Here is a 230686-nt window from a genome sequence, read left to right on the forward strand (position 1 = left end):
CCGGCGAGAATGAAGACCTTGATGCCCTTGGGGTCGTTGTCCCATTTCGGGGCGGGGATGGCGAGGGCGGAGCCCGCCGCAAGTGCGAAGGCGATGAGGGTGTGGATGCTTGGTCTGTTTCTCATATTGGAAAAGGGTGTGTGCATATGGGGCGGAAGAAAGATTCCGCCCATCCGTTGCAGCGAACCAATGCCACCTGGCATTCAGGGCTTTCCGCCAATTTACTCCGGAACCAAAGAGGCACGCCTGCGGCGCAAAAGCAAGCAGGTACCGGCGAGACCGAGCAAGCCCGCGGAAGACGGCTCGGGGATGACGGTGAGATTGATCTCGTCAAGCATCGCAAACTGGCCATTGCTGCCTGACGGAGTAAAGGAGAGAAATAGTCGTTTGCCCGCGGAAGCGCCGGTGACGCTGCCGATACCGGCCTGTATCTCCTGGACGTTTGTAGCCGAGCCGCTGACAAAACCGAAGGCAACCACGTCTTGCACGACACCGGTTTCGGTGCCTGTGGTCGAGGTGAACAATTGCCAGTTGATGGACAAGCCCGAGGATGCAGCGCTGTGGCTCCCATGCCAGAAGCTCAGGTTGAACGTGTCGCCCAGCACGAGGTCATAACCGGTGTTAAGGAAAATGCCCATAACACCCGTAGCGCTAGCCGTGTTTTGACCGATCACCGCATACGTGATTCCATCCGTCGGCGTGCCGTTAGCCGTCCGGTATTGGACGTTTCTTGTGATTCCCAAGTTGGTGCCAAGATTGGTCACCGTTGTCTCGTTTCCTTGCCAGCCCGTCGTTGTTTCAAAGCTTCCGTTATTCGTGTAACCCGGTGCTGTCCCGTCGATGATCACGGTGGCCGCGGAGCTCATAGGGGTGAGAAGTGCCGGGGCGAAAATGAGGAGGGCGAATTTGTGATGGAGTTTCATGATTTGGTTTGGTTCTTGGTTTGAATGAAGGCGGTGAAAGTTCACATTCCTTGACCGGAGGGAATTCGTTGGAGTTGGTCGGTGATATGCAGCCGCTGGCGATGGAATGTTGCGGCCCGAATGGGGTGATCGTGCAGATGCGCCTGATTTCGCCTAGTCCCACGATAGTATGAGACGGAGACGGCTAGGATCCGGGATTCCATGCTGCGTGGCCGGGTGGGGCTGATGTTTGCGGTGGCGAAGGCTGTGCCAAAAAACCATTTGCACCGAGAAGGGCTGCAGAGGGCTCGGGTATGGTCTGGACGACCAGATTCAGGCTCCCTTGCCGTGAGTAGGCGCTGCGCCCGCCGCCGAGGTCAAATGCGGTGCCTGAGCTGAACGGCACGGGATTAAGCCAAGAAGGCAGGGACGTTTTTCCAAAACGTCCATATCTGACGGCTTGTGGGATCCCATCGGTTCCTTTCCATGTGAAGCGCCGCGAGATATGGACGGCAAGGATTGCCGTCCCTGCCTATTTCACGAAAGACGGCTTAATCCCGTGCCATTCGTGCCTGAGCCATTATTTGCCAACCCGGCGAACACTCCCGCACCGAGAGTTCCGTTGATCAGCGTGCAGGTGCTGGAAGCCCATCGTGACTAAAGCCCTGCGGCTTCTCGCCATGCCCTGCGCATCAGTGTGTGACCGGCGATGGATGGGTGTATCCCGTCCCAAGCCCAGAATTTTCCGTCGGTGCCTTTCGATTCGGCGGCTTTTGTAAAGATCTCATGGAAGGGAACAAATGTCAGGTTCATGTCATCGGCAAGTTTCCTGGCTACCTTCCGGTATGCGTCGAATTCCGCCCATTTGCGAAGTTCGAAGGGCTCGCAGATGATGATGCGCACTCCCGGGATCGCGGCAAGCGACTGCTCGATCAAGCGCCGGAAGCCATCCTCATAATCCTTGACCGTCCCTTTGTATTTGGAGCCGAACGCGACCGTGTGCCAGAGGTCGTTGATGCCGACCATGATGCTGAGGACGGATGGTTTAAGATTGATTGTATCCTCTTCCCAACGCGCCGCGAGATCCGGCACCTTGTTTCCGCTGATACCGCGATTGTAGAACCGGAGATCCAGATCCGGATAGTCGGCGAGCATCTCGCCGGCGATCATTGCGGCGTAGCCGTTCCCCAGCGCTCCACCGTCATTCGGCTCGAGAATGTCCTTTTTCCGGCCAGCATCGGTGATCGAGTCGCCTTGGAAAAGGATCACATTACCCTCTATGAGCTTTAGTGGGGAGGGACTTACGGGCGCCCCGTGGGCAAGCGAGCAGGCGAGGACGCCGCCGCCACCAAGAGCCAAAGTTCCCTTCAGGACATCTCTGCGGGAAAAGCCCGCCGACAAGTTATTTGGATTTTCTTTCATGGGATTTTTACTATCTGACACGGTTTTATTACTATGATTGGAAAGACAACTCAAAGAATCCAGATCTGCCTCGAGCCAGATGCGATGAGCTTGGATTTGTCGCCAGCGCTTCGCTACGCTCCACGCCATCCGCCCGAACACTGCATTGAAAGAGGTGATCCGATCTGATCACGGCGCCGAGAGCAGGTCCACCATATCATCGCCCAAGGCCTTGCCGATGCGGAAGTAGGTCTCGCCGTTCTGGTTCCAGTGGAAACCCTGGTCGGTCGGGGAGTCTGCGACGGATCTCGCGAAAGGACGTGTATCCGTCGAGAGGACGTTGGCAGGCCGGGGCACACCGGCCACCCAGAGCTGGGCTTTTTCGACGGCGCTGTAACCGGCGTATGGAGGGGGCTCCGCAGCTCCGGTCGCCATCCCCGTGCTGGCGATCACGAAGGGCGCGCCCGGTTTGTTGAAAAGGCCTCTCAGGTCGCCGATCAGATCGGGCAGGTTGTCCTTGTACTCGGCGGAAAAGGCGGTGCTGATCCGGTCGTTGTAGCCTTGGTGCCATGCGAAACCGACAATTTCATAGCCTTTGCCAGACCATTCCGGAAATTCCGTATCGAGGTTGTTGAGCACTTGGCGCGAATACTCGATGATCGCGTTGTAGAAATCGCCCACCTGCCCGCCGCGCTTGGCCACGGCGCTCGGCGGACGGAATTTCTCCGCGAGATCGCGCCCGCCCCAGGCACATTTGATGATCAGCACACCATCCGAGGCATAGTAGTCGCCGAGAACCTGGCCGAAGGCGAATTCCGGCCCGATCTTGCCGGAGTCCCGTCCCTTGAATGGCGGCCCGAGGTCGCCTTTCAGGACGGCACCGCCGAGATTGCCGTTGCCGCCGTCCCGATACCAGATCTTCACGTCGTCGCGGGTTCTGAAAGCGCTGCTGGGATTTGCGGGATTCACGAGCAGGGAGGTGTAGTCGTATTCCGGAAACGAAGCGTTGTTGAGTGCGAGGTAACGCAGGCTGCCGATGGCTCCGTTGACATTTCCGTTGCCCCGTTCCGTTTCACCGAAGCCGACCATGTTCGACTGTCCGGCGAGGATGAAGACCTTGATGCCCGTCGGGTTGTCGTCCCAGGTGCGGAACTGGCGGCTGACCCCGCTGCCGATCGATTGGCCGGTGGTGCTGGTCACCCTGTCGATGCCCACCGTGTATCCGGTGTCGGTTCCAAGCGAAGAGCCAAGGGTGAGGGTGACGCTGCCGCCGCCCGGGTTCAGCGTCGCGTTGGTCACGTTCAAGGTGCCAGCTCCATCCTGTGTCACGCTGTAATTCGCCGAATTGGAGGCGGAGGACGCATTCATCGGTTCCGAGAACAGCAGGGTGATCGTGTTCCCGCTTCCCCACAGGTTGACCAGCGCAGGCTCCACATCGAGCTGGGTGATTGGTGTCGCTCTCACCTGCACGAACAGCTTGGTTTCGCTGAGCAGCGAGGGGTCGATCCTGACGGCCATCGTTTCCACACCGTTCGTCACGGACACGGGCAACTGGTTCGCCGCATTGTCCTCGGACCACTGCACAAGATCGGTCGAATACCACACCTTGTAGTTCATGTTGATCAGCGCCCGGTTGCGCCGTGTGTAGCTGAAGGTGCCTGATCCGGCATCGAGGCTTGTGGGATACGGGCTGGTCGATGAGGAATCGTCCGGATTGAGCCCGAAGATATGCTCGTATCCATTGCTGAAGCCATCGCCATCGTCATCCTCATCGGGCAGGCCGAGCTCCGGATAATAGGTTTCGCGCCAGGCGGCGTAGTCAACGCTCGTGCCGCTGGCAGGGCGGATCTGGATCCCGTTGACGTAGAGGCGGCAGTCGCCGTCCCCGTTGCCGGAAACTCCGTCAAGACCGTCATAGGCATCCACGAGAACCGAGATATTGCCCGAGCCGTCGGCAACGATGGACTGGAACACCACGTAGTTGCCGTTGATGAGGAAGCTGTTGCCGTTGGTGCCGGCTTTTCCGTTGTCGATCCATTGGGACTGGCTGTTTCCGTTCACCGTGTTGGTGGTGACGAAATCCCCCGCCGTCCGCTCGGTGTCAGCGATGTTGCCCCAGGCGCCGCTGTTGTTGCCGAGGGCATAGATGTAGAGGTCGTAGGACGACCCGGGAGTGAGCCCGGTGATCGACATGGTGGTGTCCTGTCCCTTGCCGAAGAACCCGCGGCAACCGTTGAAGACGCTGAGCGTGGCACCCGGAATGGTGCGTCCGTCGTTGCCCAGCCCGGAGACACTGACGGTGGAGGGATTGCCCGTGGTATCGAGCAGGGAGCTGGCCGACATGATGCCCTGATTCCATGTTTCCCCCGAACCACCCGCCACGCCGACGAGTCCCGTCACGTTGGCCTGGCCTTCATCGAGAAATTTCACGTTGTAGGCGGTGGCCGTCGCCGGATCCACGAAATCCACATCGGCGGTTTGGGTGACCGTCGTGTTGTCGGTGGAGGAGGTTGCGGAAAACGTCACGGTTCCGACCGCGCCCGAGCTGACAACGAAGACCGCCTGGCCGTTGGCACCCGTTGCCTGCGAACCGGACGGAGTGATGGCCGCCCCCGACGGACTGGCCGCCAAGGAAACCCCCTCGCCCACGATCAAAGTTCCGTTGCCGTCCCTGAGGGTGACCGTGATGGTCGAGGTTGCGATCCCGTTCGCGGGAACGCTTGCCGAGGAAGCGACGACGCTCGAGTTCCCCGCATCCACCGGGCCAACCGGAACCACCTCCTGAAACTCCACGCTCGCGGTTTGCGTGATGACCAGGTTGCCGTCGGTCACATCGGTGGCGGTGAAGGTTTCCGTTCCGGCGCTGCCGGACTTGACGGTGAAAAACACCCGCCCGTTGGCATCGCTGATGTTGTTGGTTGTCGCGATCATTGCGCTGCCATTGCTCGCCAGAGAAACCTGTTTCCCGGCAAGCGGCAGGTTCCCCGCATCGCGGAGGGTGACGGTGATGGTGGAGGTGGAGATGCCATCGGCAGGCACGGCGGCGGGTGTGGCGGATACGGTGGAGGTCGCGGGATCAGCGACTGCGGGCGTCGCCGAAAACGGCGTATCACCGCCTGTGTAGAGGACGATGTTTGAAAAGTTCAGATCGACCGCATCCGTGTCTGTGATGAATGAAACGCCGGAATAGGAAGCGTTGCCGCTGCGCCAGGCGGCCCAGGGCGTGAACTGGCTCGCCTCGCTGGCGGCTAGGTTGGGGTCGATCCACAGGAAGCCCAAAGCACCGCTTTGTTTGCCTTGATCGGCAAACCAGTAGTCCCCGCCGGGAGAGGTGTTTGCTTTGGAATGATCCACCTTCATCACCAGGGTGACCGAGGTCTTCGTGGACGCGTTCACCGGGGTGATGGCCGGCCTGGCCGTGGCAGGGCCTGTCCCATCCGGATCCGTGGTGATGTTCGCGGTGATGAACTCGAAACCTGTCCCCGCACCGCCCGTTTTCCCCATTCCGAGACGCGGAGCACCGGCATCGTCACTCTGGTTGAACCGCACATTGAAAGTCCCGATGTTGGATGCCGTGGCCGTCCAACTCACGGTCGCCTTCAGATAGACGGTTCCGGAAGTGGTGTTGGGAGGCGTGCCACCCCAGCCCTCGTTGGGGCTGAAATCGTGGGTGGCGGTGGTGCTCGCCCCACCGGCTGCCCGGGTGAAATCGGCAAACGGGAAAATTCCCGCGGATGCGGAAGAAACCATCGCGGCGAACGCGAGGAGCAGGGCGGGAAGAAAACGGGTTTTGGATTTCATGCGGATTGGTAATTTCAAAAAGGCTGTGAGTTCGTTGCTGAATCGCATCCGTTGGGTCGGAGCATGGATGCAGGGCGAAAAAAAGCCGCCGCATGGAACATGCAGCGGCTTTGGGAAAAATCGCGAAAAAACGATTAGCGGCGGCGACGCAGGAGCGCGAGGAGACCGAGACCGCCGAGAAGCGCGGCGGAAGGCTCGGGGATGGTGGCTAGGGCAAGGGCATTTGCAAAGGTGGCGTCAGTAAGGGTAAGGAGTGTGGTGTCGGTGATTGAAGAATCACCAGCGGTTCCGGGGGTGCTATCGTTTTGGACGTATTGGACGAGTCCGATGAATTCACTGGAGTTCCACTTATTCGAAACAAGGTCGGGCGCTGACTCAAGGCTCGAACCCGTTGGGTTGATCCAAAAGCTGACAACGGTGTCATCGGCGTTGGCAGCTGTACGATTAACATCGTAGTCATACTTCATGAGGATGGTAATGCTTGTGCCTGCAAGAGCCCCGATACTCAGGGCTGGCTGGGTGGAACCACCGGCGATCGTGAAGTTGTTGGTGCCTGAGTCCCTAACTAAGGTTCCCATGCGATTTGGGGCAGTGTCCCCAACAGTGAAAGCTGAATCAAATCCAACACCGATGTTAGCTAGGGTGCCTGTGCCGAAGTTGAAGGTGGTCACAACGTATGCCCGTTCCGTACCGTTAGCTACCCGCAGAATTTTATTACCTCCATTGGCCGTTTGGACATTGGTGCTTTGTCCTGTAACAGTGGTGGTGCCGTTAGGTGTGACGACGAGGTCGGTTAGGTTGATGACAGCTGCCTGTGCGGAAGATCCTGCGAACGCGGTGGCTGCAGCAAGAGGTATGAGGAATTTTTTCATTTGTTTGTCTGTTTACTGTTAGTTCGGACAGTGCATCTGTCTGTAGGCTTAATATATCTGTTATACAGCATGATGCCGACCCCGATGGCAATTCTTTTTTTCATTGAAACCTGTATGTTTTCCTAGCAGGTTTACCTCATGGCAAAAAAAGCGCTGTGCACTTTCACCGATCAAGTCACCGATCAACTGCGGCGTGGCATGGCGGAGGGGCGCTGGAGAAAAACACTGCCCGGGCGCAAGAAGCTTGCCGATGAGCTGGGTTGCAGCCAGTGGACGGTTGAAGAGGCGGTGGAGCGACTGACAAAGGAGGGAATGCTGGTATCGCCCGGCCCGGGCAAGCGGCGTCAGATCACCCTCAGGGAGGGAGTCGCCAAGCCCCGTGTATTGCGGATCGTGATCCTGCTTTATGAGGAAGCCGAAAAATCGGTGAGCTATCACGTGAATCTTTTGCATCGGCTGCAGGATGCCGGGCATGAGGTGGTTTTTGCTGAAAAGTCGCTTCACGATCTCAAAATGAATACGAAGAGAGTCGCTCGCTTCGTTGGTGCGACGGAGGCCGATGCCTGGGTGGTGGTTTCGGCTTCCCGCGACGTGCTGCAATGGTTCGCCGGGCAGGATACGCCGGCTTTTGCCCTTTTCGGGCGTAGCAGTCGGGTTTCGCTGCCAAGTGCGGCGCTACGAAAGTCGGATGCGTTGATCGAACTGGCGGATCGGCTGGTGGATCTGGGGCATCACCGGATCGTGATTCTTGCCCGTGAAGAGCGGCGCAAGCCGAACCCCGCCTATCTTGAACAGCTCTTTCTCGACCGCCTTGAAGAGCGTGGCATATCGACCGGTCCCTACAACCTCCCGGACTGGGGTGACAGCCCGAAAGAGTTACGCAGGATTCTGGATTCCCTATTCATGCACACCCCCCCGTCGGCGTTGATCGTGGATCAGCCGGTGCTGTGCGTCGCCGTGCTGCAGCATCTTTCCCGGATCGGGCTGTCAGCACCCGACGATGTTTCACTGGCCTGCACCGACTGGATCGAATCCTTCGATTGGTGCGACCCGGAGGTCACACACATCACATGGGATGCGCGCCCTGTGATCAATCAGGTGGTGAGATGGGCTGAAAGAATCAGCAGGGGAAAGGATGACCGTCGCAAGCACAATGAAAAGGTCAGGCTGGTGCTTGGCGGGACGATCGGAGCAGCTCCAAGGTGAGGTGCCGACCGGGAACTTCCAGCGGGCGTTGTTGAGTTCGTTGAGCATGGCTTCGAGACGGGTGATCTGAAAGGATGGCACCGGTTAGGCCTTCGGTCATTTCACTCCTCGGGCGCCGGGATGTTGTCGCCCACATCCAGGATGGCTTGGCTGCGCTGTTGCTCGAGTTCGCTGCGGATGCTGGCATCGGCGTGCCGGAGCCAACTTTCCCGGGTTTCCTCGGGTTGCTGGAGGATCACACCTTCCATGGCGCGCGCGGCTTCCGTGCGGATCTCCCCGTCTTGCAGCGTTCCTAGCCAAGCGAAAGCAGCTGCCGCGTCTCGTGGCAGCCATTGCGCCACGACTGCCCTGATGCCTGCCTGGCGTGCGGCGCCGGGTGGGAATGAGGAAACCCAACCGGCGGCATCCGGGGAGGATTTCGCGGCCCATCGCTGGATGACCTGCACCACCGCCACATCGAACTCGTGTCCGACAATGCCCGATTCCGAAAGCAGATCCGCGGCGCGATGAGGATCTGTCTCTGCGAGGATCAGCGCGATCTGGCTTTTCGCAGCGGCAATTTCCTGTTCGGAGCCAGCGGTGGCCGCCCAGGCGAGCGCCTCGTCGGCATCCCGCTCGGCCATGCGCATCGCGTAGTGCTTGATCAGCCGAATCCTTTCCGGGCTGTCCGTAGGCAATTGCAGGAAGGCTTCGATGGAGAGGCCGGGATCGATTTCCATGGCGTTCCAAGCGAGGTCGGCCAATGCCCTTTCCCGGACAGAGGTGGACTCGATCCTTGACGCCGCTCCGAGGATTCTCCTCAGCGCAGCGGGCGTGCCCGGCACCGGCCCGCGCGGCTCATGCCCCCGGCGAACTGCCTTGGCCGAGGTTGTGGCGACGCCCGGATCGGGGTGCGGGGAGTCCGGCTTGTCGCATCCAACCGACAACAAGCCGAACCAGAGGAAAACCAAGGGATGGCGGATCACGGGGTCACGCTGATGTTGGAGAAGCTCGAGGTGTTCAGGGTGGTGTTGCTTCCGCTGCCCACCGCGAGGCCGATGTAACAAGTGGAAGAAAAGGTGGTGTTCGTGCTTGTGTCAACGGTTGTCCAGGAAGTACCGTTCGTGCTCTTGTAGGACGTGATCGTGTTGCCGCTGCGCACGATGCGAACCCAGGTGTTCGGCACCGTCCCCGTCCCGTTTTTTGAAGTGGCGGGATTTCCTCCTGAGGTGGACCGCCGCATCCAGCGGTAGGCGTTCGATCCGGTCATTCCCATGAAAACCTGCTTGGAGTTGGCTGCCAGGGAATCGCGGATCATCACGCCGACGCGTGAGGAGCTGCCGGTGTTTTGCAAGCCGCTGATGCGGGCGATGATCTCGCCATCGCCGGTCAGTGTCTGGTAGGTGAAGCGCAGTTTGTCGCTCGTCCCGCCGATGACACCCGAACCGGACTGGGTGAAGGTGCCCGCGTTGTGGGTCGCCGATCCCGCCAGCATGCCTGTGCCGATGTCGGTAGAGATCCAAGGCAGAGGCAGACCCACCACGTTGATCGTCAGCGTGGCGTCGGCGGTGGCCGAGGTGCTGTCCGTGGCGCGCACGACGAACACGTTCGACCCCGCCGTGCCGCCGCCCGGGGTGCCGGAAAGCGTTCCGTCCTGCGCGACCTCCAACCATGCGGGGCCGCTGACCTTCGAGTAGGTGATGGTGTCGCCCGCATCGGCATCGGTGGCACTGCCGCCTAGCGTCTGGCCGGTGTAGGCGGCTCCTTCGGTGGCGTCCGCTGCCGTGAACGAGGCCGGGGAGAACACCGGTGCGTCGTTGACGGCGGTCACCGTCAGGCTGACCGTCGCGGTGTTCGAGTCCAGGATGCCGTCGCTCGCCCGGAAGGTGAAGCTGTCCGCGCCGTTCGTGTTCGCGTTCGGTGTGTAGGTAAGGTTGGGAGCCGCGCCGCTCAGGACTCCTTTGGTCGGTGCACTCACCACCGTGTAGCTCTGGATGGTGCCGTCGATGTCCGTGGCGGCAAGGGTCACGGCTACCGCCGTGTCCTCGTTGGTCGTAGCTGAACCGCTGGAGGCCACCGGAGCATCATTGACCGCAGTCACCGTGATGCTGACGGTCGCGACGTTAGAATCCAGCACTCCGTCGTTGGCTCTGAAGGTGAAGCTGTCGGTGCCGTTGAAGTCGGCATTCGGCGCGTAGGTCAGGTTCGGGGCTGTGCCGCTCAATACGCCATTGGCCGGTTGGCTTGCCACCGTGTAGCCCAACGCACCGCTGTCAATGTCCGCCGCACTCAGCGTGACCGCCACTGGCATATCCTCGGTTGCGGTGACCGTGCCATCCGAAGCTACCGGCGCATCGTTCACCGCATTCACGGTGATGCTGATGGTAGCGATATTCGAATCCAACGATCCGTCGTTCGCCTTGAAGGTGAAGCTATCGCTACCATTGAAATTCGCATTCGGCGTGTAGGTCAGGTTCGGGGCGGTGCCGCTCAGGACACCGTTGGCCGGGCCGGACACCACGTTGTAGCTCTGGATCGTGCTGTCGATGTCGGTTGCCACCAGGGTAACGGACACCGAAGTGTCCTCGTCGGTGGTAGCCGTGCCATCGGAGGCAAGCGGTGCGTCGTTGACCGGATTCACGGTGATGTTGAGCGTGGCTTCAACAGCAGACGAGTTGTTGTCAGTCACACTCACGGTGAAGACATTGGCACCCACATCCGCATTGCTTGGCATCCCGGACAGCGTGCCGTTGGCAGCAACGTCGAGCCATGCCGGACCGCTCACCTTGGCAAAGGTCAGCGTGTCGCCGGCGTCCGCATCACCGGCATTGTCGGCCAAGGTGGCCGAGTAGGCGGCGTCTTCGTTGGCGTCCGACTCGTTGACCGGATTCGTCGCCCAGGTTGGCGCGGTGTTTTGCGGGGCATCTTGCCCGGCCACAACGGCAAAACTGTCGCCGATGCGGATTTCGTCGATGGCATTGTCGAACCTGCCTTGGGAATAGACAAGGGTGTTGAGGTTGTTCTCGTTGATCCCGGTGGCATAGGTTGCACCGATTTTGCCCGCATTGAATGCCTCCTCGGTCATCGATGCCAGCGCGGCGTTTTCATCGAACCAGAAGGCCTCAACCTTGTCCGATGCGCCGAAGCTGAATTTCAAGACGATGACCTTGTCCACGGTCGAACTCATGTTCACGCCACCTGCGGTGCGGGCAAACTGGTTCCAGATGTAGTTGGTCGCAGTGGTCGAATCGATTACTGTCGGGTTGAGTTGCTGGCTCCAGGCGTTCGTGCCGTTCCAGCCGCTCACCCCGATGAAGTCCATGTTGGTGCTGCTGGTTCTCCTGCCCCGGTCGGTGAGATGCCCGCCGTCGGTGAAGCCAAAATTGATGCCGGCCCCCGAGTTGCCGTTGGGGAAACGATAGACCACGCTCATCCAGAGCACCCCGTCGGCACCAGCCATCTCACCGGCGCTGGCGGCGAGGGTGCGTTTCACATCAACGTTCGAGCCGATCTGCGCGTCCGAAGCCATGTAACGGGATCCCGTGCCCGGCGAGGTAGGGAAGGCATTGTTCAACACGCCGTCCCAATTGAGCGTCGTATTGTCGAAAAACACATTGGTGGTTTCATCGCGGACGTAACCTTGGGTGGAAGTGCCACCACTGTCGGCCCAGCCACTGGCAAAGCCCTGGCCGCCATTGAGTCCGAGAAGCTCACCCACCGGGTAATCAAAGCCCTCGTAGGCCAGCAGATTCGTCCCAGTTGGCGGATTCACGGTGATGTTAAGGGTCGCCTGGACCGGCGTCGAGTTGCCATCCGTCACACTCACCGAGAAAAGATTCTCTCCCACGTCACCGCTGGCCGGCGTGCCGCCCAACGTGCCATCGGCAGCCACGCTCAACCAGGCCGGACCACTCACCAAAGCGAAGGTAAGTGAGTCGCTCGTGTCGACATCGCTCGCGTCACCAGCGAGGGTGCCACTGTAGGGCACATCCTTCGTTGCGTCCGAACCTACAATCGGGTTGCCAGCCCAGACCGGTGCATCGTTGGCCGCGTTCACCGTGATCGAGACCGCCGCCACATTCGAATCGACCGTTCCGTCGTTCGCCTTGAAAGTGAAGCTGTCGGAGCCGTTGAAGTTGGCGTTCGGTGTATAGGTCAAATTCGGGGCGGTGCCGCTCAGCGCACCGTTGGTCGGGCCTGCCACCACGGAGTATGTCAAGGTGGCACCTGCGTCCGAATCCGTGGCGGTCAGTGTGATGGCAACCGATCCGTCTTCAGCCACCGTCGCCGATCCGTTATTGGCGACCGGGGGCGAATTGCCCGCAACCACCAGGTTCACACTTCCGCCAAACACAAGGAGCGAGCCACTGCCCGGACTTTGGCGGATGACATCACCGGGACTCACCGTCGTGCTGGCCTCCGTCGTCACATTGCCGACGACCAGGCCCTCGGCCACGATCTGTGATTCTGCGATCGACTGCTTCAGTCCGATCACATTCGGCACGGGCGTCGTCGGCAAGCCGTTGGACACCACGATGTTCACGGCGCTGGTCTTGATGGCGGTGCTGCCATTGCCCGGGCTCTGGCTGATGACATTGCCCGTAGGAACGGTTGAACTGCTGCGGAGCAGCACCGAGCCGACCGAGAAACCGGCGGATTTGATCGAGTTCTGCGCGGCAGTCTGCGTCAGCCCTACGACATTTGGAATCATCGCTGTCTGGCCCGTCGAGGTAACCAGCACAATCCCCCTCAGGCTGCAATGGGGTTCCCCATTGTAGAGGTTGCTGGTCAGGGACCAGTCAATCGTGTCCAAGCCATTGTTGTTTACGAAATTGAGGCTGCAGACGTAATGTTCGGTGCTGTTGGCGGTATCGCCGTCACCGAAGACGGGCAGCGGGACATCCGCCACGAGCGCCTCGGTATCCTTCATCGTGGCGGAGAAGAACGGCATGCTCCGATAGCCCGAATAGAAGAAATAGACGGTTCCTACAGTCATTCCGGAGATGTCGATGCTACCGTTGATGTTGTCGAAGGCGCCGACGCCGGTGTTGCTTGTGAAATTCGCCGGATTGGAATAGGCGGGGCTCCCGGGATCGTTGACGGTCCAGAGCTTCATGTCACTGTTGTTGGCGAGGGTGGAGCCCGCGCGGGGCAGATAGGAGCCGAAGGTGAAGCGCCCGGCTCCGCCATTCGCGTAGGTTTGGATGACGTCGGGAGTGGTGCTTTCCTTGACAAAGGCGTAATCCACGATTGTGCCATTGAACGTCTGATCGACCAGCACCGTCCCGGTGCCGACATTGCCCTGGCCCTTGAAACCGGCATAGGCGCCGTTGACCGACACGTTGTGAACCGTGTTGCTGGTGGGCGTCTGGGACGAACCCAGGATGTGGAAAACGCCCTTCGACAGGGTGGAGGTGGGAAGTCCCAATGTGGAACCAGCCGCTGGCGGAGACGCGGCACTGGTGTTCTGATTCACCGAGAGATCCCTCACCTTCACCGTGTATGCGTAGGTGGTGTCGGGAAGAAGACCGGTGTCGGTATAGGTCGGGGAAGTTTGCCAACCGCTGTCATTGCCGCCGCCGGACGTGCAGGTGAAATAGTATTTGACGCCGTTCCCCTGCGGATCTGTGACCGCCTGCGCCGTCATGGTGATCGAACTGATCGAAGTGCCGGTGGGCGCAGTCGCAAAGCCCGGTGCGGGCGGCGCGGTGGTGTCGGCCGGCGAAGCGTCGGAAACCAGGACCACCACCGTTCCGTAGGATTCGGTGAGTCCACGTGAGTCGGACATCGTAACCTCGAACTCGTAGGCACCGGGGGTGCCGTCGAACTGGACTGTGCAATTTGCCGCCGCTGCGGTGCCATTCGGGGTGAAGGTGACCGCACCCGGGCCGAAGACCTTGTTCCAGGTATAAATGCTGTCGCCTTGTGCGTGGTCGAATGCGCTCACCCTCAAGACCGTGGAAGTCGCAGGCAGATCGAGGATCGGATCATCCGCCGTGGTCAGTTGGACGGTCTTGAGCGCCGTCAAGGGCAGCGGATTGATATCCGTGGCGATCGCATTGAGCGCTTGCCGGGCGCCGGTGGGATTCGTGACCAGATAGGACTGCAGGAATCCGACAGCGTCGGGATCCGGCTCGACCGTATGCACTCCTGCGCCGAAGCTGCCTAGCAACTGGAGATTTTCGTCGCTCACAACATCTTCGATCAGCTTCATGCAAGCCGTCACACCATCGGCGATGTTGTATTTCTCCATGGCCTGGACCCCGCCCGTGCGCACACTACCCGAGAACATCTTGTCCGCGGGAGCACGAACCACGATCGAGTCGAGGATCGTACCGGACAGGGCAAGGACGTCGTCGTGGGTGAGGTTGGTGTAGGTCGTCTGGAGCGTGCTGCGAGCCTGACCAAGGGGGGTGGCGGCCACGGCCTCAATGGCGGGATAGAGCAGCGTGCGATCAACGCCATTGATGCCGCTGCCCGAGATCACTCCCTTGGGTCCGTAGGCAGTCCCACCGTAGAAAAGAAGCATCGACAGACGAGCGTGGGCGAAGTGCATCGGGTCTTCTTCGTCAATCGGAAGGAATGGTTTTCCGGTGCTGGCGGCGGCGGTAAGAATGGTGTTGAGTTGTGCCAGCTTGTTGGCCTGGGGAAGAAAACGCAGCGCCTCGGCTGATGCGAAGCGAACCTCATCATCGGCATCGTCAAGCAGGGCCGCCAGATCGCCAGCGGCAGCGGCACTTCCATTTCCGATCTCACCCAAGGCAAAGCACGCACCCACCCGTGATTCGCCGGCCCGGGTGTCATTGGCGATGGCAATCAACTGAGGGACCAGTGTGGCATGTTCCGCGGTGCGGAGCCCGATTTCATTGGCAGCCTCATACTGCACTTTGGGTGACCAGTTGCCGAGATCCGTCACCAGTTCGCTGGTGGTGCGGGTGGTCGCGTTATAGTCTTCCGCCGCAATGGCATCCGCCACGTCCTGGCTGGTCAGATACCGGGCCGGGTCATGCCCGCGTCCCGTGATGTGCAGCTTGCGCAGCGGCAGGGCATAGGTCAGCAGGGCCGCAGTGGACATGTCGAAGTCATTCCATCGCTCGCCACTACCGCTGCCTTCGAGACGGTTCCAGTAAAACCCGCCGTCCCATTCCCGGTTGAGATCCAGCATCCAGCTGATCCGGCTGAAGTAGGTAGCCACCGCCTCTTCACCGCCAGTTGCAGCACCCAGTGGCGCCCACAATTGATTGAAATACGAGCCGGTATGTCCTTCTTCCCGCTCCGAGGAGGCCGCCGTGGCCATCTTGCTGTAGAACTTTCCAGCCTCCACACGATCCGCCAAAAGCTCGAAACAAAGTGAGGACAGTCCGCTCTTGCCATTGGATTCATGCGATTGGCGATAGGGTTCATGTTCCCCGTATGGATGTGCACCATAGCCGGTGTATGCCGCATAAAAGCGGCTTGCCCGCTGGATGGCCGGGTCGATCTGAGGGTTGGTCAGGCCGCATTCCTTGGCCAGCAACAGGCCGAGAAAGGTGGGCATGCCAGCTGAATTGATCGTTCCGTAACCCACGTTGTAGGCATCATTGGGGGCACCCTGAGCGTTGAGGCCAGTCAACTGGTGGCCCATGGTACCCAGATGGCTCTGCCCATTGGCAATCTGCACCGCCATCGCCTCGATCGTTGGCAGAACCAGCGAGTCCGAAGTCTGCAAATAATATTCCGACAGCACCACAAGCTTGTGCCCCAAGCTCCAGGTGATCTTGCTATTGGTGTCGATCTGCCCGGATTTCCAGAAGTCGATCTGCGCCTGCGTGGCAATCAATGCCCGCGCCTCGGTCTGCGCCAACGCCTGGCGTGCCGCATTGGCGGGGTTTGACGGATCGTTACCGGCCAGCAGCGCGAGCGTGCCGAAACCGAACTGGCCGGCATTTACGCTGGCCGTGCGGTGGGCCAACCCCTGCTCGAGGATGGCTGCCGACTTCGGACAGTTGTAGGGTGCCGTCGCACTGTAGGCTCCCAGGGTCTGCAGCGTGATGTCCACCGTCTCGGTCACGCCTGCACGCCAGCGCAGCAACTTGAGCGTGGCCGGGTTTCTCGCTTCCGCATCACCGAGCGCCAGACCCAACGCGATGCGTGCATCCGACGCAAATGCACCGGGTGTCGCCCCGGTTCCATTCACCCCGAGAATCACGTCATTTACTGCCAGGATACCGTTCGCAGGTGACCCCGCTGCAACGCTGGTCACCAGAATCTGGCGTGCCTCACTGGAATCAGCACGATTAACCGGGCGATAGACCCACCCCCGCATACCGGTCGGCCCGAGGTTGATGTAGTTCGTGTCCGTGGGCACCCCGCCATTCGTGAGGTCGGGCGGTGCGGCCATTAACGGGCTGGCGGTCACCAGGATGGCGGCCAGAGAAAAGAACCAACGATGCCAGGCGGATGGGAGCCTGCCAGAGACAGGCTGAAGGGTTTGGTTTTTCATGTGGGATTTTTATGCGGTTTTTTTTGGCCGATCACACAGAAATCAAACCCAGCGAAAGGGAACGGCTCCATGCACTTTACGACCTTAAGATGATTTATTCTGAGAGCAGGAATTCACAATGGCACGGAAATTGTGGAGCAGAGGGGTCGCATCATCGTATGACCCAAGAATCCATATTTCGAATGAGGAATCTCAACGCAAAGGCGAAGATGCCACAAAGGAATGCAGAGCTGCGCTGATCTTTGAACCGATTCCGACCGGAGAATATCGCGATCTTCTTCTCACCCGACGGGTGAAGGTGTGAAGCAATCTCCACCGTTTTCAAAGGTTGCTGGCATCAGGGCATGTTACGCACAGCCCCAATCCCAACTGCGGATTGCAGGGTGACGGGAAATGAGAACCCAATCTCTCAGACGCAAATCCCCAGTTTCCTAACGGGAAGGATTACCCGGTGCCTTGGGGCAATGAACCCAGGGATGGCGGCCATGACGGCGCCTACGGAGCAAGCAGATCCACCATGTCGTCGCCAAGCGCCTTGCCTACGAGGAAATAACTTTCCGCGTTGTGGTTCCAATGGAAGCTGGTGGTGCTCGGGGAGATCGACGAATCGCGCCAGAAAGGCCGGGTGTCGGAGGAAAGCACGTTCGCCGGCTTCGCGACACCCGCGACCCAGAGCTGGGCTTTCTCGACTGCATGGTAGCCAGTGTAGGGAGGGGCTTCCGCAGGCCCGGCGTTGTTCATGCCCGTGGTGGCGATCGCAAACGGCAGGTTGGGCTTGCCGAATTCCGCCCGCACATCGCTGATGAAGTCAGGGAGGTTGTCCTTGTATTCATCCGCAGCCGATGCCGGGGCGCGGTCGCTGGTGCCCTGATGCCAGCCGAATCCGACGATCTGGTAGCCCCGTCCGGCCCACTCGGGAAACTCGGTGCCGAGGTTGCTCAGGACTTCGCGCGCGTTGTTGAAGATTTCGTAATACGAAGCACCCACCACTCCGCCGCGCTTGGCCACGGCACTCGGCGGGCGGAAGTTCGAGACCAGATTGTGGCCACCCCAGGCCGCCTTGATGATTAGGACTTGCTCGTTCTCGCCGGGGTAGTAATCACCGAGCACCTGGCCGAAGGCGTATTCCGGGCCGAACCAGCCAGAGTTGGCACCTTTGAACGGAGGGCCAAGGTCACCTTTGCTGACCGGCTCGCCGAGATTTCCGGAGTGGCCATTGCGCCACCACACCTTGACGTCGCTGCGGGTCTTCCAAGCGCTGGTTGCCGGTTGGCCGGGATCCGCCAAGAGCGCGGCGTAGTCATACTCCGGATATGAGCCATTGTTGACAGCAAGATGGCGGAGGCTGCCGATCGCGCCAGCCACGCCGCCGTTTCCGGTTTCGCTCATCCCATAGCCGACCATGTTGGACTGTCCGGCGAGGATGAAGACCTTGATGCCGTTCGGATTGTCATCCCAGGTCTGGAACTGGCCGCTGGTGCCGTTGCCCAGCGGCTGGCCGACGGCGTTGGCGATCCGGTTGGTGGTCACCGTGAAGTCGCCGTCGATGCCGAGAGGGGCGGCCAAGGTCAGCGTCACCGTCTTTCCGTCTGCGCTCAGAGTGGCGCTGGAGACGGCGATGGTGCCGCCACCGCTCTGTGAGACGGTGTAGTTTTGCGGATTTGTCGTGCTGGCAGGATCCATCGCTTCGCTGAAAACCATCGTGATGGAAGAGCCGCTGCCCCAGATCTGGCTCATGACCGGAGCTACACCGAAATTCTCCGCCGACATCTGGATGAACAGCTTGGACTCGTTGAGTAGTTCCGGAGCGAGCGTGACATCAACGATCTCGACATCACCGACAGGGGCGCGGGGAGTATGGATCGCTCCGGATTCCCAATACCAATCGACGAGGTCGGTCGAATACCAGGCCTTGTAGGTGAGGCCGGTAAGCGACTGAGTGCGGCGGGTGTAGCTGAAAGTCCCCGAGTCGGGATCGAAGGGGATGGCGATCGGATTCGCCGAGGATGGGTTCTGCGGGTTGAGCCCGAAGATACGTTCCGCGTCGTTGCTGATGCCGTCGCCGTCATCGTCGTTTCCTGACGCTCCAAGCCCCGGATAGGCGGAAGCCCAGGTATCGAAATCACTGACGGAAGCCGTCTGACCCAGCAGCAATGTGTAACCGCCCGGATTGGCTCCGGAGGTTCGCGCCGAGTTCAGGCGCATGACCACGTAGCGACCGCTCAGTGTGCCGCCAGGCAGAAGATACTCGTTTAGGACGGCGCTGTTTCTGGTCAGGTTCACCGAGGCATCCGGAACCGGTTGCGTGGAAAAAATCGCCAACGGAATCGCGGTGGAGGCATTGCCGGGGTTGTTGTTGGTGACCCAGAAATCGATGGATGACACATCGTCGAAGCCATCGGCCTTGCGCTGGGCGTGCACGAAGCCGTCGAATGAGATGGTCTGCCCCATGTCATACACCACGGTGTGGGCGAAGGTGCCGCTGACGCCATCGGAATCCGTGCCCACGGCAGCAAACATGCTGCCGCGGTTGGCGGTCGTCCCGACGTTGGCAAGCGTCTCGCTGCCATTGTAGAAATTGGCAATCGTGCCGGTTGAGCTGGAGCTTGTCGCCGAGACCGGATCCGGAAGCAACGCAACCAGGTAGATGGCGCCCGCCTGGGTGAAGGCCACGCTGGCGGTTTGGGTGATCACGATGCCATCGGTGATGGAGGTGGCGGTGAACACACCGGTGCCCGCCATGCCGGAGCGGACCGCAAAGGTCGCCTGCCCGCTTGCATTCGTGGATTGGATGTCCACAGGCGTGATCGTCACCGAACCGGGGCCGGAGGTTTTGGCCAGGGAAACCCCCTCGTTCGGCACCGGGTTCCCGGATGCGTCCCTGAGGGTGATGGTGATGGTCGAGCTGGTCGTGCCGTCGGCGGGAACCGAGGTCGGCGAGGCCACCACCGTGGAAGTGCCGGCATTCACCGGGCCGGGGCCCGCAACCGTTTGGAAATCGACGGCGGCTGTCTGGGTGATCGCCACCGAATCCCCGGTGGCGGTGAAGGTCTGTGTGCCGACCGCGCCCGACTTGACCGTGAAGGTCACCACGCCGCTGGCGTTGCTCGTGCTGTTGGCGGTCTGGATGGTGGCGCTGCCATTGCCAACCAAGGAAACCGTTTTCCCGGAAACCGCCGCTCCACCGGCATCCTTGAGCGTGACGGTGATGTTGGAGGTTGTCGTATTATCCGCAGGAACCGCGGCCGGTGAAGCCGCGACCGTCGAGACACCTGCACTCACCGGGCTGGCATAGGCATTGGTGGTGGCTGAGGCGGATCCTGAGGCGGCGGTTGCGTTCGGTGTGGCCGCCTTGTCGCGCGCCGTCACGGTGTAGGTGTATTGCGTGTTCGCTTGCAGCCCGGTGTCGGTGTAGGTGGGGCTGTCCTGCCAGCCGCTGTTGGTGGCGCCGGGGTTGCCGGAAGTTTCCGTGAAGGAATATTCCACACCGCTCGGGTCGGAAGCCGTGGTCGCGGTCATGGTGATGCTGGTGGAATTCACCGCCGCAGGCACACTCGCCCAGGTCATGGGATTCGGCGTCGGGGCCGTGGTGTCCGAACCACCGCCTCCGCCGCTTCCGATGGTTCCGGAGATGGCGATGTTGTCCAGATACAGACGGTTGCCACCCGCATTGTTGGCAATCCGGAAAGTGGCTTTCTCACCTGGGGAAAGCGTGTAATCGGACAACATGTCGGAAAGCGCGAACTCGAAGCCGTAGAAGGCAGTAGAGGTGGGGGTGGTGAGTGTGATCGTTTTCGTGCCAGTGGCCGAGAGCGCGCTGGCAGAAAGGACAGGCGGGTTGGCGAAGGTCCCGTTTTGTTGCAGGGAAATCGTCAATGTATCCGGGGAGCCCGTGGGAGCGGCCGTGGTGGTCAGGCGTTTCGCGCTGATATGGAATTTATCCAACACCACATCACTGGTTCCGGTATTCTGAATCTCATAGTTGATCCAACTGGCAGCCGCTTGGGTGGCCACCCACTTCGAGGTTGATGTTGATGAAGCCGGAGTGAACGTCGAGGTTCCCCAAAGACCATCGGCTGCCGCGACAGTGTTGTCCCACTGAAGCTCCTTGTTGGTCGCTTGATCCGTCCAAATTCTGGCACTGACTGCTCCTACTGTTCCAGCGCTTTGCAGAGGACTCGTGAGTTGTCTGACTCCCGTGCTGGAGGTGGCTGTTGCAGGAGAAACTGCGGTTTGGCTTTGGGTGCCGTCGAATCCACCAAGCAGGATGGCTTGGCCGTAGCTGGCGGACAGGCAGAGCGAAAGCGCCAGGGAGACAATGGGGAGCGCTTGCAAGCGTTGCTTCATAAGAACAGAAAGGTCTTTCGTAGTAATCGATTGTTGGGGGCTCAAAAAAAGCCGCCACATGGAACATGCGGCGGCTTTTTCTGAAGTTGCATTCAAGCTACAATCAGCGGCGGCGGCGTAGGAGAAGCAACGCGCCGATGCCTCCGAGGAGGGCGGCGGACGGCTCGGGAACCGGTACGATGGTGCCGGAAATCGCAATGTTATCTAAAAAACTGTCAGAGCCCCACGCGGGGACTGCTATTCTGAAGGTAGCGGTATCGCCAGCTGCAAGAGTGGTGCTGGAAACATTGGCGAGGTTGACTTCATACCCGACCCATGAGGTGGTCTGAGTCAGAGTGACATTGACTGGGCCCACGGCAGTTAGGTCGCTGGCAGATAGTACAGGTGAAGCGGCAAACGTTCCATTCTGCTGCAAGGATACCGTGATGGTATTACCTCCGTCGGTAGCGGAACCGCGTGCAAGATTGAAATGAAGCTTATCGAGAATCAGATTCTGTGTTCCCGTGTTGCTAATTTCGTAGTTGATCCAACTTGTAATTGTGCCTCCAAGCCGAAAATTCCCCACGTATGGGTTGGCAGTACCCGATGCTGGAGCAACAGTGAATGTCGAAACGCCCCAAAGGGTATTGGTACTGTTAGTTCTGGCGCTCCACTGGAATTCTTTACCGGTATTTTGATCCGTCCAGATCCGTGTGCTGACATTGCCAACTGCGCCAGCGTCTTGCTTGAATCCTTGGCGAAGTTCTCTGACCCCTGTGCTGGAGGAGGTCGTTGCCGGAGAAATGGTGTTTTGCGTCTGCGTCCCGTCAAAGCCTCCGAGCAGGATGGAGGCACCATGCGCGGATCCGACCGTAAGCGCTGCGATCACCAGAAATGTGATGGTTGGGATAGTTTTCATTTTTTGTTTAGGGGTCTGTAGTGTCGTGAGCTGAGCATTGCCGACACCTGTAGGATGTCGTTCCGGCTCAAATCCGTCCAGTCACACGATCGTATGATGGGAAAAGTGCGGGTTTTCGCGCCTGACATGCCGGGGGCTTTGCGGCAGCGTCGAGGGCATGGCGGTGTCGCGGCTGATGGTTCTTACCTGCCTCCTGTTGGGGGGCGCGGGAGAATCGCGGGGAAAGGGTGCGGGCGAGAATCCGTTCACCGAGCGGGTGGCGCGCTTCCTTAGCCCAGAGCTGCGCCGAACGGAGGCGCGGTTGGTGGATTTGGAGGGGGAACTGGGGAGCTTGCCGAAGCTGATCGACCGCCCTTTCGCTTCCCGTTACGGATTCCGCAGCGGGAACCTGGAGAGGGAAGATGAGGAGCAGTGGGCGCAGATCGATCTGGGGAAGAGCATGGAAATCAGCCGCATCGTGGCGGTGCCGGTGAATGTCGCGCTGATCGGGGAGCGGGGGGCGGGTTATGGTTTCCCGAGGCGGTTCAGGATCGAGGTGGCGGACAACCCGGAGATGGGGGGGGCGGTGACGGTAGTGGACAAAACGGCGGCGGACGTGCCGAATCCCGGGGCATACCCTGTGGATTTCCCGATGAAAGGGGTGGAGGGGCGCTACGTGCGATTGACCTCGACACGGCATTTTCCGGTGGATGAGGGATTCATCTGGGCGCTGGAGGAGCTGCTGGTGCTCTCCGGGAACCGGATGGTCTCGGTCGGCGGCAAGGTGTCCGCTTCCAGCAGCCTTGACCTCTTTCCGAACTGGTCGGTGAATCGGCTCAACGACGGATTCAGCTCGCTGGGCATGCCTGTAAGCACACAGGCAAGCCCCACGCGCGGCTATCTCAGTGCGGTGTCGAATTTTCCGGCGGCGGAGAAATGGTTGGCGGTTGATCTGGGGCGGGAGATGCCGATCGATGAGATCCGGCTGCTGCCCGTAGAGTCGGATGACTTCGAGCACCCCGGGTTGCGGTCGTTTCCCAGGGGCTATGTGGTGGAACTGGCGGGCGACGCGGGATTTTCCGAAGTGCCGTGGAGCCTGGCTTTTCCAAATTCCAATCTTGTAGGTCATCCCGGCGGACGCCCGGTGATCCTCCAGTCCGGCGGTGCGCGGGGGCGTTACCTACGTCTGCGGACGACGGGTCTGTGGGGGGAGGGGGATCGGGTGGGTTACGGCTTGGCGGAGCTGCAGGCCTATTCCGGGGACGAGAACGTGGCGCTTGGAAAAGCGGTCACGGCCAGCGACACGTTCGAGGGGACACCCGACGGGGAGTGGTTCCCGGCGGCGGCGGTGGACGGCAACACCAGCCTCCACCGTATCATCGAGATCCCGGAGCACCTGGATCTCATTGCCCGGCGGGGTTCGCTGGAAGGGGAGAAAGTCCAGTTATCCGCAAAGCGGGAGCGGAACATCGCCCGGATTTCCGGTATCCTCGGCTACGGCGCGGGCGGGCTGGTTGTCACGCTGGCATTGGGAACGGCATGGTCGGTGGGAAGGCAGCGCGTCGTGAGGGAAAGGGATCTGAAGCTGCTGCGCGAGCAGATCGCGCGGGATCTCCATGATGACATCGGCAGCAATCTCGGCGGCATCGTCTTGCTGGGCGAGGTGGGTTCGGAATCCAGCACGGATCCGCAGTCGCGCGATGACTTCCGCCTGATCCGCGACGCTGCGGACGAGGCCTCGGCGTCCATGCGGGACATCCTTTGGCTGATCCAGGGCGGTGAGACCGGGCTGGCGGATCTGGTCGCGAAAATGCGGCAATCCGCGGATACGATCCTCGGTGACAAGAAGGTTTCACTGATCGTGGAGCCTGCCGATTTCAGGGATATCCCGCTGAGCCTGCTGTTCCGCCGCCATGTGCTTTTTTCGTTCAAGGAAGCGCTCAACAACATCCGCAAGCATGCCGGGGCTTCGAAAGTCGATATCCGTCTGGCGGTCGATGCACGCCATTTCACGTTCGCCATCCGTGATGATGGCATCGGTTTCGATCCGCTCTCCGCCGCCCATCCCGGCCACGGCCTTCACAATTTCCAGCGGCGCGCGGACAGGCTGGGCGGAACCCATCGCATCGAAAGTGCGCCGGGGTGTGGTTCGGAAGTGACATTCACCGCACCCCTGAAATCATGAACGGCATGAACGCGACAATCAAATCACCGCTCTGCGTCTGGCTGGTGGAGGACAACGCCACCTTCGCCACCGGCGTGCAGCGGGCGGTCAACGGCCTGGACGGCATGGATTGCACGGGAAATTTCCGCTCCGTCGAACTGGCCTTCGCGGCGCTCGACCGCGGCGAAATCCCGGATGTCATCCTGCTTGATGTGCAGCTCCCCGGCATGGACGGCATCAGCGCGCTTTCGGTTCTGAAAACACGCGTGCCCAGGGCGCAAGTGATCATCCTGACGGTGTTCGACGACGCGGATAAGATCTTCCGGGCGGTGTGCGCGGGAGCCTCGGGATACATCCTGAAATCCTCCGGCTCCGGAGCCATCGGCGATGCGATCCGGCAGGTGATGGAAGGCGGCGCGCCGATGACGCCCGGAGTGGCCCGCAAGGTGCTCGACGCCTTCGCCGGGCTGGAGTCGGGGACGATCGGCAACGATTACCACCTCACCGAGCGCGAGTGCGGGATCCTGCGCCTCATGGCGGATGGGTTGGTGAAAAAGGAGATCGCCGGTTCGCTCGGGATCAGCGTCCACACCGTTTCCACCCACATCCAAAGGGTGTATGAAAAGCTCCACGTAACGACCAACACCGGCGCGGTGGCGAAGGCGCTGCGCGAGCGACTGATCTGAGGAGAGCTGGAGCGGAACGGCTCAGATCGTCCCGAACAGCCTGTCCCCCGCATCGCCAAGCCCGGGCAGGATGTAGCCTTTTTCGTTCAGGCAACGGTCGATGGCTGCCGTGTAAATCGGAACCTGTGGGTGGCTGGACTGGAAAGCGGCGATCCCCTCAGGGGCGGCCAGCAGGCAGGCGAAGCGGATGCTTCTCGCACCCGCCTCAAGCAGGGTCGTGACGGCATGCACCGCCGAACCGCCGGTGGCCAGCATCGGATCCAGGAGGATCAGGTCGGACTCGCCGAGCGGCGTGGGGTGCTTGAGGTAGTAGGCCTCGGGCTCGAGGGTTTTCTCGTTCCTTGCCAGCCCGATGTGGGCGACCGCAGCCTGGGGGATGAGATCGAGAAAGCCGTCGAGGAAGCCGAGCCCGGCACGCAGGATGGGGACGAGGATGATGGGGCGTGCCACCTTATCACCCGAGGTCAGCTCAAGCGGGGTCTGGCAGGGCACGAGCGTGCGCCCGAGATCCGCGGTGACGGCCGGAACCATGAGCGAGGCGATGCGGCGCACCCGCTGCCGGAACTCAAAGTTCGGGCAATCCGGCTCCCGGATGCAAGTCAGCTCCGCGGAGATCAGCGGATGGTCGATGTGGTGGATCATTTCAGGGCTTCGAGGCGAGGATTCGTTTCACTTCCGCCTGGGTGACACCGAGGGCGACGGCCACTTCCTTGAAATCGCCGCCGGAGCGGTCGAGAAGGCGGCCGACGATCTGCCGGGAAAGCCAGTCCATGAGCGGCGCGTCTGCGGGGGCGGAATTGATCACCTGGTCGAGACCATGGGCAAGGGCGGAGGTGCGCCCCGGTGCGGACGCCAGCGGAATGTCAGCGGGGAGAAGGATCTGTGAGGAGGCCAGCGCACAGGCGCGGGCCATGGTGTTCTCCAGCTCGCGGACGTTCCCCGGCCAGTGGTGGGCTTGCAGCGATGCCGTCGCCTCGCCGGAAATGCGGATGCGGGCCATCCCGTTTTTCCGGGTGATGCGCTGGAGGAAATACTCGGCGAGCAGCGGGATGTCCTCCGGCCTTTCGCGCAGCGGCGGGATGCGCAGCTCGACCACGTTGAGGCGGTAGAACAGGTCTTCGCGGAAGCGCCCTGCGGAAACCTCCGCGGCAAGGTTCTTATGCGTCGCCGCAACGATGCGCACATCGGTCTTGAGCATGTCGTTCGCGCCGACGCGGGAGAAGCTCCCGTCCTGGAGCACGCGCAGCAGCTTCACCTGGATGGAGAGCGGCATGTCGCCGATCTCGTCGAGGAAAAGCGTGCCGCCATCTGCCTGCTCGAAGCGCCCCTCGCGGCGGGAGATGGCTCCAGTGAAAGAGCCTTTCTCGTGGCCGAAGAGTTCGCTTTCCAGGAGGTTTTCCGGGATTGCCCCGCAGTTGATGGTGATCATCTCGCGCTGCCTGCGCGGGCTGTATTCGTGCACCGCCTTTGCGACAAGCTCCTTGCCGGTGCCGCTTTCCCCCGAAATGAGGACCGGTGCATCCGATCTAGCGACACGCCCGACAAGCTTGAAAACATCCTGCAAGGCGCGGGAAACGCCGATGATCTTCACCCGCCCGTCCATGCTCGGCAGCTCGGCGGAGGGCTTGTCCGCGCTGCGCCTGTCCTCCACGGTCTGCAGGGCGGACTCCACCACCGGCCGCAGCTCGAAGGAAAGCGATTCCTTGCGCAGCACATCGTGCGCCCCTTTCTGCGTGGCCTCGATGATCTGCCCGGTGGTCGGGAATCCGGTGGTCAGGATGACCAGGGTGTCGGGGCTCTGCGCGCGGATGCGGCCGAGCAGGTCCAGCCCGTCGAAGGGCTGGATGGAAACCGCGGAGACCACCACGTTGACATGGGTTTTCTCGATCACCTTGATCGCCTTGCCCGCATCATCGCAGCGGAGGATGCGCAGCCCCTTCGCGGCAAGGTGCTTGGTGGCCCAATCCAGGAAATCCAGATCGGGATCGACAAGCAGCAAGGTTTCTTCGGAGGGGGAATCGGGCATTGCGCGGCTCGGCATGTTCCCGGATGAGGCGGCGTATGGCAAGAGGCAAGATGTGACGGGGAATCCCGCCTCACTCCGCCGCCTGCGCCATCATCCCCTCGGCCAGCGCCCTGAGCTCCTCCACCGGGATCGCGAAGGTCTCACAGCGGTTGGCGCGGGCGATGTTCATGCCGACCAACCGCCCCCGGAGATCCAGCACAGGGCCACCCATGGTGCCGGCGGAGGCGAGGATGTCATGCTGGATGACGCGCGGGAATCCGCTGCGGCGCTTGGAGTAGTCGCCGCTCATCTGGTCGTTACGGCTTTTGTCCGCAAACAGCTCGGCCTTGGCGGATAGCTTCACATCCAGCTCCATCGTTTTCCCGTCCCTCTTCACCGAGAGCTTCACGGCATCCCCCGCTTTCATGTCCTCCAACAGCTTGACGAGATCCTTGAGGGTCTTCGTGGGCTTGCCGTTGACCTTGGAGATCACATCGCCCTTTTTCAGGCCGGCTTCCTCAGCACCGCTGCCTTCGCTGACCGCCTCCACCTCCAGCCTGTCATCCGCCTTGGCCAGCGTGACGCCAAGCGCCGGGCCGCCCGCCGCGGGGATCTCCCTTGCGTTCGCGCTGATGACACCCGCCAGGGCGCGGCGCTTGGTGCGGCTCGTCACACCGTTCACAACCACCCAGGTGCCCAGCGCCAGCTCGCTGTCGGGCGCGTATTCGACGGGGACCAGACCCGACGCCTCCACCTTCAGCAAGGCGACATCCCAGTTCGCATCCGTCATCACCACCTTTGCGGACTTGAAGCTCTCCCTGTCCACCCTGACGGAAAGCCCGGACACGCCCTCCACCTCGCTGGCCTTCGTGAGTATGTGGCCGTTTTCGGATACCACCGTGCCATAAGCGATTTCCTTGCGGCCGGCGTAGATGACGGCGCTGGATTTCTGCAGCACCTCCTGCTGGGGGGCGAAGGCGGCCGTCACCGCCTCACCGGTGGTGCGGTATGCCGTTTCCAGGCTCTGCTGGGAAAACGCCGTGCCGGTGCACGAAAGCACGGCAAGTAGCGCAGCGGCAGCCCTAGCGTTTCCCGAGCCTGAGTTCGATCGTTTCATCTTTTCCATCGCGTGTGATTTCCAGGGTCAGCTTGTCCTCCGCCGCCATTTCCGCAAGCAGCGCCTGCATCCCCTCCCTGGTGGTGAGCTTCTCGCCGTTGAATGTGCGCACAAGGTCGCCCTCCTTCAGCCCGGCCTTCTCCGCGGGGCTTTCCTTCCCGACCTTGGTGATCTCCAGCCCGCCCTCCACATCCTTGGTCGCGATCCCCAGGAAGCCGCTGCCCTTTTTCTCCTGCTTCGCAAAGGGCCCCTCGCCGATGAATTCCGACTCCAGCATCTTGTCCCAGTTATCCAGGAAAACCTTCACCGGCACATGCATGTTCACCGGCAGCTGCGGGCCGACACGCGAGTGGATGCCCACCAGCCGCCCCTCCATGTCGAAGAGCGGGCCTCCGGAGTCCCCGCCGATGAGCGTGCCATCCGTCTGTATCGTCGTGTTCGCAACGCGCACCAGCCGCGCAAGCCTCACCACCACCCCCCTGTCCTTGTCGAAGCCGCCGGAGTGCCCCAGCGAGAAAATCCAATCCCCGAGCTTGGTGTCGTCCGTCCTATTGATCTCCACGAAAGGGAAATCTCCCCCGCCCTCCGGCTTTTCCGTGATCTGGAGCAGCGCCGCATCGGTGTCCGCCACCAATCCAAGCGTCTCGGCCTTGAGCTTTTTCCCGTCCGGCATGATGACCTTCACATCCTTCCCGACGCCGGAGGTCACGTGCGCCGCCGTCATCACCAGCCCGTCCTTGGAGACGATCACCCCGCTGCCGGAGCCGCCGCCGAGATCGATGCAGACCGTCGCGGCCTTCGCGGCCGGCAGGGCCGCCTGCAGCGCCTCTTGGATCGCCATCAGATCGTCCTGCGATTCGGGAGCCTTCTTCGAATTGAGCGGGAAGGCGGAGGCCGGCCCCAGGCCGGCCGCCACCAGGAGGGCGAGTGCTTTCGGAATAACGCTCATGGGGAAAATCACCGTTCGAGGATCTCGACCTCGTAGCCGTCGGGATCGGTCACAAAAGCCATACGGTTGGCTCCTGCGGAAAATTTCTCCCGCCACCCGGAAGGCCAGATCTCGATGCCCACCTTCTCCAGCCCGTCGCAATACGCGATGATGTCCGGCACCCCGAGGGCGGTGTGCATCAGGTCTTCCGGGCAGGTTTCGGTGTAGTCGGCCGACCATGTCAGCTCCAGGAAAACGTCGTTCCCTTCCAGCTCCATGAATGCCAGCCTGTTGCCCTGCGGGGAGTCCTTCTTCTGCGCCAGGCGGTAGCCGAGCTTTTCATAGAACGAAATCGATTCATCGAGGCTCTTCACCCGAATGCGCGTATGCAGGAACTTGATCTTCACCACGCAAAACTACCTGCCATCCGCCGCCCCGCAAGCATCCCTTTTCCCGACATGAACTTCACCGAGATCGACCGCGAGGATTTCCGCCGCCTGCTCATGGAAATCCACGCCACCCACATGCCCTTCGGCATGTTCGGAAAGGAAAAACACCCGCCCAAAGGCGTGCCGATCTACGATCTCCCGGAGGAATACCTGATGTGGTTCAAGCAGCGCGAATTCCCCAAGGGCCGCCTCGGGGAGCTCATGGCCCACGTCTGCGAGATCAAGGAATGCGGCATGGACTCGCTCTTCGATCCCATGCGCAAAGCCAACGGCGGGCGCACCAGGCTTGGGTGAGACGAGGAGCAAGGGGCAGGGCGACGCCCTGGGGGGAAACGGGAGCTGGGAAACAAGGCCCATGTCAGGAAACAGGCTCCAGAGCCCAGCTGCGCAAATCCCGCGCACTTTCCCGGAGGGTATGCGGAGCCGGGAACCGCCGGCCCTGCCATGGTCTCCGCGTGCCTCCCATGCAGCAGAACAAGCGTCCGAACCTCGTCTCCCTCACGACGATCAATCCGGACGGCTCCCACTACGTCCTCCACCCGGCGGACGTAAGCGGGCGTTTCACCTTTTTCCGCAGGATCTTCGGAATCGTCCTCATCGCCGTATATGTGCTCATGCCGTGGATCCCCATCAACGGCGCTCCCGCCCTGTTCTTCGATGTCGAGAACCGCCGCTTCCACATGTTCGGCCTCACCCTCCTGACCCAAGACCTCTGGGTGTTCTTCTTCGCCATCTCCGGGCTGGGCTTCGTCCTCTTCTTCCTCACCGCCCTGCTCGGCCGCCTCTGGTGCGGCTGGGCCTGCCCATACACCGTTTTCCTGGAACACGTTTTCCGCCGCATCGAGCGCCTGATCGATGGCGACGCCACCGCGCGCCGCAAGCTCGACCAAGCTCCCTCCAGCGCACGGAAAACGATACGCCGCGCCGTGAAATACGCGCTCTACCTCATAGCCTCAGCCGCCATCGCCCATGTGTTCATCAGCTACTTCGTCTCACTGCCCCGCCTGTACCAATTCATGCGGGAAGGCCCACTCCAGCACGGAGCGACCTTCACCATCATCTCCGCCCTCACCGCCGCTCTCTACTTCTGCTTCGCATGGTTCCGCGAGCAGTTCTGCATCATCCTCTGCCCCTACGGACGCATCCAATCCGCGCTGACGGATGATGAAACCGTGGTCATCGGCTACGATGCCAAACGCGGCGAACCGCGCGGCAAAGCCACCGATCCCAGCGCCGGCGATTGCATCGACTGCACCCGCTGCGTCCAGGTCTGCCCCACCGGCATCGACATCCGCAACGGCCTCCAGATGGAATGCATCGGCTGCGCGGCGTGCATCGATGCCTGCAACGACATCATGCGGAAACTGAAACGCCCGGAAGGCCTCGTCCGCTACGATTCCACCAAAGGCCTGGAAGGGGAAAAACGCCACATCCTGCGCCCCCGCATCTGGCTCTATGCGGCGATGGGATTGCTCGGCCTCATGGCGCTCGGCTTCACCGCCTTCCACAAGGCCAAGCCGGTCTTCGCCGAGGTCTCGCGGATGCGCGGCGCACCGTTTTTCGTGGATCCCACCGTGGTGCGGAACCACTACCAGCTCCGCCTCCTCAACAAGCGCAACCAGCCCGTCACCTTCACCATCTCGCTTGAAGATGCGCCCGCAGGCTTCACTCTCAGCGGCATCGGCGAGCCTCTGACCCTGGCCGCCCACGCCGAGGCGAGCCGCCCGATAGTCATCATCAACGACCGTGAGCACTACAAAGGCCCGACCGAATTGACCCTCGAGATCGAGGCACAGCCCGGCGATGCCGAGATCTACCAGAAAATCAAATTCCTAGGCCCCAACCCCAACCAAACCAACTGAACATGCAACCGAAAACCATCCGCCCATGGCTCTACGTAACCGGAGCCTTCCTCCTGCTCATCGCCGCGTGGACCAGCCTGATCTTTGTGGCCTTGAAACACGCACCGCAGAGCGTGCCGCTGCAAACTTTAAACTCCAAACCTTAAACTCCAATTTAAGAAAGAACTCCGCCAATCGACCTCTTCTTTGAGGTTTAGGGTTTAAAATTTAAAGCATTGGATCCCGTCCACACCACCATCGGAGCCCTCGTCGCCGGCCTCGTGACCAGCGTGCACTGCGTCGGCATGTGCGGCCCCATCGCGTGCGGGCTTGCGGCGATGCCCTCGTCGGAAACGGAGCGGCTGGCGGCGATGAGCGCCTACCACGGCGCGCGCCTCACGTCCTACGCGGCCATCGGCGCGCTGTGCGGCGCCCTCGGCAGCCAGCCGCTGCAATGGTTCTTCGACTCGCCCGCCGTGCTGCTGCCGTGGGTGCTTGTCGCGGTGATGCTGGTGTTCGGATTCGGCCTGGAAAAGAAGCTTCCGCGCCCTCCCGCGCTGCTGAAGTGGACGGCGAAGATGCGCTTCCGCCTCGGGCGGATGTCGCCGCTGCGCGGAGGGCTGGCGCTCGGTTTCCTGACCCCGCTGCTGCCCTGCGGGCCGCTGTATCTGCTTTTCGGGGCGTCCCTGCTCAGCGGATCGGCGTTGCGCGGCGCGGAGTTCGCGCTCGCTTTCGGCCTCGGCACGGTGCCGCTTCTGTGGCTCGCCCAACAGCAGCTCAAGCATCTCCAGAAGCGCATCAAGCCCGCCACCCTCGTCCGCGTCCAGCGCTCGCTCGCCATCGCCGCCGCCCTCGTCATGGCCTTCCGACTCTGGGGCACCGTCCCCGCCGCCATGGCCGAGGAAAAGCCCGAGGAGCTTCCCTCCTGCTGCCACTAAGGTTTACCCCAAGGCCTGAGGTTTGCGGTTTCTTCCCGGGCGGAAAGCCAACGGATCACTTGGCTCGCGTCAGCATCTTGCCGATGAAGCGGCCGATGGCGGCGCAGCCGAGAGCCAGCAACGGGATCTGGAACAAGTGCTTCTCTTTGAGCACGAACAACAGAATGACACCGATAAGCCCCCCCAGGCCAAAGCCGATGAACCCTCCGATGATGCCGCCCAGCAATTGGCGCGGGTTGAACGTGTTTTCCAGAGTCAGTGCGCGCAGAGGCGCCTCATTTGCCGCGTTCGCAAGCACATCAAGCAGGTCGTTGGCGACGGTCAGCAGGCTTTCGCGTTCCCTTCCCTCGAGGATGGTATCACTTAAACCGGGTGTGATGATCCGGGTTTCCGGCGCACGTATCGCCAGGTATCCGTCCTGCACCTCGATGAATCCGGTGGTGGCAGTGGAGAGGAAGCGCAAGACGCCGGGTTTGCAGATCGAGGCCATGTCCGTGAGGCCGGGAACGAGATGCCCGGCGGATTTGATCGAGGCCTCCATGGCCTCAAAAGCGCCTCCGGCGAAGAGGCTGTAGCTCTTGTTGAACGCATCGACCAGGCGCTGCTCATCCGGCGGGGCGAGCGGGTTCACTTTCAGATCGAGCCCCTTGATTCCCAGGAAATTCATCCCCCCCGTCTCACGGCGCGGCAGGAGGTCGAAATTCGGCAGATTCAGTCCGGTGGTGGGAATCACGACGACCGTATTCCAGACAAAAAAGAAACCGGTGGAATCGCTCTCCTCGAACCTAGCATCGAGAATCTCGAACGGCCTGTTTCGATGGACGCCGAGAACGTGGTCCCGGAAACTTTCCGCCCTTCTGAAGATATCGAGGCTGCGTGCGCCTTCGGAAATCACCCCCTGCGATTCCGCGTGAAACACGTAACCGTTCTCCTGTGCCCACTGGCCGTTTTCATTCTTATGGTCGTTCATGGCTTGGTTTTGCTGATCTCATTCGACAGGCACAGAGCTTGTTGTTCCAGGGCTGTCGCCTTCCGCCTCGACAAAGATTGGCATGGTGCGCTGATCGGCGACGATGTCCGCTTGGATTTGCTTTTTCATCGCTTCCGTAAGTCTCAAGGTTCTTGGCTCGCTGATAAAGACCCCCGCCATGGCGAACCCGTCCAGTTCCCCTTCGCTCACGGATGCGCCCACCCTTTCGGCCACAGTCCCTCCGGCTTCTGCTCGATCCTTGTTAGAAGCACGGGCAATGAAGTAATTCTGCGTCAAATCCTCGTAGTAATCGGTTTTCTTGATGCGTGAACCCACCACGAACACCCGGATCTCGCTTTGCTCCTCCGAAATGCGAAACTCGTATTCAGCGTTCCCGACATCCGGTTTCACCACCAGGGTATCGAGCACTTCGTTGTTGGCGTCGCAGATCACCAGGGTCAGGCCTGTCGGTGCGATGCGCTTCATTTCTTCCGACGAAATCGTTGTGGCCTCGGTGATTGTCCTGCGCTGCTCTTCATTCACCCCCTCCGGGAATTCGATCAATGGCAGGCCGCTTGCCCGCAGCATGGGCAGCAGGGGCGTCAGGTCGGTGACCTTCGTATCGGTGAGATTGAGCCGTTCCAGTGAGGTGCATCCGGCGAGAACCGCGATGTCGGTGACTTGGGTTCCGCTGAGGTCGAGCACCCTGAGCTTTTTCGCGTCCTTGAGAAAGCCGATGTCAGCGACCGGCGTGTAGCTCAGGTTGAGCACCTCCAGATCCGCGAAACCGGCCAGGGCATCCACGTCGCGGAGCGCGATGCCTGCTGCGACATGGACCTCCCTGAGACCTTTGCAGTTGCGGAGGAATTCGAGGCTCGTCACTTCGGTGCAAAGGTTCATGCTGAATTTCTCCAGCGTGGTGAGAGCCGCCAGATCCTTGAGGTTCGCGTCGGTCGCCTGCTCGTTCGCGGTAAGATCCAACTCGCGGAGGTTCTTGAGGTGGAGAAGCGGCTTGTAGTCCTTGAAGGTGTGATCGCTGCCAAAGAGGTTGAGCTTTTCGATGGCGGTGGAGCTCTCGAGGAAATCCAAGGTAGGGAAAGGACTCATGTAGATGCTGAGTTCCTTGAGCTTGGGCAAACCAGCCAGCGCATCGATGTTGATGACGCGTTCGTTGAAGAATTCGAGTTCTTCCAAATCCTTGAGTCCATCGATGGCGGCGATGTCAACCGGCGGGACTTGTGCCTCCTTTTCCTTTTCCGCGATGGCGGCGGCTTTTGCTTCTTGCAGCAGCTTGGCGAATTCCCGGAACTTCTCATCACTCATGCGCCTGAAGACCATGATGAGTTCCCCCATTTCCATGGTGAGCGTGTCGCCCTCGATGGACGCGCTTTGTGGTCCGACTTCGCCATCCGCGAATTCCAGAACGAGGGATTTGCCGGCACCGCCCTGCTGTTGGATGGTGAAAGGAATCGGCGGATTCTCGGCGAGATTTCCCGGTGGCCCGTGAACTGTCATTGCCCCATTGCGGATCTCGAAAGCCGACTTGTGTAAGAAAGCTTCCTCAAGCATATCCAAGTCAAAACCGGCTTTCTTCGAGTGCTCGAGGGTCTTCGCAATGTCGGTCTGCCAATAGCCGGTCAATTGCCCTTCCAGCACTTCGCGCAGGGTGCTGGCGAAGGATTCGGCTTCCGCCAGCCTCCGTGCGGCCAGCCCCTCGGCTTCCACCGCGCGCTTCATGCCGGCGGTGGCGCGCGCCGCCTGCCAAGCGGTGCTGGTGATCCCCGCCAGGAGCAAGGCCAGCATCGCCGCCGCCGTGCCGAGCGCGACTTTGTGACGGCGGGCGAATTTGCCGAAGAGATAGAGGGCGCCGGGAGCGGCGGCTTGGACGGGTTCGTTGGCGAGGTATCGACCGATATCCGCGGCAAACGCGCTGGCGGATTCGTATCGCCGTGAGCGGTCTTTCTCGATCGCCTTCATCACGATCCAATCGAGTTCGCCCTTGAGAGTGCTGGCGGGGACGGGCGACTTGCGCATGGCGGCGGCACCGTCTGGAGTCCGCATCTGGCTGCTGCGGGTGCTGGGGGTTTGCGGTTCCTCTTCGCGGATGATCCTCAGCATCTCGTCGTGTGCCACGGAGAGAAGGGTGTGCTGATCGAAGGGCGGAGCCCCCGCAAGCAGTTCGTAAAGCAGGACTCCGAGGCTGTAGATGTCGGAGCGGGTGTCCACATCGAGCGCGCTCATGGCGGCTTGCTCGGGGCTCATGTAAACCGGCGTGCCGAGAAACTGGCCGAAGCGCGTGAAAAGGGTTTTCTCGACAAGCTTGCTCTGGGTGGCCTTGGCGATGCCGAAGTCGATGATCTTCACCAGCGGCTCATCGCCGGCCAGGGTGACCATTACGTTCGAGGGCTTGAGGTCGCGGTGGATGACCCCTTTCTGGTGGGCGTGCTGTACGGCGGAGCAGACATCGCGGAACAGCTCCAAGCGTTGGCGTAGATCGAGCTGCCGTTGGTCGCAGAAGTCTGTGATGGGAATGCCCTTGACCAACTCCATGGTGAAATAGGGTCGCCCGCTCGATGTGGCGCCGGCTTCGAGCACCTTGGCGATGTTCGGGTGGTTCATCAAGGCAAGCGCCTGGCGCTCGGCCTCGAAGCGGGCGAGCACCTGCTTGGTATCCATCCCGGCCTTGACGACCTTGAGCGCGACCATGCGCTTCACCGGTTCCATCTGCTCGGCCATCCAGACCATGCCGAAACCCCCTTCGCCGATCTGCTGGCGCAGGATGAAATTGCCCACCCGGTCGCCCTCCACTTCGGTGTAAGGTGTTTGAAAACTCGCTGCGAGAAGGGCGGGATTCTCGCTCTCGGAGAAAAAGTCATCGGCCTTCTCGGAGTCGGCCAGCAGGGTCCTGACTTCCGCTTCCAACTCAGGATTCCCGGAGCAGGCTTCGTCGATGAATGAATCGCGGGCGTCGCCTTCCAGATCCAGGGCGCGGATGAAAATGCAGAAGCAGAGTGTGTTTTCTTTTTTCATGGTCACATCATCACATGCGTTGCGTGTTGCAAATAACCGACACGCAAAATGCATGTTTTTCCAACATCATTCATTCGGTTCCTTCAGCTCGCGGTAGAGCCAAAGTTTGGCGAGTTTCCAGTGGCGTTCCACCGTGCGCTCGCTGACATCGAGAAGGGTGGCGATCTCCCCGTTTCCCAACCCTGAGAAGAAACGCAGTTTCACGATCTGGGCATCCATGGGCGATTCCGTTTCTAACCGACCGAGAGCTTCATGTACGTCGAGGAGTCGTTCGTCCTCCATCGGTGCCGCCACCGGCAGCTCGTCGTCAAGGGGAACGGCTTTTTCACCGCCGCCGCGCTTGGCGGCCATCCTCCGACGTGCCGCTTCGACGAGGATCCGGCGCATCGCCTCGGAGGCCGCGGCGTAGAATTGCTTGCGGTCGCGCCATTGGGCGGGTGCGGATTTTTCCAATCTCAGCCAGGCCTCATGGAGCAGTCCGCAAGTGTCGAGCGTGCCGCCCTGGCGTTCGCCCGCCATTTTGGAACGCGCGATCCGGCGCAATTCGGCGTATAACCCGGCGAACACTTCATTGTCGCGGGTCTCGTCGGAATGGTTCAGCCAGCGGGTGTATTCGGTCATGGGTTATTTGATTTCCGCTTCAAAGGTGCCGGAGACGAAGCTCCCGGCCTCGTCAGGCACACGAAGGTGGATCTTGCCGGGGATCTTGTCATCCTTGGCGGTGCCGAATTCCAGCTTCATGGCAAACTTCCCCGTGAAACTATCGTTCTGCGGCACGCGACCTTTCTCCACCATGCGACTCATGTGGATGTGCGCGGTGGTGGAACCCTGATTCGGCTTCACCGTGATGGTTTTCCCGTCCACCTCATTCTGGCCTTCATCGAACAGGAAAATCGTGAATTGCATGTCTCCGAACAAGCCCTCGCCTTGCTGCAATTTCAAGGTGCCCACTCCCGAGTTCAGCGTCGCCTTCTCGACTTTGAACTCCTTGCCATGGACCTTGCCTGCCGCAGGCGTATCGGGGATCGGTTCCGCCGAAATGTCTTCGATCTTCCCGGCTGCCGGGGCATTTTCGCCGCCCTCTGCTTCGGTTCTTTCACCGCCAGCACCACGTTTCGCAAAGTCCTCCTTGCTCATGCGGTTGAAGATCGTCCAGCCACTCTCCGGGTCATTCAGCGCCATCTGTCCTTTGTCGAACCTGACATTCATTTCCTTGCCACCCGCGCTCAGCGTGAGTGAGTTCGCGGCCTCGTCCACCGCGGTGAGCTTGTAGGGGAGGGGTGGAGCGGCTGCAAGTCCCGGAGGGCCGTGGACGAACATTTTGTCCTTCTGGAACTCGACAACCATCGCGCCCATCATGGCCTGCTCCAATTCGTCCATTTCGCGATTCGCTTTTTTGGCCAGCGCGAGGGTTTTTTCCATATCGGGCTTCCAGTAGCCTGGCCGTTGGCTTGCTAGGTCGGCGGCCTGTGCGTGGATGACAGCCGAAACGGCAACGATGAGGGTGATGAGATGTTTCTTCATGACAAACACACACGCGCAGGGCGGGCGGATAAACCGACAATATCCGTGAAAATAATCCGATTGCATCCCCGGCGGCGTCATGTCCGTCACTCTTCCTTCCGGAATTCCTGAAAACAAGACAAGAGACCCGCAAGGCCGGCAGCAAGGGGTGCGCAGGCAAAGAGGCCAAATGCGCTGGGGTTGGGCTTGAAGGGGCGCCAGCCGGGAGGTCAGCATTGCCGCCGATCCTTTCACCTGAATCTTGCCTGTCTGCGAACATTGCGCGACCCCGTTTTCCGCCGCCTCCGCGGTGGATAGGTTCTGCTGCCGCGGCTGCGAGTTCGTCCACGGGATGATCCAGGGCGAAGGGCTGGGGCATTTCTACGATCTCCGTAGTAATTCCACCCTGCGGCCCGTCCGCAGCGTGCCCTTCGAGGCGCGCGATTTCGGCTGGCTCAAGGAGCGGGCGGCGGCCATCGAGGAAAACGTTCCCAAAGGCGAGGCGGCGGAGGGGGATTTCTCGCTGGAGGGGCTGTCGTGCGTGGGCTGCGTGTGGCTGGTGGAAAACGTTTTCCGCCGCCATCACGGCGCGCTGGAAGCCTCCGCCCATCCGGCGACCGGGCTGCTGCGGCTGCGCTGGCTTTCCGGTGAGACGGATCTTACGTCCTTTGCGGACGAGCTAGCCTCCTTCGGCTACACCCTCACGCCGAAGAAGCCCGGCTCCTCCGGCGGCGAGATCCGCCAGCTCGGCGCGAAGCTCGGTCTCTGCGCCGCCTTCGCGATGAACGCGATGGTCTTCACCCTGCCGCGCTACGTCGGCATGCCGGACGACTTCGGTTTCGCGGGCATTTTCCAGCTCATCACGTTCCTCTCCGCCACGCTGGCGATGCTGGTCGGCGGCTCCCATTTCATCAAGCGCGCCTGGCTTTCCACCAAGGCCGGCGTGCCGCACATCGACCTGCCCATCGCCCTGGGCGTCAGCTTCGCTTTCATCGGTTCGCTCATCGGCTGGGCGCTCGGCGTCGAGGGGCTGATGTATTTCGACTTCGTGGCGATGTTCATTTTCCTGATGCTCGGAGGCCGCTACCTCCAGCTCGCGGCGATCGAAAAAAACCGCAACCGCCTTCAGCGCCGCCGCCCCGTGCCGGAAACGATGGCCTCGCCGGATCGCGCGGAGCCCGTCCCGCTCTCCGAACTCGCGCCGGGCATGAGGGTCGAGATTTTGCCCGGACAATCCGTGCCCGTCGCCGCCACGCTCGATTCCGAAGCCGCCGAGTTTTCCCTGGAATGGATCAACGGCGAGGCGGATCCGCACACGTTTTCGGCGGGCCGCACGGTTCCCGCCGGTGCCATCCACCTCGGTTCCGCGCCCGTCATCGTGAAAGCGAGCGAGGCATGGGCGGATTCCCTGTTGGCGCGGCTGACCGGATCGGATCGCGCCGCCGCGCGCGTGCCCGCGCTGGAGAAACTGCTGCGCCACTACCTCGCCGCCATCGTCCTGATCGGCGTGGCGGGCTTTGTTTGGTGGCTGCGGATGGACGGCTTCGCGCCGGCCTTGCAGGTGATGATCTCGGTCTTTGTCGTCTCCTGCCCCTGCGCTCTCGGCGTCGCCCTGCCGCTCGCCGACGAACTGGCGGGCACCCGGATGGAACGCGCCGGGGTCTTCATCCGCGAGCCGCTGATCTGGTCGCGTCTCCGCGCCGTGCGGAAAATCATTTTCGACAAAACCGGCACCCTCACCCTCGAGCGCCCCGTGCTGATGAACCCCGAGGCCGTCGGAAATCTCGATACCGATGCCAAATCCGCCCTTGCCCGCCTGACCGACGGATCACTTCATCCGGTTTCCCGCACCCTGCTCGAAGCCCTCGGCGCAGACGGCCAGCGCTTGCTCCGGTCATTGCCCGCCGCGGAAATCCAGGACACGCCCGGCATGGGTCGATCCTTCGGGAAATGGTCGCTCGGCAGGCCGGGCTGGGCATCCGGCGAAGCGGCAGCAGACGCCCCCCACGACGCGGAACTCTGCCATGGCGGCGAGCCCGTCGCCCGCTTCCGCTTCGAGGAATCCCTGCGCCCGGATGCCATCGCGGCTCTGCGAGTGTTACAAAAAGATCACCGCCTCATCATCCTTTCCGGAGACAGGCCGGAGAAAGTCGCCGCCGCCGCCGCCGCGCTCGGCATCGCACGGGAGGACGCCCATTCCGCCCTCCAGCCCGCCGAAAAGGAAGCCCTCGTCCGCCAGCTCGACGCGCACGACACCCTCTACCTCGGCGACGGCGCGAACGATTCCCTCGCCTTCAACGCCGCCTGGGTTACGGGAACCCCGGTGGTTGACCGCAGCCTGTTGGAAACGAAATCCGACTTCTATTTCCTCGGCCAGAGCCTGCGCTTCCTGCCCGGAATGCTCGCCCTCGCGAAGCATCGCCGCGCCGCCGTCCGCACCGCGTTCGCTTTCGCGCTCGTTTACAACGCCACTGCCATCACCTTCGCCCTGCTCGGCCACATGAACCCGCTCGTCGCCGCCATCATCATGCCGCTGAGTTCCGCGATCTCGCTGGGCATCGTCGCCGCAAGCCTCCGCAAGCCATGAAACGCCGCCCCCGACACAGACCGGAAATCCGTTGCGCAACCCGCAGGTACGTCCTACCCTCCGGCGCCCCTGCCATGAAAAGCGATTCGGACAATTTCCGCAAAACCATCTACGGCCGCGTCCTGGATTCGGAACTCCTTGTCACCTACCAGAATGCGTTCCGCTGCGCCACCGGCCTGCCGCTCCGCTTCGTCGATGCGGACTCCTCGCTGCCCTCCACCTGCGCCCAGGCGGAGAACGGCAGCATTTTTTGTGAAAAGCTAAGCCTCTGCAAATCCGCCTGCAACGCCTGCATTGAAGTGAACCGCCGCCTCACCGAGGAGGCCAAACTCGGGGCACCCGCCAGTTGCAAATGCTTCTCCGGCATGTCCTCCACCGCCGTCCCCGTCTCCTGCAACGGCACCCTCATCGGCTTCCTCCGCACCGGCCAGGTCTTCCATTCCGTTCCCGACGGCGCGACCTTCGAAAAGGTGTCCAAGACCCTCCGCCGCCAGGGGCTTTCCGAGTCCGAGGCCGAATCCCTGCGCGATGCCTACTTCCAGACCCAGGTGGTCGATCCCGAGCGCTACCAGAGCATGATCACCCTGCTGGCGACCTTCGGCACCCAGCTCAGCCGCCATGCGGAAAAGCTCGCCATCGTCAGCGAGAACAGCGAGCCGGAGGCCATCTCGCGCGCCCGGGATTTCATCGCCCGCAACCTCGACGAGCCGCTCCCGCTCTCCCTCGTGGCCCGGCACGCCGGCCTGAGCGAATCCCATTTCTGCCGCGTTTTCAAGGAAGCCACCGGCCTCACGCTCACCGATTACGTGAACCGCCGCCGCATCGAGTGGGCGAAAAAGGAACTGCTCAAGCCGGAAGTCCGCGTCTCCGAGATCGCCTTCCAGATCGGCTACCAATCCCTCTCCCAGTTCAACCGCAGTTTCGCCCGCTTCACCGGGAACTCACCCACCAATTTCCGCCGGGAGGAACTCTCCAAGCTCACGGCCGTGTGATCTCACGCCGCCCACTCCACACCGGTTTCATCTCCCCCTGCTGCCTGTTCTTTTCGTTGAAAAGGTGATGTGCACTTTCTTGCCCCGAATGATCCTCCCGACCTCAAGTTAGGTTGCCGGAATCGATCCCGAGTCTCCATCAAACGTCGTGCACTCGTATTCGATCTCGCAATGGCGAACAGCATCCGGGGTTTCCAGGCAACGGACAATCCTTGGGTTGCATGATTTCGTGCGAACCCCGGCGATGCGCGGGGGATCTTGTGGTGCGATCGGATACCCATTCCGTCCGATCCCGACTTTGGCATCCATCGCATTCGGGCAAACGTCCTTGAGTATGCTGATCGAAAGATCGGTCCTTCAGGGCTTGGCTCATACGGATCAAGCCCGGGGAAACCCTCCTGCCCGATCAGATTCGCGGCGTAATGGCATAAAATGGCCAATCCGACCCTCTCCTCTTGCGTAAGCCCGGAGGTTCCGACCGGCTTGTTTTGCGGATTGTCATCCCCGCAGCCTGAAAGAGGGACAGCTGACAGCGTCAAGAAATGGAGAGCCGCTTTTTTCGTCCGATTGCTTGGCAGACGTCATGGAAATGGCGGCGCCGGGGGCGAATCTCGCATCCGATCGGATCGGTTTCCCCGTCATCGCCGCCTTGCTAGCCTTATCCCTTCCTCTTGATCTCTTCCTTGCGTGTCTCGAACCATGCGGAAAGCTTCTCCAGCGAATCCACCTTATCCTCATCAACTTTCCTAACGATCCGCCATTCGGTGACTTCGGGCAGGACCCGCCACTTTCCATCCTGCTTGATCAGAAACGCGGGGTCTAAATCGAACGCCTTGTTGCCGTCCTTTTTCGATTCGTTGATCACCACCACGGCGCATTCACCTTCGATCTTCTCCTCGATGATCTCAAAATCCCAGCCGTCACCCGCCAGATCGATAAATCTCCGCACCTTGGACCTGAAATATTCGGTCGCCTCCTCCGGGAGTCCCTCAAACTTCGCGGCATGCTCCCAAGTGCCCTCGAAATCCTTCGTTTGTGCAGCCTTCTTGAATGCACCCAAAGCTTCCGATGGCGTTGCTGCAAGGGCGGATTGAAGCAAGAGGGTTGCGAGCAATGCGATGGTCTTCAAGCGTGTCTGGGTGAAACTTGTGGCTGTCATAGGCGACCCCTGCTGCGGCAGGGTGTCACGGCGGCGTCGGCGCCACGGCCTTGAGGCGCATGAACTTGGCCGGATTGGCCGGATCTACCGTTACGGAAGACCTCATTTTCCGGGTGTTCACGCCATCCTCGAGGATTTCGTTGAGAATGCCCGCCGTTTGCCATGAACCGGGCAGCATCGTGGGCGACCACTCGGCGACAAGGGTGACATCGGTCACATCCTTTGACACCGTGTAGGTGATCGAGATGGCGCCGTTCTCAAGGGAACTGACCACCGGAGAGGGCCGCTCCATGATGTCAGGGCGGCTGTTCAGCACGTATTCCACAAGGTTGGGAAGATCGTCGAGATCGCTGTTTCCGGTGACGGATTGGTTGATGCCCGGATATTGGCCAATCCATTGCGAATAGCTGCTGAAGATGACGTCGGACACTTCGATAACGATGTTCTGTGAGGAAAAGCCTCCAAGGACATTGCGGATCTCGATGATGACGTTGTACGTGCCGAGGGCGGCCGTCGGCGAGATTGTCCCGGAAATCAGACCCGTCTGCCTGTCGATGGAAAGCCCGGCCGGGAGCGGTGTGGATGCGGCGATGAAGTATTCGGGAGCCTCGTAGAACCTGTCGTTGCGGAGGCGGTCGACGAAGTTGCTGTTCCCGGGGTTGTTGGGGAAGCCCGGGGTGACGCCGATGAGGACGGGTTCGTTGTCGGTGACGGTGATCACCTGCGAGACGTTGAGGAAGCCCGTGGCCGAGAGCGTGATGGTGGGGCGCTGGACTCCATCGGAGAACAAGTCATCGACGGCGCGGATCGGGAAAGTGCCGCTCACCTGGCCTGCGGGGATGACGATGGATGCGGGGACGGCGGCCTCGGTGATGTCCGAGGAGGAGACGTTCACCGTCAGATCGTAGGAAACGGGCTGGTTGATGGTGACCGTGCCGGTGGAGGCGTTTTCACCGTCCGTTTCCGAGATGGTGGAAGGGGCGAGGGCGAGTGTCAGGTAGATGTTCGGGGAGGAGTCCGAGGAGATGATGAGGTTGTCGATGGCGAGGGCGTCGGGGAAGCCTGCGCCGCTGTTGTTGGTGGCGGTCTTGTAGTACCAGCGGAGGTAGATGGGGGACTCGCGGTCGGTGAAAACAGCGGGAAGGTTGACGTTGTTGAACCTCTGGACGGTGCCGGTGGGTGTGGAGCCGGAGGTGTATGAGGCCCCCGGCACCGCTATCCATTTGGAACCGGTGTTGGCGGGGTTCCCGGTGGTGTATTCGAGGTTCATCTGCATCGACTTCGGCTGCTCGGAGACCTTCACGATATCGTAGCTGATCTGCAGCCCGGTGAGACCCCGGGTGTTGTCGAGTGCCAGCGCGATGAAGCCCGGATCGAAGCGCACCGCGCCGCCGGAGACGCTACCGGCGAGCATGCCGATGCGCGAGCCGAAGTTGTAGGGCGCGCCGCCGGTGCCGGCGTTCCGGAGAAGGGAGAGTTCATCGAAGTTGATGGTCTGCGTGCTGGCGAGGTTCGTGGAGAAGGACGACCATCCGGTGGGGAAAAGGTACCCTTCGGCGCCGGGCTCCACGTCGAAGTCCTGAAGATAGCGGCCGTTGGTGAAAACTGCGGCCGGGAAAATGCTTTTTTCGGCCGAGGTGGAGCGCGTGCCGGAAATGGTGCGGGCTACGGCTCCGGAAGTTGTCAGCCATTCGCCCGCGAGGTTTGCGCCGGCTTCCGTCTGCCCGGCAAAGTAGGCCGCCTCGCTGGCGGAAACCCGCCCGACATTTGGCTGTGTGAAGAAGGAATTCCCGTAGGAGATCTTGTGGATGTCAACGCCCACCCCGTTTTTGAGCACGATGGCATCGCCGATGTTGTCGAGGGTCGGCCATTTGGAGGCTGCGGTGAAGAGATCCGTGTTTGTGCTGGAGACGATGACCTTGCCGCTGGCCAGGTCCGTGCTGTCACCGGGGATCAGGGGGTCTTTTGGGGAAACGCCGTTGTAAACCACGATCAGTGTGCCAGCGGGAACGTCGTTCCACAGGCCGGGGGCGAAAAGGAGAGCGTTGCCGGACTGGTCGGCAAGGGACCAACCGGCGAGGCTGCCCTCCTTGAGGGTGAGGATCTCGATCCACTCGGAAGTGCCGCCGCCGGGGCCTTGGCTGAACTCATGGATGATGGCCTGCCCGTTGACGGTGAGGGTGTCGCCCCTGAGGACGAGGCCGCTCTGGTAGGTGTAGGGGGTTCCGGGGCGCACCGCATTGGCGAGGGGGCGGTCAAGCAGATTGACGTTGCCGGTGATGAAGGGGGGGCTTGTGGTGTTGCCGTCCGTGGCGGTGATGGAGCAGCGCCAGAGCTTGCCGCTGTTCGAGGGGTTCGCCGGAACCGATGCGGTGGTGATGCCGGAGTCCGTGAAATTATCCTCGTCCGTGCTGAACTCCCATTTGTAGGCGAGGGTGATGGGGTCGTTCTCGGGATCGGAAACGCTGACTGCGGTCACGGTGAGCGGAAGGTCGTCGTAAGCCTGCGTGGCAGCGTTGAGGGTGACGGATGCGATGGCAGGCGTCTGGTTTTTCACAGTGACAAAGACGGGCTGGGACTCGCCGATCAGGCCGTCCGGATCGGTGGCCTTGGCGGTGTAGGCGTAGAAGCCGTTGGCGGGGTTGCGGGCAAAGACATATGGAAAGGAGGTCGCGGTACCCACGAGGACATTGTTCTCGAAGAGCTCGACCTTCGTGACCGTGTCTGCGGCTCCGTCGATGTCGAAGTCCGTGGCATCGACGTTGACGGAATACCCAACGCCCGGGCTGAAGACCGCTCCGTTCGCGGGGCTGGTGATGACGACGGACGGGGGCGGGTTGGTCGGCGGGGCGGAGACCCCGAAGACGGTGAGCTCGGCGAAGGTGAGGGAGCCGCCCGTGGTGTTGGCTCCGCTCCTGCGGTCCGCGATTTTCAGCACCCAGTCACCGGAGGAGTTTTCCCCCCAGTTGCGGACGGTGCTGAGGGTGTAGTCGGTGTAGTTGTCGTTCGTGTCGCTGCGGCGCTCGGCGAGGCGGCTGACGGTGCCGGAGGGCGAGGTCAGGAAGATCTCGAGATCGCCGCGCGCCGTGTGGTTGATCGAAAGGCGGACAGTCACATGCTCGGTGGTGATGAAGGAATTCGGCATGGAGAAGGTGACGCTGGCTCCGGTGGAGGAGTTGTTCGGGATCGCGACGGCACCGCCGGGCATCCTGGAAACCGCGTTGACCTGTGTGCCAAGGTTCGTCCAGGTGCGGGCGAGGGCGACGGCGGCTTCCGCATCGATCAGGCCGGCGCCGAAGTTGTGGTTGAAGTGCAGGCCGGCCGCGTTGTCCACCCAGTCCACATCGGCGGGGTCGATTTTTTTTGCGGAGCGGATGAGGATTGCCTGAACATCGCGCCAGCCGAGGTTTGGGTTGGCCTCAAGCATGAGTGCGACGACGCCGGCGGCGGCGGGGGTGGCGGAAGAGGTGCCGCCGAAATCGTTGGTGTAGCTGCCCGGATCGTAGCCTTCCCCTCCGGTCACGTCGGTCGTGACGATGCCGAGCGTGTTGCCGCGGCCGGAGGAAGGCGCGCAGACGACGAGGTTGGCGCCCGGCTCGGCATAGCCGGCTCGGTTGCCCAGCGAATCGGTGGCTCCGATCGCGATGGTGTAGATCGAGTTTGCGTAGCTGTCGTAGTTGGAGTTGTCCTCGCTTTCGGCGCCGTTGCCGCCGGCCCAGAGGAAGATGGTTCCGAGGCCGTTGCGGCCGGTGGTGGCGGCGTTCTTGAAGGCGGCGATGGTGAGCGGGCCGGGCTTGTCCAGCCCGATGCCGGAATCCGGTGGCCCCCAGCTGTTGCTTGAGATCTGGATGAGGTTGGGAAGATGGCTCATTGCCTGGGATTCCTGCAAGTCGGTGCTGGGGGCGGAGATGAGGCGGAGGCCCACGAGCGAGGCTTCCGGAGCGGTTCCGGTGACGCCGACGCCGTTGTTGCCCCTTGCGCCGGCGACGCCCGCGCAGGCCGTGCCGTGGCTGTCCCCCGCTTCGGGGCTTGGATCGTTGTCATTTCCGTTCCAGTCCCTGTCGTTGGCGGTATCCGCGTTTGCGGCCAGATCCGGGTGCGTGTGCTGGAGTCCGTCATCGACGATGCCGATCTTGATCCCGGTTCCCTTGAGGCCGCCGGCCTCGCCGTATTTCCAGACGTTCTCGATGTTCACATCGGTTCCCGCCGCGGCACCGCTGCTGGACTTGATGTGCCATTGGGTGCCGACGAGGGGATCGTTGGGCAAAGCCCTTGGGTTCTGCTGCACTGCGAGCAGGACATCCGCCGAGGCGACGGAGGTATCGCTGCGGACGCCATCGATCTTGGCCAGGGCATCCATGGGGCGGGCGGCGGAAAAGATCACCCATTCCGGGGCGTAAGAGGGCAGTTCCTTGACCTCCAGGCCGTGCCTGCGGGCGAAGGCCTGCGCCTGCTCCTGGGGCATTTTCACCCGCATATCGCTGGTGACGAGGCGGCGGGCGGTGGAGGTTTCACGCTCGCCCTCAACATAGGCGACGGGCAGGACGCCCATGGGTGCATCAAGCTCCGCGATGCGAGCGGCGAGGGTGGCGGGAGTTGCCGGGGGATTGAGCCTGGTGATGCGATCCTTGCCGTTCGCATCGATCAGGGCGACCTCGCTCATCGAAAGCTCCAGCGGCATCCCGTCATCCTGGTTCTTGAAACGGATTTTCTCCTCGGCCTGGCGTTCCTTTTTGGAGGCCGCAGCGATCTCATCGCCGGCCTTTGCGGGTGCCTCTGCCTCACCCTTCGCAGGAAATGATGCGGAATCCGCGGATGTCCTTTTCAGGGCATTTCCTGTTAGGATGATTCCGCAGACAATCAGTGCGATGGCAGCGATGATGTAGGGCGCGCGCCGTGGGTTATTTGACTTCTTCATAAATTCGATACGGAGGCTAGGGGAGAGGTGGTTTTAAATCAAGTGGCGTATTCACCATGTGAAGGCGGGTGCTTCACCATTACCATCACGCACTCCACGTGGCGGGTGTGGGGGAAAAGATCGAAAGGCTGCACTTCTTCAAGCGCGTATCCGGACTCCCGCAGAATCTTGTAATCCCGCACCTGCGTCGCCGGATCACAGGAAACATAGATCACCCTTTCCGGCCCGTAGGCGACGAGCTGGGCGAGGAATTCCGGCGTGCTGCCTTTTCTCGGCGGGTCGATGATGACCGCCGTCTGTTCTGCCGGGGTGTCGATTTGCGCGAAAATCTCCTCTGCGTCCGCCTGCAGGATGCTGACGTTGCCGAAACCGTTGAGTGCGACGTTGTTCGCCGCCCATTTCGCGCCCGCCTCGTTCACCTCCACGCCCATGACTTTCTGGAAGCGCCCCGCGAGGCAGAGCCCGAACAGACCCGCACCGCAATAGGCATCCACCAGATAGCGGGCTCCGCCTTCCAGCGCCTTTTCGCCGACGTATCCGGTGAACTTTTCCAGGATGAACGGGTTGTTCTGGAAAAACTCGCCGGCCACGAAATCGAACTTCACGCCGGCGATCTCCTCGCGGGCGATGGCCTTCGGATCGCGCTCGACGCGGCCTTGGGTGGCGCGCAGGAGTATCGTCGCGCCGCGCTTGAAGCGCCGTCCGTTCGCGCGGAGATCCGCGTGCACCCCGGGGAGCGCGTCGTTGATCTCCTTCATCGCGATCGGGCAGCTCGGGACGTCCAGGATTTCCATGCGCCGCCCCACCTTGAGGAAACCGATCTCCTTCACCACGCCGTCCACGGGTTTCTCGAAGTGCGGGGTGATCTTGGACCGGTAGTTCCAGATCTGCTCCGAGCTGGCGCAGGGGTTCACCTCGCGCTCCTCGCCGGCCATGTGCTTCAGCAGTTCGCGGATCTGGCGGGTTTTCCAGGCAAGCTGCTTTTCGTAGGAAAGGTGCTGGTACTGGCAGCCTCCGCATGTCCCGAACAACGCGCAGCCCGGCTCCACCCGATCCGGGGATTTTTCCAAGACTTCCACGAGGTCGCCCTGCGAGTGGTTCTTGTCGTTTCGGAAAATCCGGGTCCGCACCAGCTCCCCCGGCAGCGCATAGGGCACGAACACCACCCAGCCGTCCACACGGCCTACGCCCGCGCCGAGATTCGTCAGCGAGTCGATGCGCAGATCAATTTCCTGATGGTAGGTGAAAGGCTTCGGGACGAACTTTTTCGGCGGGCGCTGGTGCATCTGGCCGCAGTTCCTAGGCCATCCGCCCGCAGAAAGGAACCGTGATTTCGGAAATCGCGGTTCCCTTCCCCCTCCCGGGCCACCCGCCCTTGCCCCCGAATCCCGGTTTCACAATGAATCCAGCCGATTTTCTCCGGGTGGAAAATTATGTATGCAAAATTATGTATTGACGGATATGGATCAATCCGTAAAGTCAACACCCATCGCATCGTAACTGACTGCATTTGAGCATTTTCGGAACGCTCGCGCAATCAAACCCATATCCGAAAATCCCAACAGAAAACCCACAGAACCCATGAAGAAAGCATTCATCCCATCCCTGATCCTGGCCGCAAGCGCCATGTCCTCCTCAGCCGCCATCACCCTCGTCGCCGGCTGGGATAACTTCGATGATGTTCTCAATGCCACGCCGACTCACCTGAGTGGCGGCACCACTGCTACCCTCACATCCGCTGCGACGGGCGGCAATTGGGACGATTGGAACAATACCACCGGGCACGGTTCGAGTGATGACGGCACCTTCGGAAGCTTGAGCTCATTCATTGCAGCCGCTTCTACGGTTGGCGGCACAGCCAGCAACCAGGGCACAAACCTCAGCCTGAACCGCAGTCGCAAGCCAGGCACCCTCACTTTCAACCTGACCAACACATCGGGTTTAGACCGAACCATGGACGGGTTCTATTTCGACGCTGCCGGGCGATTCGCAGAATCGGCCAAGGAGTGGACGCTCTCGTTCAGCGGTGCGATTTCCGGCAGCGATGCCACCGGCACGCTGACGCAAGGCAACCTCAACGGCATATCAGCGGCTGATCGCGATAAGTACGTGGATCTGACCGGATTGACAGACAATGTATGGGAGGCCGGACAAGCAGCGATCTTCACCCTTGTTTTCGGCCCCGGCCCGGCCAGCACTAGCACCGGAGGGGGTCAGGAAACGGTGGTCGACAACATCGGCATCACCGCCAATGTCGTCCCCGAGCCATCCAGCCTCTCTCTGCTCGGCCTCGGGATCTGCGGCCTCCTGCTCCGCCGCAGGAAGTGATGCAAGGGTGCCGCAAGCGCCCATCCGCCGGCTCCTTTGGCTGGCAAAGCTGGCAGCGGCGGCATTAGGCTTGCCCGCATGAGACGCTTTCCCCTCTCCGCACTGCTGTTCCTTTCCGCCGCCGCCCATGCCACCGAGATCTCCGAGAATGGAAACCTTGTCTCCATCGCCAACGGTTCCCTGCGCCTCTCCTACGACCTGAAATCCGGCACCTGCTCCGGGACAGACCTTGCCTCGGGGATCACGGCGTTTTCGGATGCGCGCTTCACCGTGGACGAACTCGGCTGGAGACAACCGGCCGGCGTGACCCGCGAGTGGAAACAGCAGGAGATCGAAGACCCGTTCGGAAAAGGCCGCAGGCTCACCGTCACAGAGACACCGGGCGGCGGCTACCGACCCATCAAGTCCCTCCACATCTCCGTTTATGACGACAAGCCCTTCGCGGTTCTCGGCTTCTCCGTGACCAACCAGCACGCGATCCCCGCGCGCATCGCCACGATCAACATGCTCGACAAGGCGAAGTTCCTTCCGGGCAAGGAATTGGAAAACCCGCAGGTGCTGCGCGGCGGCGCGGGCGCGGAGCCCAACCGCATTGACAACCAGCTCGGCATCGATGCGCTCAACAACATCCTCGCCACCGGAAAGATCGGCGGGAAACGTTTCTCCCTCGTCACCGGCGGGCTCCGATACCGGGACTTCCTGCGCCGCATCGTGCTCAGCGCGGACAAGCGCGAGCTCACCGTTTCCATCGAGGATCCTCAGGGAAAACTCATCCCGCCCGGCGAGACCTATCACGCGGTCGATACCGTGTTCCTCGATTTCACCACCACGGATCCCTTCGCCTCGCTGGAGCGCTACGGCATGGCCATGCGCACCGCGAACGACGCGAAGCCCAACCCTTACGATTTCCCCACCCTCTGCGGCTGGCTCGTCTCCACCGGCTCCTACGGCGAGGGCAAGCCCATCAACAACTCCCGCGACCTCATCGGCCAGATGGAGATCGCCAAAAAATCCGGCATCCTCCGCTACACGCCCGTCGCCATCCGCCTTGAGCCGGACTACTACTGCGAGCGCGACTACGGAAACACCCAGCAGGGCTGGTGGGACGACGAGCACTGGGCGAAATACGGATCGCTCACGCCGCCCTACGAGACCTTCACGAAATTCTGCGGCAAGCTCCACCAGCTCGGCGGCATCCCTTTCACCTACATCCAGGCGAACATGCCCTCGAACGATTTCGCCATGGCGCACCCGGATTGGATGCTCAACAACGACATTTCCCGCCTCCACGCCGAGCACCGCCACCACATGCCTTTCGTGAAATACGATTTCACCGATCCCGGCTTCCAGGCGCACACACTGGCGATGTGGAAACGCATGGGCAAAGGCGGGCTGGAGGGCATCAAGTTCGACTACCCGGAGTCCGCCTGGTGCAAGGACGGCGGCTTCGAGGACAAAACCCACACCACCACCACCGCCTACCGCAAGATGTTCGAGCTCTGCCGCGAAGGGCTCGGGGAAAAAGCCTACATCCATGAGCGCAACCTCGGCGAATACGGCACCCCGCGCCTCGATGTGACCGCTGGCATCGTCGATCTCCAGCGCGTCTGGGGGGACTCTTCCCACTTCGAGCCCGAAATGGCCTCCCGCATGGGCCTGCGCTGGTACAAGAACCGCAGCGTCTTCGGATACTATCCCGACGGGAAATCGTTCCGAAACATGGACACCGACGCCCGACGCACCATGCTCAGCGTGATCGGGCTCATTTCCGGGCGCATGGAACTCGGCACCTCCTTCGGGCGGATGACGCCGGAGGAACAGCACGACCTCACCCGCCTTTTCCCCATCCTCCCCGGAACCCGGTCGTTCCGCCCCGTCGATATGCTTGTCGAAGGCCGCGGCGATCCCTCCGTTTATCTCTATCAGGTCGATGACGGCTGGTCCCAGCTCATCCTGTGCAACAACCACGACCGCCCGGAAACGATCACCGCGCCGATCTCGGGCGACCAGGCGGACAAGGGCTCGCTCGGCCAAGATCCGGATGCCTCCTACTACCTCTACGATTTCTGGAATGACAAGCTCGTCGGCGAGTTCTCCGGCACCGGATCGGTTTCCGCCGCGCTCAAGCCGCAGCAGACTCTCACCTACTCCCTCCGCCGGAAGCTGGGCCGCCCCCAAATCCTATCCACCAACCGCCACATCATGCAGGGCATGCTCGATCTCGCCGATGTCGCGTGGGATGAGGAAACGCTCACCCTCTCCGGCACCGCGAAAGTCGTCGGCGGGGAGCCCTTTGTCATCACCATCGCAAACAACGGCCACAGCACCGAGCTGTCCAAGGCCGTAACCGGGCGCGACGGCAACCGCACCACTGCCATCACCCTGACAAGCACGGAGAACGCCGATGTGAAGTGGCACCTGAAATGGGAGCCGACCCGGTGATCCGGCCAAGAAAATCAGGCTCGAAAATTCTCGCGCCCCGGCGCACGGCAAGGTGTATCCTGCCCCCGCGTGCATACCCTACCCCGCCCACCCTTTTCCGAAGCCGAGTTCGTTCCGGCACATTATTTCCGCCGCCTTGCGGAAAACGAGATACGCAGCGACGCCCGCCCCCTCGAGGTGGATCTCGGCTGCGGGGACGGGACTTTCCTGATCGATCTGGCAGCCGCCCACCCTGAGCGGGATTTCATCGGGGTGGGCGGCTGCTGGGCAGGGTGCAAGAAAGTGGGCAGGAAAATCCAGCGCAAGGGACTGGGCAACGCCCGCATCCTGCGGCTGGACTCGAAATACGTGGTGGAGTGGTTGCTGCCGGAAAGCTCCGTTTCCCGCATCCACCTGCTCTGCCCGGATCCGTGGCCGAAGTTCAAGCACCACCGCCGACGCCTCGTGCAGATCCCATTCCTGGGTGCCGTGAAAAACGCGCTGGAACCGGGCGGGGAGTTCCTTTTCATGACGGACCACCCGGAATACTTCGAATACGCCGTGGAGCGCATCCATGAAAGCAAGCTCTTCGGGATCCTGCCGTGGGAGGATGATTCCTTTTTCTACCCGAAGACGGATTTCCAGATCCAGTGGGAGGCGGAGGGGAAAGCCATGAACCGGATCAGGTGCGTGAAGGAGGGTGAGTAATTTTCACCCCGGAGGCGCAGACGAAGATCTTCCTCTCACTTGATGGCCGAAACCTGTGATTTGAAATTCGGCCGGACGCAATCCGCAGAATGATCATCAACCATCCCTGTCGCCTGCATGAAGGCATACACGATGGACGGGCCGACGAAATTGAACCCGGCCTTCCGCAGCGCCTTGGCCATGGCAACGGACTCCGGGGTGGTGACCGGGTAGTCGGCGATGGACTTGGGGCGTTTCCGTTTCCCTGCGGTGGGGGCGAAGGACCAGAGGAAACCGACGGGGTCATCGAGCTCCAGCCAAGCGCGGGCGTTTGCGCGGACGGAAAGGATCTTCCCCCGGTGGCGGATGATGCCGGGATCGAGCGCCAGCTTTTCCAGCTGCGCATCGGTCATGCGGGCGCAGCGCTCGGGATCGAAATTCCCGAAGACCTCGCGGTAGTGCTCGCGCTTTTGCAAAATGATCCACCACGAGAGACCGGCTTGCGCACCCTCCAGGCAGATCATCTCGAAAAGATGGCGGGGATCCCGCGAGGGAACGCCCCATTCGGTGTCGTGGTATTCGATGTAAAGCGGCTTGTCTTCCGGCACCCACGGGCAGCGTTTCATGAGGGCGAAGCTAGCCGGGGCTGCTTCCGGCGACAAGGCTGTCCCGCCACGGCGATTTGACTTTTCCCGGAACTGCACCGATCACAGGATGTCCGCAGGCAATGGCCGAAATGAAAACAACACCTACGATGGCCGCCGCAATGTTTCTGGCTGGCTGTGCAGCCATCTCCCCCGGAAGCCGGATGGGCGATGCCGGCGCCCCGGGATCATGGGCTGCCACGAAAGAGGCGCGCGCGGGGATAGACCGGAACTGGATCGGGAAAATCGGCGGTTCGGAGCTGCGCGGGCTGGTGGATGAGGCCATTTCCAACAACCCCGACATGAAGGCCGCGGCGGCGCGGGTGGAGAAGGCGGGGGCGGAGGCGAAGATCGCGGGCGCCGGACGCTTGCCGGGTCTCGGGCTGGGCGGAGACTCCAGGCGAAACAAACAGAATTTCATCGGCTTCCCGTTCGGCGGCCCCGGCGGCGGTGTGCCGTCCAGCATCAACAACCAATTCGGGGTGAACCTCAACTCTGCATGGGAGATCGATGTATGGGGCCGGGCAAAGGCCGGGCAGGAGGCGGCGATCGCCGATGCCGAGGCACGGGCCTATGAATACGCGGCGGCGCGGGTATCTCTGGCCGGACAGGTGACCAAGGCATGGCTGGCACTCGGCGAGGCCAACGAACAGGTCGCGCTTGCGGAAAAAGCGCTCCAGGCATCTGCCGTGCTGGCGGATGCGGTGCGGGAAAGGTTCGAGCGGGCCATCGCGGAGGAGGGCGGCACCGCATCCCAGGTGCGGCTCACCGAATCCGAGCGCGCGACCCGCACGGCAGCGCTTGCGGAACGCAAGCAGGAGCGCGAAAGGGTGCTGCGGCAACTGGAAATCCTGATGGGGAAATACCCTTCCGGACAGCTTGCGGCGGGAGCCAGGCTGCCGCTGTTTCCCGGTGCAACCCCATCCGGCCTGCCCTCGGAGCTGCTTTTGCGCAGGCCTGATGTGCTGGCGGCGGAACGGATGCTGGCCTCCTCCGGGCGCCGCCTGAAACAGGCGAAGCTGGCGCGCTTCCCGAGCCTCAGCCTCACCGGCTCCGCAGGGACGGCCACCGAAGGGATCGGCGATGTGCTGCAAAGCGACTTCGGCGTGTGGTCCATCGGCGGCAGCCTGACCCAGCCGCTTTTCGAGGGCGGCAGGATCTCGGGTGGCATTGCCAAGGCGCAGGCGGAGGACTCCGAGGAGGCCGCAAAACTCCAGAAGACCGTGCTCGGCGCCTTCGGCGAGGTTGAGCAGGCACTCGTTGCGGAGGCTTTCCTGGGCCAGCGCGAACAGGCGGCGAAGGATGCGGCCAGGCTCGCCAAAGAGGCGGCGGAGCGTGCCGGCGAGGAGTATTCCGTAGGCACCACGGATGTTCTCACCCTCATCGAGGCTACCGCGAGGATGATCGATTCCGCCAGCCAACATGCGGCGATACGCCGCCTGCGCCTCGACAACCGCGTGGACCTGCACCTCGCCCTCGGTGGGGATTTCCGCGCGGCGAAGTAGGCTGCAACCTCTTGAGGATCCGCCTTTCCAGCCATTGACATTGCGGTCAGGAGAAATGAGCGTTTGCAGCGTGAACGAAAAACTGGAGCAGGAGCGGAAAATTCAGGTGCGGGCCGTCCTGTCCTTCGTCCTCATCCTGGGGATTCTGGGGATCACGGTCCTTGGCATCATTCTGCTTGTCATCAACAAGCGTGTCGCCAAGGAGGAGGACAAGGAGCGCATCGTCCCCGCCGTGGTCATCGCAGACGTGCAAACGGCGGACTACCCCGTGCGCCTGAAAACCCAGGGCGTCGTCGAGAGCACCCGGGAGACGAAACTCGCCGCCGAGGTCGCCGGACGGGTGATGGAGATTTCCCCGGGCCTGAAGCGCGGAGGGGTCGTGAAACAAGGCGAACGCCTCGTGCAGATCGATCCTTCCGACTACCGCTCCGCGCTCGCCAACGCCGAGGTCGGCCTGGCCGATGCTGAGCTCGCGCTCGAGCAGGAGCGCGCCCGCGTGGAGCAGGCGAAGCTCGACTGGGACAAGCTCGGCAACGGCGCACCTACGAGCCCTCTGGTGCTTCGCGCGCCGCAGCTCGCCGCCGCCGAGGCGAAGGCCGCCTCCGCCCGCGAGCAGGCCGCCCGCGCGCGCCGCGACGTGGAGCGGACGGAGATCGCCACGCCCTTCGATGCGGGCATCCGCATGGTCGGCGTTGAGGTCGGGGCGGTGGTCGCTCCCGGCACGGTGGTTGCCGAGCTCTACGCCAGCAGCGAACTCGAAGTCCGCCTCCCGCTCGGCCTCGGGGACTTCGGTTTCCTTGCCCGGGATGAAAACGGGGAAGTCCGTGGCGAGGTGGTGCTAACCGGGAAAATCGGGATCAGGGAATACTCCTGGAAGGCCGTCCCGGTGCGCGTCGATCCCGAGATCGATCGCAAGACCCTTTCCGCAAGCGTGGTCGTGAAAGTCCTCCCCGCAGAGCGCAAGGAGTTCCCTCTGCCTCCGGTCGGGCTGTTCGTGCAAGCGGATCTCGAAGGCCAAACACTTCCCGATGTCACCGAGATCCCGCGCCGGGGATTGCTCGAAGGCAACCGCGTCATCATCGTGGACAAATCCCGGAAAATCAGCTTCCGCGACGTGGAAATCGTCCGCCTCACCGAGGAAACAGCCGTGATCAACCATGGACTTTCGGACGGTGACCGCGTTGTGCTGACCCGCCTTTCCGCACCCGTCGTGGGCATGGAGGTCGAGATCGAGGAACCCGCCAACCAGGGCATCGAATGAACGCGCTCAAATGGTTCACCCGCAACCATGTGGCGGGAAATTTCATCATGCTGGTGGTGCTGCTCGCGGGCTTCACCACTTGGTTCAAGCTGAAGAAGGAAATTTTCCCCGACATCGCCATCGACGCGGTCAACGTCAGCATCCCTTATCCGAACGCGACCCCGGAGGAAACCGAGCGCGGCGTGGTGATCCCGGTCGAGGAGGCGATCGCGGACTTGCAAGGGATCAAGAAAATCCGTGGCACCGGCTCGCAGAACATCGGCTCGGTGCTGGTGGAGGTAGAGACCGGCTACAATGTCCGCTCGGTGATGAGCGATGTGAAATCGCGCGTCGATGCGATCGATAATTTCCCCGAAGAGGCGGAGACACCGGTACTCGAGGAAATCCTCATCAAGAACCCGGTGATGAGCATCACCCTCACGGCGGACACCGATGAGGCCACCATGCGAAAGCTCGCCGAGCAGGTGCGCGACGATCTGCTCACCTACGAAGCACCCGCCGCCTCCAGCCTGCCGACATTTTTCGCGCGGGCATTCGGTGGCGCACCGAGGATCAGCCAGGTGGAGATCGCCGGGACTCGCCCATACGAGATTTCCATCGAGGTCTCCGAGGAAAAACTCCGCAAGCTCGGGCTGAAGCTTTCCGACATCGCCATGGCCGTGCGCGGCAGCACGCTCGATCTTCCCGGCGGCTCCGTCCGCACCGAGCGCGGCGAGGTGATCCTCCGCGCCCTCGGGAAGCGCTACGAGGCCAGCGAGCTGGCGGGCGTGCCCGTGACCACCCTCCCCGATGGCAGCGCGGTGCTGCTCGGCGATGTCGCGGTGCTGGTCGATGGTTTCGAGGACATCGACATCAGCAGCCGCTTCGATGGGAAAAACGCCGTGGTCATCAATGTCTTCCGCGTCGGCAGCGAGGACACGCTCGCGCTTTCCGAACTCGTCCGCAAATACGTGGCGGAGTCGAAGCAGCGCCTCCCGGAGGGCGTCACCCTCTCGATCTGGAACGACCAGAGCGTCTATCTGTTAGGCCGCCTCGACCTGCTGAAGCGCAACGCCATCACCGGCCTCATCCTCGTGCTCGCCGTGCTCACCCTTTTCCTCCGCCCCTCCCTCGCCCTGCTCGTCGCCATCGGCATCCCCATCTCCTTCGCAGGCGGGATCTGGCTGATGCCCTACATGGGCATCTCCATCAACATGATCTCGCTCTTCGCCTTCATCCTCGTGCTCGGCATCGTGGTGGATGACGCGATCGTCACCGGGGAGAACGTCTATCACCGCATCCAGCAGGGCGAGCACCCCAGCATCGCCGCATGGAAGGGCACCAGCGAGGTCGGCACCATCGTCGTCTTCGGCGTCCTCACCACCATGGTCGCCTTCACCCCCATGCTCGGCCTCAGCGGGGTCAGCGGGAAAATCTGGCCGAACATCCCGCTCGTCGTCATCCCCACGCTCCTGTTTTCCCTGCTCCAGTCGAAGTTCGTCCTGCCCGCCCACCTCGCGTTGCTATCGCCGCGCGACCGCTCGGAAAAACCCCGCTCCCGCTTTTTCCTCAGGCGCTGGCTCCACGGGCTATTGGCGCTCCAGCGAAAGATCGCCGATGGCCTCGAGCTCTTCGTGGAGAAAGTCTATCAGCCATCCCTGGGTTTCTCCCTGAAATGGCGGTATGTGACAGCAGCCACATTCCTCAGCGTCCTCGTCCTCACCCTCGCCGTCGTCGCAACCGGCCAGATCCAGTTCAGGTTTTTCCCCGATGTGGAGGGCGATATCCTCAGCGCCAAGGTGGAGCTGACCCAGGGCGTGCCTTTCGCGGAAACCGAAAAAACCGTCGAGCGGATCGAGGCGGCTGCCCTGGATCTTTCCGAAAAACACCAAACCAAAAGCGGTGGCGACATCCTCAGGCACGTCCTGACCAGCGCGGGCACACAACCGTTCCAGACCGGGGTCGCCGTCGGCGGCCCGCCGAGCGCGACGCACATCGGCGAGGTGACGCTGGAACTCGCCGCCGCCGATGACCGCAGCGCCAGCTCCGAGGAACTCGTCGCGGAATGGCGCAAGCTCGTCGGCACCCTCCCCGGAGTCGTCGAGCTCACGATCCAGGCGGAAACCGCGAACTCCGGCAACGCGATCGACGTGAACCTCACCGGCCCCAGCTTGGAGAAACTCATGGAGGCGACGGAATTCGCCAAGAAAGGCCTCGAAGGGTTCAGCGGGGTGATCGACATCTCGGACTCGAACCGCGCAGGGAAGGATGAACTCCGTTTCGACAAACTCACGCCCGCAGGCCGCGCGATGGGATTCCGCCTCGAGGACGTCGCCTCGCAGGTTCGCGATGCCTTCTACGGAAACGAGGTACAGCGCCTACAGCGCGGACGCGACGAGGTCAAAGTCATGGTGCGCTTCCCGAAAGACGACCGCAGGACCTTGGAAAGCCTCGAAACCATGAAAATCCGCACCCCGCAGGGCGACGAGGTGCCGCTCCTCCAGATCGTCACCCTGGAGCCGGGCCGCGGCCCCGCCGTCATCAACCGCACCGACCGCCAGCGCTCTATCAAGATCACCGCCGATGTCGAGCCGGGCGTGAACGCGAACGAGGTCGTCGCCGCTTTCACCGAAAAGATCCTCTCGGAAATCCCCCGGCGCTTCCCCGGGGTGCGCGCCACCTTCGAGGGCGAGCAGAAGGACCAGAACGACAGCGTCCGCGAGATCGGCATCGGTTTCCTCGCCTCGCTCGTCGGGATGTATGTGCTCATCGCCATCCCGCTGCGCTCCTACCTCCAGCCGCTCATCATCATGTCTGTCATCCCCTTCGGCCTCGTCGGCGCGATCTGGGGCCACGCGCTGCTCGGCATGAGTCTCAGCATCATGTCGATGTGCGGCTTGGTCGCGCTTGCCGGGGTGGTCGTCAACGACTCGCTGGTGATGGTCGATTACGTCAACCGCCACCGCGGCGAATCCGCCACCCTGCGCGAGGCCGCCATCGCCGCCGGCGGCCGCCGCTTCCGCGCCATCCTGCTCACCTCGCTCACCACGTTCGTGGGAATCATGCCGATGATCCTCGAAACGGATGTCCAGGCGAAGTTCCTCGTCCCCATGGCCGTTTCCCTCGCCTTCGGCATCCTCTTCGCCACCGTGATCACCCTTTACCTCGTCCCCGGAATCTACCTGATCCTGGAGGACGTGAAGAACCTACCCCAAAGGATCAGGAAGATCGTTCACCGGGCTTGAACCCGGTGGCAAAAATGCATCTGATATGGCAGATGCACGCCACTCCCGCCAAAACACTCATGCGCGGCCTGGCGATCATGTCGCCCGCGTTACTCTGCGCCTGCGGATACCTCGCGGGGCCGGGCACCCAAAGCTCCCCGCCGAAGGCGGTGGCGCTCGATCCGATGATGGCCGGAAGGGCTTTGGCGAACACGACAGTGCGGAGCACCGTCCTTGCCGGTGTCCGCCAGCCCATCACCAGCGCGCGGCAGGGCCTTGCCGTCTTCTGGCACCGCCCGCGTGAAATCGTTGCGGGAAACATTCCTTCCGGGCTCGCACCGCTTCCCCAGATCCCTGAAACGCCGGGTAGCGCGGCGTTCGAGAGGCTGCTGGACGAAAAGGGATTTCCAAAAGCCGAGAACGGCACGCTGGAATGGCTGGTGGACGGGAAGGAGTTTTTCCCGGAGCTGGACCGCCAGATCGCCGCCGCACGGAAATCGGTCAACGTGCAGATCTACATTTTCGACAACGACGACATCGCGGTGCGCTACGCGGACAAGCTCAGGAAGCGCTCGCAGGACGTGAAGGTGAGGGTCCTCTACGACGATTTCGGCACGTCCACGGGGCATCTCTCCAGCCCGCTGACACAGGCACCCGAAGGATTTGAGCCTCCTGCGGACATGGAGCGTTATCTCGCTGATGATTCCCCTCTGGAGGTTCGCATGACGCTCAATCCCTGGCTGGTCGCGGATCATACCAAGCTGTTTGTGTTCGATGACCGCACCGCCATCCTAGGTGGCATGAACATCGGCCGCGAGTACTTCAACGAGTGGCACGATCTCATGGTGAAGGTGGACGGACCGGTGGTCGCCGGCCTTGCGGGGGAATTCAGCCGGGCATGGAGACTCAACGGGCCGTGGGGGGATCTGGCGCTGTTTTCCGGAAGGCGCAACTTCCCGAAGCCCGAAGCGATCCCGGGCGGCATCCCCATCCGTATCCTGCGCACCGATGCAGGCGTGGGGAAACACCAGATCCGCGATGCGCACCTGCTCGCCATCGCCGGAGCGAAAAGGCGCATCTTCATCGAAAACCCGTATTTCGCCAACGACGAGATCATGCTCGCCGTGCGCGCTGCGGCTTTGCGTGGCGTCGATGTCAGGGTCGTTTTCCCGGCGGAGGGCGATTCGGCGATCATGGACGCGGGAAATTTGGAGACCGCAAGGGTGCTCCTCGAAGCCGGTGCAAAGCTCTACCGCTACCCGCGCATGACCCACATGAAGGTCATGGTCTGCGATGGCTGGGCGACGGCCGGCTCCGCCAACCTCGACACCCTGAGCATGCGCATCAACCGCGAACTGAACATTTCCATCTCCGATGCGGCGGAGGTGGACAGGTTGGTCTCTGAGGTTTTCACGCCCGACTTCGCCCGCTCGCGCCGGATCACGCAACGGGATGTGAAATCCCCCGCTTCAGGCATCGCGGAAGCCATCGCCGACCAGCTCTGATTTGTCTACGGGCTGATCGAGTGCCTTTCCCAGAAGGCGCGCAGCCCTTCCTCATCGCCCTTGAAAACATTCCGCTCCATCGGGTGCGCCATGTTTCCGAAAAACCGCGGGCTGCGCCATGAAGCGGTGTCGTAGTGCTTGGCGCGTGATGCTCCGTTTTCCCAGACAACCCCGCCATACTGCCACATCGTCCATCCACCCCAGATTCCGTAAAGATCGCAGAGCTTGTCGGGTGTCAGCGTACCACCGGCGATTGTCCGCTCCGTCCCACCCGGCCCATAAAGCGCCAGCCAATACGGGGTGCGACGGATGATGGCTTTCTGCTGCGGGCTGGCGTTGCGCAGGCGCGAACGCAGCCCGTCGCTGTTCTCCAGATACGTCACCGGATAGATTCCGGTGCGGCGGTGAACCTGTGTGATGAATTTCACCAAACGATCCGGTGTCGAGTTCGTGTCGAAGTCGCCGACCAACAGGATCCGCTTTCCGGAAAGCCCCCTCGCGCGTGCCACGGATCGCACACGGTTCACGAAGCTGTCCGCCTGTGCCGCCGGATCCTGATCCATCGTCACGAAATGATAGGCGCCGAGCATCAGCCCCTCGCGGTCGGCGGATTTCAGGAAATCGCCGAACTTGTCGTCGAGCAGCGGCCCCTTCGCGGAGCGGGCGATGAGCGCCAGCGCGCCGTTTTTCCGGAAGGCGGAGACATTGTGCTGCGAGTAGCGGTCGCCGCCGCGCTGGACTTCCTTCGGATCCCAGCCGGAAACATTCAGCACCGCCGGCGAATCGGAGACGCTGGTGCCGCCGAAGCCGCCGCATTGGGTGAGCAGCGGGACGAACGGGATGAGGAGGAGAAGCTTTTTCACATCTCCAGCAGAACACCCCGCACCCACACCCGCAAGCGGGGAATTCATCCTGCCTGCCTTGGATGCCACTACCAAACGTCCACAAAAAAGCCGGGCTCCCAAGGGAACCCGGCTGATGAAGAGCTTTTGCGATCTAGCGGCGGCGGCGCAGGATCAGTGCAAGTCCGCCAAGACCTAGCAGTGCGATTGAGCTTGGCTCTGGAACGGCTGCTGCTGCCTCGAAGGCCGCCGCCACGGCACCTCCAGCGTTCGCACCGGTATTGTTTACCGGCGCAAGATAATCGCCAGCCGCTGCTGTCACTTGATATTGCGCTAAGCCCCTATAGTTATCAACGCTGTAATTATAAAGAGTTTCATAATCATCTACCGAGTCTGCAAGCGACTGGTTGTTGCGGGCAGCTTGATGAACGTAAAACCCGCTGTCCGTTGTCATGGACACTGTGGCGTTCGCCGGAGCGCCAAAAGAGTTGGTGGCACCTGTATCCTGCACGCCGGCTTTCAGTCCATCGACCGCGTAGAGACCGAACCCCATTGCTTGCGTAATACTGCTGGACAACTCGACTCGGAGAATCCCGTCAGTCGCCACGTTGTCGAGATAGAAGATCGAATTCGAAACCATGTCCCAGTTGTCATTACCATTGACGGCTACAGTCAGCTCAACGCTGTTGTAAAAAACCCTCGTGATGGAGGTAAAATTAGCGTTATCGCGGACCCCTTCGTGTGTAGAGCCTGTGAAAATCAATTTGCCATGTCCTGCCGCAGAGAATTCCGTTGATGGATTGAGGGTAATTTCGTAACCAAAGATGCCGCCACCTAGATCTGTCGGGGCGCCGCTGGGGGCAGCCGGTGCGAAGAAGTCTTGCAAGGTTACAGCGCCGTAAGAAGGACTTGCCATCAAGACTGCTGCAATAAAGGCGGGAAATTTGTTGTGTTTCATAAATAAGCTTCTCGTTGAAAAATCCCGTCCAGTTTTCATGGTTCCCAAAAAGTTCCAAGCATTTTTTGCCTGATTTTTTTGCCCGAACCGCTCCAGTTCACCAGATGAGCGATGTTGGTTGAGCAGGTTCAATGCCAGATGTGTTGAACGCCGTCGTATGCATGGCTGGCATCAGGCGGGTAGGCTTCACTCCTTGATCTCCTTCACCCGCACGGCGCGGTATTCCAGCTCCGCCCATTCGGCCTGGATGGAGATGTGGCCTTTTCCGAGGGGCTTCCATTTCCCGTCGGCATCCTTGAATTTCATGTTGTGGATGACGTTGACCAGGATGCCGTTTAGGTAGAACTCGGCCTTCTCGCTGCCATGGACGACGATTTCGGAGGTGTTCCATTCGCCGTGCGGCTTTTCGGCAAGCACGGTGACGGCGGCGCGCGCCCCGCCGGCCCCGCCTCCGCGTGTGACCAACTTCGCATCCGGATCGAATTTCCCGTCCGGCGATGCGGAGTCCGCGCGGGTGGCGCCGAGCACGAAGAGATCGCCCGAGACGTAGGGCGAGCCGATTTTTCCATCGCCCATCTGCATCTCAAGGGATGAAGGCCAGACGACCTTCGGGTCCCCGTGGATGTGGAAAAGGATGCCGGCATCGCGGTCGTCCTTGGTGCGGGGTTGGAATTTCCTGTCGAGCCAGCGGTATTCCACCTGGAGGCGGAAGTTCGACCATGTGGATTCGTGGTAGAGGTTTGCGCTAGATTGTTTCGAGCCCGCCTCCGCGCCTTGGTAGATGTGGATCACCCCGTCGCGGACGGTGAAAATCTTGTCAGTCCCTTGGGATTTCTCGTCGCCCCCTTTTCCGAGGCAGGCGGTCCAGCCGGTGAGATCCTTGCCGTTGAAAAGCTCGGTCCAGCCTTCTTCCTTGTCTTGGGCGGAGGCGGTGAGGGTTGCTGTGCAGAGCGCGAGGATTGGGAGCGTGATGCGGAGCCTTGAAATTGTTCTCATTGGAAGCCACACCTATTCCGGGAACCGCAGGATGGCGAGCGGGAAACGAATCATTGATCGGTTCGCGGGAATGGGGAATATGGCCGGGTATCCGTTCTGAAAGCCCTTCTCCAACTCTCCAACATCACGAAATCCTTCGGCGCGGTGCGTGCGCTGAAAGGGGTTTCATTCGGGCTGATCGAGGGGGAGGTGCACGCCCTCCTCGGCGAGAACGGGGCGGGGAAATCGACGCTGATCAAGGTGATCACCGGGGCGCACCAGGCAGATGGCGGGACGATGGAGGTTTGCGGGGAGGGGGTTTCCCATCTCACTCCGGCGCGGGCGCGGGAGCTTGGGATCGCCTGCATCTACCAGCAGCCGGCGCTGTTCCCGGATCTGAGCGTGGCGGAAAACATCGCCCTGCGGCTGGAGAAGGCGGGGGCGTTCTCGCGGGTGAAATGGGCGGCGCGGCGGAAGCGTGCGGAGGAGCTGTTAGGCCGTATCGGGGCGGAGATTTCGCCGGAGGCGGAGGTGCGTTCGCTCTCGATGCCGGAGCAGCAGCTGGTGGAGATCGCGTGTGCGCTGGGGGCTGGGGCGAGGATCGTGATCATGGACGAGCCGACGGCTTCGCTGACGCAGAAGGAGCAGCATCTGCTTTTCAAGGTGGTGCGCGACCTTCGGGAAAGCGGGGTCGGGGTGATCTACATCTCGCACCGGCTGGAGGAGATTTTCGCGCTGGCGGATCGCGTGACCGTGCTGCGCGATGGCGGGAGCGTGGGGACGAATGCGGTCGATGACCTGACCGAGGCGCAAATGATCAAGCTGATGGTGGGGCGCGAGGTTTCCGCGATGGATGCGCCCGCCGGGGGCGAGGCGGGAGAGATTGTGCTTTCGGTGAAAGGCCTGGGCTGCCGCGAGGGCGGGGTGAGCGGGGTCGATCTTGAGGTGCGGGCGGTAGAGATTGTCGGGCTTGCGGGATTGGTCGGCGCGGGGCGGACGGAGCTGGCGAGGGTGCTGTTCGGGATCACGCCGGCGGATTGCGGAGAAATTTTCCTGAATGGAAAGGCGGTGAGGATCAGAAATCCCCGTGAAGCGATCGCGCACGGCATCGCCTACGTGCCGGAGGACAGGCGGCGGCACGGGGTGATCCTGGAAATGCCGATTTCCCAGAACATGACGATGGCGAGCCATGGCAAACTGTTTCCCGGCACGCTGCTCAAGTTCGGCGTGGAAACGGAGGTGGCGCAGCGTTTCATCCGCGATCTCGGGATCAAGGCCAGCGGCACCGAGGCACCCGGCGGCAGCTTGAGCGGCGGCAACCAGCAGAAGGTCAGCGTCGCCCGCTGGCTGGCGACGGAGCCGAAACTGCTCATCCTCGACGAGCCGACCCAAGGGGTCGATGTCGGCGCGAAGGCGGAGATCCACCGCATCATCCGGGCGCTTGCGAAGGAGGGGCTGGCGGTGCTGATGATTTCCAGCGACCTCCCGGAGGTGCTCGGCATGAGCGACCGCGTGGCGGTGATGCGCGGGGGGAGAATCGTAAGGATTCTGGATAAAGGAGAGGCCGATGCGCACGGCGTGATGGCGGCGGCGCTCGGTGGCGGGGTCTGAAGAATTGGCTCGAAAAGCGCACTTTGACGGCGTAGCTTCCCTCCATGGCAGCCGTGACGGACATCATGCAGGACGTTCTCAAACTACCGAGAACAGAGCGTTCCTTCCTCGCGAAAAAACTCCTGGAAAGCCTGGATTCCGACGAGTCGTTCAGCGCGGAGGAGATGGGAGATTTCCAAAGCCGCTCCCGCGAGATCCGTGACGGCAGCGTGCAACCCATCAGCCTGGCGGAACTCCAGCGGGAAGTGTCGGGTCGCATGTCCCCATGACGGGATTGATCATCCATCCCAAGGTCGCGGGCGAACTTGCCGACGCGGCGAAGTGGTATCACCGGATCGATCCGGAATTGGCGCTGCGGTTCCTCGATGAGGTTTATGAAGGGATGGGGAAAGCCCGGGAAATGCCGCTCCTAATCAGGATGATCGAACATCCATACCGCAGGGTGCTCTGCGAGACATTTCCCTACCGCATTTTGTTTGAAATCATCGAGGAAATGCAGGCGGTCCACATCGTCGCCGTGATGCACCAGATGCGGCATCCGGATCATTGGAAAGAAGGATTGGACTCGTAGGTATTTTTTCTAACCCTTCGCCATGTTTCCGATGCCATGTCATTGGGTAGATCCCGAAATCAAGGAGGTCGCGCTATGAAACGCCACTCGCGCGAGCTGGCGGTGGGCGGGGCGCTGGTTCTGCTTCTGGCGGCGCTTGGGATTTTCGCGCCGAACTTTTTCGAGCCGCAGCCCTTCGTTTCCCGGCTGGCCTCGCAGATGCCGGCGCTGGTCGCGGCGATCGGGGTGGCGCTGGTGATCACCACGCGGCAGATCGATATTTCCATCGGCTCGCAGTTCAGCCTGTGTGCGGTGATCGCGGGGATGACGGCGGCCTCCGGGCTTCCGCTCGGCGCTGCGGTCGTCGCTGCGCTTGGGGCTGGCGCTCTCATGGGCGCGTTAAACGGCGTGCTCGTCGCCTACATGGGTCTGCCGAGCATCGTGGTGACGCTGGCGACTATGGTCACCTGGCAGGAGGCGCTGCGGCTTTGGCAAAAGGGGCGGCTGATGGATCTGCCGGACGGCGTGCAGTGGTTCGGCATGAGCCAGGGCGCGGGGCAGGGCTTGGTGATAGGGATTGCGGTTTTGCTGCTCGTCGCCGTGGCGTTGGCGATGAAACACACGTCCGCAGGCAGGTTTATCTACGCGACGGGAAGCGATTCCGAGGCCGCCCGGCTTGCGGGCATCAACCCGAAGGCGACGACCTTCGGCACCTTCGTCCTGATGGGCGTCCTCGTCGGCCTCGCGGCGGTGCTGAACCTCGTGCAGTCACCACAAGTCCAGCCCAACGGCGGCGATGGCCTTGAGCTGAAAGCGATCGCCGCGGCGGTGGTCGGCGGGGTGGCGATCAGCGGCGGACGCGGGACGGTGTGGGGTGTTCTGTTAGGGATGATGCTGCTGGCGAACGTGAATCCGGCGCTCACCCATTTCCACCAGCCTCCGTATTGGGAAAAGGCGATCCAAGGCCTGGTGATCATCCTCGCGGTCGCGGCGGATGGTTTCAGGAAGCGGAAAAAGCCAGTTTGACATCACCTATGATGTCATATACGATACCAAAGTGATCCGAGCCGTTATGGATACGAATGTCCTCATCGCAGGGTTGAGATCTTCCACGGGAGCCAGCTACCAGATCCTCCTGGCTGCGGACCGGGGCGATTTCGAAATGGCGCTGTCGGTTCCGCTTCTTGCGGAATACGACGATGTCACCGGCCGTCCTGAGAGCGGAATATCGATTCCGGCGTCGGCGGTGAGGGACGTCATCGGACGGCTCGCGCAAATCGCCCATGCCCAGCCGATTTACTACCTTTGGCGCAATATCCTCCCTGATCCCAAGGACGATATGGTGCTGGAAGTCGCCGTCGCCGCCCAAGCCTCCCACATCATGACTTTCAACAAAAAGGATCTCAAGCCGGCCTCGGAGTTTGGGATTTCCGTCGTCCAACCATCCGAGTTCCTACCATTGATATCATGAGCACCCTAAGCCTTAGATTGCCGGAGTCCCTTCACAGGACATTGAAAGCCGCCGCCGAGCAGGACGGAGTGTCCGTCAACCAGTTCATCAGCCTCGCGGTCGCGGAAAAGCTCTCCGCCCTGCAGACCTACGACATGATCGCGGAGCGTGCGAAGGGGGCGTCGCGAGACAGTTTCCTTGCGGCGATGGCGATGATTCCAAAAGGAAAAATCGTTCCGGGGGACGAGGTGGTCGGGAAGAATCCGTGAAGCGGAAATGACGCGCATTTTTTCATTCCGATCCCTTTTCGCACGCCATGAGGCGGTGCTGGCGCTCGTCATCCTGTTAGAGGTGATCCTTTTCGAATCGCTCGGCCGGAATTTCCTGACCGGCGGGAATGTCTCGAACGTGTTCCGCCACTCGGTGGAGATCGGCCTGCTGGCGCTGGCGATGACGCCCGTGATCCTCAGCGGCGGCATCGATCTCTCCGTCGGCTCGATGATGGGTCTTTGCGCGGTGGTATTCGGGATCCTCGTGAAAAAGCTCGGGCTCGATCCTCTTTCCGCGGCCTGCCTCACCGTCTGCGTCGGCGCGCTGGGCGGCGCGCTCAACGCGGGTCTCATCCACCGCTTCCGCATGCCGCCGCTGATCGTGACGCTCGGGACTTTCTCTCTTTTCCGGGGATTGGCTGAGGCGTTCACGAAAGGCTCGGAGTCCTATTCCGGGTTCTCCGAAAGCTTCCTCGCCCTTGGGAACTCCGATCTTGCGGGCGTGCCGATGCAGGTCTGGATCCTTGCGGCTGTCGCCCTTGCGGTCTGGTTCCTGGTGCACCGCACGACCTATGGGAGATCCTTGCGAGCGATCGGTTTTTCACCGGAGGGGGCGAGATACGCAGGCCTGCCGGTCGCCAGAAATGTCTCGGCCGCATACATCACGGCGGGTGCGGTGGCGGGACTCGCGGCGGTGATCTTGGCCGCACGGCTCGGCGAGGCACGGGCGAACGCGGGTATCGGTTACGAGCTGCTTGCCATAACCGCCGTGGTGCTCGGCGGGGTCAGCATTTTCGGGGGAACCGGCAACGTGGGCGGAACGGTCCTCGGTTGGATTTCCTTGGCCATCCTGAACAACGGCCTAACCCGCATTTCCGATTATGAGATCATGGGCGAAAAGGTTTCCAGCGTGGCGCGTGAGCTTTCCGGGATGCTCACAGGTATCCTTCTGCTTGCTGCGCTCTCGCTCGCGTCCGGAACAAAAACGCTGGCTCTGAGCCGTTCGCGCAAGCAGAATCCAGCCAATCCACCGAACCCATGACCCGAAAACCCTTTCTCCTCTGCGCCGCATTCCTCGCCGCGCTTCCCTTCGCTTCCTGCAAGAAATCGGAAGATGTCGGAAAGCCCTCCGTCGGTTTCCTCCTGAAAAGCAAGGGCAACCAATATTTCGTCGCCTGCGAGGCGGGCGCCCAAAACGCAGCGCAGGATCTCGACATCGACCTCCGCGTCGATGGCCCAATCAGCGCGGATCCGGCGAAGCAGAACGAGATCGTCGAGAACTGGATCACCGACGGGCTGGACGTGATCGTCGCGGCCTGCGAGAACAAGGACTCTCTTTCCACCGCGCTGCGGAAAGCACGGGAGGCCGGGATCAAGGTCGTCACCTATGATGCCGACGCCCAGCCGGATGCCCGCTCGTTTTTCGCCAACCAGGCAACGGCGCAGGGGATCGGTGAAAAGCTCATCGATACGACCGCCGAGCTGACCGGCGGCGAGGGCAAGTTCGCCATCATCACCGGGACTCTGACCTCAGCGAACCTGAACGAATGGATCGCAGCCATCAAGGAGCGGGTGGCGGAGAAATATCCGAACATGCAACTCGTGGACATCCGCCCCTGCGACGACAACAAGGACAAGGCGCAACAGGAGGCGACGAATTTGCTCAGCGCCCATCCGGATCTGACAGCCATCGTCGCCGTATGTTCGCCCGGTGTTCCCGGTGCGGCGGAGGCGGTCAAGCAGGCGGGCAAGACCGGTGCGGTGAAAGTCGTCGGCCTCGGTCTTCCGAGCGAGAACCGCGCCTACATCAAGGACGGTGTCACCCAGGCCATCATCCTCTGGAGCCCCGAGGATCTCGGCTACCTCGCGGTGCAGGCAGGGGTCGCCCTCGCAAAGGGAGACCTCACCGCAGGCTCGGAAAAATTCACCGCAGGTAAGCTTGGCGAACTCAAGGTCGAGGGTGACAGCATCATCCTCGGCAAGCCGATGGCCTTCACCGAGGAGAATATCGACGAATACGATTTCTGATTTCCGATATCACCTACCTACGGCGGCGGAGCAGGCCTAGCGCCGCGATGCCGAGCAAGGCGAAGGCCGAGGGCTCGGGAACCACGGTGACCGTTCCCTCAAAGGTGATATTGTCCAGCGCGAAGCCATGTGATGCTGTGCTCGCGTTTGTGATCATATAGATCCGGAATTCGGTCGCGGCGGTAATTCTTGGTAGCGATGACAAGTCGATCGTATCCGTTTCCGTGCCGCCTGCGGTGCCTGTCCAGTTCTGGGTGCCGATCGCGTCGGCATCCGACGAGAAGCCGCCAACGTCAGAAAAAACGCCCACTAGTTTGGCCGCCGTGCCGTTCGTGATTCCCATATCCATGGTGAATGTCGTGAGGTCAATCGTCGCGCCTGCTCCGGGGGTCAGCGTGAAGCTGAGATACATGTTGTTAGCGATTGCTGTATTGAGACTGGTGCTGCGGTCTAAAAACCATGCCAAATGATTGCAGGTTACTCCCCGAACCCGGCGCTCTCGCTCGAGCCGGACGCCCCCCACATATTGTGCACGGATACGAACCACCCCGCGTCGCTTTCGCGGCGCAGGGTGGTTGGGGTTGAATCCGATGAGCCCGATCAGGCACGCCTGCGGCGGACGAGCAGGAGACCGCCGAGCCCGAGGAGAGCCAGTGAGGAGGGTTCGGGAATGGGTGTTGCGGTGACGCCGATCGCGGAAAGCTTCACCGTCCGGTGGCCGTTGGTCGTGAGGCCGCCCGTCGTGTCCATCTTGATCGTGAGCGTGCCATCCGCCGTGAGGCCGGCGACATCAAGCGTATAGATGTGACCGACGGTTGTGGTGCCGGATCCCTGCGGGGAAGAGATCGTGTAGATGCTCTGAGTGGCGCCTGCCACGTTTGCGGTGAAGCGTTGGTCTGAACGATCCCCCGTGACCGCCGTGTAGATGTCGATCGAGTAGTCCGTGTTCGCCAGCAGACTGAAAGACAGTTCAAGTGACGGGTCGGTGACCGGGTTCGGGGCGTTCGAGCTGTGCCGGATGAGGGCATAGCCGATGGTTGAGCCGCTCTCCTGGACGTACGAGTGGATGGCGGCCAAATTATTTGAAGGGCCGGAACCCGATAAGACGTTAAGCGTGGTGTTGATGATCGAGGTAGCGGCCTTCTCGGAAGTTGCTGTCGTGTATAGCTCTGAGGGGCGGTTGCCCGCCGCCCAGCGGGCCCAGTCATCGTAAGTGGTTTCCAAATCCAGGCTCGAGGCCGTGGATGCCACGCTGGATGCGGAAAGTGTCGTCGCCGCGTCCGCCGATATGGAAATAAGGCTGCATCCGACAAAGGTTGCCGCCGCGAGGAGGTGTTTCGCGGAATTTCTGCCGCCGATGTGCTGATGGGTCTGTTTCATTGTGTTCTCTGCCTTTTGGTGGTGATTTGAAGGAGTCCTAACGAATCATGGCGTAGCAATGAACGCGTCACCCACGCATATAGCGTGAGAAAACCCGGCATAGGGAAGGAAATTCGGAATCGACGACTATGCCAAACGGTTGTAGGTTGACCTGTGGCGCTCAAACTCCTTTCCCATGCCGAGCAGGTGGCCGAGCACCTGCGGACCGCGCTGCTGAGGCGACGCTGGACAGGGACGATGCCCGGCGTGCTGGCGTTGCAGGCCGAGCTGGGGGTGAACCGCACGACGGTGGACACCGCCCTGCAATTGCTTGAGCGGGAGGGCCTGCTCATCCCCCGGGGAGTCGGCAAGCCGCGCCTCATTTCCATACCCGGGGATGCGAGATCGCCGGGCACGCGCATCGGGATCCTTCGGTTCGAGCCGCAGGAAAGCCAGCAGATCGAGATGGTCGATCTGCTTCACCGGCTCCGGGAGGACGGGCATGAGATCGTCGTTGCCCCAAAAACCCTGAGCGGCATGGGGATGGAAACGGAGAAGGTGAAGCGCCTTGTGAAAGGGATCGCTGTCGATGGCTGGGTCGTCGTCTGTGCCGAGGATCACATCCTCAGATGGTTCGCGGAACAGCCCGTTCCTTTCATCGCGTATCATGGTCGCGACATCCCGGGCTTGCCGATGGCGAGGGTCGGGCTTGCGCTGGAAGCAGCCTTATCGGAGATGTTGCGGCGACTGATTTCCCTCGGCCACCGGCGCATCGTTTCGCTCTCACAGGCCAGCAGGCCATCCGGCCTTTTTGTTGCGGAAATGAAAGCGGCCGGGATCGAGACCGGCCCCTATCACCACCCGAGGCTGGGGCCGGGCCCGGCGGCTTTCCGCCGCACGCTGGATTCCCTTTTCGCAATGACCCCGCCCACTGCGCTGTACATCGACGAAGCGCCGCTCACGCTCGCTGCCATGAGCCACCTCGCCCGCAAGGGCATCCACGCGCCCCGGGATGTTTCGCTGGCATGCCTTGGCTGGCATCCCGTCTTCGGATACGTGGAGCCCGAGGTGTCGCGTGTCGACTGGGACGGAAACGACATCGTGAACCGCGTCCTGCGCTGGGCTCGCAACGTGGAGCGCAAGCACAAGGACACAGCCGCAACATGGGTCAAGTCCACGTTCATCGAGGGCGGAAGCATCGGGCCGCCGCCCTGAGCCAGGGGGGCGGATCACCCCAGCGGATTTTCCAGCCCCGTCTCGCGGATGTAGAATTCCGGCTTGAGATCGGCGAGCGGCCCCCGGAGTTTTTCGATTTCCGCAGCCGGGCCGTGGACTTCGAGGCGTGCGAGATCGGCGAGTTCGAGAAATTTCGCGAGCAACTCGCCGACATTTCCCAGATGCGCGAGCACGCCTTCCGCTCCGACATATGCCTCGCGGCAGAAGGCCATGTCGCCGTGGCGGGAGAAATCGTAGTAAAGGCAGGCGGGCTCGGTGGCGGTTTTTGCCACGAAGGCGGGCATCAGCGCGGTGAAGGCGGCGAGGTTGCCCTCACGGATTTTGAAATACGGGTGGAGGCTGACGGCGTGGGAAAGTGTTTCGGACATGACCCGCAGCCTAGCCGCTTTTCCCTGGGACAAAACCCCTAAATGCGCACGGCGCGGAAGGGACGAACCCTTCCGCGCCGTGGGATGAGTGAGATGCGTAGAACCGCGCTCAGCGGCGGCGGTGCAGCAGGAGCAGGGCGCCGAGACCGCCGAGAAGGGCCGCCACATTGGGCTCTGGCACGGCCATCAGGGCAATGTCATTGCCACCGGTGAAAGTGCTTCCTGCCGAGTCGGCTATGTAGCTGATCTGCCAATCCAGGCCGCCGTAGTTGGAAACCACCGCCCCTTGTGCGAAGCCTGTGTAGGTGCCGCTGATGGCATCCGTGCTGTCGTTGAGCAGGAGGAACACCATGTCATTCACCGCGTAGGTGCCGCTGAACAGCGTGGTGAGGCTGCCATTGGTGATGTCCACCGTTCCGGCTGTGATGATCTGGTCATGCTGGGTGCCGGCGGTGAGCCCGCTGATCTCGGCGGCATACGTGCCTGCCTGGATGTAGTTGCCGGTGTTGAGGATGCCCGGGCTGTTGCCGGGAGCCACGAAGCCACCGCTCTGGATGGTGAGCGCACCGACGGAGCCCGAACCTCCAATCGTCGCACCGGAGGCGACGGTTGTCTGCACGCTGGTGGTGATGTTGCCATTGACGATGAGCGTACCGCCGGAGACGTCGGTCGCGCCTGTGTAGGCGTTGCTGGTGCCGGTCAGTGTGAGGGTGTCGGCACCCGTCTTGGTCAACGCGAGGTTGCCAGCCAACTTGCCGCCGTAGCTGGACGGGGAGGCGGCGGCTGTGTTCACCGTGAGGGTCGATGCGGTGGACGAGCTGTTGTTGACGCTGTTGAAACTCGCCGAACCGGTGCTTAGAGAGAGTCCCGCCACTTCCTGGTTGAAACCGTTGAGGTCGAACTCGGTGGCGTTAGCCAGCGTGGACCCAGTCATGTTGAGCCTGGTGCCAATCGGTAGGCGGTCGTTGCCTCCCGCGATCTGCAGCTTGCCGACAACCAGATTCGTATCGCCAAGATAGGTGTTGGCTCCGGAAAGGATCACGGTGGAGTCGGTGACGTTCGCCGTGCGGATGTTAAGCCCGGTGCTGACTACGCCGCTGTCGATCACGCCGCTGACCTCTAGGGTCGCGTTGGCCGATGCACCGATACGCGTTCCGGTGGAGCCGATGGTGACCGGTCCCTGCCACTTGTTGGTGCCGCTGAAGGAAGTCAAGGCGCCGCTGAAGTTGCCGCCACCGTTGATGATCAGGGATTCCCCTGCGTTCATGGTCACGCCTCCGTCGAGTTCCAGCCGGGCGACGGTCGTGCCGGTGCCACTCCCGTTCACCACGGTGCCTGCGGCCGTGCCTCCCAATGCGTTGGCGTGACCCACCTGCAGCGCCCCGCCATCGATGGTGGTGAGGCCGGTGTAGGTGTTGCCAGCTCCGGTGCCCATGATGAATCTGCCTGCTCCTTTTTTGGTAAGGGCGATGGCTCCGGTGATTTGACCGTTACCGGGTTCGGCACCTGTGGTGACGTTGCTGAAATTGTATTCGGCGCTGTTGTTGATGGTCAGCGTGGCCGCTGTGGCGGAGCTTATCCGCTGGTTACGGTCAGCAGCCGTTGTGTTTTGGAGACCCGCGAGTTCCTGATCTTCTCCGTTCAGATCAAAAGTAATCGAACGACCTCTCGGCGTGTCGCGTCCCCCACCTTTTTTGCGGACGCCTCGGAGAGGCATCCATGCCACGGAAAACGCCCGCTTCGGGTGAAGCGGGCGCTTGGGAGACCTCTTTGCTGAGGTTTGAATTTTCTTACCTGCGGCGGCGCAGCAGGAGCAGCGCGCCGAGGCCGCTGAGAAGGAACGTGGAGGGCTCGGGGATGATCACCGCGTTCAGGCTGCCGGAGGTGAAGTAACCCGACTTGCCGTTTCCGAAGTCGTAGGCCGTTCCCTCGCTCAGGAACACGGTGCCGCCGAAATCGATGGAGAACGTGCCGTCGATGAGTTCGTAGGTGCCCGGTGCGGCGTTGAGCCAGTCCCAGCCGACGATGTCCTGGAAGGTGAGGTCGCCCAAGGTGAGGCTGCCACCCGTCAGGCCGAGGATGCCGGTGCTGTTCGCGGCGATGGTAGCGTTGGTGAGATCAAGCTTGCCGCTCTTCTCGATCGTGAGGCCGCTGCCCAAGGTTCCGGAACTTCCGTTGCTACCGATCGTCCCGTCGGCCTGTACGGTGACCGCGCTGTTGGCAAGGGCGCCGCTGACATAGAGAGTGCCTGCAGACACAATAGTTGCTTCGGAGTAGGTGTTGGCGGCGTTCGAGAGGGTGAGCGCACCACTGCCCGTCTTGGTCAAAGCAATCGAGCCCGTGCCATCCGTAACGGCTCCCGAGATGGAGGAAGAGTTGTTGTTTCCCCCGATCAACAGGGTGTGGACACCCGCACCGGTCGTCTTGAATCCGCCACCACCGGCATCCGTCACCGTGCCGAAGCTGTAGGTGCCGGCGGAATTCAGCTCAACCGGAATCGCGCTGCTGATCTGCAGCGTGCCGTTGGGGAGCGAAGCGCTCCCGTTCGCGAATCTCATGCCGAGGCCGCCGGAGCCGGCGCTGGTGGTCCGCGAAACCACGGTTCCGGTGAATGCGGAGTTGTCGCCGTTTAGGAATAGGCGGTACACATCGCTGCCGTCGGATCCTTGGAGCGTGCCGCTGCCGGTAAGATCCCCGGCAAGAGTCAGATTGATCGGGTTGGACGTTTGCGCCGTCAGCGTCACCCCGGAATTGATTGCGATGTCGTTGCTTAGCACCACGCCGTTCGTTGTGGCGCCCAGAGTGGCATTGCCCGTCACCGTCACGGCGCCCGAACCGAGAGCGCTTCCCGACGCAACGAGGACAACGCCATCCGCGATGTTCGTTCCACCGGTGTAGGTGTTGGCCTTGTCGAGGACAAGCGTTCCGGATCCGAGCTTGCTCAGGCCGATGATGCCGCCGCTGGTTCCGGTTGAATCGGCGATGGCATCGCCCTGGGTGAAGGTGCCGCCTGTGGCGGTGCCGGTATCGAGGCCGAGCTTGGCTCCGGCCTGCAGCCCCGCTGTGGCGGAGCCCGCCACCGAGATGTTACCGAGCAGGGTGTTCAGGCTGGCGGCGGTGAACCCGTCGGTTCCCGCGGAATCGACGTTCAGCGCCAAGGTGGCGCCGCTCTTTACGTTGATCTTGGCAGCCGTCCAGTTGGCGGGGGTGTTATCGTAGAGCGAAGCCTGGTTGGCGTACTGTAGCGTGCCCGCGGCCACCACGGTGTTGCCGGTATAGCTGCCGGTTCCTGAAATAATGAGGGTGCCGTTGCCGTCCTTGGTCAGCCCCCTCGTGCCGGTGTCCTGGCTGACACCGCCGCTGAGGGTCACCGTGGAGCCCGGCGCGATGACCGTGAAAGTCCGCGTGCTTCCCACCAGTTTGACGTCCCCCGATATATCGAAGTCGTTCGTCCCGCCCAGCCTCAGCCCGCCGGTTTCCACATCAATGGCGTTCGGCAGGACGATCCCGCCGGTCGTGGCACGGAGCTGGGCGCCCCTAGAAAGCACCTTGCCTGCGCCCAAGGCGTTGTTGTGCCCCACATCCAAGAAACCGCCGGAACCGGTGGCGGCGACATTGCTGGAGGACGCGTTGACCGTCCCGTTGCCCAAAATGAAGTCGCCGGTGAAAGCGCTATCGCCGGTGAGGGTGAGCGTGCCCGTGCCCAGCTTGGTGAATCCGAATCCGGTTCCGCTTATCGGACGGACGATGTTCAGTCCCGCATTGCCGTTGATCGTGGCGGTCAGGTTGCCGACCAATGCGATGTCGCCCTTCACCGTGCCGATGGTGTGGGTGGCGCTGGCCGCATCGACGGTGATTGATGGACTGGCGCCTCCGAACGTCAGGGTTCTTGCGGTGGACGAGCTGTCGGTGTTGCTGCTCGCAAGGAACAGCGTCATCGCCGTGGTCGCGCTGCTGTTGAAAGTCAGCGAGCCGATCGTCCGGTCGGCGTCACCCAGGACGCTCTGGTTGTTGTTGATGGCACTGTAAAAGATGATATTCGCGTTTTCGTCGAACGTAAGTGCGGGATCGCCCGCCCAGTTTGCGCTCAACTGCCACGCCCTGGAAATTCCCGCTCCTGCGTCCCACGTGTAGTCTACGGCGCGCGCGTGGGAAGCGGCGAGGATTATGGCGCTCGGGATGAGGAATCGGCGGATGGGCTGGCGGGTTTTCATAGCTTCTGGGGTTTTCGGAGGCGGCCAAAACGGCTGTCTTCCATGATGTTACAATCGATAAGGTTCATACCACAAAAAGCCGTCATATGCCGTCAAGCCCCGAATTCAAGGCATCCATATCGTATCAGGATATGCGGTTCCGTGTCACCCGGTGGTGGTAATTCGCCCCTGACCACTCCATTTCATATCGCCGGATTCCATCCGGATTGACACGTTTCGGGCCGCAGCAACTGGGGCGCGGTTTCCGAAAGGGGCACGGATCAGAAACCGGGAGGCTCCGAACGATTCCGGTGCATCAAACCTCACGCCAAGGGGTTCAGCAAGCCCGTCTCGCGGATATAGAAATCCGGATTGAGGTCGGCGAGGGGGGCGCGGAGTTTTTCGATTTCGGCGGCGGAGCCATGGACTTCGAGGCGGGCGAGATCCGCAAGTTCGAGGAATTTCGCCAGAAGGTCACCGACATTTTCAAGGTGGGCGAGCACCCCTTCCGCACCGACGTAGGCCTCGCGGCAGAAAGCCATGTCGCCGTTGCGCGAGAAATCGTAATAGAGGCAGCCCGGTTCGGTCGCGGTCTTTTCCACGAACGCCGGCATCAGCGCGGTGAAGGCGGCGAGGTTCCCCTCACGGATCTTGAAATACGGGTGGAGGCTGACGGCGTGGGACAAGGCTTCTGACATGGCCTGACCCTTCCGCCGCGATTCGCTTCGCACAAGGGGAAAAGCTGCCTGCGAGCCTTTCACGGGAGGTGTTCCGCCAGGATGCGAATGACTTCCGCATGGTTTCCCCGCTCGACGAGACCCTTCGAGTTGTCGATGTAGTTCTGCGCCATGTCGAAACCCTCCATGGATTGTTTGATCACTTCCAGCTGGTCTGGCTCCAAGTCCATGTCGCCGAACATATCGTCGAAATCAACCTGGATGTCTTCCTCCCTTAGAACGGCAATAACGCCGGGATCCGGCCCCTTTGAGGTGTTCTCTGCAATTTCCAGCGGTGTGCGCTCGTTCATCGTATCGCGCATGGTCGGGTCTGCCCCATGCTCCAGCAGAAGGCGCACGGTTGACGGATGACCGGTATGCGCCGCTTCCATCAACGGGGTTTCCAACCCGTCGATATCAATCCGCCGATTCACATCCGCGCCCATGTCGATCAGGAGGCGGGCTTTCTCCACTTGCCCTCGAGCCGCCGCCATATGGAGTGGAGTCCAGCCGTGGATGCCGGCTCTATGGATGTCAGCGCCGACCCGAATCAGTTCAGCAACGATCGGAGCCGATGTGTCACCCTCGGATTCAATTGCAGTCAGAAGGCATGTGTATCCGTCATCGACCTCGACGTTCGGGTCAGCTCCGTGTTCGAGAAAGAGCCGCACCAATTCGATAATGTCGTATTCGATGGCGGTGAGCAGCGGTGTATTGCCCACATAGTCCCGCTCGTGGATGTAACCGGGATCATCCAGCAACTTTTCCCGAATCGCACCGATGTCGCCGCGTTCAATGGCATCTGATGTCCATGTGTTGTTCTTGTCTCGGGGCATGGGTTGAGAAGCGATCAGGTGTTCTTCCAGTTTCCAGCAAAAGGTGCGGATCTCAACGCACATGTGACAAAGGTCAGCATGCCCCTGTCAAGCTGTTGAGTTTGGCGATTGGCGAGGCCGCCGGGACTTTCCTTTGACGCATCCTGCGCCACCAGCTAAATATGGGTGTCGCGCGGGCACGTAGTCCCTGCGGCACACAAACAATACCTATGAAGCTCGCCATCCTCTCCTGTTCGCCGAAATGCTATTCCTCACGCCGCCTCATCGAGGCCGGCCGCAAGCGCGGCCACAAGATCGAAGTGCTCAACACGCTGCGCCTCGCCATCGGCCTCGATAAGGGCGATCCCGATCTCTACTACCACGGAAAAGCGCTGCGCACACCGGATGCCATCCTGCCCCGCATCGGGACATCGATCACCCGCTACGGCACGGCGGTCGTCCGCCAGTTCGAGCAGATGGATGTCTTCACGCCGAACACCGCCGCCGGGATCAGCAACTCCCGCGACAAGCTCCGCTCCCTGCAGATCCTTTCCCGCCATGATGTCGGCATCCCGACCACCGCCTACGTCGATGACAAGCGCGATGTCGAGGACGCCCTGATTCGCGTCGGGGGCGCACCCGTCATCATCAAGCTGCTCGAAGGCACCCAGGGGGTCGGCGTCATCCTCGCCGACAAGATCGAGATCGCGAAAGCCATCGTCGAGACCCTGCAGAGCAGCAAGCAGCAGGTCCTTCTCCAGAAATTCGTCGCCGAAAGCAAAGGCAAGGACGTCCGCGCCTTCGTCATCGGAGACCGTGTCGTCGCCGCCATCCGCCGCGTCGCCCAGGGCCAGGAATTCCGCTCCAACGTCCACCGCGGTGGCAAGGCCGAGGCCATCACGCTCGATCCCGCCTACGAGGAAGCCGCCGTCCGCGCCGCCCAGATCATGGGTCTGCGCGTCTGCGGCGTGGATATGTTGGAAGGTAAGGACGGGCCGCAGATCATGGAGGTGAATTCCTCGCCCGGCTTCGAGGGCATCGAGGGGGCGACCGGCCTCGATATCGCCGGCGAGGTCATCGACTACATCGAGGATCAGGTGAAATTCCCAGACATCGATATCCGCCAGCGCCTCACCGTTTCCCGCGGCTATTCCGTCGCGGACATCCACCTCCCCGCCGGCAGCATGTATGTCGGCAAGACCCTTGAGGAGACCGGCTTGCGCGACCAGGACGTCGTCGTGCTCACGCTGAAACGGAAGTCCTCCGTCATTTCCAACCCCAAGGGCAGCCGCGTCCTCGAGGCGGATGACACACTCCTCTGCTATGGGAAATCCGAGCACATGAAAGGCCTCATCCCCGTCAAAAAGAAGAAGCGCAGGAAAGTGAAGCGGCTTCCGAAACAGGCGTTGCCAAAAGACCAACCCGCAGGATGAGCATGATCATCGGATGGAGAGAATGGGTCGAGTTCCCCGAATGGTCCGTCCGCATGCGGGCCAAGGCGGACACCGGCGCGTGCAGCTCCGCCATCGACTGCGCGGAGATCACCGAGCTCCCCGGCGACCGGGTCCGCTTCACCGTCCGGCTCGACCGGAAGGAAAAAAATCTCATCACGCTGGAAGGTGGCATCGTCGCACGGAAGAAAGTCCGCAGCAGCACCGGCCACCCCACCGACCGCATCTACGTCGAGACCACCCTGCGACTCGCCGGCATCGAGAAACGGATCATCGTCTCCCTCGTCTCCCGCAAGCGCATGATACACCGCCTCCTGCTGGGCCGCGAGGCGCTTGGCAACGATTTCCTCGTCAACTCCTCCGTGGACCATTGGGCCACGCCGAAGCGCATCCCGAAAAAGCGGTTGCCTCGGAATGAACGGTGATTTTCCCCGTGGAATGGCGCCGGCCGGCCCTGGCTAGCGGTTGCGGAAGCGTTCGCGACGCCGTTCGCCTTCCCTTCCCATCGCCTCCTCATCCTCGGGCAGCGCATCCCCTGTCATTTCCGAGAGCTCCTTGCGGAGTTTTCCGTTGGCTTCCTTGAACGTTCTGTGGGCTTCGGTAATCTGATCGATTTTTTCCCAGACCTCACCGCGCCCGCGTATCACCCGTGAGAGGGAGCGCAGCTCCGAGGCAAGGCTCTTGGCGCGGCCTATGAGCTCGCGATCCCTGATCTCCGTATAGCGTTCCAGCCGATCCAGGTGGGTTCGCGCGTTGTCCTGGGCGCTGTCCATCTCGCCGGCCGACTTGCTGCTGATATCATCGTAATTCATGTCCACGAACTCCTGGAAGGGATCGATCGCCTGGAGGATTTCCGCAGCTAGGATTTTCTTGTCCAACATGCGCGGGCGCGCCCCGGAGCCCTGCAGGGCAAGCAGCTTGGCGGAAAGGTGGTAGGGCGCGGCCTCGCTGATATCCATGAGCCGCTTGCGGATGTGGATGTTCGCGAGATAGGAGCCGAGTGCGCCGGATTCGGACTTGTCCCTGATCTCCTTGAACCTCGCATGGATCGCAGCTTGGTTTTCATCGGGAACCTTGGCGCAGAGGGCGATGGCATCCTGCGGGCTGGAGGCGGCGAGCACCTCGTATTTGAGGAAAAACTCTGGCTTCTCGAGGGCGAGGACAGCCATCAGGTATTCCTCCGCGCCCTTAGGCACGATGAGCCTTCCGCCCGGGCCATCGACGAGCGCCTCCAGCTTGCTCCAGAAATACGAGGGCAGGGCGAGATTGTCCGGCCCGTCGAGCCTGGCGATGATGGTTGCCTCCGGGGCAATGCCGGTGATGGCGGCGTTTGCAAGGATGAGGCCGGGGCCTGTCATGTCGTCCTGGTTGCGGGTGTTCGAGTAATTTCGGGCGGTGCCGGTGTGGATCCGCACCCGGCCTGCGGGCAGGCGGCTGCCATGGATGCCCTCCAGCGCCATCTGGATGGGGCGCGATACGTTATCCCTTGTGGTGTCCTCGAATCCCTCGCGACAGGTGACATCAAGCCGCAACCTCGGGCCATTGTCCCAATCCTCATGCTCGCGCTCGCTTGCCTCCATGCTCACGGTCGTAGGCCTGAGTATGAATTTCCGGGCACCCTCGTCGTAGTCGTATAGCACCGCCCCGATGCTGGCGGCATAGGGCCGGAGCTTTGAGGCAAGGGTTGGGGTGGTCTCGTTTTCCGGCTCTTTTTCCTCCTCTGCGGGCTCGCGGATCACAGGCTTCCTTTCCTCGAAAGACGCAAGCGGCGCGACCCAGCCGTCCCATTTCCCGCGCTCCCCGGCATCGCGAAGGGAAACGGCGGTGGGATGCCCGGGATCGAGTGCGGAGGCCGCATCGCCGAGCAGATCCGCGAAGCTGTTCCCGTCCTTGCCAGCCTCCGCAGAGGCGAGCCAATCGAAGCTTTCCCAGATCCGCGATTTCGCACGGGTGAGTTTTCCATCGTCGGGTGCGTTCCGGGAATGGCCTTTTGCGATGTCTGTCAGGCAGCTGCGGGCGGAGGAATTGGCCGGATCCAGGGTGAGGGCGAGGGCGAGGGTCTGGGCGGAGGCGCGCCGGAGCCGAGGGGAATCGGGATCCCCGGCCTGCGCGAGGGCTGTGAGATCGCGGGAGAGGCTGACCATGGAATCCGTGTCGAGGGGAAGCCTGTCCCGGTGGAACGGAGGGCAAACATCCTTCGGCATGGGGAAGGGCGCGGCCTGCCCGGCATAGGCCAGCAGCACGGCCAACAGAGGGATGAGAAGCCTTTTCATGGGAAGTTCCATACGTCCGGGATGATGCCATTCCTACCGCCGGGAGCAAGGCAACATTGCAGGCAGGCCGCCGTTTTCCATCCACGGACAGTCACATTGGCGGCCGGTGACAGGAAAATTTTGATTTTGCGGGGATACATGGGAGCTTCGGGGCGATCATGCTTCGCTCACGTTTCCTCTCTCTCCTCACCATCACAACCGCATCGCTGGCAGGAGGCGCGGCCTCCGCACTGGCCGCGCCTGCTGCGAGGTTCACGCTACGCAAGGACATCGCATTCACACCGGAGGACTGGCACGAACGGCTGGAGGCGGATCTTTATGTCCCGGACTCCGCACCCGCGCCCGCCGTGCTGCTGATCCATGGCGGCGGCTGGAACGGCAGGGAACGCCGCTCCGATATGGCTGGCATCGCCCGACTACTCGCGAAGCGCGGCTACTTCGTCATGAACACCACCTACCGCCTGACCCCGGAGTGGAAATTCCCCGCACAGGCGGATGACATCCGCCTGGCGCTGCGCTTCATGCGGGAAAACGCTGCGGATCTCAACATCGATCCGGGCCGCATCGCCACCTTCGGCTACTCGGCGGGCGGGCATCTCGCGGCCTTGGCCGGATTTGACAAATCCAACCGGATCAAGGCCATCGTCGCCGGCGGGGCTCCCTCCGACCTGCGCTTCTGGCCGGACGGGCGCCTTACCGGCCTGCTGCTCGGCGGGCCAGTCAAGGGCAACGAGGCGCTCTACCGCGCCGCCTCCCCGGTGGAGCACGTGGAAAGGGGCGGGCCGCCGGTTTTCATCTACCACGGCACGGCGGACGATCTCGTTCCCATGGAGCATCCCAAGGCCTTGATCGCCGCGCTTGAACGCAAGGGGGTGCCGCACGAAACTTACTGGATCGAAGGCCGCTCCCACATCATGGCGCACCTTTTCCCTGCGGCCGCGATCCGCCGCGCCGCCGAATTCCTGGATGCGAATCTCTGATGCCATGAAACCCTGCCCGCGCACCTTGTCCCGCATCCTGCTCGCCATTGCGTTCATCGCGGCCGGGGCGAACCATTTCCGCGATCCGGCGACCTACCTGTCGATGATGCCGCCCTGGCTCCCGTTTCACGAAACGCTCAATCTCATCAGCGGAGCGGCCGAGATCGCAGGCGGAGTCGGCTTGCTGCTGCCAAAGTTCAGGAATGCGGCGGGCATCGGGCTCATCCTCCTGCTCATCGCCATTTTCCCCGCGAACATCCACATCGCCCTCAACGGTTGGCCCGGCATGGACATTCCGCGCTGGGTGCTGTGGGCGAGGCTGCCTTTCCAGTTGCTTTTCATCGCATGGGTGGTCTTTTCATGCCCCGGCCTGCCCGCATACCTCAGGGGGCTGATGCCCGCTCGCATCTTCCGCAATAAGTGATACCATCGTTCATGTCCTATAAAATCGTCCTCCAGACCCTGCCGCTCATCCTGCTTGCCCTCCTTGCAGTCCTGATCCTGATCCCCGCCTGCGCCCCATACCCTGACACCGCCGCCAGGACAAAAGAATACAAGTCCGTCCTGGCCGCCACCGGGGCGGAGTCCTCCGCAACCGGCTCCCTTGCGCCATTCACCACCTTCCTCCAGAATATCAGCGACAAGGACTATGTCCGGGAAAACACCGCCAAGGTCTATGCGGAGGACGCCTACCTCAACGACACCCTCGTCACACACCACGGGCCGGAGGAAATCATGGCGTATTTCCACAACACCGCCGATACGATGACCTCCTACCAGGTCACCATCGACGACATCGCCAGCAACGGCGCGGAGCACTACGTCCGCTGGACGATGGTGTTCTCCGCACCGAAGCTCAACGGTGGGAAACCGGTGGAGTCCGTCGGCGTTTCCCACGTCCGCCTAAACGCCGAGGGCAAGGTCACGATGCACCAGGACTTCTGGGATTCCGGCATGAACATCTACGGCCAGATCCCCGTCCTCGGCGGCGTGATCGAAACCATACGCCGCCGCTTTGAAAAGTAACCGCCCGCAGCCATGACCCCACGCATCCGCGCTTTCACAACTCTCATCGGAAACTGGTGGGACTCCGACTACCGCGCCCCCGGTTCGCCCGATCCATCCACACTTCCCGACAAGGTCGATTGGCAGCGCACCGTGCCTTTCATCTTCCTCCACATCGGCTGTCTTGCGGTGTTCTGGGTGGGCACCAGCCCGGTGCCGGTCATCGCGGCGGTCGCGCTCTATTTCATCCGCATGTTCGCGATCACCGGTTTCTACCACCGGTATTTCTCTCACCGCAGCTACAAGACCTCGCGGACGTTCCAGTTTCTCCTCGCCGTTTTGGGAAACACCTCGATGCAGCGCGGCTCGCTTTGGTGGGCGGCCACCCACCGACACCACCACAAGCACTCCGACGAGGAGGAGGACATCCACTCGCCTCGAATCTCCGGTTTCCTCTGGTCCCACATCGGCTGGCTCACCTCGAAACGCAATTTCCCCACCAACTACAAGGCCATCCCCGACCTCGTTAAATTCCCCGAGCTCGTCTGGCTCAACCGCTACGACCAGGTCGTGCCCATCGCCTTCGGCATCGTCATGCTCGCCATCGGCTGGGCGCTGGAAACCTTCGCCCCATCGCTCGGCACCACCATGTGGCAGTTCTTCGTCTGGACTTTCTTCATCTCCACCACCGTACTGCTCCACGGCACCCTGTTCATCAACTCACTCGCCCATGTCTGGGGAAAACGGAAGTTCGATACCGAGGACGACTCGCGCAACAACTTCTTCCTCGCCCTCATCACCCTCGGCGAGGGGTGGCACAACAACCACCACCGCTTCCCCCACTCCACCCGCCAGGGCTTCCTCCCCCATGAGATCGACCCCACCTACTACATCCTCCGCATCCTGGAAAAATTCCGCCTCGTCTGGGATCTCCGCCCCGTCCCTCAGGCCGTCATGGAGGAGGCGAAATCCCTAAGATCGAAATCCTAACCACAGAGACGCAGAGAACACAGAGGCAAGAATTTGAGTGATATCTTCCTCTGTGAACTCAGTGCCCTCCGTGGTTAAAAAATCTTCCCAATCGCATTCAACAAATAACCTCCAACCTTCTTGCCCCGCCCGAAAACAGCCATCATCGGCACCGGCATCTCCGGCCTCGCCTGCGCCCATTTCCTGAAAGAAGAGTCCGACCTCACCCTCTTCGAGAAGGACAACCGCATCGGCGGCCACTCAAACACCGTCGAGGTTGAGGAAGACGGCCGGATGCTGCCGCTCGATACCGGCTTCATGGTCTACAACGAGGTCACCTACCCGCACCTCACCCGGCTCTTCAAGGAGCTTTCCGTCGATACCAAGCCGACCGCGATGTCCTTCTCCGTCCAGCACGTAAAGGACGGCATCGAACTCAACGGCGGATCGCTCAACCTCCTTTTCTCCCAGCGCAAGAACCTGATCCGCCCCCGCTTCTGGAAAATGCTCCTCCAGATCAACCGCTTCAACAAGGAAACCGTCGAGGAACTCGCCAACCCCCAATTCGGCGACATGCCCCTCGCCGAATACGTCGCGAAGCGCGGCTACGGCGATGACATGCTGAAATGGTATCTCTCCCCCATGGCCGCCGCCGTCTGGTCTTCGCCGCCGGAACGCATCGATACCTTCCCCGCCCGCACCCTTATGCGCTTCTGGCACAACCACGGCTTCCTCGGCCTCGACACCCAGCACCCCTGGCGCACCGTCTCCGGCGGCTCCCGCGAGTATGTGAAAACCATCACCGCCCCTTTCGCCGACCGCATCGTGAAAGGCAACGCCGTGGCATCTGTCACCGGCACCCGCCTCACCCTCGCCGATGGCAGCAGCCATGGCTTCGACCGGGTCATCTTCGCCTCCCACGGCGACCAATCCCTCACCCTCCTCTCCGATCCCACCGCGCTGGAGAAAGACATACTCGGGAATTTCCACTACCAGCCGAACCGCGCCGTAGTCCACACCGACCCCCGCTTCATGCCCCGCACCCGCCGTGCATGGGCATCATGGAACTACCACATCTCCGGTGGCGGAAAACACTCCACCCACTACTGGATGAACAGCCTCCAGGGCGTCTCCGAAAAACAAAACTACTTCGTCTCCATCAACCCGCCCGATGGCCTCGATCCCTCCAGTATCATCCACGAACTCAACTACGAGCACCCCCTCTTCACCACAGACGCCATCACATCCCAATCGCGCATCCCCCAACTCCACGAAGCGGCCCGCACCACCCGCCGCCACTACTGCGGCGCATGGCAGCGCTACGGCTTCCATGAGGACGGCATCTGGTCCGCACACCGCCTCTGTGAAGACATCCTCAACCGGGACCCTTGGTCATGAGCGCCCCCTTTCTCTACGAATGCCGCGTGAACCACACCCGCATCTCCCCGAAGAAACACGCCTTCACCTACCGCGTCTTCATGCTCGCCATCGACCTCGATGACTTCCCGAAACTTCCCCTCCTCTCCAGAAACCGCTTCAACCTGTTCTCCATAGACGACCGCGACCACATCCACACCGATCCGGAAAAATCCACACGCGACAACCTCACCGCATGGCTCGCGGAAAACGGAACCGATGTCCCCGCAGACGCCCGCATCACCCTCCTCACCTTCCCCCGCGTCCTCGGCTACGCCTTCAACCCGGTATCTTTCTACTATATCCACAGTAGATCCGGCGAGCCCATCTCCGCCGTCGCCGAGGTCACCAACACCTACCGGGAGATGAAACTTTATCCCCTCGGCGTGCCGGACACGGAAGGGAAATTCGACCGCCTCATCGCCAAGGATTTCTACGTCTCCCCCTTCTCCGATCCCAACGACGCCTTCCATTTCCGCATCGCCCAGCCCGGCGATAAGTGGCACGTTTCCATCAACAATCTCACCGACGGCAAGCCCACCCTCCTCTCCTCCATCACCGGCGACCGCCGCGACATCACCACCCCACGTCTCGCTCTTTTTGCGGTGAAGTATCCCCTCATCTCGCTCTCCATCATCTTCCGCATCCACCTCCACGCCCTCTTCCTCTTCCTGAAGAAAATCCCCCACTTCCCGAAATCCACGCCGATCACGGGCCGTGGGCTTTAGCACGCAGCCACAATCCAAGCCTCCCATGAACACAACATCCCCAGCACTTGGCGAACTTAGCGACTTGGCGGTTCAGAAATCCAAGCCCAACCCGGCCACCTTCCCCGAGCGCATCGTTCTCTCACTCTTCGGAAAATTCACACAAGGCGGCCTCTCGCTCAGCTACCCGGACGGTCGCAGCCTCCACTTCGGCGAGGAGGGGGCGCCCATCACCGCCCGCATCATTCTCAACGACCCCACCGAATTTTTCAAACGCGCCACCTTCTACGGCAACATCGGCATGGGCGAGGCCTACACCGACGGCATCTGGGACACCCCGGACATCGCCGCCGTGATCTCGTTCTTTGCCCTGAACATGATTTCCATCCAGGGCGACGACACCGATTCCTCCACGCTTCCCGGCGTGAACCTCCTGAAGGTCGTCAACTGGTTCCGCCACCTCAAGCGCTCCAACACCGTCGAAACCTCCCGCCGCAACATCGCGGAGCACTACGACCTCGGAAACGAATTCTACTCCCTCTGGCTCGATGAAACGATGACCTACTCCTCCGCGAAGTTCACCCCTGAGACCAAAACCCTCGCCGAGGCACAGACGGAGAAATACGACGCCCTCTGCCGCAAACTGAAACTCAAGCCCACAGACCACGTCCTGGAGATCGGCTGCGGCTGGGGCGGATTCTCCCACCACGCCGCGAAACACTACGGCTGCAAGGTCACCGCCGTCACCATCTCCGAAGCCCAGGCCGCCTACGCCCGCGCCCGCATCGAAAAGGCCGGCCTCTCCGATCTCGTCGAGATCCGCATCCAGGACTACCGCCACATCACCGGGAAATTCGACAAGATCGCATCCATCGAGATGCTCGAAGCCGTCGGCCACAAATTCCACGAATCCTTCTTCGCGAAATGCCAGGAAGTCCTCACCCCCCACGGACTGCTGGGAGTCCAGTATATCACCGTCCCGGACAACCGATACCAATCGCTCACCAAAGGCGTCGATTGGATCCAGAAGGTCATCTTCCCCGGATCGCTCCTGCTCTCCGTCGGGCGTGTCAACGAAGCCATCAACAAGACCGGCAACATGTTCCTCCACCACCTCGAAGACCTCGGCCTCGACTACGCCCGCACCCTTTCCACCTGGCACGAAACCTTCAACGCCAAGCTCGACCAGATCCGCCCCCTCGGCTTCGACGAACCCTTCATCCGCACCTGGAACTACTACCTGAAATACTGCGAAGCCGGCTTCGCCACCCGCAACATCTCCGTCGTCCAGGCGGTCTACACGCGGCCGAACAATTTGAAAATTTAGGTTCCAAGAAATAATCCCAAAATCAGAACGTCGCTCGTCTCCGCGCCCCTTTGTGACCTTTGACTTCATTCTTCAGTCCAAACATGCTGGCTTCGCGAAAGTGAATGACTCGCTAGAGCTCGCATGGTTTTGCGCCTTTGGTTTGGGGTGAAAGACACTGCCGACGGATCGATTTTTTCTCCGCCGGGTCGTCTCCCACATCGCGATCATGCCGGACATAGCTCAGCCAGGAGAATATCGTCAATCGACCAAATACCTCTCTTCTCTGGACAGTGGAATCCGTGTTCGGTACGCTCGGGCGCAAGAATTGGTATGCTTGGAGGATTCATGCTTTCGGACCAGGCGGCCCGGCGCTCCGGCACTGCGCGGGGGCGTTGGGTGCGGCTCACTGCGTGTTGCCTCGTATTGGTGCCGGCAATGGTCACGGGTTCACCGCTGCTGCCGTCGCTGACCGCTCCCATCCGCAGGGAGATTGGGAAGGTCGAGGCGGAGCTGGCCTCGCTCCCCGTGTTTCCGATCAACACCAGCCCGTGGAGCCTGGGCTACAGCTCCGAACAGCATTCCGAACCCGAGCTTCCGGTGGTGATCGAGGTCACCTTCCCGGTACCCGAGGCCATCGAACTGGTGGCCCTCATGCCCAGTTCGATCACCGACCAGCGAAACGAGATGCAATCGTGGGGCTTCCCGATCCGGTTCATGATCGAGCGCGTTTTGCCGGACGGGCACACCGAGGTCCTTGCCGATTTCCGCGGGAAGGATTTCCCGAAACCGGGACTGGATCCGCAGTTTTTCAGCTGTCCCGGCGGTGTGCCGACCGCCGGCCTGCGTATCACGGTCACCGAACCCGCACCCAACGCCACCTGGTGGCGGACTTCGCGGGTCGTCTCCTTCAGTGAGCTTTACGCATTTGCCGGCAGTCGGAACGTGGCCTTGAACGCCGCGGTGAAGGCGTCCTCTTCCAATGAATTCGGCTTCATGTGGTCCACCCGGTTCCTGACTGACGGATTCAGCCTGTTTTCCCCCCTCTTCCACGATCTCGAGGATCCGGAGAACAACATCATCGGGCACGGCCTCGAGGATTTGCAACTGGATCTCGACCTTGGTGAGCTCCGCCGGATCGATGAATTCCACCTGTGGCCGGTCGTGCATGACATCCAGCACAACTACCCGCCGGCGAGCGGCATCGGCTTTCCGTCCAGGATCCGCATTCAATCGTCCCTCACGCCTGATTTTTCCGAGGCCGAGGTGATCTACAACGGTCGCGACTTCAAGGGACTCGATCTTATCTACCGGCCGGGGGCGGGGCCTTTCATGCACCGGGCCAAGCCCTCCGAGGGCCGCTACCTGCGGTTCAACCTTGCCGGAGGATTTCCCGATTTCATCAGCCGCCCCCCGGCACGCAAGTCCCGCATCGCTCTGAGCGAGATCGAGATTTTCGACAATGGTGAAATTGTTTCCCGGGGTGCAAAGGTTCGTGCCTGGAACGTTGCCGATATCGACCAGAGAGGGGCGAAGAACCTGACCGACGGGCGAAGCAACGAAGGAAAGATCCTCCCGCTGCGAGAATGGCTGGACAAGTTCAAGCGGCGGACGGAACTGGAGCTGGCGCTGGTGAACCTGCGCACGGATCTCGACACCGCCCAGCTCCGCGAAGAGCGCCGGTTCCGAACACTGCTGCTGCTGGCGATCGGCTTGATCGCGATCCTGCTTCAACTGGTCTGGCTGATCCGGGTGGCGGCCCGCCGGCGCGCCGGCCGGATGCGGGAGCGCATCGCCTGCGACCTTCACGACGAGATCGGGGCCAACCTCAGCAGCATGGCACACACCGCCGAACTTATTGCCGAGAGCATCGAGAGGCCGAGCCCCACCCAGGCACGCCTTCTCGGCAACCTCGTGGAGAGCGCCCGCTTCACCTCGCGAGAGACCAAGCATTTCATCCGCTTCATCGAGGGGGAGAACCACGACCACGACATCGCCGAGCAATTCACCCGGGTGGCCGACCAGATCCTGGGAACGATTCCCGCGACCTTTTCCCTGAACGACACGCGCAGCTTCAACGCGCTCGACCCAGTGACGAAGTGGAACCTGCTTCTGTTCTATAAGGAGGCACTTAACAATGTGATCAAGCACGCCGGGGCGAAGGCAGTCACCGTCTCGACACAACGGCAGGGCACGAGGCTGGAACTCGAGGTGGCGGATAATGGACGCGGCATGCCCAAGGATACAACGTCGTGCCGGCACCTCGAGGAACGCGCGGCCATGCTGCGGGGAAGGTTGGAGATCGACAGCCGGCCCAGGGAGGGCACGCGGATCCGGCTTCAATTCAAACAATACCGGAAAACATGAACCAAAGCATCGGCATCGTCATCGTGGAGGATAACTCAACCTACGCACGCTCGCTTCTCGAGATTCTGGAGGCCACCGAAGACATGCACTGCATCGCAAGCTATTCGAGCGCCGGGGAGTGCAGGGAAACCTTCGCAAGTGACCCTCCGGCTGGCTTGGACATCGTCCTACTCGACTTGAAACTTCCCGACCAGGGGGGACTCTCACTAGTCCCGATGCTACGGGAGCGGGTGCCGGAGGCCGGCATCATGGTGCTGACCCAGAACGACGATTACCGATCGGTGCTCGAGGCAATCCAGTTGGGTGTGGTTGGATACATTCTCAAAGACACCCCGGTCGCGGACCTGCGGCGCTCCATCCGCGAAGTCCGGGACGGTGGCAGCGTGATCGATCCCCAACTGTCGCGTTTGGTGCTGAAGGCGTTTCGCGACCGGGAGAGCGCTGAAAACAGCCCACTGAGTGAACGCGAGCGGCAGGTGCTCGAACTCATGGCGATGGGCTATGTGAAGAAGGAGGTCGCGCAGCAACTGGGCATCAGCTACAGCGCGGTGGCCCTGTACACGTCAAACATCTACGAGAAGCTCCAAGTGCCGAACGTCGCCGCAGCCGTCGCCGCGGCGATTCGGAAGGGCTTGATCTGACGAGCAAGGGCACTCGTGGACACGGCGGATCCCTCGGCCCGCAAGGGCCGGGGCGAGGCCGACTCGATTCAAGTCCCCGAGGCCTTCGAGGTCATGCGCTAGGTGCAGAAATTGAAAGGCAGCGGCGGAGGTCTCGCGCTCAGGCGCGGCGGCGGCGGAAGGCCAGCAGTCCGACTCCGGCGAGGGCGATTAGCGAGGTCGATGGCTCGGGAATCGCAATCACGGAGACCGTGATACCGTCGATGGCGAATCGCGTGTCGCCGGAGGTGCCTGCACCGAATGCCAGTGTGGTTCCAGTTCCGGTAACATCGATGGCTTGAGAACCGGTTGATGCGCTAACGGCGAACAACGTGCTACTACCGCCATTGATGGTGTATGACTCATTCGTATCCGCAAAAAGGATGGAAATGCTCGTAATTTCAAGTGTTTCGCCAACACCCAGACCGGAGAAGTTGCTGATGGTGAAGGTCATCGATTCGAGGGCGCTGCCGTTGACATTGTTGTCCACTCCCACCGATGCAGAGCCTCCGTTGACACCGAAGCCAAGATTTTGACCCTGAATAGTGCTACTGGCAGTAATCCCGAGGTCGAAGGTGATCGGCCCGCCGGTGGTGGTGAACGTGCCGGATGTGTAGGAAGTGGACTCCCCGATGCCCGTTACGTTGATGGATGCAGCCGGGTTGACCTGAGTGAGCTGCGTCGTACTAGGGGAATTCCCAAAGTCGACGACCACAGCCGCATTTGCGGCGCCAGACGCGATCACGAGGCAGCCGATGATGGCGGCGATGGAGCGATTTTTCTTTGATTTCATAGTCAGTATGGGGTGTTGATTTGATCGTGAGGATCGGTGATCTCTTTCTTGAAACGAGCCATCTTGAATGGTGGAAAACCGTGTTTTTATCGCGGTCGATTTTCCCCAAGTATCCGGGCTTTGCAATATGGCCAATCGACTAAAATTCACTTCCCTTCCGTCTGGCACCGGCGTGGGAGGATCGTCACCGGCCCGTTCGCCTCCAGCCGCGCGAATCTCCGCACGTGGAGCGGATCCGGGAAGGTCTAGGTCAAGCCGCCGGTCGATTCCGGACTGACGTCGACAAGATGCAGCGGAATTTATTTTTCATCACAAGATCCTGTTGGGCGGGCGGATACCAGAGCCAGAGATTACCGCGTCCGGCAGTGATCCTGCATGGGATCCTTGGAGAAATGGAAAACAAAAACCGTTCGAGGGTGTCAGCGGCGGCGAAGGAGCAGGACCAGGGCGCCGAAAGCTCCCAGCAAGGCTGCGGAGGGTTCGGGGATCACCACGATGGATCCGTTGCCGCTGAAGCTGGAACCCAAGGTATTTGCGGTGTAGGTGCCGGGACCGATGGCGGTGATACCATCGAGCAGGTCGCCTTCGTTGAAGGTCAGGGTCTGGCCGTTGTTGACCTGCAGGATCGAACTGTTGAGCAGCGTGAAGGTGTCTTGGAAGTGGTAGTTCACGCCGAAATCAATCGTAAGGCCGAAATCAGCGTTGAGGGCGGCATAGGAATTGGGGGTGTCTCCGACCGTGATGGTGCCGGTGTAGGCCGATATGCCGGAGATGGAAACACGGTTGGTGTTCTCATTGTTGTCCCGCTCGGCGAAAAACAAATTACCGCTGCCCGTCAGAGTCGCGTTGATGTTGAAGATGTTGGTTAAGCCGAGGGCGAATTCATTGTTGCCGCTCACCACGAGGTTGGTGGCATTGAGCGTGGCGGAACCAGGCCCATTCGCACCGTGATCCATCAACGCGCCCTGCATGATGATGTCTCCATTGATGGTGCTGGAACTGTTGATGTTTTTCAGCAGCACCCGAGCCCCGGGTGAAACCGTGAGACTGTCGCCCGCGAACGTGGAGTTGCTGCCGGCCAAATCGTTGTTCATGCGGAGAATGGTGCCCGCTCCGAGAGTGACGTAGTCATTTCCCGCCGTTGGGAGAGCCGCCGGAGAACCCCAGATCGCATTGTCCCAGTCCTGGTTGCTGACAGTCTGGGTAATGACTGCCGCATGGAGGGATGCCGCCGTGGATAGGATCGCTAGCCCGGAGAGTTTGGAGAATGTGGTGAATTTCATGGTGGGTGGGGATTCGAGGGTGCTCATCGTTCTGCACGCTAGAAATGGTCTAACCGTCAGAATATGAGACCGTATAGTCCCACAAATTTTTGCCCTGTCGATTTAGTCATTCTACCAATTTTGGGTAGGGATTCGATGCTCGACCGCGGCGACCGACAAAGGCACCGCGAGGGTCTTGGAACCATGCCTTTGTTTTCCTTTCGCCGTCCGTTAGACCTAATCAGCCTACCTTCAAGACTGAAACAACTGTATGCCTTCCAAACGGTCGCCGAAACCAACTGACTCGTTGCTTCCCCCCCGCTTCGGCAACTGCTGGATCTTTTCTGGATGCCCATCCTACAAGGAACTGTTGACCTAGACTATGCCGAAAATCGATACAGAAACACCAAATATAGTCAAACGACCATATTCTCAAATTGATGGTTTCATGCAGAATAGGGCTGAACCTCCTACCAAAAGCATTCATGAATACAAAAATTCTTTTAATCACAACAGGAACTTGTATCGCAAGTCACGTGAACGCGGCCATCATCGCGCAAGACGACTTCACCTATGCGGACGGCTTTTTGCATGGCAACGGATCCGCAGGCGCGGGATGGGCAGGCGGCTGGGTATTGGATTCAGGTTCGGGTGTCACGGTTGAAAACGGTGCCGTGGCAGACAGCGTGAGCGGTGACCGTACGCGAAGGAATCTCACCGACACGCAAGGCACCGACGGCACGACGATCTACATCGGCTTCGACCACGAATTCGGCACCCACTACAGCGCGATCGAATTCAATTTAGGCAACGCCAACGACACGAACTTCCGCTTGGAGTTCAATAATGGCTTCTTGGGCGGCACACAATTCAGGGCTAACGCAGCGGGCGGTGACGCGCTCTACGTGGTCAACGAAGCGGGCATTCGACGCTACGTGATCCAGGTCGATTACGGTGTCGGCGATGCGGATACGGCAACCCTGTTCGACAATGGTGTGAACGTCGGTTCCATCGACACGACGAGCACGGGTGGCTTCGCGTTCAACCAAATTTCCTTCGGTTCTTTCGGAGGCGGTAGCCTTGACCACACGGACAACTTGATCATCGCCACAACCTTCGCCGAAGCGATTCCCGAGCCTTCGAGCGCGGTGCTTGTGCTGGGAGGGATGATGACTTTGATGCTGGGCCACCGACGGCGCTAGAAGTCGATTGATTGGCTATGGTCGGGTGACGGGATCACGACCCGTCGGCTTGTGGCGGGGGCAGTTTTGGTGGTTTTCGGAGGAATGTTCAGGCCATCAATTTCCTTGTCGTTTCAACCACCAATTGTGTGGCCTGTAGGCGGCTGGTGTTGATATCCGTTCGCGTTTTGCGCAGGACATTGAAAGGCCATCCCATGCTGTGTTTGTATCACTGGACTGTTTCATGCAGAAAGATGGGATGGGCGCTCGGCGTTTCTGAGAGTTCAACACCAGCAGTACTCCCGAATCAAAAGCAGCCAATTACAAAGGGACAGACAAAATGTAGTAATTTCTACTCCCTCTGGCTCGACGAGACCATGACCTACTCGTCTGCGAAATTCACCCCGGACACCACAACCCTCGCCGAAGCCCAGACCGAGAAATACGACGCCCTCTGCCGCAAGCTCCAACTCAAACCCACCGACCACGTCCTCGAAATCGGCTGCGGCTGGGGAGGATTCTCCTGCCATGCCGCCGCGACATACGGCTGCAAGGTCACCGCCGTCACCATCTCCGAGGCACAGGCCGCCTACGCACGCGCCCGCGTCGAAAAGGCAGGCCTCTCCGACCTCGTCGAGATCCGCATCCAGGACTACCGCCTCATCACCGGCACCTTCGACAAGATCGCCTCCATCGAAATGCTCGAAGCAGTCGGCCATAAGTTCCACGAATCCTTCTTCTCGAAATGCCACGAGGTCATGGCACCGAACGGACTACTAGCCGTCCAGTACATCACCGTCCCCGACATCCGCTACAAATCCCTCACCAAGGGCGTCGATTGGATCCAAAAAGTCATCTTCCCAGGCTCCCTCCTCCTCTCCGTCGGCCGCGTCAACGAGGTCATCAACAAAACCGGCAACCTTTTCCTAAACAACCTGGAAGACCTTGGAGCAGACTACGCCCGCACCCTTTCCACCTGGCATGACACTTTCAACGCAAAGCTCGGGGAGATCAAAAAGCTCGGCTTCGACACCCCATTCATCCGCACCTGGAACTACTACCTGAAATACTGCGAGGCCGGCTTCGCGACCCGCAACATCTCCGTCGTCCAGGCAGTCTACACGCGCCCGAACAATATGAGACTCTAAGCCAATGAGCGGCTGTCTTCGGCTGTCGTGATGAATCAAACGGGCATCCGGAGGCTGGCCACCTTGTTGTGTATCAAGCTCCCACAGCCTCCCGCACGATCTCGGGATGCTTCGCCGCGATCTTGAGCAGGGTTCGCGCCGCGCCGCTGGGTTGGATGGTTCCGCGCTCCCATTTGCGGACGGTGCCGAGGGAGACGCCCAACATGCGAGCGAAGCCTTCCTGGGTGACGTTGATCTCCCTGCGGATCCTGGCCGCCTCGGTCTTCGCTTTCCATGCGCGTGCCTGCGCCACCCGGTGGGCTTCCGGTTTGATCGCCTCCCGCTTGATGGTGCCATCCGCGCGCTTGGTTACCTTCCAGACGCGTCCCGGCGCGATCTCACCCCTCTCTATGGCGAGGGCTTCACGTTCGAGGACTTCGATTTCACGCTTTTTCATGGGTCTAGTTCGTTTTGGATTTTCTGGATTTCGGCTTTGGATAGGTCGGCTTGGTTCGATTTCTCGTAGATTCGGCAGAACTGGATTTTTTCGGGATCGACATACCAGTAGTAGATCACCCGCGAGCCACCGCGTTTGCCCTTGCCGCCGCTGGCCACACGGATTTTCCGCAAGCCCTTGGAACCCGGAATGACATCGCCGGCATCCGGCGTGTCGATCAGAAGATCCTGAAGCCCGAAATAGTCCTCTTCGCGGAGAATCTGGAGCACGGCTTTGGTGAACGCTGGTGACTCGCTGAAGATCACGTCCCGAAGCTTACACGGGCGAATTCCCAGAGCAAGGAATAAATGAGCATTAAGGGTATTATTAGACGGCAACAGATCATCGTCTTCGCGCGGGGAGTCATGACTCACTTTCTTTCACTGCGAGTTGGATCTTTCGATTGAGATTTTTTCCAGCACGCTATGATACAGAAGATTTTCCATGCCGCACACTCCGCCATCCCGCCTCCATCGCTGGATCATCGCGCCCATCCGCGACCAGCTCACGCGCGGCGTCACCCCCGAGAAACTCTCCTGGACCATAGCCCTCGGCGTCACGCTCGGCATCTTCCCCATCATGGGCAGCACCTCCCTCGTCTGTTTCATCGCCGGCTATTTCCTGAAGCTCAACCAGGCAATCCTCCACCTTTTCAAATCCCTGACCTACCCCCTCCACCTCGCCCTCATCCTCGTCTTCATCCGCCTCGGCCAGTACATGAATGGCGTCCCGCCCATCCCGTTTTCCATCCCGCAAATGCTCGTCCAGTTCAAGGAAAGCCCCGCCCGGTTCGCCCGCGATTTCGGCATGGCCGCCCTCTACGGCATCGAGGCATGGGCCATCGCCGCGCTCATCCTCATCCCGCTGATCCGCATCGTCTCCCTCCCGCTCCTGAAAAAACTGATACCCTCGAAAAATGGGGCAGTTGGAGCTCCGCCCCCTGTTGCAAAGGATTGAGGGAACCCGGAAACCGTCCGGATATGGACGACGCATCTTGGGATGGATCCCCGTGAAATCAGCGCCCCCCCGGCTCTCAGTGCATGTGCTTGCGCTTGAACCTCAGCGCGGCGCTCTGCTTGGCGATGATGCCCTGCAGGTAGGCGACCTCCTCGGCGTCCATGCTGTGCTCGATGTTGAGCAGCTTCTCCTCGGCGCGCTTGATTGCCTCTTCGGTCGCTGACTCGTCGATCTCGCTCTCGCCAAGGGCCATGTCTGTCAGGACGACGGCCTTGTCCTGGGAGATTTCCGCAAATCCGGATCCGATGGCGATGGTGATGACCTGGCCTTCGCGAAGGTAGCGCAGCTCGCCGGGCTGGAGGGCCGTCACGAGTCCGGCGTGGCTCGGCAGGATGCCCATCTCCCCATCCGCTCCGGGCAGATAGACGTTCTCGACGGTATCCGAGAAAATCTTTTTCTCAGGCGTGACGATTTCGAGGTGGAGGGGCATGAAGGTAAATGCTGAAAGGCTGAAAACTGAAAGGCTGAAATCCCGTTAGTCGCGGGAGACGGTGTCGATGCCGGCCTTCATGTAGAAGTTGCCTTCGGAGACGTCGTCCCATTTGCCGTCGAGGATCTCGGAGAAACCTTTGACGGTGTCTTCGAGGGAAACGAGGGCGCCGGGTACGTTGGTGAAGATTTCCGCAACGTGGAAGGGCTGGGTGAGGAAGCGCTGGATCTTCCGGGCGCGGAAGACGGTCATCTTGTCCTCGTCGGAAAGCTCGTCCATGCCGAGGATCGCGATGATGTCCTGGAGATCCTTGTAGCGCTGTAGCACGAGCTGGACTCCGCGGGCCACCTTGTAGTGCTCTTCGCCGACGACTTCCGGAGCGAGTGCCTTGGAAGTGGATGCGAGTGGGTCAACGGCCGGGAAGAGGGCCTGTTCCGCGAGGGAACGCTCAAGAACCACGGTCGCATCAAGGTGAGCGAAGGTGTTCGCAGGAGCCGGGTCGGTAAGGTCGTCCGCAGGGACGTAAACCGCCTGGATGGAGGTGATGGATCCCTTGTTGGTGGAGGTGATCCGCTCCTGGAGGACGGACATTTCCTCGGAAAGGGTCGGCTGGTAACCCACGGCGGAAGGTGTCCGGCCGAGAAGCGCGGAAACCTCGGAGCCCGCTTGCGAGAAACGGAAGATGTTGTCGACAAAGAGAAGAACGTCCTGGCCTTCCTCGTCGCGGAAGTATTCCGCCATGGTGAGCGCGGAGAGCGCGACGCGGAGACGGGCGCCCGGAGGCTCGTTCATCTGGCCATAGCAGAGTGCAACTTTCGAACCTTCTGCGGCGAGGACAGGGTTGCCGCTGCCGTCGAGTTTCGGATGGCCCTTTTCGTCCTTTTCGGTGGCGATAACGCCGGACTCGATCATTTCCCAGTAGAGGTCGTTTCCTTCACGGGTCCGCTCACCCACACCGGCGAAGACGGAGAAACCACCGTGCGCTTTCGCGATGTTGTTGATGAGCTCCATGATGACGACGGTCTTGCCGACGCCGGCACCGCCGAACATGCCGCCCTTGCCACCCTTGAGCAGCGGGCAGATGAGGTCGATGACCTTGATGCCGGTCACGAGGACTTCCGTAGCTGCGGACTGGTCGGTGAGCGAGGGGGCGGGGCGATGGATCGGGGAACGGTGGTTTGCATCCGCGAGGGGGATGTTTTCGTCCACGAGGTCGCCGGTGACGTTAAAGATGCGGCCGAGAACCTGTTTTCCAACTGGCACTGCGATAGGCTTGCCTGTGTCAACGAGGGTCATACCGCGCTTGAGGCCGTCCGTGGTGGACATGGCGACCGCGCGCACCCAGCCGTCACCAAGGTGCTGCTGCACTTCGAGCACCAGCTTGGTCTGCACGTCGTTGAGAACATACTGGATCTCAAGGGCGTTGTAGATTTCCGGCAGTTTGCTGGCTTTGGAGAAATCGGCGTCGATGACGGCGCCGATGATTTGGACGATGGTTCCTTGGTTGCTCATGGGAAGAAGTGGTCAGTTAACAGTGATCAGGGATCAGTGGGTCGTTTGGCGGGGTGTATTGGTAATTGGGAAGTTTCATTGGCAGAGCACTGATCACTGATCACTGCTCACTTGGCACTCTACTCCATCGCTTTCATGGCGGTGGTGATCTCCAGGAGCTCGGCGGTGATCGCGGCCTGGCGGACCTTGTTGTATTCGAGGGTGAGTTCCTTGATGAATTTCTTGGCGTTGTCGGTGGCGGCCTTCATGGCGACCATGCGGGCGGAGTGCTCTGTGGCACGCGCTTCGAGAAGCGCCTGATAGACCTGGAAATTGACGTAAAGCGGTAGGATGGAAGCGAGAACCTCCTTGGGGGAAGGCTCGAAGAGGTGGTCGGCCGCACTTCCTGCGATCAGACCCTCGTCTCCCGAGGCCGCAGGCGGCTGGACGGGCAGGAGGGTGATCGTTTCGGGAACCTGCGTGAGGGTGTTCACGAAGCGGTTGTAGGTGATCGAGACCTTGTCGTATTTCCCTTCGAGGAACTGCTTGGAAAGGAAAGAGGCGATGGCGCGGGCTTCGGCGAAAGGAACCGGATCGGGAACCTGGAAATCCGCGAGGATGTGCTTTTTGGTCTTCTCCAGCATGATGCGGAGTTTCCGTCCGACGGTGACGTAGTCGGCGGTTTCGGAGGTCGTGGCGCGGAGCTTCTTGGCGACGTTCGTATTGAGCGGGCCGCAAAGCCCCTTGTCGGTGGAGATGACGAGGACGAGTTCGCGGTCGCCCTCACGCACTTCAAGGAGCGGGTGGGTGGCATCTTCACTTTCACCCGCCGCGATGTCGCTGAGGACGGCGTTGAGCTGTGAGGAATAATCCCGGCCGGCGAGAGCCTGGTCCTGGGCTTTCTTCATCTTCGCGGCCGCGACGAGCTGCATCGCCCGGGTGATCTGGGCGGTGTTCTTGACCGATTTGATTCGGCGGCGGATGTCTCGGAGGTTGGCCATGTTATTTTAAAGGATATTGGATATTTGTGATTCGATATTGGGTGTTCGGCTCGGGAATTGGCTCCCTAATTTCCAATCTCGAATTTCCAATGTCTATTTCCAGCTTTTCTTGAAGTCATCGATCGCCTGCTTGACGGCATCGACCATTGCGGCGTCCTTCTTGAGATCGGGTTTCTCGTTGCGGATCTTGTCGAGCAGCTCGCCCTTGCGGGTGTTGAAGAACTCGCCCATCGCGTCCTGGCAGCGGCCTATGTCCTTGACCTCGACGTCGTCGAAGTAGCCGTTCTGCATGGCGAAGAGGTAGATGGCCTCCATCTCCATCGCGAGCGGGGAGTATTGGTTCTGCTTGAAGAGCTCGACGATGCGGGCACCGCGCTCGAGTTTCTTCTTGGTCGAGGCGTCGAGGTCGGAGCCGAACTGGGCGAAGGCCTGGAGCTCGCGATACTGCGCGAGGTCGAGCTTGGTGGTTCCGGCGACGGATTTGATCGTCTTCGTCTGGGCGGCGGAGCCGACCCGGGAGACGGAGAGGCCGACCGAGATGGCGGGACGGATACCTTGGTAGAAGAGGTCGGTTTCCAGGTAGATCTGGCCGTCGGTGATGGAGATCACGTTGGTCGGGATGTAGGCGGAAACGTCGCCCGCCTGCGTTTCGATGATGGGAAGCGCGGTGAGGGAACCGCCGCCTGCCGCATCGGTGAGGCGCGCGGAACGCTCGAGAAGGCGGGAGTGGAGGTAGAAAACGTCGCCGGGATACGCTTCACGGCCGGATGGGCGGCGGAGGATCAGGGAAACCTGGCGATAAGCGACGGCGTGCTTGGAAAGATCATCGAAGACGATGAGGCAATCCTGACCCTTGTCCATGAGGTATTCCGCGATGGCGCAACCTGCGTATGGGGCGAGGAACTGCATCGCGGCGGCGTCCGAGGCGGAGGCGGAAACGATGGTTGTGTATTCCATCGCGCCGGAATCTTCCAAGGTCTTCTGGATCCGGGCAACGTTGGAGAGCTTCTGGCCGACGGCAACGTAGATGCAATACATCGGCTTGTGGTTCTGCAGCTTGCCTTGCTCGGCGGCCTTGTTCTGCAGCGCCTGGGAAATGATGGTATCAACCGCGATGGTCGATTTGCCGGTGGCGCGGTCGCCGATGATCAGCTCGCGCTGGCCGCGGCCGATCGGCACCATCGCATCGATGGCCATGATCCCTGTCTGCACGGGGACGGAAACGGACTTCCGCTTGATGATGCCGGGGGCGATCTTCTCCATCGGATATTGGGCGGATGCGGCGATCTCGCCTTTGCCGTCGATGGGTGCGCCGAGGGCGTTGACAACGCGGCCAAGGAGGGCTTCGCCGACGGGAATGGAGAGCAGCTTGCCCGAGGTGCGGCAGGCGGAGCCTTCGGAAATGGCGGTGTAGTCGCCGAGAAGGACGACGCCGACTTCGCTTTCCTCAAGGTTGAGCGCCATTCCGGTCACCCCGCCGTCGAATTCGATCATCTCGTTGAGCATGACGTCGGAAAGGCCTTCGACGATGGCGACGCCGTCACCGACCTTGCGGACGGTTCCGGTGTTGGTTTTCTCAACGCTCGAGCTGATGCCGGCGATTTGCTTTTCGATGTCCTGGAGGATGCTGCTCATTTTTGGAAGGTTGCTAGTGTGAAGTTGTCAGTTTTCAGGAAGAAAATCAGAATGTTGGGAGGCGGGTCGGGTCAGAATGCCTTCGAAAGGCGGTCGAGGCGGCCTGCGACGGAGCCGTCGAGGACGTCGTCACCGACCTTGATGCGGAGTCCGCCGAGGAGGTCGGGGTTGGTCTTGAACTGGATGTTTAGGTTGGAGCCGTATTGCTTGGCGAGGTCGGTGGCGATGCGCTGGCCGTCGTTGGCGCTGAGGACGGTTGCGCTTTCCACGAGAACCTCGCGGCGTGCCATTTCGAGGCGGGCGAGTCGCTGGATCGCGGCGAGGATTGCGCGGTAGTCGCGTGGCTGGGAGGCGATGAGTTTCGAGACGAGGTCGCGCAGCCTGTTGTCATCAAGCTGTCCGTTCACCTGGCACAGGCCATAAAGGCGGCGGGCGGTGGCGGCTGCGACTTTGGAGATTTTCATCGTGGTGGAACGGAAAAGGGGGTGGATCAGTTGGCGACCTTGGAGAGCGCCTCTTCGTTGATGCGGTGCTGGTCTTCGGCGGTGAGCACCTTGCCGGTGACCTGTGAGGTGGTGGCGGCGACGAGGCGGCCGAACTCGCGCTTGAGTTCTGCGGAGATACGCTCGCGGTCGGCGTTCCCTGCGGCCTCCGCCTTGGCGAGGATCTGCTGGGCATGGGCGATGGCCTCCTGCGATTTCTGCTCGGAGAAGGCGGCTGCGCCCTCTTTCGCCTCGGTGATGAGGCGGATCGCGTCTTCGTTGGCCTTGGCGATCGCGGCGGCGGTGGTCGCTTCGGACTCGGCGAGCTGTTTCTCGATGCGCTTTAGCTTCTCCTCACCGGCGAGGATGCGCTCGCGGCGCTGCTCAAGCATGGATTGGATTGGACCGAAGGCGAATTTCTTCAGAAGGAAGATCACGATCGCAAAGCTGATGAACTGGGAGATGAGCTGCGGCCAGTAGACTTTGAAATTGCGTGTGATATCCCCGACTACGCCTTCTGATTCGGCGGCAGGAGCAGCGGCGGCTAGGAAATCGAAAATCGGGAGCATGGTCGGGGAAAAGAATGATTGGGGACAGGGAGGACAGGGGCTTGGCTGGCAAACCCCTGTCCGGGAAGCGGTTGGTTACTTGGCAAGGAAGATCGCGAAGAACACGATACCTTCGATAAGCGCTGCAAGAATGATCGAGAGCGTAAGGATCGGGCCGGATGCGCCGGGATTGCGGCCGGTGGCTTCAGCGGCTTTCGAGCCGAGGAGGCCGATGCCGATGGCTGCGCCGAGGGCTGCTGCTGCGACTGCGAAGTGCCAGGTGTTGAAGTTGCTGGCGGCTTGGGCGAGGATTTCAAATGTCATGGTTCAGTTTGGTTTGTGTTGGTTTGCCAGCCCCCACGGTCTTTGCCATGGTCAGACTGGGAAAGTGTCTGGAAATTTTTAGTGCGGATGCTCGTCATGGTCCTCGCCATGGTCGCAGATGAGCTTGAGGAAAACGGAGGTGAGCAGCATGAAAACAAGCGCCTGGATGAGGCCGACGAGGAGCTCCAGGAAATAGAACGGGATGACCGGAATCCAACCGAACCACTCTCCGATGTGGCCTGTTCCAAAAAGGAGCATCACGTTTTCCAGAATGCTCTCTCCGGCATAGACGTTTCCATAAAGGCGGAAGGAAAGGGCCACGGGGCGGAAAAGGATGGAGATCACTTCAAGCACACCCACGAATCCGAAGACCAGGATCATCGGGACGAGGATGAAGCCGACGAATTTCCCTTTCGGAGCGAAGATGTGTGCGAGGAAGCCTTTGAGGTTGTTTTCACGGATGGCCCAGTAGAACCAGAGCAGGGCGAAGGTGACTGACATGGCGATGGTCATGTTCAGATCCGCGTTTCCACCGCGCAGGAACGGGCGGAACACATCGTGGGATTCCACACCGCTGCCGGTGAGCTTGAATCCCACGGTGCCGACACCGGGGATGAGCCCGAACCAGTTGACGAAGAGGATGAGGATAAAGATGGAGCCGAAGAACCAGAAGGTCTTCTTCACGAGGGCCGGGCCGAGGATTCCCTCAAGGAAATTGTAGAGGCTTTCCACAAGCCACTCGACGGTGTTCTGGAAGCCTGCCGGGATGAGTTTCATGTTCTTGGTCGCAAGCTGCGCGATCAGGATAATGAAAGCGGCAACGATCCAGACCATGATCATGGAATTGGTGACGACCAGCGGCCCCACTTTGAAAATCTCCTCGGCATGGAGGGGAAGATGGTCATGCCCACCTTCCGCGCCGAACGCCGATGCGAGGCCGAGCAGCCAGATAGAGATCATTGCGGTGAAACGGGTCATTGGAAAGTGATGGGGAGTCCGTTGGGAATGAGCGCCGGGTGATACCGATCCCCCCTATCCACCGCAAGAGATATTTGTGAAAAATTTCACAAGGTCTGCGTTTTTCTTCTAAAATGTCCGATTTTACAGGGATTGTGGATCTTGCGGGAATTCACTTATTTTCCGACCGGTGCCGCTCTTCTGCCGTCCCGGGCGGTTTCCACCGGTGGGCGGAGGGGAGGCGGCCACGCCCTCCGAATCTGTTAGATCGGCATGATGGGCTGCGGGTAGTGCCGGCCGTACAAGCGGGAATGCCCCGCAAAGTCAAGCGGCGTGGTGAAAAAAAACCTCACAGAAACATCGGCTTTTCTCTTGCAAAGGGGGTGCCGCCTCATCAAAACGACTCCTGCCATGAACAAAGCAGACCTTGTAGAAGCCATCCAAAAAGCCCTCGGAGCAGACGCCACCAAGCGTTCCGCTGAAGAAGCCCTCGACGCAGTCCTCTCCTCCATCGCCAAAGGCGTGAAGAAGGACTCGAAAGTCCAGATCATCGGATTCGGAACTTTCGAAGTGAAGAAGCGCGCAGCCCGCATGGGACGCAACCCGAAAACCGGAGCAGCCCTCAAAATCGCCGCCTCGAAGTCGGTCGGTTTCAAGGCATCCTCCGTGCTGAAGGGAAGCCTGTGATACACCGGCGGGCAACCGCCGGAAAATGATCATCAACAAACCCGAAAACCCCGCCCGCATGCCGGACGGGGTTTTCTTTTTCACATGGCGGCGGGACGCGCCTCAGCGGAGCAACTCCCGGAAGCCGCAGAAGACCCGCGATTCCTGCGGGGGCATGGTTGGCAGCGGATCGTCGCTGCCGAGGTGTGCGCCGCATAGCGAGGAAAATTCCGCAGGTGTTTTCATGCGGCGGATGGCGTGGCTGAAATCCCCGGAAATGCCCTCGCAGATGTAAACCATGGTCTTTTTCATGCGCTGGACGTGGAGCAGGGGATCGAAATCCGGATGCTCGCGGGCGAGCTCTTCGGAAAGCTCCATGATGTATCCGTGCAGATCCCGGTGACTGGGCCTGGCGATGGGCTGCCCGGCAAACGCAGCGGAGATCTGCCCGTAGAGCCATGGGTTCCGGATCGCGCCGCGCCCCACCATCAGGCCGGCCGCTCCGGTTTTGCGGTGGAGGGCGAGGGCGGTTTGCGTATCGACCACATTCCCATTGGCGATGACAGGGCAGGGCATCGTCTCCACGGCGAGCCGGACGCATTCCGGCTTCACCGGGGTGGCGTAGCGGTCAGCGACGGTGCGGCCATGGATGGTGAGCCCGTCGATGGCATGGCGTTTGAAAACCTCCAGCAACCCCGGGAACTCATCGGGCTCGTGGTAGCCGAGCCGAGTCTTCACGGTGAGGCGCCCGGGGACGGCATCGCGGAGGGCGCCGAGGATTTCGTGGATCGTTTCCGGTGATCTGAGCAGGCCGCCGCCCGCATCCTTGCGGCAGACGACGGGTGCGGGGCAGCCGAGATTCAGATCGATCCCGGCGATGGGATACCGGGAAAGCTCGCGGGCGGAGCGGACGAGGTTCGGGATATCGCGGCCTATCATCTGCGCGAAGATGGGGCGGCCGGTTTCATTTTCGGAAATCGAGCGGAGAATGTATCGGTTGAGCCGCGAGTCCGGGTGAATGCGAAAATACTCGGTGACGAACCAATCCGGCAGGCTGCGCCGCCCGAGTACCCGCATGAAGGGCAAGTCCGTGACGTCCTGCATCGGCGCAAGTACAAGCGCGGGGCGTTTTTCTGGTATGAGGTCGCGCATGTGCCGGAATCAGGAATTGGTTTGACAATCAATGCCCCCAACCAATGCTGGCAGCGAACAACTTACTGGGATTAAAGTGGATAGCGACCTTTTGCATACGGAAAAAATTCTCTCGGACAGGAAGACATTCTTCCTCGATCTCAAGCAGAACTCACGGGGGATGGTGGTGAAAATCACCGAGGATGTCGGCGGAAACAGGGACACCATCATGGTGCCAGCGGAAATCCTCGGGGATTTCATCGCGGCGCTGACGGATATCAAGCTGACGGCGGACGAGCAGGAGTGAGCATCCCGCCACACCCATGAACCGCTCTTCCGTCAACATCGCCAGGCTTGTCTATTTGCTGGTCTGCCAAGCGGCCGGTGTCGCCATCGCCCTAAGCACCAAGGGCACGCCCTTTGAGATGTCAGTGACCCTGGGTCTGCTCATCGGGCTGGCCATCGGCTTTTGCTTCATCGGCATCGAGAGGCTCATGGAGGGATTCACCCTGCGCGGCTTTTCCACCGCCACCTTCGGACTCGGAGTCGGGCTTTTCTGCGCATGGCTGCTGACACGGGTGCAGATCTCCGGGCTGCTGGAGCTCGCCTTCCGCGACCGCGTCGAAAGCACGCAGGACGGGGAAACCCTCGTCAACTCCCTGCGGCTGGCGCTGGATGTGACGCTTTTCGCCAGCCTCGGCTTCCTCGGCATGGTGCTGGCACTGCGCAGCAACCGGGATGATTTCGCCTTCATCATCCCCTACGTCCGTTTCCGCCAGGACGCCAGCTCCGGACAGCCCATCGTGCTCGACGCAGAGGCGGTGATGGACGGGCGCATCCTCGGGCTGCTGTCTTCCGGCTTCATCAGCGGGCGGCTCATCGTCGCACAGTTCGTCCTCGAGGAGATCCAGACACTCGCCAACGAGGGGTCCAACGGCATACGCCAGCGGGCGCAGCGGGGGCTGGAAAACCTTGAGAAAATGCAGGCCGCCCCGGAAATTCAGGTCTCCCTCCATGAGGGCAGGATCACCGACGAGTCGCAGACGCACCACGCCCGCCTCATCAGCACCGCCAAGTTTTTCGGGGCACGCCTGCTCACCCTTGAGGAAAACCTGACCAAGATCGCGCGCCTGCAGGGCATCGCCGTGCTCAACCTCAATGACCTCGACCAGGCGCTGCGCCCATCGGTCGGGGTTGGGGACAGGCTGCGGGTGGCTCTCGTCAGGCCGGGCAAGGAGGATCACCAGGGTGTCGGCTACCTGCCGGATGGGTCGATGATCGTCGTCAACCAGGCTGCGGATAGGATAGGCGAAACGATTGATGCCGTGGTCGTGACAACCTTGCAGACAGGCACCGGCACGCTGATTTTTGCGGAGCGAGACTACACCTAGGCGAGGGTGAAAGACGTAAGTGATCGCCGGGGGAATCCTAAACACCACGGCGTTCAACCATTGCGACAGCCCGGTCAATGACCGAACCCGGCACATTGATTCCCAGGTCTCTCGCCAGTTTTGGAATCGCGATCTCGGGGGCGGCCAGCAATTCTTCATAATCAGCCGACAGGCAGGGATTTCCCCTCCCGATCCAATCGTCGATGCACTTATGGATGACTCGCTGCATCCTTTCCGGCTCCGGGAACCACCCGCGCCGCTCCAAGCCACGGATGGACTTTTCCAACGGCCTTTTCGCATGGATGAAAACCGTATCCTTGCCCCATGCCCTTCCTGTTTCAGGCAGGCACAGTCCGAGCAAGGGGTGTTTGACGCACAGCGCCGGCGCTTCCGTTCTGATCCGCGAGTGCCACTCGGCGAGCTCTGACACAAGTTGGTCGGGCGTAATACGCAGCGCCGTCCCCGGTTCATCAATGGCACGCACAAGGATGTCCCGCAGCGAAGCGGATTCGAAGAAATCCTCTCGGGTTGGCCTGGCGATATTGTACCCGAAACATTCCATGATCGATGACAAGAGCGAGGAGCCGGAGTCATAGGTGCCGATGATCGCGCAAGTCTGGCTTAACGCTTCTCCCCTTTCATTGCGCAGCCCTCCCGGCACACCGACTTTCCGATAAATCTTTTGGGTGCCGCGATACAGGGGCACCAGCGACTCTACGAATGCGGCTTCGAAAGCCTGAATGGCTTCCTTCGGTCGGCGGTGTGGCGAAATACTTCCTCCCCAGTCGTAATCGTCGAAAATCAGAATCCCACCGGGCCTCAGAAGCGGCCAGGACAGAACCGCATCCGTCAGAACATCCGCTCCGCGGTGACTGCCATCGATGAACACCACATCGAAACTTTCCACCGCACCATCTGCGAGCATTCTTGTGAGAACTTCGAGCGACTTGCCCACATGCAGCCGCACCCGCCCCCCATGGCAGCCGCGGCGCGTGTTTTCCTCGAATAGCGCCCGCGTGTGCGGACCGACCTGTGGGGTCGTCGGATCTGCCAAATAAGGATCGATGGTATCCACCGTGGAATCCGGGTGGGTGAAAATTGAGTCCAGCATCACATTCGCACTGACACCATCGAAAGCGCCGATCTCCAGTGCCCGGACGGGATGAGGACTGGCCACCCAGCGCAGCCAGACCCCGGGAAGCAACCGGTACCAGCCCCATTTCTTGTAATCGCGATACTTGCCGAGAGGGATTTTCTGCGGTTCGGATGTCGTCATCGTGAGTGGGTGATTTTGAAGTCGCGGAGCTGGTCTCGGGCTTTCCGCTGCCATTCCACGCAGTGCAGGCGAAGTTGTCCCTGTCCAACCCGCAGCGAGATCCCTTGCCACCCACGGGGCAAGCAGTTCCCTCAGGCCGTCCTCCCAGGGTGGCTTTGCTGCCATCCGGTGTTCCCAGGGCATTTCCGGATAATTCCTGCCGGTGAGATGGCGCAGAACCGCTGGCATGATATGTAGATCGCCCAGCCCGAGGCAGGCAGCAAAGCACTCCTCCCGGCTACCCAGCCAAAGTGACTGCGGATCCGTATGCCATGCAATGGCCGGCGCCCTGCGGTAATCCGCGAGCCGTTCGCAGAAGTCGCGGAAAGACCGTGCCGGTGCCTCGCGCTCCCGGAGCACGCGGTGCTGGTAACAGGAACGTATCCGCTCGTATGGATCCCGATGCACAGCAATCACTGGCAAACCCCTATCGAAGGCAGCCTTGCAAGTCATCCGCAGACCCGCTGCGCCACTCCACTTGTGCGTGGCTTCGCCGGCCTTCGGTTCACGGCCATGCCTGAGGTGGAAGAGGAACCCAACGATGCTCAGCGTCCCCACCTTAGGAGCAGCGGCGATGCCGAAGCCCAGTTCAACATCAACAAATACTTCCCTGTTCGCTGGCGAGGGCGGCATGTCCCGGTTGCCATCGCAGTGCGCCGGGTCTCCGGCGCTTCGCCCGTTTGCCGATCCATCCCCCATCTTCAGTTCCCATTCTGCCTCTCCGCTTTGGCAATGGCGGCCTCGATGCGTTGCTTGGTCTTCGTATTCCGGATGTAGGATGCCCACTGGCGGGCGGTCGCCGTATCACCTTGTCCCATGGCTTGGGTGGCGAATGCCGCAGCCACATATTGCGACTTCTCGGCTGGCAGGGATTTCCAATTCTCCTGATACCACTCTTGCGCCTTGTTGAAATCCTTCGAAACCCAGGTCACCATCGCCTCCTCGAGCCAGTAATCGGCGTAATTTGATTCCCCGGAAACGATGGCCTGTACCGTGCCCGCCGGATCCGTGCTCGCCTCCTTGCGCAGAGTATCCCGCTCGGCAGTCCATATTTCGCCCTCTATCTGCTTCCTTGCTGACGCATCAACAATCGATTCCGCCCACTTCCGGGCATCTTCCAAATTTTTCGTTCGGATTGAAACCTTGGCAAATCCACTAACGAGTTCGTCCTTTGTCGGCTGGGAAAACTCCTTCAGATGGATTTGATACCACAATTCTGCAGCCTTCGGATCAAACTGCAACCACCGCACAAATACCCTCTCGATTCCCTCAGGTTTCCTGCTATCAATAACAATTGACATCGCCCGAGCTGGGTCAACTTTCGCCATCAATCCCGCCACATCTACTAACATTCTTGAGTCTTCTGTTTTGCTCTCGTCGGAGTTCAGGATAGCCCAAACCTCAAACGGAGCGTCCTCCGCGACCTTAAGGAGCAAATCCGAAACCATATGCCCCTCGCCCCCAAGAGCCGAATCACAAGCTTTTGCTATCTGCAAAGCGCCATCCAACTCCCCGCTTACATCTTCCCCCTTAGTTACCAAAGCCTGTATGCGCATACCCAAACCATTGAGTAAAATAGGAAGCGAATCTGCATCCAATACCTTCATAATGCAATTCAAATCCTTCAAATCGTCCATTCTTGCAATTGCGCACGATATTCCAGCACTGGCAGATGCTAGTTCCGACGTCTCAGTGAGTTTGCTTCTGAGTGCCAGCAAATCGCCAATTGAAGTGGTCTTGGACGAAAAAACATCCATCAATAAGATGTCGCGGAAGTCCCCTGGGCCAAATGATGCTGTAACAAGACCCATCGCAGCCTCTGCCCCATCCGTTGCGCACATTTGCGATAAAACTATTTTTAGCAAGTAGGCTCTTTCGTGTTGCGAACCTTGGAACCCGACTGCGGCATTCCACTTTTCCGCAGTATTTTGGTTGCCCATATCTTCGATCATCCGTTTTATGTCGGAGAAACCATTAAGATTTTTTGGGATCGGCTTACCTCTTACCTCCCGGGATTCCGGGACTTGTGTGCGACGCGACAATTCAGGGGTGGGCTTTCGCGCCGATCTGTCATTCTTATCTTGCCGGGTGTCTTCCTGGCATCCTACGAAGAGCAAAATCCCCATCAGCTTTGCAATCGTAGTGAAATGAAAGGAACTCATCCACCCTTCAACAGTGAAAGATTCTGACTTTGACGCCATAGATAGATTACGGCACCAATTTTTTATGAAATTAAGATCGATGCGCTTTTTCATAATACTATTAGATTATTCATTATCTGGTGTCGCACATCTGAGCGGTTAATTCACTTTTATGTAACGAGCACACCACGAATTGATCCTGCGCAATTCCGGTATCAGGATCCGGCGTGATGGATTTTCCACAAATTTCTGAATTGTTTGCACATGATGCTTTCGCATTCGCATACCAACAAAGAGTCCAAGCGTATACATCACCAATTAATATATCTTTGGTTTTGACGACGCAGGGCTTAGGTGGGGGTGGCGGGTTATAGTTACTGGCCCGCACCAGCCCCGAGAAAATGGTCATACTGGATACGGCAACGGCGGCGACGACGCTGCGCTTGATGAAGGATCGGCGTGTGAGGTTGCTGGACGTCTGAATGTCGTTCATAGTTTTTTGGAAAAGGTTAGAAATAACCATTGACAGAAGTGTGGGGGGGGGGAGGCAAGTTTTATTTCGTGATGAGTGAATTTATTTTTACGGAGGCAGGGAGCGAAGACCGCCGGATGGTGCTGATCGGTGGCTTCCTGGGAGCGGGAAAAACGACCTTGATCGGTCATCTCAGCCGCTGGCTGGAGCGGAGCGGCCTGCAGGTGGGGCTGGTCACGAACGATCAGGGTAAGGGTTTGATGGATACGGATTCCGCCAGGCGGGTAAGCTCACCGGGCGGAGTGGAGGAAATCACCGGGGGGTGTTTTTGCTGTCGCCTCGATGATCTGGTGGGTGCGGTGGAGCGCATGGACAGGGAAAGCCGCCCCGATGTGATTGTGGCGGAGCCGGTGGGCAGCTGCACCGATCTGGTCGCGACAGTCATCCTGCCGCTGGAGGCGGTTTACCAGGTTCCTTTCACGCTTTCCCCTTACTCCGTGGTCTTGGACGCCCGGCGTGCGCTTGCGACTTTGGGCGGGCGGCGCAATGCGAGGGATTTCCACCGGGACGTGGGCTATGTGTACCGGAAGCAGATCGAGGAGGCTGAGTGGCTGGTGGTGAACAAAACGGATCTTCTGGAGGGAGAGGATCTCCAGGATCTGGAGTCGCGGCTGGCTGGGGCATATCCGGGGAAACGGGTGTTCCTCGTTTCGGGCAAATCGGGCGTGGGATTGGAAGAGTGGTTCGCGGCGCTGATCGGCGCCCGGAGTGCGCCGAAGGATGTAATGGAGGTGGACTACGAACGCTATGCACGTGGCGAGGCCATGCTGGGCTGGGTCAACTCCGAGGCACGCTGCCGCGTGATCGGTGCTGCGGAGGACGGCTTCGATTGGGGAGCTTGGCTCATGGAAACGGGAGGGAAAATTTCGGAGGAACTCGCCCGGCAGGGCAACGAGGTGGGGCACTTCAAGATGAGCGTGGAGACAGGGAGCCGCCGCTGGCGTCTGCACCAGGTGATGAGCGGCGAGAACCCGCTCCTCCATGAGGATGCACTCATGACACCAACGGAGGAAGAAGGTCGCCTGCTGGTGAACCTGCGCGCCGAGGGAGATGCGGAAATGCTGGAGTCAATCGTCGATTCCGCCTTCCGCAATCAGGATCTCGTATCGGTCGGGTTCCTGAACCGTGCCGCGTTCCAACCAGCGAAACCGGTACCCACCCACCGGATTGCTGCGTTGGCACCGCCGTTGGCGTGATGCTCCCTCCTACTGGACTCAAATATCCGATCGAAAAGACAAGAAACAAAATATGGGCTGGACCGACGCATTTCCCGTTTTCACCGAAGAGATGGTGGATGATTTCGAAGCATTCGCGACTCCGGAGGATAGGGCGCAATTGGAAGACTGGTATGGCACGGAGCGTGTGCTCAATGCACAGCCGGCAAAGCAGGACATCTTGAGCATGTCGCTATTCTGGAAAAACGTGCGCGAGGGCGATCCCGAACTGCCCGCTCCGACGCGGGAGATTCTCCGGAACGCGCAGGAAATGGGTTTGCCGACACGTTTCAATCCCTGGGATCATTATGTGAAGCCGCTCCTCGAGTTGGTTCCAGAGCTATCAGTGAGGTTTCCCGGTGTTGCATTCCGCGTGTATCTCGCCAAGGACATGGAGTTCCTTGCCGACGAATTGGCTGCCGCGGGAAGTGAGGTGCATGTGATGAAAAGCTCCTCGATCCATTTCGCGCCCGGCGGCCTGTGGCGTTTCCTGCCTTTCAGCGAGGAGGGCAAGCGGGTGACGGTGATCGACGTGGACCGGCTCAACGAATTGGAGGCCGATCTGTTGCGCTCAAGAACAATGGGGGAAGCCGGCCTGGGTGCATGGCGCGTCCCCGTCCCTTCAGACCTGGGCAGGGACAGGAAGGTGTGTTACCTGCCGTTCATGGGCTGCCAGTTCGGCGTGCTAGGCGGTCTGATGGATGCTCGGCAACTGCTGGACGCATTCACCTGGCATGCGTTGTGCGGGAATGTCGATCCCATGGTGATCTTCCCCGGCTGCGGACCGCTGGAACTCCAAGCACACAAATGGCCGGTTTACGGGTTCGACGAGTTCTTCATGACCGTCGCCGCCTATCCGCGGCTTGCCCAGCACGGGATGCTGACTTTCGTTCCGACCTTCACGAAGTCGCAGTTGCTTTCGCTGGATGTGGAATACGTCACCTGGGGAAACCCGAACAGCGAACTGGTCTATTTCCCGGCGGAGGGGTGCTGCGGGATGGCTGAGGATGCGCCTGACGCTTGGGTCGCGCCTCAAACGGCCCAAGATTTCCCGGCACCAGTCGCGGCATCCGATAGTCAGACGCCGGAAGAGCCGGGGCCGATGCCGAAGGTGGCGTTCCTATTCCTGACGCAGGGTGATGTCCATCATCCCCAGGTGTGGGAGGAATATTTTGAAAAGGCGAATGGTCACGCGGTCATCCACGCCCACACCCAAGACATCAGCCGTCTGTCCGATCACTCGCTTCTGGCGAGCCGCCAGATCCGCAACAAGGTGGAGACGCAATGGGGAACGCTTTCACTCGTCATGGCGACACGTGAACTGCTCATGGCCGCGCTCGGAGACAAGGAGGTCACCCATTTCGTGCTGGTTTCCGAAAGTTGCGTACCGGTGCGGCCTTTCGCCGCGCTGAGTTCCAGCCTCCGGCTCGGCGCCCGCTCGCGGATGAAGGTCAAACCTTGGGGGGAAGTGAGGAGGACAAACATTCTCAAGGCGCAGCGCCTGGAGAACCTGCCCGGTATCCGCAAGGAACTCGCCCACTTCCAGGAGCAATGGATGTGCCTGAGCCGGGAGGATGCGCTGCTCGTTACAACAAAGGATTGGACTTCTTCATTCGATAGGGTCTTTGCACCGGACGAAGCCTATTTTGCCACGGTTCTAGCGGCATCCGGCAAGGCACCGCTGCAGGCTGTGGCAAACCGCCCTATCACTTGGACGGACTGGAAGGATGGGGGCGCGCATCCCGGGGAGTTCCAACGTGTGCCGCCCCGCGTCGTCGCACAGATCGCGGAAAGCGGCTGCTTTTTTGCGAGAAAATTCCACAAGGGTCGGACATCGGAAGGTGGGGGCTGCATCGGACGTAAAAGGCGCAATCCGGATCGACACCCTAATTTTCGCCGAGCGCAGCGCATCCTAGACCAGCTCGAAAACGGTCACTTCCGGGCGGACGTTGAAGCGCACCTGATGGAGGTAGCCGAGGGCACGGTTTATGTAGAGGTCACGCCCGCCCTTGAGGCTGAAATGCCCGGCGGTGTAAAGTTTGTTCGCCACGGGGAGAACCGGTGGGGCAAGGAAGGGCGGCTTGCACTGGCCGCCGTGGGTGTGGCCGGAGAGGATCCAGCCTTGGTATGATTGCCAATCGCCCTGATCGACCGTATCCGGATTGTGGCTCAGGACCAGCGAGGCGCGCCCGGGATCCAGCGAGGCGAGCCCTTTTTCCAAATCGATCCGCTCCGCCCACGAATCGTCCAGCCCCATGATCTGGAGGCCGCTGATATCGAGCGTTTCGTTGCGCAAAACCGGGATGCCGCGCTCTCCGAGTGCACGGATGATTTTCTGCGCCCACTCCTCCTCCAGGAAGCTGACACCGTAATCATGGTTCCCCAGGCTGGCGACCGTCCCGATCTCGCCCTTCGGCAAATGCGGGAAAACCCGCGCCATGCTGCCCTCCGTCTCCGCATCCACTGACACGAAATCCCCTGTGTACACAACGATATCCGGCCTCAGGGCGGCAACCCTTTTGAAACTCTCTATCAGATAATTTTCGGACACAAGGCCGCCGCAGTGGATATCGCTGATCTGGACGAGAGTCTTGCCCTTCAGTCCTGCGGGGAGATCCCTGACCGGTAGATTCCGCTCCACCAGCTCCAGCCAGAAAGGCTCCACCAAGGCTGTATGGCCCAGCGTCGCCGCACCTCCGCCATACACGGCCAGCCTCAGCATACGCCGCCGCGTAAAAAGTTTTCCCTTCATGCCCGTAAATGCCTAGCCTCGCCCCTCGCCCCGCTCAACCCTTCATTTCTACCCTAACCATGGAACTCCAGCAAATCGCCGCCCGCTTCATCCTGCCGGGCCCCGTCGTCGCACATGAGGAAATCACCACCGGCCTCATCAACACCACCTACGCCATCACCTGCCGGAGCGGCAAAAAGGATGTCCGTTTCATCCTCCAGTCCATCAACTCCGCCGTCTTCCCGGAGCCGGAGAGGGTCATGGAAAACATCTTCCACGTCACCCTCCACATCGGCTCACGGGATCCCGGCACCGAGCAGATCCAGCTCATCCCCATCCACGAAGGCCGCAGCTGGCTGCGCCTGCCCAACAATACCATCTGGCGCTGCTACCCCTACCACGAGGAAACGGAATCCTACGACAAGATCGACTCGCCGGAGCTCGCCTTCCGCGCCGCCGCCGCCTTCGGCCGCTTCCAGTCCCGCCTCTCGGATCTCGATCCCTCCACCCTCCATGAGACCATCCCGAATTTCCACCACACCCCCACCTACTTCGCGAAACTCCTCGCCGCCGTGAAATCCGATCCCGTAGGCCGCCTCGCCGGAGCGCAGGCAGAGGTCGATTTCATCCTCTCCAAGGAAAGCCTCACCACCGCCCTCACCGGCGCAGGCCTGCCCGTCCGCATCACCCACAACGACACGAAAATCTCCAACATCCTCTTCCCAACAGATCCCGCCCTCCCCCCCATCGTCATCGACCTCGATACGGTCATGCCCGGCCTGTCCCTCTTCGATTACGGCGACATGGTCCGCTCCGCCGCATCCAGCGCCGCCGAGGACGAGCCGGATCTCGAAAAGGTCTTCATCATCAACCAGCTGCGCGACGCCCTCACCGAAGGCTATCTCTCCACCGCCGGCGATTTCCTCACACCCCGGGAAAAAGCCCTGCTGCCCCTCTCTCCCAAGGTCATCACCCTGGAGCTCGCCACCCGCTTCCTCACCGACCACCTCCTCGGCGACAAGTATTTCCGCGTGAAATTCCCCGACCACAACCTCGTCCGAGCACGCAACCAGCTTGCGCTGCTGAAATCGATGTGAACCGCATCACGTTTTCCAGCGTATCCCAGACCTAAGTCAGGCCTCCATCACCGACGCTGGTGCGCCGGGGTGAACCCTGCATCCCGAATTTTCCGATCATGGCAGAAGCGGTTGAATGGAACCGCACCGGGAACCCTGCGAAACGCTGCCGCCTCGAATTACGGCTCCCTACGCTCGCGGGTCTACGCGATTTCGGCGCAGACCTTTTCCGGCTGGCGATGAGGCACCTCACGCGTAACACATAACACATCGGATGCAGGCTGCTTGGAGAGCCGACGCCCGGCCCGGAGGCGGGGGGAAGTGGTTCCCTAATTGCTCAAGCTGTCCGGCCACGGATGTGGGGCCTTCGTCGTCCACGCCGGCCGGGAAGCGGCGGTGAGATCCGCGTCGCGCTTTTTCATGAGAGCGGTGAGTTCGGCGACCTTGTCGGGAAGCCTTTCGGCGAGGTTGTTCTGCTCCCCGAGATCCTCATCGAGCTTGAAGAGGAAGGTTCCGACGGTCTTTTCGAAATAGCTCTTCTGGCCTTCGGGCAGGATGAGGAGTTTCCACGGCCCCTTGCGGATGCCGGTCAGCAGGCCCCGGCTGGAGTAGTAGAGAAACTCGTCACGCGGGGACGGCCCGTCGCCGGTGAGCTCTGCGGAGATGTCCATGCCGTCAATGATGTGGTCGGTGGGGAGGGACTCCCCGGCGAGGGCGGCGATGGTGGGGAGAAGGTCGATGGTGGAGGCCAGTTCGTCGCTGCTGCTGCCGGCGGGGACGCGCCCCGGGGCCCAGATGATGGCGGGGACCCGTTGGCCGCCCTCGAAGTTGGTCCCCTTGCCGGCGCGGAGCGGTTTGGCCGAGCCGCCGTGATTCTTGAACTGGAGCCAAGGGCCGTTGTCGCTGGTGAAGATCACCCAGGTGTTGTCGGCGAGGCCTTCCCGGCGCACCGCATCCATGAGGCGGCCCACCTCGGCGTCGATGTGTTCGATGACGCACTTGTAGGCGTTCCGCGGGTCGGGGTCGTAGGCGTCCTCGGGGACGAAAAGCGGGATGTGGGGCATGCTGTGCGGCAGGTAGAGGAAGAACGGCCGTTCCTTGTTGGCGGTGACGAACTCGATCGCCTTGTCGGTGTAGCGGCGGGTTATGGTGCGCTGATTGACCGGGAGCTCGATGATCTCCTCGTTGCTGACGAGGGGCGTCTTCCAGGCCTTCGTCTCGCGATCCTGGTTGATCCACGATTCGTCGCTCGGCACCCGCGTCTTGCCCTCGTAGGCGGTGTGGTTCATGTCGTTCGAGTAGGGGATCCCGTAATAACTGTCGAAGCCCTGGGCGCGGGGGAGCACCTCCGGGTAATGACCGAGGTGCCACTTGCCGATGCAGGCGGTGGCGTAGCCGGCGGCCTTCAGGTGGTCGGCGATGGTGCGCTCCTCCGGGTTGAGCCCCCGTTGGCTTGTGGGGAAGATGACTCCCTGGTGCATGTTGATGCGCTTCGGGTAACAACCGGTCAGGAGTCCGGCGCGGGAAGGGGTGCAGACCGGGCTGGGAACCATGAAGTTCGTCAGCCGGCGCCCTTCCTTCGCCATCCGGTCGAGGTGCGGGGTCCGGATCGCCTCCGAGCCGAAGGAGCCGAGGTCGTTGAAACCCTGGTCGTCGGTGAAGATGATGATGAAATTCGGCTTGGCCGCCGCGCAGAGCGGCAGGAGGGCGAGGAGGAGCAGGAGTATCGGTTTCAATGGACTGACTGCGAGGAATTTGCTTTCGCCGGTGGCTCCTGAAACAGCATCCGAGTCGGGCCGGGATATGGGGGACAAGGAGATTTCGGAGCGGAGATCTTTGCCCGGCAGCGTAGCCCTCCGGGTCGCCTTGCCAAGATCGTTTTTGGGAGCGGTTTTCTTGCGAATCTTTGCCGGCTCTCAGGAGACGTCGGGCATCAGAGTCCGGACGTGATCGGTGGCGGTTGTGTCATGGCATTCCTGCCGCCTGTCTTGGAGACAGACGGCATATGTTCGTATTCGATAACCCGCCGATAGAAAACAAAGTGGGGCTTTTCTCAGAAATCCCACCGATGCGACTCGGCCACCCATTGGTAGCCCTTGCGGCCGTTGGGGATGACGACGCCGAGGCCGGGCCAGGGGAGGTGGAAGCCGTAGGTGCGCTCGCGGGTGGTTGCGATTTCGGCGAAGACTTTTTTCCGCGTCGCGATGGCGGCTTCCGGGTTGTGGTCGAAGTCGATGAACCAGCCGGGGTTCTCGAACATGAGCACGTGGTTGTGGGCGAGATCGGAGATGTGGAGGAGGGACTCGCCTTCGGAGCTGATGCGGAAGATCGCGTGGCCGTCGGTGTGGCCCGGGGCGGAGAGGATCGTGATCGCGCCGTCGAGGATCCGGTCGCCGTCCTTGTGGATCACGAGGTTGGGCTGGAGGGTGTCGAAGGAGTTGCGGACATTTCTGATCATCGCGGGGATGTCGTCGGTGCGGTGGGATTTCGAGAAATCCGGTTCCTTGGCGCGCCAGAAGTCGAGCTCCTCGCGGAGCACGTGGACCGCGGCGTTGGGGAAAAGGATTTCGCCGCCGCTCGCGAGGCCGCCGATGTGGTCGATGTGCGAGTGGCTTAGCAGCGCGTGGGTGACATCCGCGAAGGCGATGCCGATGGAATCCATCGCGTCGGCAAGCCAGCCCCAGGTAGTTTTCTGGTGGGGGCCGAAGCCGGCGTCCACGAGGATGATCTCCTTGTCCTTCCGCAGGAGCAGGATGTTCACATAGAGCGTCATGTCATCCGGGCGTTCCCCGAGGGCGGCGAGAGCTTTGGACATATCCGGCCTATCATCCGGTGGCCACATCTTGTTGGTTACGCCCTTGGTGAAAGTCCCGTAGCCGTCGCTGATCGACCATGCCTCGAATTTTCCGATGAAGAACTTGTAGATGTAGGGGTTGGAGATCGTCTTTTCAGGGATCGCGTTGCCCGCTCCATCCGTTGCGGCCTGCTTGGCGGCGAGGGGGGCCGCCAGGCCGAGCGTGGCGAAGGCCGCGCCAAGGCCGCCGATGAATTCGCGGCGGGAAGGTTCCGTGGGGGTGTTTTCCATGGAAATAGAACGGTGGGTGGTGGGATGAAGTTTCGCTGGAGGGAAACTTTGCTGAGCCTTGTGTCGCGTTCTGGCTCGCGATCCGTCGGGGAGGTCTGGCGCTTCGTTGTTTCATTGGAAGGGTTGCACCTGCGTAGGTTCCGGAAATATGATCGATTCCCATCGTCAGGCTCGTAGGTTTTGCCCATGCCCATGAAATTCCTGACGATCCTGTTATGCCTGTCCGGCTTCGCCATCGCGGCGGAAAAGCCGAACGTCCTTTTTCTTTTCGCCGACGACATGACCTGGAAGGCGGTGAACGCCCTTTCCGACGAGGACATCGACACACCGAACCTCGACCGCCTCGCCGCACGCGGCACGAGCTTCTCCCATGCCTACAACTCCGGAGGCTGGCACGGCGCGATCTGCGTCGCCAGCCGCACGATGCTCAACACCGGACTCCAGATGTGGAGGGCGAAGGAGGCGGAAAAACGGCTGAAGCAGGATTTCGTGGCAACCAAGCGCACTTGGTCCCAGCAGATGTCCGCCGCCGGTTACCGCACCTGCATGTCCGGCAAGTGGCACGTCGGCATGCCGACCAAGGCGATCTTCGACGAGGTTCTCAACGAACGCCCCGGCATGCCGTCCGACGGCAAGTCCGCCTACGAACGCCCGGTCGAGGGCCAGCCCGATCCCTGGAGCCCCACCGACACTTCACTGGGCGGATTCTGGAAAGGCGGGAAACACTGGAGCGAGGTGATCGTCGACGACTTCGAGACCTTCCTCGGCTCAAAGGACACGCGGCCGTGGTTCATGTATCTCGCCTTCAACGCGCCGCACGACCCGCGTCAGTCGCCGCAGGAGTTCCTCGACCTCTATCCGCTCGATCGCATGAAAGTCCCCGCGAATTTCCTGCCGGTCTATCCCTACCGCGATCCAATGGGCGCACCCCAGAGCCTGCGCGATGAAAAGCTCGCGCCCTCACCGCGCACGGAGTTCGCCGTAAAGACCCACCGCCGCGAATACTACGCGCTCGTCACCCATCTCGATGCACAGATCGGCCGCATCCTCGACCGGCTTGAGAAAGACCCGGCAGGTGCGAACACCTACATCTTCTTCACCGCCGACCACGGGCTTTCCTGCGGCGAGCACGGCCTGATGGGGAAACAGAACATGTACGGCGAGGCATTGCGCGTGCCCTTCATCGTCGCCGGCCCCGGCGTGCCGGAGGGCAAGAAAATCGACAGCCCGATCTACCTCCAGGATGTGATGCCCACCTCGCTCGCCCTCGCCGGCGCGGAGATTCCGGAAAGCGTCGAGTTCGAGGATCTGCGCCCGATTTGGGAAGGAAAGGGCACACCCCGCACCTGCGCCTACGGAGCCTACATGGATTCCCAGCGCATGATCGAGAAGGACGGCAAGAAGCTCATCCTCTACCCCAAGGCCAAGGTCGCACGCGTGTTCGACCTCGTGAAAGACCCCGTCGAAAAGGACGATCTCTTCGCCACGCCGGAAGGCAGGAAAATCGCCTCGGAACTGTTTCCCGTCCTCCTGGCCGAGCAGAAGCGTTTCGGCGATCCCATGGATCTGAAAGCGATCTACCCGGAGCTTTAGGAGCCGCCTGTCCCGGCGTTTCCCGGGGATAAATCATTGCCGAGGCTGCCGGAAAATCCGAACTTCCCCGTAAGAACGAAAACCCACTTCCATGAAAGCCCGCATCCTCCTCATGGTGGCCTCCCTCGCATTGAGCGTCGCGATCGGCCTCGCACTCTCCCGCAGCGGGGGGAAACCCGGCGTAAAAGTTAAGAAGGACCGCATCCGCATCGGCTTCAGCATGGACACCCTCAAGGAGGCGCGGTGGCAGAAGGACAGGGATGTCTTCGTCGCTAGGGCGGAGGCCATGGGTGCCGAAGTGCTGGTGCAATCCGCCAACAGCAACGACACGAAACAGATGCAGGACGTGCAGGGGCTGATCAGCCGGGGGGTTGACGTGCTGGTGATCGTCCCGCACGACGGGAAGGCGATGGGCAAGGCGGTCGATGCCGCCGCGGAAAACGGGATCCCGGTGATCGCCTACGACCGGATGATCACCGGCACGGAAAATCTCGGGCTCTATGTTTCCTTCGACAACGTGAAGGTCGGCGAAGCCCAGGCGCAATACCTCGTCGATACCGTCCTCAGGGAGAAAGGGAAAATCCGCATCGTCCGGATCTACGGTTCGCCGGCGGACAACAACGCCAAGCTTTTCAAACAGGGACAGGACAAGATCCTCGATCCGCTCATCAAATCCGGTGCCATCGAGGTGATCCACGAGGACTGGGCCACGGACTGGCGGCCCGAGGTGGCGAAACAGATCACCAATGCCGCGATCACCCGCAACGGCCCGGACTTCGATGCGATCCTCGCCTCCAACGACGGCACAGCGGGTGGCGCCATCCAGGCGCTTTCCGAAGAGGGGCTGGCGGGGAAAATCGCCGTGACCGGGCAGGATGCCGATCTGCCCGCGCTCCAGCGAATCGTCGCCGGAACCCAGGCCATGACGATCTACAAACCGATCAGCCTCCTCGCCGAAAAAGCGGCGGAGGTCGCCGTGGAGCTGGCGGAAAGGAAACCGGTCATTGCTCCCGGCGGCGTGGACAACGGCGCGAAAACGGTGCCCTCCATCCTTGTCGATGTTTCGACGGTCACGAAGGGAAACATCCGCGAAACCGTGGTGAAGGACGGCTTCCACACGGAGGCGGAGATTTACCGAAACGCCCCCGCAGATGGCCGCTGAACCCATCCTCGAAACCCGCGCGCTGACCAAGCGTTTTCCCGGCGTGGTCGCGCTGGACGGCGTTTCCTTCGATCTGCGCCCCGGCGAGATCCATGCCCTCTGCGGCGAGAACGGCGCGGGCAAATCCACCCTGATCAAGACCCTTTCCGGCATCCATCCCGCCGGCAGCTACGAGGGCGAGATCCGGGTGGACGGCCAAGCGGCCCATTTCAGGAACATCGCGGATGCGGGCAAGGCTGGCCTTGCGGTCATCTATCAGGAGCTCGCCCTCGTGGACGATCTCACCGTGGCGGAAAACATTTTCCTCGGCAACGAACCCATCCGCCTGGGCCTCGTGGACTGGGACAGAATCTACCGCGATGCCGCGGCCCTGCTGGAGCGGTTCAAACTGGATATCGACCCCTCCGCCCGCACCGGCGACCTGGGCACCGGCATGAAACAGCTGGTGGAAATCGTCAAAGCCCTCTCGAAAAACGGGCGCATCCTCATCCTCGACGAACCCACCGCCGCCCTCACCGAGGCGGAGGTGGATGTGTTGCTGGAAATCCTCCGCAAGCTCCGCGCCGACGGCCTGACCGCGATCTACATCTCCCACAAGCTCGATGAGGTGTTCGCCATCGCGGACCGCATCACCGTCCTGCGCGACGGGAAATCCATCACCACCCTGGATGCCGCCGCCTCAAGCCCCGGCGAGGTGATCCGCCACATGGTCGGAAGGAGGATCGAAGACCTTTTCCCAAAACGGGAAAGCGCTCCCGGCGGGGTGCTGCTCTCCGTGAAAAACCTCACCGTCCGGAACAGCGAAGGCCGGGAGTTTCTCCACGACATTTCCTTCGATGTCCGCGCGGGTGAAGTCCTCGGCATCGGCGGCCTCATGGGATCGGGCCGCTCCGAAACGCTGATGCACCTCTTCGGCGCGTGGGGACGGCGGGTTTCCGGAACCGTCGAACTGGACGGGAAACCGATGGACGGCGCGACCCCGCGGCAGGCGATATCCAAAGGCCTCGCCATGGTCACGGAAGACCGCAAGCGCTTCGGGCTCCACCTCGACCAGAGCGTCGGCTTCAACCTCTCGCTCTCCTCACTGGACTCGGCTTTCATCGACCCCAACCGCGAGGTGAAACGCAACGGCGAGATTTTCCGCAGCCTGCGCGTCAAAGCTCCCTCGCTGGAAACCGTGGTCGGCACGCTGTCCGGGGGGAACCAGCAGAAGGTCGTCATCGGAAAGGCGCTTCTAACCGATCCGCGCATCGTCTTCCTCGACGAACCCACGCGCGGGATCGACGTCGGCGCGAAGATTGAAGTCTACGGATTCATCAACCGCCTCACGGAAGAAGGGAAGGCGGTGGTCCTCGTTTCCAGCGAACTGCCCGAGCTGATCGGAATGAGCGACCGGATCGTGATGCTCGCCGAAGGCCGGGTGGGAGGGGTTTTCCGCCGCGAGGAGGCAACCCAGGAGCGCCTGCTCGCCGCCGCCATCCGTTTTCACAAGGACGCAGTCACCACACACTCATGAAAACGCGCGACTTCTCACTCCTCATCGCACTCGCCCTGCTGTGGTCGTTTTTCGCATGGCAAGTGCCGGACTTCCTCAGTGCGCGGAACATGACCATGCTTTCCATCGAGCTGTCCACCACCGCCGTCGCCGCGCTGGGCATGCTGCTGGTCATCCTCCTCGCCCACATCGATCTCTCGGTCGGTTCGGCCATCGGCCTCACCGGCGGGATCGCGGCCACTCTGGTTTTCAACCACCAGTGGTCGGCTCCTGCGGCGATGGGGGTTTCGCTCCTCGCGGGCGTGGCGATCTATTCCGCGATGGGGCTCATCGTCGCGAAGGAGCGCATCCCCGCCTTCATCATCACGCTCGGCGGGCTGCTGATACTCAAAGGGCTTTTCTGGAAAGTGATCGGGAACCAGACGGTGCCGGTGAAGGCCGGTGATGCGGAAAACATGCTGAGCATGCTCACCACCTGGTATCTCCCGCTGTGGGCGAGCATAGCCCTCGTTGCCCTGACGGTGGCCGTCCTCTGCATCGCCCGGATCCGCAGCCGCGCGAAACGGCGCGAATACGGCTTCGACGTGGAGCCGGGCGAGCTGGCCTTTTCCAAGCTCTTCATCACCGCGCAGGTGCTCATCCTCGCGCTCATCGTGCTTCACCAATTCCGCGGCGTTCCCCTGAGCCTGGTGGTGCTCGCCGCCGTCGCTCTCGTCATCTGGGTCATCACGAACCACACCCGCTTCGGGAGATACCTTTACGCGATCGGCGGCAACGAGGAGGCGGCTGTCGTCAGCGGCGTGCCGGTGAAGGCGGTCACCGTCGGTGCGTTCATGATCGCCGGCATCACGGCCACGATCACCGGCTTCATGCAGACGGCCTACAGCGGCGCGTCCACCACCACCACCGGGGAACTGATGGAGCTCGACGCCATCGCCGCCTGCGTGATCGGCGGCACCTCCCTCGCGGGCGGACGCGGCACCGTCCCCGGAGTCCTCGCCGGCGCGTTCCTCATCGCCACGCTGATGAACGGCATGACCCTGATGGCGGTTTCCCCCGAAATGAAATTCATCGCCCGGGGTTCCGTCCTCGCCCTCGCTGTCTGGATGGACGTCCGCCTCTCCCGCCGGGGCGGATAGGAAGGCCGATTCCCTCCCGGTGGCCGGTCTTTGCAACGAAGGCTCCGCCTCCGGTAACTCACCGGCGACATCTATCAGACGCCCTCGATCCGCTCACCAAGGAACAGCTCATCGTCGCTCCACCAACCCCGCGCCAAGGACAAGCGTCATGCGCGGATGGCGGTAATTGCCATGGATCGACGGATATTGTCGCGTCCTTTTGCGATCCAAAAAATGGGTGAAAATGGAGGTAATTGGTTGAAATTGGATGGAAATGGAGGTAAGCTTGCTTATGCGGATTCCCATTCCACCTGATTTCCAACCGACCAATGAGGTTCTCACCCTGATCGCCGCAATCGACGAATTCAAGGGCGAGTGGCGGGCTCTCGGCGGCCTCGACCCGGTGATCCTGCATTCCTTGCGGCGAATCGCCACCATCGAGAGCGCCGGATCATCGACCCGGATCGAAGGGGCGAAACTAAGCGACGGCGAGGTCGGGAAGCTGCTGGGAAGCCTCGGCCGGGAATCCTTCCAAACCCGCGACGAGCAGGAGGTTGCTGGCTACGCGTACGCCATGGAGTCCATCCAGACCGCATGGCCGGATCTGCGCGTTTCCGAAAGCATCCTGCTCCAGCTACACCGCGATCTGCTCCGCTACAGCGACAAGGATGAGCGCCACAGGGGCAATTGGAAGACCTCCGAGAACCACGTGGCGGCATTCGATGCCGGGGGCAAACAGATCGGCATTGTCTTCGAGACCGCCACACCGTTCGAGACGCCGCTACTGATGGAAAAGCTCCTGGCTTGGCACGCCAGGGAAGAGGCGGATCCCGTCCTCCATCCCCTCCTCCGGATCGCCGTCTTCAACGTTGTATTCCTGGCGATTCACCCGTTTCAGGATGGCAACGGCCGGCTCTCGCGTGTCCTGGCCAATCTCATGCTCCTCCGGGCGGGCTACGCATATGCATCCTACACCTCGCTGGAGAGCGTGATCGAGCACAACAAGGAAGGCTACTACCTCGCCCTGCGCCGCACACAGACATCCTTCGGACAGGAAACCGATTGGGAGCCTTGGGTGCTGTTCTTCCTACGATCCCTGAGATCTCAGGTCGAACGCCTGCGCGTCCGACTCGCGGAATCCCCTGCGGCGAGCGGTCATCCGGCAACAGCCGCTGGCCTTTCGCCGCTTGCAGGTCGCCTCCTCAGGCTGCTTGAAGCCCACGAAACCCTGTCGGTCGGCGCCGCCGCCGAAGCCCTCGGTGCAAACCGGAACACCCTGAAAGACAAATTCGCCGAACTGATCGAAAACGGCCATGCCCAACTCCACGGAAAAGGACGCGGCGCGCACTACCGCCCTGCCAGCAAGTGACATCCATAGGTGCGGTCATATTTCCTTTCCCCTTCCCAGCGGGTCGCTCCCCGTTGAAGCTCGCAGCCATGAAGTCGCTCATCACTGCAAGCCTCCTCACCTTCTTCCTCCTCGCCCACACGGCCTGCCTTGCGCAGGAACCCGCCAAGCCGGACTTCTGGGATAAAATCCCGGCCTGCCCGAGCACGACCCCGCCCGCGGAGATCACCGACGACTATTGGCACGGCCAGTTCGAGCGCGTGAACAAGGAGGTCGCCGCAGCGGACGGCACGGAGCTCGTCTTCTTCGGAGACAGCATCACGTGGAGTTGGTCGCTCGGGCCGGCGACTGGCAAAAAGGTCTGGGAGGAAACCTACGGGAAATACAAACCCATCAACATGGGCAACTCCGGCGACATCACCCCGGTGATGCTTCACCGCGTCAGCCACGGCAACCTCGCCTTCCCCGCCGGCAAAGAGCCCAAGGTCGCCGTGCTGCTCTGCGGCACGAACAACTTCACGGTCAACCAAAGCGACGGCGGGAAAGTCCGCTGGGAGCTCGGCCCCGATTGCCCGCCGGAGGATGTCGCCGCAGGCATTCGCGCCATCGCCCAGGCTTTCCGCGAGAAGCTCCCTTCCACAAAGGTGATCGTCCTCGGCATCCTGCCGGTGAAGCATACGGCGAAGCGCGCCAAATGTGAGAAGGTCAACGAGATCCTCGCTTCCCACGCCTATCCCAAAGGCGAGGTCGTGTTCCTGGATATCGGCAAGCACTTCCTCCTGCCCGACGGCTCCCAGAACGAGAAACTCTTCACCGACGGCACCCACCTCACCGAGGAAGGCTACCGCACGTGGGCGAAAAGCATCGCCCCCGTCCTCGATGAAATGATGCAAGCCGCGCCGCTCAAACCCTAGACTTGGAGTGCGTGGACTTGTCCGCGCTTTTGAAAGCGGCGACATGTCGCCGCACTCCAAATTGAGCTTAGGCTCACTACGCCCTCCTTCCGTGTCCGATATGAGAAATATGTTACGATGAAGAACCCGACCCCAGCCAAGGACCGATTTCCGGCGTGAACGCGGCACATGGGTAGCGGAGTTAGGACTCAGTTCCCCGCCTTCAGCATCCGCAGGTTCGCCTCGGCAAAGTGTTTGCCGATGAGGGCGAAGGTCTTGGCGCAGCCGAGGTAGTGATAGCCGGCGTTCGAGGCGCCGCGGTTCCAGAGAGCGAGCTCGGCGGGGCTGATGAGTTCGGCTTCGAATTTTTTCAGATACTCGTTCTTCTGTTCCTGGGTCATGTTGCCGTCGGCGTTCGGATGATCCTTGTGCTTGGAGTCGAGGAACCAGCGCATCTGGTTCACCTGCCCGCGCTTCGCGTCGATGGCGCCGAGTTCATCGGACCAGGAGGGGGCGGTCTCGACGGCGATGACGTTTCCCTTGAACTCCGGCATGGCTGCGGGAGCCGCCATCGCTTTGCGGAAAGCCGTCATCTCCGGCGATGTGTCCTTGGTCCCGCCGACACCCATCACACCGATCACGAAAGGCATTTCCGGCGCGTCCAGATCCTTGCGCACGTCGCGGATGAAATGGGCGAGCAGTTCCGTGTAGAGGTCGTAGCGGTCCGGCTGCCCGTGCTTCGGGTAAACATGGCTGTCCACCATGTCGTTGAAGCCCTGGAACCAGGAGAAGCCCGCGAGTTCGTAGCCTTGGGACGGGTCGTAACCGGGGACGACCTGTTTCGGATCGGCCAACGTTTTTTTCACGTGATCCATCATCAGCCGGTAGTAGTGGCCGGTCGCCTTGGCCTTCTCGGCCTTCCATTTTTCGAGGTCGGGCGGGATGCCGTGGCCTTCCTGCTTAGGGTAGTTTTCCAGCTGGAAGGTGCTCATCTCGTAAGGGCCGGCGGAAGGGGAACGGAAATCGGTGTGCAGGCTCTTGCCGCCCCATGCGGCCTTGATGATGAGCACCGGCTCGCCGAAGGCCGCGTCCATCGCGAGGCCGAAGGTGAACTCCGGCCCTATCTTGTCGCCGGGTTTGCTGGGATCCTGGCCCCACATCGATCCGTAACCGGCGGACAGCGGGCCGTGCAACTCGAAGTTGTTGTCGTTCGCTCCGGTGAGGTAGGAAATCCACGCGCCTTCGCAGACCGTGGGTTTCCCATCGGCCCCGCGCATCGCTTTGAGCAAGGGGGCGGTGGCCGGATCCTCGCCGATGTAACCGAAGGTCGAGACGTTCGCCGGGCCCTCCATGTTCGATTGGCCGGCGAGGATGAACACTTTGAGCGGCTTGGCCTCCGCGCAAAGGACGGCGAGCGATGCGGATGCGAGGAAGGCGATGGGGGTTTTCATGGTAATTGCTGGCTGTCTTATCGCAGGGCAAAGATTCCAGAGCAAGCTCGACGTTGGGGATGCGCCGGAAGCCGTTGAAACAACCGGCACCCTCCCCGCGTTCACTCCGGCGATGAAACGCATCGCTTTTTTGCTCGGGCTTCTCGCCGTGCCCGGCCTCGCAACCGCAGGCCAAACCACCGTGGCCATCCCGCAGTTGGACTCCAAGGGTGACGTTTACAAGAGCGAGGGCGAGACCGACCCGCTGATCTACGAAAACGCTGTGGGGCGGAAGAAGGTCATCATGATGTATCTCGATTTCGAGGACGCGGTGATGGAAGAGGATACCCGCGAGCGAGGCGAAAAGGTGCTCGGCGGGGACACCTTCGAGAAACTTTTTGCGGCGCAATCGTATGGCAAGCTCAGCTTCGACATCTCGCACGTCCACGGCTGGCGCCGCCTGCCCGGCAAGGCGGGCGACTACAGCAGCAAGACCACCGATTCCCACCGCGAGCTTTTCGTGCAGGTCTTCGCCCTATACCCGGAGATCGATTTCCGCGAATACGACTATATCAACGCCAACATGCCCCGCATCGGCAACACCGCCTTCGGCGAACGCGAGGACATCGCCATCCCCTACCGCGGATCCAAAATCAAGGTCGCCATGAACCTGTCCAGCCCTAGCCCGTACGTCCTCGCCCACGAGGTCGCGCATCTCATGGGCCTTCCCGATCTCTACACCTACGGCGGTGTGGATGGGCCGAAAAACCCGGCCGGCCCCTGGGATCTGATGTCCAGCGCGGGCAACGCCAGCGGCTTCCTCGGCTGGCACCGCCACAAGCTCGAATGGCTCGATGCGGACAGGAAAACCTATCTCAGCGGCAGCGACACGAAACTCACCCTCACAGCCCTTGATGCCAAGTCCGGTATCTCCATGGTTGCGATCCCCGTTGATGATCCCGCGAAGCCGAGCAAGGTCTTCGTCATCGAGGTCGCCCAGGCACGCCGCTATGGGGACGGGAAATCCATCCCCGCCGGAGGGGTGCTTGTTTACACCGTCGATGCCACCCTCGTTTCCGGCCACAATCCGGTCGTGGTGTATCCGAAGGAGGACATGAACAAGGCCCCTTTCCTGACAGGCGACCGGTTCGAGCACAAGGATGCGCCTTTCACGCTCGATGTGCTAGGCGGCAGCCCGGAGGAAGGCTATCGCCTCGATATCCGTTTCACCGGGCGGTAGCGGCAGCCGGCGCGGGGTGCGAAAGGGACTGCGGCGCGGGCTCCGGATCATTCCACCCGCCATCGCTCCATGAGGAAATGATCCCCTGGGGCCATCGCCCTTGGAAAAGGCTGAAACCCTGGCACAGGGATAGTGATGTATTGGATTGCCCTAAGTCCTGAGATCACTAGACTGAACCTTCCGTCCATCATCTCAGTTTCGGAATATCACGGTGATGAACCGGCACAACCCGCCCCAGATGGCAAACCCGCCTGAACAGGGAACCGGTTCAAGAAGTCACCCAAGGCCTCTATGAAAAACCAGCCCGTTGCCAGCCGCCCAGGCGGTTTTGCCCTCATCGCCACCCTCACCCTGATGGTGCTGTTGGCAGTGCTGGCGCTCGGGCTGCTCAGCCTCAGTTCGATCAGCATGAGGTCGTCCGCCTCAGGCTCGGCTCTCTCGATCGCCGAGGCGAACGCCCGCATGGCCCTCGTGCTCGCCATAGGCGATCTCCAGAAACATGCAGGCGCCGATACCAGGGTCACGGCCAGGGCGGATATCCTGGATGAGAAAAACCCTCCGGTGCTCGGCGTCTGGAAAAGCTGGGAGGGTACGGATCATGAGGAATCGGGAAGACCCCGTGCACCGGACAGCTACGCAAGCGTGAAAAACAGCCGCTTCATCGCCTGGATGACATCCGGAAGCCAAGCCGGGATGCCCGACACAAGGCCCGGCACCGGCAAGGCCACCCTGGTGGGCGCAGGCTCAGCAACCAATCCCCATCAGCAGATCCACCTCCCCGCCATCAAGCTGAGCAAGGCCGCCGGCAACGGGGCCTACGCATGGTGGGTGGCTGGCGAGAACATGAAAGCCCGCCTGCCCGTACCGGCCGATCCGCCGGGGCGCAGCCCCGGACAATGGGCGGCGGCCATGAAGTCGCACTCCACGGCCGACCCCAAGCCCTTCGGCCTGGATGCCCTGCTCAAGGATCCGGCACCTGCGAGGAAGGCGTTCACACACGGCCTGATGGATCTCGTCCATCCCGGCTCGCCGCGGATTTCCTCGGAGTTTTTCCACGACATCTCCGCGACCTCCGCCGGCCTGCTGACAAACGCGGCGACAGGCGGATGGAAAAAAGATCTGTCCCTTTTCACCGAGAACCAGGCGAAGATCGGAACCAAGGATCTGCCGCTGTTCCGGTTGACACCGGAGAAAGACAGCTTCACCACCCTGGCGACCCAGGGCGACGTGAGGGGAAGCAAATCGGTGTTCTATCCATGGTCTTCCTACCGAGGCTCCACGAGCAGCATCCCCATCTACCAGCATGCCGCCGTGGCGAGCTGGAACAACCTGCTCGACTATGCCCTGCTTTACAAACAGGTGGATTCCGCCGCGAGATCCATCCCGACTTTCTCATCCCCCATTGATACCAACATCTTCCCCTTCCTCCACCAAGTCAGGATCATCCCTGTCATCGCCCGGATCCAGTGGGTGTATTCCCACAGCGCCGGATCGCCCATCGCCAACGGACCCAACATGGGGAAACAGGAGGCGCGGCTGCTGCTCACCCCCGTCATCACGATGTGGAACCCATACAACCTGGAGATCACTTCGCCGACGCTCACGTTCGTCATTCCCAAGCCCATTCCCTCCGCCCTGAAATACAAGGTCGGCGCGGTGAAAAACACGAAATTCATGAGCGTGATGGGTGGAAACCTCAACAACTCCCCCTCTCTCGGGCCCGGCACACTCCGCTATGGCATCCCAGCCGCCTTCACCCTCAAGCCGGGGGAAACGCGGATTTTCAGCCCGGCCTCCGAAACCCCCGCCACGGCAGGCACCCAGCTGGCCCTGAATCCCGGATACCGCAGCAGGGGAGGCCATTATTTCCCGCTCAAGAACGACGACGGGGCACCGATCCATGCCGCCCCCACCGACACCATCAAGGCCGAAGCCGTTTTCGACACGATCTACAATGACAGGTCCATCGGCGTCGGCATCTACCTTGACATGATCATCGGCGGCCGCCGCCACCTCGCATACCGGATGACCTATGCGCCGGAGGTGGCTAGGGCGGTTTATCCCGAACTCAACGACATGTCCACCTCCCCTCCGATGGCCAACCTCGCCACCAACCCCTCGCCCTTCATGACCACGGTCTTCGGGGCGCGGATGGCGAGCCGAACCCACATCCCGCAAAGGGGCTTCGTGCAGTCCAGCCCTCTGGTGAACTACACGGCCATGGGCGGGAAAGACCTGGTCGAAAGCACCATACTCAGGAAATACCGCGGCTCGGATCATCCCGTGAACTCCCCCTTCGACTACAGCTTCAAGGCGATCACCGCAAACGACAGCAACGCACCCGGCGAGGACGCCACCACCCAGCGCGGCTATATCGTCACCGGCTTCAACAAGGCCGACGGGCTCTCCCGCTGTGTGATCGCAGAGCTACCCTCCCGGCCGCTGCAGTCCCTCGGCGAACTCCAGAACTGGGATCTGCGTTACGAAAACCCCGTCGCCCCCTTCGCCTTCAACATCATCGGCAACAGCGATGCCACTCCCCTCATCGCCGCCGATGCCGTCATCGCCGCCCACTCGGATGACCAGAACCTCCAGCACGACGATTCCTACTGCGCCAACCACCTCCTCTTCGACGACTGGTTCCTCTCCTCCATCGCCCCGGATCCGTCGAACTTCGGCACCAGCGGGAGGGACATGAAAACCGTTTTCGCCGATCTCATCGCTGGAAACCGGGATCTGCCGAATTCCGCATACCGCCCCATCCCCGGGGATAGGGGCGGCGATGCCAACAGGCTTTTCGCGGAACACATCGATACGGCGGACTCCTGGAAAACCGTCGCTTCCCGCATCGAGGTTGAGGGCATGTTCAACGTCAATTCCACTTCAACCACCGCATGGCGCGCCATCCTCGGCCACGCCCGCAACCGCAAGGTTCCCTACATGAAGGAAACCGGCGCAAGCTTCGGCATCTCCCTCTCCGGCGAGACCGACCATGCGGTTTCCCGTTTCAGCGTGGCAGGGGACTCAGACACGGGCTCCAAAGGATCATCGGGGGCATTCCCGGGTGCCAACGAGTTCACCGGATACCGCATCCTCGACGATGCGATGATAGCCGCCCTCGCCGGGGATGTCGTCAGGCAGGTTCGCCTGCGCGGCCCCTTCCTGTCCCTCTCCGAATTTGTCAACCGCCAGCTCTCCTCCGGAAACCTGGCGCTTGCGGGCACACTCCAGGCAGCCCTCGACGAGATCGCGAAAAAAGCGGCAACCAATCCCTACAAGGGCATCACCGCTGTCATTTCCCGCCCCGCAACGGAAGACCCCCCCGGCGACGGCGAGGAATACGCCTTCAAGAAAGCAGCCGTGGGCGAAGGCACATACGGCCTCCCCGGCTGGACGCGGCAGGCGGACATCCTCCGCCCCCTTGCACCCATCCTGACGGTGCGCGACGACACCTTCACGATCCGCGCATACGGCGATGCCCGCGACAACCAGGGCAACGTCCTCGCGAAAGCCGTCTGCGAGGCGACCGTCCGGCGTACCCGCGACTACACCGACCCTTCCGACCCCGCCGATCTGACCACCTATCCCGCCTCGCCGCAGAACCGAAGCTTCGGGCGGCGCCTTGACACCGTCTCCTTCCGCTGGATCCCACCCGATGAAGTCTAACATGTTCATGGAACGCCGCATTTCAATCTGCTCCCTCTGGTTTCTGGTCTCCGCAGTCTCGCCTCTGCCCGCCGCAGAGCGCACCTGCCGGGTGCTGTTCCTGGGAACCGCAGGCAGCGCCCCGGAGAGCCTGCAGCTCTTCGCAGGCAAGGGCTCACAGAAGATCGAGCTGCCCCGCATGAACCTCTCACCGGTTTACACCCTGCCGCCCGGGGACATCACCTTGTTCCTTTTGGAAAACGCCCCGGAAAAACCGGAAGACATCCCCGCAGGCTCCCCCAAAGCCTTCCTCGCCGAGAGCATTTCGGATTTCTACCTGTTCATCTCCGACAACCGCGAAAATGAGGCACTGCCCTTTTCCATGCGCATCATCAAAGCGAACCCCGACAAATTCCGCGACGGACAGCTGCTCTGGTTCAACCTGACCGGGAACCTCATCGCCGGGGAAATCGGCACGCGCAAACTCATGCTCCGGCCGATGGCCCGGCAGATAATGAGGGAACCCGCCAAGGCGACCGGGGACTACCCGGTCGACATCCAATACCGATTGCCGGGGGAAACGGACTCATGGCCGCTGTGCGCTACGAAATGGCTGCACAACCCTTCCGCCCGCATCATCATGCTCATCCTCCCGGAATCCGGAACCCGCATACCGCGCATCATGAGCTTCACCGATTTCCGCGAAAAACCCGCCGAGCAGCCCTCCAGCCAACCGGGTTTGTCGCGGCAGGGACAATAAGGCCGGCGCAATCCGCCCTTGCCTGGGTTCCGTTTCGCAACTTTTATCTCAGCCATCCGGGAGAAACGTCGGAAACCACGCCACCATGCCCCGCCTGATCCAGTTCCGCACCCTCCTCCGGCAACAGGGTGTCACCCTCGGCCTGATCGCCTTCCTAACCGCGGTTTTCCTCGTCCAGACCCTCGTCGGCCATTCGTTCACCGGGCGCTACTGGGCCATCCCTGCGGAGATCGTTTCGGCATGGGACGGCATACGCTCGGGAAATCCCATCCCGGGTGCCTGGGAGCAAATGTTCACCCTTTTCTCCGCGGCCTTGCTGCACGGCGATTTCGGGCACCTTGCAGGAAACATGGTGTTCCTGTGGATCTTCGCCGCCATCGCCAGCGAGCTGCTGGGGGCGCGGGCGGTGATCCCGGTCTTCGTTTTCACCGCCCTCTGCGGCAGCATCTGCCACGTCGCCCTGAATGCGGACTCGCCCATCCCCTCCCTCGGCGCTTCCGGGGCGGTCATGGGCTTCGAGGGGCTCTACCTCGGCATGGCCGTCCGATGGCGCCTGCCGGATCCCCATATCTGGCCCATTGCGAGGCCGGTCGCGCCCGGACGGCTCGCCCTTGTCGGCATTTTCGGGCTGACCATGGATTTCATGGGCTTCATCGGCGGAGAGGTCGGCGTGGCCTACGGCGCCCATCTCGGCGGCTTCATCGGCGGGCTGTTCCTCGGCAGCTTCATCGTACGAATGCCCCGCGTCGCCATGCCAAGGTAGCGCCCGGCATCCCGGCGGAGGCCTGATCCGTTTGCAATTTCCGCAGGAAAGGCTACGTATCGGGATCCCATGAGCTCACAGCTATCATCCCGCCGCGGCTTCCTTCGCGGCTTTGGCGCGGCGGTTTCCCTGCCGGCACTGGAGGCCTTCCGCCCGCTGATGGCGGCCACGCAGACGGCGCGGGCGGTTGGCACAACTGCCAGCGGAGCCCCCCTGCGCATGGCATATCTCTACATCCCCAACGGGGTGAACGTGGCGAAATGGCGCCCCCAGGGAACCGGCTCCGGATACAAGATGGGTGCCTCTTTCGGGGAAATGGAAAAACACCGTCAGGATTTCCAGATCTTCACCGGCTTCGAGCAGCAGAACGCGACCAACGGCGGCGACGGCCCCGGTGATCATGCGCGCGGCACCGCGGCTTTCCTGACCAGCGCCCGCCCGCGCAAGACCGCCGGCTCCGACATCAAGCTGGGCATTTCCGCGGACCAGGTGGCGGCGAACGCGGTTGCCTCGCACACCCGCCTGGCCTCGCTGGAACTCTCCACCGATGGCGTCCGGAAATCCGGCAACTGCGATTCCGGCTACTCCTGCGCCTACCAGTTCAATCTCTCCTGGCGCTCGGAAAACCAGCCGATGACCCCGGAGGCGAACCCCCGCGCCGTCTTCGAGCGGCTCTTCGGCGGCGGCTCCGCGAAGGAACGCAACAACTCCCTTGGCCAGCGGCTTGCCTCCAAGAAATCCGTGCTCGATTTCATCGCACACGATGCCAGGGCCCTGCACCGCCACCTCGGGCGCACGGATCAGCACAAGCTCGACGAATACCTCACCGGAGTCCGCGAGATCGAGAAACAGATCGAGAAGGCCGAGGCGCTCGGAATCCCTGCGGATCCCGGCACACCCGCCCCGGAGGGCAAACCCGACGATTACAGGGATCACCTCCGCATGATGTTCGACATGATGGTGCTGGCCTTCAAAACCGATTCCACCCGCATCTCCAGTTTCCTGATGGCACATGACGGATCGAACCGCTCCTTCGGCGACATCGGCGTGAACGACGGCCACCACAACCTCTCCCACCACCGCGGCAACGAGGACAACCTCCGCAAGATCGCCAAGATCGACGAGTTCTACCTGGAGCAGCTTTCCTACTTCCTGGGGAAAATGAAGTCCACCGAGGACGTGGACGGGAAATCCCTGCTGCACAACTCGATGATCGTCTATGGCGGCTGCATTTCCGACGGCAACAAGCACAACCACGACGACCTGCCCATCATCCTCGCAGGCAACGGCGGGGGCGCATTCCAGCCCGGACGCCACGTCGATCTCGGCGAGAACGTCCCGCTGGCCAACCTCTACCTCCGCATGCTCGACGAGTTCGGCGCCGGCGCGAAACGCTTCGGGGATTCCACCGGCTCGCTGCGCAAGGTCTGATCACAGCCCGCCGGGCCGGGAGATGAACCCGCATTCCAGGCCGAACCTTGCCGCGATCTTTTCCGAAAGAAAACGGACGCCGAAGGTCTCCGTGGCGTAATGGCCGGCGTAGATCACGTTGAGCCCGCGCTCCTCTGCCTCCACGTAGGTCCAGTGGGAGCCCTCGCCGGTGACAAACGCATCCATCCCGGACGCGGCCACCCTGGCGACCTCCGAGCCGGCGCCCCCCGTGATGACCGCGACTTTCCGGATCTCCTCCCCACCCGCCGGGCAGAGAGTGACATCCCGCCCGACAGCCCGCCCCACCGCGGCGGCCAGCTCATCGCGGCTTCTCCCCCAATCGCCCGCCACCCCCATGGGGAAGCCGTCCTTCGGGAAGACCGGAGCTATCCCCTCAAGGCCGATGGCCTGCGCCAGCAGCACGTTGTTTCCGAAAAACGGATGCACATCGAGCGGCAGGTGGGAGGAATAGATCGCCAGGTTCCCATCCATCGCCGCCCTGATCTTCCTGTAAAACGGGCCGGTGAGCGGCTGCACCCCCTGCCAGAAAATCCCGTGGTGGACGAGGAGCAAGCCTCCTCCGGACGAGGACGCCTCCTCGATGACCGCCAGCGAGGCATCCACGGCAGAGAAAATCCGCGCAACCTCCCCGTCATTCGCGAGCTGGAGGCCGTTCATCGCCCCCGGGTAGTCCTTGATCTCGGAAACCCTCAGCTCCGCATCCAGGTGCGCCACGATCTCATCCAGGTTCGCCATGGCTTGATGACTACCCTTTCCGGCTCCAGTTGACAACGCCTTCGGCGAAATCGACCGGCTTTCCCGCGATGAAATCCCCGAGATCCGGCGCGAGCGGCGCCTCCCACGCGACTTCCCCGCCCTGCCAGCTGAGGCCGAGCCGCGCCGCGTGCAGCGCATGGCGGGGAAGGATCAGCTTTTTGGAAAGCCCCGCCGTCCAACCTTTCTCCATCCATTCCAGGTATTCCGAGCCGTCGCCGGAGTAGAGCTTGTCGCCCGCGATGGGGTGGCCGCCCGCCGCAAGATGGACGCGGATCTGGTGCATCCTGCCCGTTTCCGGGAAACACCGCACCAGCGAGAACCTCTCCCCGTCCCTGAGGAAGCGATCTTCCACTAGAAACCTAGTGGAACATTCCTTGCCGCTTTCATGGACGATCTGGCGCACCCAGATCCCGGACGGGGCGATCTCCCCGGCCCGGAGGATCCTGGCATCGCAAGTCCATGCATCCTGCTCCGGCCAGCCTTTCACGATGGCGAGGTATTCCTTATGAGCCTCCCGGCGCTCGAAGATCATGCCAAGCTCGCGGGCGGCTGCGGTGTGCTTGGCGACGAGCACCAGCCCGCTCGTGTCGCGGTCGAGGCGTGTGATGATCCCGAGGCAGGCACCATTCTCGATCTCATAGGCATACAGGTTTTCCAGGCCGCCGAGCAGGGTCGGCTCCGGCTTGTTGTTCGCCGGATGGACGATGAGCGGCGCGGGCTTGTCCACGACCACCCAATCCTCCGTCTCACCGATCACCCGGAAATTGGCGACTACCTGCAGGCTCATCTTCGTGGGATGTTAGCGTCCCGATTCGAAAAAGGCACGCCGCAAACCCGTCCGTGAACGGGCTTGCGGCGTTGATCAAAAATGCTGAATCCCAGCGGACTAGGACTTGTAGCGGAGACGCTTCTTATGGCGGTTCTGCTTCATGCGCTTCTTGCGCTTGTGCTTGTTGATCTTTGTTTTGCGGCGTTTCTTAATGGAGCCCATGGTGTTATGCGGGGTTGGGGTTCAAGGAAATTGGTTACGGGACGAGCTTGTTGAGGGGATACTCGATGATCCCCTCCGCCCCGAGGGACTTGAGGTCGGGGATCATGTCCCTCACGAGGATCTCGTCAATCACGGTTTCAACCGCCACCCAGCCCTCTTCGGAGAGGTGGGAAACGGTCGGACGGCGCAGCGAGGGCAGTTTCGCCAACAGCTCGGAAAGCCGGTCCGAAGGGAGGTTCATCTTCAGCCCCACCTTGTCCCGGGCCAAGAGGGCGGACTTCAGGAGCATGGAAATCCTCTCCATCTTCTCCCGCTTCCATGAATCGGCGGCGGCGGCGGGGCTGGAATAGAAGTGGGGGAATGAGGTCAGCAGGGTGTCGACGATGCGGAGGCGGTTCGCCTTGAGCGAGGATCCGGTCTCGGTGACATCGACGATCGCGTCCACAAGATCGGGCACCTTGACCTCGGTCGCTCCCCAGGAAAACTCAACATCGGCCTTGATCCCGAGCTTGTCGAGATAGCGCTGGGTGATCCCGACACCCTCCGTGGCGATGCGTTTCCCCTCCAGATCCTGCGGCGTTTTAATCGGGGAATTTTCCGGAACGACAAGAACCCAACGCGTCGGGTTCACGGAAGCGCGGGAATATTGGAGCTCCGCGAAATCCACGAGATCCGGGCCGCCCTCGGTGGCCCAGTCGAGGCCGGTGATGCCGCAGTCGATGAATCCCTGCGCCAGATAGCGGCCGATTTCCTGCGCGCGGATCAGGTAGATATCCAGCTCCGGGTCGTTCGAGGTGGGGCGCAATCCCCGCGACGAGACATAGATCTCGTAGCCGGCTTTCCTGAAAAGCTCGACGGTCGGCCCTTCCAGGCTGCCTTTGGGGATGGCGATCTTGAGACTCTTTGACATGCGGCGGTGGAAACCCGCGTCCTGTGCGGGGGCGGCGTTTGTAATCCCGAAACCCGAGGAATCAAGCCAAGTTTTGAAAAAATCCCTTAATGATTACGGATTTCCAGTCCTGGGAACTTTGAAATCGAGAGGCTCACTTTAGTTTAAGCAGCCCACCCCGTTGACATCCGGCCAGCCTTTCCCGAGAGTCAGACATGTTGAAAAAACTCATCCCCGCAATCATCATGCTCACAACCGCAATCTCCCAGGCCGGTGGCGAATTCCGCCACGTCGTCATGTTCAAGTTCAAGGACTCCGCCACTCCCGCGCAGGTGGCGGCGGTCGAAAAAGCCTTCGCCGAGCTACCCTCGAAGATCGATACGATCACCGCCTATGAATGGGGCGTCTCGGAGAGCGTCGAGGGCAAGAACGACGGCCTGACCCACTGCTTCCTCGTCACCTTCAAGGACAAGGCCGGCCTGGAAACCTACATCCCCCACCCCGCCCACCTCGCCTTCAAGGAAATCCTCCTCCCCATCCTCGATAAGGCGCTCGTCTTCGACTACACCGCGAAGTAGCTGCGATCTTCGGCCACCCGCCCCATCTTCCCCCTTGCCTCACCCACCCGCATCGGATTGACTTTGCGGCGATGCAACCCAACCGCTTCCAGCCCCTTCTCTGGGTCATTCCGCTGCTCCCGCTTTGCCTCCATGCACAGGAGGGCGGGCAGATCCTGCCGGAAGGCGCGCCGCCGCCGGTGGATCTCATCCAGCCCGTCCCCGCACCGGAGATCCCTCTCGGCGGGGTGCAGCAAGGCCCGGTGCTGCCGGAAAACCTGAAAATCGACAACCGCGGCGGCAGCATCGTGGGCAATGGGAATGCCATCCGCCTCGGCGGCCCGGTGAAGGTGACGGGCGACAACGGCCTGGAGATCTTCTCCGACCGCGCAATGGTCGACATGAAGGCGAAGACGGTCACCTTCGAGGGCAACGTCTCCGTCTATCAGGGCAACATCCTCCAGCGCGGGGACAGCGCCGTTTACCACTATGAAACCGGCGTCCTCGATGGGGGCGGCCTGAAGGTTTCTGTGGATCCCATCATCCTTGAGGCGGGGAAATTCACCGCGCAATCCGCGGATGGCGAGACCGTTTTCATCGGCGAGAACGCAGGCATCACCACCAACGACGTGGAGGATCCCAACTACTGGATCCGTTCCGACAGAACCACAGTCTATCCCGGCGAGAAAATCACCTTCGAGAACCTCAGGATCTACGCCGGTGACAGGCCGGTGTTCTGGCTGCCCTACCTGAGCCAGCCGCTCAACGCCGCCCTCGGCTACCACTTCGTCCCCGGCGCCCGCTCCAACTGGGGACCCTACTTCCTCAACACCTACGGCATCATGCTCGGCGGCGAGCGCAACCCCCTCACCGGCGAGAACGAGGACGCATGGCTGCTCTCGGAATGGCGCTTCGACATCCGCGCCACACGGGGCGCCGCATTCGGCCTGGACTTGTCCGACATCCGCGAGGAAAACCGCGAGGAAATCTCCGGCCTCAGCCTATACTACCTCTACGATCTCGACCCCCGGGACTCCCGCAACGGACTGCCCCGCTTTGGCGTCAACGAGAACCGCTACCAGCTCCAGCTCCGCCACCGCCAGCCGCTCGATTTCGGTAGCGAAGCGGATTGGCGCCTCGACACCAACCTCACCCTCCTTTCCGACCAATACTACCTGGAGGACTTCGCGCCGGACATCTACCGCACCAACCCCGCACCGGACAACACCCTCGGAATCTACCGCCGCGACGACGAGTCCCTGCTCTCCGCATTCGGCCGCTTCCGCCTCAACGACTTCTACCGCACCGACACCCAGGGGCCGGAAGTCGCCTTCGACCAGGTGCGCAGGCCGCTCTTCGGATCGCCGCTTCTCCACGAGGGGCAGACATCCTTTTCCTTCCGCGGCGTGCAGGCGGCGGATCTCACCCGCAGGAACATCCTCACCCCGCTGCTTGCCCTGCCGCCCGGCGACCCTCTCGTCCCCGGCCTGCTCGCCCAGCTCAACGGCTACGAGCGCACCCTCGTACAGCAGATCCGGGGCTTGCCGCCGCTCGACCCACGCATCCCCGCGCTGCGCGCACAGCTGCTAGACACCGGTTTCCACCGCTTCCACTCGAACCATTCCTTCTCCGTGCCCATCACCTACGGCGATTGGTTCACCCTGACCCCGAGGATAGGCGGCGCATACACCCACTACTCCGCAGTGCAGGGGCCCGCCGGGACGGATGCCCGCTTCATGCTCCACGGCGGCGCGGAGGCGGCGGTGAAAATTTCCAGGAACTACGGGAACCTGCGAGACGAATCCTGGGGCATCGACGGCCTCCTCCACGTGCTCCAGCCCTACGTCAACTGGTCGGTCACGGGCGTCGATGAGCTCGACAGGGACTATCCGAAGATCGACCGGCTGACATTCACCACCCGCCCGCGCCCGCTCGATCCCTCAAACTTCACCGCGATCGATGAGTTCGAGAGCTGGAACATCCTCCGTTTCGGCACCCGCAACCACCTCATCACCCACCGCGACGGCCAATCCCACGAATGGCTCTACATGGACACCTACATCGACAGGTACATCGACGATCCGGAGGGCAACCGCGATTGGTCCAACCTCTACAACGATATCCGCTGGCAGCCGCTGCCATGGCTGGGCGCGGATCTCGAGACGCAGCTCCCGCTCCTCGGCGGCGGTTCAGGCTTCTCGGAAATCAACACCCGCCTCCGTTTCATGCCTTTCGAGGACATGGAGGTCTCCCTGGGCTACCGCCATCTCAACAGCCACCCGGTGCTGCTGGATTCCGACCGCATCGAGCTGGGCACCTACCTGCGCCTCAGCGAGAACTGGGGAGCCGGCACGCTACATATCTTCGAGATGGACGATGGTGTCCTGGAGGCGCAGCAATACACCCTGCACCACGATTTCGGGAACTGGGTCATCGGCATGGGACTCACCCACCGCGACAACCGCTTCCGCGACGAGTTCGGCATCATGTTCAGCCTCACGCTGAAAGATTTCCCCTCCGCCTCCTTGCCTTTCAGCCTTGATGCGGAATAGTCACCGCGCCATGCCAATCACGACAGCCGACCTTCTCTCCGCCCTCCGTTTCCGCTACGCCACCAAGGCCTTCGATCCCACCCGGAAAATCCCGGCGGACACCTGGGCGGCCATCGAGACCTCGCTCACCCTCACCCCCTCCTCCTTCGGCCTCCAGCCGTGGAAGTTCCTGGTCGTGGATTGCCCGGAAACCCGGGAAAAACTCAAGGCTGCCTCGTGGGGCCAACCCCAGCTCACGGATGCATCCCACCTCGTGGTACTCACGGCCCGCACCGATCTTTCCCAGGCGGACATTGATGCATGGGTCTCGCGCCTTTCCGAAGTCCAGGGCACGCCCGTGGAAGCCCTCGCCGGGCTATCCGGCATGATCGCCTCCTTCACGGGTGCCATGGACGCCACCGCGAAGCAGGCATGGAACACCCGCCAGGTCTACATCGCATTGGGGCAGCTCATGGCTTCCGCCGCCGTCCTCGGCATCGACACCTGCCCGCTGGAGGGGATCTCGCCGGCGGACTACGATGAGATCCTCCGGCTGGAAGGCAGCGGCTACGCCACCGCCGTCGCCTGCGCCCTCGGCTACCGCTCCGCGGATGACAAGTATGCCGCCATGCCCAAGGCACGCTTCCCCGAGGATGCGCTCATCGCTCACGTCTAGCCGAGGGGAGCCGTGGTCCGGAAATCCATGCCTTGCGCCCGCTGGGGAGGGCAAGGGATGTTCGCCACGCAGGTCGCCGATTCCTAGATCGAGGCCCCTTTCCCCAGCACCTTCATTGCGGCGCTGTGGCCGGGGATGCCGCTGACAGCCCCGCCGCGGACGGCCGATGAGCCGCAGAGAAAAACATTGGGGTGCGCCGTTTCCACACCCCATAGCTCCGCCTCCGCCTCCTCCCCAACGAAGGGCCAGGTGAGATCGCCGTGGAAAATGTTGCCCTTGGGCAGGTGGATCTTTTCCTCAAGGTCCACCGCGCTCATCGCCTCGATGCATGGCCTGCCGTCCGCATCCTCCGCAAGGCAGCTTTCCAGCGGCTCGGCGAGGAATTGGTCCACCCCCGCGATGTATCTCCGCAGCGCCTCCGCGCGCATGGCCGCGTTGTTATCCCTGAAAAGCGAATACGGCATGTCCAAGCCGAAGAGCGTGAGCGTGTGGTAGCCCTTCCTGGCCAGATCCTCCGAAAGGATGGAGGGATCCGTCAGGGTGTGGCAGTAGATCTCGCCCGGCGGCCTTGCCGGCAGGATCCCCGCGGCACTCTGCGCATGGCTGGCCATCATCTGCGCGTAGCCCTCGTCGATGTGCACCGTCCCCGCAAACGCCTCCTCGGGCGCATGCACGCTGTCCCGCAGCTTCGGCAGACGTTTCAGCAGCATGTTGACCTTGAACGCGGTGCCCTCCACATCGTCCCCGGCCGCCGCAGTGCCGGTCAAACCCGCCAGGACATCCGCCGAGGCGTTGCAGAGCACATGGCGCGCATCCACCTCCACCCCGCCATCCTCGGTCTCAAACGCCACCACGCTCAGCTTCGCACCCGGATCGATCCGGGTCGCCCGCGCACCGGCGGCGACCGTCACCTTGCCGGTGGCCAGCGCCGCGTCGCGAAGCCCGCCGATGAGCGCGCCCATGCCGCCCACCGGCACCTGCCACTCGCCGGTGCCGCCGCCGATGATGTGGTAGAGGAAACAGCGGTTCTGGAGCAACGAGGGATCATGCGGGAAACCCGCCACGCCGATGCGTGCGTCGGTGAAGACAAGGCCGCGCACGAGGTCATCGGAAATGAGCTCCTCGATCAGTTTTCCGAGCGGCTCCTCGATGATGGCCTGCCATGCCTCCAGCCCGGCGCCCTTCAGCCGGGAGCGCATCGCATCCCGCGAGACCAGCGGCTCCAGCATGCTTGGCCACAGCACCCGTGCCAGCTCCGCCTGCATTTCCTGGAGCCTGAGGTAGCCCCGGTAATCCCCATCCCCGCCCGTCAGCGCCGCAAAGGCATCGCGATTCCATGCCTCCGCACCCTCGCCGTTGCGCAGCAACAGCTCGCGGAAACCACCGCCCGCCAGCGAGGGCGTCCACGAGGCCGTCGCGCGCCGCTTGCTGCCGAAGGCGATGCCAAGATCGTCCAGGATTTTCCGTGGGAACAGGCTGACGAGATACGAGTAGGCGGAGAGCCGCGCATCCATGCCTTTGAAAACCCGCTCCGAGCGCGTCGCCCCGCCGATCTCGGCGTTGCGCTCCAGCACCAGCACGGACAGGCCCGCCTGCGCCAGGTAGCACGCCGCCACCATTCCGTTGTGCCCGGAGCCGATGATCACCGCGTCGTAGCGCGTCTGGAACGATGTTGCCATGCCGGGAGGATGGCCTGCCCCGGCTCCGGGGTGCAATGCGAATGGCGGGGCTTTGGTCTAGAAATACGTGCGGAATGCCAGCGAGTAGGTGAAGGCGTCCATATCCCCGGCGGGGGTGTTCAGCGTCGAGTATTCGATTCCGGCCATGATCTTGGCGTTGTCCCCGCAGATCAGGTAGTTGAGTCCGGCATAGAGCGTGTGCAGCTCGTCGCCGCGCCCGCCGCCGTCGTTCACCAGCGGATTGTCATGCTGGGAGCGGACGTAGCGGCTGTTGGTGCGGATCCCCTGATCCCTCTGTGACCCGGCATACTGGTATTGGAACACCGCCTGAAGCTTGTCCTCCATGATCCAATACCACGGCATCACCACCAGGCCGTGGAACGATCCGCCGCGGGCCGGGTTCAAGCCGTTGTTTTCCCCTACAACCAGCGTGGCCAGCGTTCCGAAGCGCCCGTCGTCATAGATCGCGTTGAGCGCCGTCGCCCAATCGTACCCAAGGTAATCGTCCGCACCGGATTGGTCGTTCTGGACGAAATCCAGGACAAAGCGCAGCTCTTCGCTATGCTGGTATGCTCCGGAAAAATAATAGGCCTGGCCATCGTTCCAGCCGCCGATGAATTCGGAATCATCCTCGCCGCTGAAGATTCCGAGCGTCGCGGACCACGCACCCACGCTCCCGTTGAGCGTAAGCCCGGTCGCACGGTTCGGACTTCCATAGAGCTTGTTGGCGATCGCCGAGCGCTCGATGGTGTAGATCTCCTTTGAGGACATGTGGACTTCCTCCGTCATGTTGAACTTGTGACGCCCGTATTGGACATCGAGCGTATCGAAGGCATCCACGCCAAAGGCTTTCTTGATGTTGAAATTGACGTATGCCTCGTCGAAATCCTCATACGGCCAGTCGAGGCCGCCGCCTGCGGGGTTGTTGCGGTTGTCGCTCACCGCGTTGATGCCGATCTTCGCGGTGAAATACCGCAGGAATTCCGTCTTCGTCTCGATGCGCACCCGGCGGTAGTCGTCATAGGTGTCGGTGAAATCGCGCCCGTTGACGTCCTGGCCGTCCACGTAGGCGGTCTGGTATTGGAAGCGCGCGCCGATGTTGAAGGACTGGAGGAAGGGATTCTCCGCGTTTTTGTAGATCGTGCCGGGCTTGCTCTGGAGCCATGAGCACCAGTCGCCGGGGTTGCTTGCGGGGGCTTCTGCCAAGGGGCTTGCGGGGCCTGCGGTGGCGATGGCCGGCAGGCCGATGGCGAGTCCCAGGACGATTGCGTTTTTGAGTGTGTTTTTCATTGTTGTGTGTCGGTTCTGTCACGCGACGGCGGGCACTTAAGTGACGGGAACGTGACAATTGGAGCCTCTTTGTGTGACAAGTATGTCACATACCGGGCAAAGCACCGGATCTCAAGCCCCTGTTTGCCGCCAAGGCCATTACTCTGACCACGATGTTCCGCGCGCAACCAAAATCAGCTTTGTGACAAACCTGTCACAATTCCCCTTTTGCCAATGTGACGGAATCCCATGCTAGCTCTCGTCCGTGACGAAACACGCGCCACGAACCACCACAAACACCATGAAATCGAAAGCAATCCGCCTCGCCGCCACCATCCTTGCGGCCACCCCTGCCTTCGCGCAGGAATCCCACATCGATGCCTCCATGCCCTCCTACGCGCCGGTCAGCGGCGTTTCCGGGAACCTGAACTCGATCGGCTCGGACACCCTCAACAACCTCATGACCCTATGGGCGGAAGGTTTCAAAAAGGCCTACCCGAACGTCAACATCCAGATCGAGGGCAAGGGCAGCTCGACCGCACCGCCGGCGCTCATCGAGGGCACCGCACAGCTCGGCCCGATGTCGCGGGAGATGAAAGCGGAGGAGATCGATGCCTTCGAGAAAAAATACGGCTACAAGCCCACGGCGGTGAACCTGGCGATCGACGCGCTCGCCGTCTTCGCCCACAAGGACAACCCGATCAAGGGCCTGAGCATGGCGCAGGTGGACTCGATTTTCTCCTCCACCCGCAAGAAGGGCGGCGATGACATCAGCGATTGGGGCCAGCTCGGCCTGGATGCATGGAAAGGCCGCGCGATCTCGCTCTTCGGGCGCAACTCCGCCTCCGGCACCTACGGCTTCTTCCAGGAGCACGCGCTTGCCAAGGGCGATTTCAAATCATCCGTGAAAGAGCAGCCGGGCTCCTCGGCGGTCGTCCAGGGGATCGGCGGCGATCTCTACGCGCTCGGCTACTCCGGCATCGGCTACAGGACATCCGGCGTCCGCCCCCTGCCCATCGCGTCGGAGGGCTCCGAGTTCTTCGAGGCAACCTACGACAACGCCCTTTCCGGCGATTACCCGATGGCCCGTTTCCTCATCGCCTATGTGAACAAGAAACCCGGCGAGCCGCTCGACAAGCTGACCCTCGAATTCCTGAGATACGTCCTCTCCAAGGAAGGCCAGATGATCGTCGAAAAGGACGGTTACTACCCGATGCCCGCCGAGCTGGCTGCGGAAACCGCCGCCGCGCTCGCCAAGTAAGGTGGCGGAAGCGTCACACTAGCGCAGACACAAGGCTTGCCAGTCAGGGAGGGGGAAAACTAGATTTCCTCCTCCTTTTCATGCCCTCCCGATGACCCCCGAAGAAACCCAACTCCCGGACCCGAAGCGATTCGAGGTTTCCCGGGCGACCCTCTGGTTCGACCGCTTCATGGGCTGGGCGATCCGTTTCGGCGGGATCGCTGTGATCCTGGCGGTGTTCGGGATCTTCTGGTTCATCGGCAAGGAGGTCGTGCCGCTGTTCAGACCGGGCGAGGTGGTCGAAAGCACGGAGGTCTCTGCGGACGTTGCGCCGCTCATCCTCGGCGTGGACGAATGGGGCGATATGCCGTTTTTCTACTCCGGCGGGCAGACGGTGGTGTTCGTGGACGGGCAAAGCGGGCAACGCAGCGAGATCCAGGTGCCGGGGCTGGAGGGGCTCACCGTGACGGCGAGTTCCTACGATCCGGTCAACCGCCGCGTCGCCCTCGGCCTTGGGGACGGGCGGGTCGGCTCATTCATAGTCGGCTATGAAAGGGTTTTCGAAAACGGCGAGGCGAAGGGCGTGAAGCCATCCGTCACCGCCGAGCCATGGTTTGAGCTGAAGGCCGGTGAGGGGGCCGTGACAGGGATCGCATACGGGGATGACGGCACATCGCGCGTCGTCGCGGCGAAGCGCGGAACCGGCGAGGCAAGGACGGTGGAGGTCCTGCGGCTCGGGATGAAGGGCGGCCTCATCGGCGGCAAGACACTCAAGCTGCTTGCGGAGGTGGATGTCTCCTCGGAAATCGAAGGCGATGTGGTGATGCTGCGCGCCTCGCAGAACGGAAGCATGGTGCTGGCCGCGAACGCCGAGGGCGAGGTGACCTACCTGCTCGCAGACTCCGCCGGCGTGACGAGGCGCCAGGTTTTCAGCCCCTTCGGGGGCGGCGGCCTGGCCGAGATGGATTTCCTTTTCGGCGGCGTTTCCGTGATCCTGACCGCCACCGATGGCCGCCAGGAACAGTGGAGCCTGTTCCGGAAAAGCGACGATGCGGAACGGCTCTTCGGCATGACCAAGGACTTTCCCAACCTCGGCCCGGGCGAGAAGGTTTTTGCGAAAAGCCAGCGCAACCGCACCTTCCTGACAGGTGCCGGGAAATCGCTCTCCATCCGCCACAGCACCTCGGGTGCCGTCCGCTGGGAAGGTGAGGCGGAATTCGCCCCCGCTGCCGCCATCCTCGATGCGAAGGGCGAGTCTTTCTGGATCGCCTCCGCAGGCGGTGAGGCGCGGAAGTTCGAGGTGAAGGATCACCACCCGGATGCGGGATTGGAGGCGTTCTTCGGAAAAGTCTGGTACGAGGGCGGCGACGGCCCGGTGTACCAATGGCAGTCCACCGGCGGCACCGGCGACTTCGAGGCCAAGCTCTCCCTGGTGCCGCTCATCTTCGGCTCGCTCAAGGGAACCGCCTACGCCCTGCTGTTCTCGGTGCCCATAGCCCTGCTCGCCGCCGTTTTCTCCGCCGCTTTCCTGCCGCCGGATGTGAAGCGCTTCGTCAAGCCTACCATGGAGATCATGTCCTCGCTGCCCTCCGTGGTGCTCGGCTTCCTCGCCGGGCTGTGGCTTGCGCCCATCCTGGAAAACCGCGTCCCATCGGTGCTCATGCTGGTGATCTTCATCCCCGCCGCCGCACTGCTGGTCGGTTATGCCTGGTGCCGCATGCCGCTCGCCTTCCGCAACCGCTTCGAGGGCGGCGCGGAATGGGTGATCGTCGTCCCCTTCCTCGCCCTCGCCGCCTTCGCAGGCTGGTCGCTTGGGCCGGTCATCGAGCGGGTTTTCTTCATCTACACGGATCCGGCCAGCGGGGCGAAGATCGCCGATTTCACGCTATGGTGGCCGCAGGCGACAGGCACGCGCTTCGAGCAGCGCAACTCGCTGGTGCTCGGCTTCATCATGGGCTTCGCCGTCATCCCCGTGATTTTCACCATCGCCGAGGACGCCCTCTCCAATGTCCCGAAGAACCTGACGGCAGCAGCAGCAGCCCTCGGAGCGAACCGCTGGCAGGTGGTCTGGACGGTCATGCTGCCCGTTGCATCCTCCGGGATTTTCTCCGCGCTGATGATCGGTTTCGGGCGCGCTGTCGGGGAAACGATGATCATGGTGATGGCCACCGGCAACACCCCCATCATGGAGTGGAATATCTTCAACGGGATGCGCACGCTCGCCGCAAACATCGCCGTGGAACTGCCCGAGGCTCCCGTCGGCTCCACCCACTACCGCACGCTGTTCCTGGGCGCGGTCGTCCTTTTCGCCATGACCTTCGTGATGAACACCATCGCCGAGATCCTCCGCCAGCGCCTCCGCGAGAAAAACAAGCTTGTCTGACAGATGACCGCAATGCCTTCACGAAAACAGTTCGCCACGACCGGAAGGTCGCGCAAGGGCGAGCCTTTGGTATGGCTCACCGCCGCCGGGCTTGCCATCGGCGTGACCATGGCGCTGGGGCTTTTCCTTCTCATCCTTGTCAAGGGCGCGGCATCCTTCTGGCCCAAGCGCATCGAGCTTTTCGAGATCCGGAAAGGCGACACCACCGAGCTCATCGCGGGATTCGAGACCCAGTCGCGCACCCGCAAGGATGCGGATGGGAAAGAGGTGCGGGAGATCCAGGTCTTCCGCGGCAACAAGGATTTCAGCAACGACACCTTCCTCTACATCGATGCCCGGGACATCGTTTCGCGCAGCCTCCCGGAGGACGGCATCCTCATCGAGCGTCTCACCTACGGCCCTGCGATCGGGGAGCCGGTGGCGCTTTTGGTGGACGGCGAACGCATCGGCGCAGACGATGGGGCATTCCGCGAAGCCCTCGGCTCCGTCATCGGCAAAAGCGGCGAGACCCGCGAAAAGGTTCTCCACATCGAGCGCAAGCAGATTGGGAAAATCAGCCTGGCGATGGAAGAGCTGTCACGTGCGGAAAAGGCCGGGCGGATGACGCCGGAAGCGGCTGCGGGGGAACGCGCCGCGCTCCAGGCGGAGTTCGACAAGCTCAAGGCAAAGGCCTCCGAGCTCGATGAATCCATGGCCGCCAACAGCCTGATCTACAAGATCTCTGATGGCCGTGAAAAGACCCTCCCTTCCGACCAGTTGCTCGGCGTCTTCTCGCCGAACCGCACCGGATTTTTCGGACGCCTCGGGGAAAGCCTGAGGCGCGCATGGCATTTCCTCGTCGAGGAACCCCGCGAGGCGAACACCGAGGGCGGCGTCTTCCCGGCCATCTTCGGAACCGTGGTGATGACCCTGGTGATGAGTTTCTTCGTCACCCCCTTCGGCGTCATCGCCGCCATCTACCTGCGCGAATATGCCAAGCAGGGCGCGATGGTCCGCATCGTCCGCATCTGCGTGAACAACCTCGCTGGCGTGCCGTCCATCGTCTTCGGCGTCTTCGGCCTCGCGTTCTTCGTATATTTCGTCGGCGCGAACATCGACCAGACCTTCTTTTCCGAGAAACTCCCCACCCCCACCTTCGGCACTCCGGGCATCCTCTGGGCATCGCTGACACTTGCGCTGCTCACCCTGCCCGTTGTCATCGTCGCCACCGAGGAAGCCCTCTCCGCCGTCCCGCGCGGCGTCCGCGAGGCCGCCCTCGCCTGCGGCGCATCCAAGTGGCAGGCGATCCAGCGCGTCGTGCTTCCCGCCTCGCTCCCCGGCATCCTCACCGGGGTCATCCTCGCCATGGCGCGCGGCGCGGGCGAGGTCGCACCGCTCATGCTCGTCGGCGTGGTGAAGCTCGCCCCGTCACTCCCCATCGACGATGTCGCACCCTTCATCCACGCCGAGCGCAAGTTCATGCACCTCGGCTTCCACATCTATGACCTCGGCTTCCAATCGCCCGATGCCGAGGCCGCCAAGCCCATGGTCTACGCCACCGCACTGCTGCTCATCATCGTCGTCGTCACCCTCAACCTCACCGCAATCACCATCCGCAACCGCCTCAGGAAACGCTACGCCGTTTCAAGCTTCTGAGGAATTCCGGCCGCAGAGACACGGAGACCGCAGGGCGATTTCCATGAATTTCCCAAACCACGAAAACCGTGCCTCTGTGGCCAAACCCCTTCATTCGCGAAAATTAGCGTTCATTCACGGTTAGAAATCCACCATGCCCCCAGCCCAGAAAACACCCCGCCCGGATTTCATCCGCATCGAGGACTTCAGCTTCCACTACGGCGCGAAGCAGGCGATCTTCCGCATCGACATGGCGATCCCGGAAAACGAGGTCACCGCCCTCATCGGCCCTTCGGGCTGCGGGAAATCGACCTTGCTGCGGAACATGAACCGCATGAACGACCTCATCGACGGCGTCCGCCACGAAGGCGACATCCGCCTCGACGGCACCAGCCTCTACGATCCCTCCGTGGAAGTGATTTCCCTGCGCAAGCGCGTCGGCATGGTGTTCCAGAAATACAACCCCTTCGCGAAGTCGATCTACGAAAACGTCGTCTTCAGCCTGCGCGTCGCCGGCCGCAGCGGCAAACGCGAGCTCGATGAAACCGTCGAGCGCTCGCTCACGGAAGCCGCCCTGTGGGACGAGGTGAAAGACCGCCTCCACGAAAGCGCCTTCGGCCTCTCCGGCGGCCAGCAGCAGCGCCTCTGCATCGCCCGCGCCATCGCAAACCGCCCGGAAATCCTGCTCATGGACGAGCCCTGCGCCGCGCTCGATCCGCTCGCCACCCTCAAGATCGAGGAGCTCATCACCAAGCTCAAGAGCCGCTACACGATCGTCATCGTCACCCACAACATGGAGCAGGCCACCCGCTGCTCCGACCGCACCGCCTTCCTCTACATGGGCAAGCTCATCGAATACGGCAAGACCATGCAGATCTTCGAAAGCCCGCGCCATGAGCAGACGGAAGCCTACATCACCGGGAGGTTCAGCTGAAATGAGCGCCACCGACCAGACAACCGCCATCCTCTGCTCCGGGGTCGATTTCTCCTACGGGAAATCTCGCGCCATCAAGGACATCAGCATGGAAATCGCCCGCAACGAGGTCACCGCTTTCATCGGCCCCTCGGGCTGCGGGAAATCGACCCTGCTGCGCTGCTTCAACCGCATGAACGATTTCATCCCCGGCGCGAAGGTCACCAAGGGCACCATCGAGATCGAGGGCATCGAGATCCACGACCCCGAGGTCGATGGAGTGGAGCTGCGCCGCCGCGTCGGCATGGTGTTCCAGAAATCAAATCCCTTCCCCCGCACCATCTACGAGAACGTCGCCTACGGCCCGCGCATCCTGGGCGAGAAAAACAAGGGCGCGCTCGATGCCACCGTCGAGAAAGCGCTGCGCGGTGCCGCCCTCTGGGACGAGGTGAAAGACCGCCTCAACGAGAGCGCCTTCAGCCTCTCCGGCGGGCAGCAACAACGCCTCTGCATCGCGCGCACCTGCGCCGTCGAGCCTTCCGTCATCCTCATGGACGAGCCATGCTCCGCACTCGATCCCATCGCCACCGCCCGCGTCGAGGAACTCATCCACGGCCTCAAGGCGGACTACACCATCGTCATCGTAACCCACAACATGCAGCAGGCCGCCCGCGTCTCCGACAAGACCGCTTTCTTCTATCTCGGCGAGCTGATTGAATACGGTGCCACCGCCCGTATGTTCTCCAACCCGCGGGTCAAGCAGACCGAGGAATACATCACCGGCAGGTTCGGTTAACCGCAAAAGAAATGAACAGCTCACCACACATACTCAGGGACTTCGACGCCGCCATCTCCACCCTCAAGGGAGAGGTGCTCAAAATGGCCGCCAAATCCCGCCACAACCTAGAGCGCGCGGTGCAGTCGCTCATGGAGCGCAACCTGGAGCTCGCCAACTCCGTCATCGCGGAAGACGACGATGTCGATGAGCTCGAGCGCGTCATCGACCAGCTCGGTATGGACATCCTGGTGAAGTACCACCCCCTCGCCACCGACCTCCGGCTCGTCGTTTCATCGATGAAGATCTCCATGAACCTGGAGCGCATCTCCGACCACTCCGTGAACATCGCCAAGCGCGCCAAGAAAATCATGGCCGCACCTGAGCTCGGCGATGTGAACCTCATCGAGCCGCTCTACACGCTCGCCGACCATCTCCTGCGCGACGCCATTTCCGCTTACAGCGACGGCAACGCCACCCTCGGCGCCTCCCTTCACGCCCGCGACAAGGAGCTCGACCGCATGGACAAGGCCGCCACCGCCCAGTTCGGCTCCCGCATCGAGGGGACGGAGGGGCGCAGCCAGGAATACCTCCACCTCATCTTCATCATCCGCTCCCTCGAGCGCGTCGGCGACCTGGCCTCGAACATCGGCGAGGATGCCGTTTACCTCGAGCACGCCAAGGATCTCCGCCACCTCAGCAAGGGCGACCGCGAGATCCAGCCAGACGAGTGAAGCGTCCCGCCGCCTTGCGCCTCAGGCTTCCTTCCCGAGGATCACGATGCGGTTGCTGTTGGTGCCTTTCCGGTTGTTGGAGACACCCCAGCAGTTTGCCGTCTTTGTGAAATCCTGGGAGTTGATCATGATGCACTCCGGAACAAGCCCCGCCTCGCAGCCCGCTTTGACCACCTCGTTCTCGAGCGACAACAGTCCCCCGCGCACCTCGCCGACCTCAAAGGCAACGACACCGCCGGGCTGGAGCACACGCTTCAGCTCCCTGAACACGTCCGTCATCCGGGCTGCCCAGGCTTCGAGCGACCTGATCTGCCAGATCCGCCCCGGATCGGCCTCAAGTTCGCAGAACCACATCCGCAGCCAGTTGTCTCCAACGTAGTCCACCGCATCCAGGAACGGGGGCGAAGTGACCACCAGCTTCACCGAATCGCCGGGAATCGCAGGTGTCGAATCGGCGGAGGAACAGACGATCCCAAAGCCATCGCGGCCGTAGTTTTCCGGCAGCGGATGACGGAGCAGCCGCTTGGTCTTCCTCAGTATCAGCGCCTTGGTGTCGCGGTATTCGGGGACTTGCCGCCTTTTCTCGTTGATGCGGCGCTGGGCGGCCAGGGAGGTAGCCTGGTTGGGAGGCAGGGTGTACACCGAAAAGAATCCCTTGGAGTGCCCGGTAAGCCGGTTGCAGGCAACCATCTGGATCCATGCATCCGCCTGGTCAAAGGTGCCCTCTTGTTTCCGAATGCGGAAATACGAGCGCCATCCATAGAGTTCGCCCAGCGTCTCGGAAGAGAAAAAAACGAGAAGATCGGGATCCATTTCCCCGGGATCCGGCAAGCGAATTTCCGCCAGCCGAGCCTCGACCATCGCCGCCGTCGGGGGCTTGAGGCGCGGCGCGGCAAGAACCCCGGAAAGCGGGTTCACATCGTTTCCGACCACCCGGCATCCCCTCAGCTGCGCTTCGACAAGCGTCGTTCCCCTGCCCATGAACGGATCATAGACAAGGTCGCCCGGATTGCAGAAACGCCCGATGAAAAAACCCGGGAGCTGCGGCTTGTAGCAGGCGCGGTATGAGACCTCGTGCAAGGAGTGCCCGTCCCTTTGCTTGGAGGTCCAGAACTCGTTCCCGTACACCGGCACCCGCAATTCCCCAAAATGCCTTTCCTCCGTCTCCGTGGCACGCCCGAACCCGACAAACGAACGCAGCTCGCCATGCAGTTCGCCCGGATCTCCCAAAATCCTCCCATTGTCGCTATCAGCCATGACAAATCACTTTTCCCGTGAGGCACATCCAACGGAAGATGGTGACCCGCTGGACGATATCGCCTTCGGATCCAAGCTAGCCGGGCGTCCTTGCAAGTCGAGACGAATGCCGGGAATCGAGTGCCGGCGCCCCGTTTCCCCCTATCCGCCGGCCTGCAGATCCCCGAGCGGCACCGGATGGCTGAGGAAGGCCTCGCCTTCGCCGTTGAGGATCTCCAGTTGCAAGACCGACTTCTCCCAGTCGATGACGAGGCCGCCGAAATTCAGGGACTTGATCAAGGATGAGCCGATTTGCTCAGGGCCAGGCTGTGTTTTGCCCGCATGGCCATGGATCTGGTCCATGCCACTCGCCGTTATGTCATGGAATGGATAGGCCGTGTCGGTGGTTTTGAAAATCTCACCGAAGTGCATGTCGCCACTGATGAAGACCACGCCCGCGGCCTTGGTGGATCCGATCAGATCGAAAAGGCGCTGGCGCTCGGTGGGATGGTGCCCCCACATCTCCCAGTTCTTGCCGTTCCCGTTGAGCTTGATCACCTGCACGCCGGAGCAAATCACCCGCACCTTGGCCGGACGCTCCAGCACCTCCCCCAGCCAGGCCCACTGCGCCTCGCCGAGGTAACTGCCCTTCTCAGCCGGATTGGCCTGATCGAGATGCCACCTGCCATCCAGCAGGATGACCTGCACCCGCTGGCCGGCGGATCCGTATTCCACGGCCCGGTAAATGCCCTCCCTGTGCCAGAAAGCCGACTTTTCAGGAACCCGCCAGAATTTCCCGAAAGCCAGCTTCGATGGCTCCTTGAGCGGATAGGTCATGCCGGAATTGTCCGCACCGTAATCGTGGTCGTCCCAGATCGCGAGTTGCGGGCAGGTGTCACTGAGTTTCTGGAAGCGCGGGTTCGCCCCCAACCGGCCGTAGAGCTCATCGAAGCGGGCCGGCTGATCCAGGGTGTCGGCGTAGATGTTGTCCCCGAGCCAAATGAACAGGTCGGGCTTGTAGGCGAGGACCTTATCGAGGATTTGAGCGCCATCCGGCTTCCTCAGGCAGGAGCCGAAGGCGATCCGGCCGACGGCATGATCCGCCTGGATCTCGGCCACCTGATCGCGCCCGGCGAAGAGCGTCGCAGGCAGGCAGCAGCATAGAAATGCCATCATTGGCCATGGGAAGTGATGTCGCATCGGGATATGGTTCGGCTGCAAAGGCAGCCCCCAAGCATCGAAAACACTGCGCGAAGGATCAAGCCATAGATGACCCATGAACTCGGTGGCTTGCTTAGCGCGGTTCCCATCCATCGGAACATACGCCGCGAAAACCCGGGCCGCCGTATTTTCGGCCTTTGCCGGATCGCCTCCCATGCCCCATAAACGGCGTGGCGATGAAGTCGGTTCTGGAAACGATCAATGGGGGTGCGGAGTATCTGGCGAAACGCGGGGTCGCCGAACCGCGGCGCAACATGGAGCACCTGCTCGCCCACCGTCTCGGCTGCACGCGTATGCAGCTCTACACCCAGTTCGACAGGCCGCTGGAGGAGGAGGATCTCGCCCCCCTGCGCGATCTGCTGAAACGCCGCGGCGAGGGCGTCCCGCTCCAGCACATCCTCGGCACGGTCGGCTTCCATGGCCGGGATTTCCTCTGCGACAAACGTGGCCTCATCCCCCGCCCCGAGACCGAGGAACTGGTGGAAATGGCCCTCGCCAATCTTCCCCGGCGTCCCCTGGAAATCCTCGACATGGGCTGCGGCTCCGGGGTGCTCGGCCTGACGATCGCCGCCGAACGGCCGGAGTCCCGCGTGACACTGGCCGATGTTTCGCCGGATGCCCTTTCACTCGCCCGCGAAAACGCCGCACGGATGGGCTTGGGAAACGTTTCCTTCGTGGAAAGCGATCTTTTCGGTAAAATCACCGGCAGCTTCCATCTCATCGCCGCGAACCTTCCCTACGTCCCCGCCGGCGAGGCCGCCGGATTGGCCCGCGAGCTGGCGCACGATCCCGCGCTCGCGCTGTTTTCCGGGGCGGACGGATTGGACCTGTTGAAAAGGTTTGTCCCGGATTCCATCGGTTTCCTTGAGCCCGGCGGCCTCGTCGCCCTGGAAATTGGCCACGATCAGGCTTCACAGGTGCTCGGGTTGTTGGAAAGCTGCGGCTTCACGGACATCAGCGTCCGCACGGATCTCAGCGGGATCGCCCGTTTCCCATTTGCGAAAAAACCATAACAGAAAACAAAAAGCATGGATAAACTCGTCGTCCACGGCGGCTCCACGATCAAGGGAGCCGTCAACATTTCCGGCTCCAAGAACGCCTCGCTGCCCATCCTCGCCGCCGCCATCCTCACCGGCGAGGACTGCATCATCCGCCGCGTGCCGGACGTCTCGGACACGAACTACATGATCCAGATCCTCAGCGCCCTCGGCGCGGATGTGGAGCGCTCCTCCGGCACCGTCCGCATCACCTGTGCCGACATCGCGGAGGAAGCCCCCTACGAACTCGTCCGCCGCATGCGCGCCTCCATCTGCGTCATGGGCCCGCTGCTCGCCCGGAAAGGCCGGGCCGTGGTCTCGCTGCCGGGCGGTTGCGTGATCGGCGACAGGCCGGTGGATCTCCATCTGAAAGGGATGCAGGCGCTCGGCGCGAAGATCGAGTTCGAGGCCGGGAACATCATCCTCACCGCCCCGGATGGGTTGAAAGGCGCGGAAATGGATCTCCGCGGCGAAAGCGGCCCAACCGTCCTCGGCACCGACAACGTGATGATGGCCGCGACGCTGGCCGAGGGCGTCACCGTCATCGAATCCGCCGCCGCCGAGCCGGAGGTGCTGGATCTCGCGAATTTCCTCAACGCCATGGGCGCGAAGATCACCGGCGCTGGCACCAGGCGCATAGTGATCGAGGGGGTCAAGGAACTCAAAGGCGTGGAGCACACGGTGATACCCGATCGCATCGAGGCGGGAACCTTCATGGCCGCCGCCGCGCTGGCCGGCGAGGGCGTCACCCTGAACCGCGTCAACCGCGCCCACCTCAAGGCGATCACCGAGGCCATCGTGAAATCCGGCCACAAGGTCGAGTTCAACGAGGCGGGGGATTCCTGCTTCATCGAGCGCGGGGAAACCCTCCAAGGCGTCGATCTCAACACGGCCCCCTTCCCCGGCTACCCGACGGACATGCAGGCGCAGATGACCGCCCTGCTCGCCACCACCCCCGGGATCAGCGTCATCAAGGACAGCATTTTCCCGCAACGCTTCATGCACTGCGCCGAACTGAAGCGGATGGGCGCCGACATCAAAATGGACCACGGCACCGCCATTGTCCGTGGAGTGACCCAGCTCTCCGCAGCCCCGGTGATGGCCTCGGATCTCCGCGCGTCCGCCGCCCTTGTCCTCGCCGCCCTGCGCGCAAAAGGCAGCACGGAAATCTCCCGCCTCTACCACATCGACCGCGGCTACGAGCACATCGACGAGAAACTCCTCACCCTCGGCGCAAACGTCGAGCGCGTGCGCGTGTAATTTTCCGGGTTCCATCCACATATGGCAACGGTATGCTGCATTTCATGCTCGCCATGCGACTTAGCAGTGATAGCGGGCAACGGCCTGCGAAAACCCATTCTGCGGAGGAAGTGAAACTTGGGTTGGGCCTATGGTTTCGATGACCGGGCGTTGAGGGAACGCGAGAAGCCCGGACGCCCGGCGCAGGAGAAAAACCTCGCGTATCTGGACGGGCGGATGTCAGGATCCGAAGAAACCAGGCGGTATGGAAAGGCGCTGAAAGCGAATCTTGCCGGATTGTGGAGACACCGGATCGGCGATCATCGCCTAGCCTGCAAAATCGGCGACGAGCAAATGACCGTGCTCGTCCTCGCCGCCGGGCACCGCAAGGACGTTTACGAATGACAGGCACGGCAAAGTGACACCGCCAGTCAGGCTTCCCCACAACACATGCATATCCGCTACGAGAACACCTTTGAGGATTACCGGAATCATTACGAATTCCTGTTACGCTGTCGGGGTGGCGACAGCCGCTGGAGGCACTACCAGGCGCTACTCATTCCTGCGTTTCTCGGCGGCTTGGGAATTTACGCCGCCTCTCCCGAACGGATTGGCCTCATGATAGTCATCCTCGTCATGACCCTATCATACCTGGGGCCTCGGTTGCCTTACGGGAAATACATGAGGGCGTGCTCGGCAGCGCATGCGGCTTCCCAGTCGGCAAGGGTCATTGAGCTTTTGATTGACGGTGACGGCATCACCGAGGTCATCGAAGGGATGCGGTCAACGGTTCCATGGGATCATGTGAAGGGCTACCATCTTTACAGGGACACGATTTTCTTGGAGTTGGGCATGGGGCTCTGGGCGATAATTCCGGCCTCGAAGCTATCAGGGGATACAACGGAGATCCATGAGGTGGCAAAATGTTTCGACACCCACCACGTGGTGGATAGGACATCGAAAGTTATTGGCGCTTGAGTTGCACGCCTCACCGAAGCCTCGGGTTCAGCGCGATGAGCGCCAGATCCGCCAGCAGGTTCGCGCCGACAATGAGGAATCCGTAGAAGAGCACCAGCCCCTGGATCAGGAAAAACTCGCGGTCGGTGGCGGCGTTGACGAAATGCTGGCCCATGCCCGGGATCTGGAAGATCGTCTCGATGACGAAGGAGCCGGAGATCATCGCCGCAAAGGCCGGGCCGATGAAGGCGACGGCCGGGATGAGCCCTCCGCGCAGAGCGTGGCGGATGATGATCTTCTGGCCCGGCACTCCTTTTGCCTTGGCCGTGCGGATGTAATCCTGGCTCAGGACATCGAGCATCCCGCCGCGCGCCAGGCGCGCCAGATAGGCGGCGTTGATCATGCCGAGCGTGATGGCTGGGAGTATCCAGTCGGTGGGCGATGACCATCCGGCGACATTGAGCGATTGCAGTTTCAACCCGGCGAACACCGCGAGCAAGGGACCGATGACAAAGCTGGGCAGGCAGATGCCGACCATGGCGAAGGCGAGGCAGGCGAAATCGGTGGGTGAATTTTTCCTGACGGCCGCGATGACACCCGCCGGTATGCCCACCATCAGGGCGATGCCCATCGAGGCCAGGCCGAGGGCGAGCGAGACGGGAAAGGAATCGCCGATGACCTCCGAGACCTTGACCCCGTCCTTGCGGATCAGGTCGCCGAGATCCTGATTGATCACCAGGTTCTTGAGATACACCGCGTATTGGACCGGCAGCGGCTTATCGAGGCCGGTGTAGGCTTTCATGCGCTCGAGGACATGGGCGGGGATGGCTTTTTCCTCCACGTAGGGGCTTCCGGGCATCATCCGGACGAGGAAAAAGGTGAGCGTGATCAGGACGAAGAGCGTGAGCAGGCCTTGGAGGGAGCGGGAGGCGAGGAGTTTCAGCATGGCCTTATTTTTGTTTCGTTTCCTGGGGGACGAGGCGGAGGGAGTGGTAGGGATTCCCGGCGAGCAGCAGCGGATGCCAGCCCTGCACGGAGGGATGGACAAGGTAATTCTTGCCGCGCCAGCCGATGGGAGCGATGGGCGCCTCCTCCAGCAGGATGGCCTCCGCCGCTTTCAGGTATCCGTAGCGCTCGGCGGGATCCGTGACCTTGAAGGACTCCGCGAGCTGGGCGACGAATTCCGGATTGTCCCAGCCGGTGTTGTTGTTGCCGTTTCCGGGAGACCAGATTTCCAGGAAAGTGAGCGGGTCGATGAAATCGCCGATCCAGCCTGCGGAAACGATGTCGTAATCGAGCGATTGGGTGGCGACGAGATAGGCGGTCCACTCCTTGTTCTCGATCTCCACCTCCACGCCGAGGTGCTCGCGCCACATCGCCTGGACGGCGGTGGCGAGGGTGGCTGCCGTTTCGCGGGAGGCGATGAGGAGTTTTTTCCGGGGGAAGCCCTTGCCACCCGGGTAGCCAGCCTCGGCCATCAGTTTCCGTGCCTGCTCCGGATCGAATCCGGCTCCGTGCGGCGGATCGTAATCGCCCATCGGCGGGGTGATCGCGTAGGCGGGGGTGGAGCCGCGGAAGACGTTTTCGCAGATCGCCTTGCGGTCGATCGCCATGCTCAGGGCGCGGCGGACGCGGGAGTCGTCGAAGGGCTCGCGGGTGGTGTTGAAGCGATAGAAATCGGTGCCGAGGTACGGCTCCTGGCGCAGCACGGAGGGGTTGTGCTTCTTCATGAAGTCCACCGTTTCGGATGCGGCGGCGTAGGTGACATGGAGCTGGCCGTCGCGGAACATCCTCGCCTCGGTGAAGATGTTGGAGATGGGCAGGAAACGGATGCCGTTGAGCGACACGTTCGCCGCATCCCAGTAATGAGGGTTGCGCTCCACCTCGATGTGGGCGTTGCGGCGGAACGACTTGATGCGGTAGGGGCCGTTGCCCACCAGGTTCTCAGGCTTCGCCCAATCGTTGCCGATCTGCGCCATGCCGCCGTATTTGAGGATGCGGTGCTTCGGCACCGGATTCCAGGTGTAGTGCTTGAGGATTTCCTTGAAATAAGGGGTAGGCCCGCGAAGGGTGATGACGAAGGTGAGAGGATCGACGACCTGGATGCCGACGCTGGAAAAATCCTTGGTTTCGCCCTTGTTGAAAGCCTCCCCGCCTTTCAGGAAATAGAGCATCTCCGCATATTTCGCGCCGAGTTCCGGCGTGAGCAGGCGCTCGTAGGCGAAGGCGAAATCCTCGGATGTCACCGGCTCCCCATCGGACCATTTCGCATCCGGCCTGAGCTTTGCGGTCCAGACGGTGGAGGTCTCGTCCGGGATCATCTCGATGGCGGCTCCGCCGGGGGCGGCGAGGTCATCGCTGGGGTGGGAAATGACCAGACCCTCGAAAAGCGCGCGGTTGATGTTGCTTTCGAGCACCCCGGAAGTGACCTGAGGATCGAAGCTCTTCGGGTCGCTGCTGTTGCCGAGAAGCAGGATGCCCTCGCGGGTCGCCTTGTCCACCTGGCTCTCGCGCTGGCATGAGAGGAGGCTGAGGCAGAGTGCGGCTGTCGTAAGGAGGCGGTTCATCGCTGGCGGACGATGTCACAAAAGCCGCCGTATGGCAGGGGAAAATTCACCAAAGGAATTTCACGCCGAGAATCGCGTTGGTGCCCGGCTCGTTCTGGCCGGATCCGTGGTTGCGGTAGTCATCGTCCAGGATATTCTCGATGGCGGCGGTGAGCTCGAGGTTTTCCGTGGGGTTCCATCCGGCGCGGAGTGAGCCGACCGCGTATCCGGGCGTGCCGCCGGTGGGGATGCGCTGGGTGTCGGTGCGGTCGCCGCTGCTCAGGCGGTCGGCCTTGGCGGATGCGAGAACGCGTCCTTCCGCCCAGAAGGGAGCGCTGGGATGCTCCCAGCGCAGCGCCAGCGACCCTGTCAGCGGCAGCAGCCGGGAGGCGTATTCATCCCGCACCGGGCCGCCGATGAAGGCGGGGCTTTCCGTGCGCCCGTCCTGCCATGAGGCGAAGCCGGTGAGAGTCCATTGCGGGCTGATGCTCCAGTAGCCCTCCAGCTCGATACCGTAGATGTAGCCGTCGCTGGCGTTGGTGGTGGCGTTGGTGGCCGACCCAAGCGCGATGGGCACGCCGATGATCGCGTCGGAAATGTCCGTGTGGAAAACCGCGGCGCTCAGGCCATAGCGGTCGGTTTCATGGCGTATGCCGATCTCGGTGGTCAGGAATTCCTCAGGCTCGACGTTGAGCGATCCGATGGCGGCGATGCCGGAGCGGGAGGTCACGTTTCCGGAAAGGTCGTTGAGATTCGGCGCGCGGAATGCCTGCGAGAGGCCGCCGAAAGCGAACCACTCATCGTTGATGCGGTAGGTGCCACGCAGGGAGGCGGAAAAATCATCCCATGAGCTGTTCGCGGAAATGTCCGCGGCACCCAGGCGGAGCTTGCCCAGATCGGCGCGGGCATGGGTGTAGCGGAGGCCGCCGGTCAGCTCGAATTTCTCCCCGATGGTGCGGATGTACTGGGTGTATGCGCCGAAGATGTCGTAGGTGGAATCATCCGCCAGAGGGCGGCTCGCGGGATCGAAGAGGTAGCCCGCGCCGCGATCCCGGAGCGCGCCGGAATCGACCGAATCATGGTAATAATCCAGGCCGTAGAGCAACGAGCCTCCAGCCAGGGCGGACTCCAGCTCGAGGTCGAAGCCCAGCGTTTCCACATCGTATGTCTGGTAGCGGCGGTCGATGGGCGTGCGCACCTGGATCTCCGTGTCGGAGGAAGTCTGGTAGGAAAGTGTGGCGGTGATGCGCCGCACCGCGGCACCCGCCGCACTGTCCTCATGGGCGATGCGGAGATAGCTCAGCGAGCGTTCCTGGTCGTAATCGCGGGAGATGAAGGTGCCCGGTGCGGAAACGTGGCTGCCGTGCGTCCAGCCGGGGTTGTTGCGGGTGGAGTGCCAGCGGGAAATCCTGTCCTGGTTGAAATTCTGGTGGTTGAGCGTCAACAGGGTCTGCGGGCCGATTGCCCAATCGAGGCGGGAGTCGATGGACTGCTCCGGGTAGCCGGTGCCGCGCATCAGGCCGACTGCGGAGTCCTCGATGTCCCCGTAGTCCTTCGCGGAGATGCCGAGGTGGAGGCCGAAAACGCCGCCGATGCCGGTCTGCGCCTCGATGCGCCCGATGTGGCTGCCCTGGCCGTTGCTACGGTATTCATAGTAGCCGGAGCCGTGGCTGAAGACTTTTCCCTCCGCCTCATCGGCGAATCCCGAGGATTTCGTGAAGGCGTTGAGCGTGCCGCCCGCCGCGTCCGAGCCGTAGAGCACGGAGCCCTGGGATCGGATCAGCTCGAAGCGCTCCAGCGACAGCGGATCGACCGTGTTCCAATACTGCACCGGGCCGCCCCGGAAGGTGGAGTTGTTGAAGCGGACACCATCAATGAGCAGGAGGTTCTGCCTGCCGGTGAGGCCGCGGATGAAGGGCGAGCCGTGGCCGTTGGCGGTTTTCTGAACCAGCACGCCCGGAGTCAGCGCAAGCGCCTCCGGCAGTGTGCGGACGGTGTTTTGCCGGAAGTCCTCCGCTGAGAAGGAAGTGACGGAGTAGGGCGTTTCCTTGAGCGGCTTCGCGCTGCGCGATGCGGTGACGATGAGCGGCTCCAGGAAATCCTGGGCATGGGCGGACAGGGGCAAGGCGAGCAGGGCGAGCGGAATGCGGAGGATCATGGACAGGGAACTTGATAGGGTTCCGGGGCTGAGACGACAAGTGATCCTGGTGAGCAAAAATTGCCCATTCTCTCATTTCCGGATCATGCGCTGTCCATGTGGGGAATCGATTTTCTCGACAAAAAACAGACTTCAGGGATACTCAGGCGTTATTCCTGCATGGATAGAAAACGACCATTTTTTCTCGGAATCCGGTCGCTGGCATTTTGGCTGGCGGCGGGGGTGGGAGCCTTCGTTCTGGTGGGATCGCTTGCGATGATGGGGTTTTTCCAGCATCTGGGGAGGGTGGAGGAGCTGGTGGCGCTGGAGTCGATAGGCCGGACGAATGCGCTCTTCCTGGACCAGAGCAGCCTGCCGCAGAGCGGGCACATGGCGGCCCAGCTCGGGCGGGTGATGGGCGCGGAAGTGGCGTTTGCGGATGCCGGGGGGAGGGCGGACGGGGTGGCGAAACGCGATGGCGAGAGGATCAGGGTCGGCTTCCCGCTTGCAAGCGGGCGTGAGGTTTGGTTTTCCCGGGAATCCGCCGCCCGACCGGTCTGGAAACGGCTTGATGCACGCCTGGCGCTGGGCGGGTTCTGGGCGCTTTCGCTGGTTTTTTCCCTCTGGCTGGGGCGCAAGGTAACCCGCCCGCTGGCGAATCTGGCCGCCGCAATCCCGGGGATGGGTGGCGAGAAACCGCTCCAGTCGCTGCCGGAATCGGGGCCGCGCGAGATCGTCAGCCTCGCGGCGGCACTGCAGGAAACCCATGCCTCACTCATCGCGGAACGTGAGAAGCGAAGGCACGCGGAGCGACTGGCCTTGCTGGGGCGCATGGCCACCAGCCTCGCCCACGAGGTGCGCAATCCCGTCTCCGCGATACGCCTGCACGCCCAGCTTCTGGAGCGGACCTGCGCAGCGGATGAGCGGGCATCGGCCCATCTCATCGTCGGGGAGGCGGGCCGCATCGAGTCCTTGGTGAACCAATGGCTGCGATATGCCAAGCCGGAGCCGGTGAAGCTGGTGCCGGTGGATGTGGCGGCGCTCGCCGAGGATGCCTGTCGCAGCCTCACGCCGCAGGCGGATCATTCGGGGGTGACCATTTCGAGGGAAATCCATCCCGCATGGGATGCCCAGCCAGTCCGGGGGGATCGCGAGAGGCTGCGACAGGCCCTTTGCAACCTGCTGCTCAACGCCATCCAAGCCATGCCCACCGGCGGCACCGTGCACCTTCGGGTGCTTCCCGGCGCTGTGGAAATCGAGGACAGCGGGGCGGGCTTCGGCGCGGATGCCCTGACCCATTTCGGGGAGCCGTTCCACTCCGGGCGCGAGGGCGGGATGGGCCTGGGGCTGGCGGTTTCCAAGGAAATCGTCATCGCCCACGGCGGCACGCTGACCGCCGCGAACCTGCCCGGCAAAGGTGCCTGCGTGCGCATCGGCTGGCCGGAAAACCCGGATCGGAAAGGAGGTGAGCAGTGGCAGCAATACTGATCGTCGAGGACGAGCACGCACTAGGCAACGCGCTCTCGCTGGCGGTGCTGCGCCTTGGCCACACGCCCGTGCTCGCCGCCAGCGGCGCGGCCGCGCTTGCCCGGATCGGGGAGCGGGCTTTCGAGGCCATCGTGCTCGACATCGGCCTGCCTGACATCAGCGGGTTGGAAGTCCTTGCGAAAATCCGCGAAGCGGGATCAAAGGTGCCGGTGCTGGTCATCACCGCCCACGCCACGCTCGATCATACGATCAGCTCGCGGAAGCTCGGGGTGGCGGAATGCCTTTTCAAGCCCATCGACCTGCAGCGCTTTGAGGAAGTGATCTCCGCGATGGTGACGCGCAGCATCGCCATCGCCGCGCCGGGGCATACCACGGCCGGCTCGCTGATCGGTGCCGCGCCCGCCATGCACCGGGTTTTCCTGGGCATCGCACGGGCATGCAGCGGAGACAGCCCGGTGCTCATCCATGGGCCGAGCGGCACGGGGAAAACACTGGCAGCGCGTGCGATCCATGCAAATGGAAGCCGCAGCGGGGATGCCCTGCGACTGGTGGAATGCAGTACGCTCACCCACCTTGAGGCGCTGCAAGATGCCTGTGGCACACTCGTCCTCAAGGGGATCGATGCGCTCAGCCCAAGCTTGCAAGGCATGCTTGCAGCGGCCTTGGAGAGGGAGGATGCGCCGCTGCCACGGCTCATCGCCACGATGCAGAGGGATCCGCGCGAGGCGGGGGAAGGGAGAGGGCTGAGGGAGGATCTGTTCTACGCATTCGGTGCGCTCACCATCGCCATGCCGCCTTTGCGGGAGCGCAGCGGTGATATCCCGGCACTGAGCCGGTTTTTCCACGGGATGCACGGGGAGTCCAGCTTCCCCTTCGAGATCGCCGCCTCCACGCTGGCCGCGCTGCAGGCCTATCCGTGGCCGGGAAATGTCCGCGAGCTGCGGCACGTCATCGAGCACGGCCTTGCCATGAGCCGCAGCGGCCCCTTGCTGCCAGGGCACTTGCCGCCGCACGTTGCCGCAGCAATCAACGAAGGCGGCGGTGCCGCCGTGGCCGGTGAGCTGGATGCGGTCATCGCCCGCTGGCTCGACTCCACACTTGAGATGACCCCGGAGGACAAATGGCAATATGACGTGCTGCTGGAGGAAATCGAAAGCTCGATGCTGAGGCACCTGCTGGAACGTTTCGACAACCGCCCGACACGGCTGGCGGCGGCTCTGCGCATGAACCGTGCAACCCTGCGGCAGAAGCTGCGGCGCGGCGGGATTTCCTGAGACCGATATCCCGGTCCCTGAGGAAAAATCACTCCCAAGCGGAAACCAGACTCTCCCATGTGGTTGTGAGCCAGATGGGTATGGGGCAAACCCTCCGCCATGTGGGGCCGGCTCGCCACTGCGATGGGCGGTTATTTCTCGACGTATTTCAGGAAGCCCTTGGCGTCGGCGGAGAGCGGCTTGTCGATGGAGAGGTATTTCTGGTAGAGGTCGGCAAGGGCGGCGGCCTCGAGCAGGCGGGTGTAGCCAGGGGAGTTCTTGTTCTCATCCTCGGTGCCCCAGTTGCGGATGGCGGTCTGGACGGCCTCGTCCTTGAAGTAGATGCCCAGCGCGTTGAGGGCGGCCTGCTCCGTGATCAGCTCCGAGGCGCCGGAATCCGCGGTAACGGCGATGCCGTATTCGATGAGGGCTTCCGCCGGGCGGTTGAGGTTCTCCAGGGCGAGGCCTTTGCAGAAGGCCACCTGGGCGCGCTGGTCCCCGGGGAGGTTTTCCGCATCCCGCTGGCTGGCGATGATGACGAGCCTGTCCCATGCCTTTTCCCCAAGCGCGTCCCACATGACATAGAGGTCGAGCTGGCGCAGCTGGTAATCCCGCGTGAGGGGTTCCTTGAGGAAACTGCCGAGCGCCTTGCGCAGGCCTTCGTAATCGCCCAGGATGCGCATGCATTCCATCTCGTAGTATGCGGAGAGCGTGTGGTGGTTGTCCGCGAGTGCGGCGATGGGCTTTGAGATGGCCTTGTAGGCCGCGAACTTTTCCTGGGCTTCCTTGTACTTGCGCCCCTCGAAGAGATCGAGGGCTGCGGTGTATTCAGGCGGATCGATGAGGTGTATCGTTGAGAAATCCACGATCTTGCCGTCGTTGAATTCGGTCGAGACCTTGGAAACCTTGTAGCGGATCTGGGTCTTGGTGGCGGCGATGATCCATGCCTGGAAGTTTTCCCCGTTGGGCTTGGACAGGTATGCTTCCGCCTGGAATTCCTGGGCGATGGCGAAGCTGCAGAGGACGGGTGCGAGGAGAAGTGTAAGGAGTTTTTTCATGGGTCTGTGGTGGTGTTGTATTGTTCTTGCTGCCTACGGGGTCTTAGCGGTTCTCCTCCTCTTTCTTGAGCTGCTCCATGGTCTTGACGTTCGGATCCGCCGCGTATTGGTCGGTGAGTTTCTGAACCCTCTCCCACATGACGACTTCCTCCGGTGACATCTTGTCCTTGAATCGTCCGGTGAGCTCCAGGAAGCGGTAGCCGCCGGCGTAGGCGCCCTGGCGATCCGACTGCACCCTCGGGTCGTCGGATTTCCTGTTGCGCTGGAAGGAAAGTTTCATCCACGCCTCCACGGCGGGTGCGGAAATCCTTATGTATCCCATGTGCGCGGACCAGACCTTGACATACATGGAGATGGCGTCGTCGGTCATCTTCCGTTTCTCGAAGGATTCTGCGAGCATGAAACCGACCTCCGGGGAGTATTTGGAGAAGCCGAGGGATTTGCCCTCCTCGCGGTTGAGGTATTGGTTGGCGCGCTCGTCGGCCTTGGCGTAATCGCCCTTGGCCATGAGGATCTCGACGATGCGGAAGAGAGCGAACTCGCGGTCTTTTTTCTCCTGGGAATCCGTGAAGATGCGCTCGAAGTCCTCGAGAGCCTTGGCCAGATCCGCATCCGCCTTTGACCTGCCATAGACATCGGCGCGGCCGATGAGTGCGGCGAAGCGGTAGGACTGATCCTGGCGGGAAAGCGCCTCGTCGTAGTATGGGATCGCCTCGCGCGGGGTGCCGGTCTTGTTACGGAGGTAATCACCGAGCTGGACGAGGATGTAGTTGGAGAGATCCTTGAGATCGAAGTCCGCCTTGAGCTCGCGGAACAGCACGACGATCATCGCTTCGGCGGCACGCTGTTTCGCCTCGTCTTCCTTGTCCCTGGCGACCTCCTCGAAGACGCCGATGATGGCGATGCGCAGGAGTGCGCGGGCAGCCCTATCGGTGGTGCGGATGCCGGGGAAATTGTAGTAGTGTTCCTTGAGCTGGTCCGGGTTGTGGTTCTCGAGATATGCCTCGGTATAGGAGTTGATGGCAGCCTCCAGGCCGGGTGCCTCGGTCTGCTTGGCCATGTCGGAAATGACACCCTGGAGGCGCTCCAGCGCTTCCTCGCCGCGGCCGATGGATTGCATTGCCTTGATCTGTGCCACGGCGACCTGTGCGCGGTAGGGCGAGCCGGCCGCGTACTCTTTCCAGTACTTGTCCGCGAAGGGCACTGCATCCTTGAGGCGCGGGCCGGGTTCCTCCCCCTTTTTCTGATCACCGAGCATGGCGACGAGGTAATAGAGCGCCTCGCCGACGACACCATCGTTGCGGCGTGCCTCCGCGATCTCGATGGCCTTGAGGTAGGCGGACTCCGCCTCTTCCTTCTGGTCGAGCGCCTGGTGGACGTTGCCTTTGAGGTTGTAGGCCTGGTCGGTGACGGTGGAGTCAGGGAATTCCTTGAGGATGCGGTCCAGCTTTTCCATGGCCCCCTCGTTCTGCTCCTCCGCATAGTGGCAGTTCGCGCGGTCGTAGAGGGCGAGCGGGGTGTAGGTCTGGTTGCTATCCGCCTTGTATTTGTCCAGGAAGGCATCGAGCAGCGTCGCGGCCTTGGTCCAGAACTGCAGGCGGGAAACATTGGATGCCTGGAAGTAAGAGGCGGACATCGCGAAAATGCTCTCCGGATATTTTGTGACGTGCTCGTCGAGGAGAGGTGCGGCCTTGTCGTACTGGCCGGTGTAGAAGTAGGAGCCGCCGAGGACGAAAAGGGCGAGATCGTGCTCCGGGGTTCCTTCCGCAGCCTTCTTGTTGGCGATGATGTCGCCGGCGATCTCGATGCAGGTCTCGTATTTCCCGTCGAAGAACAGTGAGGAGAGCATCAGTTTCTGGACATCCGGCTTGTGCTTTGACTCCGGGAATTCCCTGAGGAAGATCTCGCCATATTTCTGTGTGTAGGAAAGCGCGCTGATCACCGATGAGGTGCGGACGAGGTGGAAGAGGTTGTCCTCGCGCTTCTCGGCCTTGGGGTAATACATCTCGAGCTGGAGGTATGCGCCGAAGGCTCCGTGGATGTTCTTGTTCGACTCATGGATGTAGGCGATGGCGGCGAGCTTGATCATCTCGATGGCCTTGTTGCCGCGCTGCTCCGCCTCGAGGGCTGCGAGATCCGCCTCCATGCGCGCCTTGTCGAGGTTGCCGCTGCGCGACTTGATCCTGGCGAGGTTCCCCATATCCTTGACGCGGCTGCGGAGATCGTCCACGGCGACCTGGGTGGCAGGGACGAACTGGTAGAGATAGAGTGCGGTCTTGGTCATGTCCGCGCCGATGGCATCTCCGGCGAGTTTCATGAAGATCTTGGAGTAGCGCTGCATGGAGAAGGGCGAGATGACGAGCGCACCGCGGTTCTTGCCGATGAAATCGAGGACGGTCTGCTCGTCCTTTTTCTCGATGGCGGCGGTGACCATGGCCTGGAAGCCCGAGATGATGGCCTCTTCGGGGGTCGGGAAGATGTCCTTGTTGGTGATGGCGATCTCAAGGTGCTCGTTGCCCTCCGGGAGCTTGTCGATGCGGAAGTGGCAGATCGCCATGTTGATGTGGAATGCGCCGCGCGGGTATGAGTCGCGGGTCTTGTCGCGCTCCTGGAGGAATTTCTTCCATTGGGTGATGGCGAGTTGGTAATCCTCCGCACCCATCGCCGCCTCACCCCACTTGAGCAGGGCCATCTTGTTGAAGATGTTGCCGCCGCCCGTCTCGGTGTTGGGGTAGTCCTTGTAGCAGGACTCGAAGGACTTCATCGCCTCCGCGTATTTCTTGAGCTTCATCTCGCTGATGCCCTTGCGGTAGAGGATGACGCCGAACTGTGCGCCGTGGAGCTGGAGAGCCATCTTCGGGTTCCCGCCAAAGCGCTGGACGGCTTCGGCGTTGAACTTGAGGGCGTTTTCCCAATCGCCGGCATTCATGGCCTTGAGGGCGTTGTTCACCAGGCTGCCCAAGTCCGCCTGCTGTGCGGAGGCGGTCAGCGGGGTGACGAGGAGGGCAAGGGAGAGTAGGAATTTTTTCATTTGCACGGAAGGGTCTGGGTTCTTGTTCTGAAAAGGAATTGCTGGCGAAGATGTTTAAAAAAAATACGCCGCCGGGTGGTTCCTGCAAGATGGAACGTCCGGCGGCGCGGGATTTTTAGGGATTCTTGAAAGAAATCCCGTTCACTCGACGAGGTCGGTGAACGTTACGGAGGTGATGCCCGCACCGGCAAGGGAGTTGAGGACATCGATCACGCGCTGCTGGGTCGCTCCGGGATCGACATAGACCTGCACGAGCGGGTTGCTGCCTGCGCTGCGGGCGGCCTGGGAGTATAGGTCCAGTTCGCTGTCGAGCAGGGGGACGTTGCGGTCACCCGCATCGGAATCAAGCTGCTGCTGGCCTGCGCCGGTGCCTGTGTAGATGATCCCGGCGGCATCCACGCGGATGAACTTGGGCTCGATCTTGGGCTGCTCGTTGCTGGGTGCGGCGGCGGGCAGCGCCATGCCCAGATCCGTCTCGCGGGGGGTGATGGTGGAGGTGACGAGGAAGTAGATGAGCAGCAGGAAGCAGACGTCGATGAGGGACGAGATATCCAGCTCCGGTTCGGCATCCGATTCGGCTTTTGATTTCTTGTGGCGGGCCATGGAAGGTTTTTGTTGGGAAGGGGGGCTTACTTGTCTTTCTTGCGCAGCCCCTTGTGGGTCTGGTAGACGGCGAAGACGACCTGATCCACGCCGGCCTGTGCGGCCGCGCGGATCGCGGTGCGGGAGAACTTGAACACGGCATCGACGTCGCCGCGCAGGTGGAGCTTCGGCTTGAGGCCTAGCGCCTGGATGGCCTCCTTCTCCTTTTTGACGAGGTCGAAGATGTCCTTGTCCTCAAGCAGGATGACGTTGAAATCCTCTGCGGTGAAGGTGCCGTCCTGGCGGACGTTGATGACGATGCGGCCGCGTCCGTCTTCCTGGCGGACCGAGTTTTTCGCGACCGGCGGCAGCACCTCCGGATCGGTCTTCACGATGATCGCGGTTGCGTTGACGATGAAGAAGATGAGGAGCAGGAAGACCATGTCGATCATGGGCGACATGTCGACTTTCGCCTCGTCATCCCCACCGGAGGTGGATTTCCTGAGTTTTTTGGAGGCCATGGGGATTTTTCGGTTCGGTGGATTCCGGGCGCGTGGGCCGCGCCCGTTTCCGTCACGGCTCAGGCAATCCCTTCGGGGATCTTGGCGTAGAGGGTGTCGGCGTTGACGGTTGCAACCGCAGCGTTGAGGAGTTCCTCGGCAATGTGCGAGGAGTCGGCGACGAGGGAGTTGTACTTATTCTTCAGGATGAAGTAGCAGATGATACAAGGGATCGCGTTGAAGAGACCCCAGAGAGTGGTGAGAAGGGCGACGGAGATGTCACCGGCGAGCTGGGAGGGGTCTGCGGCACCGGCTGTCTTGAGGGTTCCGAAGGCGCTGACCATACCGATGACGGTTCCGGTCAGTCCGAGCATCGGGGATGCCTGGGCGATGAGCGAGATGTAGTTGATCCACTGCATCGACTTGCGGGACTCGTTGTTGGTGAAATCCGCGATCGCATCCTCCACCTGGTCGCGGCCGAGGGTCTCGGGCTGGGTGGCATCGATGTTCGGGAAGGAATAGGCGACCATGCGGCCTAGGTATGAGGGATGGGAGGCGGCGAGCTCGATGGCCGAGCGGACGCGGCAGTTCGCCATGTGCTCCATGAGGGCGGCCTGGAGATCGGAGGGGCAGAACTTCGACTTGGTGAGGTTCATGAAGTTGTATACCGCCAGCGCGATGAAGGCGACGACCGCAAGGCCGATAAGGATCATCGTCGGACCACCGTCAAGGACCCAGCGGTTCAGCAGGGAGTCCTGCTTTGCAGGGGCCGCCGCACCTTGGGCGAAGAGCTGTGGAGCCGCCAGGAGGGTGGCTGTTAGAATGGCGGACGCGGTGAAGCGAGGGCGGGAAACGTTTTTTTCGATCATGGGGTTGCTGGAGTTTTGCGCTGTGTGCTGCTGGTGAGTTTCGTAATTAAAGGGACGCGGGCAAGAAAGATTTTGGAAAATCCGAAAGAAGTTCAAAGCGAGCGGCGGCGGGCTCGCTGATGATGGAACGCGCGGTGCCCAGATTCCCTTTGATGGATTTCCCATATGGATGCGGGCGCATCTCCATGGAGGGCCTGGAGCTTTGCGCCATCCATCCGAACGTGCGGGGACAAGTCCCGCGAGGGTGCGTAGACCAGTAGGCAGTGCGGGGAAGCCGGTTCCTGCATGGCGCGGACTTTCCAGGGATGGAACCGGCTCCGGCGGGCGGGGAAACACCCTGCTTGACGGGTGCCGGGGGTGGGGAGGAACATCCCCGGCATGGCATGGCGCGTGGACGAGGCGGTGGAACACGGGTTGATCGACAACAGCGTCGAGGGCAGAACCACGGGCAAGATCTGGCTGGTCGGGCGGGATGAGCCGCTGATCCTCTCGCTGGAAGGCGATTGCTGGAGGGATCTGGCTGGATCCGTCCTGGAGTTTGAGAACCCGGATCCGGTGGCGATGGCGGAGACGGCGGAGCTCGATACGGAGCAAACGGGGGTTGTCGGGGACATCACGGCATCTCGGAAGGCGCGGATCCCTGAGGTTTCCGAGGAGGAAATGGACGAATGCGAGCGACGCGGCGAGGACATACCCTTCCGCTGGCGCAATGTCCTCTACCTGGAATGGTTCAGCGAGATCAACGGGCGGGTGCTCATCGAGGCGGCGGGCTTCGATCTGAGGATTTCCGGGAAGGAATGGGAGATGGACGAAGATCAGGAAGAGGCGCAGAAGCTGGCGAACCTCAGCGCGATGAGGGATTTCCTGGCGCATGTGATACGCCGGGCGGAGCCGGATGATATGCCGGGGACAGGGAAATCCGGCGAGCTTGACGAGTATGAATGGGAAGAGCGGCTGAAGGAATCCGACCGGCTGACAGATGCATACCAGGAGGTGCTGGAAAAGTACATGGAGGATCCCGACAGCGAGCGGAAAGAGGCTTTCGCGATGGGCTGGGACGGGCTGCTTGGGGAGCTGGCGGAACGGGAAGAGGGCGGCGCGGAGGAGATGGACGGCTTCGATGAGGACGATGATGGTTTTTTCTCCGAAAGCTGGAGATCCGCCGATGGGGACGAGGATGGCGATGGCGAAGAGTGGATGGAAAGCAGTCATCCGCTGCAGGTGCAGGCGCATGAGCTTGCGATGCGCGCCCTGGACATCGCCGGGCGCGGCGGGGATGGTGAGAGCCCTGCACAGCGCATGGTCTCAAACCTTCTGCAGGTGAGTGCGAAGCTTGCAGGTGTGCTGCACGGCCGTGGCAGCGGCTACGAGCCGGAGGCCGGCTTCGTGCTAGCGGTGCTGAAGCGCTGCCTTGGCTGGATCAACGAATCCGTGGGAGCCTGCGGCGAGCTCATCGCCGCTGAAGAGGACGCTGACCAGAAGGCCGCCCTTGAGCATATCCGCGCGGACACCTTCGCGGTGCGGGACGGGATCACCGAACTTCGCCGTGAGCTAAAGCGAGGTTGACAACCCGGCTCCCTGTTACAAACTCATGTGCATATGAAACTCATCGCACTGAGCATCGCCGCCATATTCGCCCTGAGCTCCTGCAACACCATGATAGGCCTTGGCCGAGACACCCGCCTGCTCGGCGAGGGTGTTGAAAAAACCGCCGCCCAGCGTGGCGGGGAAGTGGGCGCGGACACATCCGGTGCCCCCGTTTACTGACCCTAGTATCCGCGCCAGAAGGCGAGCGCGCAGGCCAGCGTGGCGATGCCGTATGCCAGCCCGGCGAAAGAGACCGCCTTCCAGCGGGCATCCGTGGCCGTGGCCCAAGTCACCGCGTCGCGGAACATGTATGGCATGCCGACCCAGAAGAGGGATTTGGTAAGCAGGGCGTAGGCGAAAACCGGCACAAGCAGGCGGCTGGCAGGGTCTTTGAGAAAAGCAGCCTCCAGCAATGGCGCGGCGATCATCAGGCCGAGCACGCCGAGGGCGCGCACGGCGAGGAAATCGCGGATGCTGATGCAAACCGCGATGAGCGAAGCGGGAACCAGCACCCGCAGCAACGGCTTGATGTTGTTGAACTCGCCGAGATCCATCTGCAGTGCGCTGAGCTTCCCCATCCCGTCCGGCGCGACGAGAAGCCAGAACCACGCCATGCCTATCGCCATGATGATCTGACCGGCGAGCGGGCTGCGCGGGAATTTCCTGAGCCAACCCTGCACCAAGGCCGGTCTCGCGATCATCAGGGAATGCGAACCGACCAGCCAAAGGCCGAGCAGTATCCCTGCGGTGAAGAGCGGAATATGCTCGTAAGGGTGGCGTGGATCCATGCGGGGAATGGCTTAGTGCCCCGCGCAGGGACATTCAAGCGGGAACTGTCGGGGCTTCCCTCAGGCTTGCTACCCTGGGAGCCCAGGGGACTGGACGTGGTGAGAGTGCCGTGTTGGAGTTGCTTCGGGCCACGGATGAAGGGTTCGCAAACCACGAAGGGCATGGGCTCAGATCCCCACCGACTCGCGCCATGCCTGGCACATCAGCGCGTGGCCGGCGGGCGGAGGGTGGATGCCATCGCCGAGCCAGAATTCGGCGGGCGCCGCCTTGAGAGCGTCGTCGAATACGGATTGGAAAGGCACAAAGGTGAGCTTCATCTCCTCCGCCAGCTTCTTCGCGGCGGCCGCGTATTTCGCCAAGGGCTTGAATTCGTCGCTGGTGCGGGTGGTGAACGCCTCGCAGATCACGATGCGGGTGTTTGGCAGATCCTTGAGGGTGCGCTGCAGCAGCTCGCGGAACCCAGTTTCGTAATCCTCCACGGTGGCCTTGTACTTGTTGCCGAAGGCGAAGGTGTGCCACAGGTCGTTCACGCCGACGAGGATGCTCAGGATGTCCGGCTTCAGGTCGAGGCAGTCCGCCTGCCAGCGCGCGGCGAGATCGGGGATCTTGTTGCCGCTGACACCCCGGTTGAAGACCTTGAGCTCCGTCTCCGGATACGCCCCCAGCAGCTCCCCCGCGGCAAGCGCCGGGTATCCGTTGCCCAGAGCCCGCGAGTTGTTCGCATCGAGCACGTCGCGCTTACGCCCCGCGTCGGTGATAGAGTCGCCCTGGAAAAGGATCACCGTACCCTTGGCCGGGGCTTTCGGCACAGCGGCCTCCTGCGCAGCGGATCGGGCGGGTGCAAGCGCGCTTGCGGCACCGAGCGCGGCAAGACCTCGGATCATCGAACGGCGGGAAAGGGAAGCGTGTGTCTTCATGGTTCCCGACACTCGCAAACCCATACGCGCGTTCAAGGCAAATCCCTCGCCTCGGGGATCGCCGGGGAACCTGGCTGTTCTTCGGACAGCGAGTTCTTCTCGGGAAGGAACGATCTCAACTTTTTCGGCAGAACGAGGCGAAGCTTGTTTTCGGATCCGATCAGATGATTGTCGGAAGCCGCCTTGCGGAGGCGTTTGGGAGAAACACCGCGGGCTAAAGTCCTCTGTATCCGTTCCCGCAACGCCCTTCGGTCCCGATGTGCCCGGCTCCGAACAAGTCGCCGTCATGACCCTTCGGCTGGAACGCTCTTCGTCCGGGTGAAAGTGCGATTGGGGAGCAGGCTTCGGACTGCGAAGGACTGTCGGCTGCGGGCGGCCTACGCCTAGAACTCGCAGTGGCCCGGCGTCCTCGGGAACGGGATCACATCGCGGATGTTCTGGATGCCGGTGACGAACATCAGCAGCCTCTCGAAGCCAAGCCCGAAGCCTGCGTGGGGCACCGTGCCGTATTTCCGCAGATCCGCGTACCAGCCGTAGGCCTCCGCATCGATGCCGTGGTGCTTGAAATTATCTAACAAAACATCATGGCGCTCCTCCCGCTGTGAGCCGCCGATGATCTCGCCAATGCCGGGCACAAGCAGATCCATGGCGGTGACGGTTTGCCCGTCGTCGTTGAGGCGCATGTAGAAGGGTTTGATCTCCTTGGGGTAGTTGTAAACCGTCGTCGGCTGCTTGAAATATTCCTCGGTGAGCCAGCGCTCGTGCTCGGACTGGAGGTTCAGGCCGTATTTCACCGGGTATTGGAAATCCTTTCCGGACTCCTCCAGCAGCTTCACCGCATCCGTGTAGGTGATGCGCTGGAAGGGCTTTTCCACCACATGCTCCAGCCGCGCGCGCAAGCCCTTGTCCACGAACTTCTCGAAGATCGCCAGATCCGGATCGGCGAGGGCTTCCCTGACCAGGAACTTGATCATCTCCTCCGCGCAATCCATGTCCCCCGCGAGGTCGCAGAACGCCATCTCCGGCTCGACCATCCAGAACTCCGCCGCGTGGCGGGAGGTGTTCGAATTTTCCGCACGGAAAGTCGGCCCGAAGGTGTAGATGTTCGAGAGGGCGCAGGCGAAGGTCTCGCCCTCAAGCTGGCCGGAGACTGTTAGATAGGCGCGTTTTTCGAAGAAATCCTCGGCCACCATCGCGGCCTTGTCATCCGGCAGGGTGGTGACGCGGAACATCTCCCCCGCCCCCTCGCAATCGCTGGCGGTGATGATGGGCGTGTGGACGTAGATAAAATCCCTTTCCTGGAAAAAGCGGTGGATCGCATAGGCCATCCGCGAGCGGATCCGGAAGGCGGCGCCGTAGAGGTTCGTGCGCGGGCGGAGGTGGGCGATGCTGCGCAGGAACTCCGGCGAGTGGCCTTTTTTCTGCAAGGGGTAATCCTCCGGCGCGGTGCCCAGCAGGCGGATCTCCGAGGCGTGCATTTCCCAGTCCTGCCCCTGCGCGGGGGACGGGATGAGCTTTCCGGAAACGGAAACGGACGCCCCCGTGGCCATCCGGTGGATATCGCCGTATCCGGGGATATCCGCATCCGCAATGATCTGGAGATTTCCCAGGCAGGTGCCGTCGTTGAGCTCGATGAACGAGAACGCCTTCGAGTCCCGCCGCGTCCGCACCCAGCCAGCCACTTCCAGGGAATCCGTGGCTTCCGTGCGGGCGAGGACGTGCTTGATGAGGGTGCGCATGGCCGGAATCCTAGGTTTCAAACTCCAAACTTCAAGGAAGACAATGGGGGTGGGGATGCGACGGTTTTTCCCGGATCCTGGGAATTTCTGGCCGGCAAAATGCGTCAGAATTTCCCAGCAGATGGCATCGCCGGATCGGCCGGGCTTTGGTTTTACAAGGGATTGGGGACTTGGTGCGCCGTTTGCAAGAAACCTCTCATCTACGGTCGGCGGCTCGGTGCCTCCGGCATGAAACAACAAACCACAATGAAATCATGAGCACACTTACGACATGGAACCCATACCAAGAACTAGAGCGCCTTCAGGATCGCGTGATCCGCGCGATGCGGCTCTCACCCACACATTCCGATGGGGAAGGCAACTCCCTGCTCACCCATTCGGACTGGTCGCCTGCGGTGGACATCACGGAGGACGATAAGGAATACCTCATCACCGCAGACCTGCCGCAGGTGGACAAGGACGACGTCAAGGTCGTCGTCGAGAACGGCTCCCTCATCATCCGGGGCGAGCGCAATCGGGAGAAAGTCCACAGCGAGAGGAAGGTGCACCGCATCGAGCGCAGCTACGGCAGCTTCCAGCGGAGCTTTTCCCTCCCTGAGGATGCCGATGGCAATGGCGTGACCGCTTCCTTCAGGGACGGTGCACTCCGCGTCAGCCTGCCGAAGAGCGAGGAGAAGAAGCCGAAGCACATCGAAGTCCGCGTGGACTGAGACACACAGGCAAAACGTGCGGGAGGCATCTTCGGGTGCCTCCCGCTTTTTTGTGCCGCGGCACGTGGCAACGACAGAATTTCCGGCAGATCCGCGTATCCAGCCCGTGCTTGCAATGGCCGCTCCGCCCACTAGACTACGCCGCATCCCATGAAGCGCTTCACTTTCCTCACCGCCGCGATGCTTTGCGGCGCAGCCTCCGCCTCCGCACAGGAGACCGCCGTGGCTGCGGCCCAGAAACAGACGAACTTCCTGGAAATCATCCAGGCGGGCGGCGTGATGATGTTCCCGCTCGCCCTCATCTCCGTCATAGGCGTCGTCCTCGTCCTCCTCTACCTCCTAACCATCCGCCGCAACGCCGTCGTCAGCGACAGGTTCATGAACGCAGCCGAGGCCATGATCCGCAAGCGCGACTACCTCGGCCTCGTCGCCTACTGCCACCGCCAGAACGAGTCCATGGCCCGCGTCACCCAGAAAACCCTCGATTTCTTCACGAAATACCCCTCCGCCTCCTTCGGCGAAGTCCGCGAGGTAGCCGAGGCAGAGGGCTCCCGCCAAGCCGGCCTGCTCTCCTCCCGCATCACCTACCTTGCCGACATCGGCTCCATCGCACCCATGGTCGGCCTGCTCGGCACCGTGCTCGGCATGATCAAGTCCTTCATGGAAATCGCCGGCGGGGACATCCAGGGTGTCCGCCAGATGGGTCTCGCGGAGGGCGTTTCCGAGGCACTCATCACCACCGCCGCCGGGCTCGTCATCGGCATCCCGGCCCTTGTTTTCTACTCTTTCTTCCGCGGCCGCGTTCAGAAATACATCGCGGAGCTCGAGGCCGCCGCCACCCACCTCATGGCCCTGCTCCACACCCAGGTGGAGCACCAGCGGCCCACCGGGCGCGAGTCCTACGCCGCACCCTCGCAGCGCACCCGCGAGGACTACGCCATGCCCGTCCCATCGCCACTCGGCGGCGACCGCCCAGACCTCCACGGCATCTAAGGACACTCCATCATGAAATTTTCCAGCAGGCAGCCGGAACCCGCCAACATGCAACTGGCGCCGATGATCGACATAGTTTTCCTGCTGCTCATCTTCTTCATCGTCACGTGGCAGTTCACCCGCTCGGAAACGGAGCTCTCCGTCTCCGTCCCCACCGCCCAGGAAGGCGCGGATCCCCAGCGCCAGCAGGGCGAGATCGTCATCAACATCCTATCCGACGGCGCCATCAAGGTCGAGGGTAGCATGGTCGATCTCCCCCAGCTCCTCGAGAAACTCGCCTCCATCGCCGCCCAATACGAGAACCAGCCCGTCCGCATCCGCGGCGATGGCGGGGTCGCCTACCAACGCATCGTCGAGGTCATCGACACCTGCCAGAAAGCCGGCATCTGGAATATCTCCTTCGCCACCCAGAAGCCAGCACCTAACAACTGAGATCCCGTTGAAAGCCCTCCTCCCATTCCTTTTCCTCCTTGCCATCCCCGCCCACGGGCAGGCTCCGCCACGCGCCGGCGCAGTGGATGCGGGCGATCTCCGTGCGGATGCCGGAAACGATTTCTTCGCGCGCGGCAAAAACCTCTTCGACAGCGCCCAGGCCAGCGTCGATCTCGAGACCCGCCGCGAGCTCTACCTCCGCTCCACTGAGATCTTCTCCGCCTACATCAACGAATTCCCGAACCACCCCAACACCGAGGCCGCATGGTGGTATCTCGGCAACAGCTACTACCAGGCCGGGATGATCGACGATGCGAAACGCTGCTTCGCCACGCTCATCAACCGCTACGGCCAGGGCAGATACGCCGCCGCAGCCGCATACACCCTTGCCGCAGACCACTACAACAAGCGCGAATACGCCTTTGCCGCACCCCTCTTCGAGCGCTTCGCCGCAAACGCCGCCCGCCCCTCCGACAAACCCAAGGGCAACCTCTTCGCAGGCAACTGCTACCGCCTCCTCGGCCGCGACCGCGAGGCCATCACCGCCTACAACCGCGTCATCGCCGATCCAGAGGGCTCCCTCTTCAGGGCCGGCCCCCAGCTTGAGGTCGGAAAGCTCACCCTCAAGTCCGGCAAAACCCAGGACGCGCTTACCATCTTCGAGGACGTCGCCAACACCAGCTCCGTACCGAAATACCGCGGCGAGGCCGCCCTGAACTCGGCCATCGCCGCCACCAGGCTGGGGAAAACGGAAGTCGCCGAGAAATACCTCCGCTTCATCCTCGATACACCCGGCATGGAGGATTTCCGCCCCGACGCGCAGACGGCGCTCATGGAGAATTACTACGCCAAAAAGGATTTCCAGGCCGTCCTCGACCTTTTCCGCAAAAGCTCGCTCAAGTCCGAGGGCGAAAAGGAAGCCCTGCGCCTCATGATCGCCGCGCGCGCCATGATGAAACTCAGGCAGCCCGCCGAAGCCTCCGAACTCTTCCGTGAGGTCGAGCGCCTCGTCAAACCCGAGAACGACCTCGCCTTCCAGGCATCCTACTACCGCCTCAACTGCTTCTTCCAGATCGAGGGCCGCCACGTCGTCGATCAGGTCGATGCCTTCCTCCAGATCTACGGGAAACTCCACCCTGCGGACACCCGCATCCACACCGCGATGCTGATGAAGGCAGAAACCCTTTTCTCGGAAAACAAGCCCGCCGAAGCCGCCAAGACCTACTCCCAGATCGACCCCACCCTCCTCAGCGAGGCCAACCGCCCGGGCTTCCTCTACCAGCGCGGATGGTGCCTCGCAGAGGCCGGCGACACCCAGGGCGCGATCCGTTCCCTCACGGAATTCCTAGCCAAGCACCCGGATGACAAGCGCAGCTACCCTGCTCTCGTGAAACGCGCCAAGGCATACGCGGAAACCGGCGAGCCAGCCAAGGCCGTCGCGGACTTCGACCGCCTCACCATGGACAAGGCCGCCCCCGCAGACCTCGCATCCCTCGCCTGGCTCGAGTCCGCCCGCACCCGCCGCAAGGAAGGCAACATCGAAAACATGGTCGTCCGCTACAAAGGCCTCCTCGAAAAGGTCGATGACCTCACCGACAACCTCAAGGCCGAGGCGAATTACTGGATCGGCTGGGGCATGGTGAAGACCAACCAGCCCAAGGAAGCCGCACCTTTCCTCAACACCGCCCGCCAGCTACGCCCGGAAGCCTACGCAAAACACGCCGGTCTGCTCCTCGCCCTCTCCCACTTCGCCGCCCAGGATCCCGCAGCGCTCGCCTCCGAGATAGTCCTCGCCATCGAGGGGAAATATGTCGGCGACATTCCGGCCCAGGCCATCCAGTGGTCTGGGATGCAGGCTTACAACTCCGGTGACTACCCGGATGCCGCGCGCTTCCTGCAGCTCATCGCAAACCCGGACGAACCCCGCGCCACCGCCAAGGAAATCTGGCGCTACCTCGCCAAAGCCCTCATCGAGACCGGCATGCCCTCCGAAGCATTGCCCGCCCTCGCAAATGTCCTCGAGGTAGAGGAAAGCCCCGCATGGAAGGCCGATGCCCTCCTCGACCGCGCACGTGCCCTCCTCCTGCTCAAGCGCTACACGGAGTCCCGCAAAGCCGCCGACGAAGCCCTCGCCCTCCGCCCCCAAGGCCGCACCTCCGCCTACCTCCGGATCGTCTCCGGAGACCTCTACCTCCAGGAGCAAAACACCGGCAAGGCCGCCGCGGACTACCTCACCGTCATCAACTTCCACGAGGACGGGGATCTCAAGCCCCTCGCCATCCACCGCTACATCCAGCTCCTGGAAAAGCAGGGCAAAGCCGAGGAGGCCGCAAAATACGTAGCCCAGCTGAAAAAGGATTTCCCGGACTGGAAAGCGCCCGCCGCGGAATGAGCCCCGCCGCCCGGAACTGAAATCCGCCCCCCTGCCACCCCGCGGGATCTGACTTTCGCCCAGGACTGCTCCATCAGGGCATGCTAACAAGGCATGGCAAGGCGATCATCCGATCCCAGGGTCACGACCCTTCGCCGCAAAGATTCACGCCCGCCCGCGATGGCAATTGACCGCAGGGCGGCCATCCGGCCAAGCTCCGCCCGTGCCGGAAGACGATGACGAAAACCCGATCGCCGAAGTCAGGCGCGCCATCGCCGCCGAGGACGGATCCGCACTGCTCGCCGCCGCGGGGGATTGCCACTACGCCGACCTTGCGGAACTTTACGAGCATCTCGATGACGGTGAACGCGATTTCCTTTTCAAGACGATAGGCCCGGAGATCGCGACCGACGTGGTCGCGGAGCTGCCGTTCTCACTCATCGAGGATTCGCTCAGCCACTTCAAGCCCGCCCAGCTCCGGGTGCTGCTGGGGAACCTCTCCGACGACGACCGGGTGGACATTTTCCAGGTCGTTTCCGAGGAAGCGCAGGTGAGGTTTTTCTCCCTGCTGGGCCCGCGCGACAAGGAGCTGACCAAGAGCCTGCTGCGCTACGGGGAGGACACGGCGGGCGGGCGCATGACCACCCAGGTGGGCCGCATCACGGCGGACATGACGGTGAAACAGGCGCTCATGGTGCTGCGCCGCGACCGCGAGGATGCGGAAACGCTGGCCCGGATTTTCGTCGTCGATGAGCAGGGGCGCCTCGCGGGGAAAGTGCGTTTGCGCGAGCTTGCCTTCAGCACCTGGGACACGCCGATCCGCGACATCATGGAGGATGCGGACGAGTTCACGCTGGCCACCGCGGACCAGGAGGACGCCGCCCGCCTGCTTCACCGCTATGACCTCGTCGTCCTGCCTGTGGTCGATGAGTTCCATCATCTCCTCGGTGTCATCACCTACGATGATGCGCTGGAAATCATGCAGGAGGAGTCCACGGAGGACATCGAGAAACTCGGCGGCATCGGCGGCGAGCAGACCGAGCTTTCCTACCTGAACACCTCGGCCGCCATCCATTACCGCAGGCGGGTGATGTGGCTCGTCGGGCTGGCGTTCGTCTCCATCCTTTCAGGCTACGTGATGTTCCGTTTCAGCGGGGTTCTGGAGAAAGCCTTCGTGCTTTCCCTGTTCCTTCCCATGGTCGTCGCCGCCGGGGGGAACGCGGGCGGGCAGGCCGCCACCATGGTGATCCGCGCCCTGGCACTCGGCGAAATCGGCACCGGCACCGCCCTGCGCATAGCCTGGAAAGAGGCGAGGATAGGGATTTGCCTAGGGGTGACGCTGGGCATCGCCATCGCCGGTTTCATCGCCGTGATCCTCCCCCAGTTCCACCCGCAAGCCCCCGCGACCTTCTCGTTCCTGAAGCTCTCCATCGCCGTCGCCGCCGCCATCACCCTCCAGGTTCTCTCCGCCACCACCCTTGGCGCCCTCCTCCCCATCACGGCCCGCGCCATCAAGCTCGATCCCGCCGTGGTCTCCGCCCCCTCGCTCGCATCCATCGTCGATGTCTCCGGGATGCTCATCTACTTCGGCACCGCCGCCGCGATCCTCGGGCTTTGAGCCGCATGGGTTTTTGGATCAAAGCAATTCGGCGGCGAGCAGGCGGAATCGTTCTTTGGTGTGGGCATTCCCCTGATGCGCGATGACTGCCAGCAGGGATTCAAACAGAGGAAACTCGAACATCACGCCATTACGAAATATCGAGTTCGGCTTTTCATGGCATTCTAGGTGTGACAGGCCCCCCGCCTAGCTCCGCATCTGCGGATTCCCCCCAAAGCATGAAAGCTGAATCATCATGCCCTTGTCGCTACGTTTCTCGTAGCGGCTCCGGCAGGCGCCCAAACGCTCCGATCCGCTGTGAATTACGAAATTTCCGCTCTGGACAAGGGAAAAATCGCCCCCCAAGGACTCAAACCAGCTCTTCGGCCAAGTTGGCTAGGCTAACGGTGTAACTGCGGGCACGGACGAAACCATTCAAAATTTCAATGGAGCCTATCTAGGCGGCCTGCCTTCCGACTTCAACTACACCACGAAGCTGCAGACGGGATATTCCTTGGCCAGCACCAAGGCGCTTACGGTCGTCGATCTCAATGAGATCGATGTGAAGAATTTCAACTTCGACTTCACGGGAGCCCTTTGTGGGAAGGAGCTTACGCTTGGTTCCGGCTTCAAACTCCAGGGACATACCGCTCCCGAGCCGTCCGCAAGCCTGATGCTTCTCGGCGGACTCGGAGTGCTCCTGCCGATCCGCCGTCGCAATCCCCAGGCAAACAACAACCGAAGCTCATTTTCAATTGCCAAGCATGGCATCAAACCTCCTCGCGTCACTCTCCCTGCCCAAAGCACGGAAGCTCTCGGCGCAAGCCTCAATCGATCGGGGATCGGCAGGTGCGAGGTCGTGCGCCCTGAGAAAATATTCAAGGGCCTCGTCGGGTTGCTTGAGAACCAGGAGATAAAAGTTTCCGCTGTTCATGATGAACTCCCAGTTGTCGGGATCTGCATCGATTCCGCGTTTGATGGTCTCTTCGGCTTGCGGATAGAGCTTGAGCTCGACAAGCAGCACCAAAAGCTGTGTCCAGCTTTCCCTGACGGGAAAAGCCACCTGCGTGGCTTTTTCGAAGCTTTCCAACGCCTTCTCATTCCGTCCAAGCTGTTTCTGCATCACACCCATTTTGGCTAGTGCGATGCCGGCCTGGGGATCGATCCGATGCGCCTTGGCGTAAAAGGCGAGAGCCTTTTCCGGATCGGATTCGGTGAAAACCTCGGCGTAATGGATGGGGGCGAGCAAGCTATCCGGGTTGATAGCCATCTCGTGGCTGAAGAGCGTTTCGCTATCCTTCCAGAGCGGGAGCTGCTGTTGCTGGAGGAAAAGGAGGTATGCGGAGAAAGCCCCGAGGACAATGCCTGCGGGTGCCACGCTTGCTGCGGAGCGGGTTATCAGCCTCACAAAGCCCACCAGCATGAAAACGAGGCCGATCTGAGGCAGGTAGCTGTAACGGTCCGCGACGAAGTAATGGCTGACGGAAACCAGCCCCGAAACAGGGAGCCACAGGACGGTGTAGATCGCCGCGCCGCCGATGATGAGCTTTTCCTTCCTCCCGAGCCAGAAAAGCAAGGGGGCGAGGATACAGAGCGCCGCCGCCGAGATGGCGAACGGAACCATGGATGACGGAGGGGTGAACCATAGCTGTGCGGGCGATGGCCAGAAGAAGCGCTCCAGGTAGAAAGCGTAGCCGACAACCATGTTCATGGCCTTCCCCGCCAATGTGGAACCCCCGCCGATGCCACCCAGGCCTCCCTGGGATTGGAAATAAATCGCGATTCCCGCGGCGGCGGCGGAGGCGGCGAAGAAGGGCAGCAGCGGCAGCGCAGCCTCTCGTGCCGAAGCCAGGATCCTTTTTGTATCGAGATAGAGGAGCAGGTAGAGAACCAGCGGGAGCGGCACGACGCTCGGCTTCGCGAGCAACGCCATGGCGAAGCAAGCCAGGCTGCCCGCGTAGAGCGCCGGGGATTTCGCCGGCCGCAGTCTCCAACACGCGAAAGCGAGCGTGCTTGCGAAAAACATGGCTCCGGAGAGGACGTCCTTGCGCTCGGACAGCCATGCCACGGACTGGACCTTCTCCGGATGGATGGCCCAGATGAGGGCGACGAAAAACGCCCAGAACGTCGAGTTGGTGAGCTTGCGGACGGTGAGGAAGAAAAGCGCGGCGGCCAGCGCGTGCCAGAGGACATTGACGGCATGGTGCCAGCCTGGCCTGAGGCCGAAGAGGGCGACATCAAGCTGATGGGAAGCGAATGTGAGCGGACTCCAGAGGTTCGTATCGCCGGTGTTGGTGAGCGCCCATTTCAGGTTCGCCGGGCTGAGGCCGGAGTTCACATGGGGGTTCTCGGTGATGTAGTGGGGGTCGTCGTAATTGATGAATCCGAATTTCACCGAGGCGGCGAACGAGGCGAGGACGATGCTGACGAGCAGCAGGAGCGCCGCCCAATGGGTGAAGGCGGGCTTCGCTGCCACAAACGGGTTCTGTCCCGGCTCGCTCATGGTGCCTGATCCTTGTCCGAGAGAATGGGTGAATCCGTGAGCCATGGGAAGCCCCAGTCCGGGTGGTTCCATGCGAGCGTGTTTTCGCACTCCGGAAGGTAGGGGGCGTCGGCGAGGTAGGAAATGAGGGCCGGGCTTTCACCGGTGACCAGGAATCCGTGGGCGCAGCCTTTCGGGATGTGGAGCTGGTTGATGCCTGCGGCATCGAGATGATACACAGAGTATCTCCCGAAGGTCGGCGAGTCGGGGCGGAGGTCTGCGACGATGTCCTGCACGGTTCCTTCGATGAGGGTCAGGAGTTTTGCCTGCGGGTGGGGTTCCTGGTAATGCAAACCACGCAGGACGCCGGGCTGGGATTGGGAGATGTTCTGCAGGATCCAGCCGGGATGCGCGCCGTCGTTGCCCATGGCGGGCAGGAACCAGCCGCGCGTATCATGGATGCGCGGCTTTGCGGCGATGATGACTCCATGGATGTTCTCGGCTTGTGAGTGCATGTTAGGTCAGGAGGCGGATGGCGGCGGCGTGCCCCATGCGCATGGCATTGTGCATGGCGGGGTAGGTGAAAGCACCCTGGCGGCCGGTGCTGATGAGGTTCGGCTGGGCGTCCAGCCAACCCCTGATTTTCCCGAGATGGGTCTCGAAGTCGAGCTTGTAGATGGGGTAGCCGTGGGGGTTGGTGAAATGGTTCCACTGGATGATCTCGCCGGGTTCGCAGATGCCTTCGGCGGCGAGATCGGCGGTGATCTGATGACGGATGGCGGGGGAGTCGTTCCATTTCGGGTCGCCGATGTCGCAGGTCATTTCGACGATGAGGACGGTGTGATCCGCCGGGGTGACCTTGAGTCCGGCGTTTTTCGGTTCGCCGATGCGATGGAAGATCCGGTCGCGGTAGTAGGTGTAGAGGCCTTCGAGGCATCTGGATTTTCTGACGAGTAGCCCGAAGGTGGCGATGGGCTTGTAGTGAAGGCTTTGCGCAGCACGTTTGATGTCATCCGGGGGATCCTCGTGAAGACGGATGAGCAAAGGCAGGGGGATGGTGGAGATGGTTTTCTGGAGAGGGAGGGTTTGGCCGTCCAGCTTGATCTCGTTTTTGCCAATGGAGGGAATCGTGGCTCCGTAGATGATCTTGCCGCCCAGTCTTTCGATCTCCCTAGCAAGGACACGGGGCAGGGTTTCGGAGCCGGTGGCGGAATAATGGAGGGTTTCCTCGGAGAGCGCGTTTTCCACCACGTATTTGTCCGCGCTGATTTTCAGAACGCTTGGGATGAGTTTCCTGACAAGATCGAGAATCTTGAGCCGTGGCATCTTCCGGCGCACGAACTCGGCCGAGAGCCGCGAGGGATGGATATTCCAATAGCGGTGGGTGAATTCCTCGAAGAAGAACTCGTAAAGCGGGGTGCCGTAGGTGGCGATGAGCGCGTCCTCCGATGTGATCGCGGCAGCACGGGTTTTGTTGAGAAGGTCGTCCACCCCGGCGAGGAAGAGGCCGAGGGTGCAGTGGAAAAGCTGGAGGGGGTTCATCCCGGCGAGGATGTCGAGGCCTTTGAGCGGGTAGCGGTAGGAGCTCCCGTTCCACTGGATGCGGGCGTCGAGGGCGACGGGAATGCGCTCATCGGCCATGAGCTGGGCGATGTCCTCGTAGATCTCCTCGTCGAAGGCGTGGAGCATGTGGACGCCCTGGTCGAAGTGGTTCTCCCCGCGCTTGAAACCTGCTGCAAGGCCTCCCGGCAGGGAGTCTTTCTCGATGACGGTGACCTGCGCCCCCTTCCTGAGGGCGGTCAGCGCGGCGTAGAGCCCACAGACACCGGCACCGAGGATGGTGATGTGCGGAGGTTGCGGCATTTAGACGGGCTGGCTGTTAGACGGGCTGTTGTAAAGCTGCACCATGGGAGGATGGAACGGCTCAAGGCATTCCCATGTCAGCGGCTGATCTTTTCCGAGGGATGATTTGGTGACGGCTTGCTGGGTCTCCGCGTCGAGCAACGCGATGGGAACCCAGTCGTTTTTCATGGCTTCCTCCATGGTGGCGATGAGTCCGTAAAAATGGTCGCCGCCGATGCCGTGCGGGATGATTGTGTCTGCGCGGATGCCTGTTTTCGCAAAGGCGTAAACATCGGTGACGCGCCCGGCCCACGGCTGGAGGGTGGGCTCGCGGTGCAGCATGATCCTTGCGATGGCAGTGGTGGTTTCGAGATGGCAGAGGTGGTAGTCGCGCTTGAAGAGGTAGTAGGGGCCCTTGCCGATCTTGTAGTATTCGAGATAGGGTTGCTGGATGGGGTCTTCGCATTTCCCGATCACGTAAACGCCGCCACCCGGCTCGGAGCCGAGGATGTAGTCCACGGTGCCGGTATCTCCGAGTTCGAAGGCTTCGAGCGCCTGGTCCACGTGCGCGATGGCCGGGCCGGTCATCCCGGTTTTGGTGGGAACGAGATGGAAAGCGTTGGCGAGGGCGGCCATCTCGATGTTGAGCTTTGTGCCGTCTGTGTAGGCGCAGCATTGGATGGGGGAGAGGTTCCGCTTCGCGGCTTCGTGGATGAGATCGGCTGCGGTGGCGTGGCGGTTGAGAAAGCCTTTGATGTTCCCCGCCTGGATGATCTTGAAACCCCAGAGCTGGACTTCCTGGATCATGGTGGCGAGCACACCGTGCTGGTCGCCGGCATCGGAGGTGACGATCAGGTTTTTCTCCGCAGCAAGCCGGCAGAGCGTGGGGCCGAGGACGAGATCCACCTCCGCGTTCATGAGGACGACGTGGGCACCGTTTTCCAGCGCGGTTTCGCAGTATTGGTAGGCCGACCAGATGGTGTTGGTCGCTTCCACGAAGAAATCGACCGGGTGCTCGCGTAGGAGGCGGTGGGCGTCGGTGCCGTGGAGATCCGTTTTTGTCAGGGAGGCAAGATCCTGCGCACTGGCAGGGTTTTTGTCGGCGATCCATTCCAAGGACATGCCCGGGGTGATGGAGATCTGGTGGGCGATTCCCCTGCCCATGCATCCGGCTCCGACGAGGCCGATGCGGATGGGTTTTTCGAGATTCCTGAGTTTCCGGATCATTTGCTCAGTCGATGTAGGTTTGCATCCAGAGTTCGAGAATGATGAGGGAGGTGACTTTTTTGAGGGCGAGGAATTCGCCGCGCCCGGCGGCTTTGACGAGGGTTCCGATTTCCGCTGGATGGAAAAGGTTTCTTGCGCGGATGGTGGAGGGATTCAGGCAATCTTCAAGCAGCGTCTGGAACTGCGGGGAGTGGCGGAATTTCTCCAAAGGCAGGTGGAAAGGTTGTTTGGGGCGCTTGGAGGCCGGGGTGCGGGTGAGTTTTCGCCAGAGATATTTGTTGGTGCTTTTGTGGAGCTTGAGATTTTTTGGCAGGGCGAGGGTGAACTCGACGAGGCGATGATCGAGGAACGGCATCCGGTATTCGATGGAGTGAGCCATGTTGTTGCGATCCTGACGGATGATGGCCCAGTCCTGCATCCAGCTTTCGTAAAGGTGGAGGGTCTGGCGATCTAGGATGCAGGAGGCTTCGGGGATGTCGGGTTCGTGGAATACTTCGCTGATGCAGAGCCGGTTCGCCTCGGTGGGGGTGAAGAGGGTGCGGAGGCCGGAGGATTTCCGCCATGGTGTGGCGTTGGGGAAATTTTCCACGTAACCGGCGATTTTTTCGCGGCCCTCCTTGCCGAGGGATCCGGGGAAGGGGAAGAACCTGTCGAGGACGGGGAGGGGGCAGAGGCGCAGCAGGCTGGCGGTGGGTTTGAGCGCGAAGGAAGGGAGCGCGTCGAGTTTCGCGAGGTGGGCTTGGAAGGAATACCCCATCATTGATTCGTCGATGCCGTCGCCGCCGATGGCGACGCGGTAGCCGTGTTCGGCGGCGGCGGAGGCGAGTTTGTCGAAGGCTAGGATGAGGGCGTCGCCGACCGGCAGTTCCATCTGTGCGACGACCTGGCGGAGTTTCGTGAGGTCGTCCTCGTGGAGGATGACGGGGATGTGCGGGGTGTCGTTCTCTTTCGCGATCGCGGCGGCGTGGTGGATCTCGTCGGAATCCGTGCCGAACCCGGCCGTGAAGGCGGTGGTCTCGAAACCGGTTCCCCGGATCGATTCCAACAGGATGGCGGAGTCCACACCGGCGCTGAGATAGGTGGCGATTTTCTCCTCCCCATGCAGGGAGATTCCGACCGCATCGCGGGTGAGCGAGTCGAGTTTTCCGAGGGCTTCGCTTTCCGAGATGTCGAGCGTGCGAGTGACGCGCGGTTTCCACCATGCCTCGATCTTCGGTGCGGAGCCCGGCGATACCGTTAGGACATGTCCCGCAGGCAGGATGGTGATGCCCCTGAAAAGGGTTTCGGGCTCCGGGACGTAGCGGTTGACGAGGTAGCTGGGCAATGCCGCATGGTTGAGTTCGGCGGGAATCCCGGCGGCGAGGAGGGCGCGGATCTCAGAGGCGAAATGGAGGGAGCCTTGCTCCGTGTGGAGGTAGAGGGGCTTTTGTCCGCAGCGATCGCGGGCAAGGGTGAGGGTATCGCCATCGCGTATCGCGATGCTGAACATCCCGTTCAGCTTCCCAAGCATTTCCGGCCCCCATTCCTGCCATGCATGCGGGAGGATCTCGGCATCGGAGTGGGTGTGGAACTCATGGCCTAGCGCCTCCAACTCCCTGCGGATTTCCAGGTGATTGTAGATCTCGCCGTTGCAGATGGTGGCGATGGTCTTGTCGCGGTTGAAAAAGGGTTGGTGGCCGTTCGTCTTGTCAACGATGGCAAGGCGGCAGATCCCGAGGGATATGTCCCCGGCATGGTGTGCCTGAAATCCGTCGGGCCCGCGGTGCCGGATGGCCGCGCCCATGGCATGGAGGCGATCGGGATCACCGCTTTTTCCGAACCAGCCGTAAATCCCGCACATGCTGGGGGGATCTTACCTTTCCGGAAGAGAAATGCCCAGCAAGTTCAGGGTGAATACTCAGGCTCCCGGCAGCTCGATGAAGCCTTCCAGCTTCCTGATGCGGGTGGGGTGGCGCATCTTGCGGAGCGCCTTGGCCTCGATCTGGCGGATCCGTTCGCGGGTGACCTGGAACTGGCGGCCGACTTCTTCAAGTGTGCGGCTGTAGCCGTCCTTGAGGCCGAAGCGCTGCTCCAGCACCTCGCGCTCGCGCTCGGTGAGCGTGTCGAGCACGTCCTTGATCTTGTCCTTGAGCATCGAGAAACCGGCTTCCTCCATCGGGTTGTCGGCGGCCTTGTCCTCGATGAAATCACCGAAGGAGGTGTCGTCCGAATCGCCGACGGGTGCCTGGAGGGAAATCGGCTGCTGGGCCATCTTGAGGACGGCGCGGACACGCTCGACGGGAAGGTGGATTTCCTCGGCGATCTCTTCCGGGGAGGGCTCGCGGCCGTATTCCTGGACGAGCTGCTTCTGCACGCGCATCAGCTTGTTGATCGTCTCGATCATGTGGACCGGGATGCGGATGGTGCGCGCCTGGTCGGCGATGGAGCGGGTGATCGCCTGGCGGATCCACCAGGTGGCGTAGGTGGAGAATTTGTAGCCGCGGCGGTATTCGAATTTCTCGACCGCCTTCATCAGGCCCATGTTGCCTTCCTGGATGAGGTCGAGGAAGGAAAGGCCGCGGTTCGTGTATTTCTTGGCGATGGAAATGACGAGGCGGAGGTTGGCCTCGACCATCTCGGTCTTGGCCTTGAGGGCTTCTTTCATCCAGTGGCGGAGATCCTTGTAGGTAGGCTCAAAGGTCTCGTCGTTGAGCCAGCAGCGCTGCTGGATCTCGCGCATTTTGCCGATGAATTCGCTATCGGCCGGGTGCGTCTGGAGGCGGCGGGAGTATTTCCAGTACTTTTCGATGTAGTCCTCCACCTGCTCGCAGAAATCCTCGACGATCTTCTGCTTGTAGTAGAAGCGGACGTAGATGCGGTGCATCGTGCCGAGGTTTTTCTCCATGGTCTCCTCCATCTTTTTCTTGCCGCGCGGGTTTTTGCCGGCGAGTTGGCGGAAAATGTTGTCGTTCTCCTCGTGGAGGGCCTTGAGCTGGTCGCAGAGCTTGGGGAGACCCTTCATGTAGCGCTCGCGGGACTCGATTTTCTTGTCGAGGATGACGCGGTCGAAGCGCTCCTTGCCCTTGTTGAGTTTTTCGGCGAGTTCCAGGTAATGCTCGGTGATGAAGCCGAACTTGTGGAGGTTCTTGGAAACCTCGATCTCCGCATCCTCGATGCGCTTGGAAATCTCCACTTCCTGCTCGCGGGTTAGCAGCGGCACCTGGCCCATCTGCTTGAGGTACATGCGGACGGGGTCGTCCAGGATGTCGAGTTTCTGGTCTGCCTTGACATCCTCCTCGTCGCCATCGCCCTCGTCCTTTTTCTTGTCCTTGAAGCGGTCGACCTCGGAGGCGTCGATGATGTCGAACTCCATGTTGCGGAGACGCTCCATGATCGCCTCGACGTCGTCGGGATCGACGAGGTCGTTGGGCAGGATCTCGTTGATGTCGTCGTAGGTGAGGTATTCCTGCTCCTTGGCGAGCTTGATGAGCTCGCGGATCTTCTCCTGGATTTCCGGGGTGTCGATGCGGCGCTTTTCCGCGCCCTTCTTGCCCTTGGCGGGTGCGGCGGGTGTCGCGGCTGCTGGGGATTTCTCAGGAGCCTTTTCTTTCTTCGCTGCGGGCGGCTTGGCGGGTGCGGCTTCAGGCTTTTTAGCGGCTTCAGGCTTTTTAGCTGGTTCCTTTTTCGGTGCCGGTTTGGCGGGCTTGGCTTTCGGTGCGGGCTTGGCTTTCGGTGCGGGCTTGTTTGCGGGTGCGGGCTTTTTCGCCGGTGCTTTCGCAGGGACGGCCTTTTTCACGGGTGCTTTCTTCGCCGGAGCCGCTTTCGTGGCGGCTTTCGTCGTCTTTTTTGCGGCGGGATTCTTGGCGGACGGTTTGGAAGGCATGGGGATGATGGCTGCTGTGGGACGGGATATCAGGCGACAATTCACCCATTAGCTGGGCACACGCGAAAATTCGCGGGCGGGGCGGAATGAAGAGGGCAATCCCCGAAGCGTCAAGGCGATAGTTCAAAAAGAATCCGATGCGAGGCTCCGGGAGGATTAGAAACATCTAATCCGGCGGCATCCGGAATTCTAATCCCGGCGTGGCATCCTGTCGGCCTATGAAAACACTACTGATTGTCATGTCGTCCGCCGCCCTTACCCTTGGAGCCGCTTCAGCAGCAGCACCTGCAGCCCTCCCAACGAAGACCCTCGCCAACCTGGCCTCGGCGTGGCAGGGCGAATCGAATGCCAAGCTGCGCTACGAGCTCTTTGCCGAGAAGGCGGAGCAAGAGGGAGAGAAGCAGGCCGCCCGGCTGTTCCGCGCCACGTCCAAGGCCGAGGAGATCCACGCCGCGAAACACGCGAAGGCGATCAAGGCCTTGGGCGGCACCCTCCCGGAATTGGTTCGCGAGGAAGTGACCATCGGCTCCACTTCCGAGAACCTGAAGGCCTCCATCAAGGGTGAGACCTATGAAGGGCAGAAAATGTATCCCGGTTTCATCGCAACCGCGGAAGAGGAAGGCGCAACCAAGGCTGTCAAGACCTTCGACCGGGCGCTCCAGGTGGAAAACGATCACGCAATGCTCTTCGCCACCACCCTGCGCCTGATCGGCACCGGTGCCGATTCGGGGTTCGCGGTTTGTCCGGTATGCGGCCTGACCGTCGAAGACGAGGCCTTCGAGGAATGTGAGATCTGCGAGGAAGACCCCTCCGAGTTCATCGCTTTCTAACCTCCAACGCCCCTGTCCGCCATCACTCATCGGGGGTGGCGGACGCTGCGCCAACACCAAAACCTCACGGCCATGATCCCCATTCCAAACCCTCTGCACCCCGCGTTGGTGCATTTCCCTATCGTTCTTATTCTCATCGGCACCGCTGTGGCGGTGGCGGCGGTTTTCGTCCGGCGCTGGCATCTGCCATGGCTGGCGGCGGGATTGCTGCTGGGCGGAGCAGCCGGAGCCATGGCAGCCACCTGGAGCGGCGAGGAGGAGGATGAGGGGTTGGGCAAACTGTCTCCCCACGCGGAACAGGTTCTTGATGAACACGAGGAGTGGGGCGAGAGAACCCGGAATCTCGCCATAATCGCCGGCCTGCTCGCCGCCGGCGCAGTGGTGATGCTTCGCAAAAATAAGATCTCTCGGGGGCTTGGCGTCGCCGCTGCTTTGGTTGCACTGGCGGCTTCCTATGCCGTCGCCGAGACCGGTCACTACGGCGGACAGCTGGTTTACAGGCACGGCGTCGGCGTGAGCGCGTCGGGCTCATCCGCCCCTGACGCCAATCGGAGGGACGATGATTGACCACTCGCTTAGCCATGTTTCATGTGGGAGACTCCGGCCATGCGCATCCTGGTTGCCGAAGATGATAAGAAGGTTCGCAGCCACGTGGTCGGCGCACTGCGGGCTGCCGGGCATGCAGTGGACGATACGGGTGATGGCGAAGAGGCGCAGTGGCTTCTCATGGAGCATTCCTACGATGCCGCCGTGCTGGACATCATCATGCCGGGTCGCGACGGGGTGAGCGTGACCCGCGCCGTGCGCGCCGCCGGTCGCTCCACACCGATCCTGCTGGCCACCGCCCGCAGCGACATCCGGGACCGGGTGAGCGGGCTCGATGCCGGGGCGGACGACTACATCGTGAAACCCTATTCCACCGAAGAGCTTCTCGCCCGCCTGCGCGCCCTGCAGCGCCGCTCCAAGCCGGATCTCGATCCGCTGCTCCGGGTGGCGGATCTGGAGATCGATCTCCGCGCCCGGGTTGCCCGCCGGGACGGGCAGGAAATTTCCCTGACCAACCGGGAATTCTCCCTGCTGGAAGTGCTGGCCGAGGCCTCGCCGCGACCGGTCTCCAAGGCCACGCTGGTCGAGCGGGTGTGGGATCAGCACTTCGACTCCGGCACCAATGTCCTGAACGTTTACATCAACTACCTGCGGAAGAAAATTGACCGGCCCGGCTGCGTGCCGCTGCTACAGACATTGCGGGGGATCGGGTTCGCATTGAGGGAGGATGCGCCATGAATTTCCGCCTGAAAATGGTGGCCTGGTCGGTGCTTTCGATCGCCCTGATCGTCACTGGATTGTTAGGGGCGGCGCATTGGCATCTTGATGGGGAACTGCGGAAGGATGGAAGGGATCGCAGTCATGGGCGTAATCCCGAATGGGTCATCCACGGCAGCTACACGGATGCGGAGGTGCAGGATATCCTCGGCGAGCTGATGACCGTGTGGCTCTGGATCGCCGTGCCGCTCGTGCTGGCAAGCGGTGGAGTGGGATATTTCATCGCGGAGCGGTCGCTGCGTCCGGTCAGCCGCATCAACCGGGAACTCGACTCGCTCGATCCGCTGTCCTGCGCCCAAGGCGTGCAACTTCCCGAGCGCGACGCGGAGCTGGCCGCGCTGGTGCATCACATCAATGACCTGTTAGGCCGGGTGGGGAAATCCTACAGCGAGATGGCCGAGTTCTCCTCGCGGGTGGCCCACGAACTGCGGCTTCCGTTGACACTGCTCCGTCTCCGCCTGGAAGCCCTGGCACCGGAGTTGCCGCCGGAGGTTTCCGAAGACCTGCAGGAGGAAATCGGCCACCTCTCGCAACTGGTCGAACGCTCCCTGCTGATGTCGAAGGCGGAGGGCGGCACCCTTGAGCATGAGATCCAGCCGGTCGATCTCTCCGCCCTGTTGGAGGATCTTCACGACGGTTACTCCATCCTTGCCGCCGAAGCGGGACTCACCCTCCTCTGGCAACCTGATCCCGGACTGACCGTAAATTCGGATCCCGCCCTCCTGCGCCAGATCCTGCACAACCTCCTCGGCAACGCCATCCGACACGGCAAGGGCGGGATCCGCCTGGCGGCACGGCGGGTGGAAGACGACCGGCGCGTGCTGCTGGAAATCCGCAACGGGATTGCCGAAGGCGACACCTCGCTGCTCGGCACCGGCATGGGACTGCGCCTCGTGCGGGCGATCGCCGGCACACTCGCCGGCACCGCGTTCCGGACTGAGGAGAAAGAGGGGGATTTCGAGGCAAGCTTGGAGCTGCCGGGAACCGACCCGGAGACGCTTATGGGTGTTGGGGGGTATAGATCCGCCGAGCTTCAGCGCAGGCCGCGTCTTCTGCGGTGATCTCCATCCTCCCATCTGAATTTCAGGAGGCACAGGCTTCCTGAAGCAACCGCAGCCGCTCGATCGCCGCGCCGGAGGCGATCGCTTCGCGGGCGATGCCGATCGCGTCGTCCATGTGGTCGGCCAGGCCGGCGCAGGCGAGTGCGGCGGCGGCGTTGAGGAGGACGATGTCGCGCTTCGGGCCGGTTTCCTTGCCGGAAAGGATGGCTTCGAGGATGGCGGCGTTGGTTTTCGCGTCGCCGCCCTGGAGGTCTTCGAGGCGGGCTTTGCGGAAACCGAAATCCTCGGGGTTGATCTCCTCGTCCTCAATATCCTGGTAGCTGCCGGACTTGCAGATCAGGGTGGCTCCCATGATGGAGACCTCATCGACGGCGCGGTTGCCGGGTGCGGTGCCGCTGACAACCCATGCGCTTTCCCGGCCGAGCCGCTGGAGGATTTCGGCGAAGGCCGGGCAGAGAGATCGGTCGGAAACGCCGACGAGCTGGCACTCGGGGCGGGCGGGGTTGAGCAGAGGGCCGATGAGATTGAAAATGCTGCGGTGCCCGGCGGCGGCGAGCTGTTTCCTCACGCCCGCGACGGCCTTGAAGGCGGGGTGGTAGTTCGGCGCGAACAGGAAACCGACGCCCGCCTTTTCAAGGCAATGGCGGAAACCCTCCGGCGGCAGGTCGATGCGGACACCGAGCGCTTCGAGGACGTCCGCGCCGCCGCTTTTCGAGGTGATGCCGCGGTTGCCGTGCTTCACGACCACCGCCCCGGCAGCTGCGGCGATGAACATGGCGGTGGTGGAGACGTTGAAGAGGTTGAGCTGGTCGCCGCCGGTGCCGCAAACATCCAGGGTGGGTCCGCCGAGATCCAAGCCCCCGGTCATGGGATCGACCGCGTGCTCCAGGAAGGCCTCGACGAATCCCGCGATCTCTGCGGGGGTTTCACCCTTTTTCGAGAGTGCGAGCAGCAACCGGGCTTTCTTTTCATCCGGCACCGAGGTGTCCAGCAAGAGGTTCGCCGCGACTTCGATTTCGCGGCTGCCTAGTTCCTCGCGGTTTTCGAGATGTTTGATCAGGGCGTCCATATCCGGATCCTAACCACGTAGCGGGAAATCCGAAACGAAGAAATGGCGTTTTCTGAGCCCGGCGGGGATGGCTTGATTCTCACGGATACGATGCGGGGATGCTCGGATGCGGGGGACGTAGGATTGGATTGATTCGCTCAATCATAACCGCTTGGGCTGCAAAGCCTTGGTTCGGAGCGTGCCGCCCATACGCTTCTCGCTCTGAAAAAGTTGCTTTCGGTGGAAGCAGGGTGGGCTTATCCCGCTACGACTAGGAACCCATTCAAGATAGGGCGGATTATTCTACCCAACAGGGTGCCGGAGAAAATTCGGATGCTTTGCCCTAGCCAAGGCATCATTCGAATACGCCCCCCATGATCATCGAAAGAAAATATCTGATCCCCTACCGAAGGAACCCTGACACCAGAACAAGAAAGCTCCCCGAGGACATCCGCGGGGAGCTTTGGATGAATTCTGTTTTCCGAGACTAGGCCTTGCGGCGTCGAACCAGCATGAGGCTGCTCACTCCAATCAGAAGCATGATGCTGGATGATGGTTCTGGGATCGCAGTTCCTTGGAATTCGAAGCCGGAACCCAGTTTCATGTTCCCGCCGCCGATCACCCTGCCTGTGAAGGCTACCTCGCCGAGCCTGATCTCTGATTTCGAGTTCGGCGCAATCACGGTTCCGGAGAACTTCATGAAGTTTTTGTCATCGGATTTGTGCAGGTCGAAGTTGTTGTCCCCGCTGTAATACCAGATCACATTGTCAACCGCGAGGTTGTTGAGGATGAGATCCGCTTCCTTGAACTCGAAATCCTCGCTGACGCGAATGATGAACTGATCCATGCCACCCACACGACCGTTGAGCGTGAAATTTTCACCATCTAGGTCGATCTGTTTGAAATCGAGAACGGTGAGGCTCTTTGTAGAGTTGAACGAGAAGGCGCTGCTCTGCTTGTTGTAGGAATTGGTGGCTGTCAGGCCGTTCAGGTAAGTCACGTAGTTCGCAACATCAATATTCGCCTGGTTGATGGCGCTGTTAATGGATGCCGAACTCTTGATACCTCCCGAGGGATTCAAGCCGCTTCCGCCGGAGATGGTGCCGCCGGTATGGCGGAAGATCGTGCCGTCAAACGTACTGGACTCCTTCCCGGCATCCAGTTCCGCACCATTTGAAATGGCAACTTGTCCGAATAATTGGTTCGCGTCCTTGAGTTCGATTGTTCCTCCATTGAGGGCGAAGATGTCATAGTTTGCAGCTGCTCCCAAGGATTGGGCATTTGCCGATGATGCGCACAGCGCGAATATAGGAGCCACGATTAGCCCAGTGATTTTGTTTCTCATGTAGTGGGGGGGTAGGGGGGGGGGGTATTAAAACCATCAAATAAATGCCCCATCAGAACGCCGAATGCTAGCAAATCCCAATTTAATTCATTGATATTGATAATCATTAAATATCTGATAAATGCCGGAAACCCTTATGCATAAAGGGATTCAGGCCCCAATCGCTCATGCCCTAGAGTTCGATGGACAATGAATATAAATTTTAATTTTATTTTCGTAATTCTTTACCAAAATGCAGACATGACTTCGCTTGGATACCATACACTCTTAAGCGTTTTCACATTGCTCCGGCAGGTGAAGCGCAAGATCCCGGTGGCGCGTGCAGCGCATCTGTGATTTCCTGCCGTCCGGATTCCCCAACGCAAACCGCTCAAACCATGTTGTTGTTCCGAAGATCTTGAAATGAATCAATCCGGCGCAGTCCACCCCGGAAGGACAAAGTCAATCTTCGGTCGAAGTTTCCATATTTGACAGCAAGCCAGTAAACCAGCTAGCTTCCTCTCATGAAAACGACCATCGACCTACCGCCAGATCTGGTGCGGGAAATGAAACTCCGTGCCGTCCACGAAGGCCGGAAGCTCAAGGATGTCGCGGCAGATCTCCTCAAGCGCGGACTCAGAGCGGGAAACTCTAAACCAGCCTCCCTCAGCCCGAAGGATTTCCTCCTCTCCGCCCCTGCCTCCGCCCCGGAGATGACTCCTGAGCGCGTCCGCCAAATCCTAGAGGAAACCCCATGAGCTGGCTCCTTGATGTGAACATCCTTCTCGCCAGCCGCTGGCAAACCCATGCGGATCACGAGGCAGTCCGGGAATGGCTCGATGCACAACCGGAGTTCCACACCACCCCGATCGTCGAGCTCGGCTTCATGCGTGTAAGCCTCAGCCCTGCGTATTCGGCCAGTTGGAAAGATGCCCACCGTTCCCTCAGCAGCCTTCTCGACCGCCCATCCCATCTTTTCCTCCCGGACGATGTCAGCGCCACAGACTCTCCCGAATCGAGCTACAAAGACTCAACCGACGCGCATCTAGTTCGCCTCGCGGAGCGCCACGGACTAAAGCTCGCAACCCTTGACGCTGCCCTTGCTTCCAAGACCTGGGCAAAACGATGCGCAATCAATCCGATAGCAAAAGTGGAGTGATCGAACGCACTTTCAAAGACATCCCTGAAGGGAAAATCGAGGAGGTAGATCAAGAATCTTACCTGGCAAGTCTCGCCTATTCCGCAGGCATAACGTGGAAGGATCTTCTTCTTTCAAAGCGTGTATTGATCATCTCAGAGGCGGGTAGCGGAAAGACCTATGAGTGCCGCGAAAAGTGCAAGCAGCTTTGGGACACAGGAGAGCCTGCATTTCTTCTGGAACTCGCCTCACTCGCGAACAGCGACTTGCGCACGATGCTTTCTTTCGAAGAAGAAGCGCGCCTCGATCAGTGGCTCTCATCGCAGTCGGAGGTGGCTACATTTTTCCTGGATTCATATGATGAGCTAGAACTCACCCTCGGTTCATTCGAGCAAGCTCTCAAGAGGCTGGCGAAATCGATCAACGGTCAGCTAGGTCGGGCGCGAATCGTGATCACCACTCGTCCGATACCATTCGACGAACAGTTGGTGCGTAAAACCCTACCGGTTCCACCGACAAAGGAAGAAGTCGAAGTGAGCGGCGAGTCGTTTGCCAAAATCGCTCTGCACGGAACGAAGGAGAAAGCCCAAGAAATAGGAGCGGAGAAGCCAGCTTCCGATTGGAGAACAGTGGCACTCCTTCCGCTTTCCGAGAGTCAGATCTTGAAATTTGCGGAGTTCCAAGGTGTCACCGATCCGGACGAACTTCTCAAAGATCTGAAGAAGCGGAACGCCTTGGATTTTGCCAAGCGCCCTCAGGATTTGATCGAGTTGAGCGCTGACTGGCGGGATTTCAAGCGCATCCGAACCCACAAGGAGCAGGTCGCCGGAAACGTAAGAATCAAGTTAAAGCCGAGAACAGACAGGCCGGAGCCAGCCGAGCTGTCCATTGAAAAAGCGATGGATGGTGCGAGCCGGATTGCACTGGCGATGATGCTAACGCGCCGCCTTACGATCAGGCACAGTGTGGAGTCAGATCGCGGAGGTGCAGATGTTGCCTTCGACCCTGGTGTGATCCTGCCGGAATGGACGGATATGGAGGTGAAAGCCTTGCTAGAGCGTCCCCTATTCGGTTTTGCTTCATATGGACGTGTTCGTTTCCATCACCGATCGGTTGCCGAGTTCCTCGCATCTGAACGGCTGCGTTCGTTACGGGCGCAGAGCATGTCTGCCAATGCACTCAAACGGCTGATTTTTATCGAGACGAAGGGAAAAATGATAGTTCGCCACTCGAAAAGAGCGATTGCTGGCTGGCTCGCTCTTTCGGAACCGATGGTTTTCGAAATCCTGAAGGAAAATGAGCCCGAGATATTATTCAACGAAGGCGATCCTGAATCGTTAACCGCATTACAGCGAACCCAAGCTTTGGGCACGTTCGTCAATCGCTATTGCAGAGGTGGATGGCGTGGTCTCAACATTCCCGGCATACAAATACACCGCTTTGCTTCTGCCGACCTCGCGGGAGAGATCAACCACTTGTGGCAGGAAGGGATAGAGAATTCTGAGATTCGAGAAATCCTGCTACAGCTGATTGAGTTGGGTCAGATTGCGGATTGCTCCGATATCGCATACGAATGTGCAGCCGATCCGAAATGTGAAACCGGGGAACGCTTGGCGGGAATTAACGCATTAGCTGCGCTAAATGATGCAAGGCTTGCAGATTTGGTGGCAAAAATAGCTGACGGTTCATCCGGTTGGTCCGAGAGGTTTGCAAGGATTGCGGTAATCCGGCTCTTTCCTGCGAATATGAGCGTCGCTCAGATGTTCAAAATCCTCCCACGGATGAAATCGGCGGAGGGACGGATAGGTGACCTCAGTTGGCACCTTCCCCGGGTGATTTCGGAAACCGATTGGCAACCTGGTGAGTTGGAGTCGATACGGGATGGCTTGGACGAATTGATCTCCGAAGATTTCCGCTGGGAGGAAACTTGGCCTCACTACTTTTCGAGTAGATCCCACCTGAGTGGACTTCTCGCAGCAGCCTGCCTGAGAGGGCTAAGGGGCGAAGTGACGACCGAATGGTTACTAGCAAGTGTCAAAGCTCTTTCCCTGGCAAATCACCATGATCCACACAAAGAGGTGTTTCCAGAGCTGACGAAAGCCTTGAACAGTCTCCCAGCGGATCAGAGCTGTAAGTTATTCTGGGAAACGGATGCCTTTTTCCAATCTCTTCATTCCCGTAGTCTGCCTTGGGAGCGATTTTCTGCTACGCGACTACGATGGACTATTCATATAAACCAGGAAAGAGATCTCGTTTGGATAGATCGAAGTTTGTCAGACATCAATCGCCCCAATGATGAACGTGCGGTGGTTCTGGAGGCCGCGTTGCGATTGGGAAGAGGTGGAGATGAATTATCCCGTCGAACAAGTGAGCTTAAGTCATATGTAAAAGACCTCCCCGAGCTTTGCGATAGGATCGATGAGTGGTTCATAAAAGCGACGGCGCATACCGAACCCGAAGAATGGGAAATCGAACAAGAAAAATGGGATAGGGAAGCCGAGGAGCAAGAAGCCAAAGATCTCGCGAGCTGGCAGGAATTCTGGAAATCGGTTTCAGAAGACCATGAGAACGCATTTTCCGACGGAAAAGCGGGCAATACAGCATACAACTTGTGGCACGCCATGAGCCGAGCTGGCAGCAGGGGAAGGGAATCCGGCTGGAACCGCCAATTCATCCAACAGTTTCTCGGAAAGGAGGTAGCCGACCGTCTAAGAAAGGCATTGATGAGCGAATGGCGCAAATATTTGCCCACCCTCAAGAGCGAACGGCCAGAAGATGCGAAGGGAACCTACCTTGTAATCTGGGAACTTGGGCTCGCGGGGATTTATGCCGAGTCCGAAGATCCCGAATGGGCAAAGAAAATTTCCGGCGAAGAAGCGCGCTTGGCAGCGCGGTATGCTACGATTGAACTCAACAGCTTGCCTAGTTGGATGGACGCTTTGGTGAAAGAGCATGTAGCCGAAGTCGAAGGAGTAATTGGGGGTGAATTGGCTACAGAACTCAGCGAAAAGACGGCGGCGCACTTCCATTCCATGCTGCTTCAGAACATCGGCCATTCAAGTGATGTAGTGATTTCGATCTTCCTGCCTCGGATCCGAGCATGGCTTGATGCACGGCCATCTCATTTGCCGGAGACTGAAATTGAAAAAGGTGAGATCGAGCGATTGAGGCAAGTAACCGAATTCTTAGCGAAACACGGTGATGTCGAAACGATATCGCATCTCTGTGAAACGGCTCGAAAGCAGGTGGGAAGCGACCTCGTCAGTCCGTTTTCAAGGGTCTGGCTGCCGCTACTCATCCAGCTCGACGCGGCAGCAGGAGTGGACGCTTTGGCAAGGCGAGTTGAATCGGTCTCGCCGAGCCAGCGCAGCGAAGCCGTATTATTGATTGGGGCACTTTTCGGAGACCGCCGGGAAGGAATCGGTATCACCAAATCAAACTTCACTCCGAAGATCCTTCTGCAGTTGATGCGTTTGATCTACCAGCACGTCCGGCCAGAAGATGACGTCCATCATGTCGGTGCTTATTCTCCAGACGAAAGGGACAATGCCGAGCAAGGGCGAAACAACATCGTGAACGCTCTTCTATCCTCGAAAGGAGAGGATGGTTGGGCAATCAAACTGGAAATGGCAGCAGACCCACTCTGCGCTCACTTCAAGGATCGTATCGTAGCCATGGCCGAGGAAAGCTGGGCGGAAGAAATCGATGCGGATGCTTTCAACGACCAACAAGCTGTCGAACTCGATAAGACCGGTGAGGCTCCGCCCGCCACCAACGAAGCGATGTTCTCCATGATGGTGGATCGGCTTAGCGATCTGGACGAAATCCTCTTGCTGCCCGACTCACCGCGAGAGGCTTGGGCAGGGATCACACAGGAAAGAATCATGCGCCGAGAAATCGCCCGAACACTTTCCAACTTAGCGAATGGGAAATACAAGATCGACCAAGAAGCCGTCACCGCCGACGAAAAGGAAACGGACATTCGCTTAAGTTCGAAAGTTTCAGAGCACGTGGCGGTCATTGAACTCAAGTTGGCCAATACCGGGCGCACAGCGAAAGATTTGTTGTCGTCTCTGGAAGAACAACTTGTAAAAAAATACATGGCCTCTGAGACGAGTCGGTCGGGCTGCCTCTTGATCACATTGGCCAAAGAACGGGAATGGGAGCATCCCACCGATGGATCGATGATCAATTTCTCGCAACTGGTCGAACTCCTCAAAACTGAAGCGGAACGGATTACCTCAAAACTCGGAGGTGCGCTTCGCTTGCATGTTCACGCTTTGGATCTCCGGCCTCGGCTGCCAAAGGAATCGGCGAAGAAAAAATAGGCGGTTTCACATTGCTCCGGCAGGTGAAGCGCAAGATCCCGGTGGCGCGTGCAGCGCATCTGTGTTTTCCTGCCGTCCGGATCCCCCAACGCAAAACACCCAAACCAAGCCGACATCCATGCAGCCCGAAGACTTCACCAAAATCGAATCCATCTTCGTCCGTCACCGCAATTGCCTGCTGGTTCGCGGGCAGTTCACCGGGATCTACACGGATCATTACATCCATCTCATGGAAAACGGGATCCGCTATCCGGCGGAGCTTGACCAGATGCTCAAGGACGCGTTGGCCATGCTCACGCTGCACCTGACTGCTCGGCCATGGAACGAGACGATCGCATGGACGGCGAACCTCCGCGCACCCCGTATCAACCTTTTCGTCACCGGCTCCTCCAACGAGGCCTATGTGACAGGCAGGATATTCACCGAGGACATCCGGGAGCCCGACAGGAATTTCTTCTATTCCCAGACCACCGCGCCGACATCGCCGGAGCCCAGCCTATCGACCATGGAGATCGATGGCCGCGACCCGGTCGCATGGATTTCGCAATTCTACGCGCAATCCGAACAGCGCCCGGCGCGGGCCTTCCGACTGCCGGACGAGAATTTCGCGCTGATCGCCGCCCAGCCGGATGCCGATCTCGGGTGGCTGGAATCGCTCAATGGGGAACAGGTTGCGGAAATCACCGGAACTGAGGAAACCAACCTCCTAGAGACGCGCCCGTTCCGTTTCCACTGCGGCTGCACGGTCGAACGGATTCTCCCGATACTCGGCGGCTGGCGGGAAAGGAAGGACGAGCTTTTCCATGGGGAGGAATCCATCACCGTCCAGTGCCCGCGCTGCGCCGCCAGCTACCTCATCACTCAGGACATGATCTGAGTCTGACAGCGGCGCACCGGTACAGGGCCATCTCGCCAGATTCCTTGACATCTCCGGCAGCAAGCATCCAATGGTTGGAACCAAAGCGTTAAGGACATGAAAACAAACAGCATTATGATTGGGGTTGGCGCAGTCGCGCTCCTAGGTGCGGGGGTCTTCCTCGGCGGAGCCCTGAAGTCCGATGGCGATGCCGACATTCCGCCATCAACGGGTTCAAACGGCGTTGCCCCTGGCACTCAAAACCCCGGCAAATCCAGCCTCACCTCCCGCGATCCCGTGGCGACGAAATCATCGAACTCCCGTGAATCCTCATGGGCGAAGCTTTCGGAAAAATATGGGGATAGCCGCACCAAGCTCTCCAAGAAAGTCACCGAAGACATTTCCAAAATGATGGGCGATGCGATGGATCTCGTCGACATGGGCAGCAAGCTCGCTGGCGGCGAGTCCGCCGCGGGGATGGCATCTCAGCAGGCGGTCGGCGCCCTTTCCCGGGAGCTGGACCTAACCGATGAGCAGAAGGAAAAGGCCAGGGAGATCGTCACGAAACGGGTCTCCGAGCGCCTGGATGCCGTCAGGGAACTGAGCTCTGCGATGAACGACGATCCCTCCGCCATGATGGAGGCGATCCTTGCGGGCGACGCCTTCTCAAGGGGCGAGATCACGGAGGACGAATACCAGGGCATAACAGCCGATACCACCGCCATGCTCGGTAACATCGCCGGCTTCGGGATGGGCGGAATGGGCGGCCGGGGGGGGGTCTCGCAGTTTTCCGATCCCCTGCTCACCGCCGAGCTGATGCCCATCCTCGATCCGGCGCAGCAACAGAAAATCGCGGAGCTCTCCGCCAAGGCGCAGGCAAGCTCAGGGCAAGGCAACACCGGTGGCATGCCCTTCCAGAACGGCACGCTTCCTGTCATGGATCTTGAAAGGCTCGATGCCTCCGTCCAGTCCACAAAAAAGCTGACAAGCGGTCTCAGGGCGATGATGGAGGGCTTCGGCGAGCTCCAGAACGCACAGCCGCCTGCGGGCGAGTGAGTGGCCGGACTCCCCTTCCCCCAAGCTCAATCCGTCAGGTAAAAATCGATGGTCGTCACCACGCGGACTTCCTTGGTGAGGCTGCTGGAGCCATTCCCTGAACCGGCATCCTCGACGGTGAATCCCCCTTGGTAGGCGCTGCGTATCTTGCCAACCTTGGCACCTGCGTTCTGGGCGAATTCGGAGGCGGCGATGCGGGCGTTACGGGCGGCCTCCTTGAGCATCGCGGGCTTGATTTCGTTGATCCCGGTGAAGTCGTATTTCGGGGTGAAGTTGGTTATGTTCATGCCCTGTGAGAGCAGCTTGTTGACCTCGGAGCGGGCGGGATCGACGAGTTCCACGCGCGGAGTGGATACGGAGATGGAGCCTCCGATGCTGTGCGTTTCCTCCACCAGGTTCTGGTTCTCATCGCGGTATTCCCTCATGCTGTGGGTGAGGATCTCAGCGCGGACTTCGCCCTCGTTGAAGCCGGCCTCCCTGAGGATGGCGACGATCTGTTTCTGCTGGGCTTCCGCCTGGGCGTAGAGCTCCGGGATCTCGCTCTTGGATTTCCCGGAAACGGTGAGACCTATCGTCCAGTCCGCCCGGTCGGCGATGACGGTGCGCTCGGCGAGGCCTTTCGCCTGCGCCGTGTTCACCGCGACCTTGGCGTTGTAGAGCGTCTGGCTGGCGAAGTATCCGGCGGCGGCGATGCCCGCGGATACGATGAGGGCAACCGCGATGTTGCTGCGGCCTGAGCAGGATGGGTTCATGTTGGTTCCATGCTGACCGGGACTTGGGCGGAGTCAATGATTCACCGAAAATCCTGTCTCACATGGCGGCGCGGAGAACGAAGGATTGGGATGCTTGGCTTTCACGATGCTCCATGGATGGCCACGAAGACGATTTCCTTGGAACTGGACGCCTGTGGGCGTCTGCGGGGCGGAAAAAAGACTCCTCTTCGGACGCCCTCCTGCGTGAACCGGTCACTCCCCTTACGGGGCGGCGCCGAATTCGAATACGAGTGCGGCATCATAGCTAAGAGTTTTCGAATTCGTGCTGCTCCCCTCACCTTCCACCGTGAAGAAGCCCGCGTAGTCCGATTCGATGGTTTTGCTGGCGGTGATCTCAACCTCCGGGGTCAGGGAGACGCTGGTCTTGGCTTTCCCACGGGGATTCTCGTAGAGATGGTATTGTTCCCGATAGGTCTTCTTGGAACCCACTTTCCCCACACAGGAAACAGGGAATTCGAACGATTTATCCGATCCGTAGGGTGCCAGCTCGACGGTGGGGGTTTCATCGATTTTTGCAGACATGAAACGGGTCATGTTGTTATCGCCCGTGTGGCACGCATCCCACTCCCAGTCCAGTTCGGGTGCTCCTTCAGCGATGTTTTCCCGGTAGGTGAAATTCCCATGCACGGTGATACCCGCGAGGTCTCCGCTCTCCGCCATGCCATCGGCCAGCCCGGTGAAAGCCAGGAATCCGGCGCTGACCTTGTCCTCGGTGACAACAATGGAGAAACGGGCGGTTTTTTCCAGATCGAGGATGGGGTCAGCCGTTGGATCTTCCGCACCGCAGGACGCGGAGAAAACCAGGCAGGCCAATAGCACGGGCATACGATAGGGTGACATTTTGGGAATGCTCCCTGGGTTTCCTTGGAAGTCGGGTCGTAGGCAGCCCGGCGTCATCTCCTCCGGCTTGCGGCCATGGCTCCGAGCAGAATGCAGAGGGGGACGGCTAGCCAGGCGGTGCGTTGGCGGGCGGGCCTGAGATCGAGGGTGAGGAGCATGGGTGTCTCGTCGGCGATCTGGACGGACCGGTGGAAGGTGAGGACTTTGCCGCGCTCCGGGATGGTGAGGTCGAGGGCGGCGGGAGCCGGCTCGGCGGCGAGCTGCTGGGCGACGATGCGGTTCGCGATCTCCTTGAGGGCGGAGTTTTCATCGGCGGTGTTGCCCATGAGGAATTGGTCGAACTGGTTCTGGTCGTAGTTGTAGTTGCCCTGGAGGATGGGGTTCACTTGGGCGGCCTGCTCGATCTGGGCGTTGTCCAACCTGTTTTCCAGAAGGACTTTCTGGCGGCGGCTGTTGAGGCCGAGCACCGCCTGCTGGGTCTTGAGCTCGCGGAGCTGGACGCGGGCGTCCTCTCCGGAGGCGGCATCGAGCTGGCCGGAGTTCACCGCGTTCGAAAATGCCTGGCTGGCCTTTTCCTGGTCACCGGCGGCGAGCCATGAGTTCGCACGATCCAACAGGGCCACGGCGTTCTGCGAGTCGTTCTGCTTTTTCGAGGCGGCGGACATCTCGTATTCGGAAATCCCGAAGGAGCCGTAGTTCGATTCGTCGCGCAGGTCGAAGTCTCCGTCGTGGCCGGTGAGCTGCCATGCCTCCGGGATCAGGACGCGCCAGGTGAGGTTTTCCATCGGCGCGTTGAGGACGGGGCCTTCGAGCGCGTAGCCCTTGTGTGTGGGGGTGGAATAGACGAAGCGGACGCTGGCGGGCTGCGCGGGATCCGGGGAGGGGAAGACGTAGAACAGCCATTCGTCGCCATCGCGGACGAGGGGCGCGCCCTCGTCGTTGACGAGGACGTTGAACAGTTCGGCCTTCTCCGGGAGCTTCAGGCGCAGGGTGCCTTTCGCGACAACCTGCATCTTCATCTCCAAGGCGGTGAGCGCACCGCCTTTTGGCGAGAGCAGCGTGGTCAGCGAGCCTTCGGAAACGCGCAGCTTGCGGAGATCGGCGAGTTCGTGGCGTTTGAGCACTACGGAAAGCGGAGCCTCCGCATCGGCGACGCGGAACAGCAGCAGCGGCGGTGTGTTGCCCGCGGATTGGCCGATCTGCGGCCTTACGGCGGCCCAATCGGCGCGTTGCCAGCCGCGCGGGAGGGTGGGCGCATCGATCTCCAGGCGGCCGCCGGCGTGGACGGCGGCGAAGTACGATATCTGGCGTACTTCTGGCAGGGCGATGGGCGCGATGGCTTCCGAACCGCCGCCGGAGGATGCCTTCTGGTATTCGATCTCGACCTTCGTTTCCCCGGCTATGCCGCGCTGGAAACGGATTTCGTATAGCCCTTCCTCGCCCCCGACCGGCACCAGATCCGCAACGGCCTCGCCGCTGGCGCGGACGGTTGAGGCGGAGGTTTCCGTCAGGCCGGGGATGCGGACACGGAGGGATTTCAGGGCGGCGTTCTCGATCCGGTAGCCGATCGTGGCGCGGGTCAGGGTCTGGCCTTCGCGGAGGGTGGTTTCATGGAAAACACTGGCCGTCACCCATGGGTCGAGCCGGGAGATCGCGAGGCCGAGCGACCAGTCGGATTGCAGCAGGCGGTATGCGAGGGCGCCGGGGCGTGCGGCAGCGCGGATGGAATCCTTGGTGGTGTCCGTCAGCTCGCGCGGGTCGATTTGGGAAACGTTTCTCCGCTCGACGGCGCGGACTTGGAGGCCGCGTTCCGGGACGATGGTGACGATGCCGGTCTCACGCGAGGCCTCCAGCACGGTGATGCGCGGGGCTTGCCATTTTTGCTGCGCACCAGGAGGGCGACCGGTGAGGGTGAGGTTGAAATCGAGCTGGCCGAGGGTTTTTCCGTTGAGGTGGAAGGTGATGACGCGCTTGCCATCGGTGGTGGACTCCGTCCAGTGGCTGAGGGATTGGCCGGTGGCGGTCTCGATCTCCAGCCCGGCTGGGATTTCCGCCGCGATGCGGAACACGCCGGAGCGGGTGACGTTGACGGAGAGATCCGCGGAGACGACGAGACGGTCTTCGCCAAGGGAAACGAGGGTCCATGATTCCGAGCGGAGTTCAGGCGCAACGGCGGTGACTTTCAGCTTTGCGGAGGCGGCTTCCTTGCCGTAGCGGAAGGCTTGGGAAACGATCGCTCCCTTTGGTATCGGCGAGCGAAGATCCCCGCTGCTGATCTCGGAGAGGCCTGTGGTTTCGATGGATTCCGCCTGGGCATCGCCGCCGAAGGCGAGGGCGAGGAAGCCGACCTCCCCGGAGCTGCCCTGCACACGGATGGGTGTCAGCGAGAGATCAACGGGCAATGTTTCCGTGCCCATCTGGGTGTGCACGGTGAGGCCGAAGGCGCTTTCCTGCGCCGGCTCGATGGGGATGCGGAGCTGTTTTTTCTCCGGATCGAAACGCCATGCACCGGCCGGTCCCTCGGTGATTTCGGAGACGGTGAAGCCGTCCGGGATATCCATCAGGAGCTCGGAAACACGGCCTTGTGTGGGGCGGATGGCAATGCTGTGGATCGCGTTGACGACGCCGGGGCCGGGGAGGAAAAGGTTGGAGACGTCGGCGAAGAATTCGGTCTTCTCCGAGGAGATGTCGCGCTGCGCCGGGCGGGCGGTGATTGTTGCTGGATCGGTGGGGCCGAGGATGAGGACGGCTCCGCTTTCGGTGGCGGCGAGGTTTTCCGGCTCGGTGATACGCGCGGCCTGCGGAGACTGGAATTCCCAGCCGCCCTGATCCCAGCGGAGGGTGATTTCCCGCATTGCGGCGGGGCCGGAGGGGACGGTGAAACCCTGCGCGGGGGAGGCGAGCGGCATCTCGAAAGTGGCCTTGGCGGTGAAGCGGCCGGTGGCCTCCGCCGTGATGAAATAGGCTTCGGATTTGTCGAGGGGGGATTTGGAAACCTTCAGGCCATCGCCTTCGAAACCGGTGAGGGTGGCGGGCGGACGGAGGAGAAGGAAACGGTCGCCCGCATCGGCGCGGAGGGTGATTTCGATGGTGCCGTGGAGGCGGTTTTCCTTGATGGCCCAGTCGTGGATCATGGACTCGGCGGGTTTTTCGGCGGCGGGGAGCGATGAGCAGAGGGCGAAGAGCAGGAGGAGGGTGGCGGTGACGGCGGGGGCTTTCGGGCGGCGCATGTTGCGGATGGAGCGGGCGATTTTCGGCAGGCACCAGATGGCGGCGATGACGGCGAGGAGGGCTAGGAAAATGGGAGCGCCGTTGCGGATGGAAAGGAAGGACGCGCCGACGAGGGCGAGGCCGAGGGGTTTCATGAAGGGCTTCCCGGTGATGAAGCCGGCGACGGTCAGGCCGGTGCCGAGGAGGAAAAGCAGGGCGACGTTCCAACCGGTGCGGGCTCGCCATGGGGCGTAGTTTCCGATTTCTATGACGACGTGCTCGCCTGCGGCGACGACGGGAGCCGCATATTCCAAGGTGGCGGGTGGCGGGGTGGAGGTTTTCGCGGCGTTGAGGGCGAGGAGTCCGGAGAGAGCGATGAAAACCAGGCCGCAGACGAGGGCTACGAAACGGGCGTTTGTGCCGGTGTCGCCGGATCCGAAGGCCAGGGCGATGGATCCTAACAGAAGGAGGATGGCAATTGCGGCAGGGTGCTTGGCCAGATATTGCCAACCGGTGGCGGCTTGTGGCGACCGGAGATCGCCGCTACGTGGGACGAGGGTGCGGTTTTCATCGCCTGTGACAGTCCACTCGCCGATGACGATGGGCGCTTCCAGGGTGGGGGCGATTAGGACGGGGTGGGACGGATCTTCGGATTTCGCGCCGTAGCGGAGGGTGATTTCCGATGCCTGGCTATCGCTGGCTGTTAGGGGGATGAGGGTGATTTTCCCGTCCTTGCGGGCGTTGACAGGCTCGCCGTTGACACGGGCTTCCCAGAGGGCGGTGCCTTCCGGGAGGACGGCGCGGAGGGCGGCGCGACCTTTTGATTTCACGAAGAATCGGGCGTCGGTGACCCATTGGCCATCGCGGGAAACCTGGGTGGAGAGTTTCAGGAAATCGACCACCTGCTCGACGGTTTCGCCCTGCTCATACCAATCGACATTTGTGGTGATGGAGAAATCGCGGGCGGTGTATTGCCAGGCGGCGAGGGTTGGCGCGGTGGAAAGCAGGCGGAACTCTGCTGGCAGCTCGCTGGGATCGATGGCGAGCAGCGGGCCATCTGCGGAGGCGGTGTTGAACTTCACCTGCAACGGACTGACGATCTGGACGTAGCCGCGCTCCGCCTGGACATCGAGCGGGCGGATCTCGCCGGGCGAGAGGGCGCCGCCGCTGGCGCTCATGGGTTGCTCGAAGGTGAGGAGCAGGGTGCCTGCGCCGATGATGGGGCGGGACAGCGGGACGATCACCGTATCGCCCTCGCGCCGCCAATCGCGGCCGACGTTCTGGCCGGTGACGTCGATGTTGCCGACGGCGGCAGGGACGGAAATTTTCCACTCGTTGGCGGGTGCGCCGACGACAAAATAGTTGATGAGCACGCTGCCGTATGCGGCTCCGGCTTTCAGGGAATAGAGGTGGAAAACATCGGCCTGGATGGATTGGCCGAGCGCCTCGACGGTGAGTGGGATCTGCCATTTCGTTTCGCGCAGGCGGAAGGCTTGCTGGAGGTTCGCGGTCTTCCGGGGGAAGAAGGTGACGGGCACTTCCGCGACACCCTCCGTTTTCCCGGCAACGAGGCGGTAACCTGGTGTGGAGACCGCGCCGATATAGCCGCGATGAGATTTCGCGCCGGGGAAGGCGAGCGGCTGGAGAGCCCACGCTTCGGCCTTCGCGGCCTCGTTTTTCTCAAGCCGGATCTCGACAAGTTGGCGGTTCATCACGGGTTTCTTGAAAATGATTTTCAAGCGGCGCAGTCCGTCCTTGGCCTCGGAGGCGAGGGCGTAATCGGCCACTTCCGCGCCAGTGACGGAGGCGACGGCGTGGTCTGCGGGCACATCGAATTCCCACTCGCGCACGGGTGCCTCGCGTATGTCCAGCTCAAGGCCGGCGATGATGCGGCGGTCGGTTTCCGCAAGCTCATAGACCGTGACCTCGGTGACGCCGATCTCCGGCAGGATCTGGTCTGCCTGGAGTTGGAAAGAGTGCGCGGCGGAGGGGAAACGGAACACGAAAACCTGGCGCAACGTATCGTCCTTTCCGCCGGGGAACTGGTCTGGCGCAAGCTGGATCAGGCCTTTCGCATCCGCGACCTCGATGCGGACGGCACCGTCGTTCGCGACGCGGACGAAGCCGCTGTGGCGCAAGGTGCCGACGGGGGAAATGCGGAGAGGCTCCATTTTCACGGGGAATGCACCGAGGGCGGCGCGCGCCTCGATGATGATGCGCTCCGAGTTCTCGATGGGGCGGGAGAGCTTGAGATCGAGCGAGCGCTTGCCAGCGTTTTCGGAAACGGTCCAAGCGAGGACGGACTCGCCATTGACCGCGAGGATTTCACCCGGGCCATCGAGGGTGAGGGAAAGCGAAGGAAGCTTCCCCTGAAGGACGCGGAGATCGAGCGCGGTGAACTGCCGCATCAGCCCGGAGCCGATCCTGATGTCGGTGGTGGCGGTGGAAGAGAAAAACAGGGTGCCGTCGGCGGTGGAATTGGATTTCTTGAAGGCAAGGGAGGCTTGGCCGTTGGCGGGTAGGAAGCCTCTGTATGCGGCGGCGTTTTGCTGCGGGACAATGGCGAGATCGCGGTTGAAGGAAACGCCCTCGGGCAGGCCTTCAAGAGTGACCGGGACGACGACCCCGGCGGGAAGCCTGAAATCGAGCGCGAACCAATCACCCTTGCGGACGAGCGGGACGACGAACTCGATGGAAACCGGGAACTCGCCGGGGGAATCGGCGATGAGCTCGTAACCGTTCGATTCCGTTAGGGCGATGTGATGGGTGGCGGCGGAGGGCGGGGTGGTAAGCGCGGCGTCCCCGGAAAGCAGATCTGCGGAAGAGCCGGAAGCCTCGGCGCGGGCGGTGGCTGTGAGGATGAAGGTGATGCTTTCCGAATCGGCGGAAAGTTTTCCTGTTAGAGATGAGCCCAATAGCTCAAGGCCTTTCGAGGCGGTGCCTGCGGGGCTGACGGAGAAGCCGAGAGTGGCGGTGGTGGTGGAGATGAATTTGCGGGTGGTGCCGGATTCCAGCGGGGCAAGGCCGGTGGCATCGGTGATGCGGAGGTCGGTGCCGGGGGCGGGATCCAGCGATACGTTCAGGGAGAAGCCGGTGGCCGGGCCGGGGCCGGGGAGGAGGAGGGAGCTGGGGCCGTTCTTTGGCTCGGATACCGTGTTCGCGCGGACGGTGAATGTTTTCAGGGTGGCTCCGGCATCGGCAGGGAGTATGGGGCGGATGTCGAGGAAACGGGAACCGTCCTTGGCGGAGCGGACGGACCAATCGAGGAGGTTCTCGCCGGTGACGGAAACGACATCGCCCTGGCCTGTTAGGGAAAGCGATAGGGTTTCGGGTTTCCCCTGGATGATCGTGAAGGTGATGTCCTGATCCGAAGTGACACGCTCCAAGGTCGCGCGGGCGGTGACGGCGGCGGCAGCGGAGTAAAACAGCGGCGGAGGTGTCACCGGTTTCTCGGGAACAAGGACGATGCGCTCCTGCGCGAAAAGGCAGGTGGCGAGGGCGAGGAGGAGGGCGGTGGTTTTCATAGAGAAATGATCAATGAGCGGTGCAAGAGTTGGCGATAAGGAGCGCTGCCTTTAGGCGGCGTGTGTTTTGGTGACTCGCCGCCTAAAGGCAGCGCTCCATTTGTGGGCTTTTCTGGATCGGAGGTGGGTAAAGGCCGTGTAAATTATTTCAGTGCGTTGACGAGGTTGAGCATCTGCTGGGCCTTGGCGTCGTTGGCGTAGGCCTGCTTGAGTTGGGCGATGGTTTCCGAGAAGTCGCGGAAGTTGATCGCATCCGCCAAGGGGCCGGGCTGGAGTTTCTGGGCTGCGAGGAGAGAGAGGACGGCGAGCTGCATGGGCGGGGCGACCTTGTCGATGGCGAGGGCCTGGGATTCGTAGGGGATGGTCCAGGAGCGCTCGACCATCTCCCCGGTGGCGGTGTCGCGGAAGCGGACGAAAAGCTCGCCGATCTCGCCGGAGCCGTTGGGGAGCGGCTCGACCTGATAGAGGGCGGTGCCGGATTCGTCGGCGGCGAGCTCTGCGGCATCGACGGAGTCGTTGCGGAAATCCTCGGTCTTGAGGCGGTCTTTCTCGAAGCCGATGAGCTTATAGCTGCCGACGCGCTGCGCATTGAATTTCACCTGGATCTTGACGTTTTCCGCAGCGGGGCGGAAGGCTCCGGCGAGCTGTTTGGCGAGGTTCCCGGCAGTGTTTTCGCCGACGAGGTAGTAGCGGCCGTTGCCGTGGCGGGAGAGCTCGGAAAGCAGTTGGTCGTTGATGTCGTTGGTGCCGATGCCTGCGATGTCGAAGGCGAGATCCTGCTGGCGGAGGGCTTTCACGCGCTCGGCAAGGCGCTCGGGATCGGCGTTGCCGAGGTTCGCGGCGCCATCGGTGAAGAGGACGATGCGGTTCTGCGCGCCATCCTGCCTGTGGCGGAGGGCGAGGTTTTCCGCCAGATCGATGGCTTGTTCCAGGTTGGTGCCGCCTTCGCTAGCGGATTGGTTGATGATGTCGGGGAGCTTATCCGCATCATTTCCGGAAATGGAATCCGCGAGCAGGCGGGGGGTGCGGGAGAAACCGATGACGGTTACGCGGTCGTCCGGGGTGAGCAAGGTGGCGAGCTGGGAGAGCGCAGTGTCCATCGCCGCACGGCGGTCGCCGCGGGCCATGGAGCCGGATTGGTCAACCAGCAGGGTGAGGATGAGCGGCTGGGTCTCGGCGCGGCCGGTGGAGGCGGTGCGGACGGACATGCGGACGAGATTACGGCCGGGGATGACCGGATGGGCGACCTGGCCGATGGCGGCTGCTACGGGTTCTCCTGTAGATGGGGCGGGATCGTCGTAGGAAACGGCGTTGTAGAACTGCTCCGGCTTGATCGATTCCGGATCGGGGCGCTCGCCCTTCGCAACGGCGGAGCTGGCGACTTGGAACGAGGCGTCGGAGATGTTCAGGGAGAAAGTGGAAAACGGCTCCTGGGTGGCGGGGATTTCCTGGGAGAGGTCTGCGAGGTCGATGGGTTGCGGGGGGGAGAGTTTTCCGACGATAGGGATGTCGCTGAGCATGGGCACCTCATCCTCGATACCGAGGCGTGATTCGAAATCAGTGGGTGTGGCCGGTGTGACGGGGATGGCCGAATCAAAGCCGGGCAGAATCCAGTCGAAACCCAGTTCCTTGTCATTCGCCTGGGTGATTTCGGTGAACTTGGTGGTAAAATCGATCTGTTTTGGTTCGTCGGCGATCGGCGCCCCGCGATTTGCGAAGCCATCGAACTCGCTGTAGAAGCGGAAGTCGCTCCTCTCGGCTCCGGCACGATCCATCTTGAACCGGCTGTTGGAATTGGCGCTTTCTTTGGAATCGGCAACGATGCCGTCGGAAAACAAGCCACTAAAGCTTACAATCTCGCCCGGTTCAGTGGGATCGGCAAACGGATCGGCTTGCTCGTTCCCTTTGCTATTTTTCTCCGCAGGGGCGGCGAGTTCCCATGCCTTGTCCACTTGCATCAAAAGCTCGGCGCGGGTCTGATCATAGGCGGCGCGGTAGTAGTCGCTTTTCGCGGCGGAGATTTTCTCCATGCCACGGCGGGCGGCTTGGTTGTAGGGGTCGATGCGGAGGGTGTCCTCGTAGGCTTTTTTGGCGTCGTCGTATTTCCCGAGGTCGTAGTTGGCTTGCGCCATATAGAGCTTGCGGCGGACTTCATCGACTTTCTTTGTGTGCTCGTAAGTGAGTGCGGGGTTTGTCCGGATCGGGTCGTCGAGGTATCCGAGTTCAGCCTTTATCTCTTCTTGATTGCCGCCACCAGCCGCTGCCGTTTTTTCGAGGATGTCACGGGCTTCGTCGTATTTGCCGACTTTCCTCTTTTGCTGTGCTTCTGCCACGGCGGCCTTCCCGAGGTGGTCGGCATATGACTCGCGACGATCCTGCATAGCAGGGCTATCGGGCAGCTTCGCAAGTGCATCATCGAATTGCTCACTGGCTTTTCCGAAATCACCCTTCGAATAAGCTTCGCGTCCTTCGAGGAGCTGCCTGTCGGCTTCGGCAACGGATTCCTGGCGCCGAATGACCTCGCGCTGTGCCAAGGATGAAAGACCATCCTCAGGTGCTGAGAAAGGATCGGCTTCCGCTGCGGCGAAAGCATCGCCAGGGGCGTCCTGGAGGGCTTTCATTTCAGATTTCGGCTTCCCTGCCTGGGCGGTGCGGTCGGGGTTGTTCAGGATGGCATCGACGCTGTTGCGGTTGACCGCTTGGTCGCCGCTGCGGAGTCCACCGGTGACGAGTGCTGCGACTTCTTTTTCCAAAGGGATACCGGGGATCGTGGTTCCTTCTTTGGGGACGCTGAGGGCACGACTATCGGAACGAAAGCTGCGGCCTTTCATTGCCATGGATTCATCTCTCCCTCCGGCCAAGCCGCCTCCTTCTCCCCAGCCGCCGCCGAAATCTTGGCCGTCTCCGAAGTCAGCGGATGGAGCCGGAGCGGCAGCGCTCGGGACGGGAACTTGATTCCGGCTCCGTTGATTGGAGGCGACGGCATCCGCCTTGTCCTCGGCTCCGAGCAACTCGTCCCGGCTTGCGCCGCAGCCCATCCATTTTTTCTGGGGAACCTCGATGGTGTCGTTGGCCTGGAGTTCGATTTGGGCGAGTTCGGGGTTGGTGAGGTCGTAGGTCTGAGCCTTGCCGTCGCGATAGACTTTGATGCGTTTCGCGGAGCCGAACTCGGTGGCACCGCCCGCACTTTTGACGGCTTCGCCGAGGGTCATTCCTTCCTTGAAAGCGACGGAACCTGCCTCCCTGACCTGGCCGCCGATTACGACTTGTGGAGCAGCGGGTTGGGTGGCAGCGGGTGCTGGTGCCGCGAGAGGGCTGGAAGGCTTGCGTAGGGCGGCGGTCTCGGCCTTTTGAGCCGGCATGTCCTCCGAAATTTCTTCTGCGAGGAGTTTGAGCTTCAGCGTTTCGAGGCGGGCGAGATCCGATTCGAAATCCTGTTTCGCATCGGCGTAGTCCTCAGTGTCGATGCTGCGTTCGAGAGCGGCTTTCTTGGTTTCTTCTTTGGCATCGGCCACGGCTTCATTCCTGGCCATCGCTACGGATTCCTTATCGTAGGCGATGCCCTTCGTGCGGGACAAGGTGGCGAGGGTCTTGCGGCCTCCCTCGACCTTGTCCTCCTGCTGGCGGACGTCCCTTCTGAGTTGGTCGATGTTTGCCTCCGGAGCACGGGCGCTGTACTCCTTCTCCATGTAGCTTACGGTCATTGCCGATTCCTTGGTCACTTTCGGGAATACGTAGAAGCGGCTGATGATAAAGGTGACGACGAAGCAGGCAGCGATGCCGATGGCGGCGCGGAAGGAGGCGCGGCGGATACGGGATTCCTTGGCGGGCATCAGCACGGGGACTGGGCCGGAGGATGGGGTGAGTTTCCCGCGTTTCCCCGCGGGGAGTTTCCACTCCGCGCTTGATTCGTTGGAGGTGGTTTCGGCTTCCTTGAGGAGGGTGTGAAGGGTGCGTGTGCGATTGGCGAAAAGCTTGAGCTCGGGGGATTTTGCTATGAGGGCTTCGACCTCGGCGGCCTCGAAAGGGGATGCCTCGCCGAGGACGTAGGCGGTGATGCGTGCCTCAAGGTGCTCGTCGGGGAGGGGTTGGAGGTTCTCGGTCATGGGAAGAAGTGGTTAGTGCCGGGTGATCAGTGATCAGTGGAAAATTGGTTTCAGCCCTCGGCTGTTTCGATGCCGAGGTGGCGGAGGGAAGTGGCTAGTGATTTCAGGGTGTGGTGGAGTTTGTAGCCGACGTTGGAGACCGTGAGGTTGGTTTGGGCGGCGATCTCGTCGTAGCGGAGGCCGGAAAGGTATTTGAGGGAGACCAGGGTGCGGTCGGGCTCGGGGAGTTCGGCGATGAGGAGCTGGAGGGTGCCTATGGTTTCGAGTTTCCCCAGGGTCGCTTCGGGGTCGGGTTTGTCGGATTCCCACTCATTGGATGTTTCGAGTGAGGTGTTGCGTTTGTTGTCGCGGAGGTGGTTCAGGGCGAGGTTGCGGACGCAGCGGAAGAGCCAGGGGCGGGGGCTTTCGACTTCGTGCCAGTGCTCATGGAGGCGCATGAAGGCGTCCTGGACGATGTCCTCGGCGGTCTCGCGCTGGCCGGTGAGGCCGTGGGCGTAACGGAGGAGCGGAGATTCCTCGGCATCGAATACTTGGCGGAGCGTGGGTTTTTCCTCCATGGTTCTTGGTTTCTTGGAGGGTGAAAGAACCGCGATTGCTCCGTCGAGGCTACGGGCGGCGGAGCTGGAGGTGCGGGGTTCCATGGAGGTTTTTGGTCATACTTTCATCGGTTATGACACGCGAGTGACGGGAACCTTAGAGGAAATTCCATATTCCTGCGAATATTTCAGGATCGCCGTGTGATTCGTGAGGACGAAATGAAAAAAGGCTCCCCTCGACTGGGGAGCCTTTTTGAAAGGACTGGTTCCGATATCTCTCAAATTCTGCGGCGGCGGAAAAGAAGAACGGCCGTGCCTAGCAAACCTAGAATCGGGAGACTCGGTTCCGGGACGACATGGACGCCGCTTGTACCGGATGTCATGCTGAATTTGGTTGTGGAGGAATACCAGCCACCCACAAAGATTCCATTGCTGAGCGAGGAAGTCTCGAAGTTTTTGGTCGGATCGCCGGTCGTGAGCCAGTAACCCGTGAAGAAGCCTCCGCCTTTGAAATCGCTGCCGCCGTTGATAAGCGCTCCCGTGCCGTTGTCTTCCCGGGGGCCTTGCGGATACGGAGAGGATGGATTGCTACCGCCGCCGGAGGCATTGATATCGCCTGCGACATGGATGAAATTCGATGCAGTGAGGCCGCCGAGGGGGACGAATCCACCGCCGCTCTGGAATTTCACTTGGCCGTTGTAGCCATTGGTGAGGTTCAAGTCGTCATCCCAGCGGAAAATGAAGGTATCATTCGCGTCTCCGGTGATATTGATTTTGGAGGAAACGCTGAAGCCCTGGTTGATATTGACGACGATGGTGTCGGCCGTTCCATTCTGGAAATTCAAGCCGTTGAGCGAAGCCGCGCTTCTGTTTGCGAAGCCCGATGTTGTGGCGAGGGAATTGATATTGCTGAAAGCGTTGGTGAGATCCGATCTAAGGCCGCTGATGAGAGAATTATTCCCGGAGCCGGTGCTTGCGGATGCTTGGCCGGAGTTGGAGGAGACGATGCCACCCCAAGCCCCAAGAGTAGGTGCGTTGGTGGTGATTTTCCCGGAATACGGGACACTGCCCGATGTGCGCAGCTTCGCCGTGCTGCTTACCGCGACATCACCGATGAAGCCTTTGGTTGCGCCTTGCCAGTTGGCGTCGGTCTTGCCGTCGGTGAAGACGAAGAGATAATCGGTTAGATTGCCGAGGCCAGCGAAGTTCTGGGCGGAGACGGAATTGATTGATGCTGCCGCAGCGATGATGGTTGCAAGCAGGGAGGTGCCGAGACGTGGGCGACACGCAGCCGGAACGGCCGATGATTTCATGTTCATGGGGGGGTGTTGGGGGATATGCCGAAAGCCGACTATGCCGACTTCCTAGCGAGGGGGGGGTGTGGGGGGTGGGGGGGTGGCGATATGCTTGAAAAACAAATCTCCAAGCGAATCAAGGTCTGCCGTGAGAATTTTTTCAAGAAGAAATTCTTACTTAGGACTGCTTAAAAGTAACATGTTTCTGACCTCTTTGCATTACGCAATCGCGTAGGTGCAGAGATTTTTTCTGCGAGCCGGGAGACGCAGAGCCTTGCTTGTGCGATGGGGTGGACTCCTCGAATATCGGATTAATCCCTGATTCACGGGTGGGTGAAATGGAAAAGCCCGCGGGTTAGCGCGGGCTTCCTGAACAAGCAGCTGGACGCCGATACTTCGGCCTGCCCTGAACGGGGCTGCTATCTATGCTAGAAATGCCAGATCAGGCCGGTGGTGAGGCCGTGGTCGAAGTCTTTCGGTGTTGAGATGGGGAATTGGTAGCCGAGGCGGATGTCCATTTCAGGAGATACACCGTAGCTGATGCCGATGAGCCCTTCGGTCTCGAAATCACCCTTGTCGTCGCCGTTGATGGGGGTGGAGCCAGTGATTTCCAGGTGGAGGTTGATGAGGCCGGCGACGCTGGGGTGATCGTGGCGGTGATCGTGGCCGTGGTGGTCATGTGAGGAGGAGAGATCGGGTTTTTCGCCGAAGGATTTCACGAGGCCGAATCCGAACTCCAGCTCCGTCTCATTGGAATCGAAGCCGTGGGCGATGGCGATGTTCGTGTTCAGCGTGAACCAGTTCCCGAGATCGTTCCACATGGCGATGCCGGGGGCGATGGAAGTTTCCCCGCCGAAGGCCGACGAGCCGGTGGGCAGGCCGAGCTCGATCTGTGTGGTGAGCATGAAACGGTCAGTTACGATGAGCATGGCACGCGGGACGATGGCCAGATCCCCGACGCCGGAAGCAGAGCCGACGCCCTCCTCGTCCTCCCAGATGTAGGGGACTTCCACGATGACGCCGAGGCGCTTGGTGAAAGCCCATTCCATTTCGAGTTCAGTCTCGTGCTCGGTGACTCCGCCGCCCTCGCGCCATGAGTGATCGAGGAAAAAATCGCGTCCTGTGAAGGCCGGCTCCACGCCAAAGGAGTGGATAATAGGCGTGCCGATGGGGCTGTAATGGATGTGCTCGAAGGGAGCGAGGAAGTCCCCTTCCAAGGCATGGAGCGGGGACGAAAGGGCGAGGACGGATACGGCGATGGGGCAGGTGATTGATTTCATGCGCGGGCTTGGTTAACGCAACAAAATCGCGGTAGCAAGCGATTAATGCGAAAAATTTGCATTAGCGAACGCCTGCAGCCGAACCAGCCCTACCCTTGAGAGATGGCTTGCGTCACGCCGGTATCATTCACCGATGAAAAATCACAGATCCCGGGAAGTTGCCGGGCTTTGCCCCGGTATCCTTTGCGGAGCGTGTAGCTGCAGCCATCCATCTCTTCCCTTGGAGTTTAAAATTTAGCCTTTAGAGTTTCCCCCAAGCATGACCTTCCTGACCCCCTTCCTCCTCTGGTTCCTGGCTGCGGCCGCAGTGCCGGTGATCATCCACCTGCTCAACAAGCGCCGCCACAAGACGGTGCAGTGGGCGGCGATGCAGTTCCTGCTCAAGGCCACGCGCGAGTCGCGGGGGAAGAAGAAACTCCGCCACATCCTCATCCTCACCTGCCGTGCGCTGGGCATCGCCGCGCTGGCCTTCGCAGCGGCGCGGCCTGTCATGTCCGGGCTGCTGGGATGGGGTGCGGGCACGATTGATACGGTGGTTCTAGTACTTGACCGGAGCTCCTCCATGGAGCTGCGCTCCGGCGATGGCCAGGCCGCGAAGCGCGACCTCGTGCTCCAGAAAGTCCGCGATGCGATGGCGAACCTTGGCAACCCGCGCCTGGTCCTCATCGACAGCGCCAGCGGGAAAGCGCAGGAAATCCCCTCCCCCGATGTCCTGCCGGAAATTTCCTCCACTGCCGCCACCGATTCCGGGGCGGACTTTCCCGCGCTGATGGGCAAGGCGGCGGAATACCTGTCCTCCGCCACCGGTCGCTCGGAAATCTGGCTGGCCTCGGATCTCCAGGAATCCAACTGGCGCCCGGAGGACGAGCGCTGGACAGCCGTCCGCGCCAGTATCGCCGCGCTCCCGCAGAAGCCCGCGATCCGCGTCCTCTCACTCACCGGGGAATCCGCCCCGAACGTATCCCTCAGGCTCCTCGGCACCCGCCGCAGCCCGGAGGGGCTGACGCTGGATCTGGAGATGATCCGCTCCGAGGAAAGCCGTGGCACGCTCAACCTCCCGCTCACCGTCAGCACCAACGGCGCAAGCACCAGCGAGTCCGTCAGCCTGCCCGGCCAATCGCTCCGCTTCCAGCGGCAGATCAAGATCAAGGATGAGGAGGAATCGGGTCACGGTTGGCTCGGCCTGCCTGCGGACGGCAACCCGCGCGACAACTCCGCTTTCTTCGCATACGGCCCGGCGCGAGCGGTGAAATCGCTCATCGTGGCGGATGCGGGCGAGGCGGCGGGCTACCTTGCGCTTGCCGCAGCCCCGCCCGGCTTTGAGAAACAGGCGGCTGAAACCATCTCCCCAGCTGCCTTTGCGACCGCATCCACCTCAGACATCGCCATGATCCTGTGGGCGGCACCGCTACCCACCGGGGAAAACGCGAAGGTGCTCGCCACTTTCCTTGCCAACGGGGGGCAACTCGTCTTCCTGCCCTCCCCCACCCCGTCCAGCGGCGATTTCATGGGCATGAAATGGGGCGAGGTCACCTCCGCCGCCGCCGGGAAATTCTTCATCCTCTCGGACTGGAACAGATCCGACGGCCCGCTGCGCGATGGGCTGGGCGGCACGCCGATCCCGGCGGAGCGGCTGCGCGGGATCAAGCGTGCGGTGCCGGAGGGCGATGCCGCCGTCCTTGCCCGCTGGGAGGATGGCGAGGCTTTCCTGAGCCGGAAAATCGTGGATCGCGGCACCCTCTGGTTCCTCGGCTCCATCCCGGACTACACCTGGTCAAACCTCGGCGATGCGGATGTCCTCCTCCCCGCCATGCAGCGCATCCTTGCGCTCGGGGCGGATCGTTTTGACTCATCCTACCTGGCGGATGTCGGATCGGATGCCGCGCAGACACTGGCGGGGGAAGTCCGCAGCCGCGCCGATGATTTCTCCACGGAAAGCTCCCCGGAAACGGCAGGCGTTTTCCGCCTCGGCGAGCGCCTCCTGGCAGTGAACCGCCCGGCAGCGGAGGACGACCTGGCCATCGCCACGAAGGACAGCCTCGACTCCATGCTGGAAGGCACCGGCTACAGCCTGTTAGACCAGGTGGGCAACAGCGCTGACCCATCGCTCTCCACGGACATGTGGCGCGCCTTCCTCCTCGCGGTCCTGTTTTTCCTCATCAGCGAGGCGCTGCTCTGCCTGCCGAAAAAGCAGAAGGAAGAGCCGGTCGCGAAACGGAATTTCCAGCCGGCGAACTAGGCCTCATTCGATCCCGTGCTGCGTCTTGAAGGCTTCGCGGGCTTGCCGGTCTGCCGGGGTTTCCTGCGGCATGTTCCGGTAGATGGCCTGCATGGATTGATCCCTATCTTCCGCCGGGAGCGTCATCGCCCATTGGGTCGCGGTCTGCGGATCGTATTTGGAAACGGCATCGACATAACCTAACACCGAGGCGTTCTTCGCCGGGCCGGCGGGTGCCGCCGCAAGCCACTCGCCTGCGGCCCGGTAGTCTTTCTGGGTCCACTGCCGCATGGTTTCCGAGACCTGTTTGTCACGGCTTTCCGCAGGTAGGTTCTCGCCCATCCAGCTTATCCATTGACCCTGCTCCCCGTTCTTCGCGCTGTTCCTGATATTCACCGCAAAGGTGGCCAACTCATCGGGCGATAGCCCGCTGCTGGCGAGCCACTTGGAACCGGATTCAAAACCCTCTTCCATCACACCTTTTGTGAGTGCCAGCATCGCCCGTTGTATGCTCCGCTGATCCGGGTTTTCCTTATCATATCCGCGCAAGAGCGAGATGAATTCGGTGCGATCGGACGGGCTTCCGATCGCTTCCGCGATTGAGGAAATCCCGTCTGAGGGATTCCCGAAATCCAAGTCACCGATCAGTGCCAGTGCGGCCTTCATATCCGTCCTTGCCGCTCCGGCGACGAGTTCCGCCTTCACCTCGTCGGTGATCAGGCCAGGGTTCTTCGCCGAATTTTCCCGCACCCATTCCAAGGCAGCCATGGGATCGCGCTCCGCCCATTTGGCGAGAGCCGAGGATACCACGTGCCTGCCCTCCGACTTCCCATCAATGAGGTCTCCGCTTTCCGAGAGCAGGCGCAGTGCTGCCTCCGGGTGATCTTTAGCAAGGGTCATGACGGAGAAGGATAGCAGGACACGGCGGATATCATCGTCCAGATCATCCGCAGCGCGGAACTCTTCGATGAGTATCCGCAGTTCGCTGGCACTGAGCGTCTGGAGCCGCTCGATGAACGCGAACATGCGCTCCTTGGCCTCGTTGTCCGGCTGCACGCTGCCTTCCTTCCACTTCTGCATTTCCTTGGCGAAGGCGATGAAATCCTGCGCTTCCTGCCGCATATCAGCATCCCCGTCCCTCCGCTGCTTCTTTGTGAACTGCAAGGTGCCTCTGTGATCTTCAGGATCAAGCACGATGATCCCCAGCGCAGCGGCCTCTGCCGAAAGCGCCGAGCGTTTCTTATGCAGGACGCTGATCTCCGACAGTTGGTTCCAGGCAGGAAGAGCGGCAACGGCGAGGATGAGCAGGGAGATGGCGATGGAAATTCTCATGGTCGGATCAATCCAGCTTTTTGAGTTCTGCGGCACGCGTTGCAGGGTCTGAAATTTTCCCGGCGATGATGCGCGCTTCCGCTGCATGATCGTAGGTGGAGGCTTTCCTGAGGAACCCGACAAGGATCTCGTCGCTGCCACCCGCCGCGTGATATCTCAGCGCGAGATCGGCAGCCTCGCCGAATTCCATTTTCGTAGCGTCCCCGTAGGAGTTCGCGCTGCCTATGCTTTCCCCGGTGACGATGTCAACAGAACCGGGGGACTGGCTGCCCAACCACTCGCGCATGGAATCGATGTCCTCGGTTTTGATTTTCGTATGATTTCCTTTCGATTGGATGCTACTGAGTGCGGCTCTGGCCGCGATGTTTTTGCGTTCCTCGGGGCTTGCCCCTATCCTATCGAGATAGGCATCGACCTTTTCCATTTCCCCGAGTTTGGCGAGCACGCTTGCCTGGCTGCCAAGCCTATCCAGCGCGTCATCCGCGGGTAGCTGCTTGCGCAGCAATTCTGCAAATGCCTTCTGATCCGATTCCTTGAGCTCCCGGTGGCCGAAGTTGTTGAAAAGCTCCTTGCGCAGATGCTCAGGCAGCGCCGCCACCCGCGCTTCCGCAGCGGAGGCATCCGTTGAGATCAGGAGCGACAAGAGCTTGCCCTCGAATTGGAGCAGCGCCTGGTTCTTCCCATCAAGCGACTTGGCCAGGAAAGTCCCCGCCACTATCTCGCGATCCAGCCAGGCGGTGGCGGCGGAAAGATCCTTTTTCGCCCAAGAACCAAGAGCCTCCGACAACTGCCAGGACATCCATCCCGTCGCTCCGGACAGCCTGCCCTTGAATCTTTCCAGGACAAGCTCCGGCTCCTTCTCCGAGAGCGGGCCAATGACCATGCCCTCAAGCTTCAGGCGCGCTCCCTCATCAAGATCCAAAGCCGCGATCTCATCCAATGCCTTGATAAGCTCCGCTGCATTCATGCCCATCAGACGCCGCTGGAGGGACATCAATTTCCTCTGATCGCCACTCTGCTCGGACTCCTTGAATGACTCCGCGATGATCTTCCAGTCGATGGGTGATCTCTCCGTATCCGGCTTTTCTGCGCGGAGCTTCGCGCCGGGATTTTCCTCCGGGCTTGCTTGCCCGCGGGCGTCCGCGATGCGCTCACTCAAGATCAGGTTTTCCGCAGAGAGCTGCTTGATCGTGACCCGCTGGTTCCCAATAAAAATGGCCGCCGCCGCCAATGCGATGGCTGGGGCGATGAAATGCCTGGGTTTCATTTCCCTGAAATATGATGGAAATGCCGGCGGGGTGTCAAACACGCCGGATCAGCCTTGTCTTTACGGCTTTAGCCAGGCGGATTTTAAGGCTTGTGCTTTTTCCAGGGCATCGTGGCCGAGGATGGTGGCGTGTCCCATTTTCCTCATGCCGATCGCGCGGCGTTTTCCGTAGAGGTGGAGGGTGGCTGCTTCCATGCGGAGGAGGGGCGTCCAGTCCGGGGGGGTGGTTTCGGCGAACCAGAAATCGCCGAGGAGGTTGAGCATGACGCAGGGGGAGACGAGTTCCGTGGAGCCGAGGGGCAGGCCGAGGGCGACGCGGAGCTGCTGCTCGAACTGGGAGCAGGCGCAGGCATCCAAGGTGTGGTGGCCGGAGTTGTGCGGGCGGGGCGCCATCTCGTTGACGACGAGGGAACCATCGTGGTTGACGAAAAACTCGACTCCGAGGATGCCGTGGTAGCCGAGGGCGGCGGCGACCCGGGAGGCGATCTCGCGGGCATTTCCGGAAGTCTCCGGGGAAATTCCTGCGGGGACGATCGACACATCGAGGATGTGATTCCGGTGGCGGTTTTCCGCGGGATCGTAGGTGCGGATCTCGCCATCGGCGGAGCGTACGACCATGACGGAGATTTCCTTTTCAAAGGGCACCCACGCCTCCAGCACGGCGCGCTCCTTGCCGAATTCCTCCCAGGCATCCGCAGGGTTTTCCGTTCCGGAAAGCTTGAGCTGACCCTTGCCATCGTATCCGAAGGCGGCGGTCTTGAGGACGCCGGGGCCATTGAGTTCCTGCATGGCGGCGGTGAGGTCTGCCAGGGTTTCCACGACCCAGAAGCGGGTGCAGGGGATGCCGTTTTCCCTCAGGAAATTTTTCTCCCGCTCGCGGTTCTGGCAGATGCCGACGGCTTCCGGGGATGGGAAGAGTGCGATTTTTTCCGCAACTCCGCGCATGGTGGCGAGGGGGATGTTCTCGAACTCGACGGTGGCGACGGTGGCCTGTGCGCAGAAATCAAGGAGCGCCTGAGCATCATCGAAGGGCTTGTCGATGACCTCGTCGGCGACCTCCACGGCGGGAGCCTCCAGGCCACCGGTCCAGACCACGGAGCGGACGCCCATGCGGCGTGCGGCGAGGGCTAACATGCGGCCGAGCTGGCCGCCGCCGATCACGCCGACGATTTGTTGTTTATCCAGGGGAAAGAAGACGGATGCTGACATGAGGAAATGGAGAAGAACCGCGGATGAACGCGGGTCGGATTCTTCTTGAAGAGGTTTTTTCAGTCCAGCTCCGGCAAAACCGCTTCCACAACCTTTGCGGTTTGTTTGCTCCTGTATTCGGAGAGTTTTTCCGCGAGGGCGGGATCGTTCACGGCGAGCATGGCGATGGCGAAGAGGGCGGCGTTGGTGGACCCGGCCTTGCCGATGGCGAAGGTGGCGGTGGGGATACCGGCGGGCATCTGGACGATGGAAAGGAGGGAGTCGATACCTTTGAGGGTCTTGGACTCGACCGGGACGCCGAGCACGGGAATCTCCGTGATGGCGGCGACCATGCCGGGCAGGTGGGCGGCGCCGCCCGCACCGGCGATGATGCATTTCAGGCCGTTCGCCTTTGCTTCCCGTGCGTAGGAGAAAAGCTTTTCCGGGGTTCTGTGGGCGCTGACCACCTCTGCGTGATATTCCACACCGAAGTCCCGCAGGACGCGCGCAGCGTGCTCCATCGTCGGCCAATCCGACGTGCTACCCATAATAATGCCGACACTCATAGAAGCGGTGAGATTGCCCCATGCGCCGGGGTGCGTCAATCTCTGTGATTCCACCATCATCTACGGCGTCCCAAACAACGGCCAACCCTTCGTATGACCCCGACACGCTGCGAAGGGTGAATCAGGATTTTTCCTGAAGGTCGCCTTCGACGTATTGGTGGATCAGGCCGGAGATGAGAGATTGGTCGGGTATGCCTTTTCTTGCTGCCTGGCGCTGGATTCCGGTGAGGTCGTGATGACTCAGGCGGATCTTGATGCGCTTGTCTTTGCGAAAGGTGTTCCCCCCCCCCGCGAGGGCGAGCATGTGCAGGAATTCTCCGCGCGGTCCCTAGATGGCAAGCTCACCACTGTTGTAGGCAGCGGCGATGGTTTTCTCGTCCTTGGTCATGGTTCTTTTTCTTTCTCTTTGAGATAGTCTTGGGTTGCCTTCCTGTGTGGGAAAGCTGTTTTCAGGAAGATCGGTGAAACGCAAGCGCAGTGGCTCGTGACCACCTCTCCTCAAATCCCCACCCTCAAATCCCTCACACTCCAAAGCACCCCCGCCGCCGCCTTGCCGCTGCCCCGCATCCGCCGCGCACCATCCTTCCGTTTTCTCGAAAACCTCTCCCGCGCCCCGGCGAAAGCTTCGTTCACGAACTCTTTGCTGCCTATCACCGCCCCGTCCGTAAAATACCTGATCCGTTTCCCCAGCATCCCCGCCATCCCAAGATCCGCCAGCACTGTTTCGTTGTCCCCTGACTCCAGCGTCTCTGCCTCGTTCCTTGTCGCATGGCGCGGCGTTCCAACATCCGCACGACCGCCCTTCCTGCCCAGTGCCAATCCCATCGCACGCCGGTAAACCCTTGAAACCTCCTTCCACTTCTCTGCTTCGAAACCAGCACCCGTGTGACTCATACAGGCTCGCACCAAGCCTTCCCTCGATTTCTTCCCGTTCCGCCAACCATCTTGCCCTCCGCATGCCGCCACCCTACCCGCCGGGACTCCCAGCGTGTGACTTGTAAGTCGAAGTGCAACACCGCACCGAACACAATCAGACACAATGACCACCAAATACAAGCATCTCACCTACTATGATCGCCACACCCTCGGCAAGCTGCGGAAGTCCGGAAATGGGGTACGGCAGATGGCAAGAATCATGGGATTTTCACCCTCCACGATCTCACGTGAACTCCGGCGCAACCGCCACCAACTCAAAGACTACTCCTGCCACAAAGCCCAGGACAACACGAAGGCCAGGAGGGCAGCCGCCAACCGCAGGCGCGCGAAGCTCCGTGAGGTGCATTTCGATTTCATCCGCGAGCAGATGGAACTCACCCTCAGCCCGGAGCAGATCGCCTCCCTCTTCCCCACGAAATTCAAATTCACCATATCGCCGAAGGCCATATACAACTACATCAACCAATGGGGGCGGCATTGGAGCGACCTGGGGAAATTGCTCCGCAGGAAATCGAGAATCCACAGGACGAAATGGCGCTACATCAGGGGTGAAAAAGCACCTCCTGTACCCAGGATCTCTTCAAGACCAAAGGAAATCAACAACCGGCGAACCTACGGGCACTGGGAGATGGACATCATGGAAGGACTGCAATCCGACTCCCACAGCCTCCTCGTTCTTGTCGAGCGCAAGTCGCGCTACTCTGTTGCCTGCCTGGTTCCCGACAGCCGTGGGGAAACGGTGAGAAAGGCCGCCGTGGAGGTTCTGAAACCATTCAAGGTGCTCTCCGTGACAACGGACAACGGCGCCGAATTCAGGCAGCATGCAGAGTTCGCGGCCGACCTGGGCGCACAGATCTACTACTGCTATCCCTACCGCTCCTGGGAGAAAGGTGCCGTCGAAAACAACATCGGACTCTACCGCGAATTCTTCCCGAAGAAACTGGCCCTGACTGACTGCCCGGACCGTGTTTCCAAGGCTTGCGACCTCATCAATAACCGTCCGAAAAAAGTGTGCGGCTTCAGGACTCCCAAATCTTTTCTTGAGAAAATCCTTAACTAACAGATTCGAATGACCTATGTTGCGGCTCGACCTTCAATTCACAGCCTACAAAATCGAGAATGAATCTTTCGACTTTTGTTAGGTTCATATTCTTAGCCGAACGTTGAAGTAGAGGTGCACCGGGGTGAAGCTTGAAATCGTTCAGGGAGCTGGTTTGGCGTCACCTCCTACGCCTTGTTATGCCGGTCGGTTTCGCGTCAATGTGAAATGCCGGGAAACTGTCTTGCGGGACGATCATTCACCGTGCTCCTGTCACTGGCTTTTGGAACTGCAAATTGCGAGGGAAAGCAGGCCTCCAGCGATCAGTATTGCTTGGGGTGTGAAGCCCGCGGCGACCTCTCCCCAACTTGATGTCATTCTCGGACTTAACGCTGTGATCACCAATGCGAGACCTATGAGAATCGATCCGATCGAAGCAAAGATGCAAAGTGTGGTAAGCGGGTTCTGTTTCATGAAGTTCTTGGGGTGCTAGTGTAAATCGTGAAGCTTTGAATCTGCTCGTTCTTTGGCATAACGTCTAAGGAATGGCGGCGGCGGTGTCAACTCCCAAAATAATCAGACGGCTTCGTCGGCGTCGCCATCTCCGCCTTGTTCGCCTTCTTCATTGTTTCAGTGTCTGGGTTCTTCGTTCGGATTGCTTTGATCACTGCACTAGCCAAGAATCCTGTCCACATTACAAGCCCGAACAGCCACCAGATTGCATCACTTGCATGCCAAACTTGCTGGGAATCTATTGAGGGCAACTG

Annotated in this window: 182 protein-coding genes and 1 pseudogene (1 of these 183 only partly in view); 88 read left to right on the forward strand and 95 right to left on the reverse strand. The window is 61.4% G+C overall.

Annotation, left to right across the window (positions count from 1 at the left end; genetic code table 11):
- From HZ994_08305 to HZ994_08330, 6 genes and pseudogenes are all read right to left on the reverse strand, one after another.
- Positions 1 to 125, reverse strand: partial view of a hypothetical protein gene (locus HZ994_08305; protein ID QTN32331.1) — the 5' portion only. It extends 952 nt beyond the left edge of the window; only the first 125 of its 1077 coding nucleotides appear in the window; the start codon lies at positions 123 to 125; the stop codon falls past the left edge of the window.
- Between the two features lie 96 nt (positions 126 to 221).
- Positions 222 to 923 carry a PEP-CTERM sorting domain-containing protein gene (locus HZ994_08310; protein ID QTN32332.1) on the reverse strand — a complete coding sequence of 234 codons (702 nt, stop codon included), beginning with the start codon at positions 921 to 923 and terminating at the stop codon, positions 222 to 224.
- Between the two features lie 636 nt (positions 924 to 1559).
- Positions 1560 to 2324 carry an SGNH/GDSL hydrolase family protein gene (locus HZ994_08315; protein QTN34347.1) on the reverse strand — a complete coding sequence of 255 codons (765 nt, stop codon included), beginning with the start codon at positions 2322 to 2324 and terminating at the stop codon, positions 1560 to 1562.
- Positions 2223 to 2453 (reverse strand): annotated as a pseudogene (locus HZ994_08320) (twin-arginine translocation signal domain-containing protein). Before HZ994_08320 ends, HZ994_08315 begins: the two are co-directional and overlap by 102 nt.
- A gap of 39 nt (positions 2454 to 2492) precedes the next feature.
- Positions 2493 to 6104, reverse strand: coding sequence for an Ig-like domain-containing protein (locus tag HZ994_08325; GenBank protein QTN32333.1), 3612 nt, complete (start codon positions 6102 to 6104; stop codon positions 2493 to 2495).
- A gap of 134 nt (positions 6105 to 6238) precedes the next feature.
- On the reverse strand, positions 6239 to 6976 hold the full coding sequence (locus tag HZ994_08330) for a hypothetical protein (protein ID QTN32334.1): 738 nt from the start codon (positions 6974 to 6976) through the stop codon (positions 6239 to 6241).
- Between the two features lie 138 nt (positions 6977 to 7114).
- Between HZ994_08330 and HZ994_08335 the strand changes: the two genes are divergently transcribed.
- Positions 7115 to 8182, forward strand: coding sequence for a substrate-binding domain-containing protein (locus HZ994_08335; protein ID QTN32335.1), 1068 nt, complete (start codon positions 7115 to 7117; stop codon positions 8180 to 8182).
- Between the two features lie 101 nt (positions 8183 to 8283).
- Here the strand turns inward: HZ994_08335 and HZ994_08340 are convergent, their stop codons facing one another.
- The 4 genes from HZ994_08340 to HZ994_08355 all read right to left on the reverse strand — a co-directional run bounded on the left by HZ994_08340 (position 8284) and on the right by HZ994_08355 (position 21888).
- Positions 8284 to 9147, reverse strand: coding sequence for a hypothetical protein (locus HZ994_08340; GenBank protein QTN32336.1), 864 nt, complete (start codon positions 9145 to 9147; stop codon positions 8284 to 8286).
- Entirely contained in the window at positions 9144 to 16643 is a 7500-nt protein-coding gene (locus HZ994_08345) for a tandem-95 repeat protein (GenBank protein ID QTN32337.1), read from the reverse strand. The genes HZ994_08340 and HZ994_08345 overlap by 4 nt, the downstream gene beginning before the upstream one ends.
- Positions 16644 to 17138: 495 nt before the next feature.
- Positions 17139 to 20591: an Ig-like domain-containing protein gene (locus HZ994_08350; GenBank protein ID QTN32338.1), complete on the reverse strand. Its 3453-nt coding sequence runs from the start codon at positions 20589 to 20591 to the stop codon at positions 17139 to 17141.
- 502 nt (positions 20592 to 21093) lie between these two features.
- The gene (locus HZ994_08355; GenBank protein QTN32339.1) at positions 21094 to 21888 is read right to left on the reverse strand and encodes a hypothetical protein; all 795 of its coding nucleotides are present in this window, start codon (positions 21886 to 21888) and stop codon (positions 21094 to 21096) included.
- Between the two features lie 331 nt (positions 21889 to 22219).
- On the opposite strand from HZ994_08355, the gene HZ994_08360 reads away from it, so the two are divergent.
- Positions 22220 to 24052, forward strand: coding sequence for a hypothetical protein (locus HZ994_08360; protein QTN32340.1), 1833 nt, complete (start codon positions 22220 to 22222; stop codon positions 24050 to 24052).
- Positions 24053 to 24057: 5 nt separating this feature from the next.
- Positions 24058 to 24717, forward strand: coding sequence for a response regulator transcription factor (locus tag HZ994_08365; GenBank protein ID QTN32341.1), 660 nt, complete (start codon positions 24058 to 24060; stop codon positions 24715 to 24717).
- Positions 24718 to 24738: 21 nt separating this feature from the next.
- Here HZ994_08365 and upp read toward each other — a convergent pair whose 3' ends face one another.
- The 5 genes from upp to HZ994_08390 all read right to left on the reverse strand — a co-directional run bounded on the left by upp (position 24739) and on the right by HZ994_08390 (position 29168).
- The gene (upp, locus tag HZ994_08370; GenBank protein QTN32342.1) at positions 24739 to 25359 is read right to left on the reverse strand and encodes a uracil phosphoribosyltransferase; all 621 of its coding nucleotides are present in this window, start codon (positions 25357 to 25359) and stop codon (positions 24739 to 24741) included.
- Position 25360: 1 nt separating this feature from the next.
- Complete coding sequence (locus HZ994_08375; protein QTN32343.1) at positions 25361 to 26743, reverse strand: sigma-54-dependent Fis family transcriptional regulator; 1383 nt, start codon at positions 26741 to 26743, stop codon at positions 25361 to 25363.
- Between the two features lie 70 nt (positions 26744 to 26813).
- On the reverse strand, positions 26814 to 27782 hold the full coding sequence (locus HZ994_08380; protein QTN32344.1) for a PDZ domain-containing protein: 969 nt from the start codon (positions 27780 to 27782) through the stop codon (positions 26814 to 26816).
- Positions 27783 to 27804: 22 nt separating this feature from the next.
- On the reverse strand, positions 27805 to 28788 hold the full coding sequence (locus HZ994_08385; GenBank protein ID QTN32345.1) for a trypsin-like peptidase domain-containing protein: 984 nt from the start codon (positions 28786 to 28788) through the stop codon (positions 27805 to 27807).
- A gap of 8 nt (positions 28789 to 28796) precedes the next feature.
- Positions 28797 to 29168: a VOC family protein gene (locus HZ994_08390; GenBank protein QTN34348.1), complete on the reverse strand. Its 372-nt coding sequence runs from the start codon at positions 29166 to 29168 to the stop codon at positions 28797 to 28799.
- 57 nt (positions 29169 to 29225) lie between these two features.
- Between HZ994_08390 and HZ994_08395 the strand changes: the two genes are divergently transcribed.
- The 4 genes from HZ994_08395 (at position 29226) to HZ994_08410 (ending at position 31995) form a co-directional block, all read left to right on the forward strand.
- Positions 29226 to 29510 carry a DUF3820 family protein gene (locus HZ994_08395; GenBank protein ID QTN32346.1) on the forward strand — a complete coding sequence of 95 codons (285 nt, stop codon included), beginning with the start codon at positions 29226 to 29228 and terminating at the stop codon, positions 29508 to 29510.
- Positions 29511 to 29680: 170 nt separating this feature from the next.
- A complete protein-coding gene (gene ccoG, locus HZ994_08400) occupies positions 29681 to 31078 on the forward strand; it encodes a cytochrome c oxidase accessory protein CcoG (GenBank protein QTN32347.1) in 1398 nt (465 codons plus the stop codon).
- Between the two features lie 2 nt (positions 31079 to 31080).
- Positions 31081 to 31224 carry a hypothetical protein gene (locus HZ994_08405; protein QTN32348.1) on the forward strand — a complete coding sequence of 48 codons (144 nt, stop codon included), beginning with the start codon at positions 31081 to 31083 and terminating at the stop codon, positions 31222 to 31224.
- Between the two features lie 69 nt (positions 31225 to 31293).
- Positions 31294 to 31995, forward strand: coding sequence for a sulfite exporter TauE/SafE family protein (locus tag HZ994_08410; protein QTN32349.1), 702 nt, complete (start codon positions 31294 to 31296; stop codon positions 31993 to 31995).
- 55 nt (positions 31996 to 32050) lie between these two features.
- On the opposite strand, the gene HZ994_08415 is transcribed toward HZ994_08410, so the two are convergent.
- The 4 genes from HZ994_08415 to HZ994_08430 form a co-directional block, all read right to left on the reverse strand.
- The gene (locus tag HZ994_08415; protein QTN32350.1) at positions 32051 to 32965 is read right to left on the reverse strand and encodes a hypothetical protein; all 915 of its coding nucleotides are present in this window, start codon (positions 32963 to 32965) and stop codon (positions 32051 to 32053) included.
- Positions 32966 to 32983: 18 nt separating this feature from the next.
- Positions 32984 to 35995, reverse strand: a complete 3012-nt coding sequence (locus HZ994_08420) for a protein kinase (protein QTN32351.1) — start codon at positions 35993 to 35995, stop codon at positions 32984 to 32986.
- A 66-nt stretch (positions 35996 to 36061) separates the two neighbouring features.
- Positions 36062 to 36616 (reverse strand): sigma-70 family RNA polymerase sigma factor, encoded by a 555-nt coding sequence (locus HZ994_08425; GenBank protein QTN32352.1) that lies wholly within the window; start codon positions 36614 to 36616, stop codon positions 36062 to 36064.
- 3 nt (positions 36617 to 36619) lie between these two features.
- Positions 36620 to 37753 carry a hypothetical protein gene (locus tag HZ994_08430; GenBank protein QTN32353.1) on the reverse strand — a complete coding sequence of 378 codons (1134 nt, stop codon included), beginning with the start codon at positions 37751 to 37753 and terminating at the stop codon, positions 36620 to 36622.
- 7 nt (positions 37754 to 37760) lie between these two features.
- On the opposite strand from HZ994_08430, the gene HZ994_08435 reads away from it, so the two are divergent.
- Positions 37761 to 40085 (forward strand): heavy metal translocating P-type ATPase metal-binding domain-containing protein, encoded by a 2325-nt coding sequence (locus tag HZ994_08435; GenBank protein QTN32354.1) that lies wholly within the window; start codon positions 37761 to 37763, stop codon positions 40083 to 40085.
- A 74-nt stretch (positions 40086 to 40159) separates the two neighbouring features.
- The gene (locus HZ994_08440) at positions 40160 to 41077 is read left to right on the forward strand and encodes a helix-turn-helix domain-containing protein (protein QTN32355.1); all 918 of its coding nucleotides are present in this window, start codon (positions 40160 to 40162) and stop codon (positions 41075 to 41077) included.
- A gap of 658 nt (positions 41078 to 41735) precedes the next feature.
- Here HZ994_08440 and HZ994_08445 read toward each other — a convergent pair.
- The 3 genes from HZ994_08445 to HZ994_08455 are packed head-to-tail and all read right to left on the reverse strand — an operon-like array spanning position 41736 to position 48440.
- The gene (locus tag HZ994_08445; protein ID QTN32356.1) at positions 41736 to 42236 is read right to left on the reverse strand and encodes a hypothetical protein; all 501 of its coding nucleotides are present in this window, start codon (positions 42234 to 42236) and stop codon (positions 41736 to 41738) included.
- Between the two features lie 25 nt (positions 42237 to 42261).
- Positions 42262 to 47154, reverse strand: a complete 4893-nt coding sequence (locus tag HZ994_08450; protein ID QTN32357.1) for a S8 family serine peptidase — start codon at positions 47152 to 47154, stop codon at positions 42262 to 42264.
- Positions 47155 to 47192: 38 nt separating this feature from the next.
- Positions 47193 to 48440, reverse strand: coding sequence for a class I SAM-dependent RNA methyltransferase (locus HZ994_08455; GenBank protein ID QTN32358.1), 1248 nt, complete (start codon positions 48438 to 48440; stop codon positions 47193 to 47195).
- A 295-nt stretch (positions 48441 to 48735) separates the two neighbouring features.
- Between HZ994_08455 and HZ994_08460 the strand changes: the two genes are divergently transcribed.
- From HZ994_08460 to trmB, 3 genes are all read left to right on the forward strand, one after another.
- Entirely contained in the window at positions 48736 to 49482 is a 747-nt protein-coding gene (locus HZ994_08460) for a PEP-CTERM sorting domain-containing protein (protein QTN32359.1), read from the forward strand.
- A 78-nt stretch (positions 49483 to 49560) separates the two neighbouring features.
- Positions 49561 to 51924, forward strand: coding sequence for a hypothetical protein (locus HZ994_08465; GenBank protein QTN32360.1), 2364 nt, complete (start codon positions 49561 to 49563; stop codon positions 51922 to 51924).
- 69 nt (positions 51925 to 51993) lie between these two features.
- On the forward strand, positions 51994 to 52611 hold the full coding sequence (gene trmB, locus HZ994_08470; protein QTN32361.1) for a tRNA (guanosine(46)-N7)-methyltransferase TrmB: 618 nt from the start codon (positions 51994 to 51996) through the stop codon (positions 52609 to 52611).
- Positions 52612 to 52646: 35 nt separating this feature from the next.
- Here the strand turns inward: trmB and HZ994_08475 are convergent, their stop codons facing one another.
- Complete coding sequence (locus HZ994_08475) at positions 52647 to 53216, reverse strand: DNA-3-methyladenine glycosylase I (GenBank protein ID QTN32362.1); 570 nt, start codon at positions 53214 to 53216, stop codon at positions 52647 to 52649.
- A gap of 110 nt (positions 53217 to 53326) precedes the next feature.
- Between HZ994_08475 and HZ994_08480 the strand changes: the two genes are divergently transcribed.
- From HZ994_08480 to HZ994_08495, 4 genes are all read left to right on the forward strand, one after another.
- Entirely contained in the window at positions 53327 to 54739 is a 1413-nt protein-coding gene (locus HZ994_08480; protein ID QTN32363.1) for an efflux transporter outer membrane subunit, read from the forward strand.
- A gap of 70 nt (positions 54740 to 54809) precedes the next feature.
- Entirely contained in the window at positions 54810 to 56000 is a 1191-nt protein-coding gene (locus HZ994_08485; protein ID QTN32364.1) for an efflux RND transporter periplasmic adaptor subunit, read from the forward strand.
- Positions 55997 to 59224, forward strand: coding sequence for an efflux RND transporter permease subunit (locus tag HZ994_08490; protein ID QTN32365.1), 3228 nt, complete (start codon positions 55997 to 55999; stop codon positions 59222 to 59224). Before HZ994_08485 ends, HZ994_08490 begins: the two co-directional genes overlap by 4 nt.
- A gap of 32 nt (positions 59225 to 59256) precedes the next feature.
- The gene (locus HZ994_08495) at positions 59257 to 60708 is read left to right on the forward strand and encodes a phosphatidylserine/phosphatidylglycerophosphate/cardiolipin synthase family protein (protein ID QTN32366.1); all 1452 of its coding nucleotides are present in this window, start codon (positions 59257 to 59259) and stop codon (positions 60706 to 60708) included.
- 5 nt (positions 60709 to 60713) lie between these two features.
- On the opposite strand, the gene HZ994_08500 is transcribed toward HZ994_08495, so the two are convergent.
- The 3 genes from HZ994_08500 to HZ994_08510 form a co-directional block, all read right to left on the reverse strand.
- Positions 60714 to 61571, reverse strand: coding sequence for a hypothetical protein (locus HZ994_08500; protein QTN32367.1), 858 nt, complete (start codon positions 61569 to 61571; stop codon positions 60714 to 60716).
- Positions 61572 to 61704: 133 nt separating this feature from the next.
- Positions 61705 to 62190, reverse strand: a complete 486-nt coding sequence (locus HZ994_08505) for a PEP-CTERM sorting domain-containing protein (GenBank protein ID QTN34349.1) — start codon at positions 62188 to 62190, stop codon at positions 61705 to 61707.
- Positions 62191 to 62694: 504 nt separating this feature from the next.
- Positions 62695 to 63504 carry a DUF1080 domain-containing protein gene (locus tag HZ994_08510; GenBank protein ID QTN32368.1) on the reverse strand — a complete coding sequence of 270 codons (810 nt, stop codon included), beginning with the start codon at positions 63502 to 63504 and terminating at the stop codon, positions 62695 to 62697.
- A 96-nt stretch (positions 63505 to 63600) separates the two neighbouring features.
- On the opposite strand from HZ994_08510, the gene HZ994_08515 reads away from it, so the two are divergent.
- From HZ994_08515 to HZ994_08550, 8 genes are all read left to right on the forward strand, one after another.
- Complete coding sequence (locus HZ994_08515; protein ID QTN34350.1) at positions 63601 to 65094, forward strand: sugar ABC transporter ATP-binding protein; 1494 nt, start codon at positions 63601 to 63603, stop codon at positions 65092 to 65094.
- Positions 65095 to 65138: 44 nt separating this feature from the next.
- Complete coding sequence (locus HZ994_08520) at positions 65139 to 65363, forward strand: addiction module protein (GenBank protein QTN32369.1); 225 nt, start codon at positions 65139 to 65141, stop codon at positions 65361 to 65363.
- Positions 65360 to 65665 carry a type II toxin-antitoxin system RelE/ParE family toxin gene (locus HZ994_08525; GenBank protein QTN32370.1) on the forward strand — a complete coding sequence of 102 codons (306 nt, stop codon included), beginning with the start codon at positions 65360 to 65362 and terminating at the stop codon, positions 65663 to 65665. The genes HZ994_08520 and HZ994_08525 overlap by 4 nt, the downstream gene beginning before the upstream one ends.
- Positions 65666 to 65740: 75 nt before the next feature.
- Positions 65741 to 66670, forward strand: coding sequence for an ABC transporter permease (locus tag HZ994_08530; GenBank protein QTN32371.1), 930 nt, complete (start codon positions 65741 to 65743; stop codon positions 66668 to 66670).
- Between the two features lie 31 nt (positions 66671 to 66701).
- The gene (locus tag HZ994_08535) at positions 66702 to 67115 is read left to right on the forward strand and encodes a putative toxin-antitoxin system toxin component, PIN family (GenBank protein QTN32372.1); all 414 of its coding nucleotides are present in this window, start codon (positions 66702 to 66704) and stop codon (positions 67113 to 67115) included.
- The gene (locus tag HZ994_08540; GenBank protein ID QTN32373.1) at positions 67112 to 67363 is read left to right on the forward strand and encodes a toxin-antitoxin system HicB family antitoxin; all 252 of its coding nucleotides are present in this window, start codon (positions 67112 to 67114) and stop codon (positions 67361 to 67363) included. The genes HZ994_08535 and HZ994_08540 overlap by 4 nt, the downstream gene beginning before the upstream one ends.
- 7 nt (positions 67364 to 67370) lie before the next feature.
- Positions 67371 to 68405 carry an ABC transporter permease gene (locus HZ994_08545; GenBank protein ID QTN32374.1) on the forward strand — a complete coding sequence of 345 codons (1035 nt, stop codon included), beginning with the start codon at positions 67371 to 67373 and terminating at the stop codon, positions 68403 to 68405.
- Positions 68402 to 69391, forward strand: a complete 990-nt coding sequence (locus tag HZ994_08550) for a substrate-binding domain-containing protein (protein QTN32375.1) — start codon at positions 68402 to 68404, stop codon at positions 69389 to 69391. Before HZ994_08545 ends, HZ994_08550 begins: the two co-directional genes overlap by 4 nt.
- Before the next feature lie 13 nt (positions 69392 to 69404).
- On the opposite strand, the gene HZ994_08555 is transcribed toward HZ994_08550, so the two are convergent.
- Complete coding sequence (locus HZ994_08555; protein QTN32376.1) at positions 69405 to 69803, reverse strand: PEP-CTERM sorting domain-containing protein; 399 nt, start codon at positions 69801 to 69803, stop codon at positions 69405 to 69407.
- Between the two features lie 188 nt (positions 69804 to 69991).
- Positions 69992 to 70771, reverse strand: coding sequence for a PEP-CTERM sorting domain-containing protein (locus HZ994_08560; protein QTN32377.1), 780 nt, complete (start codon positions 70769 to 70771; stop codon positions 69992 to 69994).
- A 153-nt stretch (positions 70772 to 70924) separates the two neighbouring features.
- Between HZ994_08560 and HZ994_08565 the strand changes: the two genes are divergently transcribed.
- Positions 70925 to 71965 (forward strand): substrate-binding domain-containing protein, encoded by a 1041-nt coding sequence (locus HZ994_08565; GenBank protein QTN32378.1) that lies wholly within the window; start codon positions 70925 to 70927, stop codon positions 71963 to 71965.
- Between the two features lie 14 nt (positions 71966 to 71979).
- Here the strand turns inward: HZ994_08565 and HZ994_08570 are convergent, their stop codons facing one another.
- The 5 genes from HZ994_08570 to HZ994_08590 form a co-directional block, all read right to left on the reverse strand.
- Positions 71980 to 72354, reverse strand: a complete 375-nt coding sequence (locus tag HZ994_08570; GenBank protein ID QTN32379.1) for a hypothetical protein — start codon at positions 72352 to 72354, stop codon at positions 71980 to 71982.
- A gap of 109 nt (positions 72355 to 72463) precedes the next feature.
- Entirely contained in the window at positions 72464 to 74071 is a 1608-nt protein-coding gene (locus HZ994_08575; GenBank protein QTN32380.1) for an autotransporter-associated beta strand repeat-containing protein, read from the reverse strand.
- A 73-nt stretch (positions 74072 to 74144) separates the two neighbouring features.
- Positions 74145 to 76568 (reverse strand): autotransporter-associated beta strand repeat-containing protein, encoded by a 2424-nt coding sequence (locus tag HZ994_08580; protein QTN32381.1) that lies wholly within the window; start codon positions 76566 to 76568, stop codon positions 74145 to 74147.
- A 302-nt stretch (positions 76569 to 76870) separates the two neighbouring features.
- Positions 76871 to 77245 (reverse strand): antibiotic biosynthesis monooxygenase, encoded by a 375-nt coding sequence (locus HZ994_08585; protein QTN32382.1) that lies wholly within the window; start codon positions 77243 to 77245, stop codon positions 76871 to 76873.
- Between the two features lie 59 nt (positions 77246 to 77304).
- Positions 77305 to 78099, reverse strand: a complete 795-nt coding sequence (locus HZ994_08590; GenBank protein ID QTN34351.1) for an ankyrin repeat domain-containing protein — start codon at positions 78097 to 78099, stop codon at positions 77305 to 77307.
- 209 nt (positions 78100 to 78308) lie between these two features.
- Between HZ994_08590 and HZ994_08595 the strand changes: the two genes are divergently transcribed.
- Both HZ994_08595 and HZ994_08600 read left to right on the forward strand, forming a co-directional pair.
- Positions 78309 to 79511: a RimK family alpha-L-glutamate ligase gene (locus HZ994_08595; protein QTN32383.1), complete on the forward strand. Its 1203-nt coding sequence runs from the start codon at positions 78309 to 78311 to the stop codon at positions 79509 to 79511.
- Positions 79508 to 79954, forward strand: a complete 447-nt coding sequence (locus HZ994_08600) for an ATP-dependent zinc protease (GenBank protein ID QTN32384.1) — start codon at positions 79508 to 79510, stop codon at positions 79952 to 79954. The genes HZ994_08595 and HZ994_08600 overlap by 4 nt, the downstream gene beginning before the upstream one ends.
- Positions 79955 to 79987: 33 nt before the next feature.
- On the opposite strand, the gene HZ994_08605 is transcribed toward HZ994_08600, so the two are convergent.
- On the reverse strand, positions 79988 to 81802 hold the full coding sequence (locus tag HZ994_08605) for a hypothetical protein (GenBank protein ID QTN32385.1): 1815 nt from the start codon (positions 81800 to 81802) through the stop codon (positions 79988 to 79990).
- Between the two features lie 158 nt (positions 81803 to 81960).
- On the opposite strand from HZ994_08605, the gene HZ994_08610 reads away from it, so the two are divergent.
- The 9 genes from HZ994_08610 to HZ994_08650 all read left to right on the forward strand — a co-directional run bounded on the left by HZ994_08610 (position 81961) and on the right by HZ994_08650 (position 91193).
- Complete coding sequence (locus HZ994_08610) at positions 81961 to 82782, forward strand: alpha/beta hydrolase (GenBank protein ID QTN32386.1); 822 nt, start codon at positions 81961 to 81963, stop codon at positions 82780 to 82782.
- 4 nt (positions 82783 to 82786) lie between these two features.
- Entirely contained in the window at positions 82787 to 83206 is a 420-nt protein-coding gene (locus tag HZ994_08615; GenBank protein QTN32387.1) for a DoxX family protein, read from the forward strand.
- An 11-nt stretch (positions 83207 to 83217) separates the two neighbouring features.
- The gene (locus tag HZ994_08620; GenBank protein QTN32388.1) at positions 83218 to 83808 is read left to right on the forward strand and encodes a nuclear transport factor 2 family protein; all 591 of its coding nucleotides are present in this window, start codon (positions 83218 to 83220) and stop codon (positions 83806 to 83808) included.
- Positions 83809 to 83820: 12 nt separating this feature from the next.
- Positions 83821 to 84777, forward strand: coding sequence for an acyl-CoA desaturase (locus tag HZ994_08625; GenBank protein ID QTN32389.1), 957 nt, complete (start codon positions 83821 to 83823; stop codon positions 84775 to 84777).
- Positions 84778 to 84897: 120 nt separating this feature from the next.
- On the forward strand, positions 84898 to 86154 hold the full coding sequence (locus tag HZ994_08630; protein QTN32390.1) for an FAD-dependent oxidoreductase: 1257 nt from the start codon (positions 84898 to 84900) through the stop codon (positions 86152 to 86154).
- Positions 86151 to 86900 (forward strand): DUF1365 domain-containing protein, encoded by a 750-nt coding sequence (locus HZ994_08635; GenBank protein QTN32391.1) that lies wholly within the window; start codon positions 86151 to 86153, stop codon positions 86898 to 86900. Before HZ994_08630 ends, HZ994_08635 begins: the two co-directional genes overlap by 4 nt.
- Positions 86901 to 86925: 25 nt before the next feature.
- Complete coding sequence (locus tag HZ994_08640; GenBank protein QTN32392.1) at positions 86926 to 88206, forward strand: class I SAM-dependent methyltransferase; 1281 nt, start codon at positions 86926 to 86928, stop codon at positions 88204 to 88206.
- Positions 88207 to 88533: 327 nt separating this feature from the next.
- On the forward strand, positions 88534 to 90552 hold the full coding sequence (locus HZ994_08645; protein ID QTN32393.1) for a hypothetical protein: 2019 nt from the start codon (positions 88534 to 88536) through the stop codon (positions 90550 to 90552).
- Positions 90549 to 91193 (forward strand): response regulator transcription factor, encoded by a 645-nt coding sequence (locus HZ994_08650; protein QTN32394.1) that lies wholly within the window; start codon positions 90549 to 90551, stop codon positions 91191 to 91193. The genes HZ994_08645 and HZ994_08650 overlap by 4 nt, the downstream gene beginning before the upstream one ends.
- Before the next feature lie 139 nt (positions 91194 to 91332).
- Here HZ994_08650 and HZ994_08655 read toward each other — a convergent pair whose 3' ends face one another.
- Together HZ994_08655 and HZ994_08660 are read right to left on the reverse strand one after the other, a co-directional pair.
- Positions 91333 to 92004 carry a PEP-CTERM sorting domain-containing protein gene (locus HZ994_08655; protein QTN32395.1) on the reverse strand — a complete coding sequence of 224 codons (672 nt, stop codon included), beginning with the start codon at positions 92002 to 92004 and terminating at the stop codon, positions 91333 to 91335.
- Between the two features lie 419 nt (positions 92005 to 92423).
- On the reverse strand, positions 92424 to 93287 hold the full coding sequence (locus tag HZ994_08660) for a hypothetical protein (protein ID QTN32396.1): 864 nt from the start codon (positions 93285 to 93287) through the stop codon (positions 92424 to 92426).
- A 464-nt stretch (positions 93288 to 93751) separates the two neighbouring features.
- On the opposite strand from HZ994_08660, the gene HZ994_08665 reads away from it, so the two are divergent.
- Together HZ994_08665 and HZ994_08670 are read left to right on the forward strand one after the other, a co-directional pair.
- Complete coding sequence (locus HZ994_08665; protein QTN32397.1) at positions 93752 to 94468, forward strand: PEP-CTERM sorting domain-containing protein; 717 nt, start codon at positions 93752 to 93754, stop codon at positions 94466 to 94468.
- 194 nt (positions 94469 to 94662) lie between these two features.
- Positions 94663 to 95595: a class I SAM-dependent methyltransferase gene (locus tag HZ994_08670; GenBank protein ID QTN34352.1), complete on the forward strand. Its 933-nt coding sequence runs from the start codon at positions 94663 to 94665 to the stop codon at positions 95593 to 95595.
- 73 nt (positions 95596 to 95668) lie between these two features.
- Here HZ994_08670 and HZ994_08675 read toward each other — a convergent pair whose 3' ends face one another.
- Positions 95669 to 96031, reverse strand: a complete 363-nt coding sequence (locus HZ994_08675; GenBank protein QTN32398.1) for a helix-turn-helix domain-containing protein — start codon at positions 96029 to 96031, stop codon at positions 95669 to 95671.
- The gene (locus HZ994_08680; GenBank protein ID QTN32399.1) at positions 96028 to 96300 is read right to left on the reverse strand and encodes a type II toxin-antitoxin system RelE/ParE family toxin; all 273 of its coding nucleotides are present in this window, start codon (positions 96298 to 96300) and stop codon (positions 96028 to 96030) included. Before HZ994_08680 ends, HZ994_08675 begins: the two co-directional genes overlap by 4 nt.
- A 214-nt stretch (positions 96301 to 96514) precedes the next feature.
- Between HZ994_08680 and HZ994_08685 the strand changes: the two genes are divergently transcribed.
- Complete coding sequence (locus HZ994_08685; protein QTN32400.1) at positions 96515 to 97027, forward strand: DUF2062 domain-containing protein; 513 nt, start codon at positions 96515 to 96517, stop codon at positions 97025 to 97027.
- Positions 97028 to 97103: 76 nt separating this feature from the next.
- Here HZ994_08685 and atpC read toward each other — a convergent pair whose 3' ends face one another.
- From atpC to atpB, 8 genes are all read right to left on the reverse strand, one after another.
- On the reverse strand, positions 97104 to 97517 hold the full coding sequence (atpC, locus tag HZ994_08690) for an ATP synthase F1 subunit epsilon (GenBank protein QTN32401.1): 414 nt from the start codon (positions 97515 to 97517) through the stop codon (positions 97104 to 97106).
- Between the two features lie 45 nt (positions 97518 to 97562).
- A complete protein-coding gene (locus tag HZ994_08695; GenBank protein ID QTN32402.1) occupies positions 97563 to 99029 on the reverse strand; it encodes a F0F1 ATP synthase subunit beta in 1467 nt (488 codons plus the stop codon).
- Positions 99030 to 99148: 119 nt separating this feature from the next.
- Positions 99149 to 100009 carry an ATP synthase F1 subunit gamma gene (gene atpG, locus HZ994_08700; protein QTN32403.1) on the reverse strand — a complete coding sequence of 287 codons (861 nt, stop codon included), beginning with the start codon at positions 100007 to 100009 and terminating at the stop codon, positions 99149 to 99151.
- A gap of 93 nt (positions 100010 to 100102) precedes the next feature.
- Positions 100103 to 101644, reverse strand: coding sequence for a F0F1 ATP synthase subunit alpha (locus HZ994_08705; GenBank protein ID QTN32404.1), 1542 nt, complete (start codon positions 101642 to 101644; stop codon positions 100103 to 100105).
- 71 nt (positions 101645 to 101715) lie between these two features.
- Positions 101716 to 102108, reverse strand: a complete 393-nt coding sequence (locus tag HZ994_08710) for a F0F1 ATP synthase subunit delta (GenBank protein QTN32405.1) — start codon at positions 102106 to 102108, stop codon at positions 101716 to 101718.
- Positions 102109 to 102134: 26 nt separating this feature from the next.
- Entirely contained in the window at positions 102135 to 102695 is a 561-nt protein-coding gene (locus HZ994_08715) for an ATP synthase F0 subunit B (GenBank protein ID QTN32406.1), read from the reverse strand.
- Positions 102696 to 102770: 75 nt separating this feature from the next.
- A complete protein-coding gene (locus HZ994_08720; GenBank protein ID QTN32407.1) occupies positions 102771 to 102998 on the reverse strand; it encodes an ATPase in 228 nt (75 codons plus the stop codon).
- Positions 102999 to 103076: 78 nt separating this feature from the next.
- The gene (gene atpB, locus HZ994_08725) at positions 103077 to 103976 is read right to left on the reverse strand and encodes a F0F1 ATP synthase subunit A (GenBank protein QTN32408.1); all 900 of its coding nucleotides are present in this window, start codon (positions 103974 to 103976) and stop codon (positions 103077 to 103079) included.
- Between the two features lie 390 nt (positions 103977 to 104366).
- Between atpB and HZ994_08730 the strand changes: the two genes are divergently transcribed.
- The gene (locus tag HZ994_08730; GenBank protein ID QTN32409.1) at positions 104367 to 104642 is read left to right on the forward strand and encodes an HU family DNA-binding protein; all 276 of its coding nucleotides are present in this window, start codon (positions 104367 to 104369) and stop codon (positions 104640 to 104642) included.
- A gap of 102 nt (positions 104643 to 104744) precedes the next feature.
- Here HZ994_08730 and HZ994_08735 read toward each other — a convergent pair whose 3' ends face one another.
- Entirely contained in the window at positions 104745 to 105773 is a 1029-nt protein-coding gene (locus HZ994_08735) for a tRNA-dihydrouridine synthase family protein (protein ID QTN32410.1), read from the reverse strand.
- A gap of 31 nt (positions 105774 to 105804) precedes the next feature.
- Between HZ994_08735 and HZ994_08740 the strand changes: the two genes are divergently transcribed.
- Together HZ994_08740 and HZ994_08745 are read left to right on the forward strand one after the other, a co-directional pair.
- The gene (locus HZ994_08740) at positions 105805 to 106059 is read left to right on the forward strand and encodes an RNA-binding protein (protein ID QTN32411.1); all 255 of its coding nucleotides are present in this window, start codon (positions 105805 to 105807) and stop codon (positions 106057 to 106059) included.
- A gap of 16 nt (positions 106060 to 106075) precedes the next feature.
- Positions 106076 to 107143: a hypothetical protein gene (locus HZ994_08745; GenBank protein QTN32412.1), complete on the forward strand. Its 1068-nt coding sequence runs from the start codon at positions 106076 to 106078 to the stop codon at positions 107141 to 107143.
- A 37-nt stretch (positions 107144 to 107180) separates the two neighbouring features.
- On the opposite strand, the gene HZ994_08750 is transcribed toward HZ994_08745, so the two are convergent.
- From HZ994_08750 to HZ994_08760, 3 genes are all read right to left on the reverse strand, one after another.
- On the reverse strand, positions 107181 to 108419 hold the full coding sequence (locus tag HZ994_08750; protein ID QTN32413.1) for a class I SAM-dependent methyltransferase: 1239 nt from the start codon (positions 108417 to 108419) through the stop codon (positions 107181 to 107183).
- A 740-nt stretch (positions 108420 to 109159) separates the two neighbouring features.
- Positions 109160 to 110713, reverse strand: coding sequence for a hypothetical protein (locus HZ994_08755; protein ID QTN32414.1), 1554 nt, complete (start codon positions 110711 to 110713; stop codon positions 109160 to 109162).
- A gap of 19 nt (positions 110714 to 110732) precedes the next feature.
- The gene (locus HZ994_08760; GenBank protein ID QTN32415.1) at positions 110733 to 111092 is read right to left on the reverse strand and encodes a twin-arginine translocation signal domain-containing protein; all 360 of its coding nucleotides are present in this window, start codon (positions 111090 to 111092) and stop codon (positions 110733 to 110735) included.
- A gap of 71 nt (positions 111093 to 111163) precedes the next feature.
- Between HZ994_08760 and HZ994_08765 the strand changes: the two genes are divergently transcribed.
- Positions 111164 to 112327 carry a cobalamin biosynthesis protein P47K gene (locus tag HZ994_08765; protein ID QTN32416.1) on the forward strand — a complete coding sequence of 388 codons (1164 nt, stop codon included), beginning with the start codon at positions 111164 to 111166 and terminating at the stop codon, positions 112325 to 112327.
- A gap of 1930 nt (positions 112328 to 114257) precedes the next feature.
- Here the strand turns inward: HZ994_08765 and HZ994_08770 are convergent.
- Positions 114258 to 115097, reverse strand: a complete 840-nt coding sequence (locus tag HZ994_08770) for a metallophosphoesterase (protein QTN32417.1) — start codon at positions 115095 to 115097, stop codon at positions 114258 to 114260.
- A gap of 59 nt (positions 115098 to 115156) precedes the next feature.
- Between HZ994_08770 and HZ994_08775 the strand changes: the two genes are divergently transcribed.
- Positions 115157 to 116173, forward strand: a complete 1017-nt coding sequence (locus HZ994_08775) for a phosphotransferase (GenBank protein ID QTN32418.1) — start codon at positions 115157 to 115159, stop codon at positions 116171 to 116173.
- A gap of 308 nt (positions 116174 to 116481) precedes the next feature.
- On the opposite strand, the gene HZ994_08780 is transcribed toward HZ994_08775, so the two are convergent.
- Both HZ994_08780 and HZ994_08785 read right to left on the reverse strand, forming a co-directional pair.
- Positions 116482 to 117888 (reverse strand): sulfatase, encoded by a 1407-nt coding sequence (locus tag HZ994_08780; protein QTN32419.1) that lies wholly within the window; start codon positions 117886 to 117888, stop codon positions 116482 to 116484.
- Between the two features lie 317 nt (positions 117889 to 118205).
- Positions 118206 to 119237 carry an MBL fold metallo-hydrolase gene (locus tag HZ994_08785; GenBank protein ID QTN32420.1) on the reverse strand — a complete coding sequence of 344 codons (1032 nt, stop codon included), beginning with the start codon at positions 119235 to 119237 and terminating at the stop codon, positions 118206 to 118208.
- A gap of 186 nt (positions 119238 to 119423) precedes the next feature.
- On the opposite strand from HZ994_08785, the gene HZ994_08790 reads away from it, so the two are divergent.
- The 6 genes from HZ994_08790 (at position 119424) to HZ994_08815 (ending at position 126867) form a co-directional block, all read left to right on the forward strand.
- The gene (locus HZ994_08790) at positions 119424 to 120830 is read left to right on the forward strand and encodes a sulfatase-like hydrolase/transferase (protein QTN32421.1); all 1407 of its coding nucleotides are present in this window, start codon (positions 119424 to 119426) and stop codon (positions 120828 to 120830) included.
- A gap of 91 nt (positions 120831 to 120921) precedes the next feature.
- Entirely contained in the window at positions 120922 to 121992 is a 1071-nt protein-coding gene (locus HZ994_08795) for a substrate-binding domain-containing protein (GenBank protein QTN32422.1), read from the forward strand.
- The gene (locus HZ994_08800; protein QTN32423.1) at positions 121982 to 123508 is read left to right on the forward strand and encodes a sugar ABC transporter ATP-binding protein; all 1527 of its coding nucleotides are present in this window, start codon (positions 121982 to 121984) and stop codon (positions 123506 to 123508) included. Before HZ994_08795 ends, HZ994_08800 begins: the two co-directional genes overlap by 11 nt.
- Complete coding sequence (locus HZ994_08805; protein ID QTN32424.1) at positions 123505 to 124626, forward strand: ATPase; 1122 nt, start codon at positions 123505 to 123507, stop codon at positions 124624 to 124626. Before HZ994_08800 ends, HZ994_08805 begins: the two co-directional genes overlap by 4 nt.
- Positions 124627 to 124897: 271 nt before the next feature.
- Positions 124898 to 125974: a Fic family protein gene (locus HZ994_08810; GenBank protein QTN32425.1), complete on the forward strand. Its 1077-nt coding sequence runs from the start codon at positions 124898 to 124900 to the stop codon at positions 125972 to 125974.
- A 68-nt stretch (positions 125975 to 126042) separates the two neighbouring features.
- Positions 126043 to 126867 (forward strand): hypothetical protein, encoded by an 825-nt coding sequence (locus tag HZ994_08815; protein QTN32426.1) that lies wholly within the window; start codon positions 126043 to 126045, stop codon positions 126865 to 126867.
- Between the two features lie 188 nt (positions 126868 to 127055).
- Here HZ994_08815 and HZ994_08820 read toward each other — a convergent pair whose 3' ends face one another.
- Entirely contained in the window at positions 127056 to 128297 is a 1242-nt protein-coding gene (locus tag HZ994_08820; GenBank protein QTN32427.1) for a hypothetical protein, read from the reverse strand.
- A 112-nt stretch (positions 128298 to 128409) separates the two neighbouring features.
- On the opposite strand from HZ994_08820, the gene HZ994_08825 reads away from it, so the two are divergent.
- From HZ994_08825 to HZ994_08845, 5 genes are all read left to right on the forward strand, one after another.
- Positions 128410 to 129516 (forward strand): hypothetical protein, encoded by a 1107-nt coding sequence (locus HZ994_08825; GenBank protein QTN32428.1) that lies wholly within the window; start codon positions 128410 to 128412, stop codon positions 129514 to 129516.
- A gap of 291 nt (positions 129517 to 129807) precedes the next feature.
- Positions 129808 to 133182 (forward strand): hypothetical protein, encoded by a 3375-nt coding sequence (locus HZ994_08830; protein ID QTN32429.1) that lies wholly within the window; start codon positions 129808 to 129810, stop codon positions 133180 to 133182.
- A 1-nt stretch (position 133183) separates the two neighbouring features.
- Positions 133184 to 133921: a hypothetical protein gene (locus tag HZ994_08835; protein ID QTN32430.1), complete on the forward strand. Its 738-nt coding sequence runs from the start codon at positions 133184 to 133186 to the stop codon at positions 133919 to 133921.
- Positions 133922 to 134006: 85 nt separating this feature from the next.
- Positions 134007 to 134684: a rhomboid family intramembrane serine protease gene (locus HZ994_08840; protein ID QTN32431.1), complete on the forward strand. Its 678-nt coding sequence runs from the start codon at positions 134007 to 134009 to the stop codon at positions 134682 to 134684.
- 69 nt (positions 134685 to 134753) lie between these two features.
- A complete protein-coding gene (locus tag HZ994_08845; protein QTN32432.1) occupies positions 134754 to 136115 on the forward strand; it encodes a DUF1552 domain-containing protein in 1362 nt (453 codons plus the stop codon).
- Here HZ994_08845 and HZ994_08850 read toward each other — a convergent pair whose 3' ends face one another.
- The 4 genes from HZ994_08850 to HZ994_08865 form a co-directional block, all read right to left on the reverse strand.
- Positions 136116 to 136871, reverse strand: coding sequence for a Nif3-like dinuclear metal center hexameric protein (locus HZ994_08850; protein QTN32433.1), 756 nt, complete (start codon positions 136869 to 136871; stop codon positions 136116 to 136118).
- A 10-nt stretch (positions 136872 to 136881) separates the two neighbouring features.
- On the reverse strand, positions 136882 to 137679 hold the full coding sequence (locus HZ994_08855; GenBank protein QTN32434.1) for an RNA pseudouridine synthase: 798 nt from the start codon (positions 137677 to 137679) through the stop codon (positions 136882 to 136884).
- Positions 137680 to 137778: 99 nt separating this feature from the next.
- Entirely contained in the window at positions 137779 to 137883 is a 105-nt protein-coding gene (locus tag HZ994_08860) for an AURKAIP1/COX24 domain-containing protein (protein ID QTN32435.1), read from the reverse strand.
- A gap of 34 nt (positions 137884 to 137917) precedes the next feature.
- Positions 137918 to 138793 carry an ATP phosphoribosyltransferase gene (locus tag HZ994_08865; protein QTN32436.1) on the reverse strand — a complete coding sequence of 292 codons (876 nt, stop codon included), beginning with the start codon at positions 138791 to 138793 and terminating at the stop codon, positions 137918 to 137920.
- A 224-nt stretch (positions 138794 to 139017) separates the two neighbouring features.
- Between HZ994_08865 and HZ994_08870 the strand changes: the two genes are divergently transcribed.
- The 3 genes from HZ994_08870 to HZ994_08880 all read left to right on the forward strand — a co-directional run bounded on the left by HZ994_08870 (position 139018) and on the right by HZ994_08880 (position 142536).
- Positions 139018 to 139350 (forward strand): Dabb family protein, encoded by a 333-nt coding sequence (locus HZ994_08870; GenBank protein QTN34353.1) that lies wholly within the window; start codon positions 139018 to 139020, stop codon positions 139348 to 139350.
- 71 nt (positions 139351 to 139421) lie between these two features.
- The gene (locus HZ994_08875; protein QTN32437.1) at positions 139422 to 141881 is read left to right on the forward strand and encodes an LPS-assembly protein LptD; all 2460 of its coding nucleotides are present in this window, start codon (positions 139422 to 139424) and stop codon (positions 141879 to 141881) included.
- Between the two features lie 10 nt (positions 141882 to 141891).
- Positions 141892 to 142536 carry an NAD(P)H-dependent oxidoreductase gene (locus HZ994_08880; protein ID QTN32438.1) on the forward strand — a complete coding sequence of 215 codons (645 nt, stop codon included), beginning with the start codon at positions 141892 to 141894 and terminating at the stop codon, positions 142534 to 142536.
- Between the two features lie 83 nt (positions 142537 to 142619).
- On the opposite strand, the gene HZ994_08885 is transcribed toward HZ994_08880, so the two are convergent.
- Both HZ994_08885 and HZ994_08890 read right to left on the reverse strand, forming a co-directional pair.
- Entirely contained in the window at positions 142620 to 144215 is a 1596-nt protein-coding gene (locus HZ994_08885) for an NAD(P)/FAD-dependent oxidoreductase (protein QTN32439.1), read from the reverse strand.
- A 57-nt stretch (positions 144216 to 144272) separates the two neighbouring features.
- The gene (locus tag HZ994_08890) at positions 144273 to 145505 is read right to left on the reverse strand and encodes a hypothetical protein (protein ID QTN32440.1); all 1233 of its coding nucleotides are present in this window, start codon (positions 145503 to 145505) and stop codon (positions 144273 to 144275) included.
- Positions 145506 to 145785: 280 nt separating this feature from the next.
- Here HZ994_08890 and HZ994_08895 point away from each other — a divergent pair, with 280 nt between their 5' ends.
- The 6 genes from HZ994_08895 (at position 145786) to phoU (ending at position 153143) form a co-directional block, all read left to right on the forward strand.
- Entirely contained in the window at positions 145786 to 146745 is a 960-nt protein-coding gene (locus tag HZ994_08895; protein QTN32441.1) for a phosphate ABC transporter substrate-binding protein, read from the forward strand.
- Positions 146746 to 146836: 91 nt separating this feature from the next.
- Positions 146837 to 149107: an ABC transporter permease subunit gene (locus tag HZ994_08900; protein ID QTN32442.1), complete on the forward strand. Its 2271-nt coding sequence runs from the start codon at positions 146837 to 146839 to the stop codon at positions 149105 to 149107.
- 12 nt (positions 149108 to 149119) lie between these two features.
- Positions 149120 to 150742 carry a phosphate ABC transporter permease PstA gene (gene pstA / locus HZ994_08905; protein ID QTN32443.1) on the forward strand — a complete coding sequence of 541 codons (1623 nt, stop codon included), beginning with the start codon at positions 149120 to 149122 and terminating at the stop codon, positions 150740 to 150742.
- A 133-nt stretch (positions 150743 to 150875) separates the two neighbouring features.
- Entirely contained in the window at positions 150876 to 151655 is a 780-nt protein-coding gene (gene pstB, locus HZ994_08910; protein QTN32444.1) for a phosphate ABC transporter ATP-binding protein, read from the forward strand.
- Positions 151615 to 152430, forward strand: coding sequence for a phosphate ABC transporter ATP-binding protein (locus tag HZ994_08915; GenBank protein ID QTN32445.1), 816 nt, complete (start codon positions 151615 to 151617; stop codon positions 152428 to 152430). Before pstB ends, HZ994_08915 begins: the two co-directional genes overlap by 41 nt.
- Positions 152431 to 152441: 11 nt before the next feature.
- Complete coding sequence (gene phoU / locus HZ994_08920; protein QTN32446.1) at positions 152442 to 153143, forward strand: phosphate signaling complex protein PhoU; 702 nt, start codon at positions 152442 to 152444, stop codon at positions 153141 to 153143.
- A gap of 21 nt (positions 153144 to 153164) precedes the next feature.
- Here phoU and HZ994_08925 read toward each other — a convergent pair whose 3' ends face one another.
- On the reverse strand, positions 153165 to 154400 hold the full coding sequence (locus HZ994_08925) for a site-specific DNA-methyltransferase (protein QTN32447.1): 1236 nt from the start codon (positions 154398 to 154400) through the stop codon (positions 153165 to 153167).
- 141 nt (positions 154401 to 154541) lie between these two features.
- Entirely contained in the window at positions 154542 to 155555 is a 1014-nt protein-coding gene (locus tag HZ994_08930) for an alkaline phosphatase family protein (GenBank protein QTN32448.1), read from the reverse strand.
- Between the two features lie 221 nt (positions 155556 to 155776).
- Between HZ994_08930 and prmC the strand changes: the two genes are divergently transcribed.
- From prmC to HZ994_08950, 4 genes are all read left to right on the forward strand, one after another.
- Complete coding sequence (prmC, locus tag HZ994_08935) at positions 155777 to 156613, forward strand: peptide chain release factor N(5)-glutamine methyltransferase (protein QTN32449.1); 837 nt, start codon at positions 155777 to 155779, stop codon at positions 156611 to 156613.
- A gap of 15 nt (positions 156614 to 156628) precedes the next feature.
- Entirely contained in the window at positions 156629 to 157897 is a 1269-nt protein-coding gene (gene murA / locus HZ994_08940; protein ID QTN32450.1) for a UDP-N-acetylglucosamine 1-carboxyvinyltransferase, read from the forward strand.
- Between the two features lie 216 nt (positions 157898 to 158113).
- On the forward strand, positions 158114 to 158281 hold the full coding sequence (locus HZ994_08945) for a type II toxin-antitoxin system RelE/ParE family toxin (GenBank protein ID QTN32451.1): 168 nt from the start codon (positions 158114 to 158116) through the stop codon (positions 158279 to 158281).
- 45 nt (positions 158282 to 158326) lie between these two features.
- Positions 158327 to 158854, forward strand: coding sequence for a YcxB family protein (locus HZ994_08950; GenBank protein ID QTN32452.1), 528 nt, complete (start codon positions 158327 to 158329; stop codon positions 158852 to 158854).
- A gap of 10 nt (positions 158855 to 158864) precedes the next feature.
- On the opposite strand, the gene HZ994_08955 is transcribed toward HZ994_08950, so the two are convergent.
- From HZ994_08955 to HZ994_08965, 3 genes are read right to left on the reverse strand one after another with little or no spacing between them, the layout of a single operon-like run.
- On the reverse strand, positions 158865 to 159779 hold the full coding sequence (locus tag HZ994_08955; protein ID QTN32453.1) for an ABC transporter permease: 915 nt from the start codon (positions 159777 to 159779) through the stop codon (positions 158865 to 158867).
- Positions 159780 to 159783: 4 nt separating this feature from the next.
- Positions 159784 to 161400 carry a peptide ABC transporter substrate-binding protein gene (locus HZ994_08960; protein ID QTN32454.1) on the reverse strand — a complete coding sequence of 539 codons (1617 nt, stop codon included), beginning with the start codon at positions 161398 to 161400 and terminating at the stop codon, positions 159784 to 159786.
- 46 nt (positions 161401 to 161446) lie between these two features.
- On the reverse strand, positions 161447 to 163537 hold the full coding sequence (locus HZ994_08965) for a TonB-dependent receptor (GenBank protein ID QTN32455.1): 2091 nt from the start codon (positions 163535 to 163537) through the stop codon (positions 161447 to 161449).
- Between the two features lie 159 nt (positions 163538 to 163696).
- Here HZ994_08965 and HZ994_08970 point away from each other — a divergent pair, with 159 nt between their 5' ends.
- Together HZ994_08970 and HZ994_08975 are read left to right on the forward strand one after the other, a co-directional pair.
- Positions 163697 to 165004, forward strand: a complete 1308-nt coding sequence (locus HZ994_08970) for a hypothetical protein (protein QTN32456.1) — start codon at positions 163697 to 163699, stop codon at positions 165002 to 165004.
- Positions 164989 to 166278 (forward strand): sigma-54-dependent Fis family transcriptional regulator, encoded by a 1290-nt coding sequence (locus HZ994_08975; protein QTN32457.1) that lies wholly within the window; start codon positions 164989 to 164991, stop codon positions 166276 to 166278. Before HZ994_08970 ends, HZ994_08975 begins: the two co-directional genes overlap by 16 nt.
- 131 nt (positions 166279 to 166409) lie before the next feature.
- On the opposite strand, the gene HZ994_08980 is transcribed toward HZ994_08975, so the two are convergent.
- The 5 genes from HZ994_08980 to HZ994_09000 form a co-directional block, all read right to left on the reverse strand.
- Positions 166410 to 167315 (reverse strand): hypothetical protein, encoded by a 906-nt coding sequence (locus tag HZ994_08980; protein QTN32458.1) that lies wholly within the window; start codon positions 167313 to 167315, stop codon positions 166410 to 166412.
- A gap of 43 nt (positions 167316 to 167358) precedes the next feature.
- The gene (locus HZ994_08985; GenBank protein ID QTN32459.1) at positions 167359 to 170346 is read right to left on the reverse strand and encodes a tetratricopeptide repeat protein; all 2988 of its coding nucleotides are present in this window, start codon (positions 170344 to 170346) and stop codon (positions 167359 to 167361) included.
- Positions 170347 to 170487: 141 nt separating this feature from the next.
- On the reverse strand, positions 170488 to 170949 hold the full coding sequence (locus HZ994_08990) for a biopolymer transporter ExbD (GenBank protein ID QTN32460.1): 462 nt from the start codon (positions 170947 to 170949) through the stop codon (positions 170488 to 170490).
- 26 nt (positions 170950 to 170975) lie between these two features.
- Positions 170976 to 171449, reverse strand: coding sequence for a biopolymer transporter ExbD (locus HZ994_08995; GenBank protein ID QTN32461.1), 474 nt, complete (start codon positions 171447 to 171449; stop codon positions 170976 to 170978).
- 59 nt (positions 171450 to 171508) lie between these two features.
- The gene (locus tag HZ994_09000) at positions 171509 to 172297 is read right to left on the reverse strand and encodes a MotA/TolQ/ExbB proton channel family protein (protein QTN32462.1); all 789 of its coding nucleotides are present in this window, start codon (positions 172295 to 172297) and stop codon (positions 171509 to 171511) included.
- Between the two features lie 378 nt (positions 172298 to 172675).
- Here HZ994_09000 and HZ994_09005 point away from each other — a divergent pair, with 378 nt between their 5' ends.
- Positions 172676 to 173863: a hypothetical protein gene (locus HZ994_09005; GenBank protein ID QTN32463.1), complete on the forward strand. Its 1188-nt coding sequence runs from the start codon at positions 172676 to 172678 to the stop codon at positions 173861 to 173863.
- 33 nt (positions 173864 to 173896) lie between these two features.
- Positions 173897 to 174064, forward strand: a complete 168-nt coding sequence (locus HZ994_09010) for an Entericidin EcnAB (GenBank protein ID QTN32464.1) — start codon at positions 173897 to 173899, stop codon at positions 174062 to 174064.
- A gap of 2 nt (positions 174065 to 174066) precedes the next feature.
- Here the strand turns inward: HZ994_09010 and HZ994_09015 are convergent, their stop codons facing one another.
- The 3 genes from HZ994_09015 to asnS all read right to left on the reverse strand — a co-directional run bounded on the left by HZ994_09015 (position 174067) and on the right by asnS (position 177329).
- Positions 174067 to 174672: a hypothetical protein gene (locus HZ994_09015; GenBank protein ID QTN32465.1), complete on the reverse strand. Its 606-nt coding sequence runs from the start codon at positions 174670 to 174672 to the stop codon at positions 174067 to 174069.
- A 168-nt stretch (positions 174673 to 174840) separates the two neighbouring features.
- Positions 174841 to 175590, reverse strand: a complete 750-nt coding sequence (locus tag HZ994_09020; GenBank protein QTN32466.1) for an SGNH/GDSL hydrolase family protein — start codon at positions 175588 to 175590, stop codon at positions 174841 to 174843.
- Positions 175591 to 175973: 383 nt separating this feature from the next.
- Positions 175974 to 177329: an asparagine--tRNA ligase gene (gene asnS / locus HZ994_09025; GenBank protein ID QTN32467.1), complete on the reverse strand. Its 1356-nt coding sequence runs from the start codon at positions 177327 to 177329 to the stop codon at positions 175974 to 175976.
- A gap of 254 nt (positions 177330 to 177583) precedes the next feature.
- On the opposite strand from asnS, the gene HZ994_09030 reads away from it, so the two are divergent.
- The 5 genes from HZ994_09030 (at position 177584) to mgtE (ending at position 183453) form a co-directional block, all read left to right on the forward strand.
- Entirely contained in the window at positions 177584 to 178039 is a 456-nt protein-coding gene (locus HZ994_09030; GenBank protein QTN32468.1) for an Hsp20/alpha crystallin family protein, read from the forward strand.
- Between the two features lie 180 nt (positions 178040 to 178219).
- Entirely contained in the window at positions 178220 to 179032 is an 813-nt protein-coding gene (locus tag HZ994_09035) for a MotA/TolQ/ExbB proton channel family protein (GenBank protein QTN34354.1), read from the forward strand.
- Positions 179033 to 179044: 12 nt separating this feature from the next.
- A complete protein-coding gene (locus HZ994_09040; protein QTN32469.1) occupies positions 179045 to 179464 on the forward strand; it encodes a biopolymer transporter ExbD in 420 nt (139 codons plus the stop codon).
- Positions 179465 to 179471: 7 nt separating this feature from the next.
- On the forward strand, positions 179472 to 181856 hold the full coding sequence (locus tag HZ994_09045; protein ID QTN32470.1) for a tetratricopeptide repeat protein: 2385 nt from the start codon (positions 179472 to 179474) through the stop codon (positions 181854 to 181856).
- A gap of 229 nt (positions 181857 to 182085) precedes the next feature.
- Positions 182086 to 183453 (forward strand): magnesium transporter, encoded by a 1368-nt coding sequence (mgtE, locus tag HZ994_09050; GenBank protein QTN34355.1) that lies wholly within the window; start codon positions 182086 to 182088, stop codon positions 183451 to 183453.
- A gap of 730 nt (positions 183454 to 184183) precedes the next feature.
- On the opposite strand, the gene HZ994_09055 is transcribed toward mgtE, so the two are convergent.
- Genes HZ994_09055 through rpoD form a run of 6 tightly spaced genes read right to left on the reverse strand, consistent with a single transcriptional unit; the run spans position 184184 to position 192845 of the window.
- A complete protein-coding gene (locus tag HZ994_09055) occupies positions 184184 to 185935 on the reverse strand; it encodes a tetratricopeptide repeat protein (GenBank protein ID QTN32471.1) in 1752 nt (583 codons plus the stop codon).
- Positions 185932 to 186429, reverse strand: coding sequence for a dTDP-4-dehydrorhamnose 3,5-epimerase family protein (locus tag HZ994_09060; GenBank protein QTN32472.1), 498 nt, complete (start codon positions 186427 to 186429; stop codon positions 185932 to 185934). The genes HZ994_09055 and HZ994_09060 overlap by 4 nt, the downstream gene beginning before the upstream one ends.
- A gap of 1 nt (position 186430) precedes the next feature.
- Positions 186431 to 187777, reverse strand: a complete 1347-nt coding sequence (locus HZ994_09065; protein QTN32473.1) for an NAD(P)-binding protein — start codon at positions 187775 to 187777, stop codon at positions 186431 to 186433.
- Positions 187778 to 188983, reverse strand: a complete 1206-nt coding sequence (locus HZ994_09070) for a homoserine dehydrogenase (protein QTN32474.1) — start codon at positions 188981 to 188983, stop codon at positions 187778 to 187780.
- Positions 188984 to 188987: 4 nt separating this feature from the next.
- Positions 188988 to 190823, reverse strand: a complete 1836-nt coding sequence (gene asnB, locus HZ994_09075) for an asparagine synthase (glutamine-hydrolyzing) (GenBank protein ID QTN32475.1) — start codon at positions 190821 to 190823, stop codon at positions 188988 to 188990.
- A 57-nt stretch (positions 190824 to 190880) separates the two neighbouring features.
- Positions 190881 to 192845: an RNA polymerase sigma factor RpoD gene (gene rpoD / locus HZ994_09080; protein QTN32476.1), complete on the reverse strand. Its 1965-nt coding sequence runs from the start codon at positions 192843 to 192845 to the stop codon at positions 190881 to 190883.
- A gap of 239 nt (positions 192846 to 193084) precedes the next feature.
- Here rpoD and HZ994_09085 point away from each other — a divergent pair, with 239 nt between their 5' ends.
- The 4 genes from HZ994_09085 to HZ994_09100 all read left to right on the forward strand — a co-directional run bounded on the left by HZ994_09085 (position 193085) and on the right by HZ994_09100 (position 196059).
- Positions 193085 to 193675 carry a hypothetical protein gene (locus HZ994_09085; GenBank protein ID QTN34356.1) on the forward strand — a complete coding sequence of 197 codons (591 nt, stop codon included), beginning with the start codon at positions 193085 to 193087 and terminating at the stop codon, positions 193673 to 193675.
- A 72-nt stretch (positions 193676 to 193747) separates the two neighbouring features.
- Complete coding sequence (locus HZ994_09090) at positions 193748 to 194242, forward strand: hypothetical protein (protein ID QTN32477.1); 495 nt, start codon at positions 193748 to 193750, stop codon at positions 194240 to 194242.
- A 39-nt stretch (positions 194243 to 194281) separates the two neighbouring features.
- Positions 194282 to 194959: a response regulator transcription factor gene (locus tag HZ994_09095; GenBank protein ID QTN34357.1), complete on the forward strand. Its 678-nt coding sequence runs from the start codon at positions 194282 to 194284 to the stop codon at positions 194957 to 194959.
- On the forward strand, positions 194956 to 196059 hold the full coding sequence (locus HZ994_09100) for a HAMP domain-containing histidine kinase (GenBank protein QTN32478.1): 1104 nt from the start codon (positions 194956 to 194958) through the stop codon (positions 196057 to 196059). The genes HZ994_09095 and HZ994_09100 overlap by 4 nt, the downstream gene beginning before the upstream one ends.
- A 22-nt stretch (positions 196060 to 196081) precedes the next feature.
- Here the strand turns inward: HZ994_09100 and trpD are convergent, their stop codons facing one another.
- Both trpD and HZ994_09110 read right to left on the reverse strand, forming a co-directional pair.
- Entirely contained in the window at positions 196082 to 197128 is a 1047-nt protein-coding gene (gene trpD, locus HZ994_09105; GenBank protein QTN32479.1) for an anthranilate phosphoribosyltransferase, read from the reverse strand.
- A 466-nt stretch (positions 197129 to 197594) separates the two neighbouring features.
- Positions 197595 to 198452: a PEP-CTERM sorting domain-containing protein gene (locus HZ994_09110; GenBank protein QTN32480.1), complete on the reverse strand. Its 858-nt coding sequence runs from the start codon at positions 198450 to 198452 to the stop codon at positions 197595 to 197597.
- A gap of 503 nt (positions 198453 to 198955) precedes the next feature.
- Here HZ994_09110 and HZ994_09115 point away from each other — a divergent pair.
- The 5 genes from HZ994_09115 to HZ994_09135 all read left to right on the forward strand — a co-directional run bounded on the left by HZ994_09115 (position 198956) and on the right by HZ994_09135 (position 205809).
- On the forward strand, positions 198956 to 199189 hold the full coding sequence (locus tag HZ994_09115; protein ID QTN32481.1) for an antitoxin: 234 nt from the start codon (positions 198956 to 198958) through the stop codon (positions 199187 to 199189).
- Positions 199186 to 199590 (forward strand): PIN domain-containing protein, encoded by a 405-nt coding sequence (locus HZ994_09120; GenBank protein QTN32482.1) that lies wholly within the window; start codon positions 199186 to 199188, stop codon positions 199588 to 199590. Before HZ994_09115 ends, HZ994_09120 begins: the two co-directional genes overlap by 4 nt.
- Positions 199587 to 203897 (forward strand): ATP-binding protein, encoded by a 4311-nt coding sequence (locus HZ994_09125; GenBank protein QTN32483.1) that lies wholly within the window; start codon positions 199587 to 199589, stop codon positions 203895 to 203897. The genes HZ994_09120 and HZ994_09125 overlap by 4 nt, the downstream gene beginning before the upstream one ends.
- Before the next feature lie 229 nt (positions 203898 to 204126).
- Positions 204127 to 204774 carry an Hsp33 family molecular chaperone HslO gene (locus HZ994_09130; protein ID QTN34358.1) on the forward strand — a complete coding sequence of 216 codons (648 nt, stop codon included), beginning with the start codon at positions 204127 to 204129 and terminating at the stop codon, positions 204772 to 204774.
- 96 nt (positions 204775 to 204870) lie between these two features.
- Positions 204871 to 205809 carry a hypothetical protein gene (locus tag HZ994_09135; GenBank protein QTN32484.1) on the forward strand — a complete coding sequence of 313 codons (939 nt, stop codon included), beginning with the start codon at positions 204871 to 204873 and terminating at the stop codon, positions 205807 to 205809.
- 26 nt (positions 205810 to 205835) lie between these two features.
- Here HZ994_09135 and HZ994_09140 read toward each other — a convergent pair whose 3' ends face one another.
- From HZ994_09140 to HZ994_09170, 7 genes are all read right to left on the reverse strand, one after another.
- Positions 205836 to 206561 carry an SIMPL domain-containing protein gene (locus tag HZ994_09140; GenBank protein QTN32485.1) on the reverse strand — a complete coding sequence of 242 codons (726 nt, stop codon included), beginning with the start codon at positions 206559 to 206561 and terminating at the stop codon, positions 205836 to 205838.
- A 222-nt stretch (positions 206562 to 206783) separates the two neighbouring features.
- Complete coding sequence (locus HZ994_09145; GenBank protein QTN32486.1) at positions 206784 to 207422, reverse strand: hypothetical protein; 639 nt, start codon at positions 207420 to 207422, stop codon at positions 206784 to 206786.
- 53 nt (positions 207423 to 207475) lie between these two features.
- A complete protein-coding gene (locus tag HZ994_09150; protein QTN32487.1) occupies positions 207476 to 214156 on the reverse strand; it encodes a hypothetical protein in 6681 nt (2226 codons plus the stop codon).
- Between the two features lie 143 nt (positions 214157 to 214299).
- Positions 214300 to 218262, reverse strand: coding sequence for a von Willebrand factor type A domain-containing protein (locus HZ994_09155; GenBank protein QTN32488.1), 3963 nt, complete (start codon positions 218260 to 218262; stop codon positions 214300 to 214302).
- Positions 218263 to 218312: 50 nt separating this feature from the next.
- Entirely contained in the window at positions 218313 to 218903 is a 591-nt protein-coding gene (locus HZ994_09160) for a sigma-70 family RNA polymerase sigma factor (GenBank protein ID QTN32489.1), read from the reverse strand.
- A gap of 173 nt (positions 218904 to 219076) precedes the next feature.
- A complete protein-coding gene (locus HZ994_09165) occupies positions 219077 to 220111 on the reverse strand; it encodes a hypothetical protein (protein ID QTN32490.1) in 1035 nt (344 codons plus the stop codon).
- A 410-nt stretch (positions 220112 to 220521) separates the two neighbouring features.
- Positions 220522 to 221373 carry a hypothetical protein gene (locus tag HZ994_09170; protein ID QTN32491.1) on the reverse strand — a complete coding sequence of 284 codons (852 nt, stop codon included), beginning with the start codon at positions 221371 to 221373 and terminating at the stop codon, positions 220522 to 220524.
- A gap of 259 nt (positions 221374 to 221632) precedes the next feature.
- Between HZ994_09170 and HZ994_09175 the strand changes: the two genes are divergently transcribed.
- Positions 221633 to 223612, forward strand: coding sequence for a BatA domain-containing protein (locus HZ994_09175; GenBank protein ID QTN32492.1), 1980 nt, complete (start codon positions 221633 to 221635; stop codon positions 223610 to 223612).
- Positions 223613 to 223615: 3 nt separating this feature from the next.
- Here HZ994_09175 and HZ994_09180 read toward each other — a convergent pair whose 3' ends face one another.
- From HZ994_09180 to HZ994_09210, 7 genes are all read right to left on the reverse strand, one after another.
- The gene (locus HZ994_09180) at positions 223616 to 224923 is read right to left on the reverse strand and encodes a hypothetical protein (protein ID QTN32493.1); all 1308 of its coding nucleotides are present in this window, start codon (positions 224921 to 224923) and stop codon (positions 223616 to 223618) included.
- Between the two features lie 7 nt (positions 224924 to 224930).
- Entirely contained in the window at positions 224931 to 226190 is a 1260-nt protein-coding gene (locus HZ994_09185; protein QTN32494.1) for a hypothetical protein, read from the reverse strand.
- 60 nt (positions 226191 to 226250) lie between these two features.
- Positions 226251 to 227399 (reverse strand): 5-(carboxyamino)imidazole ribonucleotide synthase, encoded by a 1149-nt coding sequence (locus tag HZ994_09190; protein ID QTN32495.1) that lies wholly within the window; start codon positions 227397 to 227399, stop codon positions 226251 to 226253.
- A 59-nt stretch (positions 227400 to 227458) separates the two neighbouring features.
- Positions 227459 to 227944, reverse strand: coding sequence for a 5-(carboxyamino)imidazole ribonucleotide mutase (gene purE, locus HZ994_09195; GenBank protein QTN32496.1), 486 nt, complete (start codon positions 227942 to 227944; stop codon positions 227459 to 227461).
- Between the two features lie 121 nt (positions 227945 to 228065).
- Positions 228066 to 228248, reverse strand: coding sequence for a hypothetical protein (locus tag HZ994_09200; protein QTN32497.1), 183 nt, complete (start codon positions 228246 to 228248; stop codon positions 228066 to 228068).
- A 24-nt stretch (positions 228249 to 228272) separates the two neighbouring features.
- Complete coding sequence (locus HZ994_09205; GenBank protein QTN32498.1) at positions 228273 to 228416, reverse strand: hypothetical protein; 144 nt, start codon at positions 228414 to 228416, stop codon at positions 228273 to 228275.
- Between the two features lie 26 nt (positions 228417 to 228442).
- Positions 228443 to 228769 carry a hypothetical protein gene (locus tag HZ994_09210; protein ID QTN32499.1) on the reverse strand — a complete coding sequence of 109 codons (327 nt, stop codon included), beginning with the start codon at positions 228767 to 228769 and terminating at the stop codon, positions 228443 to 228445.
- A gap of 214 nt (positions 228770 to 228983) precedes the next feature.
- Between HZ994_09210 and HZ994_09215 the strand changes: the two genes are divergently transcribed.
- Positions 228984 to 229940: an IS30 family transposase gene (locus HZ994_09215; protein QTN32500.1), complete on the forward strand. Its 957-nt coding sequence runs from the start codon at positions 228984 to 228986 to the stop codon at positions 229938 to 229940.
- The last annotated feature ends 746 nt before the right edge of the window (positions 229941 to 230686 follow it).

The organism is Akkermansiaceae bacterium, assembly GCA_017798145.1.
GTDB lineage: Bacteria > Verrucomicrobiota > Verrucomicrobiia > Verrucomicrobiales > Akkermansiaceae > Luteolibacter.

Bases quoted from the DNA above. Each gene is read 5' to 3' on its own strand.
- HZ994_08640 (QTN32392.1), top strand. From the start codon at position 86,926: ATGAACACAACATCCCCAGCACTTGGCGAACTTAGCGACTTGGCGGTT.
- atpC (QTN32401.1), bottom strand. From the start codon at position 97,517: ATGCCCCTCCACCTCGAAATCGTCACGCCTGAGAAAAAGATTTTCTCG.
- HZ994_08790 (QTN32421.1), top strand. From the start codon at position 119,424: ATGCCCATGAAATTCCTGACGATCCTGTTATGCCTGTCCGGCTTCGCC.
- HZ994_09155 (QTN32488.1), bottom strand. From the start codon at position 218,262: ATGACCGAGAACCTCCAACCCCTCCCCGACGAGCACCTTGAGGCACGC.
- HZ994_08900 (QTN32442.1), top strand. From the start codon at position 146,837: ATGACCCCCGAAGAAACCCAACTCCCGGACCCGAAGCGATTCGAGGTT.
- HZ994_08585 (QTN32382.1), bottom strand. From the start codon at position 77,245: ATGTCAGAAGCCTTGTCCCACGCCGTCAGCCTCCACCCGTATTTCAAG.
- HZ994_08950 (QTN32452.1), top strand. From the start codon at position 158,327: ATGCATATCCGCTACGAGAACACCTTTGAGGATTACCGGAATCATTAC.
- HZ994_08960 (QTN32454.1), bottom strand. From the start codon at position 161,400: ATGAACCGCCTCCTTACGACAGCCGCACTCTGCCTCAGCCTCCTCTCA.
- HZ994_09005 (QTN32463.1), top strand. From the start codon at position 172,676: ATGGCATGGCGCGTGGACGAGGCGGTGGAACACGGGTTGATCGACAAC.
- HZ994_08580 (QTN32381.1), bottom strand. From the start codon at position 76,568: ATGAAAACCCGCCAGCCCATCCGCCGATTCCTCATCCCGAGCGCCATA.
- HZ994_09015 (QTN32465.1), bottom strand. From the start codon at position 174,672: ATGGATCCACGCCACCCTTACGAGCATATTCCGCTCTTCACCGCAGGG.
- HZ994_08815 (QTN32426.1), top strand. From the start codon at position 126,043: ATGAAGTCGCTCATCACTGCAAGCCTCCTCACCTTCTTCCTCCTCGCC.
- HZ994_08660 (QTN32396.1), bottom strand. From the start codon at position 93,287: ATGAAATTCACCACATTCTCCAAACTCTCCGGGCTAGCGATCCTATCC.
- HZ994_08315 (QTN34347.1), bottom strand. From the start codon at position 2,324: ATGAAAGAAAATCCAAATAACTTGTCGGCGGGCTTTTCCCGCAGAGAT.
- HZ994_08465 (QTN32360.1), top strand. From the start codon at position 49,561: ATGAGACGCTTTCCCCTCTCCGCACTGCTGTTCCTTTCCGCCGCCGCC.
- HZ994_08860 (QTN32435.1), bottom strand. From the start codon at position 137,883: ATGGGCTCCATTAAGAAACGCCGCAAAACAAAGATCAACAAGCACAAG.
- HZ994_09170 (QTN32491.1), bottom strand. From the start codon at position 221,373: ATGAAATCAATCACCTGCCCCATCGCCGTATCCGTCCTCGCCCTTTCG.
- HZ994_08955 (QTN32453.1), bottom strand. From the start codon at position 159,779: ATGCTGAAACTCCTCGCCTCCCGCTCCCTCCAAGGCCTGCTCACGCTC.
- upp (QTN32342.1), bottom strand. From the start codon at position 25,359: ATGATCCACCACATCGACCATCCGCTGATCTCCGCGGAGCTGACTTGC.
- HZ994_08705 (QTN32404.1), bottom strand. From the start codon at position 101,644: ATGAGCAGCATCCTCCAGGACATCGAAAAGCAAATCGCCGGCATCAGC.
- HZ994_08635 (QTN32391.1), top strand. From the start codon at position 86,151: ATGAGCGCCCCCTTTCTCTACGAATGCCGCGTGAACCACACCCGCATC.
- HZ994_09145 (QTN32486.1), bottom strand. From the start codon at position 207,422: ATGTCACCCTATCGTATGCCCGTGCTATTGGCCTGCCTGGTTTTCTCC.
- HZ994_08795 (QTN32422.1), top strand. From the start codon at position 120,922: ATGAAAGCCCGCATCCTCCTCATGGTGGCCTCCCTCGCATTGAGCGTC.
- HZ994_08845 (QTN32432.1), top strand. From the start codon at position 134,754: ATGAGCTCACAGCTATCATCCCGCCGCGGCTTCCTTCGCGGCTTTGGC.
- HZ994_08880 (QTN32438.1), top strand. From the start codon at position 141,892: ATGCCAATCACGACAGCCGACCTTCTCTCCGCCCTCCGTTTCCGCTAC.
- HZ994_08755 (QTN32414.1), bottom strand. From the start codon at position 110,713: ATGAAAAAGCGCATCGATCTTAATTTCATAAAAAATTGGTGCCGTAAT.
- HZ994_08820 (QTN32427.1), bottom strand. From the start codon at position 128,297: ATGAAAACCCCCATCGCCTTCCTCGCATCCGCATCGCTCGCCGTCCTT.
- HZ994_08330 (QTN32334.1), bottom strand. From the start codon at position 6,976: ATGAAAAAATTCCTCATACCTCTTGCTGCAGCCACCGCGTTCGCAGGA.
- HZ994_08895 (QTN32441.1), top strand. From the start codon at position 145,786: ATGAAATCGAAAGCAATCCGCCTCGCCGCCACCATCCTTGCGGCCACC.
- purE (QTN32496.1), bottom strand. From the start codon at position 227,944: ATGAGTGTCGGCATTATTATGGGTAGCACGTCGGATTGGCCGACGATG.
- HZ994_08375 (QTN32343.1), bottom strand. From the start codon at position 26,743: ATGCCCGATTCCCCCTCCGAAGAAACCTTGCTGCTTGTCGATCCCGAT.
- HZ994_08855 (QTN32434.1), bottom strand. From the start codon at position 137,679: ATGAGCCTGCAGGTAGTCGCCAATTTCCGGGTGATCGGTGAGACGGAG.
- HZ994_08355 (QTN32339.1), bottom strand. From the start codon at position 21,888: ATGAAAACTATCCCAACCATCACATTTCTGGTGATCGCAGCGCTTACG.
- HZ994_09140 (QTN32485.1), bottom strand. From the start codon at position 206,561: ATGAACCCATCCTGCTCAGGCCGCAGCAACATCGCGGTTGCCCTCATC.
- HZ994_08730 (QTN32409.1), top strand. From the start codon at position 104,367: ATGAACAAAGCAGACCTTGTAGAAGCCATCCAAAAAGCCCTCGGAGCA.
- HZ994_08770 (QTN32417.1), bottom strand. From the start codon at position 115,097: ATGAAGGGAAAACTTTTTACGCGGCGGCGTATGCTGAGGCTGGCCGTG.
- HZ994_08525 (QTN32370.1), top strand. From the start codon at position 65,360: ATGACGGGATTGATCATCCATCCCAAGGTCGCGGGCGAACTTGCCGAC.
- HZ994_08385 (QTN32345.1), bottom strand. From the start codon at position 28,788: ATGAGCGTTATTCCGAAAGCACTCGCCCTCCTGGTGGCGGCCGGCCTG.
- HZ994_08420 (QTN32351.1), bottom strand. From the start codon at position 35,995: ATGAAAAAAGAAAACACACTCTGCTTCTGCATTTTCATCCGCGCCCTG.
- HZ994_08965 (QTN32455.1), bottom strand. From the start codon at position 163,537: ATGATCCTCCGCATTCCGCTCGCCCTGCTCGCCTTGCCCCTGTCCGCC.
- HZ994_08840 (QTN32431.1), top strand. From the start codon at position 134,007: ATGCCCCGCCTGATCCAGTTCCGCACCCTCCTCCGGCAACAGGGTGTC.
- HZ994_09110 (QTN32480.1), bottom strand. From the start codon at position 198,452: ATGAGAAACAAAATCACTGGGCTAATCGTGGCTCCTATATTCGCGCTG.
- pstB (QTN32444.1), top strand. From the start codon at position 150,876: ATGCCCCCAGCCCAGAAAACACCCCGCCCGGATTTCATCCGCATCGAG.
- HZ994_08655 (QTN32395.1), bottom strand. From the start codon at position 92,004: ATGAAATCAAAGAAAAATCGCTCCATCGCCGCCATCATCGGCTGCCTC.
- HZ994_08810 (QTN32425.1), top strand. From the start codon at position 124,898: ATGCGGATTCCCATTCCACCTGATTTCCAACCGACCAATGAGGTTCTC.
- HZ994_08570 (QTN32379.1), bottom strand. From the start codon at position 72,354: ATGTCCGAAACACTTTCCCACGCCGTCAGCCTCCACCCGTATTTCAAA.
- HZ994_08540 (QTN32373.1), top strand. From the start codon at position 67,112: ATGAGCACCCTAAGCCTTAGATTGCCGGAGTCCCTTCACAGGACATTG.
- HZ994_08835 (QTN32430.1), top strand. From the start codon at position 133,184: ATGTTCATGGAACGCCGCATTTCAATCTGCTCCCTCTGGTTTCTGGTC.
- HZ994_08850 (QTN32433.1), bottom strand. From the start codon at position 136,871: ATGGCGAACCTGGATGAGATCGTGGCGCACCTGGATGCGGAGCTGAGG.
- HZ994_09085 (QTN34356.1), top strand. From the start codon at position 193,085: ATGTCGTCCGCCGCCCTTACCCTTGGAGCCGCTTCAGCAGCAGCACCT.
- rpoD (QTN32476.1), bottom strand. From the start codon at position 192,845: ATGCCTTCCAAACCGTCCGCCAAGAATCCCGCCGCAAAAAAGACGACG.
- HZ994_08990 (QTN32460.1), bottom strand. From the start codon at position 170,949: ATGGCCCGCCACAAGAAATCAAAAGCCGAATCGGATGCCGAACCGGAG.
- HZ994_08875 (QTN32437.1), top strand. From the start codon at position 139,422: ATGCAACCCAACCGCTTCCAGCCCCTTCTCTGGGTCATTCCGCTGCTC.
- HZ994_09095 (QTN34357.1), top strand. From the start codon at position 194,282: ATGCGCATCCTGGTTGCCGAAGATGATAAGAAGGTTCGCAGCCACGTG.
- HZ994_08440 (QTN32355.1), top strand. From the start codon at position 40,160: ATGAAAAGCGATTCGGACAATTTCCGCAAAACCATCTACGGCCGCGTC.
- HZ994_08695 (QTN32402.1), bottom strand. From the start codon at position 99,029: ATGAGCAACCAAGGAACCATCGTCCAAATCATCGGCGCCGTCATCGAC.
- HZ994_09135 (QTN32484.1), top strand. From the start codon at position 204,871: ATGAAAACAAACAGCATTATGATTGGGGTTGGCGCAGTCGCGCTCCTA.
- HZ994_08785 (QTN32420.1), bottom strand. From the start codon at position 119,237: ATGGAAAACACCCCCACGGAACCTTCCCGCCGCGAATTCATCGGCGGC.
- HZ994_08665 (QTN32397.1), top strand. From the start codon at position 93,752: ATGAATACAAAAATTCTTTTAATCACAACAGGAACTTGTATCGCAAGT.
- HZ994_08310 (QTN32332.1), bottom strand. From the start codon at position 923: ATGAAACTCCATCACAAATTCGCCCTCCTCATTTTCGCCCCGGCACTT.
- HZ994_09185 (QTN32494.1), bottom strand. From the start codon at position 226,190: ATGAAACCCAGGCATTTCATCGCCCCAGCCATCGCATTGGCGGCGGCG.
- HZ994_08715 (QTN32406.1), bottom strand. From the start codon at position 102,695: ATGCTCCCGATTTTCGATTTCCTAGCCGCCGCTGCTCCTGCCGCCGAA.
- HZ994_09065 (QTN32473.1), bottom strand. From the start codon at position 187,777: ATGCCGCAACCTCCGCACATCACCATCCTCGGTGCCGGTGTCTGTGGG.
- HZ994_08610 (QTN32386.1), top strand. From the start codon at position 81,961: ATGCTTCGCTCACGTTTCCTCTCTCTCCTCACCATCACAACCGCATCG.
- HZ994_09130 (QTN34358.1), top strand. From the start codon at position 204,127: ATGGAAAACGGGATCCGCTATCCGGCGGAGCTTGACCAGATGCTCAAG.
- HZ994_08480 (QTN32363.1), top strand. From the start codon at position 53,327: ATGAAAACAACACCTACGATGGCCGCCGCAATGTTTCTGGCTGGCTGT.
- HZ994_08620 (QTN32388.1), top strand. From the start codon at position 83,218: ATGTCCTATAAAATCGTCCTCCAGACCCTGCCGCTCATCCTGCTTGCC.
- HZ994_08590 (QTN34351.1), bottom strand. From the start codon at position 78,099: ATGCCCCGAGACAAGAACAACACATGGACATCAGATGCCATTGAACGC.
- HZ994_08365 (QTN32341.1), top strand. From the start codon at position 24,058: ATGAACGCGACAATCAAATCACCGCTCTGCGTCTGGCTGGTGGAGGAC.
- HZ994_09190 (QTN32495.1), bottom strand. From the start codon at position 227,399: ATGTCAGCATCCGTCTTCTTTCCCCTGGATAAACAACAAATCGTCGGC.
- HZ994_08530 (QTN32371.1), top strand. From the start codon at position 65,741: ATGAAACGCCACTCGCGCGAGCTGGCGGTGGGCGGGGCGCTGGTTCTG.
- HZ994_09000 (QTN32462.1), bottom strand. From the start codon at position 172,297: ATGATCGAAAAAAACGTTTCCCGCCCTCGCTTCACCGCGTCCGCCATT.
- HZ994_08545 (QTN32374.1), top strand. From the start codon at position 67,371: ATGACGCGCATTTTTTCATTCCGATCCCTTTTCGCACGCCATGAGGCG.
- HZ994_08870 (QTN34353.1), top strand. From the start codon at position 139,018: ATGCTCACAACCGCAATCTCCCAGGCCGGTGGCGAATTCCGCCACGTC.
- HZ994_08885 (QTN32439.1), bottom strand. From the start codon at position 144,215: ATGGCAACATCGTTCCAGACGCGCTACGACGCGGTGATCATCGGCTCC.
- HZ994_08830 (QTN32429.1), top strand. From the start codon at position 129,808: ATGAAAAACCAGCCCGTTGCCAGCCGCCCAGGCGGTTTTGCCCTCATC.
- HZ994_09160 (QTN32489.1), bottom strand. From the start codon at position 218,903: ATGGAACCCCGCACCTCCAGCTCCGCCGCCCGTAGCCTCGACGGAGCA.
- HZ994_08395 (QTN32346.1), top strand. From the start codon at position 29,226: ATGAACTTCACCGAGATCGACCGCGAGGATTTCCGCCGCCTGCTCATG.
- HZ994_08560 (QTN32377.1), bottom strand. From the start codon at position 70,771: ATGAAACAGACCCATCAGCACATCGGCGGCAGAAATTCCGCGAAACAC.
- HZ994_08865 (QTN32436.1), bottom strand. From the start codon at position 138,793: ATGTCAAAGAGTCTCAAGATCGCCATCCCCAAAGGCAGCCTGGAAGGG.
- HZ994_09215 (QTN32500.1), top strand. From the start codon at position 228,984: ATGACCACCAAATACAAGCATCTCACCTACTATGATCGCCACACCCTC.
- HZ994_08825 (QTN32428.1), top strand. From the start codon at position 128,410: ATGAAACGCATCGCTTTTTTGCTCGGGCTTCTCGCCGTGCCCGGCCTC.
- HZ994_08735 (QTN32410.1), bottom strand. From the start codon at position 105,773: ATGCGCGACCTCATACCAGAAAAACGCCCCGCGCTTGTACTTGCGCCG.
- HZ994_08740 (QTN32411.1), top strand. From the start codon at position 105,805: ATGCCCCCAACCAATGCTGGCAGCGAACAACTTACTGGGATTAAAGTG.
- HZ994_09020 (QTN32466.1), bottom strand. From the start codon at position 175,590: ATGAAGACACACGCTTCCCTTTCCCGCCGTTCGATGATCCGAGGTCTT.
- HZ994_08625 (QTN32389.1), top strand. From the start codon at position 83,821: ATGACCCCACGCATCCGCGCTTTCACAACTCTCATCGGAAACTGGTGG.
- HZ994_08450 (QTN32357.1), bottom strand. From the start codon at position 47,154: ATGAAGAAGTCAAATAACCCACGGCGCGCGCCCTACATCATCGCTGCC.
- asnS (QTN32467.1), bottom strand. From the start codon at position 177,329: ATGCGCACCCTCATCAAGCACGTCCTCGCCCGCACGGAAGCCACGGAT.
- HZ994_08720 (QTN32407.1), bottom strand. From the start codon at position 102,998: ATGACATTTGAAATCCTCGCCCAAGCCGCCAGCAACTTCAACACCTGG.
- HZ994_08405 (QTN32348.1), top strand. From the start codon at position 31,081: ATGCAACCGAAAACCATCCGCCCATGGCTCTACGTAACCGGAGCCTTC.
- HZ994_08575 (QTN32380.1), bottom strand. From the start codon at position 74,071: ATGCCTCTCCGAGGCGTCCGCAAAAAAGGTGGGGGACGCGACACGCCG.
- HZ994_08670 (QTN34352.1), top strand. From the start codon at position 94,663: ATGCTGTGTTTGTATCACTGGACTGTTTCATGCAGAAAGATGGGATGG.
- HZ994_08805 (QTN32424.1), top strand. From the start codon at position 123,505: ATGAAAACGCGCGACTTCTCACTCCTCATCGCACTCGCCCTGCTGTGG.
- HZ994_09210 (QTN32499.1), bottom strand. From the start codon at position 228,769: ATGGGATTGGCACTGGGCAGGAAGGGCGGTCGTGCGGATGTTGGAACG.
- HZ994_08980 (QTN32458.1), bottom strand. From the start codon at position 167,315: ATGAAAAAACTCCTTACACTTCTCCTCGCACCCGTCCTCTGCAGCTTC.
- HZ994_08750 (QTN32413.1), bottom strand. From the start codon at position 108,419: ATGACGACATCCGAACCGCAGAAAATCCCTCTCGGCAAGTATCGCGAT.
- HZ994_08945 (QTN32451.1), top strand. From the start codon at position 158,114: ATGTCAGGATCCGAAGAAACCAGGCGGTATGGAAAGGCGCTGAAAGCG.
- trpD (QTN32479.1), bottom strand. From the start codon at position 197,128: ATGGACGCCCTGATCAAACATCTCGAAAACCGCGAGGAACTAGGCAGC.
- atpB (QTN32408.1), bottom strand. From the start codon at position 103,976: ATGACCCGTTTCACCGCAATGATCTCTATCTGGCTGCTCGGCCTCGCA.
- HZ994_08775 (QTN32418.1), top strand. From the start codon at position 115,157: ATGGAACTCCAGCAAATCGCCGCCCGCTTCATCCTGCCGGGCCCCGTC.
- phoU (QTN32446.1), top strand. From the start codon at position 152,442: ATGAACAGCTCACCACACATACTCAGGGACTTCGACGCCGCCATCTCC.
- HZ994_08605 (QTN32385.1), bottom strand. From the start codon at position 81,802: ATGAAAAGGCTTCTCATCCCTCTGTTGGCCGTGCTGCTGGCCTATGCC.
- HZ994_09030 (QTN32468.1), top strand. From the start codon at position 177,584: ATGAGCACACTTACGACATGGAACCCATACCAAGAACTAGAGCGCCTT.
- HZ994_08595 (QTN32383.1), top strand. From the start codon at position 78,309: ATGAAGCTCGCCATCCTCTCCTGTTCGCCGAAATGCTATTCCTCACGC.
- murA (QTN32450.1), top strand. From the start codon at position 156,629: ATGGATAAACTCGTCGTCCACGGCGGCTCCACGATCAAGGGAGCCGTC.
- HZ994_09010 (QTN32464.1), top strand. From the start codon at position 173,897: ATGAAACTCATCGCACTGAGCATCGCCGCCATATTCGCCCTGAGCTCC.
- HZ994_09090 (QTN32477.1), top strand. From the start codon at position 193,748: ATGATCCCCATTCCAAACCCTCTGCACCCCGCGTTGGTGCATTTCCCT.
- HZ994_09115 (QTN32481.1), top strand. From the start codon at position 198,956: ATGAAAACGACCATCGACCTACCGCCAGATCTGGTGCGGGAAATGAAA.
- HZ994_08475 (QTN32362.1), bottom strand. From the start codon at position 53,216: ATGAAACGCTGCCCGTGGGTGCCGGAAGACAAGCCGCTTTACATCGAA.
- HZ994_08455 (QTN32358.1), bottom strand. From the start codon at position 48,440: ATGCACCAGCGCCCGCCGAAAAAGTTCGTCCCGAAGCCTTTCACCTAC.
- HZ994_08460 (QTN32359.1), top strand. From the start codon at position 48,736: ATGAAGAAAGCATTCATCCCATCCCTGATCCTGGCCGCAAGCGCCATG.
- HZ994_08925 (QTN32447.1), bottom strand. From the start codon at position 154,400: ATGGCTGATAGCGACAATGGGAGGATTTTGGGAGATCCGGGCGAACTG.
- HZ994_08710 (QTN32405.1), bottom strand. From the start codon at position 102,108: ATGAAAATCTCCAAAGTCGCAGCCGCCACCGCCCGCCGCCTTTATGGC.
- HZ994_08890 (QTN32440.1), bottom strand. From the start codon at position 145,505: ATGAAAAACACACTCAAAAACGCAATCGTCCTGGGACTCGCCATCGGC.
- HZ994_09070 (QTN32474.1), bottom strand. From the start codon at position 188,983: ATGATCCGGAAACTCAGGAATCTCGAAAAACCCATCCGCATCGGCCTC.
- HZ994_09040 (QTN32469.1), top strand. From the start codon at position 179,045: ATGAAATTTTCCAGCAGGCAGCCGGAACCCGCCAACATGCAACTGGCG.
- HZ994_09175 (QTN32492.1), top strand. From the start codon at position 221,633: ATGACCTTCCTGACCCCCTTCCTCCTCTGGTTCCTGGCTGCGGCCGCA.
- HZ994_08985 (QTN32459.1), bottom strand. From the start codon at position 170,346: ATGAAAAAATTCCTACTCTCCCTTGCCCTCCTCGTCACCCCGCTGACC.
- HZ994_09165 (QTN32490.1), bottom strand. From the start codon at position 220,111: ATGAAATCATCGGCCGTTCCGGCTGCGTGTCGCCCACGTCTCGGCACC.
- HZ994_08490 (QTN32365.1), top strand. From the start codon at position 55,997: ATGAACGCGCTCAAATGGTTCACCCGCAACCATGTGGCGGGAAATTTC.
- HZ994_08510 (QTN32368.1), bottom strand. From the start codon at position 63,504: ATGAGAACAATTTCAAGGCTCCGCATCACGCTCCCAATCCTCGCGCTC.
- HZ994_08445 (QTN32356.1), bottom strand. From the start codon at position 42,236: ATGACAGCCACAAGTTTCACCCAGACACGCTTGAAGACCATCGCATTG.
- HZ994_08495 (QTN32366.1), top strand. From the start codon at position 59,257: ATGCACGCCACTCCCGCCAAAACACTCATGCGCGGCCTGGCGATCATG.
- HZ994_08505 (QTN34349.1), bottom strand. From the start codon at position 62,190: ATGGTTTCGAATTCGATCTTCTATCTCGACAACGTGGCGACTGACGGG.
- HZ994_08995 (QTN32461.1), bottom strand. From the start codon at position 171,449: ATGGCCTCCAAAAAACTCAGGAAATCCACCTCCGGTGGGGATGACGAG.
- HZ994_08415 (QTN32350.1), bottom strand. From the start codon at position 32,965: ATGAACGACCATAAGAATGAAAACGGCCAGTGGGCACAGGAGAACGGT.
- HZ994_08760 (QTN32415.1), bottom strand. From the start codon at position 111,092: ATGAACGACATTCAGACGTCCAGCAACCTCACACGCCGATCCTTCATC.
- HZ994_09100 (QTN32478.1), top strand. From the start codon at position 194,956: ATGAATTTCCGCCTGAAAATGGTGGCCTGGTCGGTGCTTTCGATCGCC.
- HZ994_08675 (QTN32398.1), bottom strand. From the start codon at position 96,031: ATGAAAAAGCGTGAAATCGAAGTCCTCGAACGTGAAGCCCTCGCCATA.
- HZ994_09060 (QTN32472.1), bottom strand. From the start codon at position 186,429: ATGCACTCACAAGCCGAGAACATCCATGGAGTCATCATCGCCGCAAAG.
- HZ994_08765 (QTN32416.1), top strand. From the start codon at position 111,164: ATGAGTGAATTTATTTTTACGGAGGCAGGGAGCGAAGACCGCCGGATG.
- prmC (QTN32449.1), top strand. From the start codon at position 155,777: ATGAAGTCGGTTCTGGAAACGATCAATGGGGGTGCGGAGTATCTGGCG.
- HZ994_08555 (QTN32376.1), bottom strand. From the start codon at position 69,803: ATGTATCTCAGCTTCACGCTGACCCCCGGAGCAGGCGCGACGATTGAC.
- HZ994_09035 (QTN34354.1), top strand. From the start codon at position 178,220: ATGCTTTGCGGCGCAGCCTCCGCCTCCGCACAGGAGACCGCCGTGGCT.
- HZ994_09180 (QTN32493.1), bottom strand. From the start codon at position 224,923: ATGAGAATTTCCATCGCCATCTCCCTGCTCATCCTCGCCGTTGCCGCT.
- HZ994_08745 (QTN32412.1), top strand. From the start codon at position 106,076: ATGAACCGCTCTTCCGTCAACATCGCCAGGCTTGTCTATTTGCTGGTC.
- HZ994_08645 (QTN32393.1), top strand. From the start codon at position 88,534: ATGCTTTCGGACCAGGCGGCCCGGCGCTCCGGCACTGCGCGGGGGCGT.
- HZ994_09120 (QTN32482.1), top strand. From the start codon at position 199,186: ATGAGCTGGCTCCTTGATGTGAACATCCTTCTCGCCAGCCGCTGGCAA.
- HZ994_08425 (QTN32352.1), bottom strand. From the start codon at position 36,616: ATGACCGAATACACCCGCTGGCTGAACCATTCCGACGAGACCCGCGAC.
- HZ994_08685 (QTN32400.1), top strand. From the start codon at position 96,515: ATGCCGCACACTCCGCCATCCCGCCTCCATCGCTGGATCATCGCGCCC.
- HZ994_08650 (QTN32394.1), top strand. From the start codon at position 90,549: ATGAACCAAAGCATCGGCATCGTCATCGTGGAGGATAACTCAACCTAC.
- pstA (QTN32443.1), top strand. From the start codon at position 149,120: ATGCCTTCACGAAAACAGTTCGCCACGACCGGAAGGTCGCGCAAGGGC.
- HZ994_08615 (QTN32387.1), top strand. From the start codon at position 82,787: ATGAAACCCTGCCCGCGCACCTTGTCCCGCATCCTGCTCGCCATTGCG.
- HZ994_08600 (QTN32384.1), top strand. From the start codon at position 79,508: ATGAGCATGATCATCGGATGGAGAGAATGGGTCGAGTTCCCCGAATGG.
- HZ994_08335 (QTN32335.1), top strand. From the start codon at position 7,115: ATGGCAAAAAAAGCGCTGTGCACTTTCACCGATCAAGTCACCGATCAA.
- HZ994_08915 (QTN32445.1), top strand. From the start codon at position 151,615: ATGAGCAGACGGAAGCCTACATCACCGGGAGGTTCAGCTGAAATGAGC.
- HZ994_08520 (QTN32369.1), top strand. From the start codon at position 65,139: ATGGCAGCCGTGACGGACATCATGCAGGACGTTCTCAAACTACCGAGA.
- HZ994_09055 (QTN32471.1), bottom strand. From the start codon at position 185,935: ATGAGCGAGCCGGGACAGAACCCGTTTGTGGCAGCGAAGCCCGCCTTC.
- atpG (QTN32403.1), bottom strand. From the start codon at position 100,009: ATGGCCAACCTCCGAGACATCCGCCGCCGAATCAAATCGGTCAAGAAC.
- HZ994_08930 (QTN32448.1), bottom strand. From the start codon at position 155,555: ATGATGGCATTTCTATGCTGCTGCCTGCCTGCGACGCTCTTCGCCGGG.
- HZ994_08550 (QTN32375.1), top strand. From the start codon at position 68,402: ATGACCCGAAAACCCTTTCTCCTCTGCGCCGCATTCCTCGCCGCGCTT.
- asnB (QTN32475.1), bottom strand. From the start codon at position 190,823: ATGTGCGGGATTTACGGCTGGTTCGGAAAAAGCGGTGATCCCGATCGC.
- HZ994_08970 (QTN32456.1), top strand. From the start codon at position 163,697: ATGGATAGAAAACGACCATTTTTTCTCGGAATCCGGTCGCTGGCATTT.
- HZ994_09150 (QTN32487.1), bottom strand. From the start codon at position 214,156: ATGAAAACCACCGCCCTCCTCCTCGCCCTCGCCACCTGCCTTTTCGCG.
- ccoG (QTN32347.1), top strand. From the start codon at position 29,681: ATGCAGCAGAACAAGCGTCCGAACCTCGTCTCCCTCACGACGATCAAT.
- HZ994_08325 (QTN32333.1), bottom strand. From the start codon at position 6,104: ATGAAATCCAAAACCCGTTTTCTTCCCGCCCTGCTCCTCGCGTTCGCC.
- HZ994_08800 (QTN32423.1), top strand. From the start codon at position 121,982: ATGGCCGCTGAACCCATCCTCGAAACCCGCGCGCTGACCAAGCGTTTT.
- HZ994_09200 (QTN32497.1), bottom strand. From the start codon at position 228,248: ATGCTCGCCCTCGCGGGGGGGGGGAACACCTTTCGCAAAGACAAGCGC.
- HZ994_08345 (QTN32337.1), bottom strand. From the start codon at position 16,643: ATGAAAAACCAAACCCTTCAGCCTGTCTCTGGCAGGCTCCCATCCGCC.